Source organism: Streptomyces sp. NPDC005863 (genome assembly GCF_042871345.1).
GTDB lineage: Bacteria > Actinomycetota > Actinomycetes > Streptomycetales > Streptomycetaceae > Streptomyces.
Map to the genome: position 1 here is coordinate 161,615 of NZ_JBIAII010000001.1, position 228,098 is coordinate 389,712.

Annotated in this window: 198 protein-coding genes, 5 tRNA genes, 1 pseudogene and 1 riboswitch (2 of these 205 running past the window's edge); of the genes and pseudogenes, 73 read left to right on the top strand and 131 right to left on the bottom strand. The window is 71.7% G+C overall.

Annotation, left to right across the window (positions count from 1 at the left end; genetic code table 11):
* The 3 genes from smc to ACFYO9_RS00640 all read right to left on the bottom strand — a co-directional run.
* Positions 1–1,196: the 5' portion of a chromosome segregation protein SMC gene (gene smc, locus ACFYO9_RS00630; RefSeq protein ID WP_358773950.1), read on the bottom strand. The gene continues 2,365 nt to the left of window position 1, outside the view; 1,196 of the gene's 3,561 nt are visible here — the first part of the coding sequence; the start codon lies at positions 1,194–1,196; the stop codon falls past the left edge of the window.
* Between the two features lie 275 nt (positions 1,197–1,471).
* On the bottom strand, positions 1,472–1,675 hold the full coding sequence (locus tag ACFYO9_RS00635; RefSeq protein WP_098245029.1) for a hypothetical protein: 204 nt from the start codon (positions 1,673–1,675) through the stop codon (positions 1,472–1,474).
* Between the two features lie 402 nt (positions 1,676–2,077).
* On the bottom strand, positions 2,078–2,359 hold the full coding sequence (locus ACFYO9_RS00640) for an acylphosphatase (protein WP_355811685.1): 282 nt from the start codon (positions 2,357–2,359) through the stop codon (positions 2,078–2,080).
* A gap of 130 nt (positions 2,360–2,489) precedes the next feature.
* On the opposite strand from ACFYO9_RS00640, the gene ACFYO9_RS00645 reads away from it, so the two are divergent.
* On the top strand, positions 2,490–3,380 hold the full coding sequence (locus tag ACFYO9_RS00645; protein ID WP_358773952.1) for a CAP domain-containing protein: 891 nt from the start codon (positions 2,490–2,492) through the stop codon (positions 3,378–3,380).
* A 77-nt stretch (positions 3,381–3,457) separates the two neighbouring features.
* Positions 3,458–3,841: a helix-turn-helix domain-containing protein gene (locus tag ACFYO9_RS00650; protein WP_358773954.1), complete on the top strand. Its 384-nt coding sequence runs from the start codon at positions 3,458–3,460 to the stop codon at positions 3,839–3,841.
* On the opposite strand, the gene mutM is transcribed toward ACFYO9_RS00650, so the two are convergent.
* The 9 genes from mutM to ACFYO9_RS00695 form a co-directional block, all read right to left on the bottom strand.
* On the bottom strand, positions 3,814–4,674 hold the full coding sequence (gene mutM, locus ACFYO9_RS00655; protein ID WP_355811676.1) for a bifunctional DNA-formamidopyrimidine glycosylase/DNA-(apurinic or apyrimidinic site) lyase: 861 nt from the start codon (positions 4,672–4,674) through the stop codon (positions 3,814–3,816). The genes ACFYO9_RS00650 and mutM overlap by 28 nt on opposite strands.
* A gap of 118 nt (positions 4,675–4,792) precedes the next feature.
* Complete coding sequence (gene rnc, locus ACFYO9_RS00660; RefSeq protein ID WP_355811673.1) at positions 4,793–5,611, bottom strand: ribonuclease III; 819 nt, start codon at positions 5,609–5,611, stop codon at positions 4,793–4,795.
* 7 nt (positions 5,612–5,618) lie between these two features.
* The gene (gene rpmF / locus ACFYO9_RS00665) at positions 5,619–5,792 is read right to left on the bottom strand and encodes a 50S ribosomal protein L32 (RefSeq protein WP_026165248.1); all 174 of its coding nucleotides are present in this window, start codon (positions 5,790–5,792) and stop codon (positions 5,619–5,621) included.
* Positions 5,793–5,794: 2 nt separating this feature from the next.
* Positions 5,795–6,454: a YceD family protein gene (locus ACFYO9_RS00670; RefSeq protein WP_355812008.1), complete on the bottom strand. Its 660-nt coding sequence runs from the start codon at positions 6,452–6,454 to the stop codon at positions 5,795–5,797.
* A 172-nt stretch (positions 6,455–6,626) separates the two neighbouring features.
* Positions 6,627–7,706: a cell division initiation protein gene (locus tag ACFYO9_RS00675; protein ID WP_358773956.1), complete on the bottom strand. Its 1,080-nt coding sequence runs from the start codon at positions 7,704–7,706 to the stop codon at positions 6,627–6,629.
* Positions 7,707–7,817: 111 nt separating this feature from the next.
* Positions 7,818–8,297 carry a pantetheine-phosphate adenylyltransferase gene (gene coaD, locus ACFYO9_RS00680; RefSeq protein ID WP_355812005.1) on the bottom strand — a complete coding sequence of 160 codons (480 nt, stop codon included), beginning with the start codon at positions 8,295–8,297 and terminating at the stop codon, positions 7,818–7,820.
* A 26-nt stretch (positions 8,298–8,323) separates the two neighbouring features.
* The gene (gene rsmD, locus ACFYO9_RS00685) at positions 8,324–8,917 is read right to left on the bottom strand and encodes a 16S rRNA (guanine(966)-N(2))-methyltransferase RsmD (protein ID WP_355811667.1); all 594 of its coding nucleotides are present in this window, start codon (positions 8,915–8,917) and stop codon (positions 8,324–8,326) included.
* 53 nt (positions 8,918–8,970) lie between these two features.
* Positions 8,971–11,202, bottom strand: a complete 2,232-nt coding sequence (gene recG, locus ACFYO9_RS00690; RefSeq protein WP_358773958.1) for an ATP-dependent DNA helicase RecG — start codon at positions 11,200–11,202, stop codon at positions 8,971–8,973.
* Positions 11,203–11,264: 62 nt separating this feature from the next.
* Positions 11,265–12,968 (bottom strand): DAK2 domain-containing protein, encoded by a 1,704-nt coding sequence (locus ACFYO9_RS00695; RefSeq protein WP_358773960.1) that lies wholly within the window; start codon positions 12,966–12,968, stop codon positions 11,265–11,267.
* A gap of 239 nt (positions 12,969–13,207) precedes the next feature.
* Between ACFYO9_RS00695 and rpmB (ACFYO9_RS00700) the strand changes: the two genes are divergently transcribed.
* The 3 genes from rpmB (ACFYO9_RS00700) (at position 13,208) to ACFYO9_RS00710 (ending at position 17,914) form a co-directional block, all read left to right on the top strand.
* The gene (gene rpmB, locus ACFYO9_RS00700) at positions 13,208–13,393 is read left to right on the top strand and encodes a 50S ribosomal protein L28 (protein ID WP_016642993.1); all 186 of its coding nucleotides are present in this window, start codon (positions 13,208–13,210) and stop codon (positions 13,391–13,393) included.
* A 143-nt stretch (positions 13,394–13,536) separates the two neighbouring features.
* Positions 13,537–16,599, top strand: a complete 3,063-nt coding sequence (locus ACFYO9_RS00705; protein ID WP_358773962.1) for a BTAD domain-containing putative transcriptional regulator — start codon at positions 13,537–13,539, stop codon at positions 16,597–16,599.
* A gap of 34 nt (positions 16,600–16,633) precedes the next feature.
* The gene (locus ACFYO9_RS00710; protein WP_358773963.1) at positions 16,634–17,914 is read left to right on the top strand and encodes an FAD-dependent monooxygenase; all 1,281 of its coding nucleotides are present in this window, start codon (positions 16,634–16,636) and stop codon (positions 17,912–17,914) included.
* Here the strand turns inward: ACFYO9_RS00710 and thiD are convergent.
* Together thiD and ACFYO9_RS00720 are read right to left on the bottom strand one after the other, a co-directional pair.
* Positions 17,905–18,699: a bifunctional hydroxymethylpyrimidine kinase/phosphomethylpyrimidine kinase gene (gene thiD, locus ACFYO9_RS00715; protein WP_355811652.1), complete on the bottom strand. Its 795-nt coding sequence runs from the start codon at positions 18,697–18,699 to the stop codon at positions 17,905–17,907. The genes ACFYO9_RS00710 and thiD overlap by 10 nt on opposite strands.
* On the bottom strand, positions 18,696–19,664 hold the full coding sequence (locus tag ACFYO9_RS00720) for a thiamine-phosphate kinase (RefSeq protein ID WP_355811650.1): 969 nt from the start codon (positions 19,662–19,664) through the stop codon (positions 18,696–18,698). Before ACFYO9_RS00720 ends, thiD begins: the two co-directional genes overlap by 4 nt.
* A 210-nt stretch (positions 19,665–19,874) precedes the next feature.
* Here ACFYO9_RS00720 and ACFYO9_RS00725 point away from each other — a divergent pair, with 210 nt between their 5' ends.
* Positions 19,875–20,108 (top strand): Lrp/AsnC ligand binding domain-containing protein, encoded by a 234-nt coding sequence (locus ACFYO9_RS00725; RefSeq protein WP_355811647.1) that lies wholly within the window; start codon positions 19,875–19,877, stop codon positions 20,106–20,108.
* Between the two features lie 20 nt (positions 20,109–20,128).
* Positions 20,129–20,623, top strand: a complete 495-nt coding sequence (locus ACFYO9_RS00730; RefSeq protein WP_355811644.1) for a DUF3515 domain-containing protein — start codon at positions 20,129–20,131, stop codon at positions 20,621–20,623.
* Between the two features lie 15 nt (positions 20,624–20,638).
* Here ACFYO9_RS00730 and ACFYO9_RS00735 read toward each other — a convergent pair whose 3' ends face one another.
* The 3 genes from ACFYO9_RS00735 to ACFYO9_RS00745 all read right to left on the bottom strand — a co-directional run bounded on the left by ACFYO9_RS00735 (position 20,639) and on the right by ACFYO9_RS00745 (position 23,686).
* A complete protein-coding gene (locus ACFYO9_RS00735; protein ID WP_355811641.1) occupies positions 20,639–21,820 on the bottom strand; it encodes a D-alanine--D-alanine ligase family protein in 1,182 nt (393 codons plus the stop codon).
* A 46-nt stretch (positions 21,821–21,866) separates the two neighbouring features.
* Positions 21,867–22,817, bottom strand: coding sequence for an NAD(P)H-dependent glycerol-3-phosphate dehydrogenase (locus tag ACFYO9_RS00740; protein ID WP_388665979.1), 951 nt, complete (start codon positions 22,815–22,817; stop codon positions 21,867–21,869).
* 74 nt (positions 22,818–22,891) lie between these two features.
* Positions 22,892–23,686: a lysophospholipid acyltransferase family protein gene (locus ACFYO9_RS00745; RefSeq protein WP_358773966.1), complete on the bottom strand. Its 795-nt coding sequence runs from the start codon at positions 23,684–23,686 to the stop codon at positions 22,892–22,894.
* Between the two features lie 198 nt (positions 23,687–23,884).
* Here ACFYO9_RS00745 and cofC point away from each other — a divergent pair, with 198 nt between their 5' ends.
* Both cofC and ACFYO9_RS00755 read left to right on the top strand, forming a co-directional pair.
* Positions 23,885–24,520 carry a 2-phospho-L-lactate guanylyltransferase gene (gene cofC / locus ACFYO9_RS00750; protein WP_358773968.1) on the top strand — a complete coding sequence of 212 codons (636 nt, stop codon included), beginning with the start codon at positions 23,885–23,887 and terminating at the stop codon, positions 24,518–24,520.
* Between the two features lie 14 nt (positions 24,521–24,534).
* On the top strand, positions 24,535–24,738 hold the full coding sequence (locus ACFYO9_RS00755) for a hypothetical protein (protein ID WP_358709463.1): 204 nt from the start codon (positions 24,535–24,537) through the stop codon (positions 24,736–24,738).
* A gap of 94 nt (positions 24,739–24,832) precedes the next feature.
* On the opposite strand, the gene ACFYO9_RS00760 is transcribed toward ACFYO9_RS00755, so the two are convergent.
* The 4 genes from ACFYO9_RS00760 to leuC form a co-directional block, all read right to left on the bottom strand.
* Positions 24,833–25,531: an HU family DNA-binding protein gene (locus tag ACFYO9_RS00760; RefSeq protein WP_355811629.1), complete on the bottom strand. Its 699-nt coding sequence runs from the start codon at positions 25,529–25,531 to the stop codon at positions 24,833–24,835.
* A 161-nt stretch (positions 25,532–25,692) separates the two neighbouring features.
* The gene (locus ACFYO9_RS00765; protein ID WP_355811626.1) at positions 25,693–25,929 is read right to left on the bottom strand and encodes a hypothetical protein; all 237 of its coding nucleotides are present in this window, start codon (positions 25,927–25,929) and stop codon (positions 25,693–25,695) included.
* A gap of 248 nt (positions 25,930–26,177) precedes the next feature.
* Positions 26,178–26,771 (bottom strand): 3-isopropylmalate dehydratase small subunit, encoded by a 594-nt coding sequence (gene leuD, locus ACFYO9_RS00770; protein WP_358773969.1) that lies wholly within the window; start codon positions 26,769–26,771, stop codon positions 26,178–26,180.
* Between the two features lie 5 nt (positions 26,772–26,776).
* Entirely contained in the window at positions 26,777–28,201 is a 1,425-nt protein-coding gene (leuC, locus tag ACFYO9_RS00775) for a 3-isopropylmalate dehydratase large subunit (RefSeq protein ID WP_355811620.1), read from the bottom strand.
* Between the two features lie 180 nt (positions 28,202–28,381).
* On the opposite strand from leuC, the gene ndgR reads away from it, so the two are divergent.
* Positions 28,382–29,101 (top strand): IclR family transcriptional regulator NdgR, encoded by a 720-nt coding sequence (gene ndgR, locus ACFYO9_RS00780; protein WP_016642976.1) that lies wholly within the window; start codon positions 28,382–28,384, stop codon positions 29,099–29,101.
* Positions 29,102–29,229: 128 nt separating this feature from the next.
* Here ndgR and ACFYO9_RS00785 read toward each other — a convergent pair whose 3' ends face one another.
* Positions 29,230–29,715 (bottom strand): DUF4188 domain-containing protein, encoded by a 486-nt coding sequence (locus ACFYO9_RS00785; RefSeq protein WP_358773971.1) that lies wholly within the window; start codon positions 29,713–29,715, stop codon positions 29,230–29,232.
* A 106-nt stretch (positions 29,716–29,821) separates the two neighbouring features.
* Here ACFYO9_RS00785 and ACFYO9_RS00790 point away from each other — a divergent pair, with 106 nt between their 5' ends.
* On the top strand, positions 29,822–30,478 hold the full coding sequence (locus ACFYO9_RS00790; RefSeq protein WP_358773973.1) for a MerR family transcriptional regulator: 657 nt from the start codon (positions 29,822–29,824) through the stop codon (positions 30,476–30,478).
* Positions 30,479–30,520: 42 nt separating this feature from the next.
* Here ACFYO9_RS00790 and ACFYO9_RS00795 read toward each other — a convergent pair.
* The 9 genes from ACFYO9_RS00795 to ACFYO9_RS00835 form a co-directional block, all read right to left on the bottom strand.
* Positions 30,521–30,593, bottom strand: a tRNA-Glu gene (locus tag ACFYO9_RS00795).
* Between the two features lie 28 nt (positions 30,594–30,621).
* Positions 30,622–30,693 (bottom strand) — tRNA-Gln (locus ACFYO9_RS00800).
* 31 nt (positions 30,694–30,724) lie between these two features.
* Positions 30,725–30,797 (bottom strand) — tRNA-Glu (locus ACFYO9_RS00805).
* Positions 30,798–30,859: 62 nt separating this feature from the next.
* Positions 30,860–30,932 (bottom strand) — tRNA-Glu (locus ACFYO9_RS00810).
* 56 nt (positions 30,933–30,988) lie between these two features.
* A tRNA-Gln gene (locus tag ACFYO9_RS00815) sits at positions 30,989–31,060 on the bottom strand.
* 87 nt (positions 31,061–31,147) lie between these two features.
* Positions 31,148–31,876, bottom strand: a complete 729-nt coding sequence (locus tag ACFYO9_RS00820; protein WP_358773975.1) for an HAD family hydrolase — start codon at positions 31,874–31,876, stop codon at positions 31,148–31,150.
* A gap of 170 nt (positions 31,877–32,046) precedes the next feature.
* The gene (gltX, locus tag ACFYO9_RS00825) at positions 32,047–33,525 is read right to left on the bottom strand and encodes a glutamate--tRNA ligase (protein ID WP_358773977.1); all 1,479 of its coding nucleotides are present in this window, start codon (positions 33,523–33,525) and stop codon (positions 32,047–32,049) included.
* Positions 33,518–34,306, bottom strand: coding sequence for a fumarylacetoacetate hydrolase family protein (locus tag ACFYO9_RS00830; protein WP_358773979.1), 789 nt, complete (start codon positions 34,304–34,306; stop codon positions 33,518–33,520). Before ACFYO9_RS00830 ends, gltX begins: the two co-directional genes overlap by 8 nt.
* Before the next feature lie 216 nt (positions 34,307–34,522).
* Positions 34,523–34,723, bottom strand: a complete 201-nt coding sequence (locus tag ACFYO9_RS00835; protein WP_355811603.1) for a hypothetical protein — start codon at positions 34,721–34,723, stop codon at positions 34,523–34,525.
* A 573-nt stretch (positions 34,724–35,296) separates the two neighbouring features.
* Here ACFYO9_RS00835 and ACFYO9_RS00840 point away from each other — a divergent pair.
* The 8 genes from ACFYO9_RS00840 to ACFYO9_RS00875 all read left to right on the top strand — a co-directional run bounded on the left by ACFYO9_RS00840 (position 35,297) and on the right by ACFYO9_RS00875 (position 46,026).
* Positions 35,297–39,307, top strand: a complete 4,011-nt coding sequence (locus ACFYO9_RS00840; RefSeq protein WP_358773980.1) for a nitrate- and nitrite sensing domain-containing protein — start codon at positions 35,297–35,299, stop codon at positions 39,305–39,307.
* Between the two features lie 9 nt (positions 39,308–39,316).
* Entirely contained in the window at positions 39,317–39,730 is a 414-nt protein-coding gene (locus ACFYO9_RS00845) for a roadblock/LC7 domain-containing protein (protein ID WP_030787430.1), read from the top strand.
* Between the two features lie 141 nt (positions 39,731–39,871).
* On the top strand, positions 39,872–40,273 hold the full coding sequence (locus ACFYO9_RS00850; protein ID WP_055564453.1) for a DUF742 domain-containing protein: 402 nt from the start codon (positions 39,872–39,874) through the stop codon (positions 40,271–40,273).
* Entirely contained in the window at positions 40,254–40,844 is a 591-nt protein-coding gene (locus ACFYO9_RS00855) for an ATP/GTP-binding protein (RefSeq protein WP_355811597.1), read from the top strand. The genes ACFYO9_RS00850 and ACFYO9_RS00855 overlap by 20 nt, the downstream gene beginning before the upstream one ends.
* Before the next feature lie 339 nt (positions 40,845–41,183).
* Complete coding sequence (locus ACFYO9_RS00860) at positions 41,184–44,351, top strand: nitrate- and nitrite sensing domain-containing protein (RefSeq protein WP_358773982.1); 3,168 nt, start codon at positions 41,184–41,186, stop codon at positions 44,349–44,351.
* Between the two features lie 10 nt (positions 44,352–44,361).
* Positions 44,362–44,775, top strand: coding sequence for a roadblock/LC7 domain-containing protein (locus tag ACFYO9_RS00865; RefSeq protein ID WP_055564496.1), 414 nt, complete (start codon positions 44,362–44,364; stop codon positions 44,773–44,775).
* A 95-nt stretch (positions 44,776–44,870) separates the two neighbouring features.
* The gene (locus ACFYO9_RS00870) at positions 44,871–45,461 is read left to right on the top strand and encodes a DUF742 domain-containing protein (protein ID WP_358773983.1); all 591 of its coding nucleotides are present in this window, start codon (positions 44,871–44,873) and stop codon (positions 45,459–45,461) included.
* Positions 45,442–46,026: an ATP/GTP-binding protein gene (locus ACFYO9_RS00875; protein WP_030361923.1), complete on the top strand. Its 585-nt coding sequence runs from the start codon at positions 45,442–45,444 to the stop codon at positions 46,024–46,026. The genes ACFYO9_RS00870 and ACFYO9_RS00875 overlap by 20 nt, the downstream gene beginning before the upstream one ends.
* A gap of 63 nt (positions 46,027–46,089) precedes the next feature.
* Here the strand turns inward: ACFYO9_RS00875 and ACFYO9_RS00880 are convergent, their stop codons facing one another.
* Positions 46,090–46,479, bottom strand: coding sequence for a tautomerase family protein (locus ACFYO9_RS00880; protein ID WP_358773985.1), 390 nt, complete (start codon positions 46,477–46,479; stop codon positions 46,090–46,092).
* Positions 46,480–46,596: 117 nt separating this feature from the next.
* Between ACFYO9_RS00880 and ACFYO9_RS00885 the strand changes: the two genes are divergently transcribed.
* Complete coding sequence (locus ACFYO9_RS00885; protein ID WP_358773987.1) at positions 46,597–47,481, top strand: LysR family transcriptional regulator; 885 nt, start codon at positions 46,597–46,599, stop codon at positions 47,479–47,481.
* Between the two features lie 58 nt (positions 47,482–47,539).
* Here ACFYO9_RS00885 and ACFYO9_RS00890 read toward each other — a convergent pair whose 3' ends face one another.
* The 7 genes from ACFYO9_RS00890 to ACFYO9_RS00920 form a co-directional block, all read right to left on the bottom strand.
* Complete coding sequence (locus ACFYO9_RS00890) at positions 47,540–47,734, bottom strand: acyl-CoA carboxylase subunit epsilon (RefSeq protein WP_355811580.1); 195 nt, start codon at positions 47,732–47,734, stop codon at positions 47,540–47,542.
* Between the two features lie 62 nt (positions 47,735–47,796).
* Complete coding sequence (locus ACFYO9_RS00895) at positions 47,797–49,389, bottom strand: acyl-CoA carboxylase subunit beta (protein ID WP_355811577.1); 1,593 nt, start codon at positions 49,387–49,389, stop codon at positions 47,797–47,799.
* Between the two features lie 195 nt (positions 49,390–49,584).
* The gene (locus ACFYO9_RS00900; protein ID WP_358773988.1) at positions 49,585–51,963 is read right to left on the bottom strand and encodes a polysaccharide lyase 8 family protein; all 2,379 of its coding nucleotides are present in this window, start codon (positions 51,961–51,963) and stop codon (positions 49,585–49,587) included.
* Between the two features lie 163 nt (positions 51,964–52,126).
* The gene (locus tag ACFYO9_RS00905; protein ID WP_358773990.1) at positions 52,127–52,972 is read right to left on the bottom strand and encodes an ABC transporter permease; all 846 of its coding nucleotides are present in this window, start codon (positions 52,970–52,972) and stop codon (positions 52,127–52,129) included.
* Positions 52,973–53,033: 61 nt separating this feature from the next.
* On the bottom strand, positions 53,034–54,011 hold the full coding sequence (locus tag ACFYO9_RS00910; RefSeq protein ID WP_358774132.1) for an ATP-binding cassette domain-containing protein: 978 nt from the start codon (positions 54,009–54,011) through the stop codon (positions 53,034–53,036).
* 212 nt (positions 54,012–54,223) lie between these two features.
* Positions 54,224–55,072, bottom strand: coding sequence for a DUF4097 family beta strand repeat-containing protein (locus tag ACFYO9_RS00915; protein WP_358773992.1), 849 nt, complete (start codon positions 55,070–55,072; stop codon positions 54,224–54,226).
* Between the two features lie 161 nt (positions 55,073–55,233).
* Complete coding sequence (locus ACFYO9_RS00920) at positions 55,234–55,785, bottom strand: hypothetical protein (RefSeq protein ID WP_358773994.1); 552 nt, start codon at positions 55,783–55,785, stop codon at positions 55,234–55,236.
* 278 nt (positions 55,786–56,063) lie between these two features.
* Between ACFYO9_RS00920 and ACFYO9_RS00925 the strand changes: the two genes are divergently transcribed.
* Positions 56,064–56,693, top strand: coding sequence for a YceI family protein (locus ACFYO9_RS00925; protein WP_358774134.1), 630 nt, complete (start codon positions 56,064–56,066; stop codon positions 56,691–56,693).
* 27 nt (positions 56,694–56,720) lie between these two features.
* Positions 56,721–57,299, top strand: coding sequence for a hypothetical protein (locus ACFYO9_RS00930; protein ID WP_355811565.1), 579 nt, complete (start codon positions 56,721–56,723; stop codon positions 57,297–57,299).
* Positions 57,300–57,303: 4 nt separating this feature from the next.
* On the opposite strand, the gene ACFYO9_RS00935 is transcribed toward ACFYO9_RS00930, so the two are convergent.
* The 7 genes from ACFYO9_RS00935 to ureA all read right to left on the bottom strand — a co-directional run bounded on the left by ACFYO9_RS00935 (position 57,304) and on the right by ureA (position 65,800).
* A complete protein-coding gene (locus ACFYO9_RS00935) occupies positions 57,304–58,194 on the bottom strand; it encodes an alpha/beta hydrolase (RefSeq protein WP_358773996.1) in 891 nt (296 codons plus the stop codon).
* A 138-nt stretch (positions 58,195–58,332) separates the two neighbouring features.
* On the bottom strand, positions 58,333–59,718 hold the full coding sequence (locus ACFYO9_RS00940; protein ID WP_355811560.1) for a hypothetical protein: 1,386 nt from the start codon (positions 59,716–59,718) through the stop codon (positions 58,333–58,335).
* A gap of 48 nt (positions 59,719–59,766) precedes the next feature.
* Positions 59,767–61,371: a citramalate synthase gene (gene cimA, locus ACFYO9_RS00945; protein ID WP_355811557.1), complete on the bottom strand. Its 1,605-nt coding sequence runs from the start codon at positions 61,369–61,371 to the stop codon at positions 59,767–59,769.
* 321 nt (positions 61,372–61,692) lie between these two features.
* Positions 61,693–62,295 carry a TetR/AcrR family transcriptional regulator gene (locus ACFYO9_RS00950; RefSeq protein ID WP_355811554.1) on the bottom strand — a complete coding sequence of 201 codons (603 nt, stop codon included), beginning with the start codon at positions 62,293–62,295 and terminating at the stop codon, positions 61,693–61,695.
* 15 nt (positions 62,296–62,310) lie between these two features.
* Complete coding sequence (locus tag ACFYO9_RS00955) at positions 62,311–63,348, bottom strand: agmatine deiminase family protein (RefSeq protein WP_355811552.1); 1,038 nt, start codon at positions 63,346–63,348, stop codon at positions 62,311–62,313.
* Positions 63,349–63,359: 11 nt separating this feature from the next.
* Positions 63,360–65,081, bottom strand: coding sequence for an urease subunit alpha (locus ACFYO9_RS00960; RefSeq protein ID WP_355811549.1), 1,722 nt, complete (start codon positions 65,079–65,081; stop codon positions 63,360–63,362).
* Positions 65,078–65,800 carry an urease subunit gamma gene (gene ureA / locus ACFYO9_RS00965; protein WP_358773999.1) on the bottom strand — a complete coding sequence of 241 codons (723 nt, stop codon included), beginning with the start codon at positions 65,798–65,800 and terminating at the stop codon, positions 65,078–65,080. Before ureA ends, ACFYO9_RS00960 begins: the two co-directional genes overlap by 4 nt.
* A 170-nt stretch (positions 65,801–65,970) precedes the next feature.
* Here ureA and ACFYO9_RS00970 point away from each other — a divergent pair, with 170 nt between their 5' ends.
* Entirely contained in the window at positions 65,971–67,431 is a 1,461-nt protein-coding gene (locus ACFYO9_RS00970; protein ID WP_358774001.1) for a cytosine permease, read from the top strand.
* Positions 67,432–67,642: 211 nt separating this feature from the next.
* Here ACFYO9_RS00970 and ACFYO9_RS00975 read toward each other — a convergent pair whose 3' ends face one another.
* Positions 67,643–68,575 (bottom strand): zinc-binding dehydrogenase, encoded by a 933-nt coding sequence (locus ACFYO9_RS00975; protein WP_358774003.1) that lies wholly within the window; start codon positions 68,573–68,575, stop codon positions 67,643–67,645.
* Between the two features lie 130 nt (positions 68,576–68,705).
* On the opposite strand from ACFYO9_RS00975, the gene ACFYO9_RS00980 reads away from it, so the two are divergent.
* Positions 68,706–69,338, top strand: coding sequence for a TetR family transcriptional regulator (locus tag ACFYO9_RS00980; RefSeq protein WP_358774005.1), 633 nt, complete (start codon positions 68,706–68,708; stop codon positions 69,336–69,338).
* A gap of 127 nt (positions 69,339–69,465) precedes the next feature.
* On the opposite strand, the gene ACFYO9_RS00985 is transcribed toward ACFYO9_RS00980, so the two are convergent.
* Positions 69,466–70,557, bottom strand: coding sequence for a branched-chain amino acid aminotransferase (locus ACFYO9_RS00985; protein ID WP_358709440.1), 1,092 nt, complete (start codon positions 70,555–70,557; stop codon positions 69,466–69,468).
* Between the two features lie 245 nt (positions 70,558–70,802).
* Positions 70,803–71,849 carry a 3-isopropylmalate dehydrogenase gene (locus ACFYO9_RS00990; RefSeq protein ID WP_355811533.1) on the bottom strand — a complete coding sequence of 349 codons (1,047 nt, stop codon included), beginning with the start codon at positions 71,847–71,849 and terminating at the stop codon, positions 70,803–70,805.
* Positions 71,850–71,991: 142 nt separating this feature from the next.
* On the opposite strand from ACFYO9_RS00990, the gene ACFYO9_RS00995 reads away from it, so the two are divergent.
* Positions 71,992–73,584: a metallophosphoesterase family protein gene (locus tag ACFYO9_RS00995; protein WP_358774007.1), complete on the top strand. Its 1,593-nt coding sequence runs from the start codon at positions 71,992–71,994 to the stop codon at positions 73,582–73,584.
* Here ACFYO9_RS00995 and ACFYO9_RS01000 read toward each other — a convergent pair.
* Together ACFYO9_RS01000 and ACFYO9_RS01005 are read right to left on the bottom strand one after the other, a co-directional pair.
* On the bottom strand, positions 73,578–73,706 hold the full coding sequence (locus ACFYO9_RS01000) for a hypothetical protein (RefSeq protein ID WP_355811527.1): 129 nt from the start codon (positions 73,704–73,706) through the stop codon (positions 73,578–73,580). The genes ACFYO9_RS00995 and ACFYO9_RS01000 overlap by 7 nt on opposite strands.
* 265 nt (positions 73,707–73,971) lie before the next feature.
* Positions 73,972–74,520 carry a GNAT family N-acetyltransferase gene (locus ACFYO9_RS01005; protein WP_358774009.1) on the bottom strand — a complete coding sequence of 183 codons (549 nt, stop codon included), beginning with the start codon at positions 74,518–74,520 and terminating at the stop codon, positions 73,972–73,974.
* 76 nt (positions 74,521–74,596) lie between these two features.
* Here ACFYO9_RS01005 and ACFYO9_RS01010 point away from each other — a divergent pair, with 76 nt between their 5' ends.
* The 5 genes from ACFYO9_RS01010 (at position 74,597) to bla (ending at position 79,044) form a co-directional block, all read left to right on the top strand.
* Positions 74,597–75,211, top strand: coding sequence for a CDP-alcohol phosphatidyltransferase family protein (locus ACFYO9_RS01010; protein WP_358774011.1), 615 nt, complete (start codon positions 74,597–74,599; stop codon positions 75,209–75,211).
* On the top strand, positions 75,208–76,071 hold the full coding sequence (locus ACFYO9_RS01015; protein ID WP_358774013.1) for a phosphatidate cytidylyltransferase: 864 nt from the start codon (positions 75,208–75,210) through the stop codon (positions 76,069–76,071). Before ACFYO9_RS01010 ends, ACFYO9_RS01015 begins: the two co-directional genes overlap by 4 nt.
* On the top strand, positions 76,068–77,288 hold the full coding sequence (locus ACFYO9_RS01020) for a lysophospholipid acyltransferase family protein (RefSeq protein WP_358774014.1): 1,221 nt from the start codon (positions 76,068–76,070) through the stop codon (positions 77,286–77,288). Before ACFYO9_RS01015 ends, ACFYO9_RS01020 begins: the two co-directional genes overlap by 4 nt.
* An 80-nt stretch (positions 77,289–77,368) precedes the next feature.
* Positions 77,369–78,076, top strand: coding sequence for a nitroreductase family protein (locus ACFYO9_RS01025; RefSeq protein ID WP_358774016.1), 708 nt, complete (start codon positions 77,369–77,371; stop codon positions 78,074–78,076).
* Positions 78,077–78,129: 53 nt separating this feature from the next.
* Positions 78,130–79,044 carry a class A beta-lactamase gene (gene bla, locus ACFYO9_RS01030; protein ID WP_358774018.1) on the top strand — a complete coding sequence of 305 codons (915 nt, stop codon included), beginning with the start codon at positions 78,130–78,132 and terminating at the stop codon, positions 79,042–79,044.
* 100 nt (positions 79,045–79,144) lie between these two features.
* On the opposite strand, the gene pruA is transcribed toward bla, so the two are convergent.
* Complete coding sequence (gene pruA, locus ACFYO9_RS01035) at positions 79,145–80,776, bottom strand: L-glutamate gamma-semialdehyde dehydrogenase (RefSeq protein WP_358774020.1); 1,632 nt, start codon at positions 80,774–80,776, stop codon at positions 79,145–79,147.
* 40 nt (positions 80,777–80,816) lie between these two features.
* Positions 80,817–81,743, bottom strand: coding sequence for a proline dehydrogenase family protein (locus tag ACFYO9_RS01040; protein WP_358709432.1), 927 nt, complete (start codon positions 81,741–81,743; stop codon positions 80,817–80,819).
* Between the two features lie 163 nt (positions 81,744–81,906).
* Here ACFYO9_RS01040 and ACFYO9_RS01045 point away from each other — a divergent pair, with 163 nt between their 5' ends.
* From ACFYO9_RS01045 to ACFYO9_RS01065, 5 genes are all read left to right on the top strand, one after another.
* On the top strand, positions 81,907–83,112 hold the full coding sequence (locus ACFYO9_RS01045; protein ID WP_355811510.1) for a helix-turn-helix domain-containing protein: 1,206 nt from the start codon (positions 81,907–81,909) through the stop codon (positions 83,110–83,112).
* Between the two features lie 162 nt (positions 83,113–83,274).
* Positions 83,275–83,916 carry a TnsA-like heteromeric transposase endonuclease subunit gene (locus ACFYO9_RS01050; protein ID WP_358774022.1) on the top strand — a complete coding sequence of 214 codons (642 nt, stop codon included), beginning with the start codon at positions 83,275–83,277 and terminating at the stop codon, positions 83,914–83,916.
* A 328-nt stretch (positions 83,917–84,244) separates the two neighbouring features.
* A complete protein-coding gene (locus tag ACFYO9_RS01055; protein ID WP_358774024.1) occupies positions 84,245–84,517 on the top strand; it encodes a hypothetical protein in 273 nt (90 codons plus the stop codon).
* Between the two features lie 219 nt (positions 84,518–84,736).
* The gene (locus tag ACFYO9_RS01060) at positions 84,737–86,095 is read left to right on the top strand and encodes a hypothetical protein (protein ID WP_358774026.1); all 1,359 of its coding nucleotides are present in this window, start codon (positions 84,737–84,739) and stop codon (positions 86,093–86,095) included.
* Entirely contained in the window at positions 86,095–86,286 is a 192-nt protein-coding gene (locus ACFYO9_RS01065; protein ID WP_358774027.1) for a hypothetical protein, read from the top strand. The genes ACFYO9_RS01060 and ACFYO9_RS01065 overlap by 1 nt, the downstream gene beginning before the upstream one ends.
* Positions 86,287–86,642: 356 nt before the next feature.
* On the opposite strand, the gene ACFYO9_RS01070 is transcribed toward ACFYO9_RS01065, so the two are convergent.
* Complete coding sequence (locus ACFYO9_RS01070; protein ID WP_358774029.1) at positions 86,643–86,831, bottom strand: hypothetical protein; 189 nt, start codon at positions 86,829–86,831, stop codon at positions 86,643–86,645.
* A 156-nt stretch (positions 86,832–86,987) separates the two neighbouring features.
* On the opposite strand from ACFYO9_RS01070, the gene ACFYO9_RS01075 reads away from it, so the two are divergent.
* Entirely contained in the window at positions 86,988–87,389 is a 402-nt protein-coding gene (locus ACFYO9_RS01075; protein ID WP_358774031.1) for a hypothetical protein, read from the top strand.
* On the opposite strand, the gene ACFYO9_RS01080 is transcribed toward ACFYO9_RS01075, so the two are convergent.
* The 4 genes from ACFYO9_RS01080 to ACFYO9_RS01095 all read right to left on the bottom strand — a co-directional run bounded on the left by ACFYO9_RS01080 (position 87,353) and on the right by ACFYO9_RS01095 (position 91,474).
* Positions 87,353–88,411: a serine/threonine-protein kinase gene (locus ACFYO9_RS01080; protein WP_358774033.1), complete on the bottom strand. Its 1,059-nt coding sequence runs from the start codon at positions 88,409–88,411 to the stop codon at positions 87,353–87,355. The genes ACFYO9_RS01075 and ACFYO9_RS01080 overlap by 37 nt on opposite strands.
* Before the next feature lie 47 nt (positions 88,412–88,458).
* On the bottom strand, positions 88,459–88,932 hold the full coding sequence (locus ACFYO9_RS01085; protein ID WP_358774035.1) for a hypothetical protein: 474 nt from the start codon (positions 88,930–88,932) through the stop codon (positions 88,459–88,461).
* A gap of 214 nt (positions 88,933–89,146) precedes the next feature.
* On the bottom strand, positions 89,147–90,007 hold the full coding sequence (locus ACFYO9_RS01090; protein ID WP_358774037.1) for a DUF6551 family protein: 861 nt from the start codon (positions 90,005–90,007) through the stop codon (positions 89,147–89,149).
* An 873-nt stretch (positions 90,008–90,880) separates the two neighbouring features.
* Positions 90,881–91,474 carry a TetR/AcrR family transcriptional regulator gene (locus ACFYO9_RS01095; protein ID WP_358774038.1) on the bottom strand — a complete coding sequence of 198 codons (594 nt, stop codon included), beginning with the start codon at positions 91,472–91,474 and terminating at the stop codon, positions 90,881–90,883.
* Between the two features lie 127 nt (positions 91,475–91,601).
* Here ACFYO9_RS01095 and ACFYO9_RS01100 point away from each other — a divergent pair, with 127 nt between their 5' ends.
* Positions 91,602–92,549 carry an alpha/beta hydrolase gene (locus tag ACFYO9_RS01100; protein WP_358774040.1) on the top strand — a complete coding sequence of 316 codons (948 nt, stop codon included), beginning with the start codon at positions 91,602–91,604 and terminating at the stop codon, positions 92,547–92,549.
* A 120-nt stretch (positions 92,550–92,669) separates the two neighbouring features.
* Positions 92,670–93,023, top strand: coding sequence for a hypothetical protein (locus tag ACFYO9_RS01105; RefSeq protein ID WP_355811502.1), 354 nt, complete (start codon positions 92,670–92,672; stop codon positions 93,021–93,023).
* Between the two features lie 21 nt (positions 93,024–93,044).
* Here ACFYO9_RS01105 and ACFYO9_RS01110 read toward each other — a convergent pair whose 3' ends face one another.
* The gene (locus ACFYO9_RS01110) at positions 93,045–93,851 is read right to left on the bottom strand and encodes an SDR family oxidoreductase (RefSeq protein ID WP_355811499.1); all 807 of its coding nucleotides are present in this window, start codon (positions 93,849–93,851) and stop codon (positions 93,045–93,047) included.
* Positions 93,852–93,914: 63 nt separating this feature from the next.
* Between ACFYO9_RS01110 and ACFYO9_RS01115 the strand changes: the two genes are divergently transcribed.
* Positions 93,915–94,700, top strand: coding sequence for a helix-turn-helix transcriptional regulator (locus ACFYO9_RS01115; protein WP_355811496.1), 786 nt, complete (start codon positions 93,915–93,917; stop codon positions 94,698–94,700).
* 33 nt (positions 94,701–94,733) lie between these two features.
* Here ACFYO9_RS01115 and ACFYO9_RS01120 read toward each other — a convergent pair whose 3' ends face one another.
* On the bottom strand, positions 94,734–95,378 hold the full coding sequence (locus ACFYO9_RS01120) for a TetR/AcrR family transcriptional regulator (RefSeq protein WP_355811493.1): 645 nt from the start codon (positions 95,376–95,378) through the stop codon (positions 94,734–94,736).
* An 87-nt stretch (positions 95,379–95,465) separates the two neighbouring features.
* Here ACFYO9_RS01120 and ACFYO9_RS01125 point away from each other — a divergent pair, with 87 nt between their 5' ends.
* A complete protein-coding gene (locus tag ACFYO9_RS01125) occupies positions 95,466–97,019 on the top strand; it encodes an MFS transporter (RefSeq protein WP_355811490.1) in 1,554 nt (517 codons plus the stop codon).
* A gap of 306 nt (positions 97,020–97,325) precedes the next feature.
* Here the strand turns inward: ACFYO9_RS01125 and serA are convergent, their stop codons facing one another.
* The 6 genes from serA to ACFYO9_RS01155 all read right to left on the bottom strand — a co-directional run bounded on the left by serA (position 97,326) and on the right by ACFYO9_RS01155 (position 107,337).
* Positions 97,326–98,930, bottom strand: coding sequence for a phosphoglycerate dehydrogenase (serA, locus tag ACFYO9_RS01130; protein ID WP_355811488.1), 1,605 nt, complete (start codon positions 98,928–98,930; stop codon positions 97,326–97,328).
* A 315-nt stretch (positions 98,931–99,245) separates the two neighbouring features.
* Positions 99,246–100,244: a ketol-acid reductoisomerase gene (gene ilvC, locus ACFYO9_RS01135; protein WP_355811486.1), complete on the bottom strand. Its 999-nt coding sequence runs from the start codon at positions 100,242–100,244 to the stop codon at positions 99,246–99,248.
* A gap of 104 nt (positions 100,245–100,348) precedes the next feature.
* Positions 100,349–100,876, bottom strand: coding sequence for an acetolactate synthase small subunit (gene ilvN, locus ACFYO9_RS01140; protein WP_355811484.1), 528 nt, complete (start codon positions 100,874–100,876; stop codon positions 100,349–100,351).
* A gap of 29 nt (positions 100,877–100,905) precedes the next feature.
* Positions 100,906–102,753: an acetolactate synthase large subunit gene (locus ACFYO9_RS01145; protein WP_355811481.1), complete on the bottom strand. Its 1,848-nt coding sequence runs from the start codon at positions 102,751–102,753 to the stop codon at positions 100,906–100,908.
* A gap of 234 nt (positions 102,754–102,987) precedes the next feature.
* Positions 102,988–105,996: an EAL domain-containing protein gene (locus ACFYO9_RS01150; RefSeq protein WP_388665880.1), complete on the bottom strand. Its 3,009-nt coding sequence runs from the start codon at positions 105,994–105,996 to the stop codon at positions 102,988–102,990.
* Positions 105,997–106,383: 387 nt separating this feature from the next.
* Positions 106,384–107,337, bottom strand: a complete 954-nt coding sequence (locus tag ACFYO9_RS01155; RefSeq protein ID WP_355811479.1) for a 2-hydroxyacid dehydrogenase — start codon at positions 107,335–107,337, stop codon at positions 106,384–106,386.
* 117 nt (positions 107,338–107,454) lie between these two features.
* Here ACFYO9_RS01155 and ACFYO9_RS01160 point away from each other — a divergent pair, with 117 nt between their 5' ends.
* Positions 107,455–108,480 (top strand): aldo/keto reductase, encoded by a 1,026-nt coding sequence (locus tag ACFYO9_RS01160; RefSeq protein ID WP_358709422.1) that lies wholly within the window; start codon positions 107,455–107,457, stop codon positions 108,478–108,480.
* 88 nt (positions 108,481–108,568) lie between these two features.
* A complete protein-coding gene (locus ACFYO9_RS01165) occupies positions 108,569–109,726 on the top strand; it encodes a PQQ-dependent sugar dehydrogenase (protein ID WP_358774043.1) in 1,158 nt (385 codons plus the stop codon).
* Positions 109,727–109,730: 4 nt separating this feature from the next.
* Here the strand turns inward: ACFYO9_RS01165 and ACFYO9_RS01170 are convergent, their stop codons facing one another.
* From ACFYO9_RS01170 to ACFYO9_RS01245, 16 genes are all read right to left on the bottom strand, one after another.
* Positions 109,731–109,967, bottom strand: a complete 237-nt coding sequence (locus ACFYO9_RS01170; RefSeq protein WP_358774045.1) for a DUF6191 domain-containing protein — start codon at positions 109,965–109,967, stop codon at positions 109,731–109,733.
* A 99-nt stretch (positions 109,968–110,066) separates the two neighbouring features.
* A complete protein-coding gene (locus tag ACFYO9_RS01175) occupies positions 110,067–113,162 on the bottom strand; it encodes an AAA family ATPase (protein WP_355811469.1) in 3,096 nt (1,031 codons plus the stop codon).
* 70 nt (positions 113,163–113,232) lie between these two features.
* Complete coding sequence (locus ACFYO9_RS01180; RefSeq protein ID WP_355811466.1) at positions 113,233–113,418, bottom strand: hypothetical protein; 186 nt, start codon at positions 113,416–113,418, stop codon at positions 113,233–113,235.
* A gap of 195 nt (positions 113,419–113,613) precedes the next feature.
* Entirely contained in the window at positions 113,614–114,201 is a 588-nt protein-coding gene (locus ACFYO9_RS01185; RefSeq protein WP_358709419.1) for a hypothetical protein, read from the bottom strand.
* Positions 114,202–114,236: 35 nt separating this feature from the next.
* Positions 114,237–114,815 carry a GNAT family protein gene (locus ACFYO9_RS01190; protein ID WP_358774048.1) on the bottom strand — a complete coding sequence of 193 codons (579 nt, stop codon included), beginning with the start codon at positions 114,813–114,815 and terminating at the stop codon, positions 114,237–114,239.
* The gene (locus ACFYO9_RS01195) at positions 114,784–117,045 is read right to left on the bottom strand and encodes an MMPL family transporter (RefSeq protein ID WP_358774049.1); all 2,262 of its coding nucleotides are present in this window, start codon (positions 117,043–117,045) and stop codon (positions 114,784–114,786) included. Before ACFYO9_RS01195 ends, ACFYO9_RS01190 begins: the two co-directional genes overlap by 32 nt.
* 214 nt (positions 117,046–117,259) lie before the next feature.
* Positions 117,260–119,398 carry a phosphocholine-specific phospholipase C gene (locus ACFYO9_RS01200; protein ID WP_358774051.1) on the bottom strand — a complete coding sequence of 713 codons (2,139 nt, stop codon included), beginning with the start codon at positions 119,396–119,398 and terminating at the stop codon, positions 117,260–117,262.
* 221 nt (positions 119,399–119,619) lie between these two features.
* Positions 119,620–121,134 (bottom strand): Asp-tRNA(Asn)/Glu-tRNA(Gln) amidotransferase subunit GatB, encoded by a 1,515-nt coding sequence (gene gatB, locus ACFYO9_RS01205; RefSeq protein WP_355811456.1) that lies wholly within the window; start codon positions 121,132–121,134, stop codon positions 119,620–119,622.
* Positions 121,135–121,150: 16 nt separating this feature from the next.
* Positions 121,151–121,393: a hypothetical protein gene (locus ACFYO9_RS01210; protein ID WP_355811454.1), complete on the bottom strand. Its 243-nt coding sequence runs from the start codon at positions 121,391–121,393 to the stop codon at positions 121,151–121,153.
* On the bottom strand, positions 121,390–122,883 hold the full coding sequence (gene gatA, locus ACFYO9_RS01215; protein ID WP_355811451.1) for an Asp-tRNA(Asn)/Glu-tRNA(Gln) amidotransferase subunit GatA: 1,494 nt from the start codon (positions 122,881–122,883) through the stop codon (positions 121,390–121,392). Before gatA ends, ACFYO9_RS01210 begins: the two co-directional genes overlap by 4 nt.
* 4 nt (positions 122,884–122,887) lie before the next feature.
* Positions 122,888–123,184 (bottom strand): Asp-tRNA(Asn)/Glu-tRNA(Gln) amidotransferase subunit GatC, encoded by a 297-nt coding sequence (gene gatC, locus ACFYO9_RS01220; RefSeq protein ID WP_010984178.1) that lies wholly within the window; start codon positions 123,182–123,184, stop codon positions 122,888–122,890.
* A gap of 106 nt (positions 123,185–123,290) precedes the next feature.
* Positions 123,291–125,450, bottom strand: coding sequence for a putative bifunctional diguanylate cyclase/phosphodiesterase (locus tag ACFYO9_RS01225; RefSeq protein ID WP_388665982.1), 2,160 nt, complete (start codon positions 125,448–125,450; stop codon positions 123,291–123,293).
* Positions 125,451–125,948: 498 nt separating this feature from the next.
* Positions 125,949–128,132, bottom strand: coding sequence for an NAD-dependent DNA ligase LigA (gene ligA, locus ACFYO9_RS01230; RefSeq protein WP_358774053.1), 2,184 nt, complete (start codon positions 128,130–128,132; stop codon positions 125,949–125,951).
* A 30-nt stretch (positions 128,133–128,162) separates the two neighbouring features.
* Entirely contained in the window at positions 128,163–129,176 is a 1,014-nt protein-coding gene (locus tag ACFYO9_RS01235) for a methionine synthase (RefSeq protein WP_358709414.1), read from the bottom strand.
* Positions 129,173–129,871, bottom strand: a complete 699-nt coding sequence (locus ACFYO9_RS01240; protein WP_358774055.1) for an SDR family oxidoreductase — start codon at positions 129,869–129,871, stop codon at positions 129,173–129,175. The genes ACFYO9_RS01235 and ACFYO9_RS01240 overlap by 4 nt, the downstream gene beginning before the upstream one ends.
* A 7-nt stretch (positions 129,872–129,878) precedes the next feature.
* On the bottom strand, positions 129,879–130,424 hold the full coding sequence (locus ACFYO9_RS01245; RefSeq protein ID WP_358774057.1) for a TIGR00730 family Rossman fold protein: 546 nt from the start codon (positions 130,422–130,424) through the stop codon (positions 129,879–129,881).
* 62 nt (positions 130,425–130,486) lie between these two features.
* Between ACFYO9_RS01245 and ACFYO9_RS01250 the strand changes: the two genes are divergently transcribed.
* Positions 130,487–130,819 carry a DUF427 domain-containing protein gene (locus ACFYO9_RS01250; RefSeq protein ID WP_355811433.1) on the top strand — a complete coding sequence of 111 codons (333 nt, stop codon included), beginning with the start codon at positions 130,487–130,489 and terminating at the stop codon, positions 130,817–130,819.
* On the opposite strand, the gene ACFYO9_RS01255 is transcribed toward ACFYO9_RS01250, so the two are convergent.
* The gene (locus tag ACFYO9_RS01255; RefSeq protein ID WP_358774059.1) at positions 130,803–131,798 is read right to left on the bottom strand and encodes a helix-turn-helix domain-containing protein; all 996 of its coding nucleotides are present in this window, start codon (positions 131,796–131,798) and stop codon (positions 130,803–130,805) included. The two genes, ACFYO9_RS01250 and ACFYO9_RS01255, sit on opposite strands and share 17 nt — an antisense overlap.
* Positions 131,799–131,910: 112 nt before the next feature.
* Between ACFYO9_RS01255 and ACFYO9_RS01260 the strand changes: the two genes are divergently transcribed.
* Positions 131,911–132,852, top strand: a complete 942-nt coding sequence (locus tag ACFYO9_RS01260; protein WP_358774138.1) for an NADP-dependent oxidoreductase — start codon at positions 131,911–131,913, stop codon at positions 132,850–132,852.
* 63 nt (positions 132,853–132,915) lie between these two features.
* On the opposite strand, the gene mnmA is transcribed toward ACFYO9_RS01260, so the two are convergent.
* A complete protein-coding gene (mnmA, locus tag ACFYO9_RS01265) occupies positions 132,916–134,046 on the bottom strand; it encodes a tRNA 2-thiouridine(34) synthase MnmA (RefSeq protein WP_358709572.1) in 1,131 nt (376 codons plus the stop codon).
* A gap of 67 nt (positions 134,047–134,113) precedes the next feature.
* Here mnmA and ACFYO9_RS01270 point away from each other — a divergent pair, with 67 nt between their 5' ends.
* Entirely contained in the window at positions 134,114–134,875 is a 762-nt protein-coding gene (locus ACFYO9_RS01270) for an N-acetylmuramoyl-L-alanine amidase (protein ID WP_358774061.1), read from the top strand.
* Between the two features lie 18 nt (positions 134,876–134,893).
* On the opposite strand, the gene ACFYO9_RS01275 is transcribed toward ACFYO9_RS01270, so the two are convergent.
* From ACFYO9_RS01275 to ACFYO9_RS01285, 3 genes are all read right to left on the bottom strand, one after another.
* Positions 134,894–136,063 (bottom strand): cysteine desulfurase family protein, encoded by a 1,170-nt coding sequence (locus tag ACFYO9_RS01275; protein ID WP_358774063.1) that lies wholly within the window; start codon positions 136,061–136,063, stop codon positions 134,894–134,896.
* A gap of 65 nt (positions 136,064–136,128) precedes the next feature.
* The gene (locus tag ACFYO9_RS01280) at positions 136,129–136,455 is read right to left on the bottom strand and encodes a hypothetical protein (RefSeq protein ID WP_388665883.1); all 327 of its coding nucleotides are present in this window, start codon (positions 136,453–136,455) and stop codon (positions 136,129–136,131) included.
* Between the two features lie 59 nt (positions 136,456–136,514).
* Entirely contained in the window at positions 136,515–136,667 is a 153-nt protein-coding gene (locus ACFYO9_RS01285; RefSeq protein ID WP_355816389.1) for a hypothetical protein, read from the bottom strand.
* A 112-nt stretch (positions 136,668–136,779) separates the two neighbouring features.
* On the opposite strand from ACFYO9_RS01285, the gene ACFYO9_RS01290 reads away from it, so the two are divergent.
* Together ACFYO9_RS01290 and ACFYO9_RS01295 are read left to right on the top strand one after the other, a co-directional pair.
* Positions 136,780–137,412: a TetR family transcriptional regulator gene (locus ACFYO9_RS01290; protein ID WP_358774065.1), complete on the top strand. Its 633-nt coding sequence runs from the start codon at positions 136,780–136,782 to the stop codon at positions 137,410–137,412.
* 64 nt (positions 137,413–137,476) lie between these two features.
* Positions 137,477–138,319, top strand: coding sequence for an alpha/beta fold hydrolase (locus ACFYO9_RS01295; protein WP_358774067.1), 843 nt, complete (start codon positions 137,477–137,479; stop codon positions 138,317–138,319).
* 4 nt (positions 138,320–138,323) lie between these two features.
* On the opposite strand, the gene ACFYO9_RS01300 is transcribed toward ACFYO9_RS01295, so the two are convergent.
* Together ACFYO9_RS01300 and ACFYO9_RS01305 are read right to left on the bottom strand one after the other, a co-directional pair.
* Positions 138,324–139,211, bottom strand: a complete 888-nt coding sequence (locus tag ACFYO9_RS01300; RefSeq protein ID WP_358774069.1) for a thioesterase family protein — start codon at positions 139,209–139,211, stop codon at positions 138,324–138,326.
* A gap of 67 nt (positions 139,212–139,278) precedes the next feature.
* Positions 139,279–139,953 (bottom strand): trimeric intracellular cation channel family protein, encoded by a 675-nt coding sequence (locus ACFYO9_RS01305; protein WP_355816380.1) that lies wholly within the window; start codon positions 139,951–139,953, stop codon positions 139,279–139,281.
* Positions 139,954–140,137: 184 nt separating this feature from the next.
* Between ACFYO9_RS01305 and ACFYO9_RS01310 the strand changes: the two genes are divergently transcribed.
* On the top strand, positions 140,138–140,347 hold the full coding sequence (locus ACFYO9_RS01310) for a hypothetical protein (RefSeq protein ID WP_358709403.1): 210 nt from the start codon (positions 140,138–140,140) through the stop codon (positions 140,345–140,347).
* Here ACFYO9_RS01310 and ACFYO9_RS01315 read toward each other — a convergent pair.
* The 9 genes from ACFYO9_RS01315 to ACFYO9_RS01355 all read right to left on the bottom strand — a co-directional run bounded on the left by ACFYO9_RS01315 (position 140,313) and on the right by ACFYO9_RS01355 (position 151,031).
* Positions 140,313–141,710, bottom strand: coding sequence for a M1 family metallopeptidase (locus ACFYO9_RS01315; protein ID WP_358774071.1), 1,398 nt, complete (start codon positions 141,708–141,710; stop codon positions 140,313–140,315). The two genes, ACFYO9_RS01310 and ACFYO9_RS01315, sit on opposite strands and share 35 nt — an antisense overlap.
* A 125-nt stretch (positions 141,711–141,835) precedes the next feature.
* A complete protein-coding gene (locus ACFYO9_RS01320; protein ID WP_358774142.1) occupies positions 141,836–143,050 on the bottom strand; it encodes a dipeptide ABC transporter ATP-binding protein in 1,215 nt (404 codons plus the stop codon).
* Positions 143,051–143,073: 23 nt separating this feature from the next.
* Positions 143,074–144,171 carry an ABC transporter ATP-binding protein gene (locus ACFYO9_RS01325; protein WP_355816372.1) on the bottom strand — a complete coding sequence of 366 codons (1,098 nt, stop codon included), beginning with the start codon at positions 144,169–144,171 and terminating at the stop codon, positions 143,074–143,076.
* Positions 144,168–145,169: an ABC transporter permease gene (locus ACFYO9_RS01330; RefSeq protein ID WP_355816369.1), complete on the bottom strand. Its 1,002-nt coding sequence runs from the start codon at positions 145,167–145,169 to the stop codon at positions 144,168–144,170. The genes ACFYO9_RS01325 and ACFYO9_RS01330 overlap by 4 nt, the downstream gene beginning before the upstream one ends.
* A 146-nt stretch (positions 145,170–145,315) precedes the next feature.
* A complete protein-coding gene (locus ACFYO9_RS01335; RefSeq protein ID WP_355816366.1) occupies positions 145,316–147,070 on the bottom strand; it encodes an ABC transporter substrate-binding protein in 1,755 nt (584 codons plus the stop codon).
* 101 nt (positions 147,071–147,171) lie between these two features.
* Positions 147,172–148,176 carry an ABC transporter permease gene (locus ACFYO9_RS01340; RefSeq protein ID WP_355816363.1) on the bottom strand — a complete coding sequence of 335 codons (1,005 nt, stop codon included), beginning with the start codon at positions 148,174–148,176 and terminating at the stop codon, positions 147,172–147,174.
* Positions 148,177–148,483: 307 nt separating this feature from the next.
* Positions 148,484–149,296 carry an enhanced serine sensitivity protein SseB C-terminal domain-containing protein gene (locus tag ACFYO9_RS01345; protein WP_388665886.1) on the bottom strand — a complete coding sequence of 271 codons (813 nt, stop codon included), beginning with the start codon at positions 149,294–149,296 and terminating at the stop codon, positions 148,484–148,486.
* Between the two features lie 206 nt (positions 149,297–149,502).
* Complete coding sequence (locus tag ACFYO9_RS01350; RefSeq protein ID WP_358774074.1) at positions 149,503–150,282, bottom strand: enhanced serine sensitivity protein SseB; 780 nt, start codon at positions 150,280–150,282, stop codon at positions 149,503–149,505.
* 44 nt (positions 150,283–150,326) lie between these two features.
* The gene (locus tag ACFYO9_RS01355; RefSeq protein ID WP_358774146.1) at positions 150,327–151,031 is read right to left on the bottom strand and encodes an AAA family ATPase; all 705 of its coding nucleotides are present in this window, start codon (positions 151,029–151,031) and stop codon (positions 150,327–150,329) included.
* Positions 151,032–151,178: 147 nt separating this feature from the next.
* Positions 151,179–151,287: riboswitch (glycine riboswitch) on the top strand.
* A gap of 149 nt (positions 151,288–151,436) precedes the next feature.
* Here ACFYO9_RS01355 and gcvT point away from each other — a divergent pair.
* From gcvT to ACFYO9_RS01375, 4 genes are all read left to right on the top strand, one after another.
* The gene (gcvT, locus tag ACFYO9_RS01360) at positions 151,437–152,570 is read left to right on the top strand and encodes a glycine cleavage system aminomethyltransferase GcvT (protein ID WP_358774076.1); all 1,134 of its coding nucleotides are present in this window, start codon (positions 151,437–151,439) and stop codon (positions 152,568–152,570) included.
* A gap of 97 nt (positions 152,571–152,667) precedes the next feature.
* The gene (gene gcvH, locus ACFYO9_RS01365) at positions 152,668–153,045 is read left to right on the top strand and encodes a glycine cleavage system protein GcvH (RefSeq protein ID WP_355816355.1); all 378 of its coding nucleotides are present in this window, start codon (positions 152,668–152,670) and stop codon (positions 153,043–153,045) included.
* A gap of 23 nt (positions 153,046–153,068) precedes the next feature.
* A complete protein-coding gene (gene glyA, locus ACFYO9_RS01370; protein WP_358774078.1) occupies positions 153,069–154,331 on the top strand; it encodes a serine hydroxymethyltransferase in 1,263 nt (420 codons plus the stop codon).
* Positions 154,332–154,528: 197 nt separating this feature from the next.
* A complete protein-coding gene (locus ACFYO9_RS01375; protein WP_355816618.1) occupies positions 154,529–155,917 on the top strand; it encodes an L-serine ammonia-lyase in 1,389 nt (462 codons plus the stop codon).
* A gap of 29 nt (positions 155,918–155,946) precedes the next feature.
* Here ACFYO9_RS01375 and ACFYO9_RS01380 read toward each other — a convergent pair whose 3' ends face one another.
* Positions 155,947–157,647, bottom strand: coding sequence for an alpha/beta hydrolase (locus ACFYO9_RS01380; protein ID WP_358774079.1), 1,701 nt, complete (start codon positions 157,645–157,647; stop codon positions 155,947–155,949).
* Positions 157,648–157,756: 109 nt separating this feature from the next.
* Here ACFYO9_RS01380 and ACFYO9_RS01385 point away from each other — a divergent pair, with 109 nt between their 5' ends.
* Positions 157,757–157,969: an EF-hand domain-containing protein gene (locus tag ACFYO9_RS01385; RefSeq protein WP_358709394.1), complete on the top strand. Its 213-nt coding sequence runs from the start codon at positions 157,757–157,759 to the stop codon at positions 157,967–157,969.
* 77 nt (positions 157,970–158,046) lie between these two features.
* On the opposite strand, the gene ACFYO9_RS01390 is transcribed toward ACFYO9_RS01385, so the two are convergent.
* Positions 158,047–158,859 carry an ATP-binding cassette domain-containing protein gene (locus ACFYO9_RS01390; protein ID WP_358774081.1) on the bottom strand — a complete coding sequence of 271 codons (813 nt, stop codon included), beginning with the start codon at positions 158,857–158,859 and terminating at the stop codon, positions 158,047–158,049.
* The gene (gene leuA, locus ACFYO9_RS01395) at positions 158,856–160,652 is read right to left on the bottom strand and encodes a 2-isopropylmalate synthase (protein WP_388665890.1); all 1,797 of its coding nucleotides are present in this window, start codon (positions 160,650–160,652) and stop codon (positions 158,856–158,858) included. Before leuA ends, ACFYO9_RS01390 begins: the two co-directional genes overlap by 4 nt.
* Before the next feature lie 222 nt (positions 160,653–160,874).
* Here leuA and ACFYO9_RS01400 point away from each other — a divergent pair, with 222 nt between their 5' ends.
* Both ACFYO9_RS01400 and ACFYO9_RS01405 read left to right on the top strand, forming a co-directional pair.
* On the top strand, positions 160,875–161,567 hold the full coding sequence (locus ACFYO9_RS01400; RefSeq protein ID WP_358774082.1) for an FCD domain-containing protein: 693 nt from the start codon (positions 160,875–160,877) through the stop codon (positions 161,565–161,567).
* A gap of 54 nt (positions 161,568–161,621) precedes the next feature.
* Positions 161,622–161,834, top strand: a complete 213-nt coding sequence (locus ACFYO9_RS01405) for a hypothetical protein (protein WP_355816340.1) — start codon at positions 161,622–161,624, stop codon at positions 161,832–161,834.
* 87 nt (positions 161,835–161,921) lie between these two features.
* Here the strand turns inward: ACFYO9_RS01405 and ACFYO9_RS01410 are convergent, their stop codons facing one another.
* Positions 161,922–162,941: an AraC family transcriptional regulator gene (locus ACFYO9_RS01410; RefSeq protein ID WP_358774084.1), complete on the bottom strand. Its 1,020-nt coding sequence runs from the start codon at positions 162,939–162,941 to the stop codon at positions 161,922–161,924.
* 101 nt (positions 162,942–163,042) lie between these two features.
* Between ACFYO9_RS01410 and ACFYO9_RS01415 the strand changes: the two genes are divergently transcribed.
* Both ACFYO9_RS01415 and ACFYO9_RS01420 read left to right on the top strand, forming a co-directional pair.
* Entirely contained in the window at positions 163,043–164,044 is a 1,002-nt protein-coding gene (locus ACFYO9_RS01415; RefSeq protein ID WP_358774085.1) for a zinc-dependent alcohol dehydrogenase family protein, read from the top strand.
* Positions 164,045–164,136: 92 nt separating this feature from the next.
* Positions 164,137–164,796: an NAD(P)-binding domain-containing protein gene (locus ACFYO9_RS01420; protein ID WP_358774087.1), complete on the top strand. Its 660-nt coding sequence runs from the start codon at positions 164,137–164,139 to the stop codon at positions 164,794–164,796.
* Positions 164,797–164,815: 19 nt separating this feature from the next.
* On the opposite strand, the gene ACFYO9_RS01425 is transcribed toward ACFYO9_RS01420, so the two are convergent.
* From ACFYO9_RS01425 to ACFYO9_RS01455, 7 genes are all read right to left on the bottom strand, one after another.
* Positions 164,816–165,367 (bottom strand): glycoside hydrolase family 25 protein, encoded by a 552-nt coding sequence (locus ACFYO9_RS01425; protein WP_358774089.1) that lies wholly within the window; start codon positions 165,365–165,367, stop codon positions 164,816–164,818.
* A 111-nt stretch (positions 165,368–165,478) separates the two neighbouring features.
* Positions 165,479–166,663 (bottom strand): YncE family protein, encoded by a 1,185-nt coding sequence (locus ACFYO9_RS01430; RefSeq protein WP_358774091.1) that lies wholly within the window; start codon positions 166,661–166,663, stop codon positions 165,479–165,481.
* On the bottom strand, positions 166,663–167,457 hold the full coding sequence (locus ACFYO9_RS01435) for a polysaccharide deacetylase family protein (RefSeq protein ID WP_358774093.1): 795 nt from the start codon (positions 167,455–167,457) through the stop codon (positions 166,663–166,665). Before ACFYO9_RS01435 ends, ACFYO9_RS01430 begins: the two co-directional genes overlap by 1 nt.
* Positions 167,458–167,863: 406 nt before the next feature.
* Positions 167,864–168,523 (bottom strand): ATP-binding protein, encoded by a 660-nt coding sequence (locus tag ACFYO9_RS01440; RefSeq protein WP_358774095.1) that lies wholly within the window; start codon positions 168,521–168,523, stop codon positions 167,864–167,866.
* A gap of 139 nt (positions 168,524–168,662) precedes the next feature.
* A complete protein-coding gene (locus ACFYO9_RS01445) occupies positions 168,663–169,430 on the bottom strand; it encodes an enoyl-CoA hydratase-related protein (RefSeq protein WP_355816319.1) in 768 nt (255 codons plus the stop codon).
* Positions 169,431–169,514: 84 nt separating this feature from the next.
* Positions 169,515–170,756, bottom strand: coding sequence for an Ig-like domain-containing protein (locus ACFYO9_RS01450; RefSeq protein WP_358774097.1), 1,242 nt, complete (start codon positions 170,754–170,756; stop codon positions 169,515–169,517).
* 220 nt (positions 170,757–170,976) lie between these two features.
* A complete protein-coding gene (locus ACFYO9_RS01455) occupies positions 170,977–172,071 on the bottom strand; it encodes an Ig-like domain-containing protein (RefSeq protein ID WP_355816313.1) in 1,095 nt (364 codons plus the stop codon).
* Between the two features lie 271 nt (positions 172,072–172,342).
* Between ACFYO9_RS01455 and glgX the strand changes: the two genes are divergently transcribed.
* The 3 genes from glgX (at position 172,343) to ACFYO9_RS01470 (ending at position 177,241) form a co-directional block, all read left to right on the top strand.
* Positions 172,343–174,676, top strand: a complete 2,334-nt coding sequence (glgX, locus tag ACFYO9_RS01460) for a glycogen debranching protein GlgX (RefSeq protein WP_388665893.1) — start codon at positions 172,343–172,345, stop codon at positions 174,674–174,676.
* 102 nt (positions 174,677–174,778) lie between these two features.
* Positions 174,779–175,732, top strand: a complete 954-nt coding sequence (locus ACFYO9_RS01465; RefSeq protein WP_355816310.1) for a LysR family transcriptional regulator — start codon at positions 174,779–174,781, stop codon at positions 175,730–175,732.
* Between the two features lie 159 nt (positions 175,733–175,891).
* The gene (locus tag ACFYO9_RS01470) at positions 175,892–177,241 is read left to right on the top strand and encodes a carbohydrate-binding protein (RefSeq protein WP_358774099.1); all 1,350 of its coding nucleotides are present in this window, start codon (positions 175,892–175,894) and stop codon (positions 177,239–177,241) included.
* A 9-nt stretch (positions 177,242–177,250) separates the two neighbouring features.
* Here ACFYO9_RS01470 and ACFYO9_RS01475 read toward each other — a convergent pair whose 3' ends face one another.
* From ACFYO9_RS01475 to ACFYO9_RS01490, 4 genes are all read right to left on the bottom strand, one after another.
* Positions 177,251–177,883 (bottom strand): response regulator transcription factor, encoded by a 633-nt coding sequence (locus ACFYO9_RS01475; RefSeq protein WP_355816304.1) that lies wholly within the window; start codon positions 177,881–177,883, stop codon positions 177,251–177,253.
* The gene (locus ACFYO9_RS01480; RefSeq protein ID WP_355816609.1) at positions 177,873–179,126 is read right to left on the bottom strand and encodes a sensor histidine kinase; all 1,254 of its coding nucleotides are present in this window, start codon (positions 179,124–179,126) and stop codon (positions 177,873–177,875) included. The genes ACFYO9_RS01475 and ACFYO9_RS01480 overlap by 11 nt, the downstream gene beginning before the upstream one ends.
* Positions 179,127–179,227: 101 nt before the next feature.
* The gene (locus ACFYO9_RS01485; RefSeq protein ID WP_358709382.1) at positions 179,228–180,010 is read right to left on the bottom strand and encodes an ABC transporter permease; all 783 of its coding nucleotides are present in this window, start codon (positions 180,008–180,010) and stop codon (positions 179,228–179,230) included.
* Positions 180,007–180,909, bottom strand: a complete 903-nt coding sequence (locus tag ACFYO9_RS01490; RefSeq protein WP_358774101.1) for an ABC transporter ATP-binding protein — start codon at positions 180,907–180,909, stop codon at positions 180,007–180,009. The genes ACFYO9_RS01485 and ACFYO9_RS01490 overlap by 4 nt, the downstream gene beginning before the upstream one ends.
* A 197-nt stretch (positions 180,910–181,106) precedes the next feature.
* On the opposite strand from ACFYO9_RS01490, the gene ACFYO9_RS01495 reads away from it, so the two are divergent.
* The 3 genes from ACFYO9_RS01495 to ACFYO9_RS01505 all read left to right on the top strand — a co-directional run bounded on the left by ACFYO9_RS01495 (position 181,107) and on the right by ACFYO9_RS01505 (position 186,078).
* A complete protein-coding gene (locus ACFYO9_RS01495; protein WP_358774103.1) occupies positions 181,107–183,263 on the top strand; it encodes an ABC transporter ATP-binding protein in 2,157 nt (718 codons plus the stop codon).
* Positions 183,260–185,176 (top strand): ABC transporter ATP-binding protein, encoded by a 1,917-nt coding sequence (locus tag ACFYO9_RS01500; protein ID WP_358774107.1) that lies wholly within the window; start codon positions 183,260–183,262, stop codon positions 185,174–185,176. The genes ACFYO9_RS01495 and ACFYO9_RS01500 overlap by 4 nt, the downstream gene beginning before the upstream one ends.
* 110 nt (positions 185,177–185,286) lie before the next feature.
* The gene (locus ACFYO9_RS01505) at positions 185,287–186,078 is read left to right on the top strand and encodes a hypothetical protein (RefSeq protein ID WP_358774110.1); all 792 of its coding nucleotides are present in this window, start codon (positions 185,287–185,289) and stop codon (positions 186,076–186,078) included.
* Positions 186,079–186,106: 28 nt separating this feature from the next.
* Here the strand turns inward: ACFYO9_RS01505 and ACFYO9_RS01510 are convergent, their stop codons facing one another.
* The 4 genes from ACFYO9_RS01510 to ACFYO9_RS01525 all read right to left on the bottom strand — a co-directional run bounded on the left by ACFYO9_RS01510 (position 186,107) and on the right by ACFYO9_RS01525 (position 190,548).
* Positions 186,107–187,573, bottom strand: coding sequence for an MFS transporter (locus ACFYO9_RS01510; RefSeq protein ID WP_358709377.1), 1,467 nt, complete (start codon positions 187,571–187,573; stop codon positions 186,107–186,109).
* A 365-nt stretch (positions 187,574–187,938) separates the two neighbouring features.
* Entirely contained in the window at positions 187,939–188,163 is a 225-nt protein-coding gene (rpmB, locus tag ACFYO9_RS01515; RefSeq protein ID WP_355816286.1) for a 50S ribosomal protein L28, read from the bottom strand.
* Between the two features lie 245 nt (positions 188,164–188,408).
* Positions 188,409–189,014: a response regulator transcription factor gene (locus tag ACFYO9_RS01520; protein WP_355816283.1), complete on the bottom strand. Its 606-nt coding sequence runs from the start codon at positions 189,012–189,014 to the stop codon at positions 188,409–188,411.
* A gap of 79 nt (positions 189,015–189,093) precedes the next feature.
* Entirely contained in the window at positions 189,094–190,548 is a 1,455-nt protein-coding gene (locus ACFYO9_RS01525; RefSeq protein WP_358709375.1) for an MFS transporter, read from the bottom strand.
* 1,041 nt (positions 190,549–191,589) lie between these two features.
* On the opposite strand from ACFYO9_RS01525, the gene ACFYO9_RS01530 reads away from it, so the two are divergent.
* Positions 191,590–193,659 (top strand): M4 family metallopeptidase, encoded by a 2,070-nt coding sequence (locus ACFYO9_RS01530; RefSeq protein WP_388665896.1) that lies wholly within the window; start codon positions 191,590–191,592, stop codon positions 193,657–193,659.
* Between the two features lie 365 nt (positions 193,660–194,024).
* Entirely contained in the window at positions 194,025–195,647 is a 1,623-nt protein-coding gene (locus tag ACFYO9_RS01535) for a M4 family metallopeptidase (RefSeq protein WP_358774114.1), read from the top strand.
* 60 nt (positions 195,648–195,707) lie between these two features.
* Here the strand turns inward: ACFYO9_RS01535 and ACFYO9_RS01540 are convergent, their stop codons facing one another.
* The 5 genes from ACFYO9_RS01540 to ACFYO9_RS01560 form a co-directional block, all read right to left on the bottom strand.
* On the bottom strand, positions 195,708–196,262 hold the full coding sequence (locus ACFYO9_RS01540) for a hypothetical protein (protein ID WP_358774116.1): 555 nt from the start codon (positions 196,260–196,262) through the stop codon (positions 195,708–195,710).
* Between the two features lie 4 nt (positions 196,263–196,266).
* Positions 196,267–200,754: an RHS repeat-associated core domain-containing protein gene (locus ACFYO9_RS01545; protein WP_358774118.1), complete on the bottom strand. Its 4,488-nt coding sequence runs from the start codon at positions 200,752–200,754 to the stop codon at positions 196,267–196,269.
* A gap of 135 nt (positions 200,755–200,889) precedes the next feature.
* On the bottom strand, positions 200,890–203,520 hold the full coding sequence (gene glgP / locus ACFYO9_RS01550) for an alpha-glucan family phosphorylase (RefSeq protein ID WP_355816265.1): 2,631 nt from the start codon (positions 203,518–203,520) through the stop codon (positions 200,890–200,892).
* A gap of 142 nt (positions 203,521–203,662) precedes the next feature.
* A complete protein-coding gene (locus ACFYO9_RS01555; RefSeq protein ID WP_358774120.1) occupies positions 203,663–205,012 on the bottom strand; it encodes a carboxylesterase family protein in 1,350 nt (449 codons plus the stop codon).
* A gap of 118 nt (positions 205,013–205,130) precedes the next feature.
* Positions 205,131–205,532 carry a nuclear transport factor 2 family protein gene (locus tag ACFYO9_RS01560; RefSeq protein ID WP_358774152.1) on the bottom strand — a complete coding sequence of 134 codons (402 nt, stop codon included), beginning with the start codon at positions 205,530–205,532 and terminating at the stop codon, positions 205,131–205,133.
* Positions 205,533–206,139: 607 nt separating this feature from the next.
* Between ACFYO9_RS01560 and ACFYO9_RS01565 the strand changes: the two genes are divergently transcribed.
* The 4 genes from ACFYO9_RS01565 (at position 206,140) to glgB (ending at position 214,113) form a co-directional block, all read left to right on the top strand.
* A complete protein-coding gene (locus ACFYO9_RS01565) occupies positions 206,140–208,176 on the top strand; it encodes an alpha-1,4-glucan--maltose-1-phosphate maltosyltransferase (RefSeq protein ID WP_358774122.1) in 2,037 nt (678 codons plus the stop codon).
* Positions 208,173–209,873: a maltose alpha-D-glucosyltransferase gene (gene treS, locus ACFYO9_RS01570; RefSeq protein WP_388665899.1), complete on the top strand. Its 1,701-nt coding sequence runs from the start codon at positions 208,173–208,175 to the stop codon at positions 209,871–209,873. The genes ACFYO9_RS01565 and treS overlap by 4 nt, the downstream gene beginning before the upstream one ends.
* A 140-nt stretch (positions 209,874–210,013) precedes the next feature.
* Positions 210,014–211,474, top strand: a complete 1,461-nt coding sequence (locus ACFYO9_RS01575) for a maltokinase (RefSeq protein WP_355802630.1) — start codon at positions 210,014–210,016, stop codon at positions 211,472–211,474.
* Positions 211,475–211,500: 26 nt separating this feature from the next.
* Positions 211,501–214,113 (top strand): 1,4-alpha-glucan branching enzyme, encoded by a 2,613-nt coding sequence (glgB, locus tag ACFYO9_RS01580; RefSeq protein ID WP_358779278.1) that lies wholly within the window; start codon positions 211,501–211,503, stop codon positions 214,111–214,113.
* On the opposite strand, the gene ACFYO9_RS01585 is transcribed toward glgB, so the two are convergent.
* The 5 genes from ACFYO9_RS01585 to ACFYO9_RS01605 all read right to left on the bottom strand — a co-directional run bounded on the left by ACFYO9_RS01585 (position 214,088) and on the right by ACFYO9_RS01605 (position 218,963).
* Positions 214,088–216,334 (bottom strand): helicase, encoded by a 2,247-nt coding sequence (locus tag ACFYO9_RS01585; protein ID WP_358779277.1) that lies wholly within the window; start codon positions 216,332–216,334, stop codon positions 214,088–214,090. The genes glgB and ACFYO9_RS01585 overlap by 26 nt on opposite strands.
* A gap of 150 nt (positions 216,335–216,484) precedes the next feature.
* A complete protein-coding gene (gene trxA / locus ACFYO9_RS01590; RefSeq protein ID WP_355802636.1) occupies positions 216,485–216,817 on the bottom strand; it encodes a thioredoxin in 333 nt (110 codons plus the stop codon).
* A gap of 45 nt (positions 216,818–216,862) precedes the next feature.
* Complete coding sequence (locus ACFYO9_RS01595; protein ID WP_355802638.1) at positions 216,863–217,255, bottom strand: MerR family transcriptional regulator; 393 nt, start codon at positions 217,253–217,255, stop codon at positions 216,863–216,865.
* Between the two features lie 74 nt (positions 217,256–217,329).
* Positions 217,330–217,956 carry a DsbA family protein gene (locus tag ACFYO9_RS01600; protein ID WP_358779276.1) on the bottom strand — a complete coding sequence of 209 codons (627 nt, stop codon included), beginning with the start codon at positions 217,954–217,956 and terminating at the stop codon, positions 217,330–217,332.
* 92 nt (positions 217,957–218,048) lie between these two features.
* Complete coding sequence (locus ACFYO9_RS01605; RefSeq protein WP_358779281.1) at positions 218,049–218,963, bottom strand: MerR family transcriptional regulator; 915 nt, start codon at positions 218,961–218,963, stop codon at positions 218,049–218,051.
* Between the two features lie 201 nt (positions 218,964–219,164).
* On the opposite strand from ACFYO9_RS01605, the gene ACFYO9_RS01610 reads away from it, so the two are divergent.
* Positions 219,165–219,962 carry an alpha/beta fold hydrolase gene (locus ACFYO9_RS01610; RefSeq protein WP_358779275.1) on the top strand — a complete coding sequence of 266 codons (798 nt, stop codon included), beginning with the start codon at positions 219,165–219,167 and terminating at the stop codon, positions 219,960–219,962.
* On the opposite strand, the gene ACFYO9_RS01615 is transcribed toward ACFYO9_RS01610, so the two are convergent.
* Both ACFYO9_RS01615 and ACFYO9_RS01620 read right to left on the bottom strand, forming a co-directional pair.
* Positions 219,959–220,570 carry a dihydrofolate reductase family protein gene (locus tag ACFYO9_RS01615; RefSeq protein WP_358779274.1) on the bottom strand — a complete coding sequence of 204 codons (612 nt, stop codon included), beginning with the start codon at positions 220,568–220,570 and terminating at the stop codon, positions 219,959–219,961. The genes ACFYO9_RS01610 and ACFYO9_RS01615 overlap by 4 nt on opposite strands.
* Positions 220,571–220,795: 225 nt before the next feature.
* Positions 220,796–222,487 carry an MFS transporter gene (locus ACFYO9_RS01620; protein ID WP_388665985.1) on the bottom strand — a complete coding sequence of 564 codons (1,692 nt, stop codon included), beginning with the start codon at positions 222,485–222,487 and terminating at the stop codon, positions 220,796–220,798.
* Positions 222,488–222,694: 207 nt separating this feature from the next.
* Between ACFYO9_RS01620 and ACFYO9_RS01625 the strand changes: the two genes are divergently transcribed.
* Positions 222,695–223,285: a TetR/AcrR family transcriptional regulator gene (locus ACFYO9_RS01625; protein ID WP_358779272.1), complete on the top strand. Its 591-nt coding sequence runs from the start codon at positions 222,695–222,697 to the stop codon at positions 223,283–223,285.
* Here ACFYO9_RS01625 and ACFYO9_RS01630 read toward each other — a convergent pair.
* A complete protein-coding gene (locus ACFYO9_RS01630; protein ID WP_358779271.1) occupies positions 223,266–223,454 on the bottom strand; it encodes a hypothetical protein in 189 nt (62 codons plus the stop codon). The two genes, ACFYO9_RS01625 and ACFYO9_RS01630, sit on opposite strands and share 20 nt — an antisense overlap.
* Before the next feature lie 98 nt (positions 223,455–223,552).
* Positions 223,553–225,013, bottom strand: a complete 1,461-nt coding sequence (locus tag ACFYO9_RS01635) for a cation:dicarboxylate symporter family transporter (RefSeq protein WP_355802652.1) — start codon at positions 225,011–225,013, stop codon at positions 223,553–223,555.
* A 362-nt stretch (positions 225,014–225,375) separates the two neighbouring features.
* On the opposite strand from ACFYO9_RS01635, the pseudogene ACFYO9_RS01640 reads away from it, so the two are divergent.
* Together ACFYO9_RS01640 and ACFYO9_RS01645 are read left to right on the top strand one after the other, a co-directional pair.
* Positions 225,376–226,989, top strand: a pseudogene (locus ACFYO9_RS01640) (ATP-binding protein); the annotation flags it as partial.
* Positions 226,990–227,444: 455 nt separating this feature from the next.
* On the top strand, positions 227,445–228,098 hold the 5' portion of the coding sequence (locus tag ACFYO9_RS01645; RefSeq protein ID WP_358779270.1) for a response regulator. It continues 30 nt past the right edge of the window; the window shows 654 of its 684 coding nt (coding positions 1–654); the start codon lies at positions 227,445–227,447; its stop codon lies off the right edge, out of view.

Here is a 228,098-nt window from a genome sequence, read left to right on the forward strand (position 1 = left end):
GCGTTGACCTGTCCGTGCAGCCGGGCGAGCCCTTCCCGCCGGTCGGCGATGGCCCGCGCCACGTCCTTGAGCCTGCGCTCCTCGACGGCCAGCTGCCGTTCGAGTTCGGCGCGGTGGGTGACAGTGTCGTCCAGGGCGTGCTCGGCGGCCTCCAGGGCGGCTTCGAGCTCGGCCTCCTGCTCGCGGATGCGGGCGGCCTCGCGCTCCATGTCCTCGGGCTCGCGCCCGCGCCGCTCCTCGACGGGGGCGGCGGTGGCGCTCTTGACCCGGGCGTCGGCCAGCGAGACGGTGCCGCGCACCCGCTCGGCGAGCTGGGAGAGTTCGTACCAGGTCTGCTGGGCGCGCCCCAGCCGCGGGGTGAGCCGGCGCACCTCCTCCTCCAGCTGCGCCTCGCGCTGCAGGGCGGCCTTCAGCTCGGCCTCGGCGCTCTCCTTGCGCTGCTTGAGCGCGGCCTCGTCGGCGACCTCCGCGTTCAGCGCGTCGCGCAGTCGCACGAGGTCGTCGGCGAGCAGTCGCAGGCGGACGTCGCGCAGGTCGGCCTGGATGACGGCGGCCCTGCGGGCCACGGCGGCCTGTCTGCCCAGCGGCTTGAGCTGGCGGCGCAGCTCGTCGGTGAGGTCCTGCACGCGCGCGAGATTGGCCTGCATCGCGTCGAGCTTGCGGAGCGCCTTCTCCTTGCGCTTGCGGTGCTTGAGGACGCCCGCGGCCTCTTCGATGAACGCGCGCCGCCCCATCGGGTCGGCGTGCAGCACGCCGTCGAGCTGGCCCTGTCCGACGATGACGTGCATCTCGCGGCCGATGCCGGAGTCGGAGAGCAGTTCCTGGATGTCGAGGAGGCGGCAGGTGTCGCCGTTGATCTGGTACTCGCTGCCGCCGTTGCGGAACATGATCCGCGTGATGGTGACCTCGGCGTACTCGATGGGCAGGGCGCCGTCGGAGTTGTCGATGGTGAGGGACACCTCGGCGCGGCCGAGCGGGGGCCGCCCGGTGGTGCCGGCGAAGATGACGTCCTCCATCTTGCCGCCGCGCAGCGACTTGGCGCCCTGCTCGCCCATGACCCAGCTGAGCGCGTCCACGACGTTGGACTTGCCGGAACCGTTGGGGCCGACGACGCAGGTGATGCCCGGTTCGAACTTCAGCGTGGTGGCCGACGCGAAGGATTTGAAACCGCGCAGGGTCAGGGCCTTGAGGTGCACGCCGTCGGACTCTACCTTCCCACCCGCCTCCCACCGCCACCCTTCCAGCGAGGCGCTGCGCGCCGCATCTCCTTCTCGCCGTTTCACCGATGAAGGTGCAGGGCACATCAGACGGTAAAGGAAGCGGCGTGGCGTACGGGGGAGCAAAGAAAGAAGGGACGCCGTAGCGTCCCTTGCAGATCTTGGAACAAGCGGCTGACACGGACAGCCTGACCGGTTGCTTACCAGGGCCACATGAGCCTATGACCCTGTGATGCGTCGTGATCGATGGATGGTCAGGTGAGCGCAGGCTCCGCCTGGGGTACGTCGATGCTCTCCAGGAGCGATTCGTGAGAAGCGGCAGCCGCGAGAGCGTCGTTCTCCGCCTGGATCCGAACGAGCTCGGATTCCAGGTCCTGGACGCGCTGCTGGAGCCGTCGCATCTCGGCGAGGAGTCGCGGGTCGCTGCCGCCGACGTAACCGAGAAGCGCCTTTGCCATGATGGATGGTCCTCCACAATGAGTGACCGACCGAAGCGGTGGTGGGTCGTGAGGGAATCGCACCCGCGGTGCTTGGCACTCATTGTTCTGCTGGATCGTACTGGCCGTTCTCACATGCCAAACAGCTAAGGTGCGCGGGGCTTCCAGAGTCTCACCAAAAAGTTTGACGGTCAACACGATCACGCCCCGTATTGGCGGGCGACCCGGGGGCGCGCGGCCCTGGAACGGGCGGCGCTGCTTCTCCTGCGGGGCCCTGGGGGCGTGGAGATCATCCTTACCTGCGGAGCCTGCCACGACAACCGGTTCTTGGCAACCACCAGGCTTTTTCTGCCTCAGGCAGTTGCCCGCGACACCGTTCCCGCCCCGTGGCGGCTCCGCCCGCGCACGTCCGTCCGGGTCACCTCACCGGATGGCGAACGTCTCGTATATGCCACGTGGTGTGTCCCAGATCTCGGTGACTCCGTCGACCCGCCCGGGTGTGTCGCCCTCGCGGAGCCAGTCGAGCAGGTTCTGGCAGCCGGCCCGGGGGCCCTCGGCGACGACCTGGACGCGGCCGTCCTCCAGATTGAGAGCAAAACCACTCAGGCCGCCGATCTCCAGGGCCTTGGCCCGCGTGAACCAGCGGAATCCCACGGCCTGCACGCGTCCGCGCACCCAGGCGGTGAGTCGTACGTCTTCGTTCATGGCTGCACGCTAACCGGCCAATTGCACAGTGAGCACTTCGTCCCCATGCGCCATCGCGTACAGTCCCGACTCGATGAGCCTCACTCATATGGGTGAGTCACGTTGATCGTCGAGGACGAAAGGCCAGGAGATGGGTCGCCACCGACGCTCCGGCGCTGGGCAGGCCGCCGCCACCCCGGAGAACCACCCGGGGACGGTGTCGCACCGCCGCAGGGGCCGCGTCCTCACCCCGGTCCGCACGGGCCTGCTCGGGGTCTCCGCCGCCGTCGCGATGGGCGCCGTCGCGGTCGCCGCGGGCGTGCTCCCCGGCGGCGACACCTATCAGCTGGGCGGCGGTGGCGACTCCGGCAAGGTGCGCTCCGCGGCCGCGCCGACCGAGGTGGACGGCCAGGGCGGGCGCGGCGGTGACGCCGGGCGCGCCGAGCCCTCGCCGAGCCGGGGCACCGACCGCTCCCCCGCGCCGAAGCCGAAGCCGACGCCGTCCAAGGCCGACCCGAAGCCGTCGAGGACGCCGTCCGAGAAGCCGTCGTCCCGGGCCTCGCAGTCGAAGGCCCCCAGGAAGTCGACGCCGGCCCCCGCCCGTACGCCCGAGGAGAAGCCGAAGGCTCCCCCGGTGAGCGCGCACGCCTCCGCGGGCTCCGACGAGGCCAAGGCGGAGGCCGAGGTGATCACCCTGGTCAACCAGGAGCGGGCCACGGCGGGCTGCCGGCCGGTGCAGGCGGACGACCGGCTCGCGGAGCTGGCCGGGGCCTTCAGCGCGGACATGGCCGCGCGCGACTTCTTCGACCACACCGACCCGGACGGCGCGACGCCGTGGGACCGCGCCGAGAAGGCCGGCATCGACAACCTCGGCGGCGAGAACATCGCCCGCGGGCAGGCCGACGCGCGGGCCGTCATGGACTCCTGGATGAACAGCCCCGGCCACCGCGCCAACATCCTCAACTGCGACTACAAGACCCTCGGCGTCGGCGCGCACTTCGCGCCGGGCGGCCCGTGGTGGACGCAGGACTTCGGCTTCTGACCCGGTCCACGGCTCCCGTGTGCCGTCCGGGGCAGCGCTCACTATTCGAAAGCGCTGTGCGCCCGTAAGGTTGCGGTATGGCAGAACCCTCCGACCTGGCGTACGACGTCTTCTCCCGGCAGTGCCCCTCGCGCGGCACCCTGGAGCACGTCACCGGACGCTGGGGAGCACTCACTCTCGGCGCGCTGTACGACAGCACGTTCCGCTTCAACGAACTGCGCCGCCGCGTCGACGGCGTCAGCGAGAAGATGCTCTCCCAGACCCTGCAGGCGCTGGAGCGCGACGGCCTGGTGCACCGCGACGCGCGGCCGACCAACCCGCCGCACGTGGAGTACCGCCTCACCCCACTGGGCCGTGAGGTCGCCGAGCGCCTCCTGGCCCTGATCCACTTCGTGGAGGGCCGGCAGGACGAGGTGCTCGCGGCCCGGGAGCGTTACGACGCGGTGCGCGGCGGCCGCTGACAGCGGGGGCAGAAGTAGCTGGACCGGTTCATCCAGGGGCGGCGGCGCATCGCGGTGCCGCAGCGGCGGCACGGCTCGTCCTCGCGGCCGTAGGCGTCCAGCGACCGCTCGAAGTAGCCGGACTCGCCGTTCACATTGACGTAGAGACTGTCGAAGCTGGTGCCGCCGACGGCGAGCGCCGCGTTCATCACGTCCCGTACGTGGCCGAGGAGTTCGGCCGTGCGCGGGCGCGTGAAGGTGCCGGTGGGCCGCTCGTAGTGCAGCCGCGCCCGCCAAAGGGCCTCGTCCGCGTAGATGTTGCCGACGCCGCTGATCAACGACTGGTCGAGCAGGGCGCGTTTGATCGTCGTACGGCGGGCGCGCAGCGCGCGGTGGAAGGCGTCGTCGTCGAACGCGTCGTCCAGCGGATCGCGGGCGATGTGCGCGATGACGTCCGGGAGCCCGTCGGCGGTGTTGTCGTGCAGCGAGAGCCCGCCGAAGGTGCGCTGGTCGACGAAGCGGAGCTCGGTGCCCTGCTCGTCCGCGAAGCGCACCCGGATCCTCAAGTGCTTCTCGTCCGGGGCCTCTTGGGGCTGGACCAGGAGCTGGCCGCTCATGCCCAGATGGGCCAGGACGGACTGCGCGGAGTCGGCGAGCGGCAGCCACAGATACTTGCCGCGCCGCTGGGCGAGCCCCATCCGGTGGCCGGTCAGCCGGGCCGCGAAGTCCTCGCCGCCCGCCACGTGCCGCCGTACCGCACGGGGATGCAGCACCCGCACCTCGTCGATGAGCCGGCCGCTGACCCAGCGCTCCAGTCCGCGCCGGACGACTTCGACTTCGGGCAGCTCGGGCATGTCCGCTCCGGGAGACGCAGGGGAAGGGGAGGCCGGCCCCGGGGGCCGGGGAATCGGGAAAGCACAGTGCCGACCACCCTCGTGAAGAGGGCGGCCGGCACCGAAGGATGGGCGGCCGTCAGGCCGAGGGGGTGTCGGCGATCCCCTCGGACTGCGCGGCAGCGGCGGCCTCGGCCGCCTTGATCCGCTCGTCCGCGGCGGCACGAATGGCGCGCCATGCGGACTCGGCGGCCTGCTGCTCCGCTTCCTTCTTGCTGCGGCCGGTGCCGGTGCCGTACGAGACGCCTCCGACGCGGGCGGCAGCAGTAAAGGTCTTCTCGTGGTCGGGGCCGCTCTCCGTGACGAGGTACTCGGGCACGCCGAGGCCCTCCGTCGCGGTGAGCTCCTGCAGACTGGTCTTCCAGTCCAGGCCCGCGCCCAGGTTCGAGGACTTTTCGATCAGCGGGTCGAAGAGCCGGTGCACCAGCTCACCCGCCGCGTCCAGACCCTGGTCCAGATAGACCGCGCCGATCACCGCTTCAAGGGTGTCGGCGAGGATGGATGCCTTGTCCCGGCCACCCGTGCCCTCTTCGCCCCGGCCGAGCCGGATGAAGGAGCCGAGTTCGAGGCCGCGACTGACCTCCGCCAGCGCACGCGAATTGACCACCGCGGCCCGCAACTTGGCCAACTGGCCTTCGGGCAGGTCGGGGTGGGTGCGGTAGAGCGTGTCCGTGACGACGAGACCGAGCACCGAGTCCCCGAGGAACTCGAGCCGCTCATTCGTCGGCAGACCGCCGTTCTCGTACGCGTACGAACGGTGGGTCAGCGCGCGCACCAGAAGGGCGGACTCGAGCTTGTACCCGAGCCGCCCTTCCAGAAGCGTGTGGGACGAGGCCGTTGTCTCCGCCAGTTTCTTGGCGTCTTCCGCCTTCTTGGGGCTAGACACGGTGCCTCTCACCAGCCGCTCAGACCTCGAGGACCTGGCGCTTGTTGTAGGTGCCGCAGCTCGGGCACGCGATGTGCTGCTGCTTGGGCTCCTGGCACCGCTCACACGAAACCAGGGTGGGGACCGCAGCCTTCCACTGCGACCGGCGGTGGCGCGTGTTGCTGCGCGACATCTTCCGCTTCGGAACAGCCACGGCTACTTCTCCTGCTTCTCGTCGACGCCCGCTTGTGCTTCGGCGCCGCTCATCTCGTCCTTCTCGCCGTCCTGGATGGTGCCAGCGAGTCCCTGCAAAGCCGCCCAACGGATGTCGACGGCGTCATGGTGGTGGTCCGGGTCGTCCGCGAGCCGTACCCCGCACTGGGAGCACAGGCCCGGACAGTCGTCCTGGCACACCGGCTGCATCGGCAGTGCGAGCACCACCGCATCACGCAGCACAGGCTCGAGGTCGAACATGCCGTCCTCGAGGTAGAGCCTGTCCTCGTCCTCCGGGGATTCCCCGGCGTCGTCGGCCGGTACCGCGGTGCGGCCCCGGTCGTCGGCGTCAGGGTACGAGAACATCTCCTGGAAGTCCGCGTCGAGCTCCAGCTCGAGCGGCTCCAGACACCTTACGCACTCCCCCTCGGCCGATGCACGGGCGGTGCCTGTGACGAGCACCCCTTCCATGACCGACTCGAGGCGGACCTCCAGCTGGACCGGGGCGCCCTGCGGCACTCCGATGACCCCTTCGATGCCGAAGGCGCTCGGCGGGCCGGGCGCCTCGATCTCGCGGGTCACCCGCTGCATGGCACCAGGACGCCGCCCCAGCTCGTGTGTGTCGAACACGAGGGGGTTTCGGTGGTCGAGGCGCGTGCTCAGGGTTTTTCCTGCTTTCGAATCCTGGGAGTTCAAGGGGGGCCACCGCACTGATGCCGCAGAACTGAGGCTTGGGTGGGCAGCCTGAGCCGCGGACGTATGCGCGACCGAAGAGCCAGGATACTTGACCTTCCGCTCTCGGCCCAATCCGGTCCGATGCGCCCCGGGTCCCGCGCTAACGCCCCTGCTCGTACGCCCGCAGCTGTTCGGCGCTGATCATGGTCGTGTCGAAGAGGCTGGTCTCGTCGAGCACGGCCGGCTGCGGCTGCCCGTGGTGCTGCCCGCCCTGGTGCGGATCCTGGTGCGGGTCCTGGTGCTGGGCGTGCTGCGGCTGCTGGTCGTAGCCCTGCTGCGGATAGCCGTACTGGTCGTGCTGCTGCTGGTAGCCGTACGGATCCTGCTGGCCGTACTGCTGCTGGTACGCGTACTGGTCCTGGTACCCGTACGGGTCGGGCTGCTGCTGCGGGGGCGCGTAGGGCTGCTGGGCCGGGATCGGCGGGGCCTGCGCGGGCTGCTGCGGTACGGGCTGCGCGGCGGGCGCGGGTCCCGCGAGGTCCGCGAGGTACTCGGCGTCGGTGGTGTGGCCCTGGGTGGTGGCGGCCTCGCCCAGGGTGCCGAGCTCGTCGGCGGGGGCCCGGCCGTGCAGGCTCTGGCGGCCCCGGCCGACGGCCTCCAGCGTCTTGGCGAGGACCGCCTCGAAGGCGCCGAGCTTGGCGTCCACGTACGCGTCGGCGTCGCGGCGCAGCGTCTCGGGGTCGTGGCTGCGCTCGGGGGCGTCCTCGTCCTCGTAGCCGTGCTCGTCGAGGCCTGGGCCGGTGCCGAGCAGCTTCTCGCGGCCGCGGCCCACCGAGCCGAGGGTCTTGGTGAGGACGACCTCGAAGTTGGCGAGCTTGCTGTCCACGTACTCGTCGGCCTCGCCGCGGACCTCCTCGGCGGCCTGGCGGGCCTCGGCGAGGATGCGGTCGGCCTCGCCCCGGGAGTTGCGGGCGACCTCCGTGTCGGAGATCAGGGAGCCACGCTCGGCGTGCGCGCTCTCGATGATCCGCTCCGCCTCTTGGCGGGCCTGCTCGACGAGCTGCTCGCGGCCGCCGATGAGCTCCTGGGCCTGCGCCAGGGAGCCCGGCAGGGCCTGGCGCACCTCTTCGAGCATCGAGAGCAGATCGGCGCGGTTGACCACGCACGAGGCCGACATGGGCATGGACCGGGCGCTGCCGACCGCCCGTACGATCTCGTCGATCTTCTTCTGCACGTCCACCGTGTGCTCGCCACTCTCTACAGCTGGTTGGGAGACGGACGGGACGACTGTAAGGCCGACGGGTGCCCGCCCGACACCGGGTGACGGGTCGTCAGTGGATCGGTGTGCGCGTCACTTCTTGCCCAGGCGTTCGACCAGGGCCTCGTGCACGAGGGGCGGCAGCAGGTGGGCGACGTCGCCGCCCCATGCCGCGACCTCCTTGACCAGCGAGGAGGAGAGGAAGCTGTAGGTGGGGTTGGTCGGCACGAAGAGGGTCTCGACGCCCGAGAGGCCGTTGTTCATCTGGGCCATCTGGAGTTCGTAGTCGAAGTCGCTGACCGCGCGCAGGCCCTTGACGATGGCCGGGATGTCGCGCTGCTTGCAGAAGTCGACGAGGAGGCCGTGGAAGGCCTCCACCTCGACGTTGCCGAAGTCGGCGGTCACCGCGCGGATCAGCTCGATCCGCTCGTCGATCTCGAAGAGGCCCTTCTTCGACTGATTGATCATCACCGCGACGTGCACCACGTCGTACAGCTTGGAGGCGCGGGCGATGATGTCGAGGTGTCCATTGGTGATGGGGTCGAAAGACCCCGGACATACGGCGCGGCGCAACGTGAGTCCCTCGCTCTCCGGTCCGGTCATGGCGCGACGCTTGAGTCGTCGCACGTAGAGGCGGCGCGACCGTACCAAAACGTCCCCTCGCCGTAGCGACGGGACCTGAGGGCTTCAAAACCCTCCGGCCAGCCGAATTCTCCGCCTCTTGTACTGCGTTCAACGGTGACGAGCGCGTCGTCCGTGAGCCAGCCCTCCGAGCGGAGTGTGAGCAGGATCTCCCGAAGATCGTCATCCCCGACGGCGTACGGCGGATCGAGGAAGACCAGGTCGTACGGGGTGGTGGGGGCCCCGCCGTGGACGATCTGGGCGGCTTTGCCCGCCCGGACCTCGGCGCCGGGCAGACCGACCGCCTTCACGTTCTCCCTGATGGTGCGCGCCGCTCTGGCGTCCGCCTCGACGAGCAGGGTGTGCGCGGCGCCGCGGGAGAGCGCCTCCAGGCCGACGGCTCCGGAGCCCGCGTAGAGGTCCAGGACGCGGGTGCCGTCGAGCGTGCCCTGGAGGGCCTGCCAGGTGGAGAAGAGGCCCTCGCGCGCGCGGTCGGACGTGGGGCGGGTGCCGTTGCCCGGCGGGACGGTCAGGCGGCGTCCGCCGGCGGTGCCGGCGATCACGCGGGTCATCTGATTCCTTCTGGCTGGACAGTGGTCGTTCCACGATATGGCGTACGGCGGCGTCAGCCCTTGTCGAGGTACTGCTCGCGCTCCGCGTCGAGCAGCGCGTCCAGTGCGGTGCGCAGGGCCGGCAGGCGCTCCAGCTCGGGGTCGTCGGCGACCACGGCGACGGCTTCCTCGCGGGCGGCGGCGATGATCTCCTCGTCCTCGATGACGGCGAGCATGCGCAGGCTGGAGCGGACGCCGGACTGGGCCTGCCCGAGGACGTCGCCCTCGCGGCGCTGCTCCAGGTCGATGCGGGAGAGCTCGAAGCCGTCGAGCGTCGAGGCGACGGCGCCGAGCCGGGCGCGGGCGGGGCTCGCCTCGGGCATGTCGGTGACCAGGAGGCAGAGGCCGGGGGCCGAGCCTCGGCCGACGCGGCCGCGCAGCTGGTGCAGCTGGGAGACGCCGAAGCGGTCGGCGTCCATGATCACCATGGCGGTGGCGTTCGGCACGTTCACCCCGACCTCGATGACCGTCGTGGCGACCAGGACCTGGGTCTCGCCTGCGGCGAAGCGACGCATCACCGCGTCCTTGTCGTCGGGCTGCATGCGGCCGTGCAGGACTTCCACCTTCAGGCCCCGCAGGGGGCCGTGCGCGAGCTGTTCTGCGACGTCGAGCACGGCGAGCGGCGGCCGCTTCTCGGCGGTGGCCTCTTCCTCCGCCTTGTCCTCAGCCTTGTCTTCGGCCGACTTCTTCTTGCCGGACTTCTTGGGCTCGTCCTCCCCGTCGCCGATGCGCGGGCAGACCACGTACGCCTGGTGGCCCTTCTCCACCTCCTCGCGCACCCGCTCCCACGCGCGGGCGAGGAAGTGCGGCTTGTCCTGGGCGGGGACGACGTGGCTGGCGATGGGTGAGCGGCCCGCCGGGAGCTGGTCCAGGACCGAGGTCTCCAGGTCGCCGAAGACGGTCATCGCGACCGTGCGCGGGATGGGGGTGGCCGTCATGACCAGGAGGTGCGGCGGCTGTTTGCCCTTGCCGCGCAGGGCGTCGCGCTGCTCGACGCCGAAGCGGTGCTGTTCGTCGACGACGACCAGGCCGAGGTCGTGGAACTGCACCTTGTCCTCGATCAGGGCGTGCGTGCCGATGACGATGCCGGCCTCACCGGTGACGAGGTCGAGCAGGGCCTGCCGGCGGGCGGCGACGCCCATGGAGCCGGTGAGCAGCGTGACCTTGGTGGCCTGCTCGGCGCCGCCCAGCATGCCGCCCTGGGCGAGCTCGCCCATCATCTCCACGATGGAGCGGTGGTGCTGCTGGGCGAGGACTTCGGTGGGCGCGAGCATGGCGGCCTGCCCACCCGCGTCGACCACGGCGAGCATGGCGCGCAGGGCGACCAGCGTCTTTCCCGATCCGACCTCCCCCTGAAGGAGGCGGTGCATCGGGTGTTCCGTCGCCAGGTCGGCGAAGATCTCCTTGGAGACCTTTTCCTGGCCCTCGGTGAGGGTGAACGGGAGCTTGGCGTCGAAGGCCTTGAGGAGGCCGTCCGCCTTGGGTCTGCGGGCCACGGCGGGCAGTTGCGCGTCCGCGTACCGCCGCCGGGCGAGGGCGACCTGGAGGACGAAGGCCTCGTCCCACTTCAGGCGGTCGCGGGCGGCGGCGATGTCGGCCTTCGAGTGCGGCCGGTGGATCTTGAGCAGGGCCTCGGTGAGCGGGACGAGGGCGCGGCCGTCGCGCAGGGCGGGCGGCAGCGGGTCCTCGGCCTCCTGGGCGCTGGGCAGCACCATGTCGACCGACTTGGCGATCTTCCAGGACTCCAGCTTGGCGGTGGCCGGGTAGATCGGCAGCAGGGCGCCGGCCCAGGAGCCGACGGCCTCGCCGACCTCGTCGCCCTCGGCGCGCAGCAGCTCGTACGCCGGGTGGGCCAGCTGCATCTTGCGGTTGAAGACCGACACCTTGCCGGCGAACATCGCGCGGGTGCCGGGCAGCAGGTCCTTGTGCGGCTTGTGGATGCCGCGGCCGAAGAAGACGAGCTGGAGCTGGCCGCTGCCGTCGGTGATGCTGACTTCCAGGCGCTGGCCCCGGCCGCCGTTGAACTTCAGGATGCGTGCGCTCGCGACCTGGGCGACCACCGTGACGTGCTCGTCGAGCGGGAGGTCGGCGAGGCGGGTGAGCTCGCCGCGCTCCGCGTACCGCCGGGGGTAGTGGTGCAGGAGGTCGCCGACCGTGTGCAGGCCGAGGTGCTCGGCCATCACCTTCGCGGTGGCGGGGCCGACCACTTTCTTCAGGGGTTCTTCGAGCGCGGGCACGAGATCCATTGCACACCACGCCACTGACAATCCGTGTGACGTCCCCCGGATCCGGGGCGCTGCCGACTTCGCTACTCGACGCCGATCAGCATCAGCTGGGACTGGCGGCCGCCGCGGTAGACCACGGTGTCGACGGCCAGGTACGTCTCGCGCACGTGCTTCTCCAGGTGCTCCGCGACGGTGTCGGGCACACGATCGCCGAGGACCAGCGTGACCATCTCGCCGCCCGCGGACAGCATCCGGTCGAGGACGGAGGCCGCGGTGCGGGCCACCTCGGAGCCGATCACGGCGACGTCGCCGTCGATCAGGCCGAGCACGTCGCCGGCCTGGCAGATGCCCGCCATGGTCCAGGACTGCCGCTCGGCGACGGCCAGTTCGCCGTACCGGGTCGCGCCGGCCGCCGAGGTCATGGCGACGACGTCCTCGTCGAAGCGCCGGTCCGGTTCGTGCACGGCGAGCGCCGCGATGCCCTGGACCGCGGAGCGGGTGGGGATCAGCGCGACCCGTACGCCCTCCGTGCGGGCCTGTTCCGCGGCGGCGGCCGCGGTGTGGCGCAGTTCGGCGTCGTTCGGCAGCAGGACGACCTCGCGGGCGTGCGCACGCCGGATCGCGTCCACGAGCTCGCCGCTGGCGGGCGGCTCTCCCACGCGCGCGTGCACGGTGGTCGCCCCGGCCTCTCCGTAGAGCTCGACGAGGCCCTCTCCGGGTACGACGGCGACGATGCCCCGCTGCGTGCGTTCCCGGGGCGGCTGCGCGGTGGTGTGGGCGTCGCCCGCCCCGAAGTGGGTGATCCGGATGCGGTGCGGGCGGCCCGCCTCCACGCCCGCCTCGACGGCCGCTCCCGCGTCGTCGACATGGACGTGGACGTTCCAGAGGCCGTCGCCGCCGACCACGACGAGTGAGTCGCCGAGCCGGTCGAGGCGGGCCCGCAGCCGGGTCACGGCGGCGTCGTCGGCTTCCAGGAGGTAGATCACCTCGAAGGCGGGGCCACCGGTCTCACCGGCCGGCTCGTCACACTCGACGGCGTCCGCGCGCGGGTCCGCGCCTATCTCGAGGGGCGCCTCCGCGCGTACGTGCGTTTCGCTCCTGCGGGTCACCGTCTCCCCGGAAAGGGCGCCCACGAGCGCGCCGAGGACCGCCACGAGCCCCCGGCCGCCGGCGTCCACGACCCCGGCGCGGCCGAGCACCGCCAGCTGTCCGGGCGTCGCGTCCAGGGCCGCGCAGGCCCCCTCGTACGCCGCCCTGGCCACCGCCCCGCAGTCGTCGGTGCCCTCGGCGGCGGTGGTGGCCGCATCGGCCGCGGCGGTGGCCACCGTCAGGACCGTGCCCTCCACGGGGTGGGCGACCGCCTGGTACGCCGACTCGGCGGCCCGGCGCAGCGCCCGCTCCAGGACCCGGCCGTCGGCGTGATCTGCCTCACCATCGACCCGGGGCGGGCCGTCCGGATCGCCCTCGGCGCCGCCGATGACCTGGGCCATCCCGCGCAGCAGCTGCGACAGGATGGTGCCGGAGTTGCCCCGGGCCCCCAGCAGCGCTCCATGCGCCATCGCGCGCACCGTCTCGGCGAGTGAGGGAAGGGCGGGCTCGTGGCCCGTGAACGCCGCGTCGACCGCCTGTGCGGCGGACTCCACTGTCAGATAGAGGTTCGTCCCGGTGTCCCCGTCGGCGACCGGATAGACGTTGATGGCGTCGATCTCCTCGCGGGCCCTGCCGAGGGCGTCCAGAGCCAGTCGGGACCAGGCGCGCACCGCGACCGCGTCGAGGTTCTGCGGCACCTGTTCGCCTCCTTGACCATCCGGAATGGACGCAGCGTAGACCCCGGATGAACACGGGCTCCGGGGCGGGGGCCCGGCCGTCCGTGGTAGTTTCGTTCTATCGAAGCAGTCGTTGTATGCTGCTCCGGTTGCCCGATACACATCGGGCCATTCCTCCTGGCAACGCCACTCCGATCATTGCACTGATCCCGGCATGCCGGGATTAACCGTAAGTGCATCTGAAGTCTTTGGAGTGACCCGTGGCTGCCAACTGCGACGTCTGCGGCAAGGGGCCGGGCTTCGGCAACAACATCTCGCACTCGCACCGCCGTACGCCCCGTCGCTGGAACCCGAACATCCAGCGTGTGCGTGCCGTGGTGAGCGGGACGCCGAAGCGCCTCAACGCCTGCACCTCGTGCATCAAGGCCGGCAAGGTCTCGCGCTGACGTCAGCGCGGCCACCTAGCTGGTTGCTGAAAAAGCCGGTCCCCTTCGGGGGGCCGGCTTTTTCGTCTGCCCACGCGCGGGCCGGCTTTTCGTCCGCCCACGCGCGGGCCGTGCCCGGCCGCCGTGCTGCCAGAATCTGACGGATGCGCTTCGGCATCCTCGGCCCGCTCGACGTCCGCGCCCCGGACGGCACCCCGCTGGACCCCGGCGGGCCGCGCCCCCGCGCGCTCCTCACCCTGCTGCTCCTGGACGCGGGGAGCACCGTCTCCGTACGGCGGCTGACCGACGGGCTCTACGGCGACGAGCCGCCCGCCGGCGCCGCGAACGCGCTGCAGTCCCAGATCTCCCGGCTGCGGGGGCGGCTCGGGCTCGCCGTCGAGGCCGGGCCGGGCGGCTACCGTCTCGCCGTCTCCCCCGACGCCGTGGACCTGTACCGCTTCGAGCGCCTGGCCCGCGCGGGACGCGAGGCGCTCGCCGGCGGGGATCCCGCGCGGGCCGCCGGTCTGCTGCGGGAGGCGCTCGGGCTGTGGCGCGGGCCCGCCCTCGCCGATCTGCCGGACGCCGGGTCCCTCCTGGTCCGGCTGGACGAGCTGCGTCTCGCGGCCGTGCAGGACCGCGTCGAGGCGGAGCTGGCGCTGGGCGGCGGCGCCGAGCTCGTGCCCGAGCTGCGCGGGCTGCTCGCCGAGCATCCGATCAGTGAGCGGCTGCATGGGCAGCTGATGCGGGCGCTGGTGGCGGCCGGCCGGCCCGCGGAGGCGCTCACCGCGTACGAGGAGGCGCGGCACGCCCTCGCGGACGCGCTCGGCGCCGAGCCCTCTCCTGAGCTCTCCGCGCTCCACCTGGAGCTGCTGAGGGGCCGCGAACCGGCCCCGCAGCGGGGTGTGCCCGCGCAGCTGACGCGGTTCGTGGGGCGGGACGAGGAGCTCGCGCGGATCGGCGCGCTGCTGGCCGATGAGCGCCTGGTCACCCTCACGGGCCCCGGCGGCGCGGGTAAGACGCGGCTCGCGGTCGAGGCGGTCCGGCCGCTGCCCGACGTCTGCTTCGTGGAGCTGGCGCCGCTCGACGACGGCTCCCGGGCGGCGCACGCGGTCCTCGCCGCGCTGGGCGTGCGCGACGGCTTCCACCCGCAGGGCGTCGACACGACGGAACGGCTGCTGTCCGTGCTGCGCGACCGAGAGGTGCTGCTCGTCCTGGACAACTGCGAGCACCTCGTGGACGACGCGGCGCGCGTCACCGGGCTGCTGCTCGCGGCCTGCCCGGGGGTGCGGATCCTCGCCACCAGCCGAGAGGGGCTCGGGATCACCGGGGAGGTGCTGTGGCCGGTGCCGCCGCTGGGCGCCGGGCCCGCCGCCCGGCTCTTCGCGGACCGGGCGGCCGCCGTACGGCCCGACAGGGCGCTCCCGCAGGACGAGCACACCCGGCGGCTGACCGAGGAGATCTGCGCGGCGCTCGACGGGCTGCCGCTCGCCATCGAGCTGGCCGCCGCCCGGCTGCGCACCCTCACCCTGGACGAGCTCGCCGCCCGCCTCGGCGACCGTTTCCGGCTGCTCTCGCGCGGGGACCGCACCAAGGCGCCCCGGCACCGCACGCTGCACGCGGTCGTGGAGTGGAGCTGGGAGCTGCTCGACGACGCGGAGCGGGAGCTGGCCCGGCGGCTGACCGTGTTCTCCGGAGGGGCCACCTGCGACGCCGTGGAGGCGGTCTGCGGGGTGCCGCACCCGGAGGACCTGCTCGCCTCCCTCGTGGAGAAGTCGTTCCTCGACGTGGTCGAGGGGCGCTACGCCATGTTGCGGACGATCCGCGCGTACTGCGCCCGGCAGCTCGCCGAGGCGAGCGAGGCGGACCGGCTGCGGGACGCGCACGCCGCGTACTTCCTGCGCCTGGCCGAGCGGGCCGAGCCGCGGCTGCGCGGCGGCGCACAACTGCCCTGGCTGGCCCGGCTCGACGCCGAGCAGCCGAACCTGGACGCCGCGCTGCGCCGGCTGACCCGCGCGGCCCCGCACGACGGGCTGCGCCTGATGGCCGCGCTCTCCTGGTTCTGGCGGCTGCGCGGGCGGTACGGGGAGCGGACCGTGCTCGCCGTCGACCTGCTGGCGGCGGTGGGCCCGAAGCCGCCGGAGGGCCTCGTCGAGGAGTATCTGCTCTGCCTGATCAACACCGTCGCGGGGGACGGCGCCGACCCCGCCGAACCGGGCCGTGTCGCCCGCGCGGACGGCCTGTTCGACACGCTCGTACGGCCGTTGCGGCGGCCCGTCCTCGTGGTGCTGTGGTCGATCGCGGGCGGTCCCGCGCGGGCCATGCGGGACGAGGTGCGGGCCCAGGTCGACGCGGATCCCTGGGGGGTGGCCCTTCTCGACCTCGGGCTGGGGTTCCAGGAGCTGTTCGCCGGCCGCGCGGACGCGTCCGAGGCCGCCTTCGCGCGAGCGCTCGCGGCCTTCCGGGTGACGGGTGACCGCTGGGGCATGGCCAACTGCCTGGATCCGCTGGCCATGTTCGCCGACTGGCGGGGCGACCGGGTACGGGCCCTGGAACTGCTCGACGAAGGCCTGGTGCGCGTAGGGGAGTTGGCGGCGCCCGAGGAGACGGCGGACCTGTTGCACCGACGTGCCACTGTTCTGCTGCACGGGGGCGACCTGGCGGGGGCGGCGGCCCACTACACGCGCTCCGCCGCCCTCGCCCGTTCCGTCGGCATCCCCGACAAGGTGGCGACCGCGCGGCGCGGGCTCGGTGACGTGGCCCGGCTCTCCGGCGAGACGGCACGCGCGCGCGTGCACTACGACGCGGCTCTTGAGGCGTGCGCCGCCAACTGGTTCAGCCGCGCGGAGCGGGTGCGGATACTGATCGGCCTCGGCCGCGCCGCGCTCGCCGAGTCCCGCGTACGGGAGGCGGCCGACTGGTTCGAGCAGGCCCGCGGGTCGGCCTGCGGCACCGGCGTACGGGCATCGGGGGCCGGCGCCCGCGTCTCGGACAGCGGTGAACTGGCGGAGGTGGCCGAGGCGTTGGCGTCCCTTGCCGTGACCGTGGACCCGGAGGAGGCAGCGCGGCTCCTGGGGGCCGCCCACGGGTTGCGCGGCCTTCTGATCGACGGTGACCCCGATGTCGTACCCGTCGAGGAAGCGGCCCGCGCACGGCTCTCCGCGGCGGCCTACGAGCAGGCCTTCGAGCAGGGGCGGAGCCTGCGGGCGGCGGCGGTCAGCGAACGGTAGGCGGGCGGTAAGGGGCCGGCCCGAGGCTCCCGGCATGACACATCGACTGACGGACGGCACGGCACCTCACCCGGCACCCCGCACCACGAGGCCCGAACCCACCACCGCCCTCGCCCCCACCGACCGCCGCCTCGCCCACCTGACCGTCCTGATCTCCGGCGCCGGCGTCGCGGGCCCCGCGCTCGCCCTGTGGCTGGTCCGGTACGGAGCCCACGTCACCCTCGTCGAGAAGGCGCCCGCCCTGCGCGAGGGCGGCTTCGCCGTCGACTTCCGGGGCGCGACCCACCACACCGTGCTGCGCCGCACCGGCATCTGGGACGAGGTGCACCGGCGCCAGACGCACATGGGCCGCCAGACCGTGGTCGCGGCCGACGACCGGGAGCGGGTGGACCTGCCCGCGTTCTTCATGAGCGGCGACGTGGAGATCCTGCGCGGCGACCTCTCCCACATCCTGTACGAGCGCACCCGCGCGGACGTGGAGTACGTCTTCGGGGACTCCGTCGCCTCGCTGACCGAGGACTCCGAAGACGTCGACGTGACCTTCGAGCGCGGCGCGCCCCGCCGCTTCGACCTCGTCGTCGGCGCCGACGGGCTGCACTCCCGCACCCGCCGTCTGGTCTTCGGCGACGAGTCGCGGTACCTGCGCCACCTCGGCCACTACGTGGCGGGCTTCGGCGTGCCCAACCACCTCGGCCTCCACCGCACCGCCCGCATCTACACCGAGCCCGGCCGCACCATGATGATCAGCAACTACGGCGGCGACCCCACCAGGGCGGGCGTCGCCCTCGTCTTCAGCTCCGACCGCGCCGACCACCACCGGCACGGCACCGCACGCCAGAAGGAGATCCTCGCGGAGCGCTTCGCGGGCATGGCCTGGAAGCACGCCGCCACGGCCCTGGACGGCCTGCAGAGCGCCGAGGACCTGTACTTCGACGCCATCGCGCAGATCCACGTCGACCGGCTCTCACAGGGCCGTGTGGCGCTGCTCGGCGACGCCGGGTACGGCGCCACGATGGGCGGCATCGGCACCGGCACCGCCCTGGTGTCCGCGTACGTCCTGGCCGGCGAGCTCGCGGCCGCGGGCGGCGACCACCGGGCCGCGTTCGCCGCGTACGAGGCGGAGATCGGCGCCTACGCCAGGAACTGCCAGAAGTCCTCGGACCGCGTCGGGCCCTTCCTGGCCCCGCCGACCGAGCGGCGGATCCGCAGCCGTGACCGGGTGTACCGCGTGCTCGGCTCCCGCCCGCTGGCCTGCCTCTTCAAGAAGCTGACCGAACGGCCGGCGGGCGGCCTCACGCTCAAGAACTACGGCTGAGCGAACCGCCACCCGTGGTCCACGGGGCCGATCCCGGAGCCGAGTGCGAACCCGGCGGCGATCGCCCCGGTGACGTACTCCTTGGCGGCCGCCACGGCCTCCGGCACGTCCTGCCCCTTGGCCAGCTGCGCGGCGACGGCGCTGGCGAGGGTGCAGCCCGTGCCGTGCGTGTGGCGGTTGTCGTGGCGCGGCGCGCGCAGCACGTACTCCTCGGAGCCGTCGGTGAGCAGGTCCACGGCGTCGCCGCGGAGATGGCCGCCCTTGATGAGCACCCACCGCGGTCCGTACGCGAGGACGGCGTCCGCCGCGCGGCGCAGCCCGTCCTCCGACTCGACCTCGATGCCGGTGAGTTGGGCCACCTCGTCGAGGTTGGGCGTGGCGAGGGTGGCGACCGGCAGCAGCCGGGTGCGCAGGGAGTCGAGGGCGGAGGCCGCGAGCAGCGAGTCGCCGTGCTTGGAGACGCCGACGGGGTCGACGACCGTTGGGGCGTCCGTGCCCGCGAGCAAGTCGGCGACGGTCTCGACCAGTTCGGCCGAGGCGAGCATGCCGGTCTTCACGGCCTGGACGCCGATGTCGTCGACGACGCTGCGGTACTGCGCCCGCACCGCCTCCTCCGGCAGCGCCCAGAAGCCCTGGACGCCCCGGGAGTTCTGCGCGGTGACGGCGGTGACGACGCTCATGCCGTGCGTCCCGAGGGCGAGCATCGTCTTCAGGTCGGCCTGGATGCCGGCGCCGCCGCCGGAGTCGGACCCGGCGACGGTCAGGACCCGCGGCGGTGCGCTCACTCCGCGTCTCCGTTGTCCCCGAAGTGGTCCCAGCCCTTGCTGGTCCAGGGGGCGCCGTCCACGGTCACCTGGGGCAGCGCCGAGGGGTTGAGGACCTCGCCGATGACCTTCCAGCGGGCGGGCAGCTTCACGTCCGGCGGGAACGTCGCGACGATCGCGTGGTCCTCGCCGCCGTTGAGCACCCACTGCAGCGGGTCGACGCCGACGGCCTGCCCGATGTCGTTCATCTGCGAGGGCACGTCGACATCTCCCGAGCGGATGTCGATGCGCACCTTGCTGGACTCGGCGATGTGCCCGAGGTCGGCGATCAGGCCGTCGCTGACGTCCGTCATGGAGGTCGCGCCGAGGCCCGCTGCCGCGGGGCCCGCGTGGTACGGCGGCTCGGGCCTGCGGTGGGCCTCCACGAAGGCGCGCGGCGAGCGGAAGCCGCGGGAGAGCACCGCGTGCCCGGCGGCGGACCAGCCGAGCCAGCCGGTCACGGCGACGACGTCGCCGGGCTGGGCACCCGCGCGGGTGACCGGTTCGTGGTTGCGCAGGTCGCCGAGGGCGGTGATGGCGACGGTGATGGTGTCGCCCCGTACGACGTCACCGCCGACCACGGCGGCGCCCGCGACCTGGCACTCGTCCCTGAGGCCGTCCATCAGCTCGGTGGGCCAGCTCGCGGGGAGCTCGGCGGGGACGACCAGGCCGAGCAGCAGCGCGGTCGGCACGGCGCCCATGGCCGCGATGTCGGCGAGGTTCTGCGCGGCGGCCTTGCGGCCCACGTCGTACGCGGTGGACCAGTCGCGGCGGAAGTGCCGCCCCTCCAGGAGGATGTCGGTGCTCGCCACGACCCTGCGGTCCGGAGCGGACACGACCGCGGCGTCATCGCCCGGGCCGAGCCGAACGGCCGGAGTGGAGGTGAGCCGCGAGGTGAGCTCTCTGATGAGCCCGAACTCCCCCAACTCGCCCACGGATCCCTTCACCGAGTCTCACCATGCCCTTTCGCGCTGCGCGGCCCCCGGTCGCGAGCCGTGTCTGTCGTCGGTACGGTCGACGTGACCGTCCGTTTCTCTTCTTTCGTCCACCACGATGTGCGCGCCACAGGTCCCCCGGGTCTCCCCGCGGCGAGCGGCGACGCGGTACCGTGGCGTCCCTTCTCCCCACATGATCCTCGTGGCCGCCCTGGAGGTTCCGTGGTACAGGCGTACATCCTGATCCAAACAGAGGTCGGCAAGGCGTCGACCGTCGCCGAGCTGATCGGCGAGATCGCTGGAGTGATCCAGGCCGAGGACGTGACCGGACCCTACGATGTCATCGTGCGCGCCCAGGCGGACACGGTGGACGAACTCGGCCGCATGGTGGTCGCCAAGGTCCAGCAAGTGGACGGCATCACCCGAACCCTGACCTGCCCGGTCGTGCACTTGTAGCCCCCGTCTACCCTGGCCCGGTGAACATCCCCCGTCTCCGGCGCCGCCTCCTCATGGGAACGTCCGCTCTCGCGCTGTTGATCACGACAGCCTGCTCCTCTACGGACGACGGGGCGTCGGTGGCGGTTCCTTCCCCGGACGCGAAGGCGGCCGGACTCTGCCGGGACCTGCACGCACGGCTTCCGCGGGAAGTCGACGGCCTGGAGCGCACCGATCCGGCGCCGAAGTCGGACCTGACCGCCGGGTGGGGAGACCCGGCGATCATACTGCGCTGCGGTGTGCCGCGGCCCCCGGAGATGATCGACCCCGACTACGCCGCGAAGAACGGCGTGAAGGTGAACGGCGTCGCCTGGCTCCTGCAGAAGCGCGACGACGGCTCCTACACCTTCACCACCGGGGCGCGGCTCGCCTACGTGGAGGTGACGCTGCCCGAGGAGCGGGCCGGGGACGGCCTCGGCCCGCTCACGGACTTCGCCGCCCCCGTCAAGAAGACGATCCCCACCGGCATCGCCTGAGCCCGTCGGGCTGCGCTAGCGCAGCCCCGTGGAGCGGTTCAGGGCCGACTGGATGAGCCGGTCCACCAGCTCCGCGTAGCCGACGCCGCTCTTCTCCCACATCTGCGGGTACATCGAGATGGGCGTGAAGCCCGGCATGGTGTTGATCTCGTTGATCACGAACCGGCCGTCCTCGGTGAGGAAGAAGTCCGCGCGCACCAGGCCCTCGCAGGACGCCGCCTCGAACGCCTCGACCGCGAGCCGCTGGATCTCGGCGGTCTGCTCGGGCGTCAGCGGCGCCGGCACGATGCCGGGCGTCGAGTCGATGTACTTCGCCTCGAAGTCGTAGTAGTCGTGCGTCTGGACCGGCGGGATCTCGGCCGGGACGCTGGCCCGCGGGCCGTCCTCGAACTCCAGGACGCCGCACTCGATCTCGCGGCCGCGCAGCAGCGCCTCGATCAGGATCTTCGGGTCGTGGCGCTGGGCCTCGGCGATCGCCTCGTCGAGGCCGTCGAAGGACTCGACTTTGGTGATGCCGATCGAGGAGCCCGCGCGCGCGGGCTTGATGAACAGCGGCCAGCCGTGCTCACCGGCGAAGTCGGCGATGCGCTGCCGGGCGCCCGCCTCGTCCTGGCGCCACTCGCGGGGGCGGATCACCAGGTACGGGCCGACGTTCAGCCCGAAGGAGGCGAACACCCGCTTCATGTAGTCCTTGTCCTGGCCGACGGCCGAGGCGAGGACGCCGGAGCCCACATAGGGCACTCCGGAGAGTTCGAGCAGCCCCTGGAGGGTGCCGTCCTCTCCGTAGGGGCCGTGCAGCATCGGGAAGACGACGTCGACCTCGCCGAGCGCCTTGGGCACGGAGCCCGGCTCGCTGTAGACGACCTCGCGGTTGCCGGGGTCGACCGGCAGGACGACGCCGCCCTCCACGGAGTCGGCGAGTTCGGTGACGTTCGGCATCCTGCGGTCGGCGATGGCCATCCGCTCGGGCTCGTCGGCCGTCAGCGCCCAACGGCCGTCCGTGGTGATGCCGATCGGCAGGACGTCGTACTTGGTGCGGTCGATGGCGCCGAGGATGGCGCCGGCCGTGACGACGGAGATGCCGTGCTCCGAGCTGCGGCCGCCGAACACGACGGCCACGCGCGGTTTGCGGAGCGGCTGCCCAGCGCTCGGCTCGGGGCGCGGCTCAGGGCTCTGGGGGAGGTTCTCGCTGCTCATATCGCGTTGAGGGTACCCGCTGGCCCGTGCGGAGTCAGGCCTGCCGTCAGCGGCGTTCGGGCTTGGCACTGCGCGACATGAGGTCCTTGAGGGCGACCACGGGGGGCGTGCCCTCGTGCACGATGCCGACGACCGTCTCCGTGATCGGCATGTCGACGCCGTGCCTGCGGGCCAGATCCAGCACGGACTGGCAGGACTTGACGCCCTCGGCGGTCTGCTTGGTGACCGCGATGGTCTCCTGCAGGGTCATGCCCTTGCCGAGGTTGGTGCCGAAGGTGTGGTTGCGCGACAGCGGCGACGAACAGGTCGCCACCAGGTCGCCCAGGCCCGCGAGTCCGGCGAACGTCAGCGGGTCGGCGCCCATCGCGAGGCCGAGCCGGGTGGTCTCGGCGAGACCGCGCGTGATGAGCGAGCCCTTGGCGTTGTCGCCGAGGCCCATGCCGTCCGCGATGCCGACGGCGAGGCCGATGACGTTCTTGACCGCGCCGCCGAGCTCGCAGCCCACCACGTCGGTGTTGGTGTACGGGCGGAAGTACGGCGTGTGGCAGGCCGTCTGGAGGCGCCGGGCGATGGCCTCGTCCCGGCAGGCCACCACGGCGGCGGCGGGCTGCCGTGCGGCGATCTCGCGGGCGAGGTTGGGCCCGGTGACGACGGCGATCCGATCGGCGGCCACCTTGGTGACGTCCTCGACGACCTCGCTCATCCGCATCGCGGAGCCCAGTTCGACGCCCTTCATGAGGGAGACGAGCACGGTCCGCGGGGCCAGCAGCGGCGCCCACTCGGCGAGGTTGCCGCGCAGCGTCTGCGAGGGCACCGCGAGGACCGTGAAGTCGGCGTCCGCCGCGGCCTCGGCGGGGTCGGCGGTCGCCCGCAGGTTCTCCGGGAGCGCGACGCCGGGGAGGTAGTCCGGGTTGGTCCGCGTGGAGTTGACCGCGTCGACGAGTTCGGCGCGGCGGCCCCACAGGGTGACGTCGCAGCCCGCGTCGGCGAGCACCATGCCGAAGGCCGTACCCCAGGAGCCCGTTCCGAAGACGGCGGCCTTCACGCGGCCCGCCGAGTTCACGGGGTTCGTCACTTGCTGTCCTCCGGGGTGCTCTCTGTGCTGCCCTCTGGGGCGCTCTGCGCGGCGCTGCGGCCGGCTGCCTTGCGCCGTTGTTCCAGCCGGGCCCTGCGCGGGTCGTACGGCGTCTCGGGGGCCTTCTCGCCCCGGATCTCCTCCAGGAGTTCGGTGATCGCGGCCATGATGGCCTCGGTCACCTCGCGCAGCACCTCGTTCGTCGGCTCCTTGCCGTAGAAGCGCGACAGGTCGACGGGCGGCCCGGCCTTCACCTGAAGGGTCTTGCGCGGGAAGAAGGCGGGCTTCTTGCTGTACGGCGCGAGCGCGAGGTTGGCGCCCCACTGGGCGACGGGAATCACCGGGCACTGGGTCTTCAGGGCGACCCGCGCGGCCCCGGACTTGGCCGTCATCGGCCACAGGTCGGGGTCCCGGGTGAGGGTGCCCTCGGGGTAGAAGGCGACGCATTCGCCGTGCTCGATGGCGGCGACCGCGGCGCGGAAGGCGTCCAGCGCGTTCGTCGTCTCGCGGTAGACCGGGATCTGGCCCGTGCCCTTCATGACCTTGGCGACGAAACCGCCCTTGAAAAGGCCGTCCTTTGCCAGGAAACGCGGCACTCGTCCGGTGTTGTACTGGAAGTGCGCGTACGAGAACGGGTCGATATGGGAGTTGTGATTCACCGCGGTGATGAATCCGCCTTCGGCAGGAATGTGCTCCATTCCCCGCCAGTCCCGCTTGAACAGAACCACCAGCGGCGGTTTAGCAATCACCGCCGCAAGGCGGTACCAGAAGCCGATTCGGCGGCGGGACACGCGGACACCTTCTTCCATGAGCCTGTTCGGCCGCACAAGTGTCGCCCCAGGCTGCCGGTCTGTCGAGAACACCGTACGCCCACCCGACTTCCGGCACCGCTCCTGTGTGCGGGCCCCGTCCGCCACCCCCTCCCCGCTCCCCCGCGCCCCGGCCCCTCAGCAGGTCACAATGGGCGCGACGCGAAGGACGGAGCGCCCGTGCAGTGGACCCTGGTCATCCCCCTGAAACCGTTGGCGCGCGCCAAGAGCAGGCTCGCCGCCGCCTCCGGTGAGGGCCTGCGCCCCGGCCTGGCCCTGGCGTTCGCGCAGGACACCGTGGCCGCGGCGCTCGCGTGCCCGGCGGTACGGGATGTGGCGGTCGTCACGGACGACGCCCTCGCGCGCCGCGAGCTGGTGGCGTTGGGCGCCCGCGTCGTCCCCGACACCCCCGGAGGCGGCCTCAACGCCGCTCTGGCGCACGGGGCGGGCCTGGTGCGCGCCGAACGCCCCGAGGCGCCCGTCGCGGCCCTGAACGCCGATCTGCCCGCCCTGCGCGCGCCGGAATTGGCCCGCGCCCTCGACGAGGCCGCCGCATTTCCCCGCGCATTCATGCCGGATGCCGCGGGAATCGGCACGACGCTGCTGTGCGCGGGCGCGGGAACGCAATTGCGTCCCGCGTTCGGTACGGCCTCACGGGCCCGGCACGCGGCGTCCGGAGCGGTGGAACTCCCACTCGCCGGCGTCGATTCCGTGCGGCAGGACGTGGACACCGGCGACGATCTGCGGGCCGCCCTCGCGCTCGGCGTGGGTCCGCGCACCGCGGCGGCCGCGGCCCGGCTGCTCATCGCCGACTGAGTACGCTGCTCTCCATGCAGGCCACCGCGTACACATACGACTCCGAGACCCGCAGCGGCAGCGTGCTGCTCGACGACGGCACCCCCGTGCCCTTCGGGGCGCCCGCGTTCGACGCGGGCGGGCTGCGGCTGCTGCGTCCTGGCCAGCGCGTGCGCATCGAGGTCGACGGCGAGGGCGAGGCGCGCCGCATCACCCTGGTGACCCTGCAGACGTTCTAGGACCGGCGACACCGGCCCGGAGCGGCCCGGACACACGACGCGGGCCGGGCTCCCCCGTGGGAGTCCGGCCCGGCGCGTGAGTGCCCTCGTGCCCTTACTTCTTGCGGGCCGTGGCCTTCTTGGCGGTCGTCTTGCGCGCCGTCGACTTCTTGGCGGGCGCCTTCTTGGCGGTGGCCTTCTTCGCCGGCGCGGTCTTCTTGGCCGTGGCCTTCTTCGCCGTGGGCGTGGCCTTCTTGGCGGTGGTCTTCTTCGCCGTCGCCTTCGTCGCCGTCGCCGTGGTCTTCGCGGCCGACTTCTTGGCGGTGCTCTTCTTGGCGGCCGCCTTCTTCGCCGTGGGGGTGGCCTTCTTGGCGGTGGCCTTCTTCGCCGTCGCCTTCTTGGCCGTCGCCGTGGTCTTCGCGGCCGACTTCTTGGCGGTGGCCTTCTTGGCCGCGGCCTTCTTGACGGTCGCCGAAGCGCCGCCGGTCAGGCTGCCCTTGGGCGCCTTCTTGACCGCGACGTCGTTCTTCGGGAGCTTCTTCGAGCCGCTCACCAGGTCCTTGAAGCCCTGACCCGCGCGGAACCGCGGAACCGAGGTCTTCTTGACCCGCACGCGCTCCCCGGTCTGCGGGTTGCGGGCGTAACGGGCCGGGCGGTCGACCTTCTCGAACGAGCCGAAACCGGTGACCGAAACGCGGTCACCGCTGACGACGGCACGGACGACGGCGTCCAGGACCGCGTCCACGGCGTCGGCGGCCTGCTGACGGCCACCCACCTTGTCGGCAATCGCTTCTACGAGCTGCGCCTTGTTCACGTCTTCCCCTTCGGAGACATTGCCGGGAGCGAAATACTCCGGCTTTTTCGCACGTTAGGCAGATATATACCGCAAATCAAACACGAAACGGGCTAATCACCCTTGTGCCGCAACGAAGTGGGCCATCTCGGAGTTCCTCGAAGGCCCGTTGAGGCTGCGGATCAGGTGTCTTGAGGGAATCGGCCCTCGTCCGCTTCGTCGAGAGTCGCCATCAATCGCTCCAGACGCCTTGCCGCATCGGCGAGATCGTGTTTGGCCGCGGCCGTAATGACCAGCAGCTTCCGGGTCAGCGCCATCCGTACGCCCTCCGGGACTTGCAGTGCGCGCACTCTTGCGTGCGCTTCCTTCAGTTGGTCCGCGACGAGCCCGTAGAGCTCGAGTTGGCTGTCACGTCCCATGCACCGATTGTGCCATCTGGGGCGAGTTGTCGCCTCCGCAGGGGGTAACTGCCGCCGCCCGCAGCCGTTCCGAGGGTACCCCGTCTCGCCGAGTACAAGGGGATTTCCGGCCTCTTCTTCCGTGTCCGACAAGGGAGTTGAGACCACCCGTTCAGGTCAGCGGGGCCGCCCGGGGGCCACACACAGATGTACCCCCAACCGTCCACGATTGGGGGTACATCAGGGTGTTGCGGGGGTGTTCCGCGCTGTCAGACCTGCACGGTCCGCGGCTTGTACGCGGGGCGCCCGGTCTCGTACGCGGCGATGGCCGGCTCGTTCTGCAGGGTGATGCTGATGTCGTCCAGGCCGTTCAGGAGCCGCCAGCGGGCGTTCTCGTCGAGCTCGAAGTCGGCGGTGACGCCCTCCGCGCGGACTTGGCGATCCCGCAGGTCAACCGTGATCTCGGCCTGCGGATCGCGCTCCGTCAGCTCACACAGCGCGTCCACGACCGACTGGTCGAGCACCACGGTGAGCAGGCCGTTCTTCAGCGAGTTGCCGCGGAAGATGTCGGCGAAGCGGGAGGAGATGACCGCCTTGAAGCCGAAGTTCTGCAGCGCCCACACGGCGTGCTCGCGGGACGAGCCGGTGCCGAAGTCGGGGCCCGCGACCAGGACCGTGGAGCCCTGGCGCTCGGGACTGTTGAGGACGAACTCCGGGTCCTTGCGCCAGGCCTCGAAGAGCCCGTCCTCGAAGCCGTCCCTGGTGACCTTCTTCAGCCAGTGGGCGGGGATGATCTGGTCGGTGTCGACGTTGCTGCGGCGCAGCGGAACGGCCCGGCCGGTGTGCGTGGTGAAAGCTTCCATGGGTCTCAGACTCCGGCGGTGACGGGGGCGTCGGACAGGTCGGCGGGCGAGGACAGGTGGCCGGTGACCGCGGTGGCGGCGGCGACCTGCGGGGAGACCAGGTGGGTGCGCCCGCCCTTGCCCTGCCTGCCCTCGAAGTTGCGGTTCGACGTGGAGGCCGAGCGCTCGCCGGGCGCGAGTTGGTCGGGGTTCATGCCCAGACACATCGAGCAGCCGGCGTGCCGCCATTCGGCCCCCGCTGCGGTGAAGACCTTGTCCAGGCCCTCCTCCACGGCCTGCAGGGCGACCCGGACCGAGCCGGGGACGACCAGCATCCGTACGCCGTCGGCGACTTTGCGGCCCTCGACGATGGAGGCCGCGGCCCGCAGGTCCTCGATGCGGCCGTTGGTGCAGGAACCTACGAAGACGGTGTCGACCTTGATGTCCCGCAGCGGCTGCCCGGCGGTCAACCCCATGTATTCCAGGGCCTTTTCGGCGGCGAAGCGCTCCGAAGCGTCTTCGTACGAAGCCGGATCGGGGACGTTCGCCGAAAGCGGCGCTCCCTGGCCCGGGTTGGTGCCCCAGGTGACGAACGGGGCCAGCGAGGCGGCGTCGATGTAGACCTCGGCGTCGAAGACCGCGTCGTCATCGGTCTTCAGGGTCTCCCAGTACGCCACCGCGGCGTCCCAGTCCTCGCCCTGCGGGGCGTGGGCGCGGCCCTTGATGTAGTCGAAGGTGGTCGCGTCCGGGGCGATCATCCCGGCGCGGGCGCCCGCCTCGATGGACATGTTGCAGATGGTCATGCGGGCCTCCATCGAGAGCTTCTCGATGGCCGATCCGCGGTACTCCAGTACGTAACCCTGGCCGCCGCCGGTGCCGATCTGCGTGATGATCGCGAGGATCAGGTCCTTGGCCGTGACGTCGTCGGGCAGTTCACCGTCGACGGTGATGGCCATGGTCTTCGGCGGCGCCATCGGCAGCGTCTGGGTGGCGAGGACGTGCTCGACCTGGGAGGTGCCGATGCCGAACGCCAGCGCGCCGAAGGCGCCGTGGGTCGAGGTGTGCGAGTCGCCGCAGACCACCGTGGTGCCGGGCTGGGTCAGTCCCAGCTGCGGTCCCACCACGTGGACGACGCCCTGCTCGACGTCGCCCAGCGGGTGCAGGCGCACGCCGAACTCGGCGCAGTTCTTGCGCAGCGTCTCCAGCTGCACGCGCGAGACCGGGTCGGCGATGGGCTTGTCGATGTCGAGGGTCGGGGTGTTGTGATCCTCGGTCGCGATGGTGAGGTCGACCCGCCGCACCGGGCGGCCGGCCTGGCGGAGACCGTCGAAGGCCTGCGGGCTGGTCACCTCGTGCAGCAGGTGCAGATCGATGAAGAGGAGGTCGGGCTCGCCCTCGGCGCGCCGGACGACGTGGTCGTCCCAGACCTTCTCCGCCAGTGTCCTACCCATCGCTTTCCCTCCGACCGGCCGGTTCGCCGGCTCAACTAGAGAATGTGGTGGCCGACGCGCGTACCCCTCGTACCGCACGTGGACCGCCGATCCGTTGGTCCGCGGATCGCCCCTACAGAGTGGCGGGTATCGCAGAAATTTGAACTTGCGTTTCACAGAGTGAGACGCGAGTATCGACGCATGGACAACTCTAGCGGCGTCGGCGTCCTCGACAAGGCAGCCCTTGTCTTGGGCGCTCTGGAGTCCGGTCCGGCCACCCTCGCGGGCTTGGTCGCGGCCACCGGGCTCGCACGACCCACGGCACACCGACTGGCCGTGGCACTGGAACACCACCGGATGGTGGCGCGGGACATGCAGGGCCGTTTCATCCTCGGCCCGCGCCTCGCGGAGCTCGCCGCTGCGGCGGGCGAGGACCGCCTGCTGGCCACGGCGGGCCCCGTCCTCACGCATCTGCGCGACGTCACGGGCGAGAGCGCGCAGCTCTACCGCCGCCAGGGCGACATGCGCATCTGCGTGGCCGCGGCAGAGCGCCTCTCGGGCCTGAGGGACACCGTCCCGGTCGGCTCGACGCTCACCATGAAGGCGGGCTCGTCGGCGCAGATCCTGATGGCCTGGGAGGAGCCGGAGCGGCTGCACCGCGGCCTCCAGGGCGCCCGCTTCACCGCGACGGCGCTCTCGGGCGTACGGCGCCGGGGCTGGGCCCAGTCGATCGGCGAGCGCGAGCCGGGCGTCGCGTCCGTCTCCGCGCCCGTGCGGGGCCCCTCCAACCGCGTGGTCGCCGCCGTCTCGGTCTCCGGACCGATCGAGCGCCTGACCCGCCACCCCGGCCGCATGCACGCCCAGGCGGTCATCGACGCCGCCGGACGCCTCTCCGAAGCCCTGCGCCGCACCGGCGGCTGACCCCCGGCGCCCGGAGCGCCGGCCCGCAGACAGCACAGCGCCGGAAGGAACCGCCTCAACGCCGCGGCGGTCCCTTCCGGCGCTTTTCTCTTGCCTCAGGCTGCTTTGCGTCTCAGACCGCTTGCGTCTCAGGCCGCCTTCAGGCGGTCCGCCGCCCGGTCCCCGCGGCGCCCGACCGGTACGACGCCTGCGGCCTCGCCCAAGCCGAACCGCGGCATGTTCACGTACACCGCCTCATGGGCGCCGGCCGGCACGACGAACGTCTCGTGCCAGAAGCCGACCTTGCCCCGCCCTTCCCTCAGGCGGCGGTTGAAGGCCGCCCACGCGGGCCGGTGGGCCTTGTCCGGAGCCGTCGAGTAGGCCAGCAGCTTCTCCTGCGACTCCCAGTACTGGACCACGTACACCAGGCGCGCCCCGCCGAACAGCAGCCGGTAGCCCAGCATTCCGCTCTCCCGGTCCCGCGACAGCTCCTTGAGCATCCGGGGCATCGCGAGGAAGACGGGCCACCAGCTGCGGACGGCGCGGAAGGAGTTGATGCGCATCCCGATGTGGAAGACGACCACGCCGCCCTCCGCCGCGTCGGTCATGCGCCCTTCGATCGGCTTGCTGCTCATGGCGGTTCCCCCTTGATGGAGCCTTGGCCGAACATTGGATAGTTTCGCTATCCATGATTGGATAGTGCCACTCTCCAAAGAGGAGCGCAAGAGGAGGCACACACCGATGAGACTGGCGGAACTGAGCCGGCGCAGCGGGGTCCCCACGGCCACGATCAAGTACTACCTGCGCGAGGGCCTGGTCCCGCCGGGCCACCGCGTGACGGCGACGCAGGCCGAGTACGACGACACCCATCTGCGGCGGCTCCGGCTGGTACGGGCGCTGGTCCAGGTGGGCCGGGTGCCGATCGCATCGGCGCGCGAGGTGCTCACCGCACTGGAGGACGACTCGCTGGACCACAACTCCCGTCTGGGGACGGCGGTATGGGCCCTGCCGCACGGCCCGGAGGCCACCGGGCCCGATACGTCCGAGGAGGAGGCGCGCCGGACGGTGGACGCCCTGCTGGAGCGGCTCGACTGGCGCGGCGCACGGGAGTACGGGGCCGAATCACCGGCGTACCGGATGCTGGTGACCGCGGTGAGCACCCTGACGCGGCTCGGATACCCGTGTGGCGTGGCGGACTTGGCGCCGTACGCGCGGGCGGGCGCGCAACTGGCCGTCGCCGACCTGGACTTGATCGAGCGGTACGAGTCGCCGGACGAGCAGTTGGAGGCGGCGGTCGCGCTCACCGTGCTGTACGAGCCGGTCCTGCTGAGCCTGCGCCGGATGTCCCAGGCCGAGGAGTCCGGCCGGCGCTACGGGCAGCGGGCGCCCGGGGAATGACGAGAGGGCCCTCCCTGACGGGAAGGCCCTCTGCCGTATCTGTACCCCCGACCGGATTCGAACCGGCGCTACCGCCTTGAGAGGGCGGCGTGCTAGGCCGCTACACAACGGGGGCAAGGATCTTGCGTGTTCACTTGATCCAGCTGGGCTACCAGGACTCGAACCTAAACTAACGGAACCAGAAACCGTCGTGCTGCCAATTACACCATAGCCCAATGTGGTCTAGACCAGGTCCAGTACCAACCGTACCCCCGACCGGATTCGAACCGGCGCTACCGCCTTGAGAGGGCGGCGTGCTAGGCCGCTACACAACGGGGGCCCTAGCGATCCTGCATCAGGGACAGTGGGTGCGACCCGATCTGTCCCCGCGGGAAGGATCTGTACCCCCGACCGGATTCGAACCGGCGCTACCGCCTTGAGAGGGCGGCGTGCTAGGCCGCTACACAACGGGGGCATTGCGGATGCTGTGTCCTTGGACGAACACCCGCGAGTGCAGATGAGCTCTGCGAGCTGGCCTACCAGGACTCGAACCTAGACTAACGGAACCAGAAACCGTCGTGCTGCCAATTACACCATAGGCCATCAAAGCGCAACCCCCAGTGGGGGTTTTGTTTGACTTGCGCCTCCCGGCCGGACCTTTCGGCCCTCTCGGGCGGCGCAGGAAGAACATTACCCGAAGGTGGACGGCGCTCCAAAACGGGTATCCGCACGCAGCAGCGCGGGCAGCTCGGAGAGGCGCGTGATGCGGTGCACGCCCGACGGGCCGTGCCCTGCCGTGCCGTTGCGGTCGAGCCAGATTCCGACCAGGCCGGCGTCCCGGGCGCCCCGCGCGTCGATCTCCGGCTGGTCCCCGACGTAGGCGATCTCGGCGGGCTCCAGGCCCAGCGTCGTACAGACCGCGTGGAAGGCCTCCGCGGCGGGCTTGGAGAAGCCCAGGTCGGCGGCGCACAGCACCGCCTCGAAGTGGGCGCGGACGCCGAGGATCGTCAGCTTGCGGTCCTGGACGACCAGTGCGGAGTTGGAGAGCACCGCCTGGCGGTAGTCGCCGGCGAGCGCCTCCAGGGTCGCCACGGTGTCGGGGAAGAGCGACCAGGCCGCCTCGTAGTGCCCGACGTAGCGGGTGAACCAGGCGTCGGCGTCGGGGTCGGAGAGCGCCGGGGCGTCGAGGAAGTCCCGTACGCGGTCGCGGCGCTGCTGCTCGAAGGCGACCTCGCCCGCGCCGAAGCGGGCCCAGTGGCGCTCGGTGAGCCGCCGCCAGAGCTCCAGCGCGCGCTCCGCGGACTCGTACCGCTCCAGCAGCCCCTCGGCCGTGAGGTGCGCCCGCATGCCGGCGCTGTCGGCGCGCGCGTAGTCGAAGATCGTGTCATCTATGTCCCAGACCACGGCTTTGATCGGCATGTCTTCGACGGTAATCGCAGACGCGGCTCCCGGCTGGGGGTTCGGGGGTTATCCCCCGAAGAATGCAGTGTCTATGTCCCAGACCACGGCTTTGATCGGCATGCCTTCGACGGTATGCGAAAGGACCCGGAAGCCCCAGGGGGCCTCCGGGTCCTTCGTGGGCGCGGGGGCTAGGCGGTCAGCTTTGCCAGGGCCGCGTCGATGCGGGTCAGCGTATTCTCCTTGCCCAGGATCTCCAGGGACTCGAAGAGGGGCAGGCCGATCGTGCGGCCAGTGACGGCGACGCGGACCGGGGCCTGGGCCTTGCCGAGCTTCAGGCCGTGCTCCTCGCCGGCGGCCAGGACGGCCTCCTTGAGGGACTCCGGGGAGCTCCAGTCGGCCGCCTCCAGCTTGGCGCGGGCCGTGCGCAGGAGGGCGTCGGAGCCCTCCTTCATGGCCTTCGTCCAGGACGGCTCGTCGAAGACCGGCTCCGCGCGGAACAGGAAGTCCACGTTGTCCGTGATCTCGGAGAGGACCTTGAGGCGGGTCTGCGCGTGCGGCGCGATGGCCTGCCAGGCGGCCTCGTCGAAGTCCTCGGGCGCCCAGTTGGCGTGCGGGGCCCGCAGCCAGGGCTCGCAGGCCTCGGCGAACGCCTTCACGTCCAGCATGCGGATGTGGTCGGCGTTGATCGCCTCGGCCTTCTTCAGGTCGAAGCGGGCGGGGTTGGGGTTCACGTCCGCCACGTCGAACTTCGCCACCATGTCGGAGACGGAGAAGACGTCCTGGTCCGCGGAGAACGACCAGCCGAGCAGGGACAGGTAGTTCAGCAGGCCCTCGGGCAGGAAGCCGCGCTCGCGGTAGATGTTCAGGGACGCCTGCGGGTCGCGCTTGGAGAGCTTCTTGTTGCCCTCGCCCATCACGTACGGCAGGTGGCCGAACTCGGGGATGGTGGTCGCGATGCCCAGCTCGATCAGCGCCTTGTAGAGGGCGATCTGGCGGGGCGTGGAGGAGAGCAGGTCCTCCCCGCGCAGGACGTGGGTGATCTCCATCAGCGCGTCGTCGACCGGGTTGACCAGCGTGTACAGCGGGGCGCCGTTCGCGCGGACGATGCCGTAGTCCGTGACGTTCTCCGCCTGGACGGTGATCTCGCCGCGGACCAGGTCGGTGAAGGTGGTGGCCTCGTCGGGCATCCGGAAGCGGACGATGTGGCTGCGGCCCTCGGCCTCGTACGCCCGTACCTGCTCGTCGGTGAGGTCGCGGCAGTGGCCGTCGTAACCGGACGGCTTGCCGGCGGCGCGGGCGGCCTCGCGGCGGGCGTCCAGCTCCTCGGTCGTGCAGTAGCAGGGGTAGGCGTGGCCGGCGTCCAGGAGCTTGGCCGCGACGTCCTTGTAGGTCTCCATGCGCTGCGACTGGCGGTACGGCGCGTGCGGGCCGCCGACCTCGGGGCCCTCGTCCCAGTCGAAGCCCAGCCAGCGCATCGAGTCGAGCAGCTGCTGGTACGACTCCTCCGAGTCGCGGGCCGCGTCGGTGTCCTCGATGCGGAAGACCAGGGTGCCCTCGTTGTGCCGGGCGTAGGCCCAGTTGAAGAGGGCGGTGCGGACCAGGCCCACATGGGGGTTGCCGGTCGGCGAGGGACAGAACCGTACGCGTACGGGGGTCGCGTTAGCCACGCTTGATCACCTTGTTGGTGAGAGTGCCGATGCCTTCGATGGTGACGGCGACCTCGTCGCCGTCGTGCAGGGGCCCGACGCCGGCCGGGGTGCCCGTGAGGATGACGTCGCCGGGGAGCAGCGTCATGGCCTCGGAGATGTGCGCGATCAGGTCCTCGACGGAGCGGACCATCTCGGCCGTGCGGCCCAGCTGGCGCTGTTCGCCGTTGACCGTGCACTGGATGGTGACGTCGGAGGGGTCGAGCTCCGTCTCCACCCAGGGGCCGAGCGGGCAGGAGCTGTCGAAGCCCTTGGCCCTGGCCCACTGGTTCTCGCGCCGCTGGACGTCACGCGCGGTGACGTCGTTGGCGCAGGTGTAGCCGAGGATGACGTCGCGGGCGCGCTCGCGCGGGACGTCCCGGCACATCCGGCCGATGACCACGGCCAGCTCGGCCTCGTGGTGCAGCTCCTGCGAGAACGAGGGGTACGTGACGGTGTCGCCGGGGCCGATCACCGAGGTGGACGGCTTGAAGAAGGCGACCGGGATGTCGGGGACCTCGTTGCCGAGTTCCGCGGCGTGGTCCGCGTAGTTGCGGCCGATGCCCACGATCTTGTTCGGGAGCACCGGCGGCAGCAGGCGCACCTTGCTCAGCGGGACCTTGGTGCCGGACAGCGCGAAGTCGGCGTACGGGATGCCCTTGATGATGTCGAGGACGAGCTCGCCCTCTTTGCCGGGGGTGCTCTCCCCCTCGACTACGCCGTAGCCGACATTGCCGTCGATGGAGAACCTGGCGATGCGCACGCTCTAGCCTCTTGGGGTGGTTGCGGTATGACGCTCCAGGCTAACGCGGGGGCCTGCGGCCTGCTGACGACGTCGCTTCGGTGGCCCGCGTCTTCGCTGGTGGGCCCGCGCCTTCGGCTCGGCTCGTCGCCGCTTCGCGGCTCGTCCTCAAACGCCGGACGGGCTGAATGATTCGAACGCCGGACGGGCTGGGAGATCCCCTGGGCGGTCTTGTCGTCAGACCGCGGATGCGGTGGTCTCTTCCGGGGCCGTCATCAGGATCGTGCGCTTCGGGTTGGCCGTCTGGGTCGGGAGGTCGGTGGCGTGGTCCGGCTGGGCCGGGGCCGCCTGGAACTCGTCCGCTTCCGTGAGGTGCGCGAGGGTGGTGCGGCGCGGGTTGGCTATGTTGCGGAACATCGTGGACTTGACCGTCTTCATCTGCTGTTCGGACCTCGTCGGTTGGGGCGTCACATGGCGGACGCGATTGTCGGATGCACCATCCCTGTAAAGCGTCAGGCTAAACATCCAATTCCCGGCGAAAGTCCGGAAGACGCCATGATCTTCGTGTGAGTTTCCTCACGAGCGAGCCGACATATGGGTCAATTCCGGCCCAGGGCCAGCCAGTTGGAAACGGACATTGCGCCACTGAAGGCACCATTCCGCTCCTGATCATGAAGACTGGGACACCCCCCACCGGTAGCAGCTTTGTGGGTATCGGTCCGTTTTCTACTAGATCACTTTCTACGTCTCGTGACTCCGCACTCACAACCAGTCACATAGGTCGAGGCGCGACACACGGGCCTTGTTGGAGATCCGGCACTGTGCTGGAATTCCCGGGACCGCCGCGGGATCGAACCGGCGCGCAGGGGCGCAACGCAGCGCCGAGTGGCGGCGGGGAGGGGGAGCAGCGCCGGTCACTCACGACCACCCATGGGGCGCTCGCCGCCCCACGACGCCGACACCGTCCCGCCGTTCACCGGCAGGACGCCTGGTCCAGAGGTTGCGACGCTAGTGCAGGGACGTTTCAAGAGGGATGGCAAGGGGTCTCCCCAGGCCGACCACGGCCGAGGCAGTGCTCCGGCGGAGCCGGAGCGCGGCTCCGCGCCCCAGCACGCCCAGAGCCCCGCACCGGGTACGCCCGGCGACAGCGGTCCCGGCGCCACGCGCCCGGGCACCACGGGCGGCGCGGCGGCCGCCCCCGCCAAGGGCAAGAGCAAGGGCAAGGGTTCGGCAGGCGCCAAGACGCCCACCGGCCCCGGCTCGCGAATAGCCCTGCGCAACTGGCGCATCTCCACCCGCCTGGTGTCGCTGCTCGCGCTCCCCGTGATCACGGCGACCTCCCTCGGCGCGCTCCGCATCAACTCGTCCCTGGACGAGATCCAGCAGCTCGACAACATGAAGCTGCTGACCGAGATGACCAAGCAGGCCACCGAGCTGGCCGCGGCGCTCCAGGAGGAGCGCGACAAGTCGGCGGGCCCCCTCGCCCACGGCGCCGACGCCTCGGACTACACGGTCAAGGGCGCGCGCGAGAAGACCGACCGCGTCTACCGCAACTTCCTGCAGGGCACCCAGGACCTCAACGACACCGACGGCGAGAAGGGCCTCCTCGGCGTCCGGCACAGCGCGGTCCAGATCACCCAGCAGCTGCAGGGCATCAACGACGTCCGCAAGAAGGCCTTCGGCAAGGGCACCACCTCGCAGACCGTCGAGGCCTACAGCAAGCTCGTCGAGCAGCTCCTCGACCTGTCGCAGGACATGGCGCAGGCCACGAGCAACCCGGACATGATCCAGCGCACGCGTTCGCTGGCCGCCTTCTCCTCCGCCAAGGAGTACGCGTCCGTACAGCGCGCGATCATCGCCGCGGCGCTGCCGGCCAACGACAGCCAGTACGGCAAGATCTCCGAGACCGACCGCACCTTCGGCCTCAGCGCCAACGAGAGCGAGCGCTCGGAGCTGCAGACCTTCAGCAAGATCTACGCGGGCAACGCCGGTGAGCTGACCAAGCCCATCGACGGCGGCAACCCGGCGATCAAGGCCGCCAACGAGTACGCCAAGCGCGTCCTCGAGCAGGAGGGCGGCATCAAGCTCCAGGACAAGCGGTCCTACAAGGACTGGATCGACGCCGACACCACCAAGATCGACGCGATGTCCAAGATCGAGCTGACGCTGCTCGGCGAGATGGAGCAGAAGGCGCGCGAGCTGCGCAACGAGTCGGAGCAGTCGGCCATCCTCAACGGTGCGCTGATCCTGCTCGTGCTCGGCGTCTCCCTCGTCGGCGCCTTCGTCGTCGCCCGGTCCATGATCCGCTCGCTGCGCCGGCTGCAGGACACCGCGACCAAGGTCGCCCAGGACCGGCTGCCGGAGCTCGTCAAGCAGCTCTCGGAGTCGGACCCGCAGGACGTCGACACCTCCGTGGAGTCCGTCGGTGTGCACTCCCGGGACGAGATCGGCCAGGTGGCCGCGGCCTTCGACGACGTGCACCGCGAGGCCGTCCGCCTCGCCGCCGAGCAGGCCCTCCTGCGGGGCAACGTCAACGCGATGTTCACCAACCTCTCGCGCCGCTCGCAGGGCCTCATCCAGCGCCAGCTCTCGCTCATCTCCGAGCTGGAGTCGCGCGAGGCCGACCCGGACCAGCTGTCCTCGCTCTTCAAGCTCGACCACCTCGCGACCCGCATGCGCCGTAACGGCGAGAACCTCCTCGTCCTCGCCGGTGAGGAGCCGGGCCGCCGTTGGACCCGGCCCGTCCCGCTGGTCGACGTGTTGCGTGCCGCCGCGTCCGAGGTGGAGCAGTACGAGCGCATCGAGCTCTCCTCGGTCCCCGCGACCGAGGTCGCCGGACGCGTCGTCAACGACCTCGTGCACCTCCTCGCCGAGCTGCTCGAGAACGCGACGTCCTTCTCCTCGCCGCAGACCAAGGTCAAGGTCACCGGTCACGCGCTGCCCGACGGGCGCGTGCTCATCGAGATCCACGACACCGGCATCGGTCTGTCGCCCGAGGACCTCGCGGCGATCAACGAGCGGCTCGCCTCGCCGCCCACCGTGGACGTCTCCGTCTCCCGCCGCATGGGTCTGTTCGTGGTCGGCCGTCTCTCGCAGCGCCACGGCATCCGCATCCAGCTCCGCCCGTCCGACTCCGGCGGCACGACCGCGCTCGTCATGCTGCCCGTCGACGTCGCCCAGGGCGGCAAGAAGGTGCCGGGCAAGCCCGGTGCGCCCACCCCGACCGGTGGCCCCGCCGCGGCGCAGGCCGCCGCAGGTGCCGCCGCCGCGCGCCGCGGTGTCGGCGCGGGCAACGGCAACGGCAACGCCGGGCTGACCGGCGGTCCCGGCCGCGGGGGTCCCGCGCTCGGCGGCGGCTCCGGTGCCGGCTCCTCCGGTGGCCCGGGGCTGCTCGGTGCGGGTGCGCCCCGCCAGCAGGTCGCGGGCTCGGGGCCGCGGGCCGCGCTGCCCTCCCGGGACGCGGGTCAGGGTCAGGGCCAGGCGCAGGGTCCGGGCCGGTCGCAGGGCCCGGGTCAGGGTCCCGGCCAGGGCCAGGGCCCCGGTCAGGGTCAGCGTCCGCCGCTCGCCCCGCAGGGCGGTCAGCCGCAGGCGCCGCAGCGCGGCCGTGGCGGCAACGCGCCGCAGCCTCCGGTGCCCCAGCAGCGTACGAACGCGATGAACCCGCCCGGTGACTCCGGCGACCAGGGCCGCAGGCCCCAGCTGCCGCCCCGAATGGGGCCTCCCCCGCTCGAGCGGAGCCGAGAGCTCGGGGAAGGCCCGCGTGCCGAGCTGCCCGGCGGCAACCCGCAGCCGCGCGTGCCCAGCTGGAGCGACGAGAACGCGCAGCCGCAGGTCTCGCGCGAGCCCTTCGACACCCCGCGCGGGCACGAGGAGCCCGAGACCACCGGCCAGTACGAGCTGCCCACCGGCGACGACCGGCAGGGTCCCGGCTCCACCGCCGAGTTCCCGCGCCCGGACTTCGACGCGCCGCCGCCCGGCACGCAGACGCCCGGTACGCAGGTACCCGGCACGCAGGCACCCCAGGACAACGGCTCCACCGGCCAGTTCGTGCGCTCGGACGTCTTCGGCGGCCAGAGCGCCCCGGCCGGTCCGCACCAGGACCAGTCGCAGCACCGGCCCGGACCGAACAACCAGCAGGGCAGGCCGCAGAACCCGCAGCAGCACCAGGCCCAGCCGAACCAGGCGGGCGGCCCCGCGCCGCAGCACGGCAACCGGGAGATGCCCGACTACACCGTGCCGCGTCCGCCGGCCCCGCGCCGCGGTCAGGGCGACCCCCAGCAGGGCCTCCCCCAGCAGCCTCAGCGCGACCAGCAGCCGCAGCGCGACCAGCAGGCGCCGCAGCAGCCCGCGCAGCCGGTGCAGTCCTCGCAGCCCCTGCAGCCCGCCGAGCCCGAGCCGCTGCCCCCCGCGGGCCCCGGCGACGGCCGTACGCCGCTGTTCGACACGCTGGAGACCAACTGGTTCCAGCAGCAGCAGAACCAGCAGGCCGCCCCGCAGACCCCGCAGCACCAGGCCCCGCAGGCCCCGCAGCAGGAGCAGCAGAACCACCGCGCCGCTCCGCACGGGCAGCACGGCAGGCCGGCCCCCGAGGCCGCGCCGCGCCAGGCCCCCGAGCCGCCGCAGCGCCCGCTCCCCTCGCGCCCCCAGCGCCAGGACCAGGGCGGCGCCCCCGCGCCGGCCGGCGCCAACGGCGGCACCATCGGCGGCACCAACGGCGGTGGCGTGCCCGGCAACTGGCGCTCCTCCCCCAACGACGAGCTGGGCCGTCAGGCCGAGCGGGTCCGCCAGCCCTCCGCGGGCGGCGTCACCACATCCGGACTGCCGCGCCGCGTCCCGCGGGCCAACCTGGTCGCGGGCACGGCACAGCAGCAGCAGGACAGCACAGGTCCGCAGGTCTCGCGCGCCCCCGAAGAGGTGCGCGGCCGGCTGACGAATCTCCGTCGGGGCATCCAACAGGGGCGCCAGGCCGGCTCGGGCCAGACCGGCAGTTTCCCTCGCCCCACTCACCAGCAGGAGCGTTAGTTGAGTCCGATGAGCCAGGCGGCACAGAATCTGAACTGGTTGATCACCAACTTCGTGGACAACACCCCCGGGGTGTCCCACACGGTCGTGGTCTCCGCCGACGGCCTCCTTCTGGCCATGTCCGAGGGGTTCCCGCGCGACCGGGCCGACCAGCTCGCCGCGGTCGCCTCCGGGCTGACCTCGCTGACCGCGGGCGCCTCCCGGATCTTCGAGGGCGGCACCGTCACCCAGACCGTGGTGGAGATGGAGCGGGGGTTCCTCTTCATCATGTCCGTCTCCGACGGCTCGTCCCTCGCGGTGCTCGCGCACCCCGAGTGCGACATCGGCCTGGTCGGGTACGAGATGGCCCTCCTCGTCGACCGCGCGGGCGCCGTCCTCACCCCGGACCTCCGCGCCGAGCTGCAGGGCAGCCTGCTCCACTAGCCCCGAGCACGCTCCGAAGCCTTACCCCTTCGGCCGCCCCACCGACCGAACGTACTGACCAACCGTCCGGCCGCCACACTGCCCCCACCGGCTCTGTCAGACGGCACACGCAGATGACCTGCTGTCCCGCCCGGAGGATCCATGACCCCGCCCACCGCCTCTCACAACCCGTACGGCGACGCCTCGTACGGAATGGAGGGCGACCAGCCGCTGGTGCGTCCGTACGCGATGACCGGCGGCCGGACCCGGCCCCGCTACCAGCTCGCCATCGAGGCGCTGGTGAGCACCACGGCCGACCCGGCCCAGCTGATGGGGCTGCTCCCCGAGCACCAGCGGATCTGCCACCTGTGCCGTGAGGTCAAGTCGGTGGCCGAGGTCTCGGCGCTGCTGTCGATGCCGCTCGGGGTGGCCCGGATCCTGGTGGCGGACCTGGCCGAGGCCGGGCTCGTCGCCATCCACCAGCCCGGCGGCGACGAGAACGCCGGCGGCCAGCCTGACGTGACACTGCTCGAAAGGGTGCTCAGTGGACTTCGCAAGCTCTAGCGACACGAGCTCGGACGCCGTCCGTTCCACCACCTCCGCGAAGATCGTGGTGGCGGGTGGCTTCGGCGTGGGCAAGACCACGTTCGTCGGGGCGGTCTCCGAGATCAACCCGCTGCGCACCGAGGCCGTCATGACGTCCGCGTCCGCGGGCATCGACGACCTGACCCACACCGGGGACAAGACGACGACCACCGTCGCCATGGACTTCGGCCGCATCACCCTGGACCAGGACCTGATCCTGTACCTCTTCGGTACGCCGGGTCAGGACCGTTTCTGGTTCATGTGGGACGACCTCGTGCGCGGCGCGATCGGCGCGGTCGTGCTCGTGGACACCCGTCGTCTCGCCGACTGCTTCCCGGCCGTCGACTACTTCGAGAACTCCGGGCTGCCCTTCGTCATCGCCCTCAACGGCTTCGACGGCCACCAGCCGTACACGCCCGAAGAAGTGCGCGAGGCGCTGCAGATCGGGGACGGCACTCCGATCATCACGACCGACGCGCGACACCGTGCGGACGCAAAGAGTGGCCTGATCACTTTGGTGGAACACGCACTTATGGCACGCCTCAAGTAGGCAGGTCAGTACGGCAGTTGCCGTAGTCCGTACGGAGTGATCTGTGTCCTTTGACACGGCCGCGCGCCGTGTTCATAACGTTTCGACAGAGAATTGCCGGGTGACCGCCACGCGTCGCGGTCATCTGGTGTCGCTGTGCTCACAGGAGCCCCGCCTTTTGGCGGGGCTCGCTCTTTATGACCGATTTATCTGAGGCTTACACCACTCGGGACTTCCGCTTCCCAGTGTTTGGTGCAGCAGGCTCTGACGTGCTGGAATGCGCTGAACTGCCCAGTAGCACGGGCCTTGGAGACGACAGCGGCACGATGTGAGTGCCGCCGCCGAGAGGTTGTTGGTCGAGTGAGGCGAAGCAAGCCGAGCCCCGCGGCATCCCCCACGGGGGACACCCGGGGCAACTTCACCCCGCCGCCGCGCACAGCGGCGTCCCCCGCCGACATGGCCGCCGCGCCAGGAAACGAGCCCCCGGCCGCCTCCGGTGGACGGATGTCCCCCCGCAACTGGCGTGTGCCGACCCGGCTGAACGCGATCCTGCTCATACCCGTGCTCGTCGGCCTGGTCATGGGCGGCTTCCAGGTGAAGGGCTCCATCGACACCTGGAGCGAGGCCCAGGACGCCGAGAACACCGCCCGCCTGGTGCGGGCGTCGCTGAACTACGGCAACCGTCTCATCGAGGAGCGCGACCTCTCCGCCGCCCCGCTGTTGAGCGGCAAGCGGAACGACCCGACCGTCGTCAAGGCGCGCAAGGCCACCGACCGGGCCGCCGCCGAGTTCAAGTCCGCCGCCTCGAACATGCCCGACAAGGAAGGCCTCAACCGCCGCCTCGAGGGCTTCCGCAAGGTCGAGCCGAAGCTCGGCCCGCTGCGCCAGGCCGCGTACACCACCAAGCTTCCCGGCGTGCAGACCGAAGAGGGCTACGTCGCCATCCAGCACCCGCTGATGGAGTTCGCCAACGAACTCGGTCTGGGCACCGGAAACATCACCAGCTACGGCCGGACCGTCTACGCGATCTCGCTCTCCAAGGCCGCGCTCTCGCTGGAGCGGTCCATCGGCACCCATCTGCTGGTCAAGCCGGGTCCCGGCACCGGCTCGCTGACACTGCAGCGCACCTCGCTCTCCTCGTACGCCTACCTGGAGCGCATCGCCATCGAGGAGTACACCGGTGGCGGCACCCCCCAGGACGTCGCCAAGCTGGAGGCCGCCAAGAAGGAGCTGACGGCCGCCGGCGAGAAGCAGGCCAAGGAGGCCGCCGCCCAGGCCAAGGCGCAGGGCAAGACCTTCGTCCCGCCGCCCTCGCAGGAGAAGATGGTCGCGGCCCTCGCCACCCTGCAGAGCACCCAGCCGAGCGCCCGTGTGGTGCTCGCCGGCAAGGGCGTCACGCGGCAGGCCTGGTGGGCCACCACCTCCGCCAAGTTCGACGCGTACCGCACCATCGAGTCGGACCTCGCCGACAAGGCCGTGGACGAGGCGTCCGACATCGCCGCCAACGCGCAGCGCAACGCCTACATCACCGGCGCCATCGTGGTCCTCGCGCTGCTCGCCGCGTTCATCCTGGCCGGGCTCATGGCCCGCCAGATGTCCAAGGCGATGCGCCAGCTGCGCACGGCCGCGTTCGGCATCGCCGAGCAGCGCCTGCCGATGCTGGTCGACCAGCTGTCGCGGACCGACCCGGGCCGGGTCGACACCCGGGTGCAGCCCATCCCGATCAACACCACGGACGAGATCGGCGAGGTCGCCCGCGCCTTCGACCAGGTGCACCGCGAGGCCGTCCGGCTCGCCGCCGAACAGGCGCTGCTCCGGGGCAACATCAACGCGATCTTCACCAACCTCTCGCGCCGCAACCAGTCGCTGATCGAGGGCCAGCTGACCCTCATCACCGACCTGGAGAACAACGAGGCCGACCCGGACCAGCTGGAGAGCCTCTTCCGCCTGGACCACCTGGCGACCCGTATGCGCCGCAACGGCGAGAACCTCCTGGTCCTCTCCGGTGAGGAGCCGGGCCGCCGCTGGGACCAGCCGGTCCCGCTGGTCGACGTGTTGCGCGCCGCCTCCTCCGAGGTGGAGCAGTACGAGCGCATCGAGCTGTCCGGCGTCCCGGAGGCCGAGATCCACGGCCTGGCCGTGACCGACCTCGTGCACCTGCTCGCCGAGCTCCTGGAGAACGCCACCACGTTCTCCTCGCCGCAGACCAAGGTCCGCGTCACCGCGACCCGGCTTCCCGACGGCCGCGTCATGGTCGAGATCCACGACAAGGGCATCGGCCTCACCGCCGAGGACTTCGCGGACATCAACCACAAGCTGGCCAACCCGCCGACCGTGGACGCCGCGATCTCCCAGCGCATGGGCCTGTTCGTGGTCGGCCGGCTCTCCGACCGGCACGGCATCCGCGTCCAGCTGCGCCCCTCGGGCGAGCAGGCGGGCACGACCTCGCTGGTCATGCTGCCGGACGCGATCACCCACGGTGGCGGTGGCGACCACGCGCCGCACGACAACGAGTTCACCGTCTCCTCGATCATCCCGGAGCAGCAGGCCCTGGAGGCCGAGCCGCTGCGCACCGCCGCCGAGCTCGGCTTCGACGACAGCCGCTACCACGGTGACGGCTCCGAGGCGCAGGCGGAGCTCGACCCGGTCGGCCGCTCGCTGATGCGCGAGGAGCGCCGGGCGGCCCTGGAGGCGCAGGCCCAGCAGCCCGGCGGCCACCGCCCGCTCTTCCGCGACGAGGTGGAGCCACGGCAGGGCGGCTACGAGCAGCAGGCCCCCGCGTACGACGAACGGCAGCAGGCCGGCTACGGCCAGGGGCAGGGTTACGACGACCAGCAGTACGCCCCCGGCCAGTACGGCGACACCCAGTACACGGACCCGCAGTACGCCGAGCAGCAGTACGGCGACCAGCAGTACGCCGACAACGGTTACCGCGACGAGCAGTACCACCCGGCCCAGCCGTCCCGGGACGGCGGCTACCAGGACCCCCAGATCGCCTATCCGGAGCGGTCCCGCCAGGACGACTGGCCCAGCACCGACGGCTATCAGCCCGAGTACGGCCAGGAAGCGGAATCTGCTGCACCGGGCCACGCGGCCGACGCCGACCGCGTAGGCTTCGACCGGCCGGGACCGACTCCCTCCGTGGTCCACGAGACGACCGACGCGGGTCTTCCCCGCCGGGGCTCCGCCGCCGCGAACGGGAACGGAAGCTCCCCCGCCGCGGGCGAGGGCCCGGGCGACTGGCGCTCGTCCAACGACGAGCGCTGGCAGCGCGCCGAGCGCCTCAAGGAGCCGAAGGCGGGCGGGGTCACCTCGTCCGGGCTCCCGCGGCGGGTGCCCAAGGCCAACCTGGTCGAGGGCACCGCGGAACAGACCCCACAGGGCGGCCCCCAGGTCTCCCGCGACCCCGAGGACGTACGGGGCAGGCTGAGCAACCTGCGCCGCGGCGTCCAGCGGGGACGCACCGCAGGCAGTGACACGAATGGCCAGGGCTTCAGCCCTGATAGCACCTACAACCAGGAGCGTTAGTGTGAGCCCGATGAGCCAGGCGGCACAGAACCTGAACTGGTTGATCACCAACTTCGTGGACAACACCCCCGGGGTGTCCCACACAGTGGTGGTCTCCGCCGACGGACTCCTTCTGGCGATGTCCGAAGGCTTCCCGCGCGACCGCGCCGACCAGCTCGCGGCCGTCGCCTCGGGTCTGACCTCGCTGACCGCCGGGGCCTCCCGGATCTTCGAGGGCGGCTCCGTGACCCAGACCGTTGTGGAGATGGAGAGAGGATTTCTCTTCATCATGTCCATTTCCGACGGCTCCTCGCTCGCCGTTCTCGCCCACCCGGATGCGGACATCGGTCTCGTTGGGTACGAAATGGCACTTCTTGTCGATCGCGCGGGCACGGTGCTCACGCCGGACCTGCGCGCCGAGCTCCAGGGGAGCCTTCTCAACTAACAGACGGACGGTGCGTTTTCGCGTTCCGGCCCCGTAAGGTTTCGGGACGCGGCTCCACAGTGATGGTGCCCGGCACAGTTGGAGGAGGAAGCAACGTGGCAACACCCCCAGACGGTTCGTCATCGGCGAACTGGTCCCCTGGTCACGGCCAGGGCGGCCAGCACGGCGGCGGTCCGAACAGGTACAACTTCCCCTCCACGCCGAGCCACCGCCGCCAGCCGTACGCGCAGCCCCAGCAGCCCGGACCGCGCCCGTACGACCAGGGCACTCCGGCGCACGCGCCCCGCATCCAGCCCGTGCAACCCCAGCGACGCGCCCCCGAGCCGGCGCCCGCGGGGTCGGCGAACAACCCCCTGGTGCGCCCGTACGCCATGACGGGCGGCCGCACCAGGCCCCGCTACCAGCTCGCCATCGAGGCGCTGGTGCACACCACCGCACAACCGCACCAGTTGCAGGGCCAGTTGCCCGAGCATCAGCGCATCTGCAACCTGTGCCGCGAGATCAAGTCAGTCGCCGAGATCTCGGCGCTGCTCTCCATCCCCCTCGGCGTCGCCCGGATCCTCGTAGCCGACCTGGCGGAGGCCGGACTTGTCGCCATCCATCAGCCCGGCGGCGACGAGTCCGCCGGCGGCCAGCCAGACGTGACACTGCTCGAAAGGGTGCTCAGTGGACTTCGCAAGCTCTAGCGGCGGAGCAACAGCCCGCTCCACCACCAGCGCGAAAATCGTGGTGGCGGGCGGCTTCGGCGTGGGCAAGACCACGTTCGTCGGGGCGGTCTCTGAGATCAACCCGCTGCGCACCGAGGCCGTCATGACGTCCGCGTCCGCGGGCATCGACGACCTGACCCACACCGGGGACAAGACCACCACGACGGTGGCCATGGACTTCGGCCGCATCACCCTGGACCAGGACCTCATCCTGTACCTCTTCGGTACGCCGGGTCAGGACCGTTTCTGGTTCATGTGGGACGACTTGGTCCGTGGCGCGATCGGCGCGGTCGTCCTGGTCGACACGCGGCGGCTCGCCGACTGCTTCCCCGCCGTGGACTACTTCGAGAACTCCGGGCTGCCCTTCGTCATCGCCCTCAACGGCTTCGACGGCCACCAGCCGTACACGCCGGACGAGGTGCGCGAGGCGCTGCAGATCGGCCCGGACACCCCGATCATCACGACCGACGCCCGCCACCGCGCGGACGCGAAGAGCGCGCTGATCACGCTGGTCGAGCACGCGCTGATGGCGCGGCTGCGATAGCGCCCGCCCCTTTCTTGCCCGTACGCGGATGTGGGCCCGCACGCCGCGGCGTGCGGGCCCCTGTCATGTCGCGCGGTAGTGGTCGAACTGGGTGACGCCCTGGTAGCCGTAGCTCTCGGGGTGCAGTTCGTGCAGGGCGACGCCGCCCCGGGCGAGCGGGCCGATGAGCTCCGTCAGGAAGGCGGAGGCCCCGGCGATGAAGGCCGCCTTCTGGGCCGCGCTGTTCGTGCCGGCGGTGATGCTGACCTCCAGGTGCACATCGCGGACGCCGTCGGTGAGGGGTTTTCCGGCCACGTAATGGCGGTCGGCGGGGACGAGGTCGAGGTGGACGATGGTCCGCTCGGCCGACTTGCCGAGCGCGGTGACGGCCAGGCGGGTCAGCCCCTCGGCGAGGTCGCGCCGGACGTCGGCGGGCAGGTCGGGGTCGGTGACGGTGGCCCTGATGTGGGGCATGGCTTCTCCTTGCGGTGTCTTTCTCGGGCCGCCCGGTCCGGCGGCCCGGAGCAACTCTCGCCCCGCCGGGCACCCTTGATCCAACACACGTCCGTCATGGAGGGATGAGGCCGTCTCATGACCGTGAACTTCCCGCAGCTCAGAGCGTTTCTCGCGGTGGTCGACGCGGGTGGCTTCAGCGCGGCCGCCGCCGAACTGGGCGTGACGCAGTCGGCGGTGTCGCACGCCGTGGCCTCCCTCGAACGCGAGCTGGCGGGACCGCTCCTGGTCCGCTCCGCCCCGGTGCGGACCACGGCGCTCGGCGAGCGGATCCTGCCGCACGCGCGCGGCGCGCTGTCGGCGGTCCGCTCCGTCGAACGCGTCGCGGCGGACGCCGCCGCCACCCTGACCGGCACGGTGCGCCTTGCCGCCACCCCGACGGTCGGCCAGGGCCTGCTGCCCGCCCTGCTGCGGCACTGGCGGGAGAGCACGCCCCAGGTGACGGTGCGGGTCTTCGAGGGCGAGAGCGCCGAGATCGCCGCGTGGCTGGAGAACGGCACCGCCGACGCCGCCGTACTGGTCGACCCGGAGCCGGGCCCCGGCACCCTGCTCACGGCCGACGGCTACCGCGCCCTGCTCCGCCGGGACCATCCGCTGGCGGGCGAGCGGGCCGTCGACATCCGCGATCTGGAGGACGACGACTTCCTGATATCGCCGGGCGGCTGCGAGGAGCGGGTCCGCGCGCTCCACGACCGGGCGGGCCTGCCGTTCGTCCCGGCGCACCGGGTCCGCGATCTGGCGACCCTGATCAGCATGGTGCAGGCGGGCGTCGGGGTGACGGTCCTGTCGGAGGTGTCCCGGCCGCTGCTGCCGGTGGATCTGGTGCTGCTGCCGGTGACGCCGCGGGTCTCGCGCCGCCTGGTCCTGAGCGGGCCACGGGGGCGTCTCTGGCACCCGGCCGTCCGGTCGCTGGCGGAGGCGGCCGCCGGCCACCTGGCGGGGGACGCCCGTACGCCGGTGTGACACGACAAGGCCCCCGCCCTCCCGAGGGGGAGCGGGGGCCTTGTCGGAGCCGTGTGGGTCAGCCCTGCCAGCTGTGCGGGGCGCGGAAGCCGGGGCTGCGCTCCAGGCGGCGCCAGCCGGCCTTGTCGCGGCCGCGGCGAGCGGCGGGGGCGGCCGGCTGGGCGGCGGCGCGCGCCAGCAGGATCGCGGTGATGGCCGCGACCTCCTCGGGCTCGGCGTGGCCCTTCTCGACGCGGATGTCGGGGGTGGTCATCTGCAGCGTTCTCCTTGTGGGCAACTGCGTGGGTTACTGCGGTGGTGGTGACCGGCCCGCCGCTACTGCGGGGGGTTGCCGTGCTTGCGCGAGGGCAGGTCGGCGTGCTTGTTGCGGAGCATCGCGAGCGACCGCACGAGGACCTCGCGGGTCTCGGCCGGGTCGATGACGTCGTCGACCAGGCCGCGCTCGGCGGCGTAGTACGGGTGCATGAGCTCGGCCTTGTACTCCTTGACCATGCGGGCCCGCATCGCCTCGGGGTCCTCGGCGGCGGCGATCTGCCGGCGGAAGATCACGTTGGCGGCCCCCTCGGCACCCATGACCGCGATCTCGTTGGTCGGCCAGGCGAACGTGAGGTCGGCGCCGATGGACTGGCTGTCCATGACGATGTACGCGCCGCCGTAGGCCTTGCGCAGGATCAGCGAGATCCGCGGGACCGTGGCGTTGCAGTACGCGTAGAGCAGCTTCGCGCCGTGCCGGATGATGCCGCCGTGCTCCTGGTCGACACCGGGCAGGAAGCCCGGGACGTCGAGGAGCGTGACGATCGGGATATTGAAAGCATCGCACATCTGCACGAAACGGGCGGCCTTCTCGGAGGCCTCGATGTCGAGGACACCGGCCAGCGCCTGCGGCTGGTTGGCGACGATGCCGACGACCTTGCCGTCCAGGCGGGCCAGGGCGCAGATGATGTTGCGCGCCCAGCGCTCGTGGACCTCCAGGAAGTCGCCGTCGTCGACGAGCTCCTCGATGACCTTGGCCATGTCGTACGGCCGGTTGCCGTCCGCGGGGACCAGGTCGAGCAGGACGTCGGAGCGGCGCTCCACCGGGTCCTCCGACTCGTGCGCCGGCGGGTTCTCCCGGTTGTTGGAGGGGAGCATCGAGATCAGGTAGCGGACCTCGGCGAGGCAGGTCTCCTCGTCGTCGTACGCGAAGTGGCACACGCCGGAGGTCTCGGCGTGCACGTCGGCGCCGCCCAGGCCGTTCTGGGTGATCTCCTCGCCGGTCACCGCGCGGACCACGTCGGGTCCGGTGATGAACATCTGCGAGGTGTCGCGGACCATGAACACGAAGTCGGTCAGCGCCGGCGAGTACGCCGCGCCGCCCGCGCACGGGCCGAGCATGACCGAGATCTGCGGGATGACGCCCGAGGCCTTGGTGTTGCGCTGGAAGATGCCGCCGTAGCCGGCGAGTGCCGAGACGCCCTCCTGGATACGGGCGCCCGCGCCGTCGTTGAGCGAGACCAGCGGGGCACCGGCCGCGATGGCCATGTCCATGATCTTGTGGATCTTGGTGGCGTGCGCCTCGCCGAGGGCACCGCCGAAGATCCGGAAGTCGTGCGCGTAGACGAAGACCGTGCGGCCCTCCACCGTGCCCCAGCCGGTGATGACACCGTCGGTGTACGGCTTCTTGGCCTCCAGGCCGAAGCCGGTGGCCCGGTGCCTGCGCAACTGCTCGACCTCGTTGAACGAGTCCGGGTCGAGGAGCAGTTCGATCCGCTCGCGTGCGGTCAGCTTGCCCTTGGCGTGCTGCGCCTCGGTCGCCTTCTCGCTCGGCCCGCGCAGCGCCTCGGCACGGATCTCGTGCAGTTCGGCCACGCGGCCGCGCGAGTCGGTGGGCTCGCCCCCGGGCGAAGCGGTCTCGTCCAAAACGGTCATGTAGCGACCTTACGGAGCGCCCCCGGGGAAACGGACCGTCGACTCCTCACAGTCTCCGGGCCGTTTTCCTGGCACCCCCGGACAGAAGAGGGCCGTCGTACTGAAGAAGTGACGGCTCAGCCCCTCCCCCGCTGTAGGAATTCCACAAAAGAACCCCTGCGGACGCGGTCCCGCACCGGCCCGGCCGCCCGGGAGTCACCTGAGAGTCACCTCACATCGGTGGCTGACACACGCGGTTCCCGGGGTGACGCGCAGCCGCAGCGACCCGCCGGTGCCGAGGACCTCCACCCCGGGGTCCTTAGCAACGACCCGGGAGACGGGTCGGTTCCAGGTGAATTCGAGCGGTTCTCCGGTGCGCGGGGGCTCGCTCATCCACACCGTGGCCCGCCCGCCCCGCCGCCGGATCAGCATGCTCGCGGGGGCGGTGACGCGCAGCGGTCCCGCCGCACCGGCCCGCCAGAAGTTGGCCGCGGTCAGGCCGAGCGAGTCGACGGTGACGGCCTGCGCCTCGGCGGAATTGGCGAGGACCGACAACCAGCTGCGGTCGGCCGCCCGGCCCGCGAGGCCGCGGCGCGAGGCCCCGGGCATCAGGAGATAGGCGTACGTGGCGTCGGCGGGGTCGGTGCCGTGGTCGAGCCAGAGGGTCTGCCAGCGCCGGGTCCGCCGCTCGGTGGAGCTGGTGGTGTTGATGTCGGACCAGGCGCCGGTGCGGTCCTCGCGCAGGGTGTGCAGCCCCCTCGCGCCGCCGGGGAAGACCCAGCCGCCGTGGCCTTCGAGGTGGGCCCAGCGGGGGCGCGGGCCCTCGTCGAGGGTGAAGCGGGCGTCACCGGCCTCGCCGAGGTTGCGGTTGTCGACGACGGTCTCGACGACCGTCCCGTCGTCGGCGGTGATCCCGGCGCCGAGGCAGATCACGGCGTCGGCGGCGCAGAACCAGGACTTGCGGGCCGTCAGCGTGGAGCCGAGCCCCTTCACGTGCTGCCCGAGCGCGGCGAACTCGCCGTCGGTGGCCCCGCCCACCCAGGTCACGGCGGGCCGGGCGGCGCCCCACTCGCCGCCCGCCCTGTCCGGCAGCCGCTTGGTGGAGACGGTCGTGCCGGGCAGCCGGTAGGGGTCGACGGTCGGCCAGAACCAGTCGGTGTACTGGTCGCCGCTCTCCCCCGCGGCCCACCAGGAGAGCATGCCGGCCCCGGTGTGCCAGCCGCGCGGGTTCTCGCCGTTGCCGCACTCGTAGTACGCGATCCGCTCCGAGGCCATCGAGAGCTGCGCGGTGAAGCCGGGGCGCCGGTGCACGGCACGGTCCATGGCGGCGAACAGCCGGTGCTCCACCGGCTCCGGCGCCGCCCGCACACCGGAGTCCGCGACCGCGTGCAGCCGCGCCAGGTCGGCGACCCCGAACTGCCGCGCGGCGAGGATCGGGGTGACGGTGTCCCGCTCGATCCAGCCCTTGATGCGGCCGTGCCAGCGCTCCCGCTCGGCGGCGCTCGCCCCGCCCGCGAGCAGGGCGATGGCGGCGATCAGTCCCTGGCCGTGGAAGTGGTCGCTGCGCATGATCCCGCGGTCGTCGCTCTTGAGGTAACCGCGGCTGACGGCACGGCCGTTGACGCCGTCCATCACCAGTCCGTCGAGGATCAGCGGCGCGTACGCGCGTTCCACGCTGTCCAGGATGATCTGCTTCCCGGGGTCGGTGACGGCCCAGGTCGACCCGGCGAGCAGCGCGAAGAGCCGGCCGAGACCGTCGAGCATGACCTGCCCGTACGTTCCCGAGTACGCGATCCAGGTGTGCTGGACGAACGAGCCGTCCCGGTAGAGGCCGTCGCCCTTGGTGACGTAGGGGAAGACCGGCGAGAGCGCGTCCCGGGCGAGGGCGACCTTGGCCGGGGACCTGCCGAGGATGCCGCGCAGGACGACGGAGCGGCACAGGTCGACGCGGTTGGCGCCGGTCGACGTGCCGGTGTAGGCGCCGAGTTCGGAGTCGGGGATGAAGTGGTCGACGGCGGCGCAGGCCTTGGCCCTGCGTTCTGCGCCGAGCTCGTCGTGCAGCGCCGCCACGATGTCCATGAGCAGGCGCGGGGAGCCGATCTGCCACTCCCACCAGTTGCCGTAGCGGGTGGCGCCGGGGTGGTAGACGGTGGCCGCCAGGTGGTCGACGCCGCGCAGCACGTCGGCGAGGAGCCCGGCGTCGCCCGTCGATCCGGTGCCCTCGCAGACGTAGGCCTGGGCCATCGTCCACAGCCTGCTGTAGCTCAAGGTGATGCCGGCCGGCGGGTCGAACGGGGCGTCGGGCCACAGGGACGCGGCGGCCGGGGCCATCGCCGAGCGCGCGGCGCGGGCGAGGTCACCGGTCTCCTTCAGGCGGGTCGCGTACGGCTCGGTGGCGGGGTCGTAGCCGGTGCCGAGGGAGATCTCCAGCCAGCGCGCACGCAGGACGGTGAACTCGTCGTCCCCTTCGGCGGCGTGCCCTTCGGCGGCGTGCCCTTCGGCGGCGTGCGCGGGGGCCGGTAGGTGCAGCAAGGCCGCGGCTCCACTCGTACCGAAAGCGGTTGCGGCGAGAAAAGCGCGGCGGGTAGGCGTCATGCGACAGGGGTGTACCAGCGTTCAGAAAGCGCTGTCTATACCTTTGACAGCGCGTCCCTAAAGAAGACATGAACCGGACGCGGAGAACCGCGCGACCGGCCGAAGCCGTTCGCGCGGTTTCGGCCGGTCGCGGTGGAGCGCCCAGCGCCCTCCCCCCTGCGCCCTACCGCTTGGCGCCCCGCCGGAAGAGCGCACGCGACCACAGGAACCCGAGTACGGCGATCGCGACGCCCCAACCCACCGCCAGCGGGCCGAACTTGCCGATCTCGGAGCCGGTCAGCAGGCCGCGCAGGGTCTCCGTGAAGGCGGTGTACGGCTGCCACTCGGCGAAGTGGTGCAGCCAGCCCGGCATCGAGTCCAGCGGCACGAACACGCTGCTGAGGAAGGGCAGCAGGAAGGAGAAGGGCAGGGCGACGCTGCTGGCCGCTTCCGGTGCCTTCACCAGTTGGCCGAGCGCGACCGCGAGCCAGGTGAGGGCCAGCGACATGAGGCCCAGGAGCCCGAAGGCCGCGGCCCACTCGACGGGTCCTGCGCCGGAGCGGAAGCCCACGAGGAGGGCGACCCCGATGACCAGGACGACGCTGAGCAGGATCTGGATGACGGCGCCGACCGCGCGGCCGGTGAGGATCGACGAGCCGTTGATCGGCATCGTACGGAAGCGGGCCACGATGCCCTCGGTCATGTCGATGCTGACGCCGACCGTGGTGGGCAGCACACCGGCGCCGACGGCCATCAGCAGGATGCCGGGGACGAGGTAGGAGAGGTAGTCGCCGGACGACCCGGCGCCCATGCCGGCCGACATCGTGCCGCCGAAGACGTAGTTGAAGAGCAGCAGCATGACGATGGGCATGCTCACCAGGCTGATCGTCATGGCCGGGTAGCGGCGGGCGTGCATGAGGTTGCGCCGCAGCATGGTCCGGGAGTTGCGCAGCGCGGAGGTGGGCGCGGGGCCGGTGCCGTCGGGGTGCGGGAGGGCCGTGGCGGCCGGAGTGGTGGTCACGGTGCTCATCGGGTCGTCGCTTTCTCGTGGTCGGGGCGGCCGGTCGGGTGCGCGTGGTCGGGGCGGCGGGTCATGGGCGGGGCGCGTGGTCGGGGCGGCCGGTCACGGCGAAGAAGACGTCGTCCAGGTCCGGGGTGTCGACGCCGAGTCCCTCGACCTCGATCCCGGCGGCGTCGACCCGGTCGAGCACCGCCTTCACGGACTTGAGGCTGCCGTCACTGGGGACCTGCAGGGTCAGGGCGTCCTCGTCACCGGTCCCGGTGCCGAGCAGCCGCGCGGCCTTCTCCAGGGCGTCGGGGCCGGCGAAGCGCAACTGGACGTGGCCGCCGGGGACGAGGCGCTTGAGCTCCGCGGGGGCGCCCTGGGCGACCAGCCTGCCGCCGTTCAACACCGCGATGCGGTCGGCGAGTTGATCGGCCTCGTCCAGGTACTGCGTGGTGAGGAAGATGGTGACGCCGTCGGTGACGAGTCCGCGCACGATCTCCCACATGGTGTGCCGGCTGCGCGGGTCGAGGCCGACGGTCGGCTCGTCGAGGAAGATGATCCGCGGGCTGCCGACCAGGGTCATCGCGATGTCGAGCCGGCGCCGCATGCCGCCGGAGTACGTCGACGCGGGCCGCCGCGCCGCCTCGACGAGGTCGAACCGCTCCAGGAGGCCGGCGGCGAGCCGCCGCGCGGGGCGCCGGCCGAAGCCGTACAGGTCGGCGATGAGGAGCAGGTTCTCCTCGCCGGTCAGGAGGTTGTCGACCGCGGAGAACTGGCCGGTGACGCCGATCGCGGCGCGCACCTTCGCGGGCTCGCGGGCCAGGTCGTGCCCCGCGATCCTGACCTCTCCCGCGTCGGGGCGGATCAGGGTCGACAGGATCTGCACGGCGGTGGTCTTGCCGGCGCCGTTGGGGCCGAGCAGGGAGAAGACGGTTCCCCGGGGGATGTCGAGGTCGATGCCGTCGAGGACGGTCTTCTCGCCGAAGGACTTGCGCAGGCCGGTGGCGGTGATCGCGGCAGGGGACGGCTGCGGCCGGGACCGCGTCGGCGTCTGGCGGGGCATGTGGGGCGCATGGGGCATGTGGGGCGTGCTCATGTCCGTTCCTTTCGGGGCGGGAGCGGGCGGCGGGCGCGGGCGGGCGCGGCCGCCCGGTTCCGGGCAGCGCTGACATCGGACACCAGTTCGAAACGAAGTTCCGGGTCGGTGGCCGGCGCAGAGGAGGGAGGGAGGGAGAAGGGGTGGGAGTAAGGAGAGGCGAGGCTGGAGGCGTGCGGTCAGGCGCGGTGGACCGTGATGTCGCCGAAGCCCGAGCGGGCCCGCAGCTTGAGGGTGTCCGTGGCGTCGGCGGGCGCCTGCGACGTGCCCGCCTTCTCCAGCGACTGGCGGACGACGCCACCCCCGGTCCGTACGTCGAGCCAGGCGGCCGTGCCCTCGCGGATGCCGACGTCGATCTTGCCCGCGGCCGTCTCCAACTCGGTGCTGCCGCGCACCAGTTCGCCGACCTGGATGGAGCCGCACGCGGTCTTCACGGAGACGTCGGCGGCCGCGCGGTCGACGGTGACGGAACCGTTGGACGTCTTCACCGTGACGTCGCCCCCGATGTCGCCGAGGCCGACGGGACCGTTGGAGTTCTTGGCGACGGCCCCGCCCCGGATCTCGCCGAGCCGGATCTCGCCGGACCCGGTGGCGGCGTGGGCCGCCCCGCCCGCGTACCCGATCCGCACGTCACCGAAGCCGGTGGTGGCCCTGACCCCGGCGACCCGCTCGACCTGCACGTCACCGGCGGAGGTCTTGAACTCGCTCTCGCCGAGCGCGCCTTCGGCGGTGATGTGCCCCATGGTGGACGTGGCCCGCACCTCGGAGCCGGCCGGCAGCGCGATGTCCACGTCGACGGACGAGCCCTTGCCGAACAGGGAGCGTTCCTTGGGCCCCTTGACCAGCAGCTTGCCGTGGGAGTACTCGACGCGGGTGCGCTCGGCCGCCCTGACGTCCGCGTCGCGGGACGCGCTGCTGGGGCGTACGTCGACGACGGTGTCCGTGCGGTCCCCGGCCACGATCCGGAGGGTGCCGACCTCGATCGTGACGGTGGCGGAGATGGGCTTCGGAGTGTCGAAAGCAGGCATGACTGTCCCGTCCTGAGGGCTCGTCGAGCCCCGGAGGCTCGATGGATGGAGGTGGGGGCGGCGGTGCGGTGCGGTACGTACGGTGCCGTGCGGGGCGTGAGGGATGCGCGGGCCTGAGGGACGTGCGGGCCCGAGAGACGCGCGGGCCGGGTGGGCCCGCGTCAGCGCACCCAGCCGGTGAAGCGGTTGTCGGCGCTCCACGACCCGTGGTGGCCCGACTTCGCCTCCGCCGGCGCCTCGGGTCGATCCACCGCTCCGGAGACCGCGCGGACGAGCCAGGCGTTGACCGAGAGGCCGTCCCGGTTCGCGGCCTCCTCCACGCGGGACTTCACGTGCGCCGGCAACCGGAGGTTGATCCGGGCGGTGCCTCCGTCCTCCGCGGCGTCGGGCGCGGCGGGCGGCGGGGGCGGCACCTGCTGGGCCCGCATGAGGGCCGCGTACTCGGCCTGGGCGTCGAACGCCTCGGCCGCGGGCGGCGGTGTCACCACGAACTCGGGGTCGAGCCCGCGCAGCCGTACGTCGACCGAGCCGGGCGCGAGATCGACGGTGATCTCGTCCGCGGCGGCGGAGAGCGCGTTCAGCAGGGTGAGGCGGGCGGCCGACTCCAGCGGGGCGGTGAGGCGCTCGGCCAGCGCGCGGGCCTCGTCCCCGCCGGCTTCGGCGGCCACCGCGAGCTCGTGGCGGAGCTGGTCGACGTACTGCGTGAGGTTCATGACGCCATGGTGGCACCACTTTGGCGCCACGACAAGTGCCAATGCGCCCAGAAGTTGCCAGCGCCGCCCACCCCGGCGCCATCTCCGCAGGCCAGGCCGCATGGCACAGCGTTTGGCGCCACAATGGCACCACCCCGCAAAGGCGATGGCGTCACACACGGATCCCACGAAAGACACGCCACCTTAGAGGTTGAACATTGAACCGAATAGCGCTACATTCAATCTCGTTGAACTTTCAACAGCAGCTCCCCTCGGAGCTCGTCCCCAAGGAGCACGTCATGGGTCTCTTCGGCCGCAAGAACGACACCGACACCGTTACCGCCACCCCCACCACCTCCGCCGCCCCCGCCGCGGTCACCCCGGAGCTCGCCGCGCTGACCGGTGACTACACGATCGACCCCGCGCACTCGACGATCGGCTTCGTCGCGCGGCACGCCATGGTCACCAACGTGAAGGGCTCTTTCCTCGACTTCACCGGCGCCCTGCACCTGGACGGCACCGACCCGTCCCGTTCGACGGCGACCCTCGACGTGACGATGCAGAGCATCGACACGGGCAACGCGGACCGCGACGGGCACCTGAAGAGCGCGGACTTCTTCAAGACCGACGAGTTCCCGGAGATGACCTTCCGCTCCACCAAGACGGAGGCCCTGGGCGGCGACGACTACCGCGTCACCGGCGACCTGACGATCCTGGGCACCACGAAGCCGCTCTCCATCGACCTGGAGTTCAACGGCTCGGCCAAGGACCCGTTCGGCAACGAGCGCGTCGGCTTCGAGGGCAAGGCGGAGATCCTGCGCTCGGAGTGGGGCCTCACGTGGAACGCCGCGCTGGAGACCGGTGGCGTGCTCGTCTCCGACAAGATCAAGCTGAACTTCGACATCTCGGCGATCAAGGCCGGCGCCTGAGCCTCTGGTGCGCGCTACGGTTTCGCCGTGCCCGAGTTCATACAGCAACTGCCCGCTCTCCTGGGCGTGGTCATCGGTGCGGTCGGCTCCTACGTGGCGATCACGCGGGGCGACCGCATCCGGTTCCGCCGCGAGCAGGCGGCGCGCTGGGAGGAGCGGCGGCTCGCCGTCTACACCGAGTACGCCCGGGTCCTGAAGCAGACGGTCACCCTCACCTACCGCGTCGCCGCCCACCTCGGCAACGACCCGCACCCCCATCCCCTCACCCCCGAAGAGGCGGTGCCGCACTTCACTCAGGCCGCCGATGCGCGGGACCCCGCCGGGGAGGCGCTGCTGATGCTCGGCGCGCCGGACGTGGTCGACGAGGGGCGGGCGTGGGTCCTCACGGTGATCGCCATGGAGCGCTTCCTGCGCGAGGACACGCACGATCCCGAGGCCTGGACGGCCCTCCTCGAACGGCAGCGGACCGCGCGTGGGGCGTATTACGCGGCGGCCCGGCGGGACTTGGCGTTGCCGCCGGGGCACTCGGGACGGTGGCCGGTGACTCCCCCGCCCACGACGCCCCCGCCCGCCACGCAACCGTCCGCCCCCTCCCCGGGGCAGTGAACGCTCACCGCCCGTTCAGGGTGTGCCCCAGGATCGCCTCGGTCAGCGGCCCGTGCACCGACGGCGGCAGCGAGTGGCCCATGCCCGGGATCTCCACGAGCCGTGCGCCCGCGATGACTTGGGCGAGGTGCTGGGGGTGCGGGAGCGGGAAGACGGGCTCCGCGGTGGCGGAGACGACGAGCGTGGGGACCTGGGTGCGGGCGAGTTCCGCGGTGCGCAGCATCCCCGAGTCGTCGGCCCTGCCGTGCGCGGCGGAGTCCAGGTAGCTGCCCGCGTGCGCGATGATGCCGCGCTCCAGCTCCCTGAAGTACGCGGCGTCGAACGGGAGTTGGTCGCCGCTCAGCCGTCGCCAGTGCTCGACGCGGCGGTCCAGTTCGGCCTCGGGGCCGTGGTCCTCGACCGGCTGCGACCACATCTCCACGATCTCCGGCGCGATGCCGGGCAGCTCCGCGACGGGCACCGACGTGCCGTCCGGGCGTACGTACGGCGTCTCGCTCAGCGCGCACGTGCCCATCAGGGTCGCGCTCAGCACCCGCTCGGGCCGGTCCGCCAGCACCAGTTGGGTGAGCATGCCGCCCAGGGACAGGCCGACGAGGTGGGCGCGTTCGACCCCCAGGGCGTCCAGGACCGTCACCGCGTCGCGCGCCAGGTCGGTGACGGCGTAGGGGTGCTCGTCGAAGGACCGGGTCGAGCGGCCCGTGTCGCGGTGGTCGTAGCGGATGACGTGGTGGTGGGCGGCGAGCGCGTCCACCAGCGGTTCGGGCCAGCCGAGCCCGGAGGCCTGGGCCCCCATGACGAGCAGCAGGGCGGGGGCGTCGGGCGCTCCCCGGCGCTCGGTCCACAGCCGCACGCCCGGTGCGACCTCGACGTACTGCTCCTGAACCCGTTCCGGCATGGGACACCCCTCTCGTGAGCGCCGCGGCGACCCGACAGCGTGAGACGGTACGGCGGCCAACGGCGTGAGACGGTACGTATCGTCTCGCATCCTCGACGCCCGGTCAAGCGGTGTCGCGCGCCCGGAACCCGCCCCCGGCTAGAACCCTCCCCCGCCCCCGAAGTCGCCGCCCCCGCCGAAGTCCCCGCCACCCCCGAAGTCGCCCCCGCCACCGAAATCGCCGCCGCCGAAGTCGCCCGGGTCGAAGTCGGCGCCGGAGAAGTCACCGCCGTCGTAGCCGCCGCCGAAGTCGCCGTACCCGGAGCCGTAGTCCGCCGCGTAGGCCGGGGACGCCATCATGCCGCCGAGCATCGTGCCGACCAGCAGGCCCGGCAGCAGGCCGCCGCCGAAGTAGCCGCCCGCCCAGGGCCCGTAGGCCGGGCCCGCCTCCCAGTACGGCCGGCGCTCGCCGGAGTCCGTGACCACGTGCCGGGTCGCCGGGTCCTCGCCGTCCGCCAGGCGCGCCGCGTCCGCCGCGCACACCGGGACCGAGCGCTCGGGACCGCCCGGCGGCGCCCAGGCCACGTCCTCGACCGAGGGGCCGTGCCGCGGGTCGAAGAAGCAGGGGGCGCGCCGCTCCGGCAGCTCGCGGCCCTCGCGCCGGGCGGCGAGCAGGGCCAGCGAGAAGCGCCCGTCCTCCAGGGCCTGGGTGACGGCGCGGACGTCCTCGGGGCCGGTCGCCGCGGCCATGTACGACTTCGCCTTCTCGTACGCGTCGAGCGCGCGCTCGTAGTCCGCGCGCATCGCGTCGTCCGCGCCCGCCTCCGCGGGGTGGAAGTCCAGGCGGTCCAGCTCCTCGCCGAACGCGGTGATGTCCTCGTCGACGACGACGGACAGCTTCCGCAGCGCCTCGCGCCGGCTCTCCTCGTGCCGCCGCTTCTTGCGCCGGATGACCGCGTACGCGCCGCCGGCCCCGGCGACGACCACCACGCCGACGCCGATCAGGGCGCCCGCCGAGACCCCGTCGCCCGCGCCGCCGCCCCAGGAGCGCGGGGCCTTGCCGCCCGCCTGCGCCAGGGCCTGGCGGACGAAGTGGTCGAGCTGGGTGGGCGTGTCCTCGCCCTGGACGAGGGAGACGAGGTTGTTGACGGCGTTGCCGGACAGCACCGAACGGTCGGCCTTCGCGTCGAAGCCGCCGCCGAGCCGGACCGCGTACACCCCGGTCACGCCGGTCTCCGTGCGCAGCCGCCGGAAGATGTCCTGTTGCGGGAAGTCGTCCGGGAGCACCGCGACGAACACCGGCTTGTCCGCCTTCTTGATCCGCTCGGCGAGCGCGCCGGCCTGCGCCTCGGAGAGCTGGTCCGAGGCGGCGGGGTCCACGTACACCGGACTCTTCTCCCAGGCGTCGGCGACCACCGACGCACTGGAGGCGTCCGGCGCCGCGGTGACCGCCGGCGCCCCGGGCGCCGCCGTGAAGGACACGGCCCCCAGGGCGAGCAGCAGCCCCGAAAGTCCGACGGTGATCCGCTTCGCCCGATTCCTCATACTTCGAACGTAACCCAGCGGGGACGCGGACGGAGGTTCGAACCCGGGTTACTCGACGGGCTCGACGCCGGCCCGCAGCAGGCCGAAGGTGTACGCGTCCTCCAGGGCGCCCCACGAGGCGGCGATGACGTTCTCCGCGACACCGACGGTCGACCACTCGCCGACGCCGTCGGTCGTGGAGATCAGAACGCGCGTGGTGGAGGACGTGCCGTGCTTGCCCTCCAGGATGCGGACCTTGTAGTCGACGAGCTCCAACTTGGCGAGCTGCGGGTAGATCCGCTCCAGGCCGACCCGCAGCGCCCGGTCGAGGGCGTTGACCGGGCCGTTGCCCTCGGCGGTGGCGACGATGCGCTCGCCCTTGGCCCACAGCTTCACGGTGGCCTCGTTGGCGTGCGTGCCGTCGGGGCGGTCCTCGACGATGGCCCGCCAGGACTCCACGCGGAAGTAGCGCCGTGCGCGGCCCTCGGCCTCCTCGCGGAGCAGCAGTTCGAAGGAGGCGTCGGCGGCCTCGTACGTGTACCCCTGGAGCTCGCGCTCCTTGACCCGCTCCACGACCCGGCCGATCAGCGCGCGGTCGTTGCCGAGGTCGACGCCGAGTTCCTTGCCCTTGAGCTCGATGGAGGCGCGGCCCGCCATGTCGGAGACGAGCATCCGGATGCGGTTGCCGACGAGGTCGGGGTCGATGTGCTGGTACAGGTCCGGGTCGACCTTGATCGCGGAGGCGTGCAGACCGGCCTTGTGCGCGAAGGCGGAGACGCCGACGTAGGGCTGGTGGGTCGAGGGGGTCAGGTTCACGACCTCGGCGATGGCGTGCGAGACCCGGGTCATCTCGCGCAGCGAGCCCTCGGGCAGGACCTGCTTGCCGTACTTGAGCTCCAGGGCGGCGACGACGGGGAAGAGGTTGGCGTTGCCGACCCGCTCGCCGTAGCCGTTGGCGGTGCACTGCACGTGGGTGGCGCCCGCGTCGACGGCGGCGAGGGTGTTGGCGACGGCGCAGCCGGTGTCGTCCTGGGCGTGGATGCCGAGCCGGGCGCCGGTGTCGGCGGCCACGGTGGCCACGACGGCCTGGACCTGGGCGGGGAGCATGCCGCCGTTGGTGTCGCAGAGCACGACGACGTCGGCGCCCGCCTCGGCGGCGGCCCGTACGACGGCCTTCGCGTACTCGGGGTTGGCGCGGTAGCCGTCGAAGAAGTGCTCGCAGTCGACGAAGACGCGGCGGCCCTGGGCGACCAGGTGGGAGACGGTGTCGCGGACCATCGCGACGTTCTCGTCGAGGGTGGTGCGCAGGGCCAGTTCGACGTGCCGGTCGTGGGACTTGGCGACGAGGGTGATGACGGGGGCGCCGGACGCGAGGAGGGCGGCCACCTGCGGGTCGTCGGCCGCCTTGGCGCCTGCGCGGCGGGTGGCGCCGAAGGCGACGAGCTGGGCGTGCCGGAAGGTGATCTCCTGCTGGGCCCGCGCGAAGAACTCGGTGTCGCGCGGGTTGGCGCCGGGCCAGCCGCCCTCGATGAACCCCACGCCGAAGTCGTCCAGGTGCCGCGCGATGGTCAGCTTGTCCGCGACGGTGAGGTTGATGCCCTCGCGCTGCGCGCCGTCGCGCAGGGTGGTGTCGAAGACGTGGAAGGAATCGTCGGGTGCGCTGGTTTCCGTCATGCTGATCTGGCTCCTGTGTCGGATCTCGGTCTACCGGAATGACCGGCTCCACCACCCCCAATGATCCCTCGCGCTCCGTGCCCGGCTGCAGTTGGGCCGGGAAACGAGAAAACCCCTCGCGGGTGCGAGAGGTCTGCGCGCGGGTCGAGGCGACGGTGTCCGCCCGTACGTGATGGGTACGAGGCGGTCACTGCGGACCGGCGCGCCTGCTGCCAATAATCATGGCGAACGAGAGCACGGGGGCAGCTTGCCACGGTTTCGGCTCCGCGCGGGACGCCGTCTCACGATACGGGCGGCGCCGGACGGCGTGTCCGCCCGGCGTCAGGCCGCGAGCGCCCCGTCCAGGAATTCCCGTACGTGCGCGATGACGTGCTCGCGCCCCGTCCCCCGCAGCCCGATCGCCACGTGGATGGAGAACCCGTCGAGCAGCGCCCGGAGCCGGGAGGCGAAGCGGTCGGGGTCGACCGGCCCGAACTCGCCGCGCGAGACGCCCTCGGCGAGCAGCGCCACCAGGTCGCGGTGCCAGGCGCCCTCGATCGCCGCCTGGCGGTCGCGGCCGTCCTCGTCGGCGCCCAGGGAGCGGTTCCAGACCTCCAGCCAGAGCGTCCAGTGCGGGTCGCCCGCCGCGTCCGGGACGTACAGCTCGACGTAGGCGTCGAGGCGGGCGCGCGCCGTGCCGGGGCGGGCGAGGAGCCGGCCGCGTTCGGCGCCGAGCCGGCCCTCGCTCCACTCCAGGGTGCGAAGGAGCAGCTCGTCCTTGGTGCCGAAGTAGTAGAGGAGGTGCCCGGAGCTCATGCCGACCTCGCGGCCGAGCGCGGCCATGGTCAGCTTCTCCAGGCCGCGCTCGGCGATCATCTCCATCGCGACGGTCAGTACGTCCTCACGCGGTGGTGCGTTCTTCCGCGCGCGGACTTGACCGGCCATGTTCCCGCTCCTTGCTCACACCTTCGGCTGCTGCTGGGTGATGCAGTGAATGCCACCACCCCCGGCAAAGATCGTACGGGCGTCGACGAGCGTCACCGTACGGCCGGGGAAGAGACCGCGGAAGATGCCCGCCGCGATCTCGTCGTGGGGGTCGCCGAAGGCGCACAGGACGACGCCGCCGTTGCACAGGTAGTGGTTGATGTACGAGTAGTCGACCCAGCCCTCGTCGTCCTTGAGGACGGTCGGGGCAGGCACCTCGACGATCCGCAGGGTGCGGCCGCGCGCGTCCGTCTGCCCCTTCAGGGCCGCGATCACCTGCCGGCTGACCTCGAAGTCGGGGTGGGAGGGGTCGCGCTGGGAGTGCACGAGGACCACGCCGGGCGCGGCGAAGGCGGCGACGATGTCGACGTGGCCGAGGGTGCCGTAGCCGTGGCCGGGGTAGTCGGCGGTGAGGCCGCGCGGGAGCCAGATCGCCTTGGTGGTGCCGAGGTGGGCGTGGATCTCCGCCTCGACCTGCTCCCTGCTCCAGCCGGGGTTGCGCTCGGGGCCGAGCTGGACGGTGTCGGTGAGCAGGACGGTGCCCTCGCCGTCGACGTGGAGGCCGCCGCCCTCGTTCACCAGGCGCGACGCGTACGTGGCGGCTCCGGCGAGGTCGGCCACGTACGCGCCGATCTTGGAGTCGTGGTCCCAGCGCGCCCACTCCTGGGCGCCCCAGCCGTTGAACGTCCAGTCGACGGCGGCGAGCCCGCCCTTGCCGTCGGTGAGGAAGGTCGGCCCGATGTCCCGCATCCAGGCGTCGTCGAGCTCGCGCTCCACCACCTCGATGTCCGGGCCGAGGAGCTCGGTGGCGTACGCGGACTGGGCGGGGCCGCAGACCACCGTGACCGGCTCGAAGCGGCGGACGGCGCGGGCCACGTTGGCCCAGGCCAGGCGGGACTCGTCCAGGCCCGCGGGGTCGTCGAAGGTGGGGTTGGGGCACGGCCACGCCATCCAGGTGCGCTCGTGCGGGGCCCACTCGGCGGGCATGCGGAAGCCGTCGGCGGCTGCGGTCATGACGTACACCCTTAAAGGAAGTAGAGGCGGTTGAGGGAGACGGATTCGGCGGGCTCGGAGCGGAGCGGGTCGCCGTCGAGGGTGACGAGGCCGGTGCGCTGGTTCACGTCGACGGCCCCGGTACGGGCGTTCAGGCGCAGGTCGGCGGGGCCGATGCCGCGGGTGCCCCGGACGGCGACGCGGCGCCTGCGGGTGGGCATCGTGTCGTTGCCCTGGTCGAGGGCGGCCTGCGCGACGAACGCCACGGAGATGTCGGCGGGCACGGCGCCGTGGGCCCCGAACAGCGGGCCCAGGACGAGGGGTTCGCAGGTGTCGGTCGCGGCGTTCGGGTCGCCGGTGACCCCGTAGGCGGGAAAGCCCGACTTGAGGACCATCTGCGGCTTGGCGCCGAAGTACTGCGGGCGCCACAGCACGATGTCGGCGAGCTTGCCGACCTCCAGGGAGCCGACCTCGTGGGCGAGGCCGTGCGCGAGGGCGGGGTTGATGGTCAGCTTGGCCATGTAGCGCAGCACGCGCGCGTTGTCGTCGTGCTCGCCGTCGCCCTCCATCGGGCCGAGCTCGGCCTTCATCTTCCCGGCCATCGCGAAGGTGCGCCGGACGGTCTCGCCGGCCCGGCCCATGCCCTGCGCGTCGGACGAGGTGATGCCGATGGCGCCCAGGTCGTGCAGCACGTCCTCGGCGCCCATCGTCCCGGCGCGGATGCGGTCGCGGGCCATCGCGGCGTCGCCCGGCAGGTCGGTCTTCAGGTCGTGGACGGAGACGATCATGCCGTAGTGCTCGGCGACCGCGTCCCGGCCGAAGGGCAAGGTCGGGTTGGTGGAGGAGCCGATGACGTTCGGCACGCCCGCCATCTTCAGGACGTTCGGTACGTGACCGCCGCCGCAGCCCTCGATGTGGAAGGCGTGGATGGTGCGCCCGTCCAGAACCTTCAGGGTGTCCTCGACGGAGAGGCACTCGTTCAACCCGTCGCTGTGCAGGGCGACTTGGACGTCGTGCTCCTCGGCGACGCGCAGCGCGGTGTCCAGGGCGCGGGTGTGCGCGCCCATGTCCTCGTGCACCTTGAAGCCGGAGGCGCCGCCCTCGGCGAGCGCCTCGATCAGCGGCGCGTCGTGCGAGGACGAACCCCGGCCGAGGAAGCCGATGTTGACCGGCCAGGCGTCGAAGGCGTTGAAGGCGTGGCGCAGCGCCCAGGGCGAGTTGACGCCGACGCCCCAGACGGGCCCGAACTCCTGGCCGATGATGGTGGTCACGCCGGAGGCGAGGGAGGCCTCCATGATGCGCGGCGAGAGCAGGTGGACGTGGGTGTCCACGGAGCCCGCGGTGGCGATGAGCCCTTCGCCGGACACGATGGACGTGCCGGTGCCGACCACGACGTCGACGCCGTCGAGGGTGTCGGGGTTGCCCGCCCGCCCGATGGCGTGGATGCGGCCCTCGCGGATGCCGATGGACACCTTGCGGATGCCCTGCACGGCGTCGATGACGACGACGTTGCTGATGACGACGTCACAGGTGTCGCGGACGGCGGCGGCCTTCAGGTGCAGTCCGTCGCGGGCGGTCTTGCCGAAGCCGGCGAGGAACTCGTCGCCGTACTTCTGGGCGTCCGCCTCGACGCGGATGGTCAGGCCGGAGTCGCCGAGCCGGACGTGGTCGCCGGCGCGGGGGCCGTGCGTGGCGGCGTACTCGTACGGGGTGAGGCGGCGCGGTTCCGCGGCGTGGCCTCCGGGGCGGCTCATCGTTCGGCCTCCTGCTCGGTGGTGTCGGGTACGCCGAGGTAGCCGCAGGCGGCGGCGCGGCGCAGGGCTTCCTCGCGGGCGCCCGGCGCGTCCAGCGGGCCGTCGACCAGGCCGGCGAAGCCGATGGCGATCCGGGCGCCGCCGATCGGCACGAGACCGACCTCGCCGCTCTCGCCGGGACCGAAGCGGACGGAGGATCCGGCGGGGACGGCGAGGCGCAGCCCGTAGGCCGCCGCGCGGTCGAAGTCGAGCCGCGGGTTGGCCTCGAAGAAGTGGAAGTGCGAGGTCACCGAGACGGGCACGGTCGCGGTGTTGCGCACGGTCAGCGTCACGGAGGCCGCGGTGTCCTCGTGCTGCGGGCCGGGCAGCAGGGCGCCGGGCGCCTCGTCGCCGAGGCCGCCGCCTCCGTCGCCCGCGCCCCCGATCGGGTCGGACACCACCGCGAGGCGGGAGCCGTCGTCGAAGACCGCCTCCACGTGCACCTCGGTCACCACGTCCGCGACGCCGGGCAGCACGTCGTCGGGGCCGAGGACGGCGCGGGCCCGCTCGATGGCCTCGGCGAGCCGGACGCCGTCGCGGGCGGCCTCGCAGACGGTGTCGGCGATCAGCGCGGTCGTCTCGGGGACGTTCAGTCTGAGGCCGCGTGCCTTGCGCGACCTGGCGAGCTCGGCGGCCCCGAAGAGCAGCAGCCGGTCGCGTTCGGTGGGCGTGAGTCGCACGCGCCGTACCTCCCTGTTGCACGTTTAGAGCAACACTCTAACTACGAAATCCGCATGCGGGAACCATTGACGTGCAGGGGTTTTAGGCGTCACATTGAGCGCTGCTCTAACGTGCGACCTGCGACACGTGGAGCAACCGATCGGGACCAGCGAGCGTCAGGGGCACCCTCATGCCGATAGAACAACGCGGAGTCGACACCATCCCGGACGGGGAGCGCACCAGCGGTCCCCGCGATCTCGTGTCGATCCTCATCGGCTCCAACCTCTGCCTGGGGGTGATCATCTTCGGCTGGCTGCCGGTGTCGTTCGGCCTCGGCTGGTGGCAGTCGGTCGGCGCGGTGGTGGCCGGTACGGTGCTCGGCACGGCGCTCACCGCGCCGCTCGCGCTCGTCTCGCTGCGCACCGGGACGAACCTCTCGACCTCCTCCGGCGCCCAGTTCGGGGTGCGCGGCCGGCTGGTCGGCTCGGTCGTGGGGCTGTTGCTCTCGCTCGGCTACACCGCGCTGACCATCTGGATCGGCGGTGACGTGATGGTGGACACGCTGCACCGCCTGCTCGGCCTGCCGGCCGGCGGACTCACCTACTCCGTGATCTACGCGCTGCTCGCCGCGGCCACCGTCGCCGGCGCCGTCTACGGCTACCGGGTGCTGCTGCGGCTCTCCCGCATCCTCGCCGTCGGCATGACGGCCCTGCTGACCCTCGGCGTCATCGCCTACGCCCCCGACTTCACCACCTCTGCGCTGCCCGGCGCGGGCGGCTACGCGCTCGGCTCGTTCTGGCCCACGTGGCTGCTCGCCCTGGTCGCGGCGGGTCTCTCCGGGCCGATCGCCTTCATCACCCTGCTCGGCGACTACACCCGCTACGTCTCGCCGGCCCGGCACAGCTCCCGCAAGGTGCTCGGCGCGGCCTGGCTCGGACTGATCGCCGGGCTGCTGATCCCGCAGCTCTTCGGCACGTTCACGGCGTTCGCGGCCCGCGCCGCCCTGGAGTACGCGGGCGGGCTCGTCCACGCGTCACCCGGCTGGTACCTGGTGCCACTGCTGCTCGCCGCGTCCGCCGGATCGGTCGGCAACGCGGGTCTGATGCTCTACTCGATGGGGCTCGACCTCGACGCGATCCTGCCGCGTGCGTCCCGCGCCCGCGCCACGTACACCGTCGCCGGGGTCGCCACCGCGTGCGTCTTCGTCGGGCACTTCGCCTGGGAGGCGCAGGACGCGATGACGTCGTTCGTGCTGCTCCTGACCGCCATCGGCACGCCGTGGGCGGTCATCACCCTGATCGGCTTCGTGCGCTGTCGCGGGGAGTACGACGCGGAGGCCCTCCAGGTCTTCAACCGCCGCTCCCGGGGCGGCGTCTACTGGTACCGCGCCGGCTGGAACGTCCGCGCGACCGCGGCCTGGGCGCTGGGTGCGGCGGTCGGGCTGCTCGCGGTCTCCCTGCCGTCGTACGAGGGGCCGCTGCTCGGTGTGACGGGCGGGGTCGACTGCAGCTTCCTGTTGTCGGGGGTGGTGGGCGGGGTGGCCTACGCGGCGCTGACGGCGGGGGGCCGGGGGGCTGTGGGTGCGGGGGGCTCCGCCGTGGAGGGGGTGTCCGCGGCTTCGGTTGGGGCCTCGGTGGATCACCTGGCCTGAGTGGGGGCTTGCGTTCTGCGCCTTGGGTGCGTTTGTGGGTGCGGGGCCGCGGGGGTATGTGCGTACTCGCCATCACTATGCGCCACTGCCTCGCGAACAACATTGCTACAGCGCGCTCGGTGCTCCGTGCGCACATACCCCCACGTCCCCTCGCGTCTCGTACGCGGGTGCCGGGCTGTGGTCGCCTCTCGTCCCGGGTGCGGGCGTGGGGTCAGGGTGTGATGTCCAGGATTGCCTTGCCGTGCAGGCGGTGGGACAGCAGGGTTTCTGCTGCTTCTGGCGCTTTTTCCCATGTGCCGCGCCATGCCTCGCCGGGGGTGAGCGTTCCGTTGGCCACCTGGGAGGCCAGCCAGGTCAGGTCGGGGCCCAGGTCGGGGCAGTCCAGGAGGTAGAACGTGGCGATCGTGCGGTCGTGGCGGGCGCGGTCGCCGAAGAACGCGCCGAAGGGGAAGTGTTCCTCCTCGCCGTCCGTGTGGCCGACGGAGACCAGTGTGCCGCCGGGCGCCAACTGGGCGAAGGCGTCAACCAGTTGGCGGCCCCCTATCATGTCGACCACGCCGTCCACCGGCTTGCCCGCGGCCGTCGGTGAGGCGATCACCTCGTGCGCGCCGAGCCGCCGGAGTTCGGCGCCCCGAGTTGCCGGATCCCGTGTCACCGCGATGACCTCCGCGCCGCCGAGCCGTGCCAGCTGCACCGCGTAGCGGCCCACGCCGCCCGTGGCACCGGTGACCAGGATGCGCCGGCCGAGCAGCGGGCCGATCCGGTTGAGGGCCCGCAGTGCGCTCGCACCGGCGACCGGGACCGTGCTGATCGCGCCGGGGTCGGCGCCCTCGGGCACCGTACCGATGAAGTCGGTGTCCACGGCGCGGAGTTCCGCCCAGCCGCCGGCCTCCCCCAGGGTCACCACCGGGGTGCCGGCTGCGGGGCCCGAGCCGTCGGCGGCGGCCCGCTCGACCACGCCCGCCGCGTCCCAGCCGAGCACCGAACCCTCGGGGGAGCCCTCGATGCCCCACTTCACCTCGCCGTGGTTGAGGGAGGTCGCCGTCACCCGGACCAGGGCCTGGTGCGGACCCGGCTCGGGATCCGGTGCCGTACCGAGACGCAGTCCACCCGGGACGGAACGGTCGACCAGCAGAGCGCGCATGGCAGTTGAGCCTCTCGGAAGGGGGGAGTGACGGGTGCCGGAGCCCAGGGTGGGCGCCCGGCATCGGCAATAGCGCCACTGAGTGGCAGAAGCCATCAAGGGGCATTCGCCTCCGGGCTACACTTTCGCCATGCGTACCGACGCCGAACGGCTGCCCCTGCGCGAGCGCAAGAAGCTGCGGACGCGGCAGGCGCTCGTCGACACCGCCCTCGACCTGTTCACGGAGCACGGCTTCGACGGCGTCACGCTCGACGCGCTGTGCGAGGCGGTGGAGATCAGCAAGCGGACGTTCTTCCGCACCTTCACCAGCAAGGAAGACGTGGCGATGGCGCCCACCCAGGACCTGTGGGGGGCGTTCCTCGAAGAGCTCGGCACGGCCGAACCGGCCGCCGGTCAGCCGTTGTTCGACGTTCTGCGGGACGCCTTGCTCGCCGCGCTCGACCGCATGCCGGAGGAGGGCTGGACCGATCGCGTGCTGCTCAGCCGGCGCCTTGCCGCCCGCACCCCGTCCATGGACGCGCACGGGCTCGCCTTCTGCGACCGGACGAGCCGGGCGGCACACGATCTGGCGGCGCGCCGCTTCTCCCTGCCGGCCCCGCCCGACCTGCGCCCCAGGCTGGCCATCGACGTACTGGTGGCGGCGTTCCACCGAGCCCTGGAGACCTGGACGGATTCCCCGTCCCCCACCCGGAACGAGCTGACGGCAGCCCTACGAGCCGCCTGCCGAGCGGCCCCGCAAAGCCTCACCCTCCCCGCACAATGACGCCCCTCAGGGTCGCGGGGAACCGCGCGCCCAGCCACAGCGAACCCGCAGCCGCCGGGAGACGGAAAAGGCCCCGCACCTCCGGCAGAGCCGAAGACGCGGGGCCACCCTCAAAGGGGTCAAGCCCTCAGCCGAGATCGTGCATCCAGCCGTGCCGGTCCTCCGCCTTTCCGCGCTGGATGTCCAGCAGGGTCTCCCGCAGCTTCATCGTGACCTCGCCCGGCTCGCCGCCGCTCTGCTGCCACTCGCCGCCGTTGCACTTGACCGTGCCGACGGGCGTGATGACCGCGGCGGTGCCGCAGGCGAAGACCTCGGTGAGGGTGCCGTTCTCGGAGTCGGTCTTCCACTGCTCGATGGAGACGCGGCCCTCCTGCGACTCGTACCCGAGGTCACGGGCGACCGACAGGAGCGAGTCGCGGGTGACGCCCGCGAGCAGGGAGCCCGTCAGGGTGGGGGTGACGATCTTGTCGCCGTACACGAAGTACAGGTTCATGCCGCCCAGTTCCTCGACCCACTTGTGCTCGACGGCGTCGAGGTAGGCGACCTGGTCGCAGCCCTTCGTGGCGGCCTCGGCCTGCGCGAGCAGCGACGCGGCGTAGTTGCCGCCGGTCTTGGCGTCGCCCACACCGCCGGGGACGGCGCGCACGCGGTCCTCGGAGAGCCAGATGGAGACGGGCTTGACGCCCCCGGGGAAGTAGGCGCCCGCGGGCGAGGCGATGACGACGAAGAGGTACTCGTTGGCGGGCTTCACGCCCAGGCCGACCTCGGTGGCGATCATGAAGGGGCGCAGATAGAGGGAGTCCTCGCTGCCGTGCTCGGGGACCCACGCCTTGTCCTGGCCGACCAACAGGTCGCACGCCTCGATGAACGTCTCGACGGGCAGCTCCGGCATGGCGAGGCGGCGCGCGGAGGACTGGAAGCGGCGGGCGTTGGCGTCGGGGCGGAAGGTCGCCACCGTGCCGTCGGGCTGCCGGTAGGCCTTGAGGCCCTCGAAGATCTCCTGGGCGTAGTGCAGGACGTTCGTCGCCGGGTCGAGCGCCAGCGGGCCGTACGGCACCAGCTGGCCGTCGTGCCAGCCGCGGCCCTCCGTCCACTTGATCGTCACCATGTGATCGGTGAAGTGGCGGCCGAACCCGGGGTTCGCCAGGACCGCCTCGCGCTCGGCGGTGGCCAGCGGTGTCGAGGAGGGCTTCAGCTCGATGGTCGGCGTCGTCGTCATGAGTCCTACGTCCTTCACGTGTGATGGTGACGGACCGCGCTCCCGTCCGCACGCCCAGTACTAGGACGTCCGAGTTTCCCCGCTGCTGTCACGGCCCTCGTTCGATTATCGCCCGGAGGGTCCCGCAGGAGAAACGGCGTGGGTGCGGCCCGAGGGTCGATAGTGACACCTGGGAGCGGATACGAGAAGCCGCCGGGCGTCTTGCGCGGACCCGGCGGCTTCTGTCTGACGTTCGAACTGCCGGGTCAGCCCGCCACGCGTACGGCGAGCGCGTCGCCGATCTGCTCGGTGCTGCGTACGGTGTCGCCGCGCTCGGCGAGGTCAGCGGCGACCGCGTCCTCGATGCGGACGGCCTCCGCCTCGTACCCGAGGTGGCGCAGCAGGAGGCCGACGGAGAGGACCGTCGCCGTGGGGTCGGCCTTGCCCTGGCCGGCGATGTCCGGCGCCGAGCCGTGCACCGGCTCGAACATGGACGGGAACTCGCGGCTCGGGTTGATGTTCCCGGAGGCCGCGACGCCGATGCCGCCGGAGACGGCCGCGGCGAGGTCGGTGACGATGTCGCCGAAGAGGTTGTCGGTGACGATCACGTCGAAGCGGGCCGGGTCGGTGACGAGGTAGATCGTCGCGGCGTCGACGTGGATGTAGTCGGTGGTGACCTCGGGGAACTCCTCGGCCACCTTGTTGAAGGTGTTCGTCCAGAGGTGTCCGGCGTAGGTCAGCACGTTGTTCTTGTGGACCAGCGTCAGCTTCTTGCGCGGGCGGGCCTGGGCGCGCGCGAAGGCGTCGCGGACCACGCGCTCCACACCGAAGGCGGTGTTGACCGAGACCTCGGTGGCGACCTCGTGCGGGGTGCCGGTGCGGATGGTGCCGCCGTTGCCCGTGTACGGGCCTTCGGTGCCCTCGCGCACCACGACGAAGTCGATCTCCGGCTGTCCCGCGAGGGGGGTCGCGACACCCGGGAGCAGCTTCGACGGCCGCAGGTTGACGTGGTGGTCGAAGAGGAAGCGGAGCTTCAGCAGGAAGCCGCGCTCCAGGACGCCGGACGGCACCGAGGGGTCGCCGATCGCGCCGAGGAGGATCGCGTCGTGCTGCTTGAGCGCGGCCGCGTCGGCGTCGGTGAGGGTCTCACCCGTGGCGTGGTACCGCTTGGCGCCGAAGTCGAATTCCTCCGTCTCCAGCTTCACGTCCTGCGGAAGGACGACGCTCAGGACCTTGAGCCCCTGGGCCACGACCTCTGGGCCGATGCCGTCTCCGGGGATGACTGCGAGATTGATGCTGCGACTGGCCGACATGCCGGCAGCCTACTCGCCGTCCCACGGGATGACACGCGCCGTCCGGCATGTGGACGCCGCTGTCGTACCCGCCATCGCCCCGACACCCCCTCTTCACCCGAGCGTAGGCGCGGAGTTGGGGTTCCCTGGGAACTTTCCCGGCATGGACACACCCGACGTCGGCATTCCGGAGCGGCTCGCGGCCCGCATGAGCATGCCCGAGCAGCACGCGTACCTGCGCGGGCGGCTCTCCCGCCGCAGGGTGCTCGCCGGTTCGTTCGCGGCGGCCGGAGCGGTGGGCGGCGCGGGGCTGCTCGCGGGCAGTTCGGGCACGGCGCGGGGCGCGGGCTCCTCCGCGGCGTCGTCGTCCACCGCGCCCCGCGCCGCGGTGCGCGTCGACGGCCGGCTGGTGGCCCCCTTCGGGCGGCATCTCGCCTTCGGCGCCGACCCGAGGACGCAGATGCGGATCTCCTGGCAGGCGCCGCTCGCGGTGCGCTCGCCGTACGTACGGGTGGGCACGCACCCCGGGGAGCTGGGCCACAAGATCGAGGCGGAGGTGCGCGACCTGCACACGCCGTCGCTGTCGAAGAAGCTGCCGGCGGTCGAGCAGTACTACCTGCACGCCGCGCTCGACGGCCTCACGCCCGGCACCACGTACTACTACGGCGTCGGCCACGACGGCTTCGACCCGGCGTCGCCCGCGCGGTCGGCCACGGTCGGCTCGTTCAGGACGGCGCCCGCGCGGCCGGAGAGCTTCGTCTTCACCGCCTTCGGCGACCAGGGCGTCGGCGCGCACGCCCTCGCCAACGACCAGTTGATCCTGGGCCAGAACCCGTCCTTCCATCTGCACGCGGGCGACCTCTGCTACGCGGACACCACCGGGCACGGCAAGGAGAGCGACACCTACGACGCGCGGGTGTGGGACACCTTCCTCGCGCAGACCGAGTCGGTGGCGCGGCAGGTGCCGTGGATGGTGACCACCGGCAACCACGACATGGAGGCGTGGTACTCGCCGAACGGGTACGGCGGGCAGTACGCCCGCTGGTCGCTGCCCGACAACGGCTTCGACCCGCGGCTCGCGCCGGGCGTCTACTCCTTCAGGTACGGGAACGTCGGTGTCGTCGCGCTCGACGCCAACGACGTCTCGTACGAGATACCCGCCAACCGCGGCTACACCGACGGACGGCAGACGGCCTGGCTCGGCCGGCGGCTGCGCGAGCTGCGCGCGGACCCGGCCGTCGACTTCGTGGTGGTCTTCTTCCACCACTGCGCGTACTCGACGTCGACGCACGCCTCCGACGGCGGGGTGCGCGACGCGTGGCTGGAGCTGTTCACGCGCTACCAGGTGGACCTGGTCGTGAACGGCCACAACCACGTCTACGAACGCACCGACGCCATCAGGGACGGCGAGGTCGGCAGGCCCGTGCCGGTCGGCGCGTCGACCGATCCGACGCGCGACGGCATCGTGTACGTCACCGCGGGCGGCGCGGGCAAGGACCTGTACGGCTTCGGCCCCGGGGTGAAGGACAGCTACGAGGGCCACGTCCACGATCGCGACCATGTCGCGACCTTCCGCTGGACGAGGTCCCGGCGGCCCGACCCGGAGACCGTGGAGTGGTCACGGGTGCGCTACACCGGCTACTCGTTCCTCGCGGTGGAGGTGACGGCCGGGGCGCACCCGAAACTCTCGGTCTCCGCGCTCGCCGAGAACGGCGAGCGCATCGACCACTTCGAGGTCGTACGCGCGGATCAGTGACCCGTCTCGCCGCCGTTGTCACGGCGGTCGAGGGCGCGCTGGAGGGCGGCGGCGGCGTTCTTGCGCTCGGAATCGGTGGTACGGGAGACGTGACGGACTCGGCGGGCGGTCGTCTCGGCCATGGGAAGTCCACTCCTTGAGGGAAGGGTGCTTTTCGAGACTCCCCCACCCACTGCGTGCGGCGTGGGGGCACCCCCAACGAGGCGGGGAGCAACGGAGCGGCAGGGTTCGCCTGCGTGAGGCTCCGGCTCACGACCGCCATTCGCTTGATCGAGCGAGACGTTCGGCTCTACCAAGCTAAGGGAGGACGGAGCGTCTGTCTCCACGATTACTCGGACTTCCTACTATCTGAGACGGAGACCACCCGGGGCAGGGGGGACGGGCGTCTCAGTAGACGTCCCCGTCCCGCCAGTCGATGAGGAACGCGTGCGCCGGGTCGAGGTCCGCGCCCCACAGGAACGGCGGCTCCTCGTCCGGCATGTGGACGACACCGGAGGGGCCGAGCGCGCCGACCGCGCCCTCCCACTGCCGCCAGCCGCGCCCGAGGTAGAGCCGCACCCCCGCGTCGGACGCGGAGAGCGCGCCCAGCTCGTACGCCCCGTCGATGACGCGCTCCAGGGCGTCCATCACCTGCCCGCCGAGCCCCTGCCGCTGCCGGTCGGGGCGGACGGCGACCGCTTCGACGTACCCGATGCGCCGGGAACGGCCGGCGTGCAGGACCCGGCGCTGGACCACCGAGCCATGTGCGAGGAGGGTGCCGGTCCCGTCGTGGATCAGGGCGTGCATGCCGCCCAGGCCGTGCTCCCAGTCGTGGTCGTCGAAGTCCCCGTCGAAGGCCTCGTCCATCAGGGCGCGCGCGGCGCGCAGTTCGGCCGGCGACAGCTCGCTGGTGTGGGCGGTGCGCAGGGGATTCACGGTGGTGTACGAGGAGTTCACGTCCTCACCGTACTCAGCCCGCATCTGAGTACGCACCCCGATTTGCCCGGGCCCGGACAGCGGCAGAGTCGGTGCCATGAACGGCCTCTACGCTCTCAAGCCCTGGTACGCCGAGAAGTTGTCCGGCGTGCGGGCCGCGCTCGTCCGGCGCGAGGTGTCACCGGACGCCCTCACGCTGGCGGGCGTGGTCTGCGCGGCGGGCGCCGCCGCCGCGCTGGCCCTGCTGCCCTTCGGCTGGTCGGCGCCGCCGGTCGCCGTGTTGCTCGCCGCCCGCCTCGCCTTCGCCAACCTCGACGGTGCGCTGGCCCGGGACACGGGCCGCACGACCCGCAGGGGCGCGCTGCTCAACGAACTGGGCGACCGGGCGGCCGACTTGGTGGTCCTCGCGGGCTTCCTGCCCCTGGCCCCGCTGTGGCTGGTGGCGACGGCGGGCCTGGCGGCGACGCTGCCGTCCTGGGTCTCCCTCGCGGGCGCGGCGGCGGGCGCGGGGCGCCTGAACGGCGGGCCGGTCGGCAAGACGGAGCGCTGCGCGCTGGTCGTGCTCGCGGCCGCGTCGGGCTGGTGCACACCGGTCCTCGTCACGGTCGCGGCGGGCTCCGCGCTGACGGCGTGCCTGCGACTGGCGCGGCTGTGGCGGGAGTTGGGCGCGGGCCCGACCGCCGATGCTGCGGCGCCGGGCGGTGCGCGATGAGCGCCGCGGTCCTCGCGGGGGAAGCGGCGGGGCGGGCCCTGCCCGTGGTGGCCGGCGTGCTGGGCGCGGGCGGGGTCGCCGTCGCCGCGCTGCCCTCCCGGGTACGGATGCGGGGCGAGCTGCGCAAGCGGTGGCGGACCTGGGCCGTGGCCGCGCCGCTCTTCCTCGGGGCGTTCCTCCTGGGGCGGGCCGGGGCGTTCGCGCTGGCGGCCGGGCTCGGGGTGGTCGCGGCCGGCGAGTACGCCCGCATGGCCGGGCTGCCCCGGGGCGAACGCGCGGTGCTCGGGGCGGCGGCCGTGGCGGTGCCCGGTGTCGCCTGGGCCGCGCCCGGCGCGCTCGGGCTTCGGGCGGCCTGCCTGCTCCTGGTCGCCGCCGCCGCGGTCGCGCTCCTCTCCGGTGACACGGAGACCGGCTTCACGCGCGCGTGCCGCACGCTCTTCGGGCTCCTGTGGATCCCGGTGCCGCTGAGCGGCCTCGTCCTGCTCGGTGACACGGCCGTGGCGGTGGGCGTCGCGGTGGCGTTCGGCGACGTGGGCGCGTGGTGCGGCGGCACGGCGCTCGGCCGCCGGGGCCCGTTGTCCCGCGCGCTGTCGCCCCTGTCGCCCCGCAAGACCTGGGCCGGGGTCGTCGGGGCCGCCGTCGCGACGGGCGCCGCGCTGGTCGCCGTCGGCGCGTTCTCCCCCGCCCTGTGGGCGACGGTCCTCGTCGGCGGCGTCCTCGGCGACCTCCTGGAGTCGATGGTCAAGCGGGAGGCGGGCGTGAAGGACGCGGGCAGCTGGCTGCCGGGTTTCGGCGGGCTCCTCGACCGGATCGACTCGCTGCTGGTGGCGCTGTTGCTGACCATGGTGGTGACGCTGTGAGAACGAAAACGTCAAGTCCCGTCCCGCCGGGCTCTGTTGCGGCCGTCTCCGCACCCCGGCGCTCCCTCGCCGCCGCACTCCGCCGCGCCCTGTGGTGGACCCTGCTCACCCTCACCGGCGGCGTGGAGCGGCGCGGCGGGCTTCCGCGCGGCGGGTGCGTGGTCGTCGCCAACCACTCCTCCCACGCCGACACCGCGGCGCTGCTCGCCGCGCTGGACGCCCGCCACTCCCCCGCGATCGGCGCCGCCGCCGACTACTGGTTCGCCTCGCCGTGGCGACGGCGGATCTGCAGCCGGCTTGCCGCGGGATTCCCGGTGCGGCGCACCGGTGGCGGCCTGGACGACCTGCTGTCCCGCGCCGCCGACCTGCGGGCGGGCCGGGCCGTGGTCCTCTTCCCGGAAGGCACCCGCGCGCGGGACGGCGAACTGGGCTCCTTCCACCGCGGCGCCCTCGTCCTCGCGGAGCACGCGCGCGTGCCGGTCGTCCCGGTGGCCATCGCGGGCACGGACCGGCTGCTGCCCAAGCACGGCAGGCTCCGCCCCGCCCTGGTGCGGGTCGCCGTCGGCGCCCCGCTGCCCGCGTCGGCCACCCCCGAGGAGGCCCGCGACGCGGTGGCGGCGCTGCGTCGCCGTACGGCCGGCGAACCCCTCGCCGACTCCCGCGCGCGCAAGCGGGTCGCCGCGGTCGCCGGGTCCCGCGCGGGCCTCGTGCTCGGTTTCGCGTGGGCCTGCGCGGAGGCGCTCAGCTGGCCGCTGATGCCGGAGCTGTTCCTCGCCGTGACGTGTGCGGCGGTCCCGCGCCGCGCCCTGAAGCTGTCGCTCGCGGCGCTCGCGGGCAGCCTCGCCGGCGGTCTCCTCGCCGTCCAACTGGCAGCCTGCGGCGTGCAGTTGCCGCAGCCGCTCACCACGGACCGGATGCGTTCGGAGGTGCGGCACGAGCTCTCCGTCGAGTCGGCGGCCGCCGTCCGCCACCAGCCGTGGAACGGCATCCCCTTCAAGGTGTACGCACGCGAGGCCGGCCGCGCCGATGTCGCGCCGTCCGCCTGGCTGGCCCGCTCGGCGCTCTCCCGGGGCTCCCGCACCCTCACCGTGGGGCTCGCGTTCGGGGCGTTCGGGTTCCTCGCGCACCGGCTGCGGCGCCGCTACGGGCTGTATCTGACGCTCCTCGCGGGCGGCTTCGCCGCCGGACTCTCGCTCGTCGTGACGGGCTGGAGCTGACCGGGCCGTTCCGGCCGACGCGGGGCCGGAATTGGTCTGCACCATGGCGCTCGGGCCGCCTCCCGGCGCAGAATCCGACCATGTCTGAGACCGCGCAGCAACGACCGTGGACCCCCATCCACGGCGAGCCCTACCGCTCCGTCCCGTACCGGCCCGCACGCATGCCGGAGACCCGATCCCTCGCGCAGGCAGCCGAGTTGCGGGAGCGGATGGACGAACGGCGGACCGTGCGCCAGTTCGCCCCGGACCCCGTGCCCACCCAGGTGGTCCGCGACGCCATCGCCTGTGCCGCGACGGCTCCGTCCGGCGCGCACCAGCAACCCTGGACGTTCGTCCTCGTCCAGGACCCGGAGATACGCCGCCGCATCCGGGAGGCCGCCGAGCACGAGGAGCAGATCTCCTACGACGGCCGGCTCGGCGAGGAGTGGCTCGCGGCCCTGCGCCCCCTCGGCACGGACGAGGTGAAGCCGCACCTCACCGACGCGCCCGCGCTGATCGTCGTCTTCCAGCAGCGCTACTGGCTGGGCGAGGACGGCACCAAGCACAAGCACTACTACGTCGACGAGTCGGTCGGCATCGCGGTGGGCATGCTGCTCTCCGCGCTGCACCTGTCCGGCCTGGCCGCGCTGATCCACACGCCGAGCCCGATGCGGTTCCTGCGGGAGGTGCTCGGCCGCCCGGAGAACGAGAAGGCGTTCGCGGTGATCCCGGTGGGCTACCCGGCGCCGGACTGCCAAGTCCCCGACCTCGTACGCAAGTCCCTCGACCAGGTGCTCGTGGAGGTCTGAGCGCAGCCCCCGAACAGGCCACGCCCGGCGGCGCCCCCGGTACGGTCGGGATCATGACCTCGACCCCCTCCCGCAGAACGCTCCTGGGCGCCGCCGCCGCGGCCCCCGCCCTCCTCTCCGTGGCCGGCGCCGCACACGCGGCGGGCGCACCGGCCCCCGGCGCGGACGCCACCCCGCGCGACGTGCACAGGCGCCTGCGCGACCTGGAGAAGAGCTATCCGGGCCGCATCGGCGTGCACGCCCTCGACACCGGCACCGGCGCCACCGTCGGCTACCGCGCCCACGAACTCTTCGCGCTCGCCTCGACGTTCAAGGTGCTGGCCGGCGCGGCCGCCCTGCGCAGGGCGCGCGAGCAGGAGCCGGGCCTGCTCGACGTCCTGGTCCGGTACGGACGCGACGACCTCGTCGACTACTCGCCGCGCACCGAGCTGCACCTCGCGACCGGCATGACCGTACGGGAGTTGTGCGACGCGGCCATCACGTACAGCGACAACAGCGCCGCCAACCTGGTGATGCGGCGGATCGGCGGCCCGTCCGGCATCACGGACTTCGCGCGCTCGCTCGGCGATGCCCGCACCCGCCTCGACCGGTGGGAGACCGACCTCAACAGCAACATCCCCGGCGACCGCCGCGACACGACCACGCCCGCCGCGATGACGGCGAACCTGCGCAAGCTCGTCGTCGGCGACGCCCTCCACCCGCTCGACCGCGGCCAGTTGACCCGCTGGCTGGTGGAGAACACCACCGGCGACAAGCGGATCCGCGCCGGGCTCCCGAAGGGCTGGCGGGTCGGCGACAAGACCGGCTCGCCCGCGTACGGCGGCGTCAACGACGTCGCGGTGGCCTGGCCGCCCAAGGGTGCACCGCTGGTGATCTCCGTCTACACGACCCGCCTCGACCCGGACACCCCCGGCGAGGACCGGATCGCCGAGGACATGACCCGGATCGTCGTGGACGCGCTGACCTGACCCCGAAGACGGACCCCGGAGACGACACCGCCTCCGACCGGGGTGGGGCCCAGGTCGGAGGCGGGGTTCAGGGGCGGGCCGCAGGGGCCCGGGGCGGGCGTCAGCCCATGTGCGGGTAGCCGTACTCGGTCGGCGGGACCAGCGTCTCCTTGATGGCGCGGGTCAGCGTCCAGCGCTGCAGGTTCTGCGGGGCGCCGGCCTTGTCGTTGGTGCCGGAGCCGCGGCCGCCGCCGAAGGGCTGCTGGCCGACGACGGCGCCGGTCGACTTGTCGTTGATGTAGAAGTTGCCCGCGGCGTAGCGGAGCTTCTCCATCGTGTACGCGGCGGCGGCGCGGTCGTTCGCGATGACCGAGCCGGTGAGCGCGTAGTCGGAGGCCGACTCCATCTGGGCCAGCATCTCGTCGTACTTCTCGTCGTCGTAGACGTGGACCGCCAGGAACGGGCCGAAGTACTCGGTGGTGAAGACCTCGTTGGCCGGGTCGGTGCACTCGACGACGGTCGGGCGCACGAAGTAGCCGACGGAGTCGTCATACGTGCCGCCGGCGACGATCGTGCAGGTGTCGTCGGACTTGGCGCGGTCGATGGCCGCCTTGTTCTTGGCGAACGCGCGCTCGTCGATGACGGCGCCGATGAAGTTCGACAGGTCGGTGACGTCACCCATCTTGATGCCGTCGACCTCGGCCGCGAACTCCTCCTTGAACCCGTCGTTCCAGATGGACGCCGGGACGTAGGCGCGCGAGCTGGCGGAGCACTTCTGGCCCTGGAACTCGAAGGAGCCGCGGGTCAGCGCGGTCTTCAGGATCGCGCGGTCGGCGCTCGGGTGCGCGACGACGAAGTCCTTGCCGCCCGTCTCGCCGACGAGGCGGGGGTAGGTGCGGTACTTCTTGATGTTCTCGCCGACCGTCTTCCACAGGTGCTGGAAGGTCGGGGTGGAGCCGGTGAAGTGGATGCCGGCCAGGTCGCGGTGGGTCAGGGCGACCTCGGAGACGGCGATGCCGTCACCCGTGACGAGGTTGATGACACCCTTGGGCAGACCGGCCTCCTCCAGGAGCTGCATGAGCAGCACGGCGGCGTGGGTCTGCGTCGGGGACGGCTTCCACACGACCACGTTGCCCATCAGGGCGGGGGCGGTGGGGAGGTTGCCCGCGATGGCGGTGAAGTTGAACGGCGTGATCGCGTAGACGAAGCCCTCGAGCGGGCGGTGGTCCAGGCGGTTCCAGACGCCGGTGGCGTTGGCCGGGGGCTGCTCGGCGAGCAGGTCACGGGCGTACTTGACGTTGAAGCGCCAGAAGTCGACGAGCTCGCACGGGGTGTCGATCTCGGCCTGCTGGACGGTCTTGGACTGGCCGAGCATCGTGGAGGCGGCCAGGGTCTCGCGCCACGTGGTGGAGAGCAGCTCGGCGGCGCGCAGGATGATCGCCGCGCGGTCGTCGAACGACATGGCGCGCCACGCGGGGGCGGCGGCCAGGGCGGCGTCGATCGCGTCCTGGGCGTCCTGCCGGGTGGCGCCGCGGCCGGTGCCGATGACGGACTTGTGGTTGTGCGGCTGCACGACCTGGAAGGGCTCGCCGCCCCCGAGGCGCTTGACGCCGCCGATGGTCATCGGCAGCTCGATCGGGTTCTCGGCCAGCTCCTTGAGCTTGGTCTCGAGGCGGGCGCGCTCCGGGGAGCCGGGCGCGTAGCCGTGCACCGGCTCGTTGACCGGCGCGGGGACCTGGGTCACAGCGTCCATGAGTTCCGTATCTCCTTAAGGGGGGTCGGGGGAAGGGAGCTCAGCCCTTGGTGAGGATGGAGCGGCCGAAGAAGAGGAGGTTCGCCGGCTTCTCCGCGAGACGGCGCATGAAGTAGCCGTACCAGTCGGTGCCGTAGGCGGTGTACACGCGCATCCGGTGGCCTTCGGCGGCGAGCCGCAGGTGCTCGTCGCTGCGGATGCCGTACAGCATCTGGAATTCGTACTCGTCCAGTTTGCGCCCGGCGCGGCGGGCGAGCTCCTGGGCGATGGCGATGAGGCGCGGGTCGTGGGACCCGATCATCGGGTAGCCCTCGCCCTCCATGAGGATGCGCAGGATACGGACGTACGCCTTGTCGATCTCGGCCTTGTCCTGGTACGCGACCTCGGCGGGCTCCTTGTAGGCCCCCTTCACGATACGCACGCGACTGCCGTTCTCGGCAAGGCGGCGGGCGTCGGCCTCGGTGCGGAAGAGGTAGGCCTGGATGACGCAGCCGGTCTGCGGGAAGTCCTTCCGCAGCTCGTCGTGGATGGCGAACATCGAGTCGAGGGTGGTGTGGTCCTCGGCGTCCAGGGTGACCGTGGTGCCGATGGCGGCGGCGGCCTCGACGACGGGGCGCACATTGGCGAGCGCCAGCTCGTGGCCGTTCTCCAGCGCTTGGCCGAACATGGACAACTTCACCGACATCTCGGCCCTGGTGCCGAGGCCGAGGTCCTTCAGGCGGTCGATGAGCGCCAGGTAGGCGTCGCGGGCGTCGTGCGACTGCTCGACGGTGGTGATGTCCTCACCCACGACGTCGAGGGTGACCTCCAGGCCCTTGTCGGCGGCGTCGGCGATGATCGGGACGACCTGGTCGACGCTCTCACCGGCGATGAACCGGGCCACGACCTGCTTGGTGCCGGGAGCCGCCGAGACGAAACGGCGCATCTTGTCGCTGCGTGACGCGGCGAGAATCACGGGACCCAGCACGGGGCACCTCCACGGGTGTACGAAAACGGGTGCCTTACCGGCATAGCCCCTCTCGGGGGGAAATGCGGCGGTACGGCACGGAGAACCACCGTGAAATCTAGGGATCACGCCCGTCGCGAGCCATCGACACCTGTCACGCATCCGTGCCCTGGATCTCAGACAGATGTCTGAAGGAAGCCGTGGGCTGCGGGAGAATGGGGTGGTGAAGGGTGACTACCAAGAACTGGTCGACGAGATCTCGGCGCTCCTCGGCGCCCCGGCGACCCTGGAGAACCGCGATTTCGAGCTGATCGCGTTCGGCGCGCACGACGGCGGCGGCGACGGGGACAGCGGCTTCGACGCGACCGCCCTGGACCCGGTCAGGACCCGTTCGATCCTGACCCGCCGGTCCACGGCCGAGGTCCGCTCCTGGTTCGAGAGCTTCGGCATCACCCGTGCGACGACGCCCGTCCGCATCCCGCCCACCCCGGAGGCGGGCGTCTACCGGGGGCGCGTCTGTCTGCCCGTACGCCATCGGGGGTTCGCCCTCGGATACGTGTGGCTGCTCGACGACGATCCCGGCCCGAGCGAGCAGCAGCTGACCGCCGCCATGGAGGTGGCCACCCGGATCGGCGCGCTGCTGGCCGACGAGGCGCAGGCGGGCGCCGATCTGACCCGGGAGTTCCGGGCGGTCCTGACGGCCGAGCGGGGCTGGCAGCGGGACATGGCGGTGGCCGCCCTGCGCACGGCGCTCGGCGCGCGCGGCGACGGCCTGCACGCGGTGGTGTGCGTGGCGCCGTGGCGCTCGGCGGACCCGGACGACGCCCCCGCCGCCCGTACGGTGCCGGGCGCGGCGGCGGTGTGCACGGTGCCCTGGGGCACGACCGCGCAGTCGCTCGCGGCCCTGGTCCGGCTGCGCTCGGCCGACGCGCTCTCCCCCGCGCACACGGCGGCGTCCCGCCTCCTCGACGCGGCGCCGGGCGCCGCGGCGGGCATCGCGGGGGCCCGGCACGGCCTGGAGGAGCTGGGGGCGGCGTGGTGGGAGGCGTCGGGGGCGGCGCGCGCGGCGCTGGCGGAGCGGCGGTTCGCGCCGGTGGCGCAGTGGTCGGACGTGGGGCCCTACCGCCTGCTGACCGCGCTGCCCCCGGAGGCGGCGCACGACCCGGTGGCCCGGCAGCTCCTGGGCCCCTCCCACCGTGAACTGGCGCGCACCGCCGAGGTGTTCCTCGATTGCGCGGGCCAGGCGGGCCGCGCGGCGGCGGAGCTGGGCATCCACCGCCAGACCCTCTACTACCGCCTCTCACGCGTGGAGCAGCTCACCGGCCTGGACCTGGACGACGGCGAGGACCGGCTGCTCCTGCACATGGTGCTGAAGTCGTCGCGGCTGTAAGGCGGTTGCATGATCCGCGACTTCGTTAGCAGCGAAGGCAGCTCGTTAGCAGTGGATTAGCAAATCCAGGATCACGTTGACAACGACTACGTTCAGTCGGTCCTTGTCCGGGTTCTTCTGATCTTCTCCGAGTGCGTCGGCCAACCTCCGTAGCGTCCCAGCATGGCATTACGGAGCGCGGGCGGCGCCCAACGTATCCGCAAGGTACCCATGGCGTCGATCCGGTACGAGGACGTTTCGGTGCGTGAAGTGCCGGTGCGGCAGCTGCGGTTGGCGGACTTCTCGGAGTCGAAGCCGTGGCGGGATGTCCGGTCGGTACGAGGGATGGCCCACTACTCGGGGAAGTATGCGTCCACGACGGCAGGCGGGCACGTGGTCTATGAGAGCCGTATGGAGCTGGCCCGACTGCTGCTGGCGGACTTTGATCCTGAGGTACGGGGAATCTTCGCTCAGCCGTGCCGGTTGGCGGCTCGGGTCGGTGACCGAGTGCAGCACCATGTGCCGGACTTTCTGCTGGTCATGCGTTCAGGGACGGCGCGGGTGGTCAACGTCAAACCGGCGGACCGTCTGTTGAATGCGAAGATCGCGGAAGCTCTGGAGTGGCCGGGTGAGCTGTTTCGGCAGCACGGTTGGGGCTACGAAGTCTGGTCCGGAGCCGATCGTGTGCTGCTGGAGAACATTCGGTTCCTGGCCGGCTACCGGCGCCCCGGCGTGGTGCCCAAGGACGCGGTGGAGCGGGCGTGGCAGCAGGTCCTGGACGGCGAGGAACTAGCCCTGGCAGAACGCCGAGTGGCCGAGGAATGACCTGCTGAACAGGCAAGACCGGCGCTGACGGCGCTGTTGTGGTCTGGGCGGCTGGCGACGGAACTGTCCCGGCCGTTGTCCGGTGAGTCGGTGTCGCCGCACACACCCTCCCTACCCTGACATCACCCGCGACTGACTGCACAACGAGTACATCGTCAACCGCAACAACCTCACCGCACTGGCCCGCCAGCGCGGCATCACCCTCGACCACATCATCTTCCTCGCGCGGAGCTGGGACATCCCGATCCGCCCCGGCGGCTCCCACCACAACGACATCACCGACCTCGACCTCCCCCATCACCCATCACCCATCATGCAGGTAGTCACCATGAGCCGATATGCCCTCGACCGGCTGCGGTTCGTCATGAGCATCCCCGGCCAGACGAGCTTCGCCGCAGCAGCCCGCACCTTCTACGACTTCTACGACGGACGCAGCAGCGCCCTCAGGCAACGCCTCAACAAGGTTGAAAACGCCGTCGGATTCCTCATCATCGACCGTTCCGCCAAGCCGCGCGCACCCACGGAACAAGGCCGCGAGTTTCTTAGCGAAGCCGCCGAGATCCTCCGCATCGCAGACGCAGCCCCGGTTGGCCAAGACTGACCAGCCGCAGCGGTTCGACCTCCGGTGCACGCTCATCGGGATCTGCGGGCACCACCACTGTCAGGGACCACCATTACCCTGGAGACGGGAACGCCGAGATCCGCAGGATGAGCAGCATGGCAGTGATGCAGATCACACTAGGGCGATGAAGATTTTTTTGCCGTAACGGCCTGCTCCCGCCACCAGGAAGTAGAAGCACTTCCGATCCAAGGAGGCCAAGTGGCCACGCTGTTCCCCCTCCTAAAGGCCGTTCCTACCTCCCCCAGCCTGGGAAAGGTGCTGGCTGACATGTCACCGGCGCTCAAGTTCGCCGCTGCGGGATCTGCACTCGCGTCCATGGGCACCGCAAAGCCCGTCAGCGGTCAGCTCGCTGAGACGGTCGGTAAGCAACTGGCTTTCCGCCCACCAACGGTCAGCATCGCCTCCGCCGCGCTGGAAAAGCTGTCCGTCATCGACACGCCCACCACCCGGCTGGCCAAGACCGGCGCGATGGGCAACGGCCTCGTCTCGCTCGGTCTGAAGCTGCCCGAGTACAACCCGTTCGGCGACGCGATCGCCTCGGCCGGGTTCGCGAAGCTGGCCGGCAGTCACCTCGTCGACTTCTCACCGGTGTTCGGTATCTCCTCCAGGTTGAAAGAGCTGTCCGTGTTCGACACCGGCATCGCCCGGCTGAGCACGCAGTTCACGGCCCTGGACACCTTCGCCGAGGCCATGAGCAGCTTCGCCCGCCGGTCCCCGGCGTCGATCCTCGGTTCCTCCGCGCTCGAGAAGCTGTCGCTGTTCGGCACGACCGCCGCCCGGCTGGCCTCGACTGGAGTCCTGGACAGCGGCCTGGCATCCCTCCGCCAGAGGAGGCCCGAGTTCAACCCACTCGGCGACGCGATGGCTTCAGCCTGGAACCGTGTCTTTGACATGCCTGGCTTCACCGGCCTCATGCGGGGGCTCCCGGACGGATTGCTGGAGCCGCTGCGATCCATCACCCGGCTGATCGAGCGTCTTGGGGCACCGATCGTCTGGCTGGCAAGGGCTGCTCTGGATGCCTACCTGCACGGCGACCACGAACCGATGCGCGCGTTCCTCTACACCCACCTTCGTCTCCGACCTCCCACGGAGGACCATGCCCAAGCCCTGGCCATGGCGCTGTTCCTCCGGGAGTGGGAGGAACAGGTCGACCTCCAGGACGCCGATGCGGTGCGCGCCGTTCTGCGGAAGTGTGCTCGGGAGGGCAACGATCTGGACGGCGATCACCAGGTCATGGGTTACAAGATCGGCCACATGGAGGAGGGCATCGACCTGCTCTCCCCCGCCCCGGGGCCGGAGGCCCTGGCCATCGCCACAGTGGTGCCCTGGGCCGAGCGCTTCGACAACCGTCACGTCCGCCATGTGACTGGGCGGCTGGAGGATCCCGAGCAGAGAGTGGCGCGCGTCTGGGCCGAGAACGCCCCGATCAACTGGCGCCAGGCACCCCACATGGTCGGCCAGGACGTCGCCATGGGCGAGCGAGTGCGGCGCAAGCTCCTGCGGCTGGGCGACGACATCGTCGCCCGGGCCAAGGCCCAGATCCCGGGGGCAAACTGATGGCGAGGAACAGGTCCCAAGAACCGCTGCTGAGCCTCCGCTCCGCAGTGGTGTTCCTGATCAGCCTGCAGGCCGCCGCGGCGGCGGGGTACCTCACCAACGCCGCCGGCAGTCCGGTGGCCACCTCCGCGCTCGCCGGCGGAGCCGCCTTCGGCGCCACGGTCGCCTTCGCACGTTCGGCGATCGGCTGACCTGTCCGAGGGTAGGCAGAACCTCGGGGCAGGCCAAGCCACGCGAAACGGGCCCCGAGGCGCCCTCCCTGGGGGCGCCTCGGGGCCCGGCCCGAGCGACCTACGCACACCTGTTGTGGAACGCTAGTTGGCCACTGCTCATCTCAGTTAGCCACTCTGGTGCTCAGCTCGTTGTTCCGCGTCTCGTGTCACAGTCGCTCAGTGTTGAGGTGTTCGGTATGTGTCGCTTCAGGGATCTTCAATGGTCTTTCGTTGATCCTCGGGGTGCCGATCCCCACGCTCTACTCGGGGCCGTTTCAGGGTTCCCGAGAGGCGAACTCACGTGCATGCGACGGGCTTTGGTAACTGGCGAAGACTCAGAGCGCATCCTCAACAACCGGTATCGGCTTCTCCAGGAGCTCGGGAGCAGCGGCTTCGGACGAGCGTGGCTGGCTCACGACGACGTCCTGGATGTGGACGTGGCGGTCAAGAAGGTAAGGCTGCCGCAGCTGGGATCCGATCAGGAACATCCCAAGCGCGTGATCCGGGCCCAGCAACGCCGCCAAGCTCCGGCACAGTCCCTACATCGTTGCTATCCACGACGTGGTAGTTCGCGGATCCGACCCGGCGCCCAGGATACGCGCGCCCTTGCACGGCACCTCGTGGTCAGGCACGCTGGCGGCATAGTGAGCTGTGAGCGAGTGCCTGATCCGGGAGGTGGCATGGAGGCGATGAGTCCGCAGGGCGCATTGTTGACTCTGTGCATCGCCCGCCTGCCTGAACGTTCGCTTCCGCGGCACGCTTGGGCTGCGGAGGTACTGGTTGAGCAGCTTTGGGCCTGCTCCGTCGGAACCGGTCGCGAAGAGTGGCGGCAACTTCTGGCACCGATGATCGCCGAGCAAGGCATCGACGCCCGCCGTGTCCGAGGCGAGGTCTGGCAACTCGCACGCGGCGGCGCTCTCGAACCGGCAGGTATCGGCCACCTAGCGCGGTTCACTGTGACTCCGGAAGCTGTCGAGGAGTCTAAGTCTGTGGCACCGATTAAATGCTCGGCCGAGGCCGATGAAGTACTGACGCAGGCAGTCGATCAGCTCACGGCTCGCCTATTGGCTTCCTCGAAATAGGCCAGCGCCTTTCCGTCCTGCAGCGTGCTGGCTACCTGCGACGTACCTACACGCCGCCACGAGGCTTGCTTGCGCCGCAGGAGGGTTAGCTCGATCCCTCCGTCGGCGGAAGCCGCGTTGACCCTCCAGCTCTCGTCCTTCCACAAATGGGGGGTCTGCCAAGTGCCGGGCTCGGTTTGCTGCCAATCAGCGATCTTGACTGCGGCCAGGGCCATGCTCATCTCGCGAGCGGTCGTGAAGCGCCGGGCCGGGTCGGGGTGTGTGACCTTGGCTACCAGCTGACGAAGGCGTCGGCAGACCCAAGCCGGCAGTTTGCGGTCCTCGGTACGCAGTGGCGGAAGGCCCTGCTGGAGCGCGTCGACGATGTCGGTGCGGCTGTAGGACGCGTAGTCGAACTTCCCTGCCAGCAGTTCCACAAGGACCACGCCAAGGGAGTAGAGGTCTGACGCTGCGGTGACGCGCGGTCCAATCATGATCTCTGGGGGTGAGTAGAGGTGCGCCACTTGAATGGCCGGCGTGGATCCAGAAGCATCCATCCGGCCAGCCACGCCCAGGTCGCCGATCTTGACGAGGTCGGCATCATCGGTGAGGAACAGGTTGGGGCTCTTGATGTCACGGTGCAGGATTCCGTGGTGCTCGTGCATCTCCCGCAGTCCCTGAAGCGCCGACTGGATGATTTGGAGGGACCTCGTTGGCGTGAATGTCCGGCCATCCTCGAGGGCGTCGGTGATGCTTCCCGCCTCGTAGTACGGCATGAGGATCTCGATCACGCGCATCGGCTGCGGATAGCCGGGAACCCTGGCCACGGCCCGTACAGGGACGATATTGCGATGCTTGATCCTCTCCATGAGCTGAGGCTCGATCAGATCCGCGTCGTCGTGGAACTCGGCAAGATCGACGCACTTGCCGACAAGCCAGTTCCCCAGGTGAGGGTCCCACCAAACGTGCACCTCGTGGACGCCCAGCGGCATGCTGTGCAAGGACTCGTAGTCCAGGATCAGGCGTCGCTTCTGCTCGGTCACCGCTCCACTCTCCGTTGATCGGGGTGACGCCGGGGCTACCGGTCGGCCTACGCGTTTGACTCGTTCAGCCCGGCGAGGGCCGCCGCAAAGGCATCACCGCGGCCGGCCCAATACCTGGGGCGGGCTGAGAGACCCAGATGCGCCAGGTCGACGCTGTCGATCGCGGTGGCCGGCACGCCGATGATTTTGCCGATCCTCTCGGTCTTCCACTCCTCACAGCGGATGCCTTCCTCGTGACAGGCAAGCTGGACTAGTGCTTCCAGGGACGCGCGGTCGGCGGCCTGCCGGTAGGTCCACTGCGCGTTCTTGCGGGTGGCCACAACGATCACGAGGTCGGGCGACAAGCCATGGATGTCCTGCTTGATGCGACTGTAGGTGTCCGCGATGAGATCAGTCCCCGTCAGCCCGTCCGCTTTGCCCAGACGCTCAGGGGCGCCAGAGATGGGGGATATGGCGGGATCGGAGCGGAGGGCGCCGTACTGGAGGGCGCCGGCGGCAATAGCGATGCCAAGGACTTTCACGTATCTATTGCTTTCAGACTGGACAGGGGAGTCGCGGGCAAATGCGTCGTGCGGCAGAGCTAGTGATTCAGCCGCGGACCAGGCGGAGACTGAGCCTGGATGGCGGAGGTCTGGCCTCCACCACCGAAGTTTGAGTGGCGTGGATCACCGAAGACCGCGCTGGTCACATCGGCTGCAATTTGCCGCGTCGGCATGGGCCCGCTGGAGAACCGCGCTACGCCGCGACCGCGGCGGCCTTCACCTTCCGTCGCTTCGGCGGACCGTAGGCCGGCCCGTGCCGCTCGCCGAACGCGACTGTGTATTCGTACGCGATGTTGTTCGCGAGCGGAATCGAACGGGACTGCGAGCCGCCACCGCTGACCGTGTCACGAATTGCCGTGTCCTTCCACCGGCCGACCGGCTCCTGCTTGAGGGTCAGCGACAGGGAGTCCAGGTCGATCGTCTCCCAGTTCCGGTGGATCACGATGGCGACCGCGCGAAGCATCATGCCGTCCCAGCTGGTCGGGTCCGAGCCCCAGGCGTTGAGGACCGTCTTCAGCGTCCTGCGCAGGAGGCCGTCCTGGGGAGTACGCATCCGGTGCACCACCTTGAGCGCCTGGATCGCCGAGATGCCGTTCTTCGATGTACCGGTCGACACGTACAGACCGCAGCTCTTCACGTCCTCATCGATCGTGACCGCCTCAGCCTCCTTGGCGGTCACCGCCACCGTGAAGTTCTCATACGGCTTCACCGCGCGGCGGTCGCGGTTCGCTGCCAGGAACAGCTTCGCCTCCTGTTGCTTGGTGAGTCCCTCATAGACCATGCAATCCCGCAGGAAGTCAGGCCCCTCAATGTCCAGAGCGACCTTGGTGGAGTGCTGGCCGTCAAGGAGGTAGTCCCCGTCCGGCCGACGGGACACGATGGCGGGCATCAGGACCTCGGGATCCCAGATCTTCGCCAGCTGGACGGCCCACTTGGACTGGAACATCCGCTGAGCGTCGTACGCCCGGTCGACCCGCAACCGCGAGACCGGAATCGCCTCGTAGTACTTCTTCACGCCAGGCATGGACCGGACGGTCTTACGCGCGTTGGACATGCGACCCTCCCTCGGTGTCACGGTGGTCAGACACCGAATACGTTACGCGGAAAAATCTCCGCGTGTCAGGAATTTACGCGGATCGCAGACTTACGCGTGCACCGAATCCTCGCATGCACCTCGTCCGGTGCATGGCCAAAACCACATGCTCCGAATGGCCGAGTAGCGCGCTCAATCACAACTGTCCGGGCGCACGGGGAGCCTCTAGCCCCGAGCCGCCGGGCGGGCGCGACTGACCTCCTCCTGGGTGCGGTCGCGCAACCACGACGGCATGTCCACAGGAACCCCCTCAGCGTCAGCAAGATAGATACAGAATGGCCGCGCAACTCGTCCTAGCACGGAAGACCGAAAGCTTCGACGCGCAGGCGACCCACCTCATTGACATCTAGTTGCGGAGCATCCACGTCCGACTGGTCATGGAACATGCGCAGGCCGGGAACGCCGGGCAGGGATCGAGTCACCTTCGGCCCGGCGTCCCCGACGATCCGGCCCTCGGCGTCCTAGTAGCGAATGAAGCCCGGGTTATATGTGCTAACGACGGCCACCATCGCCAGGCGCTCATGACCAGACTCCCATCTGACAAGGGAGTTGGGAGTGTAGTGGCCGCGCCGATCGGCCGAGTCGAGAGCGACGTGGACACGAGCGTCAGAGCCGATCCGGGTTAGAGAATCTGGTGCTCACTGCAGCCATTGGCACCTCACTCACTGTTACCTATCCGAGCAAGGAGAACCATCGATTGCTCCCTCTCCACCGGCAGCGCCACTGTTCGCAACACGCGGATTTCGATGTCCCTGGAGGAGCCAGTGCTCACGAAATTGCGCTTCCTACAGCGGTTCAGGACTCTCCGGGAGTGGAAGCGGGTCGACGGCGGCGCTACCCGGGCGCGACCGTTGATACCCGTGCCAGCGCGTCGACGGTCACGCCCACGACGGCCCGGAGCTGTGCCGGGCTCGCGCCGGCTCTGCTCATGACGGCGAGGGACTGGTTCACGGCGGCCACGTGCTCGGCGAAGGCGTCGGCGTCGCGGTCGGCCAGCCGGCCCGCCCTCAGTGCGGCGCGCAGCCGGGCGCGCTGGAAGCCCAGTGCCTCCTTGGCGCGGGCCGCGACGGGCTCGCTCAGCACCGGGACGGCCATGGCCGACTGGGCGATCAGGCATCCGTCCGGCAGGGCGGGATCGGCGATGCGGGCGAGGGTGACGTCGAGGAAGGCGCGGACGGCCGCCGAGGGGTCCGAGGCCGCGTCCGACAGGGCGGCGTCGTACTTCTCGCCGTAGCGCGCGGCGTAGCGGTCCAGGCAGCGCAGGAAGAGGGTGTCCTTGCCGCCGAGCGAGGAGTAGATGGAGCTGCGGTTCAGGCCGGTCGCCCGGCACAGGTCGTCCAGCGAGGTGTCGGCGTAACCCGCCCGCCAGAACTGGATCATCGCGGCGTCCAGCGCGGTGTCCATGTCGAACTGCTTCTTGCCTGCCACGTGGGACTTCCTTGCCGATGTGTCGGTGTCCTTGTCGCGTCGTGCCCCGCCATCCTATCTTGAACCAACCAGTTCAAGATGTGTTAGCGTCCGAGCCTCCGAGCCCCCACCACCGACGGAGGTCCTCGTGACCAACCCTGTCCCCGATCTGCCCCTGCACCACCTGGCGGGGTTCACGCACCGCTGGGTCGACGCCGACGGCGTCCGCCTCCACGCCGTCGAAGGCGGCCGCCCGGGCGGCCCGGCCGTCGTCCTGCTCGCCGGATTCCCGCAGACCTGGTGGGCCTGGCGCAAGGTCATGCCCGCCCTCGCCGACCGGTACCACGTCATCGCGGTCGACCTGCCGGGCCAGGGCAACTCCGAGCGGCCGGAGCGCGGTTACGACACGCACACGGTCGCCGCGCAGGTCCACGCCGCCGTCCGGGCCCTGGGGGTGTCGGCCTACTGGCTGGCCGCCCACGACGTCGGCGCCTGGGTGGCGTTCTCGCTCGCCCTCACACACGAGGACGGGCCGCGCGAGGACGGGCGGCACAAGGACGGACCGCGCGAAGACGGACCGCGCGGGGTCGCCCTGCTTGACGCCGGAATCCCTGGCATCACCCTCCCCGAGGCGATCCCCACCGACCCGGACCGCGCGTGGAAGACCTGGCACTTCGCCTTCCACTTGGTGCCCGACCTGCCCGAGGCGCTGCTCGCCGGCCGCGAACGGGAGTACGTGGCCTGGTTCCTGCGGATGAAGTCCCTCTCCCCCGACACCTTCGACGACGCCGAGATCGACCACTACGCGGCGGCCCTCGCGGCCGAGGGAGGCCTGTCCGCCTCCCTCGCCTACTACCGGGAGGCCGCCGAGTCGGCCCGCAGGAACCACGAGGTCCTGCGGCGGCGGCATCTGACCGTGCCCGTCCTCGGCATCTCCGGCAGCCACGGCTCCATCCCGGACATGGCGGCCTCCCTCGGCCCCTGGGCCGCCCGCACCACGGGAGTCGTCGTGCCCGACGCCGGCCACTTCCTCCCCGACGAACAGCCCGAGGCGGTCGCCGCGGCCCTGGCCGACTTCGTCCACGACGGCGCCTGACGTCGCGAACACCCGCCCAGTCGGTCACACCTGCGTAACCGCGGCCGCCCCCATGATCACCGGCGGGTACCGTCTCCCCGTCCGAACATTCACCCCGCCACACGGGAGAACGAACACCCCATGAAACTCAGGATGTTGGCCCCCGCCATCGCCGTCTCCGCCGTCACCCTCGTCGGCTCCACGCTCACCTTCGGCGGCACCGCCGTCGCCGCGACGAAGCCGGACTGCAGCCGGGGCATGTCCAACGTCGTCGCCAAGGAAGCGGTGAAGCTGCGCACCAGCCCGAAGACGAACGCCACCGCGGTCGGCCAGTGGAACAAGGGCAAGAAGGGCTTCCTCTGCCACGACGGCTACATGTTCAAGGGCCAGACGTACAAGAAGTGCGGCAAGACGAGCAACAAGTGGGTGTACGCGATGCCGTACGGCACCCACAAGAAGGGTTACGTCCCCGTCACCTGCACCAACTGGTCGTAACCGCCCCAAGTCCCGTTACGGTCACGCCCGGGACGCGAGGTGCCGCCAGTCGTTCCAGGTGTCGAGCCGCTTCTGATAGGCCGCCTCGACCACCGGATAGGGGTACGTGCCGAGGAAGAGCCGCAGGGGCGGCTCGTCGGTGTCGACGAGTTCCAGGAGGACCGGGGCGGTGGCTCGCGCGTCCTGCGGCGTGCGGGCGGACGCCCCGGCCCGGCGCGCGGCGCGGACGGGCTCGTAGGCGGGGAGCGGCTCGGTGTGCACCGCGGAGGAGCCCGACCAGTCGGTGCCGTACGGGCCGGGTTCGACCAGGGTGACGTTGATCCCGAACGGGGCGACCTCCTGGGCCAGGGCCTCGCTCATCCCCTCCAGGGCCCACTTGGAGGCGTTGTACAGCCCGAGCGTGGGGAAGCCGGCGAGGCCACCGAGGCTGGAGATCTGCAGGAGGTGACCGCTGCCCTGGGCCCGCAGGTACGGCAGGGCCGCCTGCGTCACCCACAGCGGGCCGAACAGGTTGGTGTCGAGCTGGGCGCGAGCCTGTTCCTCGGTGGCCTCTTCGACCATGCCGAAGAGGCCGTGACCCGCGTTGTTGACGACCACGTCGAGACGGCCGAAGACCTCGGCGGCCCGCCGCACCGCGGAGGTCACGGCGGTGCGGTCGGTCACGTCGAGACCGAGCGGGAGGACGTCGTCCCCGTAGGCCTCCACAAGAGGCCGCAGGGTCTTCGGGTCGCGGGCGGTGGCGACGACACGGTCGCCACGGTCGAGAGCGGCTTCGGCCCAGACACGGCCGAAGCCGCGGGACGCGCCGGTGATGAACCAGATCTTCATGTCATCGAGCCTGCGCCGTACGCGCACCGGCAGCCAGCACCCCCGCGGGGTTACCCTCGCACCATGGCGGCCGACAACCTGCTGGGAGAGTTCCTCAAGGCCCGGCGCGGACGGGTCGCTCCGGGAGACGCGGCGCTGCCCGCCGGCGGACGACGCCGGGTCGCGGGGCTGCGCCGGGAGGAGTTGGCCCGGCTCGCCGGAATCAGCGAGCCGTACCTGGTCCGGCTCGAACAGGGCGTCGACCGGCACCCCTCCCCCCAGGTGCTCCGCTCCCTCGCGCGGGCGCTGGAGCTGGACGCCGACGCCTCGGCACACCTGCTCGCCCTGGCCGGCCCCGCCGCCGTACCGCCGTCGCGGACCGACGTCTCCCCGGACGTACAGCGGCTGCTCGACGCATGGGCGGACCGCCCCGCGTACGTGCGCGACCGGCGCTTCGACGTGCTGGCGGCGAACAAGCGGGCCCGCGCGCTCGCCCCCATGTACGAGCCCGGACGCAACCTGGCCGAGGCGGTCTTCCTCGACCCCGCGTCCCGCCGGCTCTTCCCCGACTGGGCGGAGGTCGCGGCGCAGACCGCGGCGGCCCTGCGCGCCGAGGCCGACCTGACGGACCCAAGGACCGCCCGCCTGGTCGCCGGGCTCGAAGCGGACGAGGAGTTCCGCCGGCTGTGGGCCAGACACGAGACGCGGCCCGCCCGCGACGAACTCAAGCGCTTCGCACACCCGGTGGTCGGCCAACTCGCCCTGCGCAGGCAGGCGTTGACCGTCGGCGGCGCCGAGGACCAGGTGATCATCGTCTATCAGGCGAAGGACGGGAGCCCGTCGGAGGCGGCCCTGACGCGTCTTCTGTGAGCCGCACCCGCCGCATGTGCCGAAGACGGCCTCCTACCGCCCGTCGGCCTCGGGACGGGACCCGCCCCGCTCACCCCGCTCCATCACCCGCCGCAGGCCCTCGGTCAACTGATCCGCCGTCGTCGCCGAGTCCGGGTCGAAGAGCCACTGGACCATCAGGCCATTGAGGAGCGTCGTGTAAAGGCGACCCTCCGTGTCCACCATGTCCGCGGGGAGCTTGCTCTCCTCGATGCCGGTGAACATGGCCGTGAGCCCGCTCCGGCCCTCCTTCTGCGCCTCGATCAGCAACTTGCGGATGCCCGCCAGGCGTTCGCCCTGGGTGACGACCTCCAGCGTCATCATCCAGATGGGGCGGGACTCGGGGACCGAGCGGATGATGTCGGCCCAGACATCCCGGAACCGCTCCAGGCCGCCCGCCTCCTCGGCGCCGGCCGCCACACCCGCGTCCGCCCCCGCCGCCTCCCGCGCGGCCCGCGTCTTCTCGTAGTCGTCGCCCATCGGCTCGACCAGCGCGATGAACGCCTGCGCGAGCAGCGCGTCCTTCGACCCGTAGTGGTACCCGATGGAGCCGAGGTTCGTCCCGGACTCCTTCACGATGTCGCGGGCCGTGGTGCGCACGAACCCCTTCTCCAGCAGGCAGCGCTTCGCGCCCTCGAGCAGATCTTCGCGGTGTCCCATGCCGCCCACCCTAGTACCGACGTCTTACACGACTGATTTATACGCTCGTACTAGACAACCGTTTAAGACGTCCGTACAGTCCCTGTCATGCAGACGAACCCGCGCGCCACCCGCAAGGAATGGACCGCCCTCGCCGTCCTGATGCTTCCGCTGCTCCTGGTCTCGATGGACGTGTCCGTCCTCTACTTCGCCGTCCCGGAGATCAATGCCGACCTGCGGCCCAGCGGCACCCAACAGCTGTGGATCTTCGACATCTACGCCTTCGTGCTCGCCGGACTGCTGATGACGATGGGCTCGCTCGGCGACCGCATCGGCCGCCGCAAGCTCCTCATGTTCGGCGCCGCGGCCTTCGGGACCGCCTCACTCGTGGCCGCCTACGCCGACAGCGCCGAGACCCTGATCGCCGCCCGCGCGGTCCTCGGCATCGGCGGCGCGACCCTGATGCCGTCCACGCTGGCCCTGGTGCGTACCCTCTTCCGCGACCCCGCGCAGCGCGCCAAGGCGATCGGCATGTGGCAGGGCGTGATGGTCGCCGGCATCGCGCTCGGCTCGGTGCTGTGCGGCGTGCTCGTCGCCCACTTCTGGTGGGGCTCGGTCTTCCTGGTCAACCTGCCCGCGATGGTCCTGCTCCTGGTCCTCGCGCCCGTCCTCATCCCGGAGTCCAAGGATCCGAAGCCCGGCCGGTTCGACCTGCTGAGCGTGCCGCTCTCGATGGCCGCCGTGCTGCCGGTGGTCTGGGGGCTCAAGGAGATGCCGGTCGAGGGCGTCGAGATCTCGTACGTCGCGTCCGTCGCCGTCGGACTCGTCTTCGCCGCCCTCTTCGTGCACCGCCAGCGCACCGCACGCTCGCCGATGATCTCGCCGGACCTCTTCCGCGGCCACGGCCGCACCTTCGGCTCCGCCGTCTCCCTGAACCTCATCTCCTCGCTGGCGATGATGGGTTCGGCCTACTTCACCACCCAGTACCTGCAGTCGGTGCTCGGCAACAGCGCGATGGAGGCCGCGCTGTGGGCGCTGCTCCCCTCGGTCCTCATCGGTGCGGCCGCGCCGGTCGCCACGGCGCTCGTTCAGCGCGGCATGAACCGTGCCCACGTCGTCGCCACCGGCTTCGTCCTCTCCGCCGCCGGTTTCGGCCTGCTCGCCCTCACCGGAACCGACTCGCTGTGGCTGGTGCTGGCCGGCGCGGGCGTCCTCGCCTGCGGTGCGGTGATCATCGGCTCCCAGCTGACCGACCTGGCGCTCGGCGCGGCCCCCGCGGAGAAGGCGGGCACGGCGTCCTCACTCCTGGAGACCGGCCAGGAGTTCGGCGGGGCGATGGGCATGGCGCTGCTCGGCTCCATCGGCAACGCGGTGTACCAGAGCCGCATCCCCGACGCGGCTCCCGCCGAGGCCCACGAGACGCTGGGCGGCGCGGTGGCGGTCGCCCAGCAGCTGCCGGCCCACGCGGCGGACGCCCTGCTGACCGCGTCCCGCACCGCCTTCACCGACGGCATGCACGTCGCGGCACTGACGGGCATGGTGGTCCTGCTCGCGGCGGCGGCCCTGGCGTCGGCGACGCTGCGGAGGGTGCGGGTCCGGGAGGAGAGCCCCGAGGCGGCGGAGGCGCCCGAAACGCCCGATGCCGAGCGCGCCCTGGCGTAAGGGACCCGCACACGCGAGCGCCGGACGGACTGGATACCCAGCCCGCCCGGCGCTCGCGTGTTCAGCCCGCTCGGCGTGTACGTCTTCAAGCCCGCCCGGCGTGTACGTAATGAAGCCCGTCCGGCGTGTACGTAATGAAGCCCGCCCGACGTGTACGTAATGAAGCCCGCCCGGCGTGTACGTCTTCAAGCCCGCCCGGCGTGTACGTAATGAAGCCCGTCCGGCGTGTACGTAATGAAGCCCGTCCGGCGTTTGAGGACGAACTCGGCGAAGCCGGTGACCTACCCCGCCCAAGGCTCCGGAGCCCTAGTCCGTGAGGTTCACCGCGCGAGCGGACTCCGCGCCGATCTCCTCGGCCAGCTCGTTCAGGACCGGCTGCGGCACCGTGTCGTCGACGGTCAGGACGGCCAGCGCCTCGCCGCCCACGTCGGCGCGGGCGACCTGCATGCCGGCGATGTTGATGCCCGCCTCGCCGAGGACGCGGCCGACGGTGCCGACGACGCCCGGACGGTCGGCGTACCGCAGGACGACCATGTGGTCGGCGAGCGCCAGGTCCACGTCGTACTCACCGATGGAGACGATCTTCTGGAGGTGCTTGGGCCCGGCCAGCGTGCCGGAGACCGCGATCTCCTCGCCGTCGGCGAGCGTGCCGCGCACGGTGACCACGTTGCGGTGGTCCGGCGACTCGGAGCTGGTGGTGAGGCGGACCTCGACGCCGCGCTCCTGCGCGAACAGCGGCGCGTTCACATAGCTCACGGTCTCGTCGACGACGTCCTCGAACACGCCCTTCAGCGCGGAGAGTTCGAGCACCTTCACGTCGTGCTGGGTGATCTCGCCGTACACCTCGACGTCGAGGCGGGCCGCGACCTCGCCCGCGAGGGCGGTGAAGATGCGGCCGAGCTTCTCGGCGAGCGGCAGACCGGGACGGACGTCCTCGGCGATGACGCCGCCCTGGACGTTGACCGCGTCCGGCACGAGCTCACCGGCGAGGGCGAGGCGCACCGACTTGGCGACGGCGATGCCCGCCTTCTCCTGCGCCTCGTCGGTGGAGGCGCCGAGGTGCGGGGTGCAGACGACCTGGTCGAACTGGAAGAGCGGGGAGTCCGTGCAGGGCTCCTTCGCGTACACGTCGAGGCCCGCGCCGGCGACGCGGCCCTCCTTGAGGGCGGAGTGCAGCGCCTCCTCGTCGACGATGCCGCCGCGCGCGGCGTTCACGATGCGGACGGTCGGCTTGACCTTGTGCAGCGCGTCGTCGCCGATGAGACCGAGGGTCTCGGGGGTCTTGGGCAGGTGGACCGTGATGAAGTCCGCGACCTCGAGCAGCTCGTCGAGGGAGAGGACCTTCACGCCCATCTGGGCGGCGCGGGCGGGCTGCACGTACGGGTCGTAGGCCACGACCTTCATGCCGAAGGCGCTCATGCGCTGGGCGACGAGGGCGCCGATGCGGCCGAGGCCGACGACGCCGAGGGTCTTCTCGGCGAGCTCGACACCGGTGTACTTGGAGCGCTTCCACTCGCCGTTCTTCAGGGCGGTGTTGGCCTGCGGGATGTTGCGCGCGGTGGCCAGGAGCAGGCCGCAGGCCAGCTCGGCGGCGGTGACGATGTTCGACGTCGGGGCGTTGACGACCATCACGCCGGCCTTGGTGGCGGCGGACACGTCGACGTTGTCCAGGCCCACGCCCGCGCGGGCGACGACCTTCAGCTTCTTGGCGGCGGCGATGGCCTCGGCGTCGACCTTGGTCGCGGAGCGGACCAGGATCGCGTCGACGTCGGCGATCGCGGGCAGCAGCGCGGCGCGGTCCGCGCCGTTGCACTGGCGGATCTCGAAGTCCGGGCCCAGGGCGTCGACGGTCGCGGGCGACAGCTCTTCAGCGATGAGTACGACGGGTTTGCCGGTGGCAGCAGTGCTCACGTGAGTCCTCACAAGTCCATTGCGGACGGCCGTCCCGACGGCCGCAGGCGGAGTCGCTTAGCCGCGTGGAAGACGCACGACGCTGTGGGCCCGACGCGAATGTTGAACAGAAGTGTAGTGGCGGGAAGCAGATCTTCTTACGCCTCCGCGGAAGGATCACCCGTCCGTGGATGGACGCGGTGGACAACGCGGAGGGGCACAGGATTCAGCTCCGCCGGCTGCGCACCGGCGGGGAATCCGAAACAGCCCCTCCGGCGTCCGAGGAGCGGGGTCCGGGGCGGAGCCCCGAGGCATCAGCCCCGGACCCGGGCACCCCTACTCCTCGTCGTTGACCCAAGACATGAGCTTGCGCAGCTCCTTGCCCGTGGTCTCCAGGAGGTGGTTCTCGTCCTGGGTCTTGTACTCGTTGTACTTCTTCAGACCGCCGTGGTACTCGTCCATCCACTGCTTGGCGAACGTGCCGTCCTGGATCTCCGCCAGGACCTTCTTCATCTCGGCCTTGGTGGCGTCCGTGATGATCCGCGGGCCGGTGATGTAGTCGCCCCACTCCGCGGTCTCGGAGACGGACCAGCGCATCTTCTCCAGGCCGCCCTCGTACATGAGGTCCACGATCAGCTTCAGCTCGTGGAGGCACTCGAAGTACGCGATCTCCGGCTGGTAGCCCGCCTCGGTCAGCGTCTCGAAGCCCGCCTTGACCAGCGCGGCGGTGCCGCCGCAGAGCACGGCCTGCTCGCCGAACAGGTCGGTCTCGGTCTCCTCGGTGAAGGTCGTCTTGATGACGCCCGCACGCGTGCCGCCGATGCCCTTGGCGTACGAGAGCGCCAGCGGGAAGCCGTTGCCGGTGGCGTCCTGCTCGACGGCCGCGATACACGGGACGCCGCGGCCCTCCTCGTACTGGCGGCGGACCAGGTGGCCCGGGCCCTTCGGGGCGACCATGCAGACGTCGACGCCCTCGGGGGCCTTGATGAAGCCGAAGCGGACGTTCAGGCCGTGGCCGAAGAACAGCGCGTCGCCGTCCTTGAGGTTGTCCTTGATGGACTCCTCGTAGACCTGGGCCTGGATCGGGTCCGGGACCAGGATCATGATGACGTCGGCCTCGGCCGCCGCCTCCGAGGGGGTGACGACGCGCAGGCCCTGCTCCTCGGCCTTGGCCTTGGACTTGGAGCCCTCGTGCAGACCGACGCGGACGTCGACACCCGAGTCACGGAGCGACAGCGCGTGGGCGTGGCCCTGGCTGCCGTAACCGATGACCGCGACCTTGCGGCCCTGGATGATGGACAGGTCGGCGTCGTCGTCGTAGAACAGCTCGGCCACTGGGAATCTCCTATGTGTGCTGGTGTTGCGTCCCACCGTACGGCGGGTTCAGGAAGGGAAGGTCTCGGGTCTCGGTATCCGAGAGGGGTGCCGGCGGGTGCCGGTCAGGCGCTGCGGTCGAGCGCCCGCAGGCTGCGGTCCGTGATGGAGCGGGAGCCGCGGCCGATCGCGATGGTGCCGGACTGGACGAGCTCCTTGATGCCGAAGGGCTCCAGCATCTTGAGCATGGCCTCCAGCTTGTCGCTGCTGCCGGTCGCCTCGATGGTGACGGCCTCCGGGGAGACGTCCACGGTCTTGGCGCGGAACAGCTGGACGATCTCGACGATCTGGGAGCGCGTCTCGTTGTCGGCGCGGACCTTCACGAGGACGAGCTCGCGGGCGACGGCCGCGCCCGGCTCCAGTTCGACGATCTTCAGGACGTTGACCAACTTGTTGAGCTGCTTCGTGACCTGTTCGAGCGGCAGGTCCTCGACGTTCACCACGATGGTGATGCGGGAGATGTCGGGGTGCTCGGTGACGCCCACGGCGAGGGAGTCGATGTTGAAGCCGCGGCGCGAGAACAGGGCGGCGATCCGGGCGAGGATGCCGGGGGTGTTCTCGACCAGGACGGAGAGCGTGTGCTTGGTGGACATGACTCGTGGTCTCTCTTTCGCTCTCGGTCTCAGTCGTCTTCGTTGTCGCCGAAGTCGGGGCGGACGCCCCGGGCGGCCATGACCTCGTCGTTCGAGGTGCCGGCCGCGACCATCGGCCACACCTGGGCGTCCTCGTGGACGATGAAGTCGACCACGACGGGCCGGTCGTTGATGGCGTTGGCCTCGGCGATGACCTTGTCGAGGTCCTCGGGGCGCTCACAGCGCAGCGCCACACACCCCATGGCCTCGGACAGCTTCACGAAGTCCGGGACGCGGGTGCCCTTGTTGGGGCCGATGTCCTCGGGACCGCTGTGCAGGACGGTGTTGGAGTAGCGCTGGTTGTAGAAGAGCGTCTGCCACTGGCGGACCATCCCGAGGGCGCCGTTGTTGATGATGGCGACCTTGATCGGGATGTTGTTCAGGGCGCAGGTGGTGAGTTCCTGGTTGGTCATCTGGAAGCAGCCGTCGCCGTCGACCGCCCAGACCGCGCGGTCGGGCATGCCGGCCTTGGCGCCCATCGCGGCGGGGACCGCGTACCCCATCGTCCCGGCGCCGCCGGAGTTGAGCCAGGTGGCGGGCTTCTCGTACTGGATGAAGTGCGCGGCCCACATCTGGTGCTGGCCGACGCCCGCCGCGAAGATCGTGCCCTCGGGGGCGAGTTCGCCGATGCGCTCGATGACGTGCTGCGGGGAGAGCGAGCCGTCCTCGGGCTGCGTGTAGCCCAGCGGGTAGGTCTCGCGCCAGCGGTTGAGGTCGGTCCACCAGGCGGTGTAGTCGCCGGTGTGGCCCTCGGTGTGCTCGGCCTGGACGGCCTGCACCAGGTCGGCGATGACCTCGCGGGCGTCACCGACGATCGGCACGTCGGCGGCCCGGTTCTTGCCGATCTCGGCCGGGTCGATGTCGGCGTGGACGATCTTCGCGTACGGGGCGAAGCTGTCCAGCTTGCCGGTGACGCGGTCGTCGAAGCGGGCTCCGAGGGCGACGATCAGGTCGGCCTTCTGCAGCGCGGTGACGGCGGTGACCGCACCGTGCATGCCCGGCATTCCCACGTGCAGCGGGTGGCTGTCGGGGAATGCGCCGAGCGCCATCAGGGTGGTGGTGACGGGCGCTCCGGTGAGCTCTGCCAGGACCTTCAGCTCGGCGGTGGCCTGCGCCTTGAGGACGCCGCCTCCGACGTACAGGACCGGGCGCCTGGCCGCCGTGATGAGTTTGGCGGCCTCGCGGATCTGCTTGGCGTGCGGCTTGGTCACCGGGCGGTAGCCGGGCAGGTCCTGCTGCGGCGGCCAGGAGAAGGTCGTCCGCGCCTGCAGCGCGTCCTTCGCGATGTCCACGAGGACCGGGCCCGGGCGTCCCGTCGAGGCGATGTGGAAGGCCTCGGCGATGGTGCGCGGGATGTCCTCGGCCTTGGTGACCAGGAAGTTGTGCTTGGTGATCGGCATCGTGATGCCGACGATGTCCGCCTCCTGGAAGGCGTCCGTGCCGATGGCCTTGGAGGCCACCTGGCCGGTGATCGCGACCATCGGGACGGAGTCCATGTGGGCGTCGGCGATCGGCGTGACCAGGTTGGTGGCGCCGGGGCCGCTCGTCGCCATGCAGACGCCGACCTTGCCGGTGGCCTGCGCGTACCCGGTGGCCGCGTGCCCCGCACCCTGCTCGTGGCGGACCAGGACGTGGCGCACCCGGGTGGAGTCCATCATCGGGTCGTAGGCCGGGAGGATGGCTCCGCCGGGAATGCCGAACACCGTGTCGGCCCCGACTTCCTCGAGAGAACGAATGAGGGACTGCGCACCCGTGACGTGCTCGACGGGGGCGGGCTGCTGTCCTGAGGTTCGGGGCCGCGGCTGCGGATGGTGGGCCCCGGTGGCCTGCTCGGTCATCGGCATTCTCTTCTCGAAGCTGAGGGTTTTTGCGGGGGTTTTGCGGGGATTTGGCGGGTGCCAGTGCAACAAAAAACCCCTCGTGCCGTGAGGCAAGCGAGGGGAGCGCGCCGGGTGCGGTCGCGGGGACTCCGGTGTTCGGACCGGTCAGTCCCAGCTTCAGCCGACGCGCTTTCCAAGTACGAGAATTCGGGTGCGCATGGCATTGACCCTCCCCCCGGCACACAGTGCCTGTCAAGTAGGTGGGACGGGGGTCTCATCATGTGAACGGGCGTAGGCCGTGGGGCCGCCCGTGTACACCGCCTGCGGCACGCCGTACGTCCCCGTGGGGGCGCCCGGGTACCCGGCGGAGGCGCTGCCCGCGTACGGCCCCGTGGGCCCGCCCGCGAGGACCGGCTCGGCGGGACCGAGCGGCACCGGATACTCCCCGAGGGAGAGCGCGCGGCGCAGCCGGTACTCGTCGAGCGGGCCCGCGAACGCCGCCCCTTGGCCGTGTGTGCACCCCATCGCGCGGAGCGCGGCCACCTGTTCCGGTTCGTCGACGCCGTCGGCCACGGAGATCAGCCCGAGGTCGCCCGCGATGCGCAGCAGTCCGGAGGTGATCTTGTGCAGCCGCGCGGACTCGACGACGCCCTCGACCAGACCGCGGTCCAGCTTCAGGATGTCGACGGGGAGCCTGCGCAGCGCGGTGATCGCCGCGTAACCGCTGCCGAAGCCGTCGAGCGCGATGCGCACACCGAGCCTGCGCAGGGCCGCGAGGCGCCGCTCCAGCTCGTCCAGGGAGACCCGGGGGTCGCTGCCGGTGAGCTCGATGATGAGCGCGCCGGAGGGCAGGCCGTGCCGGGTCAGGAGCGCCTCGATGGAGCCCATCGGCAGCGAGCGGTCGACGAGCCTGCGGGCGCTCATCCGAACGGCGACGGGCACCGCGTGGCCGGCCCTGCCGCGCTCGGCGGCCTGCTCGACGGCCTCCTCGAACATCCAGCGCCCGAGCTCGGCCGCGCGGGCCGCGCTCTCCTTGCCCTCCCTGCCGTCCCGGGTCTCCGAGACCCTGAGGAACTCGGCGGGCGTGAAGAGGATGCCCTGCGCCGAGCGCCAGCGGGCCTGCGCCGCGACCGCCGTGATCCGGCCGTCGTCGAGGCGGACCACGGGCTGGTGGAGCAGCGCGAACTCGCCGTCGTGCAGCGCCGCGCGCAGCCGGGTGGCGAGCTCCGCCTTGCGCACGACGTCGGCCTGCATCTGTGGTGCGTACAGCTCGACGCGGCCCTTGCCCGCGGCCTTCGCGCGGTACATCGCCAGGTCGGCGTTGCGCAGCAACTCCCCCGCACCGATGCCCGGTTCGGCGAACGCGACGCCGATGGAGGCCGCCACGCGCACGTCGTTGCCGTCGATGGCGTAGGGCTGGGAGAGGGTGATTCTCAGCCGGTCGGCCAGCTCGTAGATGTGCCGTTCCCTGGCGGCCTGGTCCCTGGTCCCGTCGCCGACGATGAGAGCCGCGAACTCATCGCCGCCGAGCCGGGAGGCGGTGTCGCCCGAACGCACCGCCTCCTGGAGTCTGCGCGCCGCCTGGATCAGGAGCTCGTCACCGGCCTGGTGCCCGATGGTGTCGTTGACGGCCTTGAAGCCGTCGAGGTCGATGAAGAGCACGGCCGTGCCGCGGTCAGTCACTCTGCGGCCGGCCAGTGCCTGGCCGACGCGCCGGGTGAACAGGGCGCGGTTGGGCAGGTCGGTGAGCGGGTCGTGCTCGGCGTTGTGCTGCAACTGCGCCTGGAGTCTGACCCGTTCGGTGACGTCCCTGCTGTTGAAGATGAGGCCGCCGTGGTGGCGGTTGACGGTGGACTCCACGTTCAGCCAGGCGCCGTCACCGGACTTGAAGCGGCACTCGATGCGGGTGGTGGACTCCTCCGCGGGGTCGGCGGCGAGGAACCTGCGGATCTCGTGGACGACGCGGCCGAGGTCCTCCGGGTGCATGAGGGTGGCCAGTTCGGAGCCGACGAGGTCGTCCGCCTCGCGGCCGTAGACCCCGGCGGCGGCCGGGCTCACGTACCGCAGGATGCCGTTCGGCGCGGCGATCATGATGACGTCGCTGGAGCCCTGGACCAGGGACCTGAAGTGGTTCTCCTTCTGGGCCAGTTCCTGGGTGAGCGTGATGTTGTCCATGAGCATGATGCCCTGGCGCACGACGAGGGCGAGCACCACGGCGCCGCCGGTGAAGAGCACCACGCGGTCGACGCTCTGGCCGCTGAGCGCGTTGTAGAGGATCCCCAACGTGCAGACGGCGGCGGCCAGATACGGGGTGAGGGCGGCGAGGGAGCCGGCGATCGGGCGGGGCGCCGCGGGGCGCGGCTCCTGCGGTTCGCTGTCGTACGGCACGTGCGCGGAGTCCGTGCCGTGCGCCCCGCGCGCGTGCCAGGGGGCGGCCCATGGGGCGTACGCGAGGAGCAGCGAGCCCGCGAACCAGCCGGCGTCCAGGATCCGGCCCGACTGGTAGGTGTCCTTCAGGAGCGGGGTGCTGAAGAGCGCGTCGCACATCACCGTCAGGGCGAGCGCGCCGATCGCGGTGTTCACCGGGGCGCGCTGGGCGGCCGAGCGCCTGAAGTGCAGCGCGAGCACCACGCTGACCAGGGCGATGTCGAGGAGGGGGTACGCGAGGGCGAGCGCGCCCTGCAGCACGCCCTGGCCCTCGAACCTCGCGGCGCGGGCGAGGGCGAGGCTCCAGGAGAGGGTGAGGAGCGAGCCCCCGATGAGCCAGGCGTCGAGGCCGAGGCAGATCCAACCCGCCCTGGTCACCGGGCGCTTGGCGAGCACGAGCAGGCCGATGATGGCGGGCGGGGCGAAGCAGACGAAGAACACGTCGGCGAGGCTGAGCGCCGGCACCTCCGCGTCGAGCACGACCTCGTACCACCCCCAGACCGCGTTGCCGCACGCCGCCATCGCGGAGGAGAGCGCGAACAGCAGCCATGCGGGTCGAAAGCGGCTGTGCCGGGTGCGGGCGTACCGGAAGCAGGAGATCGCGGCGGCTCCGGCGGCTACACTCAGGCCGAAGTCGCCCATGAACCGGGCCAGTTGGGGCGAGCCCCAGCCGAGCGCGGATCCCGTGGCGTAAGCCCCGCAGATCAGCAGGAGCGCCACCTGGGAGGCCGGACCGCGGCCGCCGTGCAGCGGACGCCGGACCGACGGCGCCCGCCGCGACAGGGTCGCCACGCCGGCGTCGAGGACGGCGGTGGAGGCCACCCGGCCGCTCACCGGGCCGCCTTGGTCCGTGCCGCTCCCGTGTCCGTCCGACCCGTGCGCCGGCCGGGCCGGCACGGGCGCTGGTGGGTGCGGCGTCGGCCGCTCGCGCGGCTCCCGACTCGCCTGCGTCGGCGGGCAGGTGCACGCCAGAGGCGTCGGCTGCGCTCCCGCCGCGTCGGATTTTTCGCCCATAGGCCGTGCATCGCCCGTCGCCCCCCTCGCAGTTCTCAACATCTCGTCCCCGCGCCGAACGGTTCACGGCGCATCCCCAATCGGGACGATACACCAGACTCGTCACTCAGGGACATAGCTCCTCTACGCTCCGTGACGGCAGGCGGAGAAGCGAACACGAGGCGCACGCAGGCGGACGCGGAGCGTGCGCAAATCGCTCCCGGGTGATCAACTGCCCGTGGTGAGCACGATGTTGTCGAGAGGCTTCCCGGCCGCGTACGAACTCAGCTGCGCGGCCAGCAGACGCTTGGCGCGCGGCTCGAAGGCGGAGGTGGAGCCTCCGACGTGCGGGCTGATGAGCACTCCCGGAGCGTGCCACAAGGGGTGGCCGGCGGGCAGCGGTTCCGGGTCGGTCACGTCGAGGGCGGCGGTGATCCGTCCCGACTCCAGTTCGGTCATGAGCGCTTTGGTGTCGACCACGGGTCCGCGGGCGACGTTCACGAGCAGCGCGCCGTCCTTCATGCGGGCCAGGAAGTCGGCTCCCACCAGCCCGCGGGTGGCATCGGTGAGCGGGGTCGAGAGGATGACGACGTCCGCTTCGGGCAGCAGCGACGGCAGTTCGGTGAGCGGGTGCACGGGGCCGCGCTCCGTGGTGCGTGCGGAGCGCGCGACGCGCGCCACCCGCGCGCACTCGAAGGGGGCGAGCCGGTCCTCGATGGCGGCGCCGATCGACCCGTACCCGACGATGAGCACCGACCTGTCGGCGAGCGCCGGATAGAACCCGGACCGCCACTCCTCCCGCCGCTGCCCCTCGACGAAGCGCGGAATGCCCCGCAGGGAGGCGAGGATCAAGGTGAGGGCGAGCTCGGCGGTGCTCGCCTCGTGCACCCCGCGGGCGTTGCACAAGCGCACACCGGGCGCGAGGAGCGGGATCCCGGGCTGCACGTGGTCGATGCCCGCGGTCAGGGTCTGTACGACGCGTAGCGACGTCATCGCGGACAGCGGGCGTACGGCGATCTCCGAGGTCTTCATATAGGGCACCACGTAGAAGGCGCAGTCGGCCGGGTCCGCGGGGAACTCCGGGCCGCCCGCCCAGAATCGGTAGGTGAATCCGGCTCCGGAGGCCTCGGGCAGCCCCGGGATCTCGTGCGCCGCGTACGGAAGCCATACGTCTGTCGTCATGGCTGGAGGCTAATGCGCGCCGCTCACGCACCGCCCGCGGGGAGGCAGCGCCCGGAGCTGTCGCGGCAGCGGTTAGTTTTGATGATCTCCGGACGAGGAGTGGGAGGGTACGGCCAGGTGGAGCGCAGGACGATCGGCGCGGGGGCGCTCGAAGTGGGCGCCGTCGGACTCGGCTGCATGCCGATGAGCTGGGCGTACACCGGCTCGCGGCAGCGCGGCGACGCGTCGCTGCGCACGGTGCACGCGGCTCTCGACGCGGCGGCCGCGGCGGGGCGCGGGGTGACGCTGCTCGACACCGCGGACATGTACGGGCCCTTCACCAACGAGCTGCTGATCGGCCGGGTGCTCAAGGAGCGGCGGGCGGAGGCGTTCGTGTCGACGAAGTGCGGGCTGCTCGTCGGCGATCAGCACATCGTCGCCAACGGCCGCCCCGGCTATGTGAAGCGGGCCTGCGACGCGTCGCTGCGGCGGCTGCAGACCGACACCATCGACCTGTACCAGCTGCACCGCCCCGACCCCGAGGTGCCGATAGAGGAGACCTGGGGCGCGATGGCCGAACTCGTCGCGGCCGGGAAGGTGCGGGCGCTCGGCCTGTGCGCGATGGGGGCGCGTTCGCACCGGCGTGCGGCGCCGGGCCGGCCGGGCCCTGGCCTGTACGACGGAACGGTCCGGCAGTTGGAGCGGATCCAGCAGGTCTTCCCGGTCACCGCGGTGGAGGCCGAGCTGTCGGTGTGGTCGCCGGAGGCGCTGGACACGCTGCTGCCGTGGTGCGCGGCGCGCGGGGTCGGGGTGCTCGCGGCGATGCCGCTGGGGAACGGTTTCCTCACCGGGACGCTGACGCCGGGCCAGGGGTTCGAGCCGGACGACCTGCGGGCCCGCCACCCCCGCTTCACCGCCGAGATGATGGCGGCCAACCAGTCGCTGGTGGTGGGGCTGCGCCGGGTCGCGGAGCGGCACGGGGCGACGCCGGCGCAGGCCGCGCTGGCCTGGGTCCTCGCGCAGGGCCCGCACGTGGTGCCGATACCCGGGGCCAAGCGGGAGCGCTGGGCGGTGGAGAACGCGGCCGCGGCGGCGGTGCGGCTGACGGAGGCGGACCTGGCGGAGATCGCCGCGCTGCCTGCGGCGCTGGGTTCATGGGACTGAGTCCCGATGTCGTGGCGGGGGAACGGGACCCCTCGGGGCGCGAGCGGTGTATGAACAGGAGAAGCGCCGCGTCGAAGGGATCCTGATCGTGCAACGACCTGCTGTCACAGCCGTGCTGGCCGCCGCCGCCCTCGTGTTCGCGGCCGGGTGCTCCTCCGGCGACGACGAGCCGTCCCACCGCGAGAGCCCGCCCGGGCGGGAGGGGACCGGTCCGCCCTCCACCGGCAAGGCGGGCGCCGATGCCCCGCCGGAGAAGGGTTCCGCGAAGGTCACCCGCACCCTCACCACGGACCTCAAGTCCCCCTGGGGCCTCGCGCCGCTGCCCGGCGGCGACCTGCTGGTGTCCTCGCGGGACGAGGGGACGATCACCCGGGTCGACGGGAAGACGGGCGAGAAGAAGAAGGTCGGCTCGGTGCCCGGCGTCTCCCCCGGCGGCGAGGGCGGCCTGCTGGGCCTCGCGCTCTCCCCGGCGTACGCATCGGACCACCTGGTGTACGCGTACTTCACGACGGAGTCCGACAACCGCGTCGCCCGCATGCTGTACGACGAGAAGAAACCCTCCGGCCAGCAGCTCGGCGCGCCCGACACCGTCTTCAAGGGCATCCCCAAGGGCATGATCCACAACGGTGGCCGGATCGCGTTCGGCCCGGACAAGATGTTGTACGCGGGCGCCGGTGAGACCGGCGAGACCGGCCTCGCGCAGGACAAGAAGTCGCTCGGCGGCAAGATCCTCCGCCTCACCCCGGACGGCGACCCGGCACCCGGCAATCCCTTCGGCGACTCCCCCGTCTATTCGTACGGACACCGCAATGTGCAGGGCCTGGCCTGGGACGAGCAGAAGCGGCTGTGGGCCTCGGAGTTCGGCCAGGACACCTGGGACGAGCTGAACGAGATCAAGGCGGGCGGCAACTACGGCTGGCCCGAGGCCGAGGGCAAGGCGGGCGAGAAGGGCTTCCGCGATCCGGTGGCCCAGTGGAAGACCTCACAGGCCTCACCGAGCGGCGTCGCCTATGCCGAGGGTTCCGTCTGGCTGGCGGGCCTGCGCGGCGAACGGCTGTGGCGCGTCCCGGTGCGGGGCGTGAAGGGCGAGCCGGAGCCGCAGGACTTCCTGAAGGGTGCGTACGGCAGGCTGCGCACGGTGGTGGCCGCGGGCGGCGACAAGCTGTGGGTGGTCACCAGCGAGACCGATACGCGCGGGACGCCCGAGAAGGGGGACGACAAGATCCTTGAGGTCCAGGTGACGTAGTCGGTCAGCTGTCGGAGTCGTCGGCCCGTTCGGTGGCCGAGGGGTCGTCGGTGGCCGAGGGGTCGTCGGGACGCGGGGACGGGACCGGTGGGCGAACGACCACCTTGCCCGAGGTCAGATCTATCGGCCCGCGCCCCGGATCGCCGTCGGCGAGGTCGACGCGGGTCAGCTCAAGGCGCTTCTGCTCGTCGTCCGTGTGCTTGCGCCCCGGCGCGAACAGGGCCTCGATCGCATTGAACACTGCGCCTCCCAGGAGCCGGGTCTCTGCCGTCAAGCGTAAGCGAGCCGGCCCGGAACCGGCCGGGACCCGGAAGGCGCAGGTCAGCGGTAGGGGTGTGCGTCAGTGTGGGGCGGGCTCGCCGGCCGTCGGGAAGAGGCGGAGCCGGTGGGCGAGCGCGGCGGCCTCGCCGCGGCCGGTGACGGACAGCTTGGCCAGGATGTTGGAGACGTGGACGCTCGCCGTCTTCGGGGAGATGAAGAGCTCCTCGGCGATCTGGCGGTTGCTGCGGCCCACCGCCACCAGGCGCAGCACGTCCCGCTCCCGGCTGGTCAGGCCGAGCGCCTCGGCCGGGTCGGCGGGGGCGGCGGGCGCGCGCGTGGCCTCCGCGGGGTTCAGGGTGAGGCGAGCGCGCTGGGCGAGGCCGGTGACGGAGTCCGACAGGGGCCGGGCGCCGAGCCGGTCGGCCACCTCTTTGGCCAGGCGGAGCAGGTGGGCGGCCCGGTCGCGGTCGGTGGTGTCCGGTGCGAGGAGGGCTTCGGCCAGGCGCAGGCGGGCGAGGGCGAGGTCGTGGGGGCGGTCGAGAGGGGTGAGGGCGGCGACCACGGCGCACCAGTCGTCCGGACCGTCGCGGCCTTCGGCGCGGAGCAGTTCGGCGCGGGTCCACTCGTCGTAGACCCGCCAGAGCGGGATGGGGGTGGCGAGGGTCTTGGCGGCGGCGCGGATGCGGCTCACGGCGGCGGGTCGGCCCGCCTCGGCGGCGGGCAGGCCGCGGGTGTCGGCCTCCATGGCGGCGGCGGCCAGGAGCAGGGGCCAGCCGTACCGCTGGGTGCCCACGGGGAAGCCGGTGGCCAGCGCGCGCTCGACCTCGGCGCGGCCGTCCAGGATGCGGCCCTCGCCGGCCGCGATGCCGACGGCGATGCGGATGAGCGGCAGGGTGTACTGGGGCTGCGGGTCGTGGCTGCCGTAGTGGTGGTGGGCCGACTGGATGTGGCGGGTGGCGGCGGCGTAGTCGCCGCGGAAGAGCGCCAGGCGGGCGGAGCACATCTCGGCGGTGCCGCGGGGCTTGGCGCTCTGCGCGCGGCGCTGGGTCCGGGCGGCGGCCTCGGCGCCCTCGTCCCAGCGGCCGACGGAGAGCAGCGACTCGGCGGCATTGGCCCAGACCCAGCCCTCGGTGTCGACCAGGCCGTACTTCCGGCAGAACTCGATGCCCTCCATGGCGACGCGTACGGCCTCGGCGGAGCGGCCGACGCCCTCCAGGGCCGAGGGGAGGTTGATGTGCGCCCGGCTCAGGTCGGTGACCAGGGCCTCGGCGATGACGCGCTCTCTGACCTCGTACATCTCGGCGAGGCCTGCCTCGGGGTCGCCGGCCTCGATGAGGAGGTTGCCGCGGGTGAGGCGGGCGTTGAGCTCGATGGAGTCGGCCTTGACCATGCGGGCGTACTCGACGGCGCGTTCGGCGGCGGCCATGGTCTCGGGGCCCGGGTCGTGGAGCATGCCCCAGGAGGCGCGGTGGACGAGCACGTCCGCGTGCACCTCGGAGGGCGGCAGGCCGCGCATCAGCTCCTGCGCCTTGGCGATCTCCGTCCAGCCGTCGCCGCGGCCGAGGGTGGAGACGAGGCGGGAGCGGGACACCCAGAACCAGGCGGAGCGCAACGGGTCCTTCTCCTCCGCCAGGAGGCGCAGGGCGCGCTTGGTGATCTTCAGGGCGCGCTCGCGTTCGCCGCACAGGCGTCCGGCGACGGTGGCCTCGGCCATCAGGTCCAGGTACTGCAGCGGGGTGGCCGGGTCGCAGCCGCAGGACGGGTAGCCCTCGACGAAGTCGGCGGGGCGCAGGGCGTCGCGGACGGCCTCGGGGGCGTCGTCCCACAGCTCCATCGCCCGTTCGAGCAGGCCCAGTTGTTCGGCGTAGGCGTGCCGGTGGCGGGCCTCGACGGAGGCGGCGAGCACGGCGGGCAGCGCCTTGGCGGCGTCGTGTGCGTGGTACCAGTAGGCGGCGAGGCGGGCGGCGCGCTGGTCGGCGGAGACCAGGGCGGGCTCGGCCTCCAGGGCCTCGGCGAAGCGGCGGTTGATACGGGAGCGTTCGCCGGGCAGCAGGTCGTCGCTGACGGCCTCGCGGACCAGGGAGTGCCGGAAGCGGTAGCCGTCGCCGTCCGGCGAGGCGTGCAGGATGTTGGCGCCGACGGCGGCCCGCAGCGCCTCGATGAGGTCGTCCTCGCCGAGCCCGGCGACCTCGGCGAGCAGGGCGTACTCGACGGTGGAGCCGCCCTCGGCGACGATCCGCGCCACCCGCTGGGTGTCCTCGGGCAGTTCCTCGACGCGGACCAGGAGGAGGTCGCGCAGGGAGTCGGACAGGCTCGCGCAGCTGCCGCCGTGCGAGGCGACGGCGAGCTCCTCGACGAAGAAGGCGTTGCCGTCGGAGCGGTCGAATATGTCGTCGACCAGGCCGGGTTCGGGTTCGGCCTCCAGTATCCCGGCCATCTGGCGGGCGACCTCGTCCCTGCTGAAGCGGCCCAGTTCGACGCGGCGCACGGTGCGCAGCCGGTCGAGTTCGGCGAGCAGGGGGCGCAGCGGGTGGCGGCGGTGGATGTCGTCGGCGCGGTAGGTGGCGAGCAGGACCAGGCGGCCGCCGCGCAGGGTGCGGAAGAGGTAGGCGAGGAGGTGGCGGGTGGAGGCGTCGGCCCAGTGCAGGTCCTCCAGGACGACGACCAGGGTGCGGCCTTGGGAGAGGCGTTCCAGGAGGCGGGCGGTGAGTTCGAAGAGCCGGGCCATGCCCTGTTCGTCGGAGCGGCCGCCGGAGGCGTGGCCCTGGATGTGCGGGGCGGGCGCGGCCAGTTCGGGCAGCAGCCTGGCGAGCTCTTCCTGCTGGCCCTCGGCCGCGGCGGCCAGTTCGTCGGGGAGCCGGCGGCGCAGCGCGCGCAGGGCGGTGGCGAAGGGCGCGAAGGGCAGGCCGTCGGCGCCGATCTCGACGCAGCCGCCGAGCGCGACGACGGCGCCCTGCCGCTCGGCGGCCGCGGTGAACTCCTCCACCAGGCGGGTCTTGCCGACGCCCGCCTCCCCGCCGAGCAGCAACGCCTGCGGCTCGCCCGGGCCGGGGCCCCCGGCGCTCTCGCGCGGGGTGCCCGTGGCGCGGGCGAGCGCTTCGTTCAGTACGCCCAGTTCAGCGGCGCGGCCGACGAACACGGGGCTGACAGACCTGGTCTCCACAGCGGCGAGCATCGCACAGCGTGCCGACCGCGCGGCACCCGATATCCGAGGGGCGGACACCGGGTTGACCGGCCCTTTCACGTCAGGCGGTCCGCGTGAAGCGGATCGTGCGCAGCCGGAGCGTCGCGCTCACCCGCCCCTCTCCTTCGTGGCGGGCCGACCGGCGGGCGGCGGCGCGGACCTTGCGGGCCTCGGTGACCCGGCGCTGCCGGTCGGCCACCCGGGCCAGCTCGGCGGCGCGCATCTGGTGCATCTCGTACTCGAACATCTCGTACCCCTCGGGTCGTGGTCGGTATCGCCGGTGTCGTTCTCTGCGATGTCTCCACTGTCGTTTCCCAGGGGGGTCCCCCACATCGGGCGGCTGCCGCATCTCCGGAGCGCCGGGGGCCTTAGACGCGACGAGGGGCGGGGCGGGGGCCTTAGCCCCTGCCCCGCCCCTGCCTTATGCGCGGGCGCGGACGGCTCAGGAAGGTGCGGAGGGCAGTCCGAGCAGCAGGTCGCTGTACTTGGCGACGGCGAGGATCAGCCCGATCACGCCGAGCGCGACACCCGCCCACGCCACGGACTTGATCCACGGCGCCTGCTCCTTGCCGGGGGCGCCGAAGGCGGGCCTGACCAGGACCACGAAGCCGACGATCAGCGCGGAGACCGCGAAGATGCCGGCGATCAGCGCGGTGGCCTGCCAGGAGTCGCCGTACATGGCCTGGAGCTGGTCGGAGACGCTGGCGGACTGCTTGGTCTCCAGCTGGCCCATGATGTTCGAGCGGGCCCCGGCGATGGTGCCGAGCCAGCCGCCGGAGAGGCCGATCACGCCGAGCGCGGCGGAGACGACGGCCGCGGCGCCCTGGCCGACGCCGGCGGACCGGACGGCCGGGCCCGTCGTGTCGTACGCGTCGTCGGCCTCGACCGCGTCCTCGTCCACCTCGGCATCGGCTCCGGCCTCGGTCTTCGCTTCCGACGTGTCGGAACCGGTCACTTCCTCGGTCTGGTCGGCGTCCTTGGCTCCGGTGGCGGCCTTGGTCACGGTCGCGTCGTCTGTCTTGGTACCCATGCTGCGCACCGTACGGACGGAGTCTGAGAGCTCTCTTAACGAGCGTCGGCCCCGGGCCCCGAGCCGTCCCGCGCCGCCCGCCACTGAGGGGCCAGGACGGACCAGACCTCCATGTCGTGCCGTATCCCCTGCCAGGGGAAGCTCTCGCGCAGCACGCCGTCCAAAGTGAGGCCGAGGCGTGCGGCGGCGGCCTTGCTGCGCTCGTTGCGCGAGGAGACCAGCCACTCCACGCGGTGCATGCCGCGCTCGTCCACGGCCCAGTCGATGAGGATCTTCGAGGCCCTGTTGACCAGGCCGCGGCCCGCTGCCGACGGCTCCAGCCAGACGCCGACCTCGCAGCCGTCCACGCTCGTGTCGAAGATCCGGAAGAAGACCCCGCCGACGAGCGTGCCGTTCAGCCAGATGCCGTGGAAGCGGCCGGTGTCGGCGGCCTGCCGGTCGGCGCGCGACTGCAGGAAGGTCCGCGCCGATTCGAGGTCGCGCACGGTGGTGGTGAAGGGCACCCACGGCCCCGCGTACTCCCGCGCCCGCTCGACGTGTTCGAGGAACTCCTGCGCCTGCCAGGGCTCGATCGGCCGCAGCTCAGCGCCCTCGCCCAGCGATATCGCGAACATCGTGCTCCCTCTCCCCGTGCGCGTCGTCGGCCACGTCACGCTGTCCGGGGATCCTCGCACGGGCGTCGCGCGGGTTCGAACGACATTCGGGCGGCTCGATGCTGATGCGCGGCAGGAGGCGGTCCAGGCGGCGCGGCAGCCACCAGTTGGCGCCGCCGAGCAGATGCATCAGGGCGGGTACGAGCAGGGTGCGCAGGACGAAGGCGTCAAGCGCGACGGCCGCGGCGAGCGCGATGCCGAACATCGCGATGACCCGGTCGCCGCTGAGCACGAAGGCGAGGAAGACCGAAATCATGATCACGGCGGCGGAGTTGATGACCCGGCCGGTCTCGGCGAGCCCCACGCGGACGGCACGCCGGTTGTCGCCGGTCTCCAGCCACTCCTCGTACATCCGGCCGACCAGGAAGACCTGGTAGTCCATGGAGAGTCCGAAGAGGACCGACACCATGATCACCGGGAGGAAGGGCTCGATCGGCCCCGCCCTGCCGAGGCCGAGCAGCTCGCTCCCCCAGCCCCACTGGAAGATCGCGACGACGACGCCGAACGCGGAGGCGACCGCGGCGACGTTCATCACGGCGGCCTTGAGCGGGATGCCGAGGGAGCGGAAGGCGAGCAGGAGCAGCACGCAGCCGAGCCCGATGACCACGCCCACGAAGAGCGGCAGCTTGCCGACGATGATCTCCGCGAAGTCGTCGTAGCTCGCGGTGACCCCGCCGACGTGCAGGTCGAGGGAGCTGCCCGCCTCGGCCCGGGGCAGCACGTCGTCGCGCAGCCGGTCGACGAGTTCGCTGGTCGCCTCGGACTGCGGGGCGGAGTCGGGGACCACGGTGAGCTGGGCCGTGCGGCCGCCGTCGTCGTACGTCACCGGGCCGACGGAGGCGACGCCGGGCGTCGACCTCAGCGTCGTGACGAGGTCGTCGACGGCGACCCGGTCGCCGGCTCCGTAGACCTCGCCGACCAGGGTCAAAGGCCCGTTCACGCCGGGCCCGAAGCCGTCGGCCAGCAGGTCGTACGCCTGCCGGGTGGTGGCCTTCGCCGGGTTGTTGCCCTGGTCGGAGGTGCCCAGGTGGAGGGCGAAGGCGGGCAGCGCGAGCACGGCCATGACGAGGACGGCGAGGCCGCCGAGCAGGCGGGGCCGACGCTCCACGAAGGCGGCCCAGCGGGCGGCGAACCCGGCCGGCAGCTCCGGTTCGGGCCCGTGCTCGGCGAGTCTGCGGCGCTCGCGGCGGCTGAGGGCGCGCGGTCCGATCCAGGCGAGGAGCGCGGGCAGCAGGGTCACGGAGGCGGCGACGGTGAGGACGACGGTCAGCGAGGCGGCGATGGCGACGCCGTTCAGGAAGCCGAGCCGCAGGACAAGCATGCCGAGCAGGGCGATGCAGACGGTGGCGCCCGCGAAGACGACCGCGCGTCCGGTGGTGGCGACGGCGCGCTCGGCGGCGACCGCCACGGGCAGGCCGCGTTTGAGGCCCTTGCGGTGCCGGGTCACGATGAACAGGGCGTAGTCGATGCCGACGCCGAGCCCGATCAGGGTGCCGAGCATCGGGGCGAAGTCCGCGACGGTCATCAGATGGCCGAGCAGCACGATGCCCGCGTACGCGGTGCCGACGGAGACCAGCGCGGTGGCGATGGGCAGGACGGACGCGGCGAGCGAGCCGAACGCGAGGAAGAGGACGACGGCGGCGACGGCCACCCCGACGACCTCCGCGAGCTGGGCGCTCTTGGTCTCGGTGAGCCCGACGGCGGTGCCGCCGACGTCGACCCGCAGATGGTCCGAGGCGGCTGCCTTGGCGGTGTCCACGACGGCCCGGGCGTCCGCCACGGAGATGTCGTCGGCCTGCTCGCGGAAGGTGACGGTGGCGTAGGCGGTGCGGCCGTCCGCGCTGATCCGCCCGGCGCCCCCGCCCTCGTACGGGCCGCTCACGTTGGCCACGGCGGGCAGTCCGGAGATCTCCCGCAGCGTGTCCGTCATCGTCTGTTCGACGTCGGCGGCGCGGACGGAGGTGCCGGGTCCGGTGTGCCAGACGACGGTGTCGCTGTCGCCGCCGAGGCCGTGGAAGTTGTCGTCCAGGAGCTGGGCGGCGCGGCCCGACTCGGTGCCCGGCACCTCGTAGTCGTTGGAGTACGCGGACCCGGCGACCGCGGCGGCCGATGCGGTGGCGCCCAGGGCGAGGAGCCACAGCAGGACGACGACGAGGCGGCGCCTGACGCACCACCGGGCGAGTGCGGCCACGGGCGGACTCCCTGGGTCACGTGTGGATCTTCACCGGGAGCAGTCCACGAACTGGGGCCCGCAAAGAACGCATGAGTGGCGACATCGACGCCGAGGTCACTTTGACAGCATTAAGAGATCCTTTGTCGCTTTCGTGTCCATCCTCACAAGGACACAAGACGTACGGGGCCACTCCGCGGCCCCGTACGTCTCACCCGCCCGTGCCCCGCGGGGCTCAGCCCGAGACGCTCGCGCGTCCGTTCTCGATGTGGCCCATGAGGCGCCGCCGGAACGCCGGGTCGCCGTCCGCGGTCACCTCGACGTCGTACCAGCCGTGCTCGTCGGCGGTGTGCCAGGCCACGGTGCGGCTGCTGCCCGCCCGGACGCGCACGGTCCGCGTCCGCGACCGGACGTCCGCCTCGTCCACGTAGCCGAGCGGCGCGACCGTGAAGACGAGGGTGCGCCGGCCGCGGTTGGCGAGGATCAGGTGGATCTCGCGGTGCGTGATCGCGGAACTGAGCCGCGCTCCCCCGCCGCCGGCCCCGCCCGTGCCACTCTTGCCGCCCGCGGCACCCTTGGCGCCCGCGAACTCGCGCCGGAAGCCGTTCGGTCCGGTGATGGTGAAGGCGTACGTGTCGCCGGGCACCGGCACGGTCCAGGAGCCCTTGCGCACCACGTCCTGGTGCTGCGGCAGGGCGAACTCACCCGCGTACGGGTAGAGCGCGAAGTGGGCGCTGGAACTGCCGCCGTTGCGCAGCCGCACGGTGAGCGCGCCGTCCTCGCCGGGCCATGCGTCCGCGTCGGGCCGGTAGGGCAGCGGGCGGGCGCGGCGGGTGCCGGGCTCCTGGACCGGCATGGACTGCTTCAGCGGCGGCTGCGGGGCCCAGCGGCCGCTGAACGCCGGTATGGCGCCCGGCTGTTCGAGGTCGGGGCGGCGGTGAGCGCGCCGGAAGTCGAAGGCGCCGGTGAGGTCACCGGTGACCTTGCGGCGCCAGGCGCTGATGTTGGGCTCGCGCACGCCCGTCCACTGCTCCAGGAAGCGCACCACGGAGGTGTGGTCGAAGACCTCGGAGCAGACGTAGCCGCCGACGGTCCACGGCGAGACGACGAGCATCGGCACCCGCACGCCGAGCCCGGTCGGCCTGCCCTCCCAGCGCTCCTCCCGCTCCTCGGCGCTGTCGCCGCCGGGCACGGGCGGCGGGACGTGGTCGAAGAAGCCGTCGTTCTCGTCGTAGTTGATGAAGACGGCGGTGCGGCGCCAGACCTCCGGGTGGGAGGCGAGGGCGTCGAGCACCTTGTAGACGATGGTCGCGCTGTGGATGGGCGAGGAGACGCTCGGGTGCTCGGAGTCCTGTGCGGAGGGCACCAGATAGGTGACCTTGGCGAGTTTGCCGCCGGCCACGTCCGCGGCGAACTTCTCGGCGAGTTCGCCGGTGGGCACGCGCCGCAGCCCGCGTTCGAAGAGCGAGCGCTCGCGCTTGTCGAGCGTGGCGACGCCCTCCTCCAGGGTGGCGAGCAGCGCGGCGCGCTCGGTCTCGTTCGCGGCGGCGCGCACCTTGGCGTAGAAGGCCTCCATGAAGGTGAGGCCGGTCCCGGCCAGGACCTTGCGCGCGATGGCCTTGAAGGTGGTGAAGAACTCGATCTGGTTGTCGGTGAAGTTCTCCCACTCGGTGTACGTGCGCCAGCTCACGCCCGCCTTCTCCAGGCGCTCGGCGTACGTGCCCCAGCCGTAACCGGGGTGGGTGCCCTCGTCGTACGCGTCGTTGCCGACGGCCCGTCTGCCGTTCGCCTCGTACCCCGTCTTCCCGCTCCACAGGTGGTTGCGGTTGGGGCTGGTGGAGCTGTGGATGGAGGAGTGGTAGGCGTCGCAGACGGTGAAGGTGTCGGCGAGTTCGTAGTGCAGCGGGATGTCCTCGCGCGTGTAGTACGCCATGGTGGCCGCCGTCTTGGCGGTGATCCAGCCGTCCATCCAGCCGTCGTGCCAGGCCTTGGCACCGCCGCCCCAGGAGTGGTCGAGCGCGCCGATGTACTGGAGGTCCCTCTTCTGGGTCTCGGCGGCCTGCCGGACCGGGAAGGGCAGGATGGTGCGCAAGGTGCCGGGCTGCTCGAACACCGGCTTGCCGCCCGGGAGTTGGACGGCGTTGCGGTCGCCGAAGCCGCGTACGCCGCGCAGGGAGCCGAAGTAGTGGTCGAAGGACCGGTTCTCCTGCATGAGGATCACCACGTGCTCGATCTTGTCGAGGCCGCCCTCGCGCGGCGGCTCGTGCGCGAGCGCCTCCTGCAGCGACGGCGGCAGGAAGGAGCCGACGGCGGCGACGCCGAGCGCGCCGCCCCCGATCGCCATCAGGCGTCTGCGCGAAATCTCGGGCGTCACGTGGGCCTCCCAGTGGTCCTGGCCGACATCCAATGGTTCTCTGCTGATCCATTGGCCTGTACGACGGGGACGCTAGTGACGCCCGGTTTCGATGGGAAGGCTGCGGGTCGAAGTCGGGGTGAACGTCCAAAAGGTCTCGGCCCGGGGGGCGTTGGGGGTACGCGGAAGGGGGCGGCGCACCCGTCGGATGCGCCGCCCCCTTCGTGCCGGGGAAGAGACCGTCAGCCCTCGCCGACGCCCAGCTTCGCCAGGATCAGTTCCTTCACGCGGGCCGCGTCGGCCTGGCCGCGGGTGGCCTTCATGACCGCGCCGACCAGGGCGCCGGCGGCCGCGACCTTGCCGCCGCGGATCTTGTCCGCGACGCCGGGGTTGCCGGCGATGGCCTCGTCGACGGCGGCCGTCAGCGCGCCCTCGTCCGAGACGACCTTGAGGCCGCGCTTCTCGACGACCTCGTCCGGCGTGCCCTCGCCCTTCAGGACGCCCTCGATGACCTGGCGGGCCAGCTTGTCGTTGAGGTCGCCCGAGGAGACGAGCTCGGTCACCCGGGCGACGTGCGCCGGGGTGATGGCGAGCTCTTCGAGGGCGGCGCCCGACTCGTTGGCGTGGCGGGACAGTTCGCCCATCCACCACTTGCGGGCCGACGCCGCGTCGGCGCCCGCCTCGATGGTGGCGACGATCGGCTCGACCGCGCCCGCGTTGAGGATCGACTGCATGTCGTGCTCGCTGATCCCCCACTCCTCGCGGAGCCGGTTGCGGCGCACGCGCGGCATCTCGGGCAGGCCGGCCCGCAGCTGCTCGACCCACGCGCGGGCCGGGGCGACGGGGACCAGGTCGGGCTCCGGGAAGTACCGGTAGTCCTCGGCGTTGTCCTTGATGCGGCCGGAGGTGGTGGAGCCGTCCTCCTCGTGGAAGTGCCGGGTCTCCTGCACGATGGTGCCGCCGGAGCCGAGCACCGCCGCGTGGCGCTGGATCTCGAAGCGCGCCGCGCGCTCCACGGAACGCAGCGAGTTGACGTTCTTCGTCTCGCTGCGGGTGCCGAACTCCTCGCGCCCGTGCGGACGCAGGGAGAGGTTCACGTCGCAGCGCATCTGGCCCTTGTCCATCCGGGCCTCGGAGACGCCGAGCGCCTTGATGAGCTCGCGCAGCTCGGCGACGTACGCCTTGGCGACCTCGGGGGCCCGCTCGCCGGCGCCCTCGATCGGCTTGGTGACGATCTCGATGAGCGGGATGCCGGCGCGGTTGTAGTCGAGCAGGGAGTGCGAGGCGCCGTGGATGCGGCCCGTCGCGCCACCGACGTGCGTCGACTTGCCGGTGTCCTCCTCCATGTGGGCGCGCTCGATCTGCACGCGGAAGATCTCGCCGTCCTCCAGCTGGACGTCCAGATAGCCGTTGAAGGCGATCGGCTCGTCGTACTGCGAGGTCTGGAAGTTCTTCGGCATGTCCGGATAGAAGTAGTTCTTCCGGGCGAACCGGCACCACTCGGCGATCTCGCAGTTCAGCGCGAGGCCGATCTTGATCGCGGACTCGACGCCGATCTCGTTGACGACCGGCAGCGCGCCGGGCAGGCCGAGACAGGTCGGGCAGGTCTGGCTGTTCGCGTCCTGCTTGAGCGTGGTCGAGCAGCCGCAGAACATCTTGGTCTTGGTGCCGAGCTCGACATGGACCTCCAGGCCCATGACGGGGTCGTACGTCGCGAGGGCATCCTCGTACGACACCAGGTCAGAAGTGACAGTCACGGTGAAACTTTCCCTCTCAGCCCAGCAGGACGTCGTCGTCGCCCAGCTTCTTCAGCTCGCGGTAGAGCAGAGCGAGGCCGGTGACGATGGCGGCGGCGGAGACAGCGGCGTCGATGAGTCGGAGCGTGTCGTGTTCCTTGCGGGCCATACGGGCCTGCTTGACCACGGAGATCGCGCCGAAGGCGGTGGTGCCCATCGACAGGTACGCGCCGGGCTTCGACTTCTTGAAACCCTTGGCCTTGGCAGTCATGGGGCTCATAGTGACGGTGCCTCCTCAAGCAGCGGGTGACCCCACCTTTCCACGAAGGCGGCCTCGACGGCAGCACCGACCTTGTACAGCCGGTCGTCCTTCATGGCGGGGGCGATGATCTGCAGTCCGACGGGCAGGCCGTCCTCCGGCGCGAGGCCGCAGGGCAGCGACATGGCGGCGTTGCCCGCCAGGTTGGTCGGGATGGTGCACAGGTCCGCGAGGTACATCGCCATCGGGTCGTCGGCGCGCTCGCCGATCGGGAAGGCGGTGGTCGGCGTCGTCGGCGAGACGATCACGTCGACCTGCTCGAAGGCGGCCTCGAACTCGCGGGTGATGAGGGTGCGGACCTTCTGGGCGCTTCCGTAGTACGCGTCGTAGTAGCCGGAGCTGAGCGCGTACGTACCCAGGATGACGCGGCGCTTGACCTCGTCGCCGAAGCCGGCCTCACGGGTCAGCGCGGTGACGTCCTCGGCCGAACGGGTGCCGTCGTCGCCGACGCGCAGGCCGTAGCGCATGGCGTCGAAGCGGGCCAGGTTCGAGGAGCACTCCGACGGCGCGATCAGGTAGTACGCGGAGAGCGCCAGGTCGAACGTCGGGCAGTCCAGCTCGACGATCTCGGCGCCGAGCTCCTTGAGCAGCTCGACCGACTCGTCGAACCGCTGGACGACGCCGGCCTGGTAGCCCTCGCCGCGGAACTGCTTGACGACGCCGACGCGCATGCCCTGTACGGAGCCGTTGCGCGCGGCCTCGACGACCGGCGGGACCGGGGCGTCGATGGACGTCGAGTCGAGCTCGTCGTGGCCCGCGATGGCCTCGTGCAGCAGCGCGGCGTCCAGGACCGTACGGGCGCAGGGGCCGCCCTGGTCGAGGCTGGAGCTGAACGCCACCATGCCGTAGCGGGAGACGCCGCCGTAGGTCGGCTTGACGCCGACCGTGCCGGTGACGGCCGCGGGCTGGCGGATGGAGCCACCGGTGTCGGTGCCCATGGCGAGCGGGCTCTCGTACGCCGCGAGGGCCGCGGAGGAGCCGCCGCCGGAGCCGCCCGGGATGCGGGTGAGGTCCCAGGGGTTGCCGGTGGGGCCGTACGCACTGTTCTCGGTGGAGGACCCCATGGCGAACTCGTCCATGTTGGTCTTGCCGAGGATGACGACGTCGGCGGCCTTCAGGCGCTTGGTGACCGTCGCGTCGTACGGCGGGATCCAGCCCTCGAGGATCTTCGAGCCGACGGTGGTCGGCACGCCCTCGGTGGTGAAGATGTCCTTGAGCGCGATCGGGACGCCGGCCAGCGGGCCGAGCTGCTCGCCCCTGGCGCGCTTCTCGTCGACGGCGCGGGCCTGCGCGAGGGCGCCCTCGCGGTCGACGTGCAGGAAGGCGTGCACCTTCTCGTCGACGGCCTCGATGCGGGCCAGGTGGGCCTCGGTGACCTCGACGGCGGTGAGCTCGCCGGAAGCGATCCTCGACGCGATGTCGGCGGCGGTGAGCTTGATGATGTCCGTCATGTTCTTAGTCCTCCCCCAGGATCTGCGGCACCTTGAAACGCTGCTGCTCCTGGGCCGGGGCGCCCGAGAGCGCCTGCTCGGGGGTGAGCGACGGACGGACCTCGTCCGCGCGCATGACGTTCGTCAGCGGCAGCGGGTGCGAGGTCGGCGGTACGTCTTGGTCGGCGACCTCCGAGACGCGGGCGACCGCGCCGATGATGTCGTCGAGCTGTCCGGCGAAGTGGTCGAGCTCCTCGGCCTTCAGCTCCAGACGTGCAAGGCGGGCGAGGTGGGCGACCTCCTCGCGCGTGATGCCAGGCATGCGGCGATCCTCAGGGGTGGTGAGTGTGTGGGTTGTGGGCCCAATCCTATGGGTCGGCGCGGGGTGCCCGTGAAACGGTTTCCCCGCCGCCGCCCCGAGGCCGCGCCTACTGCACCACGTGGCCCGAGGACTGGCCCATGTCGGAGCCCTCCGCGGAGGCCGCCGCGGCCTCCGCCGCGACGTCGGCCGGGCGGCGCCAGCCGCGCGAACCGCGCGCCCGCAGCCACGCCGTCGCCTCGTCCGCGGGCATCGCCGCGGCGACCAGCCAGCCCTGCACCGCGTCACAGCCGAGGTCCCGGAGACGCTCCCACGTCTCGTCGTCCTCGACGCCCTCCGCGACGACGAGCAGTCCGAGCGAGTGGGCGAGGTCCACGGTGCAGCGGACGATCTCGGCGTCCTCGTTGTCGACGGCGAGGCGGGCCACGAAGGAGCGGTCGATCTTCAGCTCGCTGACCGGGAGCCGGCGCAGATGGACCAGGGAGGAGTAGCCCGTGCCGAAGTCGTCGAGGGACATCTTGACCCCGTGCCCGGTGAGCCCGGCCAGCGTGTCCGCGGCCCGCTGCGGGTCCTCCAGGAGCACGTGTTCCGTTATCTCCAGCTGCAGCGCGCCCGCGGGGACCCCGTGCCGGGCCAGCCGGGCGGCGACCGCTCCCGCGAAGCCGGGGGTGTGCACGTCGCGCGGCGAGACGTTGACGGCGACGGGCACCTTCAGCCCCTGGGCCTGCCACTTGGCGACCTGGCCGAGCGCGGTCTCCAGGACGTACTCCGTCAGGTGCGGCATGAGGCCGGAGGACTCGGCGATGGCGATGAACTCGTCGGGCGGCACCTTGCCGCGCTCGGGGTGCACCCAGCGCACCAGCGCCTCCAGGCCCGCCACCTTGCCGTCGAAGCGGACCTTGGGCTGGTAGTGCAGCTCGACGTCGCCGGCGTCCAGGGCGCGGCGCAGGTCGCCCAGGAGGCCGAGCCGGTCGGGGGTGTTGGAGTCCCGCTTGGACTCGTACACCTCGACGCCGGTGCGGTCCCGCTTCGCCTGGTACATCGCGACGTCCGCCCGCCGGAGGAGCCCCTCCGCGTCGAGCGCGTGGTCGGGGAAGACGGCGAGGCCCGCGCTGGCCTCCAGGACGAGGGTCAGGCCGTCCAGGTCGAGCGGGGAGCCGAGCGCGGCGACCAGCTGGCGCGCCGCGCGGGTGGCCGACGTGGTGGAGTCGGCGACCGGCAGCAGCACGGCGAACTCGTCGCCGCCGAGGCGGGCGGCCTCCGCGCCGCGCGGCAGCGCGACCCGCAGCCGGTCCGCGATCTGCAGCAGCAGCCGGTCGCCCGCGAGGTGGCCGAGGGTGTCGTTCACCGACCGGAAGCGGTCCATGTCGATCAGCAGCAGGGCGGCCCGCGCCCCGATCCGCTCGGCGTCGTCGAGGGCCGTCCAGGTGCGCTCCAGGAGCCACTGGCGGTTGGGCAGGCCGGTGAGCGGGTCGCGCAGCTGCTCCTCGGCCCGCGCGCGGGCGATCCAGAGGGTGGAGTCGAGGGCGACCAGCGGGATGGCGAAGAGGGGCAGCAGGATCGGCAGGGAGATCGCCACGACGCAGATCAGCGGGGCGATGCCGAGCAGCGCGATGCCGAGGAGCCCCTGGCGGACCAGGGCGGTGCGGGTGACGGTCGGCAGGGCGCCGGTGCGGGGCGCGTGCACGTACCAGAGCAGGACGCGGGTGACGGCGAGGTAGGCGACGGCGACCAGGGCCACTTGGGGGGCGGTGTAGAGGTCCCAGGTGTCGGGCAGCCAGGGGGACTCGGCGCTCGGCGACGTGCCGAACGCGGCCAGGGCCAGCGCGCCCGCGCCGATGCCGAGGATGTCGACCGCGCCGTGCAGCACGCCCTGGCGCCTGCGGTGCCTGCGGGCGACGCCGACCAGGACGACGACGGTGAGGCTGACCATGCCGGCGGGCACCCAGCCGTAGAGCAGCAGGACGGCGACGGTGAGCGCGCCGCCGGAGCCGGTGCCGCCCCACCAGCGGTCGCGGCCGAGGGCGACCAGGTGGCCGACGATGAAGCCGGTGAGGATGGCCAGGGACCAGCCCGCGGAGCCGGTCGGGAACAGCGCGTGCCGGCCCGTGAAGGCCTGGAAGAAGCCGGTGCCGAGCAGCACCGCGGCGGCCGTGACGATCGCGACGGGCAGCAGCGGCCAGGCGTCGCGGGCGTCCTGGGCGGTGGGTCCGAGGGCGCCCGAGGTGGCCGCCGCCGGGCTCTCCGCGGGGCTGCGCGCGCCGGAGATCCAGGCCCGCTCCCGGGGTTCGACCGCGGTGCTCAGCGTGCCGGATCCACAGCCGCCGACGGCGGTCGACGCGGGGTGCGGTCCGGTGGCCGGTGCTGTCCTGCGGCCGCGCAGCCAGACGCTCGGCGCGCGCCACAGGCGCGCGCGCAGCCGTGAGTCCGGGGCGGCGCTCTCGGTCGGTTCCATTCCCGTCCCTCTCACAGCCGGCGGTGCCCACGCCACGCGGACTCGGCCCTGAGTCGGCCGCGTCCCCTCGTACTTCCCCGGTTCCTCGCGAGCAAGGAGACGCGCTGCTCCCGGACTCGCGCCGAGCGGGGATGCCCCTTTCCTCGCTCTTGATGAGCAGGAGATACCCCGTTCGCAGCGGGGCACGGCAGGCGCACACCTCAACAGTAGGCCGCAGAAGGCTTCCACGGGCAGCGGTCGACTACGGTTGCCCGAATGCGACCCGGCCACCCGTATGCATCTGATATGCGCTGAACGGGTGGCCTTCAACCGCTACTCCTCGGTCGGAAGCGCGACTTCCGTTGCCGCGTCCGGTCCTTGTTCGAGCAGGACGACGAAACCGTCCTCGTCGAGAACCGGAACCTTCACCTGCATGGCCTTGTCGTATTTGGATCCGGGGTTGTCACCGACGACCACGAACGACGTCTTCTTGGAAACGGAACCTGTCACCTTCGCGCCACGGGACTGCAGCGCCTCTTTCGCGCCATCCCGTGTGTAGTGCTCGAGGGTTCCGGTGACGACCACCGTGAGGCCTTCGAGCGGACGCGGACCCTCGTCCTCGCCGCTCGACTCCTCCTCCGTGCGCACCCCGGCAGCCCGCCACTTGCGCAGGATCTCCCGGTGCCACTCCTCGGCGAACCACTGTTTGAGTGAGGCCGCGATGATCGGGCCGACGCCCTCCACCGCGGCCAGCTCCTCCTCGGTGGCCTGTTCGATGCGGTCGATGGAACGGAACTCACGGGCCAGCGCCTCGGCGGCCACCGGGCCGACGTGCCGGATCGAGAGGCCCGTGAGGACCCGGGCGAGCGGCCGGTCCTTGGCCGCCGCGATGTTCTCCAGCATGGCGAGGGTGTTCTTCTTCGCCTCGCCCTTCTGGTTGGCGAAGAAGGTGACGACCTTCTCCTCGCCGGTCTTGGGGTCGCGCTTGGGCAGCCCGGAGTCCTGGTCGAGGACGTACGACTTGATGGGCAGGAGCTCCTCGACCTTGAGGTCGAAGATGTCGCCCTCGTCGCGGATCGGCGGCTCGGCGGGCTCCAGGGGCTGGGTGAGGGCGGCCGCCGCGACGTATCCGAAGTTCTCGATGTCCAGGGACTTGCGGCCCGCGAGGTAGAAGAGACGCTCGCGCAACTGGGCGGGGCACGATTGGGCGTTGGGGCAGCGGAGGTCGATGTCGGCCTCCTTCATGGGCCGCAGCGCCGTGCCGCACTCGGGGCACTCGGCGGGCATCACGAACTCGTGCTCGCTGCCGTCCCGCAGGTCCACGACGGGGCCGAGGATCTCCGGGATGACGTCACCGGCCTTGCGCAGCACGACCGTGTCGCCGATGAAGACGCCCTTCTTCTTCACCACGTCCTGGTTGTGCAGGGTCGCGAACTCGACCTCGGAGCCGGCCACGGTGACGGGCTCCACCTGCGCGTACGGCGTGACGCGGCCGGTGCGGCCGACGCCGACGCGGATGTTGATGAGCTTGGTGTTGACCTCCTCCGGCGCGTACTTCCAGGCGATGGCCCAGCGCGGGGCGCGCGAGGTGGAGCCGAGGCGGCCCTGGAGCGGGATCTCGTCGAGCTTGACGACGACGCCGTCGATCTCGTGCTCCACGGAGTGGCGGTTCTCGCCGAAGTACGCGATGAAGTCGCGCACGCCGTCGAGGCCGTCGACCACCTTGTTGTGCTTGGCGGTGGGCAGGCCCCACTCGTGCAACAACTCGTAGGCATGGCTGAGGCAGTCGATGTCGAAGCCCTCGCGGGCGCCGATGCCGTGCACCACCATGTGGAGCGGGCGGGTCGCGGTGACGCGCGGGTCCTTCTGGCGCAGCGAACCGGCCGCCGCGTTGCGCGGGTTGGCGAAGGGCTTGTCGCCCGCCTCGACCAGGCGGGCGTTGAGCTCCTCGAACTTCTCCATGGGGAAGAAGACCTCGCCGCGGACCTCGACGAGGGCCGGCACGCGGTCGCCCTTGAGGCGCTGGGGGATGTCGGCGATGGTGCGGACGTTCGGCGTGATGTCCTCGCCGGTGCGGCCGTCGCCGCGGGTGGCGGCGCGGGTCAGCTTGCCGTACTCGTAGGTGAGGTTGACCGCGAGGCCGTCGACCTTCAGCTCGCACAGCAGGTGGAAGTCGGGCGAGCCGACCTCCTTGGCGACGCGGTCGGCCCAGGCGGCCAGCTCCGCGTCGTCGAAGGCGTTGTCCAGGGAGAGCATGCGCTCCCGGTGCTCGACGGCGGTGAACTCCGTCTCGTACGCCCCCGAGACCTTCTGGGTGGGCGAGTCCGGGGTGCGCAGCTCCGGGTGCTTGTCCTCCAGGGCTTCGAGAGAACGCAGGATTTTGTCGAACTCGGCATCGCTGACGACCGGTTGGTCCTTCACGTAGTACCGGAAGCGGTGCTCCTCGATCTGTTCGGCCAGCTGGGCATGCTGGTCCCGTGCCTCGGCGGGCACAGATCCTTGCTGTTCGACAGCCACCGTTTCGTCCTCCCGTTACGTCATACCCAATTACTCAGGGTTGTCTGCAAGCGATCTCGCCGCCTTGACGCAGTGGGCGAGCGCCGCACGTGCGTACGCGGGAGACGCGCCCGCGAGACCGCACGACGGAGTGAGCGTGACCGACTCCGCGAGTGATCCCGGATTCAGCCCCAGCCTGCGCCACAACGTCCTGACACCCATGACGCTACCGGCAGGGTCTGACAATCCGCCGTCCACGCCCGGCACGACACCGGCGAAGAGCCGCGTGCCCCCTTCGACCGCCTCGCCGATCACCTCGTCGTCACGCTCGGTGAGGAGCGCGAAGTCGAACGAGATCGCGTCGGCGCCGGCCCGGCGCAGCAGCGCGAACGGCACGTCCGGCGCGCAGGAGTGGACGACCGCGGCCCCCTCGCCGCGCACGTCCAGGACGTCGCGCAGGGTGCTCTCGACGAGCTGGCGGTCCACGGCGCGGTGCGTGCGGTACGTGCTGGCGGTCTTGACCTGTCCGCGCAGTACGGCGACGAGCGAGGGCTCGTCGAGCTGGAGCACCACCTGGGCGCCGGGCACCCTGCGGCGCACGTCCGCGAGGTGGGCGCGCAGCCCTTCGGCGAGGGATCCGGCCAGGTCGCGGCAGGCGCCGGGGTCGGAGAGCGCGGCCTCGCCGTTCCTGAGCTCCAGGGCGGCGGCGAGCGTCCACGGGCCGACGGCCTGCACCTTCAGCGGCCCCTGATACCCCTGGGTGAACTCCTCCAGGGCGTCGAGGTCTTCGCCGAGCCAGGCCCTGGCCCGCCGGGTGTCGCGCCCCGGACGGTCGCCGATCCGCCAGCCGCTGGGCTCCACGCGCGCGTACAGGTCGACGAGCAGGCCCGCCGTGCGGCCGATCATGTCGGCGCCGGGCCCGCGCGCGGGCAGCTCCGGGAGGTACGGCATGCCCTGTTCGGGCCCCTCGAAGGTGCCGGTCACGGTCTTCGCGGCCTCGCGGGCGTCGCCGCCGGGCATCGACCCGATCCCGGTGGCCGGGACCGGGGTGAAGGCGTCGCTCATCGTCCCGGCCGCACCGTCAGGTCGTTGACCTCCGCGTCGCGCGGCAGGTCCAGGGCCATGACGATCGTCGTGGCGACCGACTCGGGGTCGATCCAGCGGGTCGCGTCGTACTCCTTGCCCTCCTGCTGGTGGACCTTGACCTGCATGGCGCTCGCCGTGCGGCCCGGGTAGACGGAGGTGACCCGGACGCCGTTGCCGTGCTCCTCGTGGCGCAGCGAGTCGGCGAGGGCCTTCAGGCCGTGCTTGGAGGCGGCGTACGCGGACCACTCGGGTCCTGCGCTGAGGCCCGCGCCGGAGTTGACGAAGACCACGTGGCCCTGGGCGAGCCGGAGTTGGGGCAGGAAGTGGCGGGTGAGTTCGGCGGGGGCGATGAGGTTGACGTTGAGCTGGTGGCGCCAGGTCTTGGGGGTGAGCTCGCCGACCGGGCCGAGGTCGACGACGCCCGCGATGTGGAGCAGGGAGTCCACGCGCTCGGGCAGCGACTGGTGCCCGAAGGCCCAGGACAGCTTGTCGGGGTCGGAGAGGTCGCCGACGAGGGTGCCGGCGCCGGGGAACTCGGCGGCGAGCTCCTTGGCGCGGCCCGCGTCCCGCGCGTGCAGTACGAGGGCGTCGCCGCGTGCGTGGAGGCGGCGGGCGACGGCCGCGCCGATGCCGGAGCCCGCCCCGGTGATCACATGTGTTGCCATACCGGCCATGCTCGCATCACTGGGTGCCCGCGTATTCCTCCAGGTAGGCCAGCGCGCCGACGGGCTCCTCGGCGAAGAAGACCAGGTCGGTGAGTGGCACGGGCAGGAAACCCTCGTCCTCCATGCGGCGGAACTGCTCCTTGAGGCCGTCGTAGAAGCCCTCGGAGTTCAGCAGGACCACCGGCTTGGTGTGCTTGCCGTGCTTCTTCAGCTCCAGGATCTCGGTGGCCTCGTCGAGCGTGCCGGTGCCGCCCACCATGATCACTATGGCGTCGGCCTTCGCCAGGAGCAGCGCCTTGCGCTCGGCGAGGTCGCGCGCGATCACCATCTCGTGCGGCTCGACGACCTGCCGGGCCTTGGCGGCCAGGAAGTCCACGGAGACGCCCACGAGCCGCCCTCCCGCCTGGTGCACGCCGTCCGCGACGACCTTCATCAGACCGCTCTCGGAGCCGCCCCACACCAGGGTGTGGCCGCCCTTGCCGAGCAGTTCGGCGAATTCGCGGGCCGGGCGGGTGTAGCGGTCGTCGAGGTCGGCGGCGGAGAGGAAGACGCAGATGTTCATGCGGCCACGGTACGTTCCGGTGCTGAGACCACTCGCAGAGCACTCATCGAGGAGGGCACCTCATGGCCGCCGGACACCGGATCACCGTCGAGCAGGGCACGGACCACGTGCGCGTGGAACACGACGGGCAGGTCGTCGCCGAGAGCCGTCGTCCGCTGCTGCTGAGCGAGACGGGCTACCCGGTGCGCCACTACCTCCCGCCGGAGGACGTGCGCACGGACCTGCTGACCGCGTCGGACACCACGACGTACTGCCCGTTCAAGGGAACGGCCTCCTACTGGTCGCTGCCGGGCTCTCCCGACTCCGTGTGGGGGTACCCGGACCCGAAGTCGGCCGTGGCCGAGATCAAGGACCACTTCTGCTTCTACGAGGCGGAGGTCACGAAGCAGCCGTGAAGGTCCGTCGGTAGGCGGCCGGCGAGACGCCGAGCACGGCGCGCATGTGCTGGCGCAGGGAGTTGCCGGTGCCGAATCCCGCCCGGTGGGCGACGACGTCCACGGGCAGGTCGCTGGACTCCAGGAGCTGGCGGGCCAGCTCGATCCGCTGGGCGGCGAGCCACCGCCCCGGCGACATGCCGACCTCCTCCTGGAAGCGCCGCGTGAAGGTCCGCAGGCTCATCCGCGCGTGGGCGGCCAGTTCGCCCAGGGACAGCGGCTCCTGGAGCCTCTCCAGGGCCCACGCGCGCGTGGCGGCCGTCGTGGCGAGCGTCGGCTCGGGGACGGGCCGCTCGATGTACTGCGCCTGGCCGCCGTCGCGCCAGGGCGGTACGACGCAGACGCGCGCCACGTGGTTGGCGACGGCGGCGCCGTGGTCGCGCCGCACGAGGTGCAGGCAGAGGTCGATGCCGGCCGCGACGCCCGCCGCGGTCAGCACGTCGCCGTCGTCCACGAAGAGCACGTCCGCGTCGACCTTGATCCTGGGGAAGGAGCGCTGGAAGTCCTCGGCGACGTGCCAGTGGGTCGTCGCGGGGCGGCCGTCCAGGGCGCCGGTGGCGGCCAGCACGTACGAGGCGTTGCAGAAGGACACGATCCGGGTGCCGGGCCTGATCCTGCGCAGGGCCGCGGTCACCGCGTCCGGCAATTCCCCGCCCGCCATCCCCCGGTCGAAGGTGCGGGTGGGCGTGATCACCACGGTGTCCGCCGTCTCCAGGGCCTCGGGCCCGTGCTCGGCCGCCACCGTGAACCCGGAGTCGGTGCGCACCGGGCGCCCGTCCACGGTGCAGACGACGACGTCGTAGAGCGGCTCCGCGCGATCGTTCAGGGCGTTGCCGAAGACGCGGGAGGGGATGCCCAGCTCGAAGGCGTACGCGCCGTCCAGGGCGATGACGGCCACCCGGTGCGCGCCGCTGCGGTCGCCGAGCCCATTGAGGTTCATGGCCGAATCCTGTCACATGATGGCCAAACTGCCAGCACCGCACGGGCCCGGACCGCCGCACTCTTGGTCCCACCAGCCCGTTTGTCACCAGAGAAAGTTCAAGGCCATGAAGATGCGTGCCGTCAGCCCCCGCGCCTGGGGCGCCCCCGAGAACCTCGTCCCCGTGGAGGTGGACCGCCCCGAGCCCGGCCTCACCGAGATCCTGGTCCGGGTGCACGCGGCGGGCGTCAATCCCGTCGACTGGAAGACCCGCGCGGAGGGCACCTTCGGCACCTGGGGGGACACCCCGATCCTCGGCTACGACGTCTCGGGCGTCGTCGAGGAGGTCGGCCCCGGCGTGACCCTGTACCAGCCCGGCGACGCGGTGTTCGGCATGCCCCGCTTCCCCGAACAGACGGGCGGATACGCGGAGTTCGTGGCGGCTCCGGCCCGCCGCTTCGCGCCGAAGCCCGCGGGCCTCTCCCACGTCGAGGCCGCCGCGCTCCCCCTCGCCGCGCTCACCGCCTGGCAGGGCCTGGTCGAGACGGCCGGGCTCCGGGCCGGGCAGCGGGTGCTGATCCACGCGGCCGCCGGCGGCGTGGGCCACCTCGCCGTGCAGATCGCCAAGGCGCACGGCGCGTACGTGATCGGCACCGCGCGCGAGGAGAAGCACGCCTTCCTGCGGGGCCTCGGCGCGGACGAGGTCATCGACTACACGCGCGTGGACTTCACCGAGGCGGTACGCGACGTCGACATCGTCCTGGACGGCGTGGGCGGCGCGTACGGCGCCCGGTCCCTGGAGGTCATCCGGCCGGGCGGCCACCTGGTGACCCTGCCCGACCCCGGCGGTCTGCCGGACCAGGACCGCGCGCGTGAGCTCGGCGTGCACACGGGCTGGACCATCGTCGAGCCGGACCGCGCGGGTCTCCTGGAGATCGCCCGCCTGGTGGACGAGGGGAAGCTGCGCGTCGAGATCGACACGGTGCTCCCCCTGGAGGAGGCGGCCAAGGCCCACGCGCGGGGCGAACAGGGCCGCACCCAGGGCAAGATCGTGCTCCAGGTCGCGGACCGCTGAGGGAGGCGCGAGCCCGGCCTGATCCCGAAGGAAAGGCCTTGGGGCCGGTCCGGCGGACAGGCCCTAGACGCCCGCCGTCGCCCGCTCCGTCGTCGCGATCGTCGCCGAGCCCACCACGCGCGTGCCGTCGTACAGCACGATCGCCTGGCCGGGGGCGACGCCGCGCACGGGCTCGTCGAAGGAGACCCGCAGCTCTCCTTCGACGAGCTCGGCGGTCACCTCCGTCTCGCCGCCGTGCGCCCGCAGCTGCGCCGTGTAGGTGCCGGGCCCGGTGGGGGCGAGGCCGCACCAGCGGGGCTTGATCGCGGTCAGTCCGGTCACGTCGAGGGCGGCGGCCGGGCCGACCGTCACGGTGTTGTTCACCGGGGAGATGTCCAGGACGTAGCGCGGCTTGCCGTCCGGGGCGGGGGTGCCGATGCGCAGGCCCTTGCGCTGGCCGATGGTGTAGCCGTACGCCCCCTCGTGGGTGCCGAGGACCTCCCCGGACTCGTCCACGATGTCGCCCTCGGCCTTGCCGAGGCGGGAGGCGAGGAAGCCCTGGGTGTCGCCGTCGGCGATGAAGCAGATGTCGTGGCTGTCGGGCTTCTTGGCCACGGCGAGCCCGCGGCGCTCGGCCTCCGCGCGGATCTCCTCCTTGGTGGTGACCGTGTCGCCCAGGGGGAACATCGCGTGGGCGAGCTGGCGGTCGTCCAGGACGCCGAGGACGTAGCTCTGGTCCTTGGCCATGTCGGAGGCGCGGTGCAGCTCGCGCGAGCCGTCCTCGTGGACGATCACCTTGGCGTAGTGGCCGGTGACGACCGCGTCGAAGCCGAGGGCGAGGGCCTTGTCGAGCAGCGCGGCGAACTTGATCTTCTCGTTGCAGCGCAGGCACGGATTGGGCGTGCGGCCCGCCTCGTACTCGGCGACGAAGTCCTCCACCACGTCCTCGCGGAACCGCTCGGCGAGGTCCCACACGTAGAACGGGATGCCGATGACGTCCGCGGCGCGGCGAGCGTCGCGCGAGTCCTCGATGGTGCAGCAGCCCCGCGCGCCGGTGCGGAACGACTGCGGATTCGCCGAGAGCGCGAGGTGCACTCCCGTCACGTCGTGCCCGGCCTCGGCGGCACGGGCGGCGGCGACGGCGGAGTCGACGCCGCCGGACATGGCGGCGAGGACACGGAGGGGGCGCTGGGCACGCTGCGGGGTCTCGGTCAAAGTCATAGCCCATACAGGGTACGGGGCGACGGGAACCGGACGCCCCCGAGTAAGCGTTGACGATCACATGGGGGAAGAAACCGAGGGTGCGGGCAAGGGGCCGGGGCGGCGCGGCATCGACCGGCGCACCCTGCTCATCGGCGGCGCGGCGGCTGCGGCCGGCTCGGCGCTCCTGGCCAGGGACGAGCTGGGGCGGCTGTGGTGGCGGCTGCCCGGCGTGGTCAAGCGGCGCGCGGAGGGCGAGGTGGACGCCCCCGGCGTGCAGTGGGTCGCGGCGTCGGACTACAACTGGCGGCGCGCGGACCGCCCCGACGACTACACGATCGACCGGGTCGTCATCCACGTCGTCCAGGGCGGGTACGACACGGCGCTGCGCGTCTTCAAGGACCCGTCGCACGGCGCCGCCGCGCACTACGTGGTGCGCAAGGACGGCCACATAGCGCAGATGATCCGCGAGCTGGACGTGGCGTTCCACGCGGGCAACAAGAGCTGGAACGAACGCAGCATCGGCATCGAGCACGAGGGCTTCGTCGACAAGAAGTCCTCGTTCACCGATGCGATGTACGCGGCGTCGGCGCGGCTCACCGCCGGGATATGCAGGCGGTACGACTTCCCCGTGGACCGCAAGCACATCGTCGGCCATGTGGAGGTGCCGGGCACGGACCACACCGATCCGGGGCCGCACTGGGACTGGGACCGGTACATACGGCTGGTGCGGGAGGCGCGGGAGCGCCCGGAGCGGCCCACGAAGAGGCCGGTGCCCGGCAAGTCCCAGCTCAGCCGGCCCCGGCAAGCCCTAGCTCAGCCGGTCCCGGCAAGTCCCAGCTGAGCCGACGCCCGGCGAGGCCTAGCTCAGCCCCGCCGACCGCGCCCGCTCCACCGCAGGGCCGATCGCCGCCGCCACCGCGTCGACGTCCCGTTTGGTCGAGGTGTGGCCGAGCGAGAAGCGCAGGGTGCCGCGGGCCAGGTCGGGGTCGGTGCCGGTGGCGAGCAGGACGTGGCTGGACTGGGCGATGCCCGCCGTGCACGCGGACCCGGTGGAGCACTCGATGCCCTGCGCGTCCAGGAGCAGCAGGAGCGAGTCGCCCTCGCAGCCGGGGAAGGTGAAGTGCGCGTTGGCGGGGAGCCGGCCGCCGGGCTCCGGGTCGCCGCCGAGGATCGCCTCGGGGACCGCCGAGCGGACCGCGGCCACCAGGTCGTCGCGGAGCGCGCCGACCTCGGCGGCGAACCGCTCGCGGTGGGCCGCGGCGTGCTCGCCCGCGACGGCGAACGCGGCGATGGCGGGCACGTCCAGCGTCCCGGAGCGCACATGCCGCTCCTGGCCGCCGCCGTGCAGCACCGGTACGGGGCTGTACTCGCGGCCGAGCAGCAGTGCGCCGATGCCGTACGGCCCGCCGATCTTGTGGCCGGAAACGGTCATCGCGGCGAGCCCGGAGGCGCCGAAGTCGACGGGGATCTGGCCGTAGGCCTGCACGGCGTCGGCGTGCAGCGGGACGCCGAACTCCTGGGCGACGTCGGCGAGTTCGCGGATCGGCATGATGGTGCCGATCTCGTTGTTGGCCCACATGACGGTGGCCAGGGCGACGTCGTCGGGGTCGCGCTCGATGGCCTCGCGCAGCGCGTCGGGGTGGACGCGGCCGTGCCGGTCGACCGGCAGGTATTCGACGGTGGCGCCCTCGTGTTCGCCGAGCCAGTGCACGGCGTCGAGGACGGCGTGGTGTTCGACGGGGCTGGCGAGCACCCGGGTGCGGGCGGGGTCGGCGTCGCGCCGGGCCCAGTACAGGCCCTTCACGGCGAGGTTGTCCGCCTCGGTGCCCCCCGAGGTGAAGACGGTCTCGCTGGGGCGTGCGCCGAGCGACTCGGCGAGCGACTCGCGGGCCTCCTCGACGGTGCGTCGCGCCCGCCGCCCCGCCGCGTGCAGCGAGGAGGCGTTGCCGGTGACGGCGATCTGGGCGGTCAGCGCCGCGATCGCCTCCGGGAGCATCGGAGTGGTCGCTGCGTGGTCGAGGTAGGCCATGGTGCGCACGATTCTACGAGCCGTGCGGTGCGCCGCGCCCCGGCGGTATCAGCCCGCGACCGGTATCAGCCCGCGAGACCCCAGGACACGGTGTTGTCCATCGAGACGAGGACGGCGAGCACGACGAGGTCGGCGACGCCGAGCCCGAGTCCGAGCAGCGCGCGGCCCCGGCGGGCGGTGCCGCGCCACAGCGCGATGCTCGCGAGAACGATCGCGACGGGCCCGAGAAAGACGTTGAGGACCAGCAGCCCGAGCAGGCCGAGGACGAAGGAGGCGACGGCCATGCCGTTGGTGTCCCGGCGGCCGGTGGGGCGCTCGGGAGCGCTTTGGGTGGCGCCGCCGGCGGTGCGCTCAGCGGTGCGCTCGGTGGGGCGTTCTGCGGTGAGTTCCATGGTGCGACTCCTGACAGGTGGAGGTGTCGTACGGAGCGGATCAGCGGCGTCCGGCGGTGTCAGCGGTGCCGCGCGTGACGCTCGCGGAGGGCGAAGACCAGGAGCCACACACCGATGACGACGGCGGCGATCAGGCTGACCGGAAGCGGGGCGTGGGCCACGGAACCCATGGCGACACCCAGCAGCAGAAGGGCGGCGACAAGGAAAAGCATGGAGATCCCTCTCTCGGTTCGGTGAACGATTGTGGTTACAGTTGTTCACTGACTTAGAGAGTACTCCCTCTCCGGCTTTCAAAACTCGGAGAACAGTTGTTAACTGCATGGCATGAGTCACACTCTCGGCACCCGGCAGGCCCAGAAGCAGAAGACCCGGCAGGCCTTCCTCGAAGCGGCGCTCCGGCTGCTCGAGGAGCAGAGCCTCAGCAGCCTGGGCCTGCGCGAGGTCACCCGTGCCGTGGGCGTCGCCCCCACCGCCTTCTACCGGCACTTCCGCGACACCGCCGACCTGGGCGTGGCCCTGGTCGAGGACACCCTCGGCAGCCTGCACACCACGCTGACCGCGATGCTGGCGGCGGAGACCGGTGACAGCGAGCAACGCATCGCGGGCACAGTCGAGTTGATAGCCGGATACGTCCACGCGCACCCCGCCCACGTCCGCTTCATCGCCCGCGAACGGCACGGCGGCGTCCGGGCGGTACGGGACGCGATCGGCGCCCAACTCGCCCTGTTCGCACGGGAGGTGGCCGACCAGTTCGCGGCCGAGTCGCCCACGTCGGAGTGGACCGAGGACGACCTGCTGATGCTGGCCGGAATGTACGTCGACCACATGGTGATGACCGCGTCGGCGTTCCTGGACGCGGGCCCCGGGACGGCGGAGGAGGCACGGGTGGCCGACGTGGCCCGCAGACAGCTGCGCCTGGTGGGCCTCGGCCGCCTGCACTGGCACGACGAGGCCTGACACCGCTCCCCCGCGGGGCCGGAACCCTCGACGCCAGCCGTAAGGAGCCACTAGCCTTACGGTCATGACAACCGCCGCCCGAGAGCCCTGGAACCTCGACCGGACGTTCGCCGGCCCCACCGGCACCGTCCGCTGGGCCGCCCTCGGCCCCGCCGACGCCCCGCCGGTCGTCCTCGTCCACGGCACGCCGTTCTCGTCGTACGTGTGGCGTGCGACGGCCCGCGCACTCTCCCGCGACCACCGCGTGTACGTATGGGACCTGCCGGGATACGGCGCATCGGAAATGCGGACCGGCCAGGACGTGACGCTCGCCGCACACGCACGCGTACTCACCGAACTCCTCGCCCACTGGGGCCTGGAGCGGCCCGCCGTCGTCGCTCACGACTTCGGCGGCTGCGTCGCGCTGCGGGCACATCTGTTGCACGACGCCGCCTACGAACGCCTCGCGCTCGTCGACCCGGTGGCGCTCGCCCCCTGGGGCTCCCCCACGTACCGGCTGCTCGGCGCGCACGCCGGGGTCTTCGGGCAGCTGCCGCCGCCGCTGCACCGGGCGCTGGTGCGCGAATACGTGTCCTCGGCGAGCCACCGCGGGCTCGCCCCCGCGGTGCTCGACCGGCTGGTGGCGCCCTGGTGCACCGAGGAGGGCAGGCCCGCCTTCTACCGGCAGATCGAGCAGAACGACCAGCGGTACACCGACGAGATCCAGGGCCGGTACGGGGAGTTGAAGCTGCCGGTGCTGATCTGCTGGGGCGCCGAGGACACCTGGATCCCGGTGGCGCGCGGCCACGAGCTGGCCGCGGCGATCCCCGGCGCCGAGCTGCGTCTGATCGAGGGCGCGGGCCACCTCGTACAGGAGGACGCGCCCGCCGAGCTCGCGGGCGAACTCATCCGCTTCCTGACGAGTTGACCGGTCAGCCCAGCCGCACCCGCGCCAGCTGCCGCGACTGGGCCACCAGGTGGTCCTCGGTGTCCCAGACCTCCGCGTCCTCCTCCAGGAAGCCGCCGGCGAGGTTGCGGGTGGTGATGGCGACGCGCAGCGGGCCCGGGGCCGGGCGGCGGCGGACGTGGACCGTCAGCTCCACGGTCGGCACCCAGCCGGTGAGACCCATCTCGAAGGCGGTCGGCGGCAGCGCGTCGACGGTGAGCAGGAGCGACAGCGGGTCCGCGGGGCGGCCGTCCGCGAGGCCGAACCAGCCCCGCATCTCGCCCTTGCCGGACGGCTGTCCGAGCGCCCAGCCGAGCGTGGCCGGGTCGAGCTTGAGGAAGAGACGGTCGGCGATGGCCGAACTGCCGGGCACCGGGCGATGGTCCGGAGCGTCCTGCGCGCCGAAGCACTGGTCGAGCGGCGGGAGGGCGGGCGGCTCCGCGGTGGTGCGGACGTCGTCGGGCAGCGCGTCGAGGTCGCCGTACGAGGCGAGGACGCGGATCCGCTCCACCTCGCGGCCCTCCTCGTCGTACTGGAACAGCGAGGCCTGGCCGGTGGAGAGAGAACGGCCCGCGCGCACCACCTCGGTGCGGACCACGGCGGGGCCGGGGTGCGACGCCGTGAGGTAGTGCGCGGAGACGGTGAAGGGGTCGGCGTGCGGCAGGGCGTCCGCGAGCGCGCGGCCGAGCACGGCGAGGAGGTAGCCGCCGTTGACGGCGTTGATGATGGTCCAGCCCGCGGAGAGCTCGGTGTCGTAGACCCCCGGCTCCCGGCGGGTGAGCGCGGTGTCGCGGTCGAACTCGCTGTCGCCGATGGTCGCGTGCGCCGTTCCCGGGATGGAGGACACCGCCGCCTCCGATGCTGCCGTTGCCATGCCAGCAACGTACAACAGGAAACTACTGAGCGGTAGCTTTTTCTGCCAGCCCGCCCTTCGGCCACCGCTACGGCGTCTCCTTCGCCTCCGCCTCCACCGCCGTGGACCGGCGGTTCCAGGCGCGCGGGGCCCGCCAGTGGTAGTGCAGCGCGAGCAGCCGCAGGACGAACGCGGTCACGGCGGCGAAGCCGCTGGTGAAGGCCGTGAGGACGTCGAACTCGATGCACAGGGCGACCATCGTGGCGCCCACGATGGCGGGCACGGCGTACAGGTCCCGGTCCCAGCGGACCAGCGAGGGCACCTCGTTGGCGACGATGTCGCGCAGCACGCCGCCACCCACCGCGGTCATCAGGCCGAGGGCGGCCGACGCGGTGAGGCCGAGGCCGTAGTCGTACGCCTTGGTCGTGCCCGAGACGCAGAACAGGCCGAGCCCGGCCGCGTCGAAGACGTTCACGGCGAGCTGGGTGCGCTCCACCTCCGGGTGCAGGAAGAAGACCAGCGCGGCCGCGAACAGCGGGGTGATGAAGTAGCCGAGGTCGGTGAAGGCGGCCGGCGGCACCGCCCCGATGACCAGGTCGCGGAAGAGTCCCCCGCCCAGCGCGGTGACCTCGGCGAGCACGGCGATGCCGAAGACGTCGAAGTTCTTGCGCACGGCGAGCAGCGCGCCGGAGATCGCGAAGACGAAGATCCCCACGATGTCGAGCGAGTGCTGGACGGAGGGGGTGAACAGATCCTGGAGCACGCGCCATTCTTACCCGCGCACGGCGCGGCACCGCCGCCGCCGTCACCCGGAGTTGGGGCTTTTCGGCCCCAGTGGCCCGTATGCCGAGGGCTTGGGACGGAAAAGTCCCAACAAGGACTTCAATGAGAAAGTTGAAGGAGGTGGTTCCGGAGCGGCCGGGCCGTCGGCGGAGGGAGTGCGGGAGATGAAGTTCGTGCTGGAGGTCGACCTGGGTGAGGCGGCCTTCGAGGGGAAGGCCGCCGACGAGCTGGGGCGGATCCTGCGGTACTGGGGCGGCAACCTGAAGCACTACGCGCTGGAGCCCGGCGCCGGTGAGGCCGTGTACGACTCCGGGTACCGCGAGGTCGGCGGCTGGCGGGTCACCGCGCGGGAAGCGCCGGCTTCCCCTTCGTGAACAGCCAGGTGCGGAAGAGCCCGTCGAGCTGTTCGCCGGAGATCTTCTCGGCGAGGCGGACGAAGTCGGCGGTGCTCGCGTCGCCGTACCGGTGCTCCTTCACCCAGGCGCGCAGGAGCCTGAAGAAGTCCTTGTCGCCGATGCGCTCCCTGAGGACCTGCAGGGTCATCGCGCCGCGTTGGTAGACGGCCGAGGCGAACATCGTGTCGCGCTGCGGGTCGCCGACGACGGTCTGCCAGAACGCGGAGTCGGCGAGGCGGGAGTCGTAGGCGGCCCGGAAGGCGTCGTGCGCCGAGCCGCGCCCCTTGTGCTCGCCCCACAGCCAGGGCCCGTACGTCGCGAAGCCCTCGTTGAGCCAGATGTCCTTCCACTGGTGGGGCGAGACGGCGTCGCCGAACCACTGGTGGGTCAGCTCGTGCACGATCGTGCCCTCCGAGCGCACCGCCGAGTAGATCGGCTTGGTCTGGGTCTCCAGGGAGAAGCCGGCCTGCGGCATGTCGTCGACGATCGCGCCGGTCTCCTCGAAGGGGTACGGGCCGAACACCTCGGACCAGTGGTCGGTGACCTCGGCCGTGATGCCGTACACGTCGACGTCGCCGGCGGGCAGCGTCGGGTCGACGGCCACGTAGATCGGCGTGCCGGCCGGGGTCTTCCCGGTGCGCACGTCGAACTTCCCGATGGTGGCGGTCGCGAGATAGGTCGCCATCGGCTTGGTCGAGCGCCAGTGTGCGACGCGCTGCCCGCCCTTGCCGTACGTGCCCACCAGGCGGCCGTTGGAGACCGAGGTGAGGCCCTTGGGCGCCGTGATGCGGATGTCGAAGGCGGCCTTGTCGGAGGGGTGGTCGCTGGACGGGAACCAGGTGGACGCGGCGTTGGGCTCGCAGGCGACGAAGACGCCGTCGGCCGTCTTCATCCAGCCGTAGTCGGAGCCGAAGACTATGGGGCCGGTGAGCGGTTCGGGCACGCCGCCGTAGGTGACCGTCACCGTGAAGGTCCTGTTCTTGCGCAGGGCCTCGCGCGGCGTGATGCGGATCTCGTCGTCGGCGCGGGTGAACTGCGCGCGTCTGCCGTTCACTTCGATCCGGGTGACCGTCAGCTTCTGCAGGTCCAGGTCGAAGGAGGACAGGTTCCGGGTGGCGCGCGCGGTGATCGTGGTGCGGCCGTCGAGGCGGTCGGTGCCGGGGTCGTACGCGACGTCGAGACCGTAATGGCGTACGTCGAAGCCGCCGTTGCCGAGCTGCGGGAAGTACGGGTCGCCGATGCCGTCGGCGCCGGGGTGGGGCGCGGGGGCGGCGGCGATCAGACAGAACGAGAGCGCCGCGGTGGCGAGCGCGCCCAGACGTGCCGAACGGGAGAGTGCCATGAGTCTTCCCTTCGAACGCGTTCCGATGGGGTCCGTGTCCGTGGCGACGGACACGCAGACTCTGCACTCTCCCGCTGGGGCATGTACATGACCTGGGGCGCGTACTTCGCCCGGGTCAACTTGCCTTACGACTCAGTCGACTTCTGGCCCTCGTCCTTCGCGGGCTCGGCCTTCTTTACGGGCTCCGCCTTCTTGACGGGCTCCGCCTTCTTGACGGGCTCCGCCTTCGCGGGCTCCGGCTTCGCCTCCGTCGCCTTCGGGGCCACCGTCACCACGTCGATCGCCTCCTTGGCCACCGAGAGCAGCTCGGTGTCCTCGGGCGCCTGGTCCGCGGCGTTCTCCGGGTGGTGGCAGGCCACCTGGTGCCCGCCGGCGAGCGCGACCAGCGGCGGCTCCTTGGTCTTGCAGATCTGCGTCGCCTTCCAGCACCGCGTGTGGAAGCGGCAACCGGTGGGCGGGTCGATCGGCGAGGGGACGTCGCCGCGGAGCAGGATGCGCTCGCTCTTGACGCCGCGCCGCCTGGGATCCGGCACCGGCACCGCGGAGAGCAGTGCCTTGGTGTACGGGTGCATCGGCGTGGAGTAGAGGTCCTTGCGGTCCGCCAGCTCCACGATCTTGCCCAGGTACATCACCGCGATGCGGTCCGAGACGTGCCGGATGACCGACAGGTCGTGCGCGATGATCACGTACGTGAGGCCGAGCTCGTCCTGCAGGTCGTCCAGGAGGTTGACCACCTGGGCCTGGATGGACACGTCGAGCGCGGAGACCGGCTCGTCCGCCACGACCAGCTTGGGCCGCAGGGCGAGCGCCCGCGCGATGCCGATGCGCTGGCGCTGGCCGCCGGAGAACTCGTGCGGATAGCGGTTGTAGTGCTCGGGGTTGAGCCCGACGCGCTCCAGCATCTCCTGCACGGTCTTCTTCACGCCGCCCTCGGGCTTGACGCCCTGGAGCTGGAAGGGCGCGCCGACGATGGTGCCGATGGTGTGCCGGGGATTCAGCGACGAGTACGGGTCCTGGAAGATCATCTGCACGTCGCGGCGCAGCGGACGCATCCGCCCCGTGTTCAGGTGCGTGATGTCCGTGCCCTCGAACTCGACGCGCCCGCCGGTCGGTTCGAGCAGCCGGGTGATCAGCCGGCCCATCGTCGACTTGCCGCAGCCGGACTCGCCGACCACGCCGAGCGTCTCACCGGGGCGTACGTCGAAGGAGAGCCCGTCGACCGCCTGCACGGCCGCCACCTGGCGCTGGAGCAGCCCCTTCTTGATGGGGAAGTGCTTCACCAGGCCGTCGACCTTGAGCAGCGGCTCGGGCGAGCTCTTCGTCTGCGCCGGGATCGTCATCTCCTGGCCCTTCACGTCATCGTTCACAGCTTCGGCGCAATCTCTTCGGTCCAGATCCGGGTGCGCTCGTCCTGCGACATGTGGCAGGCCGAGTAGTGCCCCTCGGCCACGAGCCGCAGCTCCGGACGCTCGCTCCGGGTGATCTGGTCCTTGGGGATGTCCGCGTAGGGGCAGCGCGGGTTGAAGGCGCAGCCGCTCGGCAGGTTGATCAGGCTGGGCGGGGAGCCCTTGACCGGGATGAGCCGCTCGGTCTCCTCGCGGTCGATGCGCGGCATCGAGCCCAACAGGCCCCAGGTGTAGGGGTGCTGGGGCTCGTAGAAGACCCGCTCTGCGCTGCCGCGCTCGACGCACCGGCCGCCGTACATGACCAGGAGCTCGTCGGCCATCTCGGCGACGACGCCCAGGTCGTGCGTGATCATGATGACGGCGGAGCCGAACTCCTTCTGCAGATCCCGGATGAGGTCGAGGATCTGCGCCTGGACGGTCACGTCAAGGGCGGTGGTCGGCTCGTCCGCGATGAGCAGTTCGGGGTTGTTCACGAGCGCCATGGCGATCATCGCGCGCTGGCGCATGCCGCCGGAGAACTCGTGCGGGTAGGAGTCCACCCGCTTGTCCGGCTGCGGGATGCCCACGCGGTCGAGCATCTCGATGGCGCGCCTGCGGGCGGTCTTCTTGTCGACGTCGTTGTGGACCCGGTACGCCTCGGTGATCTGCTTGCCGATGGAGTAGTACGGGTGCAGCGCGGAGAGCGGATCCTGGAAGATCATCGCCATCTCGCGGCCGCGCAGCCTGCGCACCTCGTCCGCCGGGGCGCCGAGCAGCTCCTTGCCGTCCAGCCAGATCTCGCCGGAGATCCGCGCCTTGCGGGCGCCGTACTGCCCGGCGGTGTGCAGCCCGAGGATGCCCAGCGAGGTCACCGACTTGCCGGAGCCGGACTCGCCCACGATGCCGAGGGTCTTGCCCTTCTCCAGCTGGAAGCTGAGCCCGTCGACGGACTTGACCACGCCGTCGTCGGTCGGGAAGTGCACCTTGAGGTCGCGCACCTCGAGGAAGGCGGAGGGAGCGGCCGCGGCGGCGACGGGCTCGCCCACCGCGGCTCCGCTCTTGGACAGTTCGGTCATCCCAGCCTCACTCGCGGGTCGATGACGGCGTACATAAGGTCGACGACGAGGTTGGCCACGGCGATCGCGAGCGCCGCGCACAGGGTCACGCCGAGAATCACGGGCAGGTCCTTGCTGCTGATGGCCCTGACCGCTTCGAGGCCGAGCCCCGGCAGGTTGAACGTGGACTCGGTGAGCACGGCGCCGCCCATCAGGACGCCGAGGTCGAGTCCGAAGACGGTGAGGATCGGCGTCATCGCGGAGCGCAGCGCGTGTCTGCGGATGACGGTGGCCTCACCGAGCCCCTTGGCGCGCGCGGTGCGGATGTAGTCCTCGCCGAGCACTTCGAGCATGGTGGCGCGGGTGAGGCGGGCGTACATCGCGGCGTTGAGGAAGGCGAGCACGATCCACGGCAGGATCAGTGTCTGGAGCCAGACCCCTGCCGAGTCCTCGGTACTGAGGCTGTCCGCGATCTTCACCCAGCCGAGGTTGTGGACGAAGATGCCCATCGCGATCATGCCGGTGAAGAAGACAGGGAGCGAGACGCCGCCGAGGGCGACGGTCATCGCGGAGCGGTCCCAGATGGAACCCCGCTTGAGGGCGGAGACCACACCGGTGGCGACACCCGCGGCGAGCCACAGGACGCAGGCGCCCGCGGCGAGCGCACCGGTGACGGGCAGCGCGTCCTTGAGGGTCTCCCAGACGGGCGCCTCGGTGCGGAAGGAGTAGCCGAAGCAGGGCGCCGGGCAGTGCGTGACGTCACTGCCGTTGACGTAGTCGCGGCCCATCGGGATGCCCTTGATGAACTCCCAGAACTGGACGAGCAGCGGGTCGTCGAGTCCCAGTTTGGTCCGGATGCCTTCGATCTGCTCGGCTCCGGTGGCCTTGCCGGCGAAGAGGACGGCGATGTCCTGTCCCGCCCACTTGGGCAGCATGAAGAAGACGGTGAAGGTCGCGAGCAGTACGACCAGCACCATGATGATTACGGCGATCAGGCGCCGGATGAGATAAGCAAGCACTGTGCGCGGCCCGGCGGTGGCCGAAGCCCCCTTGTGAGGAGCTCCGGCCACCGCCCGGGGCCATCACCTGCCCTTCGGACTGGCGGGATTCGGCGGCGGTAGGACGATCAACTGCGGTTGCCCGGACGGGTGTTGCTCGACGGGTGTTACTTCTTGACGCCGAGCGAGGCGTAGTCGTAACGGCCGTTGTAGCCGTCGGACATGTAGGCGTTGGTCAGCCGCGACCCGCGCCAGGTGATGTTCTTCTCGTAGAGGAAGGGCATCCAGTCGGCCTGGTCGAGGATCTTCTTGTCGAGCTTCTTGTAGACCTCGCCGGCCTCGGCCGGGTCGGTCTTCGAGATGGCCTCGTCGAAGAGGGCGTCGACCTTCTTGTCCTTGATCTGCGACTCGTTGTAGTTGCCGGTCGGGTTCAGGAAGCGGCTGTCGAACAGCGGCTGCGCGTAGCCCTGGCCGGACGGGAAGTCCGGGCCCCAGCCGCTCATCGTCATGCCGTAGCCGCGCTTCTTCACGACGGACGGCGAGCCGGTGATGCTGGAGGTGTCGGCGCCGTCGAGGGAGTCGACCTGGACGTTGATGCCGACCTTCTTCAGGGACTCCTGAAGCGCCTCGGCCGCGTCGACCTCACCCGGGTTGTTGCTGCGGGCGGTGAGCTTGGTGGTGAAGCCGCCGGGCTTGTCGCACTGCTTCAGCTCGTCCTTGGCCTTGGCGACGTCCGGCTTGCCCTTGCGCGCGAGGACGCCGTACGGGTCGTACTTGCTGTAGCCCGGGATCGCCACGGGGAAGGTGCTGTTGGCGATGTCGCCGGCCGCGACCTTGCCGCCGCGGGTCTGCTGCAGGCTCGCGAAGTCGGTCGCGTAGAACACGGCCTTGCGGCAGTGCACGTTGTCGAACGGCTTGGCGTTGTGGATCAGAGCGACGTAGCGCACGAAGGACGTGTGCATGTTGTCGACGTTGCCGCGGTGGTCGGTGACGGCGCTGACGCGGCCGGACTGAGTCATGCCCGTGCCGTTGAGGTCGACGTCGAAGTCACCCTCCATCAGCTTCTTGTCGTTCTCCTCCTGGTTGGCGGAGATCGTCACGTCGATGACGTCGGGCAGGGCCGCGCGGATCGGGTCCGAGGACTTCTTCCACTTGTCGTTGCGGACCAGCACGATCTTCTTGTTGGACTTGTACTCCTTGAACTTGTACGGGCCCGCGGAGAACGGTCGCTGGGTGTACTTGGCCTTGGTGTCCTTGGCCTCCTTCACCGGCGAGCCGGTGGGCATGGCCAGGAACTGCTCGAAGTCGCCGTTGCGCTTGGGCAGCTTGAAGATGATCGTCTGGTCGTCGGGGGTCTCGATCGCGTCGAGGCCGCCCTTGTCCTTGTAGGGGCCCTTGTACTTGCCCTTGGGGTCGAGCGTCTGGCGGATGTAGCCCGGACCACCGGTGATGGTGTCCGTCGCCCAGGTGCGCTCGATGCCGTACTTGATGTCCTTGGAGGTCAGCTTGGAGCCGTCCTCCCACGTCAGGCCGTCACGCAGCTTGTACGTGTAGGTCTTGCCGTCGTCGGAGATCTTCGCGGTGGAGGTGGCGAGGTCCGGGACCAGCTTCGTGCCCGCCTTGCCCGGCTTGGTGTCGTAGGTCACCAGCTGCCGGGTGTAGAAGCGCATGAAGTCCCACGTCATGCCGTAGTAGGCACGCTGGGGGTCGGCGGAGTCGAGGTCCTGCTTGCCGACCATCTTCAGCGTGCCCCCCTTCTTCTTGGAAGGGTTGGCGATCTTGTTCAGCGCCGCGTTGTAGCCGGCACCCTTCGAGTCGCTGTCGCCACCGTCACCGCCGCCGCACGCCGTGGTGGTCACCAGCGCCGCGACGACGAGGGCCGCACCGCTGGTGAGCCGTCGTTTCGTGGAACCTGTGGGCATTTTCTCGTAACCTCCGAGATCGCGGTCCCTGGCCTAGTGCTGCCGGAGAACCATGGTTAAAGCCACCTGACATGCGGCAGGGGCAAGCCAATTGGGACCTTCTAGCGCGTCCCCTTCGGGTCGAGCGCGTCGCGCAGCCCGTCGCCGAAGAGGTTGAAGGCCAGCACGGTGATGAAGATCGTGACGCCCGGGAAGACCATGAACATCGGGTCGTGCTCGTACGTCTTGAGCGCGTCGCGCAGCATGCCGCCCCAGGAGGCCGTCGGCGGCTTGACGCCGGCGCCGAGGAAGCTGAGGGCCGCCTCCGTGAGGATGTTGGTCGGGATCATCAGCGTCGCGTAGACGGTGATGGGCGCGACCAGGTTGGGCAGCAGTTCGCGGAAGAGGATGTGGCGCTTGCCGCCGCCGAGGCTGCGGGCCGCCTCCACGTACTCGCGCTCACGGAGCGAGAGCGTCTGGCCGCGGACGATGCGGCCGACGTACGGCCAGCCGAAGAAGCCGATGACCATGACGAGGATCGCGACGCGCACGCTGGTGCCCTCCAGGCCCAGCAGGTCGTCGGGGAGCACGGAGACCAGCGAGATGATGAAGAGCAGCTGCGGGAACGAGAGCAGGACGTCCATCACACGGCTGATCAGCGCGTCGACCCAGCCGCCGAAGTAACCGGCGATGATCCCGAAGAGGGTGCCGAGGGCCACCGCGACGATGGCCGCGAGGAACGCCACCAGGAGCGAGATCCGCGCTCCGAAGACGATGCGGCTGAAGACGTCGCGGCCCTTGTTGGGCTCGACGCCGAAGAGGAAGTCGCCGCTCACCCCGCCGAGCGAGCCGGTGGGCAGACCGGTCAGCTCGTCCAGCTTGTCCTGGTGGAAGTCGTTGGGCGGGTGGCCGAGCAGGCTCACGATCAGAGGCGCGAAGACGGCGACGAGCACCAGGACCAGCACCGTGATGCCGCCGGCCAGGGCGACCTTGTCCCGCTTCAGGCGGTTCCAGGCGATCTGCTTGAGGGACCGCCCCTCGACCTTCTTCACCCCTGCATCAACTGCGGGGGCGACGTCCTCGGTCGGATCCGCGTCCGCAGGTGTGTCATGCAATGGTGCCGTCATCGTGGCAGGGACCCCTCTCAACCGGTGGTGACCGGCCCGCACTTGCCGCTGTAGCGACGTGATCAGTCGTCGTACACATGGGGCGAAGGCCCCTTGGAGCGGGAGTCTTCATCCACGTCGCGATCTGTTACCAGACTTGACGGGGAAAGGATGCGCAAACGTGATGCTGATCGAGGTGTTCCGTTATCCGGACGTCAGTGAACGAGGGGCGAACACGGGGCAGTTGGGGCGCAAGCCGTCACTCCTGCCCATACGGCCTCACCAGCACCACAACGGACATCGCGGCGGTCGGCGCTGCTCAGCGGCGCTAGTACTGCGCCGGGTAGCCGTAACCGCCGGCCGGCGCCGGGGCGGGCTGTGCCTCGCGGTCGTAGAAGGGGCGGGCGTTGGCGCGGAGCCACATCGTGACCGGGTCGTCCTCGTCGGACATCGCGACCGTCGAGACCGGCAGGCCCTCGGGGACGGCGGGAATGGACTGCTGCATCATCGTCCGCACGGCGTCCACCGACGGCGGCGAGGTGTCGTACACGTCGAGGCCGATGGCCAGATACGGCGCCCCGAGCGCGGGCTGCACCCAGGCGCGGCGCAGCGAGCGGACCACCGGGGTGCGGTGCGCGTTCTGCGTCAGGAGCGCGTAGAACTGCGGGATCTGGATGCTCGGTTCGGTCAGCCGGAGGGGCCCCGCGGGCAGCAGGTCGAGGCCGGTGGCGATACGGCGCAGATCCAGCCACGGGATGCCGACGCCGCCGCCCGGCGCGTGCGGATTGAGCCAGAGGCCGTAGTGGTCGGGGTAGAGGGTGCGGGCGACGTCGGTGCCGCGCACCACCTCGTAACTGCGGTTCCAGCCACTGGCGGAGAGCTCCTGGGCGGAGGTCACACAGGGGGCGTAGCCGAGGCCTTCGACCTCCATGTTGCCGTACTGGGCGTCGGGGGAGCCGGCCTGGCCGTGCCAGAGCAGCATCCACACCTGGTCGGCGGCGAGGGCGCGAAGGAGCGCCTCGTAGGCGTCGTAGCGCCCCGGGGTCACCTGGCGCAGCAGCTGCTCGACCTTCCCCGGAGCCCGCGACTCCGCTCGAGCAGGGGAGGCCCCATCGTCCGCGGCCGTGCCCGACGCACTCACCCGTAACCGCCCCTTCGCTTCGCACCCGACTGCCCGACAACCGAACCGTGCACCCCGCCGTCCGGGCACGGAGGTGCCCCGACCGGGTCATGGAACCAGCTTAAGCGGCGATCCCGGCGCGGACTTGACGTACGACACCTCGGGTCCCTTCGTACGGCGCCCGTGGCCCCGGCCCGCGGCTTTCGGCCCCGGCGCGCCGCCCGGCCTCAGCCGACGCGCTGATAGAAGGGCCGCACCCGGGCCCGCAGCCAGTCCCCCACCGGGTCCTGCGCCACGTCGAGCAGCACGAGGTTCACCGCCCACGGGAGCGGGGCCTGCCCGAGGGCGCGGCCGAGCGCCTCCATGGGCAGGTCGCGTGCGGTGCCCTCCCAGGTGGCGAGTTCGACGCCGACGAAGAGCGTCGGGTCGTCGGTCTCGACGTTCGCCAGGCAGCGGCGGGCGGTGAGCACGACGCCGCTGGCCTCGAACTCGCGGCCGGCGGCGGCCAGGAAGTCCACCGGCTCCTCCTGCCAGTCCGGTTCGTAGAGCCGCACGCGGCCGCCGGTGGAGGGGCCGTCCAGTGCGGAGCGGCCGGCCCTGCAGAGCTCGGCGACGGCGGCGGGCGGCAGCGGGGCGCCGACGGTGCCGTCCGGGTTCAGCGCGATGCCCAGCTGCGGGGGCAGGCCGCGGGCGAACTCCACGGCGGCCGCCACCGTGCACCCCATGCGGTCGGCGGCGGCGCCGAGCGCCTGGCGGAACTGCTGCTCGGAGGTGAAGACGGGGACGTACGCCTGGCCCCCGATCTCCAGCGTCGGCAGGTCGAGGGTGCCGCTTTCGGGACCGCCGCCGTTCGGCAGCGGGATCCATATCTGGCTGCGGCCGAGGACCTCCACGATCCGGCCGCCCGCCGATTCGGCGGCGCCGAGGGAGGCCGCGAGGACCTCCTCCAGCTCGTTGCCCGGCCATCCCGCGTACGGATGGGCGTGTGCCTGCGCCGGAAAGTCCATCTGTCCAACCCCTGCTCGCGACCGCTCTGCCTGCGGCTCGAACCCTAACGCCGGGCGGTTCGGCCGTCGAAGGCGATCCCCCGCAGGACCTGCGCCGCCGCCCGGTCCAGGAGCACCGCGGAGCCGCAGCCGCGCGGCAGGTCGCCGCGCTCGGCGGCGTCGACGAGCCGGCCGACGGTCCTGCGGTGGCGCGCGAAGGCGTACCGGGAGACGCCGCGGCCGCGCTCGCGCTGGCCCGCGAGCGCGGTGTCCACCGGCACGTCGAGCAGCAGCAGGTGCAGGGCCGCGCCGCGCCGGCCCGCCTCGCGGGCGAGCCAGCGGCGCACCCAGGGCTGGGTGCCGCAGTCGTGCACCACGACGCCCGCCCCGGAGCGCAGGGTGCGGCGCAGTCCCGCGTAGTGCGCGAGGCGGACCAGGGGGCGGTAGACCACGTACGGGAGGAGGCGGGGCATCCGGCCGGCCCAGCGGTCGCGGGTGTCCTGGGAGTCGATGCGCGGGCCGGAGACGGCCTGCCGCATGAGCGTCGACTTCCCGCCACCGGGCAGCCCGGAGACGACGACCAGGTCGCCCGCGCCGAAGGTGAGGCGGTGCGGGCTGTGGCCGGAGCGCCGGCGCAGGTCGCGGACGACGGCCACGGGGAGCGGGCCGCAGCTCTCCCGGGCCGGGGCGGCGACCTGCTTGGGCAGCGCCACCCCCGTGGTTGAGGCGAAGACGCCTGTCCTGCTGCGCACCGTGATCGGCCTCCCCATAGCGGTCACGTACTGCTTCCCCGTCAAGTGTAAAGAGAAGGTAATGCGGCACAACCGTGCGCGGGCCGCGCGATCCGCGCACGGTCACGGGTCCCCCTGGACAGGGTCGCGTGCAATGATGAGCCCGCCAACTCCATACCGGCCGTTTGAATCCGCGCGGGAGAGTCTCCGGGACCAGCAGGTGCTGTGTCGTCCGGGGCGCCGAAGGAGCAAGTCCCTCCCTTGAATCTCTCAGGCCCCGTACCGCGCGGGCGAGGCACATCTGAAAAGCGGGCCGCCCCGGCGGTCCCACCCAAGGTGCAAGCCGTACGTCTCGGATACCGGGACGCTTGCGGCGAACCTCTCAGGTTCCGATGACAGATGGGGAGGATCGACCTCGCCCGTCATGCCCTGGGAGTTCCCTTCATGAGCACTGCCCCCCGTCTGACCGCCCTCGACGCCGTGCACAGGTCGCTCGGCGCGACCATGACCGATTTCGCGGGCTGGGACATGCCGCTGCGGTACGCCAGCGAGCGTGACGAGCACAACGCCGTGCGCACCAAGGCCGGCCTCTTCGACCTCTCCCACATGGGCGAGATCACCGTCACCGGCGCCGAGGCCGCCGACTTCCTGAACTTCGCGCTGGTCGGCAACATCGGCTCCGTCGGCGTCGGCCGCGCCCGCTACACCATGATCGTCGCCGAGGACGGCGGGATCCTGGACGACCTGATCGTCTACCGCCTGGGCGAGACCGAGTACATGGTCGTCGCCAACGCCTCCAACGCGCAGGTCGTGCTCGACGCGCTGACCGCCCGCGCCGACGGCTTCGACGCCGAGGTCCGCGACGACCGGGACGCGTACGCGCTGCTCGCCGTCCAGGGCCCGGAGTCCTCCGCAATCCTCAAGCAGCTCACCGACGCCGACCTGGACGGCCTGAAGTACTACGCGGGCCTGCCGGGCACCGTCGCGGGCGTCCCCGCCCTCATCGCCCGCACCGGCTACACCGGCGAGGACGGCTTCGAGCTCTTCGTCGCCCCCGGCGACGCGGAGCAGCTGTGGGGCGCGCTCCTCAAGGCGGGCACCCCCGTCGGTCTGGTCCCGGCCGGCCTCTCCTGCCGCGACACGCTGCGCCTGGAGGCGGGCATGCCGCTGTACGGGCACGAGCTGACCGCCGGCCTGACACCGTTCGACGCGGGCCTCGGCCGGGTCGTGAAGTTCGAGAAGACCTGGCAGACCGAGAACGCCCGGGACTTCGTGGGCCGCGCCGCCCTCGCGGCCGCCGCCGAGCGCGCCGAGACCGCACCCCCGCGCAAGCTCGTCGGCCTGGTCGCCGAGGGCCGCCGGGTGCCGCGCGCCGGTTTCCCGGTGGTCGCCGACGGCAAGGTGATCGGCGAGGTCACCTCGGGCGCCCCGTCCCCGACGCTGGGCAAGCCGATCGCCATGGCGTACGTCGACGCCGAGCACGCCGCCCCGGGCACCCGGGGCGTCGGCGTGGACATCCGCGGCACCCACGAGCCGTACGAGGTCGTGGCCCTGCCGTTCTACAAGCGCCAGAAGTGACGCCCGGCGTGCGGCACGGCGCCCCGGCGCCGGACGTGACCCCCCGCACACCGTCCCCGTTCCGCAGCACCCACCCGCGTACAGGAGAATTCAGGTCATGAGCAACCCCCAGCAGCTGCGTTACAGCAAGGAGCACGAGTGGCTGTCGGCCGCCGAGGAGGGCGTGTCGACGATCGGCATCACGGAGCACGCCGCGAACGCGCTCGGTGACGTCGTCTTCGTGCAGCTTCCGGAGGTCGGCTCCACGGTGACCGCGGGCGAGACCTGTGGCGAGCTGGAGTCGACCAAGTCGGTCAGCGACCTCTACTCCCCGGTGAACGGCGAGGTCACCGAGGCCAACCAGGACGTCGTGGACGACCCCTCGCTGGTCAACTCCGCCCCGTTCGAGGGCGGTTGGCTGTTCAAGGTGCGCATCACGGACGAGCCGGGCGACCTGCTCTCCGCCGATGAGTACACCGCCTTCGCCGCCGGCTGACCCATACCGTTAGGGATCGCGTGATGTCGCTTCTCAACACCCCTCTCCACGAGCTGGACCCGGACGTCGCCGCCGCCGTCGACGCCGAGCTCCACCGCCAGCAGTCCACCCTGGAAATGATCGCCTCGGAGAACTTCGCTCCGGTCGCCGTCATGGAGGCCCAGGGCACCGTCCTCACCAACAAGTACGCCGAGGGCTACCCCGGCCGCCGCTACTACGGCGGCTGTGAGCACGTGGACGTGACCGAGCAGATCGCGATCGACCGGGTCAAGGACCTGTTCGGCGCCGAGTACGCCAACGTCCAGCCGCACTCCGGCGCCTCCGCCAACCAGGCCGCCCTGTTCGCCATCGCCAAGCCCGGCGACACGATCCTCGGCCTCGACCTCGCGCACGGCGGGCACCTCACCCACGGCATGCGCCTGAACTTCTCCGGCAAGCAGTTCAACGTGGTCGCCTACCACGTGGACGAGGCCGGCCTGGTCGACATGGCCGAGGTCGAGCGCCTCGCCAAGGAGAACAGCCCGAAGGTGATCATCGCGGGCTGGTCCGCCTACCCGCGTCAGCTGGACTTCGCCGAGTTCCGCCGCATCGCCGACGAGGTCGGCGCCAAGCTGTGGGTCGACATGGCGCACTTCGCCGGGCTCGTCGCCGCCGGACTGCACCCCAACCCGGTGCCGTACGCGGACGTGGTCACCTCCACCACGCACAAGACGCTCGGCGGCCCGCGCGGCGGCATCATCCTGGCCCGCGACAAGGAGTTCGCGAAGAAGCTGAACTCCGCGGTCTTCCCCGGCTTCCAGGGCGGCCCGCTGGAGCACGTGATCGCCGCCAAGGCCGTCTCCTTCAAGGTCGCCGCATCCGACGACTTCAAGGAGCGCCAGCAGCGCACCCTGGACGGCGCCCGCATCCTGGCCGAGCGCCTGGTGCAGGACGACGCCAAGGCGGCCGGCGTCGGTGTGGCCTCCGGCGGCACGGACGTGCACCTGGTCCTGGTCGACCTGCGCGACTCCGAGCTCGACGGGCAGCAGGCCGAGGACCGCCTCCACGAGGTCGGCATCACGGTCAACCGCAACGCCGTCCCGAACGACCCGCGCCCCCCGATGGTCACCTCGGGCCTGCGGATCGGCACGCCGGCGCTCGCCACCCGCGGCTTCCAGGAGGACGACTTCCGCGAGGTCGCCGACATCATCGCCGAGGCCCTCAAGCCGGGCTTCGACGCGGACGCCCTGAAGGCCCGTGTCACCGCACTGGCCGACAAGCACCCGCTGTACCCCGGCCTGGGCTGAGTTTCGTACCCTTTTGTTCGTACGCTTTTGTTCGTACGTACGAAACGTCGGGGCACCCCGCACACTGGACAGTGAGCGGGGTGCCCCGCACCACGTGACCCGCCCGCAGTCCCGCAGTTCCGTGTTTCTGCACCGCCTTGTACTTCTGCTCCACCCCGGCAGACAACGGCGTCTACCAACCACCCTTGGAGTATCCCGTGGCCATCTCGGTCTTCGACCTGTTCTCGATCGGCATCGGCCCGTCCAGCTCCCACACGGTCGGTCCGATGCGTGCCGCCCGCATGTTCGCCGGACGCCTCAAGAACGAGGGCCTCATGGCCCACACCGCCGCGATACGGGCGGAGCTGTACGGCTCGCTCGGCGCGACCGGCCACGGCCACGGCACCCCCAAGGCCGTCCTGCTGGGCCTTGAGGGCGAGTCGCCGCGCACGGTGAACGTGGAGGGCGCCGACGACCGCGTGGACGAGATCAAGAGCAGCGGCCGCATCAACCTGCTCGGCGTGCACGAGATCGACTTCGACTTCGACGAGGACCTGGTCCTGCACCGCCGCAAGGCCCTGCCCTACCACGCCAACGGCATGACGATCTTCGCGTACGACCGTGAGGGCGCCCTCGTCCTGGAGAAGACGTACTACTCCGTGGGCGGCGGCTTCGTGGTCGACGAGACCGTGCTCGATCAGGAGGGGGGCGCCGAGGGCGCCAACCCGATCGTGCCGGACGACACCGTCCTCAAGCACCCCTTCCGCACCGGCGACGAGCTCCTGCGCCGCGCCGAGGAGACCGGCCTGTCGATCTCCGCGCTGATGCTGGAGAACGAGAAGGCCTGGCGCACGGAGGAGGAGATCCGCGAGGGTCTCCTGGACATCTGGCGCGTGATGCAGGCGTGCGTGTCCCGCGGCATGTCCCGCGAGGGCATCCTGCCCGGCGGCCTGAAGGTCCGCCGCCGCGCCGCCAACTCCGCACGCCAGCTGCGCGCCGAGGGCGACCCGCAGGCCCGCGCGATGGAGTGGATCACCCTCTACGCGATGGCCGTGAACGAGGAGAACGCCGCGGGCGGCCGCGTCGTGACCGCCCCGACGAACGGCGCCGCGGGCATCATCCCCGCGGTTCTGCACTACTACATGAACTTCGTGCCGGGGGCCGATGAGGACGGCGTGGTCCGCTTCCTGCTCGCGGCCGGCGCTATCGGCATGCTCTTCAAGGAGAACGCCTCGATCTCCGGCGCCGAGGTCGGCTGCCAGGGCGAGGTCGGCTCCGCCTGCTCGATGGCGGCGGGCGCCCTCGCCGAGGTCATGGGCGGCTCCCCCTCCAAGGTGGAGAACGCCGCCGAGATCGGCATGGAGCACAACCTCGGCCTGACCTGCGACCCGGTCGGCGGCCTCGTGCAGATCCCGTGCATCGAGCGCAACGGCATGGCGGCCGTGAAGGCCGTGACCGCCGCGAAGATGGCGATGCGCGGCGACGGCTCGCACAAGGTCTCCCTCGACAAGGTCATCAAGACCATGAAGGACACCGGCGCGGACATGTCCGTCAAGTACAAGGAGACGGCGCGGGGCGGGCTCGCGGTCAACATCATCGAGTGCTGACCCCGGTGCGGGTCCGCCCCCGGCCCGCGTCAGCAGGTCGCGCCGGGGCGGACCCGTTTGCCGTCGATGAGGTAGGCGTCGACGGCGTCCGCTACGCAGGCGCCGCCGCGGCCGTAGGCGGTGTGGCCGACGTCCTCGTACGTCAGGAGCATGCCGCCGGGGAACTGCCCGGCCAGGCTCTCGGCCTCCTCGTACGGGGTGGCCGGGTCGCCCGTGGTGCCGACGACCAGGACCGGGGGAACCCCGTCGGCCCGGACCCGGTGCGGGCGGCCCGCGCCGGGCCCCGTGGGCCAGTCCTTGCAGGTCAGCTCGTCGAGGACGCTCGTCGTCCCGTAATTTCCCGCCGCCTTCTCGGCGGCGCCGAGGGCCTTCCAGTACGGGGCCGCCGTGTGCGGGTGGGGCACGTCGAGGCAGCTGACGGCGACGATGGCCTCGTCGTCGTTCTCGGCGGTGGCCCGGGGGCGGGGGCGGGGGCGGTGCCCGCGGCGGGACTCCGTGGCCGGGGAGTCCGACTCGGCCAGGCGGGCGAGCCGCGTCCCGTCGCCGTCGTCCGCCGCCTCCAGCGCCCGCGACAGCTCCTCCCAGTCGTCCTCCGGGCTGTACATCGCGGCCGTGACCACGTCGAGCACCGTCCGGGCGTCGACCTCGTACAGCTCCTCGTCGGTGACCGGCAGCGGCGCGCGGGCCGCCCGCGCGTACACCCCGTCGAGCAGCGCCGCTATCTCCGCCGGGGTCGAGCCGGGGCAGCTGTCGCCCGCGATGTCGGCGCAGTACTCGGCGTAGTCGTCGACCGCCCTGCTGAAGCCCACGCCCTGGCTCAGCGCGCGCTGCCGCCAGTCCAGGGCGGGGTCCATGGCGCCGTCCAGGGCCAGGGCGCGGACCCGGCGCGGGAACTGCTCGGCGTACGACGTGCCGAGGCTCGTGCCGTAGGACCAGCCGAGGTAGGTGAGCCTGCGGTCGCCGAGCGCGGCCCGCAGGACGTCCAGGTCACGGGCCGCGTCCACGGTGCCGACGTGCGGCAGGACGGCGCGGCTGCCCCGCACGCACGCGGCGGCCTCCCCGTCGGCCTCGGCCACCGCGCGGGCGCGGTCGGCCGGGGTGCGGGGGGTGAGGGGCTCGGGGGCGGCCTCCTCGTCCTCGTCCGTCTCCGCGTCGTCCTCGTCCGTCTCCGCGTCGTCCTCGTCCGTCTCCGCGTCGTCCTCGTCCGTCTCCGCGCACGAGACCGCGGGGACGCTGCCGCCGACGCCGCGCGGGTCGAAGGAGACGATGTCGAAGCGGGCGCGGAGCCGCGCGGTGAAGGCCTCGCCGCCGTCCGCCTCGAGGTCGCTCACGCCGGAGGCGCCCGGACCGCCGGGGTTGTAGACGAGCGAGCCGATGCGCCGGTCCGGGTCGGCCGTCTGCGCCTGCACCACCGGCAGGACGAACGTCTTGCCGTCGTCGGGGTGGGCGTAGTCCCGCGGGACGGTGAGGCGCGCGCAGCGCAGGTCGCCGCAGCTCTTCCAGGCCAGCCGCTGCCCGTAGAACCGCTGGAGCTCGGGGCGCGGGGCCGCCTTGCCGTCGTCCGGGGCGGCCTCACCCGGCGCGGTGCAGCCGGCGAGCGCGGCGGCGGTGAGGGCGGACAGGGCGAGGGCGAGCGGGCGGCCGGCGCCCCGCCGGGACCGGCGGCGGTGGTGGACGGGGTTCAACGGGTCGCTCCCAGGTTCGATGTGCTCACCCTGGGAGACGGGCACGGCCGCCGCCCCGCTCCGTCGTCCGGCGACCAATCCCCGCGAGGGGCACGCGCCGGGGCTCCCGCTACCCTGACCCCCGTCAGTAGTGCACGAAGAAGGGGTGGATCCGGTGGCGGACATCGAGGAAGCGCGCAAGACGTTCGAGCAGTTCGACGCGGACGGCGACGGCTTCATCACGGCAGCCGAGTGGAAGAGCGCCATGGCCAGGATGGGCGACTTCTACCAGACCGAGGCGGTGGCCGAAGCCGTGATCGGCTCGAAGGACACCAACGCGGACAAGCGCCTCTCCTTCGACGAGTTCTGGGCGAGCCTGAACAAGTAGGCGGGCGGACGACGAGGGCCCGGCGCACGATGGCGCGCGGGCCCTTCGCCGTATCCGCTCGCTCCCCCGCCCGCGCGTCAGCGGCTGGTGCGCACGCTCCACCGTCCGTCCCTGCGCTCCAGGCGCACGGGGTGGTCGAAGCACTTGCCGACCTGGTCGCTCGTCAGGACCTCCGCCACCCGCCCGGAGGCGAGGGCGCGCCCGTCGCGCAGCAGCAGCGCGTGGGTGGTGCCGGCGGGCAGCTCCTCCAGGTGGTGTGTGACCAGGACGGTGGCGAGCTCCGGGTGGGCCTCGCGCAGGGTGTCGAGGCTGTCGAGGAGGCGTTCGCGCCCGGCGAGGTCGAGGCCGGTGGCCGGCTCGTCGAGCAGGACCAGGCGGGGGCTCGGCATCAGCGAGCGTGCGATGAGCGTGCGGCCCCGCTCACCCTGGGACAGCGTGGGCCAGCGCGCGTCCGCCCGGTGGGCGAGGCCGAGCAGGTCGATCAGCCGGTCGGCCCGCGCCTCCTGCCCGGGGGTGGGGCGCCACCGCGGGACCGGCTCGACGCTGTTGGTGAGGCCGGTGAGGACGACCTCGCGGACCGGCAGCGGCGAGCGCAGCGGATGGCGCGGGTTCACATGGCCGACGTAGGCCCGCAGCTCACGCAGGTCGACGGTGCCGAGGCGGCGGCCGAGCACCTCGACCGTGCCGTGCGTGGGGTGGGTGACGGCGCCGCAGAGGCCGAGCAGGGTCGACTTGCCCGCGCCGTTCGCGCCGAGCAGCGCCCAGTGCTCGCCGGGGCGGACGGTGAAGGTGACGTCCTCCAGGATGGGCCGCCCGTCGCGGACGACGGTGACGCGGTCGGCGCGCAGGACGGGGGCGGCCGGGTCGCCCCCGGGCGGGGCGGCGGTCATCGCCTCGCACCCGCCCGGTTCACGGCGGCGAGGACGGCCTGCACGGAGGCGGTCAGGACCGAGGTGTCCAGGCCCGCGCCCCAGCACTCGACGTCGCCGACCCGGCACCGCACGTACGCGACGGCCTCGCTGCCGCCGCCCTCGCCCACGGCGTGCTCGGCGTAGTCCAGGATGCCGACGGTGATCCCGGCGGCGGCCAGGGCGTCGACGAAGGCGGACAGCGGGCCGTTGCCCACGCCCTCGTAGTCCCCGGCCCGCTCCCCCACCCGCAGGGTGCAGACGAAGCGGTGCGCGCCGTCCGGGGCCCGGTCGGTGGTCCAGGAGCTCAGGCCCACCTCGCCGTCCCGGCCCGGCACCACGTACGTCGCCCGGAACAGCTCGTACAGCTCCTTCGCGGTCGCCTCCCGGCCGCTGTCGTCGGTGGCCTCCTGCACCACGCGCGAGAAGTCGGGGCGCAGCGACGACGGCAGGTCGAGGCCGTGCCGGGTCTGCAGCAGATACGCCATGCCGCCCTTGCCCGACTGGGAGTTGACGCGGATGACGGCCTCATAGCTGCGGCCGATGTCCGCCGGGTCGATCGGCAGATACGGCACCTCCCACGGCGCCTCACGCTCCGGGACGCCCAACTCGGCTGCCCGCCTGGCGTGTTCGGCGAAACCCTTGCTGATGGCGTCCTGGTGGGTGCCGGAGAACGCGGTGTGCACGAGGTCGCCGGCGTAGGGGTGCCGGGGGTGCACGGGCAGCCGGTTGCAGTGCTCGACGACCTCGCGTACGGCGTCGATGTCGGAGAAGTCGACCATGGGGTCGACGCCTTGGGCGTACAGGTTCAGGGCGAGCGTCACCAGGTCGACGTTGCCCGTCCGCTCCCCGTTGCCGAACAGGCAGCCCTCGACGCGCTGGGCGCCCGCCAGGACGGCGAGTTCGGCGCAGGCGACACCGGTGCCGCGGTCGTTGTGCGGGTGCACGGAGAGGATGACGGAGTCCCGGCGGGCGAGGTGGCGGTGCATGTACTCGATCTGGTCGGCGTACACGTTCGGGCTGGCGATCTCGACGGTGGCCGGCAGGTTGTGCGTGACGGGCCGGTCGGGGCTCGCGTCCCACAGCTCGGTCAGCCCGTCGCAGACCTCCAGGACGTAGTCGGGCTCGGTGAGGTTGAACGTCTCCGGCGCGAACTGGAACCGGATGTCGGCGTGCGGCCGCTTGTCGGCGAGCCGCGCCATGTGCGCCGCGGCCTCCCGGGCCACGGAGTGCACCTCGGACCTCGACCGGCCGAGCACGGTGTCGCGCCAGAGCGGCGAGGTGGGGATGTACAGGTGCACGACGGCGCGCGGCAGCCCGTCGATCGACGCGAAGGTGCGGTCGATCAGTTCGGGCTTGGCGGGGGTGAAGACGACGACGGTCACGTCATCGGGCAGCTCGCCGCGCGCGGCCCGCCCTGCCAGGTCCCGCACGAAGTCGAAGTCGGTCCTGCTGGCCGAGGGGTAGCCGACCTCGATCTCCTTGAACCCCATGGAGACCAGCAGGTCGAAGAAGCGGCGCTTGCGCCCGGTGTCCATCGGCTCGGCCAGCGCCTGATTGCCGTCGCGCAGGTCGACGGGCACCCACAGGGGAGCGCGCTCGAACCGGGCGTCCGGCCAACTCCTGCGCGCCACAGGCACGTTGACCCGCTCCTGGTAGGGACGGTAGCGGTGGTGCGGCATGGGGCCGGGGCGCTGCGGATTCCAGTCGTACGTGGGGCCGGGGGCGTCGGCGACGGGGGTGCCGGGGGCGGTGACGGGCGTGCCGGGGTTCATGCGGGGTTCTCCTGCTCCTGAGCTCGGTCGGCGGACCGGCAGCACGGCACCCCGCGGCGGGGTGCCGGTCGCGTCAGGCCCCGCCGCGGCAACCGAGAAGGAGGAGACCGCGGAAGATCATGGGGCTACACTAGCCACACGTCAGCTCCTCAGACAAGTACTCCTCAGACAAGTTCCCGCCCGTATCCCGGCGCCCCGCCCGAAAGGCCACAGGCCCACCCCATGCCGCTCGGCTCCGTACGCCCCAGCCCCCTCGTCGAACAGGCCGCCGCCCGGCTCCGCGCGCAGATCACCGACGGCACCTGGCCCGTCGGCACCCGGCTGCCCGGCGAGACGACCCTCGCCCAGGAGCTGGGCGTGGGCCGCTCCACCCTCCGCGAGGCCCTGCGCGCGCTCGCCGGCGCGGGCCTCGTACGGTCCCGGCAGGGCGCCGGGGTCTTCGTGATCGCGACGGAGCCGGTCGCGGACTGGCCGGCCCGGCTGCGGCGCGCGGCGGTCACCGACGTGTACGAGGTGCGGATGCTGGTGGAGGCCCAGGCGGCGCGGCTCGCCGCGCTGCGCCGCACCGACGAGGACCTCGCGGCGATGCGGGCCGCGCTCGACGGTCGCAGGGCGGCTGCCGCCGGGGCCGACGCGGAGTTCGTGGACGCCGACATCGCCCTGCACGCGGCGGTCGTGGCGGCGGCGCACAACCCCGTACTCACCGATCTGTTCGCGCAGTTCACGCCCGCGCTGCGCACGGGCCTGGTCGACCTGCTCGAACTCACCGACGTACGGGCCGCGGAGGCGAACCACGGCGACGCCGCGCACGCGGCGCTGGTGGACGCGGTCGAGACGAGGGACGCGGAACGGGCCGCCCGGGTGGCCCAGGAGGAGCTGGAGGCCACACTCGCCGTGCTGCGCGCACAGGGCTAGGGCCTGTCCGCAGGGCCACCCGTGACCCGTGCCCGGGGTGATCGTTGGCAGGTCATGACCAACAACACCAAGCGTGCCCTGGCCGCCGTCGCCCTCGCGGGTGCCGCTCTGTCCTTCTCCGGTGCGGCCCAGGCGCAGGACAGTCCGCAGAACGCCCCCGTGCCGGTGGGCGACGTGGCCAACGACGGCGTCGACGTCGTCGCCGGCCTCGTCCCCGTCGTCGAGAAGCAGACGAAGGACCTGATGGCCAGCGTCAACAAGAAGTAGGCAGGGCGCCACGGGGCGCCGGCGACACCGAAGGGTCAGCCCCGGTCGCCGGCGCCTCTCTCGCTTCAAGGGCCCCCGCCCCGGCCCTCACCCGGCGGCACGCAGCGTGCGGTACTGCCCCGGCGCCATTCCGAACTCTCGCTTGAACGCTTTGGCGAAGGCGAACTCCGAGGCGTAGCCCGCCCGTTCGGCCACCGCGCGCAACGGCACGCCGTCCGGCGCGCGCAGCTCGCCCGCCGCCGTGGTCATCCGCCACCACGTGAGATACGCGAGCGGCGGCGTCCCCACCGAAGCGGTGAACCGGCGCGCGAACGGCGCCCGCGACAACTGGCTGAGCGCGCTCAGTTCCCCCACCGTCCAGGGGTGCACGGGGTCGCTGTGCATGGCGCGCAGCGCCGCGGCCACCGCCGGGTCGGCGAGCGCCGCCGCCCACCCCGAGTGATCCCCGGCGCGGCCGCGCACTCGCAGCCACCAGGTGCGCAGCAGCAGCAACAGCAACGTGTCGAGCAGCGAGGCGACGATGGAGTCCGAGCCGGGCTGCGGCTCCTCCAACTCGGCGCCGAGCAGCCCGAGCACCGCACGCAGCGGCTCGCCCGCCGCGTCGTCGGCGGCGAGGTGGACCACGGGCGGCAGCTCGGCGAGGAGCGGGTGCGGCCGACTCTCGTCGAGGAGGTAAGCGCCGCAGACCAGCACGGCGGACGGCACTCCGGCGTCCACCGGGTGCGCGGGTGCGGGCGGTTCGGGCGGTTCGGGCGCGGGTGCGGGCGGTGCGGGCAGTGCGGGCGCGGGTGCGGGCGGTGCGGGTGATGCGGGCGCGGGCCGGCCGCCGTCGGACGGGTACCGGCAGGTGGCCGCGCGGGCGCCCGGCTCACTCACGAGCTCGTACCCACCCCGGTGCGTGACGAAGGCGATGTCCCCCGGACCGAGCCGGACCGGCTCCACGGTGCCGCCCGCCACGACCAGCCATGCCTCCCCCTTCAGGAGGGCATGGAATCCGGTGCCGCCCGCCCCGTTGAACCCCACGCCCCACGGCGCGTGTTTCCACGTCATCGAGGAGTGCGGCCGCCCGACCCGCATGGCCGCGACGGCGTCACTGAGTACGTCCATGGAGGCACCGTACCCGCGGGCCGGGACCGCGAGACGAACGGACATCGACGCGGGAGCGCCGAGCATGGTCCGCCCCCGAACGCCCGCCTAGCGTCTTGCACATGACGACGAACACCGCACGCACCGTACTCTTCGACCGGACCGGCGGACCCGAGGTCCTGCGCGTCGAGACCCTCCCGCTGCCCGCCCCCGGGCCGGGCGAAGTCCTCGTCCGCGTCGAGGCGTTGGGTCTCAACCGGGCCGAAGCCCTCTTCCGGGCGGGAACCTACTACTACCAGCCGACCCTGCCCGCCTCCCGGCTCGGCTACGAGGCGTCCGGCACCGTCGAGGCGGTCGGCCCCGGCGTGCGCACCCACTCCCCCGGCGACGCGGTCCTGACCGGACCCGGCATCGAGATGAGCGCCCAGGGCGTCTACGCCGACCGCGTGGTGCTGCCCGCCGCGTCCGTCGTGGCCCGCCCCGCCGGGCTCGACGCAGTCACGGCGGCGGCGACCTGGCTGACGTACTCCACGGCGTACGGCGGGATGCTGGAGACCGGCGGCCTGCGGCCCGGCGACCATGTGGTGGTCACGGCGGCGTCCAGCGGGGTCGGCACCGCCGCGTTGCAGACCGCCGCGCGGATCGGCGCCGTCCCGATCGCGGTGACCCGCACCGGCGAGAAGCGGCAGCAGCTCCTCGACAACGGCGCGGCCCTGGTCATCGCCTCGGACACGGAGGACGTCGTGAAGGAGGTACGGCGCTTCACCGACGACCGGGGAGCCGAGCTGATCTTTGACGCGGTGGGCGGGCCCGGCCTCGCGGAGCTCGCCGGGGCGGCGACGGAGGCGGGCACGGTGGTCGTCTACGGCTTCCTGGACCCGCGGCCGATGGCGATGCCGCTCAACTGGCCGCTGAGCGTGCACGGTTACGCCAACTCGCGGCTCACCGCAACACCGGACGGCCTGCGCCGCGTCAACGCGTTCATCGCCTCGGGAGTGCGGGACGGCACGCTGCGGCCGGTGGTCGGCGAGGTCCTCGACGGCCTGGACCGCATCCGGGACGCGCACCGCCTGATGGAGTCCAACGACCACGTGGGGAAGATCGTGGTGCGGCTCGACGCGTGACGCCGAAGTTCCCCGCCGGCCCCGGAATACCCCGGCCATTCCGGAGGTTGCCTCCGTTACGACAGCGGAACAACCGGAAGGTCAGGCCAGTCATGAAGATCGGCATCATCGGCGCGGGCAACATCGGCGGCAACCTCACCCGTCGCCTCACGGCCCTCGGCCACGACGTCTCCGTCGCCAACTCGCGCGGCCCGCACACCCTCACCGCCCTCGCCGACGAGACCGGCGCGAAGCCCGTCACCGCGGCGGAGGCGGCGAACGGCGCGCAGGTCGTCGTCGTGACGGTCCCGCTCAAGGCCGTGCCCGACCTGCCCGCGGGCTTCCTCGACGGCGCGGCGGACGGCGTCGCCGTCATCGACACCGGCAACTACTACCCGCAGCAGCGCGACGGGCGGATCGCCGAGATCGAGGAGGGGCTGACCGAGAGCCGCTGGACCGAGCGCCAGATCGGCCACCCGGTGATCAAGGCGTTCAACGGCACCTACGCCCAGGACATCCTCGACAAGCCGCTCCCCCAGGGCGCCCCCGGCCGTGTCGCCCTGCCCGTCTCCGGTGACGACGAGGCCGCGAAGAAGGTCGTGCGTGACCTCATCGACGAGCTCGGCTTCGACACCGTGGACAACGGCGGCCAGGACGACTCCTGGCGCCAGCAGCCCGGCACCCCCGTGTACGGCCACACCGGTGGCGTGGACGAGATCCGCGCGGCGCTGGACGCCGCGTCGCCGGAGCGCACCCCGGAGTGGCGCGCCTGAGCCGCCCGGCCGGGGAGGGTCAGGGCGTGGCCCAGTCCCGCATCGCGGCCCCGCTCGCGAACGCGGCCACGTTCTTGTCCAGCGGCGTCGACGTGTACTGATGGATCGTCCACTTCGCCTGAATGCGCGGCTTGCCCGACGTCACGTAGTCGGCGATCCACAGTCCGTCGCCCGCGTAGGACGTGGTGTCCCGGTTCAACCAGAAATCGCGGTTCGCGTACAAGAGGACGCGGTGTGAGGGCCGCAGCCGTTTCACCTCGCGGATGAAGCGGTCCTTCTCCGCGTTGCTGGCGCGCGTGCCGTCTCCCGTCGTCTCCCAGTCCACCGCCAGCAGATCCCCCGCCTTCTCCGGGGCGTGGTTCACGAAGTACTCCGCCTGGGCGGTGATGTTCCCCGGCCACAGGAAGTGGTAGAAGCCGACCACGCATCCGCCGTCGCGGGCGAGTTTCGTCTGGGCGGACAGTTTCGGATTGATGTACGAACGGCCCTCCGTCGCCTTGATGAAGACGAAGGAGAGGCCGTCCGTGTCGAAGGTCGACTGGTGCGAGCTCACGTCGATGCCACGGATCACGGGCGCCTCCAGGGGGTGGGGGGAAGGCAGGAGGCCTGAACTTCCTGGACTTCCTGAACTGCCCGTCTGGTGCCCGTTGTCAGCCACGGCGAACCGTCAACCATCAATCGTTCAACGGAAGATCCCGGTGTGCCCGAGCGAGTAGCGGCCCGGCTGGGGGTAGACCGCGAGGCCGTGCGGGCCGTCGCCGACCGGGATGCGGGCGAGCTGGACGCCGGTGCGGGTGTCGATGGCGTACACCTCGGAGTCGTAGCGCCCGGACAGCCAGAGCGTGTTGCCGTCCGCCGAGACGCCGCCCATGTCGGGGCTGCCGCCCTGCGGGAGCTTCCACTTCTTGGTGAGCTTGTTCTTGGTGAAGTCGAAGACGGAGATGGTGCCCTCACCGCGGTTGGAGATGTACATCTCCTTGGAGTCGCGGCTCACGTACAGGCCGTGGCAGCCCTTTCCGGTGGGCAGCAGCTTCGGTTTCGTGAACTTCTTGCCGTCCAGGACCCACATGCCGTGCGCCATCATGTCGGCGACGTAGAAGGTCTTGCCGTCCGGCGACAGCTTCACGTCCTGCGGCATGGCGCCCTTGAACGGGATCTTCTGCTGGCCGACGACCTCCATCTTCTCGGTGTCGACCTTCAGCAGTTCGCCGGAGAACTCGCAGGAGACGATGAAGTAACGGCCGTCCATGGAGAAGTCGGCGTGGTTGACGCCCGCACAGGTCACCGGCAGGGTCTTCACCCGGTTCATGGTCTTGGGATCGCGGAAGACGAGCTCGCGGTCCATGGACGCCATCACGATGGCGTGCTTGCCGTTCGGCGTGAAGTAGAGGTTGTACGGGTCGGAGACCTCGACCGTGCGGCCCTCCTTGCCGGTGACGGGGTTGATCGCGGTGAGGCTGTCGCCGAGGTCGTTGTTGACCCAGAGCGTCTTCATGTCCCAGGAGGGGACGACGTGCTGGGGCTGGTTGCCGACCTTGATGGTCTTGACGACCTTGTACTTCTCGGGGTCGATGACCGAGACCGTGTTGGAGTTGGTGTTGGGCACGTAGATCCGGTTCAGGAACTTCCTCGTCACGGGCTGCAGGGCGTTCGGCCGGTCGGCGGCGTAGACGTCCTTCGGGTCGAGGACGGGCGGCATGCCGGGCAGCCCGTGGGCGATCTTCGGCTTGTGGGGCTCGCGCACGCCCTCGGTGCCGAGGGCCTCGTCGGCGTGCTGGTCGCCGCCGCAGCCGGCGAGGACGGCGAGCGCGGCGCCGGCGGCGAGCACGGCCGCGGTGCGCCGGGTGAGGTTGGGTTTCCGGGTCATCAGGTCAGCAGCTCCGTGGTCGTGACCGCGCGCAGGCCGCGGCGTTCCAGTTCTTCCAGGACGGCGGGGAGCGCGGCGACCGTGTCCGCGTACCCGAAGTGCAGGCTGACGACGGACCCCTCGCGGATGCCGCCCGCGATCGTGCGGGTGACCGCCGGGGCGCCCGGCGAGGTGAAGTCGAGGGAGTCGACGTCGTAACCGAGGACGTGCGGGTAGCCCGCGCGGTGGGCGAGCCGTACGACGAGGGGGGTCGCCGTCGGGGTGCGTGAGGGGCGGAACCAGGTGCCGATGGAGCCGGTGAGGCGGCGCAGCCGGTCCGCGCAGCCGGCGATCTCGGCGTAGGCCTCGGCCTCCGGCATGTCGTTGATGCCGAGGTGGTGGAGGGTGTGGTTGCCCAGGTCGTGGCCGCCGTCGAGGATGCGCCGCGCCATGTCCGGGTGGTCGTCGAGCCAGCTGCCGACGGCGAGCACGGTGACTTTGGCGCCCGCCTTCTCCGCCTCGGTGAGCAGCGCCTTGGCGATGGCCGGGTCGCCCTGGCCGTGGAAGGTGAGCGCGACCTGGGGGCGGGTGCGGGGGCCGTGGGTGATCTGGGCGGGCCGGCCGGGGATGCGGCGTGGCGCGGGGGCCGCGGGGGCGGGGCGGTGGGCTGTGCCCGGTGGGCCGGGCGACTCGGGTGCGGGCGGTCGGTCGGGGGCGGGGGCGGGGCCGGTCGCGGCGCACCCGGTGGTGAGCGCGCCCGCGGCGAGTAGGCCGGCGCCCGCGCACAGGGCTCTGCGGCGGTCGGTCTCGATCACCCGCCCATTTAATGCGAAAAACAGGCGAAAGATGCTGATTGCCCGCTTCGGGATGGTTACGGGTCGACACCCGGGGATCGCCTCCGGTCACCCGGCCCTTGCGTATCGCCTGTCACAGCCGCCGCTTAACCAGCGTTTACCAGGCAGGTGTCCCATCTCACCAAGGATTCACCTCTAAACTGACGCTGTTCGCCCGATTATGTACGGTTATGCCGCTTTGGATCGTCGAACGCCCGTCTGCCATAGTCGGGGACACGACCCCCATTGACCCGGGCTCAGGTCGTTCCGGCGGCCGTGGATCACACCCCGATCTCCACGCCGCTTCACGAAGGCCCCCTCGCGCCGACCACGGCCGCCGGGGGCTTTCGCGTGTCCGCACCGCTTTCGCGTATCCGGACCGCGTCCGTCAGCGGTCGGCGACCCGCACCTCGAACCAGGTCGTCTTGCCGCGCGGCAGCAGGTCCACGCCCCACCGGTCGGACAGCTTGTCGACGAGGAACAGGCCTCGGCCGCTCAGGTCCATCTCGTGGACCGGCATCAGGCACGGCAGCCCGCGCGAGGGGTCGCGGACCTCCACGCGGACCCAGCCGCGCCGCCGCTGCATGTGCAGGCCGAAGACCCGGGCGCCGGTGTGCCGCACGGCGTTCCCGACGAGTTCGGAGACGAGGAGGACGACGTCCTCGGTGAGCTTCGGGGAGAGGCCCCAGTGGCGCAGGACGACGACTTGGGCGAGGCGGCGCGCGATGGCCGCGGACTCCGGGCGCGAGGGCAGCGGCACCTCCGCGTCCGTGGGGTTGCCGAACAACTCGAGTGCCTTGAGCGCGTGTTCGTCCTCCACCGCCGGCGACCACCGGGCCACGGTCCCACCGCCCTGCCGCCGCGGCCGTTCATAACCCTCCAGCCCCGCCATGCCCCCATCATGGCCGCCCGAGGCGCCGCGCGGGGCCGTTCCGGCGGAATAAGCCCCCCGGAACCAACCATTCCGGAAGGCCGTGTTGACATATGCCACTGGCAGTGAAGCGCCGCGGAATCGACGCTGACCTGCGCTGACGGCCCGCTTACGCATGATCACACAGCGCACGGCGGCGCGCAGGCTTAAGGCTGCGTTAAGCCGCTCATAATCCGCCCCTTCGAGGGACGTGCCGACCTGCCCGCCGTCCGCGTGGCGTCAACCGAGCATCAACTGGGCGCCGAACAAGGTCAGTTCAGATGAATTTCGCCTTGCCCGGGCCCTCCTCGACGAAGCTGCGCATGCCCCGCTCGCGGTCCTCGGTCGCGAACAGGCCCGCGAACCACGTGCGTTCGATGGTCAGTCCGGTGTCGATGTCGGTCTCCAGGCCGGCGTCGACGGCCTCCTTGGCGGCGCGCAGCGCGGTGGCCGGGCCCCGTGCGAGCCGCGCGGCCCAGGCGTGCGCCTGCTCGTACACCTCGGCGGCGGGTACGACACGGTCGACGAGGCCCATGGTGAGCGCCTCGTCGGCCTTCACGTGGCGGCCGGTGAAGATGAGGTCCTTGGCCTTGGACGGGCCGACGAGACGGGCCAGGCGCTGGGTGCCGCCCGCGCCGGGGATGAGGCCGAGCAGGATCTCCGGCTGGCCGAGCTTGGCGTTGTCCGCGGCGATCCGGAAGTCGGCGCAGAGCGCCAGCTCGCAACCGCCGCCGAGCGCATAGCCGTTGACGGCGGCGACGACGGGCTTGGGGATGCGGGCCACGGCGGTGAAGGACTCCTGCAGGGCCCCGGAGCGCACGACCATCGCCGCGTGGTCCATGGCCTGCATCTCCTTGATGTCCGCGCCGGCCGCGAACACCTTCTCGCCGCCGTGGATGACCACCGCGCGGACGTCGTCGCGGCGGGTCGCCTCTTCGGCGAGCTCCTTGAGGCGGTCCTGGGTGGCGACGTCCAGGGCGTTCATCGGGGGGCGGTCGAGTCGGATCGTGCCGACGCCTTCGGCGACTTCGAGGTGTGCAGTCATGACAGGCACGTTAGCGGGGGTTAACGCGAAGGGCCCGGTGCACTTGGTCACAGTGCACCGGGCCTCGCGTGGAGCGGTGGCGGATCAGGCCTTCCACTTCTCCCAGGACATGTTCCAGCCGTTCAGGCCGTTGTCGGGCTGGATCTTCTTGTCCGCCGAGTTCTTCACGACGACCACGTCGCCGATCATCGACCGCTCGAAGAACCAGCCGGCGGGCGTCTTCTTGCTGTAGCCGCCGCGCACGTCGCTCAGGCCGATGCAGCCGTGGCTGGCGTTGGTGTTGCCGAAGGCGCCGCCCGACCAGTAGTTGCCGTGCAGGAACGTGCCGGAGGTGGACAGCCGCATGGCGTGCGGGACGTCCTTGATGTCGTACTCGCCGCCGAAGCCGACGGTCTCGCCGTTCATCCGGGTCACCTGCAGCTTCTCGCTGATGACCATCTCGCCGTTGTACGTGGTGGTGCCGGGGGCGCCCGCGGTGATCGGGATCTTCTTGATCTGCTTGCCGTCGCGGACGACCTTCATCTGGTGCGTCTTGGCGTCGACGGTGGAGACCTGGCTGCGGCCGATCGTGAAGTTCAGGGTCTTGGCCTGCTTGCCGTAGACGCCGGGGCGGCCCTCGACGCCGTCGAGGTTGAGCTTGACGGTGACCTTGGTGCCGGCCTTCCAGTACTTCTCCGGGCGGAAGTCCAGGCGGTCGTTGCCGAACCAGTGGCCCTCGACCGGCACCGAAGGCTCGGTCTTGATCTCGATGGCCTTCTCGACGGCCTCCGGGTCGGTGATGCCCCGGGTGAAGTTGACCGAGAACGGCATGCCCACGCCGACCGTGGAGCCGTCCTCCGGGTTGAACTGGCCGACGAAGGTGTTCTTCGGGGTCAGCGTCGTGAAGGCGGTGTCCTTGGCGGAGGCGCGGCCGTCGGAGTCCTTGGCGACCGCGTGGACCTTGTACTTCGTGGCGGCGGCGAGGTGGTGCGCGGGCTTCCACGCGGTGCCGCCGGCGGTGATCCTGCCGGGGACCGGGTTGCCCTTGCTGTCCTTGACCTCGACCTCGGAGAGCTTGCCCTTCTCGGCGCCTATCTTCAGGGCGCCACTGGTGGCCACGGAGTCCGCGCCGTCCTTGGGGGCTATCGTCACGACGGCCGCGGAGGGGGCGTTCTTGCCCGCCTCGTCCTTGCCCCCGCCGTCGCCGCCCGAGTCCGAGCCGCCCCCGCATGCCGCGACGAACAGCAGCGTCGCCCCCGATGCCACCGCCGTCAGTCCCCTGGCGCCCCGTCGCCGCGCGCGCACCCGCGCACCCACCGACGCCCCCGATATCGGTCGCCCGTTCACGATTGTCGTCTCCCCTCGCCGGGCCCGATCCGGGCCCGCACCCCAATGCACCTGCGCGTTTCGGACACGCGCAAGCGCTAGATAATCACACGGTTCCCGGCGCTGACGTCCCGCCAATGTCACCGTTGCGTTCCAACTGCCCGGGGGGTGCGGGCGGACCATGATCACTCGGTGTCGGCCGGCCGGTCACCCGGACAACACCGCGTGGTCACCCGGGAGATCAGCTGTTCTTCACCCAGTCCTTCCACTCCATGTTCCAGCCGCCGAGGCCGTTGTCAGGAGCGACTTTCTTGTCATTGCTCTTGATCACCTCGACGACGTCACCGATCAGGCTCCGGTCGAAGAACCAGCCCGCCGGCGTCTTGGAGCTGCCGCCCTTCACGTCGCGCAGGCCCACGCAGCCGTGGCTGACATTGGTGGTGCCGGGGGCGTCCGGCGACCAGTAGTTGCCGTGCAGGAAGGTGCCGGAGGTCGTCAGGCGCATCGCGTGCGGGACGTCGGGGATGTCGTACTCGCCGCCGAAGCCGACGGTACGGCTGTTCATCCGGGTCACCTCCAGCATCTCCGTGACGACCATCTTTCCGTTGTACGTGGTGGTCTTGGGGGCGCCCGCGGTGATCGGCACGGTGGAGACCAGCTCGCCGTCCCTGCGTACCTCCATGGTGTGCTCGGCGGCGTCCACCAGGGACACCTGGCTGCGGCCGACGGTGAACGAGAAGCTCTTGTCCTGCAGGCCGTAGACCCCGGGGGCGGCCTCGACGTCGCGCAGCTTGAGGCCGACGGTGACCTTGGTGCCGGGCTTCCAGTACTTCTCCGGGCGGAAGTCGACACGGCTCTTGCCGAACCAGTGCGGGCGGATCTCGACGTCCGGGTGCGCGGTGACGCGGATGGCGCGCTGGACGGCGTCGCGGTTCTCGATCTCCCGGTTGAACTCCAGGGAGACGATCATGCCGGTGCCGACCGTCGCCCGGTTCTCCGGCGCGACGTACCCGATGAAGCGCTCGTCGGGGACGAGCGTGCGGAAGGTGGTGTGCCGGGCCGAGCGGCGGCCGTGACCGTCCAGGGCGACGGCGTCGACCTTGTACGTGGAGGCGAGGGCGAGCGGTCCCTCGTCGACGGGGCGCCAGGTCAGGCCGTCCTCGTCGATGCGGCCCGGCACGTCGAACTCCTGCGCGTCCTGCGTCCGGACGACCTTCACCGACTCCAGGCGGCCGCCCGGGACCGTGACCTCGATGCGTTCCTGCGGCTTGATCCCCTTGCTGTCGTCACCGGGCGACACCCGGATCGCGTCCGCGGGCGAGCGCGGCTTCCCCATGAATCCGTCGGGCCTGTCGGCGGAGCAGCCGGACGCCCCGGCCAGCAGGCCCGCCCATGTCACCGCCGCGGCCAGCGCGGCCCCTGCGCGCCGTGCGCGCCTCGCAACCTGTCTCACGTGGGTCCCAACGACCGTCCCCCTGCCGGGGAAACGTGAGTGCGACGCGCGGGGTGGGCAGAACAGTGGTGAGGACGACGTAGGGGGGAGCCGCGGCCGGGACGCCGCACGCCCTTCTTCGCGCGTCGGCCACGGAGCCGCGGGAGGCGAGCAGGTGTCGAGCGCACCCGAGCAAGAGGCAGTGCAGCCCGAGCACGAGGCAGTGCAGAGGGCACGGACGGCGGGGCGCGGCACGACCGGGCGGCCCGCCCCGACGGTGAACGGCAGGGGCCGGGCCGCGTCCCGTGCCGCGCCGGGCCGCCCGGTGTGGCCGGGCGCGCCGACTCCGCTGGGTGCCCGCTTCCGGGTCGGGCCCGACGGCGTCGCGGGCACCAACTTCGCGCTGTGGGCGGGGGGCGCGGAGGCGGTCGAGCTGTGCCTGTTCGACACGGAGGGGTCCCGGGTCGTCGAGACGCGCTGTCCGCTCACCGAGCTGACGCACGAGATCTGGCACGGCTTCGTGCCGGGCGTGCGGCCGGGGCAGCGGTACGGCTACCGGGTGCACGGCCGCTGGGACCCCTGGACGGGCGCCCGCTGGAACCCCGCGAAGCTGCTCCTCGATCCGTACGCCCGCGCGGTGGACGGCGGTCCGGGCAACGACTACGGCCGGCTGCCCGCCGAGGTGTACGGGCACGTGCGGGACTGGCCCCAGCAGCATGTGGCGGACACCGTGCGCGACGAGCGGGACTCGGCGCCGTACGTGCCCAAGGGCGTGGTCGTGCACGACGACGCGCCGGACGACGAGTGGACGGACGACCGGCGGCCCAAGACGCCGTGGGCGGACTCGGTCATCTACGAGCTGCACGTGCGCGGCTTCACCAAGCTGCATCCGGGCGTTCCCGAGCAACTGCGCGGTACGTACGCGGGGCTGGCGCATCCGGCGGCGCTTGAGCACCTCGTACGGCTCGGCGTGACGGCGGTGGAGCTGCTTCCGGTGCACCAGTTCGCGCACGAGGACCATCTGCTGCGCCGGGGCCTGCGCAACTACTGGGGCTACAACTCGATCGGCTACTTCGCCCCGCACGCGGCGTACGCGGCGTCGGGGACCAGGGGCGAGCAGGTCGGCGAGTTCAAGCGGATGGTGCGGGCGCTGCACGAGGCGGGCATCGAGGTCATCCTCGACGTCGTCTACAACCACACGGCGGAGGCCGGTGAGCTCGGTCCGATGCTTTCCCTGAAGGGCATCGACAACCGCGGCTACTACCGCCTTCAGCCGGGTGACGCGCGGCGGTACGCGGACTACACGGGGTGCGGCAACACCTTGCAGGTCGTCCAGCCGCACGTGCTGCGCCTCATCACGGACTCGCTGCGGTACTGGGTCTCGGGGATGGGCGTGGACGGCTTCCGCTTCGACCTTGCGGCGGCGCTCGCGCGCTCCTTCCACGACGTCGACATGCTCTCGCCGTTCCTCGCGGTGATCGCGCAGGATCCGGTGCTGCGGCGCGTGAAGCTGATCGCGGAGCCGTGGGACGTGGGCTCGGGCGGCTATCAGGTGGGGGCGTTCCCGCCGCTGTGGACGGAGTGGAACGACCGCTACCGGGGTGCGGTGCGGGACTTCTGGCGGGGCGCGCTGCCGGACGTACGGGATCTGGGGTACCGGCTCTCGGGGTCGAGCGACCTGTACGCGTGGGGCGGGCGCAGGCCGTACGCGTCGGTGAACTTCGTGACGGCGCACGACGGGTTCACCCTGCGGGACCTGGTCAGTTACGAGCGCAAGCACAACGAGGCCAACGGCGAGGGCAACCGGGACGGCTCCGACGACAACCGGGCCTGGAACTGCGGGGCCGAGGGCGAGACCGACGACGAGGACGTCGCCGCGCTGCGCCGCCGGCAGCTGCGCAATCTGATGACGACGCTGCTGCTCTCCACCGGGGTGCCGATGCTGGTCGCGGGCGACGAGATGGGGCGCACGCAGCGGGGCTCCAACAACGCGTACTGCCAGGACAACGAGATCAGCTGGGTCGACTGGGGGCTCCGGGAGGAGCCGGGGTGGCGGGAGCTCTTTGCGCTGACGGCTCGGCTCATCGAGCTGAGGCACCGTCATCCGGTGCTGCGCAGGCGGGCGTTCTTCTCCGGGCGGGCCCACTCCGCGGACGGGCTGCGCGATCTGGCGTGGTTCACGGCGGGCGGTACGGAGATGACGGAGGACGACTGGTACGCACCCACGGCGACGCTTGGCATGTATCTGTCGGGCCGGGACATACCCGGCCGGGACGCGCGGGGCGCGCCGGTCGTCGACGACAGCTTCCTCGCGGTGCTGCACGCCGCGGAGCGCCCTTCGGCGTTCGTGCTGCCGGGGCCGCCGTGGGCCGACGCCTACGAGGTCGTCGTGGACACCTCGGCGGAGGAGCAGGCGGTGGCGCCGGGGGCGGTGCACCGGGCGGGCGAGGTGCTGGCGGTGGCGGGGAGGTCGGTGGTGCTGCTGCGGGTCCTTGACGGGTGGGGGTGATCTCTGTCCGCGCCCGCCGCCCGTACCGGCGGCCCGGCGGTGATCACTTCTGGTCCGGACCAGAGTCTTGCCCCGGCCCGGGGGTGGCTCCAAGCTCACGTCATGGACCTGGAGTTGCGGCACCTGAGGACGATCCGGGCGATCGCCGACGCGGGCAGCCTGACGAAGGCGGCCACCGCGCTCGGGCTCGCCCAGCCCGCGCTGAGCACGCAGTTGAAGCGGATCGAGCGCGCGCTCGGCGGTGAGCTCTTCGAGCGCGGTCGGCACGGGGTACGGGCCACCGCGCTCGGTGAGTTCGTGCTGGCGCGGGCCAGGGTCGTGCTGCCCGCGGTGAGCGATCTGCGCGAGGAGGCGCAGCGGTTCGCCCAGGCCTGGCAGGTGGGTGCCGGGTTCCGGCTCGGCGGCATCCACGGGCCGCTGCTGGGCGCGCTGGTGGACCGGCTCGCCGCCGCGTATCCGGGCGCGTCGGTGACGACGCACACCTCCTGGTCGGAGCGGGAGATCGCGGCCCGTACGGCGGCGGGGCGGCTCGACTTCGCGCTGGTCGGCACGTGCGGGCCGAGCGCGCCGCCGGAGAGCGAGCTCCTGGTGTGGCGGGAGGTGGCCCGCGATCCGGTCTTCGTGATGCTGCCCACCGGGCATCCGCTGGCACGGTGCCCGGAGATCGACCTCGCGCTGCTCGCGGACGAGGCGTGGACGGACGTGCCGGGCGACGGCTGCTTCGCGGACTGCTTCTCCGCGGCGTGCGCGCGGGCGGGGTTCACACCGGCGCGCGTGTACGAGACGGATGTCGCCTCGTGCGTGCATCTGGTGCAGGTGGGGCGGGCGGTGGGACTGTGCCGGGCGACGTTCCCGCCGACGCCGGGCCTGGTGACCAGACCCCTGACGGGGACCCCGCTGTACTGGCGCCACCTCCTGGGCTGGCACCCGGCGGCACCGGCCCACGACACGGCGGCGGCGGTCTTCACCCAGACCCGGTCCGCCCACGCGGACGTGGCATCCCGCAGCGAGAGCTACACGGCATGGCTCACCACACCGCCGGCTCCGCCGGGGTGAGCAGGCTTCGGCTCGGCCGGGTGAGTCGGTCGGGCCGGCCCCCCGGAGTGGCTTCCATAACGTCGGTGCCAGGGGTCAATCGGCAGGTGATGAGGGGGAGTTGGGGGTTCTACCGTGTGGGGGGATCCCGCTCGTCCCCGGTTCTTGAGGAGACCTCGTATGCTCCCCATCCATCACCGACGCGTCGCCGCCGCGTGTGCCGCGGTGGTTGCCGCCGGTGCGCTCGTCCTCGCCGGGCTTCCCGGGGCCGCGTCCGCCTCCGGGCAGAACGTCGCCGAGTCCCCCTCCCCCGCCGCCGTCGGTTCGACCTCTCCCCAGGTTCTGCCGGCCATGCGGCGCGATCTCGGGCTCACGGCGGCGCAGGCCGAGGTGCGGCTCGGCAACGAGGCCGAGGCCGGGGCCGTCGCGGGTGCCCTGCACAACGCGCTCGGCCGTGACTTCGCGGGCGCCTGGGTGCACGGCGCGACCTCCGCGCGGCTCACCGTGGCCACCACCGACGCCTCCGACGTCCCCGCGATCGAGGCGCGGGGCGCCGAGGCGAAGGTCGTCGAGCACTCGGTGGCACAACTGACAGCGGCGCAGGGAAAGTTGGACCGGGCGGCGTCGTACGACGTGCCCGTCCGGTACGTCGACGTGCGCGCCAACGCCGTCGTGGTGCGGGCCGTGCGCGCCTCCGCCGCGGACTCCCTCGTCGCCGCGGCGGGCGTGGACCCCTCCCTCGTACGCGTCGAACGGACCAAGGAACGGCCGCGGCCGCTGTACGACCTGGTGGGCGGCGAGGCGTACTACATGGGCGGGGGCCGGTGCTCCATCGGCTTCCCCGTCACCAAGGGCGCCCAGCAGGGCTTCGCCACGGCGGGCCACTGCGGGCGTGCCGGCACCGCGACCAGCGGCTACAACCAGGTGGCCCAGGGCACGTTCCAGGCATCCGTCTTCCCCGGGATGGACATGGCCTGGGTCGCCACCAACTCCCAGTGGACGGCCACCCCGTACGTGAAGGGCCAGGGCGGCCAGCGGGTCGGCGTCGGGGGCTCCACGCAGTCCCCGGTGGGTGCGTCGGTCTGCCGGTCCGGCTCCACGACGGGGTGGCACTGCGGCACGATCCAGCAGCACAACACCAGCGTCACCTACCCCGAGGGCACCATCAGCGGTGTCACCAGGACCTCGGTCTGCGCGGAGCCCGGCGACTCGGGCGGCTCCTTCATCTCCGGGAGCCAGGCGCAGGGCGTCACCTCGGGCGGCTCGGGCAACTGCTCCAGCGGCGGCACGACGTTCTACCAGCCGATCAATCCGCTGCTCCAGCAGTTCGGCCTGACGCTGAAGACCACGGGCGGCGGGGACCCCGGCCCCGGCGACCCCGACCCGGGCGGCACCTGGGCGGCCGGCAAGGTCTACGCCCCGGGCGACACGGTGACCTATGGCGGGTCCACGTACCGCTGCCTCCAGGGGCACCAGGCGCAGCCCGGGTGGGAGCCGCCCAACACGCCGGCCCTCTGGCAACAGGCGTAGCACTCCGGGTCAGCCCAGGATTCCCCTGCTGTACGCCGTGGCCACCGCCGCCGCACGGTCCTTCACGCCCAACTTCCCGTAGATATGGGTGAGATGCGTCTTGACCGTCGCCTCACTGATGAAGAGCTCCGCCGCGATCGCACGGTTCGACGTGCCCTTGGCGACGAGCGCGAGCACCTCCCTCTCGCGGGTGCTCAGCGGCTCGTTGCCGGGGGCGCGCACGCGGGAGACGAGCCGGGAGGCGACGGCGGGCGAGAGGACCGTGCGGCCCTCGGCGGCGGCGCGGACCGCGGTGAACAGCTCCTCGCGCGGGGCGTCCTTGAGCAGATATCCCGTCGCGCCCGCCTCGATCGCGGGGAGCGTGTCGGAGTCCGTGTCGTACGTGGTGAGGACCAGGACGCGGGACCGGGCGCCGCGCCGGGTGAGCTCGGTGATCGCGTCGACGCCGTTGCCGCCGGGCATGCGCAGGTCCATCAGGACGACGTCCGGGTCGAGTTCGGCGGTCAGGGCCACCGCCTCCACGCCGTTCGACGCCTCGCCGAGTACCTCGAAGCCGGGAGCGGAGAGGAACATGCCGCGCAGGCCGTCGCGGACGACGGGGTGGTCGTCGACGAGGAGGAGAGTGATCACGTCAGTGCTCATGGCGCACCAACGGTACGCGAGCGGAGACCGCCGTACCGCCGCCCGGCTCCGACTCCACGGTGAGCGACCCGGCGACGCGTTCGGCGCGGGCCCGCATCCCGTCGAGGCCGAAACCGCCCGTGCCGGTGCGCACCGCCGTGGCCAGCGGGTCGAAGCCGCGGCCGTCGTCGCGGACGTCCAGGCTGACCTCGTCGCCCATGAAGGACAGGGTCACGCCGAGGCGGCTCGCCCCGGCGTGCCGGGCGGCGTTGGACAGGGCCTCCTGGACGATGCGCAGGAGGGTCGCCTCGATCTCGTCGTGCAGGTCCTCGGCGGTGCCGGTGACGGTGAACTCGGCGCGGACGCCGGTGCGGTCCGCCCACTCGGCGACGGTCTTCTTCAGCGCCTCGGGGAGCCGGTCGTCGGCGAGCGGCGCCGGCGAGAGGTTGTGCACGGAACGGCGGGCCTCGCCCAGGCTGTGCCGGGCGAGGTCGGCGGCCCGGCCGAGGTGCTCGCGGGCCAGCGCCTCGCGCCCGGTGTCCTGGGCGCCCGCCACGACCTGGAGCTGGGCGATGATGCCGGTCAGGCCCTGCGCGATGGTGTCGTGGATCTCGGCGGCGAGCCTGCGCCGCTCGTCGGCGACGCCCGCCTCGCGGGCCTGCACGAGGAGCTGGGCGTGCAGGGCGGCGTTCTCGTCCATCGCCTGCTGCAGCGCGGTGTTGGTGCGCTCCAGTTCGGTGATGGTGACGGCCTGGACGCGGGCCCGCTCGTCCTCCTGGGCGGCGAGGTGGGCGAAGACGGAGAGCAGCGCGACGTTCACGGCGAGCAGTCCGCCGAAGACGCCCCAGCCGAGGCCGTTGCCCGGCGGAAGACCGCCGGACTGGGAGCCCGCCATGGTGACGGCGGTGGCGAAGAGGCCGGGCTTGACCAGACGCGGCGGCAGCAGCCGTTCGGCGCCGAAGTAGCCGGCCACGGCGTAGAACGCGAAGAACGGGTTGAGCCAGGTCAGCACGAAGGCGATGGCCCAGCGCAGCGCGTAGTAGAGGGTGCCCGCGGTCGAGGGGCCCGGCCGGGAGGGGCTCAGGACGCCCCATCCCGCCTGGAGCGCGGCACCGGCGCCGACCAGGGCTCCCGCCACGTACCACTCGGTGCGGCCCATGCCGACGACACCGCTGGTGGCGACCGACATGAGGACGCCGAAGCCCAGCAGGACGTAGGGGCCCCACCGGTGGAAGGTGCCCCAGCGCTGTTCGACGGTGATCATGGCGGCCGTCGTGTTCGTGCTCACCGGTCCAGTGTCGTCCACCCCGGCCGCCTCGGTGCCCCTGGCGGCCTCGGTGCCCCCGGCGGACCACACCGGAAGGCTCACTCCCACCGGAACCAGCGGGCGGCCCCGGCCGACAGGGCCACGGTCCACAGCGCGAGGACGCCGAGGTGGATCCAGCCGGGCCAGTCGCCGGCCGCGGCCTCGTTGAGGGCCTGGGACGCGGCGCCGAGCGGGGTGACCTCCACGATGTGGCGCAGTAGGCCGGGCATCGCCTGGACCGGCAGCCACACGCCGGCGCTGAACATCATCGGGAAGAAGACGGCGGAGCCGATGGCGGTCGCGGCCTTCGTGGTGCGGGCCAGCGCGGAGACCAGGGCGCCCAGGGCGAGCCCGCACGCGATGGCGAGGAGCAGCGCGACGGCGTAGCCGAAGGCCTGGCGCGGCAGGGCCACGTCGAAGGCGAGCCGGCCCACGGTCAGGGAGAGCAGCGCCGAGACGAGGGCGGCCGTGCCGTAGAGGCCCATCTGGGTGCCGAGCACGGCGGCGGGGCGCACCGGCGTGGCGGACATCCGGCGCAGGATGCCGCGCTCGCGGTAGCCGGTGACGAGCGGCGGCATGGCCTGCAGCCCCGCCATGATCAGCGGGAGGATCACCGTCACCGGCACGTACGCGTCGATCGTCCTGAGGCCGCCCAGCGAGTCGCTGGCCTCGCGGAAGGACGGGATGGAGCCGAGGACCACCAGGAGCACGGTGGGGAACGCCATGATCCAGAAGATGGCGGCCGGTTCGCGGCGGAAGAGGCGCAGCTCGGCCTTGAGGACGGCGCGCGAGGCCCGTCGGCTGTCGCTCCGGTGCGTGGGCAGGACTGCGGCGGCGCTCATGCCGTTGCTCCCGTCAGGTCGAGGAAGGCGTCGTCCAACGTGGCGTCGGCGACCCGGAGTTGGTGGGCGGTGATGTGGTGCCGGGCGAGCAGCGTGATGGCGGCGTCGACGGTCTCGTCGGTGCCGTTCAGGGTGTAGCGGCCCTCGCGGTGCTCCACGGAGGTGACCGCGGGCAGCGCCGCGAGCACGCTTTCGCCAAGCGGCGCGGACGGGGTGAACGACATGACCGTGGAGCTCGCGGACCGGCTGATCAGGCCCGCCGGGGTGTCGAGGGCGGCGACCCGGCCCTTGTCGATGACGGCGACGCGGTCGCAGAGGCGCTGGGCCTCCTCCATGAAGTGGGTGACGAGCAGGACGGTCACGCCGCCGGCGCGGACGTCCTCGATGAGCTCCCAGGTGTCGCGGCGGGCGCGCGGGTCGAGGCCGGTGGTCAGCTCGTCGAGGACGACGACCTTCGGATTGCCGATCAGCGCGAGCGCGATGAACAGGCGCTGCTTCTGGCCGCCGGAGAGCTTGCCGAAGCGGCTGTCCAGCTTGTCGGTCAGCCGCAGCCGCTCGGCCAGCGGCCCCCAGTCGGCGGGGTTCGGGTAGAACGCGGAGTACAGCTCCAGGGCCTCGCGCACGGTGAGCTTCGGCTGCAGCTCGCTCTCCTGGAGCTGCGCGCCGAGGATGCGGGTGAGCCGCTCGTGGTCGGCGACCGGGTCGAGCCCGGCGACGCGGACGGATCCGGCGTCGGGGACGCGCAGGCCCTCGACGCACTCGACGGTGGTGGTCTTGCCTGCGCCGTTGGGGCCGAGGATGCCGAAGATCTCGCCTTCCTCGACGGCGAAGGAGACGCCGTCGACGACGGGCCGGCCACCGTAGGCCTTCTGGAGTCCGTGCACTTCGATGAGGGGCATGGGTCGAGAATCGCCGGTGGACGGGGGCGCGCACATCGCCCGACCCGCTCGAAGGCGCATCAGCCGATCGGTTGATGGCGGGGTACGACCACGGGGCGTGGGCCGGTGCGGGGCCTCGGTCCTAGGACCAGCGCAGTACCGCGTGCGGTCCAAAACTCGGTGGGTTCTGTCAGTGGCGATCCGTAGGCTCGCTCCTGATGCCGAACTCAGCTGCCACCACCAGGGAACGCTCGACCGTACGGACACTGCTGCGGCTCTGGCCGTACGTCCGGCCGGTCCGAACACGCCTGATCACAGCGGCGGTTGTCGCGATCATCGCCTCCTGCACGGGGCTCGTCTTCCCCCTCGTCCTCAAGTGGATGGTGGACGGCCCGGTGGCGGACCGGGACGCGGGCGGGGTGTGGCTGGGCGCCCTCCTGCTGCTCCTGCTCGGCGTCGCGGAGGCGCTGCTCTTCGGGCTGCGGCGGTGGCTGATCGCCCGGCCCCTCGCGGGCGTCGAGGCCGCGATGCGGGCGGACCTCTACCGCCATCTGCAGCGGCTCCCGGTGGCCTTCCACGACCGCTGGGCGTCGGGGCAGTTGCTCTCGCGCGGCACGACGGATCTGATGCTGCTGCGGATGTTCCTCGCCTTCCCGCTGACGTTCCTGCTGGTCAACGGCGCGACCATCCTGGTCGGTGTGGTCATCCTGCTCGGGCAGGACTTCACGCTCGGCCTGGTGCTGCTCACGCCCGTGGTGCCGATGGTGATCGCGCTCGCGTACTACGAGGGGCGGTACACCGCGGCGGCGCGGCGCGCGCAGGACCAGGTCGGCGATCTGACGACGGTCGTCGAGGAGAGCGTGCTCGGCGTCCGCATCATCAAGGGCTTCGGCCGCCACCGCAGCCAGGCGCGGGCCTTCCGCGAGCTGTCGCACACGCTGCGCGGCACCGAGCTGGTCAAGGCCCGGATCCTCGCCGCGATCTACGCCGTGATCATGGCGTTGCCGGAGGCGGCGATCGGGGCGGCGCTGGTGCTCGGCACGGTGCGGGTCGCGGACGGCGGCCTGTCGGCGGGCACGCTGGTCGCCTTCCTGTCGACGGCGCTCGCACTGCGCTGGCCGGTGGAGTCGATCGGCTTCCTGCTCGCGATGAGCCAGGAGTCGGCGACGGCCACGGAACGGTACTTCGAGGTGATGGACGCGGAGCCGGAGGGTGTGGGGGGTGCGGGGCCCGCGGGGGGCGCGGCGCTTCTCGGGGGTGCTTCGGCGGGCGACGAGGTGAGTGCGGGGGGCGTGGCCGGTACGGGTGGCGTGGCGGGCTCTGGCGGTGCGGGCGGCGGAGGCGGCGTGGCCGGCACGGGCGGCGGAGGCGGCGGAGGCGGTACGGGTGGCGGAGGCGGCGAGGACGGTACGGGGGGCGGTGGGCTGCGGTTCGACGGTGTGGAGTTCCGGTACCCCGACGCCGACCCGGACTCCCCCGCCGTCCTCTCCCGCATCGACCTGCACGTGCGCCACGGCGAGACCATGGCGCTGGTCGGCGCGACCGGCAGCGGCAAGACGACGCTCACCGCGCTGGTACCGCGGCTGCACGAGACGACCGGCGGCCGCATCACGCTCGACGGCGAGGACATCACGGCGATGGACCGCGAACGGCTGCGCTCGCTCGTCGCCGTCGCCTTCGAGGAGCCGACCCTCTTCTCGGCGACGGTCGGCGAGAACGTCCTCATGGGCGCGGACGAGCACGCGGGCGACGCGGAGTTGCGGCGCGCCCTCGACGTGGCGCAGGCCGACTTCGCGTACGCGCTCCCGCAGGGCACCGGCACCCAGGTCGGCGAGCAGGGCCTGAGCCTCTCCGGTGGCCAGCGCCAACGGCTCGCGCTGGCCCGCGCGGTGGTGGGCCGCCCCCGCTTCCTCGTCCTGGACGACCCGCTGTCCGCGCTCGACGTGCACACCGAGGCGCTGGTGGAGGCGGCGCTGCGGCGGGTCCTCGCGGACACGACCGCGCTGGTCGTCGCCCACCGCCCCTCCACGGTGCTGCTCGCCGACCGGGTCGCGCTGCTGTCCGGCGGGCGCGTCGCCGCCGTCGGCACGCATCAGCAACTGCTGCGGGAGAACGCGGAGTACGCGTGGCTGATGTCGGGGGCGGACACCGAAGCGGATGCCCGCGCCGACTCCGACGCGGACTCCCCGGCTCGTACGGGAACCGGCTCCCCCTCCCGTACCGACGCCGACTCCCCTGCTCGTACGGGAACCGGCTCCCCCTCCCGTACTGGCGCCGGCAAGACCACACGCACCGCCGCCACCGGCAGCCCGGGCAACCCCGACGGCCCCGACGCCCCAGCCGCCCACCGCCCCGCCGAGGAGGCTGCCCGATGACCTCGTCGACATCCGTACGGGAGAAGCCGTTCGACCCGGAGGAACCCGGGAGTTCCGGGCCGCCCACCGGGCCCGCACAGGCAGCGGGCCAAGCCGCCACGGCCCCCGCCCCCGGCGACCCCTTCGACCGGGACGAACTGCCCGCGCCCCCCGGCGCCACCCGCGCCCTCCTGCGCTCGCTGCTCTCGCCGCTGCGCGGCCGCGTCACGCTCGCCGCCGTGCTGCTCCTCCTGCAGCAGGCCGTGGTGCAGGCGGGCCCGCTGCTCGTCGCGTACGCCATCGACCGCGGCGTGCCCGCCGTGCGCGCCGACGACTACGGCCCGCTGATCGCCGTCGGCACCGGCTACCTGTGCTGCGCGGCGGCCTCCGGCGCGCTCCAGTACGGGTTCATCGTCGCCTCCGCGCGCGTCAACCAGGACGTACTGCTCGACCTGCGCGGCCGCATCTTCCGGCACGCGCAGGCGCTCAGCGTCGACTTCCACGAGCGGTACACCTCGGGGCGGCTCATCTCCCGCTCCACCACGGACGTGGAGTCGCTGCGCGAGTTGCTCAGCGAGGGGCTGCAGGAGCTCGTCACGGTCCTGCTCTCCTTCGTCTACATCTCGGCGATGCTGCTCTGGCTCGACCTGGGTCTCGGCGCGGTGGCGGTCGCTTCCTTCGTGCCGCTCTACCTCCTCGTACGCCTCTACCAGCGGCGCGCGGGCGCGATGTTCCGCAACCGCTCGACCGCCATCGCCGCCGTCATCGTGAAGTTCGCGGAGACGATGAACGGCATCCGGCCGGTCCGGGCGTTCCGCAGGGAGCGGGCCAACGACGCCGAGTTCGGCGCGCTCAACCGCCGGCACGAGCGGACCAACGGCGACGCCATGCTGGAGATGGCCCGCTATGTGGTCGGCTCGCGGCTCGTCGCCAACATCGCCGTCGCCGCGATCGTGCTGTGGGGCGCCCAGCGGGTGGCGGACGGCGGGCTCGCGCTCGGTGTCCTCGCAGCCGCGGTGCTCTACCTGCGGCGTCTGTACGACCCGATCGACCGGCTCGGCATGTTCCTCAACTCCTATCAGTCGGCGGCCGCTTCGCTGGAGAAGATCGCGGGGCTGCTCGCCCAGACGCCGACCGTGCCCGAGCCGCCGGCCTCCCGCGCGCGTCCGCTGCCCGTCCTGGAGTCCGGACATCCGGGCCGCGAGGTCCGGTTCGACGGGGTGCGGTTCGCGTACCGCACGGGCGGCGAGGTGCTGCCGCGCTTCGATCTGACGCTGCCCGCCGGGCAGACCGTGGCCGTGGTCGGCTCCACCGGCGCCGGCAAGTCCACGCTGGCCAAGCTGCTCGCCCGCTTCTACGACCCGACCGAGGGCCGGGTCCTCCTCGACGGCGTCGACCTGCGCGAGCTCGCGGGCACGGAGTTGCGGCGCGGGGTCGTGATGGTGACCCAGGAGGCGTTCCTGTTCTCCGGGACGGTCGCGGAGAACATCACGATCGGCCGCCCGGACGCCACCCGCGAGGAGGTCGAGCGCGCGGCCAAGGCCATCGGCGCCCACGACTTCATCGCGTCGCTCCCCGACGGGTACGACACCGACGTGCGCAAGCGGGGCGGCCGGATCTCGGCGGGCCAGCGGCAGTTGGTGGCCTTCGCGCGGGCGCTGCTCGCCGACCCGGCGGTGCTGATCCTCGACGAGGCGACCAGCTCCCTCGACATCCCGGGCGAGCGGGCGGTGCAGCGCGCGATGCACACGGTGCTGCGCGGCCGGACGGCCGTGGTGATCGCCCACCGGCTCTCCACGGTGGAGATCGCCGACCGCGTCCTCGTCATGGAACACGGCCGCGTCGTGGAGGACGGCACCCCGGCCGAACTCATCGCGGGCACGGGGGCCTTCGCCGACCTGCACCGGGCGTGGCGGGACAGCGTGGTGGGGTGAGGGTGGGGTGCCCCCGAAGGCGTACCCGGAAAACGGATGCCGTCAGCGGAGGCCCCGCAGAAGTGAATGCGTCCAAGGACCGCACGAACAACGGGAGTTGAGCTGACGGCATGACGGAGACGACGAACACGGGGACCCACACCGGCGCGGGCGCCGAGGTACGGGACCTCCTCACGATCCCCGCGCTCTACCAGGGCTACCCGGGCGTCGCCTACGGCGGCTACGTCGCCGGGCTGCTCGCCGACCGCGCGGCGGCCGGTACCGTACGGGTCGACTTCCGCGCGGCGACGCCGGTCGACGCGCCGCTCCACCTGGGCGAACTCGACGGCGGCGGGGCCCGGTTGACGGACGCGTCCGGCACCGTACTGGCGACCGCGACCCCCGCGCCCGCGCTCTCCGCGACCGCCGTACCGCCCGCGCCGACCCTGGCGGAGGCGAGGGCGGCCTCCGAGGCGTTCCGCGAGGCCCGGGTCTCGGGCCGCGCCGAGGACGGCACGCCGCTGGACTGCTTCGGCTGCGGCCACCGGACGCCGGACCGCGGCCTGCGCCAGCACTGCATGCGGCTGCCGGGCCGGGACGTCGTCGCGGCGGCCTGGACGCCGCACCCCGCGTTCTCGGGCGAGGGCGGGGCGCTGCGCGACGAGATGCTCTGGGCGACCCTCGACTGCGCGACGGCCTGGGCCGGGACCCACCTCGACAACCTGCGCGTCGGCGCGGTCACGGCCTCCCTCACGGCGACGCTGCTGCGCCCGGCGACGACGGGCGAGGACCACATCACCTACGCCTGGCCGACCACCGGATCGGGCCGCAAACACACGATGGCCGTGGCGGTGACCACGGCGACCGGTGAACTGTGCGCGCTGGGCGAGGCGTTGTGGATCGACCCGCGCCCACGGGCGTGACGCCCACGCCCAACGCCCCACGTGGTTCCTATGCCGCGGAGCCGGGCCCAGCGGGGGCCTTGACCGGCCCGGGAAGCCGGAACATCAGCGCCCACATCACGGCGAGGGCGGCGATGACGTACCAGACGCTGTCCGCGAAGGCGTGGGTCACGGTGGTGCCGTGGCTGCCTGCGGGGGCTTGGTCGAAGAAGACCACGGAGGCCGTCGCGATACCGAGTGCGGTACCGAGCTGCATGGCGGTGTTGAACAGTCCCGCCGCGGATCCGGCGTCCTCGTGGCCGACCTGGCTGAGGGTGAGACCGGCGAGACCCGCACCGACCATGCCGAAGCCGGCCCCGACGAGGATCATCGGAGCGACGGCGGCCACGAACGGCGTCCCGGTCTGCTGAGCGGAGACCAGCATCTGGTAGCCCCCGAGCGTGAGAGCGATCAGCACGGCTCCGGCCTGCGGCACGCGCCGCATCTGGGCGCCCGCCCACTTGGAGGCCAGCATGGCGCCGGCCATACCTCCGAGGGAGATGGCGACCGATGCCGGGGCGAACTGCCCGGGCGTGAGGCCGAGGCCGGACTGCATGAACAGCACCCACGTCAGCAGGAAGACACCGGAGACCAGGCCGAAGACCAGTTGTGCGGCGAGCCCACCGGCGAACGCCTTGCTCTTGAAGAGAGCCAGCGCCACCAGCGCGGACCCATCCTTGGCCGTCTTGGCACGCTGCTGGGCCACGAACACGGACAGCACGGCCACGCCTGCGGCGATCATGAGGAAGCTCCAGTCGGGCCAGTGCTTCTCGCCGCTCACGGTGAGCGGGTAGGCAATCAGCAGGAGGCCCGCGGCGGAGAGCAGCATGCCGAGCGGGTCCGGGCGCCGAGCCTGCTCGTCGCGGGAGTCGGGGACGCACTTCAGGGCGAAGAGAACGGTGGCCACGCCGATGGGCAGATTGATCAGGAAGATCGTCCGCCAGCCGAGGCCGGCGATGTCGGCGGCGGTCAGGACGGCGCCCAGGACGGGGCCGAGGACGCCGCCGAGCGACATGATCATGCCGTACATGCCGAACGCCTTGGCCTGCGACTCGCCCTGGAAGGTGACCGCGATGGTGGCCATGACCTGCGGCACCATCACCGCCGCTCCGGCGCCCTGCAGAGCACGGGCGGTGACCAGGAACTCCGGGCCGGTCGCGAGTCCGCACAGCAGCGAGGCCAGCGTGAACAGAGCGGTGCCGACGATGAAGACACGCTTGCGCCCGAAGAGGTCACCCAAGCGCCCGCCGGTGATCAGGGCGAGGGCGAAGGTGAGGGTGTAGGCAGCGGGGATCCACTGCACGGCGGCGCTGGAGGCACCGGTGTCCGCCTGGATGGACGGCAGTGCGGTGTGGACGATGGAACCGTCGAGCGCGTTCATCAGCTCGGCGATCAGGATCACGACGAGCGTGACCGTGGCAGCGCGAGCGGCCCCGGTGGGGCGCGGGCGGCCGGTGGTAGGGGTGTCGGTGGACACGGTGAAGATTCCTGTTCGCGTACGGAAGGGAAATGGGAGCGGGGGCGGCCTGGGCGCGCCCCCGCACGCCGTTCAGCGCGGCAGGGGGGAAGCAGAGGGCGACGAACCCAGGCCGGCAATGAGTACCGCGGTCGAGGCATGCGTCAGCGGTCCGCCATGGCGGACAACCGGAAAGAGCGCCTCGAAGACGAGCGGCTACTTACTTGGCCTGGGGGATATGTCATCACCTCGGAATACGGCGTCGGTCCCCAGAACGGGCACCGACGGAAATGCAATGGAACCGCACCAGGCTAAGACGGCATCGAGCCTCCATGCAACGGAATAAATTCCGCTCCGCACCACCTCGGCGCAGGGCGCACGCATGTTTATGGCAAGACGCGGCGGTTCACCTTGCCCGCCTTGATACAGGAGGTGCATACATTCATGCGCAAGGGCGTTCCCTCCTTGACGGCCCGGACGGACTGGATGTTCGGGTTGAAACGGCGGCTCGACCGCCCCCGGACGTGTCGGCTCTGGGCGCGGGACCCAGAACGGGCCACGCGCTTGCCGTAGCTGGGCTGTTTGCCGCACACATCACACCAGCTGGACACGATGTCTCCTTCTCGTTCACATCAAAGACGGCAACGGCCCATTCGATGGCCGGGCCGCGTTCGTATTCTTCCAAGGCCACGACAGCCACCGAATCCGTTCTGGACCCGACCTCCTCTGCCGCCGCTGCGCTGACCAGCGGATGTGAAGGATTTCGGGGATGCCGTGCGGAATGCCACGAAGGTGAAACGCATGTGTCTTCGTGCGGATTGCACGCGGGAGACGCCGGGGGCGAGGGTGGGCACGGTCAGATCCAGCCGCGGGCGGAGGCGGTGCGTATAGCCTCGATGCGGTTGCGTGCCCCGACCTTGCGGTTGATGGCGGCCAGGTTGTTACGGACCGTGCCGGGTGAGAGATGCAGGATCGCGGCGATCTCCGGGGGCGTGTGGCCGTGCGCGGCCAACCGCAACAGGTCGGTGTCGCGTTCGCTGAGCGGTTTGTCGGGGGTGTGCAGAGCGTCGGTGACCAGTCGTGGGTCCAGAACACGGTCACCGCGGGCGATCCTGCGGACGGAGTCGGACAGTTCGCTGACCGATGCGCCTTTGCTCATGACCCCTTCGACCCCCACCTCCAGGGCAGTTCGCAGGGCGCCGGCGCGTTCGAGGGTGGTCAGGATGACGATGCGGCAGGCAGGCAGGACGGCTTTGAGCTGTGCCGCCGCCGGGATTCCGGCCACGCCGGGGAGGTGCGCGTCGAGCAGCGCCACCGTCGGGCAGGTGCGCAGGGCGTTCGGCACGATCTCGTCACCTCGGGGCACCTGGGCGACCACCTGCATGCCGGGTTCGGACGCGAGGACGACAGCCAGTGCCTCCCGCGTCAGTCGCAGGCCATCGGCGATCAGCAGTCGGATCATGACAGACGGTTGTTCCTCATTGGTGGACTCATCGACGGGGGTGAGCAACGGTGCTGCGGATCCCCCCTGAGGGCGGGTTCTACTGCGCGGCGAGGCGTTTGGGCAGCCGGAGCATGAGGGCCCACATCGCCAGCAAGGCAGCGATGACGTACCCGAGGGTTCCGGCGAACGCGGCGGTGACGGTGGTGCCGTGACTGCCGACCGGGGAGTGGGCGAAGAACACCACCGCGGTCGACGCCGTGCCCAGCGCTATGCCGAGTTGGGTCGAGGTGTTGAAGAGCCCGGACGCGGATCCTGCGTGGTCGTGGTCGACCTGACGCAGCGTCAAATCGGCCAAGACCGCTCCGATCATGCCGAGGCCGAGGCCGACCGCCAGCATGGGCACAACCGTCAATACCAGGGAGAGACCGGTGTTCTGGTCTGTGATCAACCACGCGTATCCGCCCAGGGTGGCCGCGGCCAGCAGGGCGCCTGCTTGGGGGGCGCGCCTGCCGTGCCGGGCGGCGAGGCTCATCGCCAGCCAGGCGCCGGCCATCTCACCCACCGAGGCCACCACGAAGCCCGTCGCCGCCTGCCGGGGGGAGAGCCCCAGTCCGTCCTGCATGAACAGGGTCCAGGCCAGGAAGAACGCACCGGACAGCAGCCCGAAGACGAGCTGCGCGGCCACACCCGCGGTGAACGCCCGGCTCCTGAACAACGCCAGAACGACAAGCGGGTCGCGGCCTCGTGCGGTCCTGGCCCGCTGCTGGACCACGAAGGCCGTCAGGGTCAGCAACCCCCCGGCCATCATGAAAAGGTTCCAGGCGTGCCAGTGGCGTGCGCTGCCCACGCTGAGCGGGTAGGCGATCGACAGCAGGCCCAGGCCGGCCAGGGTCATGCCCGTAAAGTCCAGGCGCCGGGCGGCGGCGTCACGGGATTCGGGCAGGCACCGCAGGCCCAGGAGTACGGTCGCCACTCCGATGGGCACATTGATCAGGAAGATCGGGCGCCATCCGAGGCCGAAGATGTCGGCGCTGGTGAGCACCCCGCCCAGTACCGGTCCCGCGACGCTGCCCAGCGACATGATGGTGCCGTAGAGGCTGAACGCCCTGGCCCGGGAGCCTTCGTCGAAGCTGACGTGCAAGGTGGCCAGGACCTGAGGAACCATGACCGCCGCGGCGGCGCCCTGGACGACGCGGGCAGCGATCAGCGGGGCGGCGGTGCCGGCCAGACCGCAGAGCAGGGACGCCGCGGTGAATACGCCGGTCCCCAGGAGGAACAGCCGCTTGCGGCCGTAGAGGTCGCCGAGCCGGCCGCCGGTGATCAGCCCGAGGGCGAAGGTCAGCGCGTAGGCGGCGTGGATCCACTGCACCGCGGCGCCTGAGGCGTCGGTGTCGTGCTGGATGGAGGGCAGAGCCGTATAGACGACGGAGCCGTCAAGAGCGTTCATCAGCTCCGCGACCAGGACGACGACCAGCATGAGGGTGCAGCCACTGCCGGGGCGGCCGCCATTGGGGACGGAGGGTTGGAGAAGGACTCTGGTGTCAGCGGACACGACGCAGTTCCTGTTCTGGTGGACAGAAAGCGGAAGAGGGGCAGGCCAGGCATGCCCGTCCCGCTCACTGCGCGACAGGAGGATTCGGGTGCGGAAACGCCCAGGCCGAAGGGCAGACCGCTGCTGAGAGGCGACCGCTCGCTGCTGCACAGAACAGGGGGGTCAAGCCTCGGGGCAAGCGGTTCTCAGGCCTGGGAGATAGGTCATCACCTCGTGACATATGCGAACGGAGCGGACAGCTCCACGACCGGCCCAGACTACGTCCCCAATCACACGGCCATCAATCGAATTCCTCTCCCCCAGGCTCCTGCGCCGGGCTGCATCCGAGACCTCTGCCGCGCGGAAGAGGCCCGCCTCAGGGGCGTCCTACCAGGGAATTCGCCGTCTGTGGGACGAACCACCCGTGCCATGCACAGCCCCGTAGCGCGCTGCGGACACGAAGCGCCGCCTGGGTACAGTCGTGCTGACGGCACGGGTACGTCGTGCAATCGGCACCGGCAGGGTGAACCTGGCGATGCGCTGGGCGGGTCCGATGCCGCGCCCCCGCCCGCACGGACGTGATCTCGCCAGCGTCGGTGTTCTTCTCGGCGCTGTCGTGAACCGGAGGTTCACGGTCCAGCGGGGTCCCGCGGCCCCGCGGTCGGCGGTGTCTTTCGGGTGGGCGCGCGCCCGCAGCGGGGTGGTCGGCTCAAGATCCGGGGGGAAAAGCCTGGTCCAGGGGGTGTGACCGGCCGTGGCGGTCCGTGGGGTGGGGGCGCGGCGCGGGCGCCGTGTCGTCCGGACGCCGATTACCGAACCCGCCCCACCGGCCAACGGACTAAATCCGGCCAACTCTTGATGCGCTCCTGACAGACGCACGGCTCTGGTGCCACTCTTCCCCTCGACCGCCGCACGGCTTTCAACAAGGCGACGGTTTCTCTTCACGCAATACCCGTTGTGCACCGCCCAGTTCTGCGTTCCGCCTTGCTCTGCCCGGACGGCGACCCAGCCGTCCGGTAGTTCTGGCCGCGCATCCCCGCGGCCGCGCAGAAGGAGTCCGTGTTGAGAAACACCTCCCACAGACCCACCTCCCACAGCCGTTCGGTCCGCACCCGTGCGACCGCCGTCGGCGCCCTCTCCGCAGTCGCCGCTCTGCTCGCGGTGGCCGTCCAGGCGGGTCCCGCCTCGGCCGACGGACCGAAGGCGGACGCCCCCAAGGCCGCCGCCCAGAAGCTCGGCAAGGTCGACCCCGGCGCGCTGGCCGCCAAGCTCACCCCCGCCCAGCGCGCGGAGCTCCTCCGCGACGCCAACGCCACCAAGGCGGACACCGCCGCGGGCCTCGGCCTCGGCGCCAAGGAGAAGCTCGTCGTCCGCGACGTCACCAAGGACCGCGACGGCACCGTCCACACCCGCTACGAGCGGACCTACGACGGCCTGCCCGTCCTCGGCGGCGACCTGGTCGTCGACACCGCGAAGTCGGGGAAGACCGAGGGCGTCGTCAAGGCCGCGAAGGCGCAGCTCAAGGGCGTCGACATGAGCGCCGACGTGAAGGCGTCGGCCGCCGAGAAGCAGGCGCTCGGCGCCGCGAAGGAGGCGGGCTCGAAGAAGGCCGACGCGGACCGGGCGCCCCGCAAGGTCGTCTGGATGGCCAGTGGCAAGCCGGTCCTCGCGTACGAGACGACCGTCGGCGGCCTGCAGCACGACGGCACGCCGAACCAGCTGCACGTCATCACGGACGCCGCCACCGGCAAGAAGCTCTTCCAGTGGCAGGGCATCGAGAACGGCACGGGCAACACGCAGTACAGCGGTCAGGTCACCGTGGGCAGCGCCCAGTCGGGGTCGAACTACACCCTCACCGACAACGGGCGCGGCGGCCACAAGACGTACAACCTGAACCACGGCACCTCCGGCACCGGCACCCTCTTCACGGGCCCGGACGACATCTGGGGCAACGGCAACCCCTCGAACGTCGAGACCGCCGGCGCCGACGCCGCCTACGGGGCCCAGCTCACCTGGGACTACTACAAGAACGTGCACGGCCGCACCGGCATCCGCGGTGACGGCGTCGGCGCGTACTCCCGGGTGCACTACGGCAACAACTACGTCAACGCGTTCTGGGACGACAGCTGCTTCTGCATGACGTACGGCGACGGCTCGGGCAACGCGGCGCCGCTGACGTCCATCGACGTGGCGGCCCACGAGATGACGCACGGCGTGACGTCGGCGACCGGCAACATGACCTACAGCGGCGAGTCCGGCGGCCTGAACGAGGGCACCTCGGACATCTTCGCGGCGGCCGTGGAGTTCAACGCCAACAACCCGCAGGACGTGGGTGACTACCTCGTCGGCGAGAAGATCGACATCAACGGCGACGGCACCCCGCTGCGCTACATGGACAAGCCGAGCAAGGACGGCGCGTCCAAGGACTCGTGGTACTCCGGCATCGGCAACGTCGACGTGCACTACTCGTCGGGTGTCGCCAACCACTTCTACTACCTGCTGAGCGAGGGCAGCGGCGCCAAGGTCATCAACGGCGTCTCCTACAACTCGCCCACCTCGGACGGTCTGCCGGTGACCGGCATCGGCCGGGACAAGGCCTCGCTGATCTGGTTCAAGGCCCTCACCACGAAGTTCACCTCCACGACCAACTACGCCGCCGCGCGCACCGGTACGCTCGCGGCCGCCGGTGAGCTGTACGGCACCACCAGCGCCGAGTACACCGCCGTGGCGAACGCCTGGGCCGGTGTGAACGTCGGCAGCCGTCCCGGCGACCCGGGCGGCGGCACGTCGTTCGAGAACACCACGGACGTCAGCATTCCGGACAACGGCCCCGCGGTCACCTCGACGGTCAACGTCACCGGCCGCACCGGCAACGCGCCGAGCAACCTGAAGGTCGGCGTGGACATCGTGCACACCTGGCGCGGTGACCTGAAGGTCGACCTGCTGGCCCCCGACGGGACGGTCTACCCGCTGAAGGGCACCAGCGCCTCGGACTCCGCGGACAACGTGAACACGACCTACACGGTCAACGCCTCGTCCGAGGCTGCCAACGGCGCCTGGAAGCTGCGGGTCCAGGACAAGGCCGCGCAGGACACCGGTTACATCAACAGCTGGAAGGTCACCTTCCCGTAAACCGGCCGGAAGGCGCCGCAAGGTTCCCTTCGCAAACGGCCCGGAGGGGTGCCCCACCCGTGCACAGCGGGCGGGGCGCCCCTCCCGCGCACCGCTGAGCACAACGAACGCCGCCGCCCCGGGTTGATCAACTCCCCGGGGCGGCGCGCTCGTTCACGCCCTTTCCCGTTCAGACCCTGTTCGCATTCCGTATGTTGACCATCGCTCAACGGACGATTTCCGGCCAACATCAGCTCAGGGGCTGACATGTACCTGGCTCGAATGACACTCTTCCCTCGCACCACACAAGAACCACACCCGCACCGCATCTTTCATGCCCGGGTAGTTCCCCAACACCACCCGGGCCCCCCACAGAAGGAGCCTGCGTGACCCCCCACATATCCCGTAAGCGTTCGACCCTGGCCATCGCGACCGCGGTCGCGGCCGGAGCGTTGCTCACCGCAGGACTCACCACCGGCGCCTCCGCCCAGCCGGCCGCGCCGTCCGGCGCGCCCGCCGCCCTCTCCACCTCGGCCAAGGCGGGCCTGCTCAAGGACGCGAACGCCGACAAGGCCGCCACCGCCGAGAAGATCGGCCTGGGCGCCAAGGAGAAGCTCGTCGTCCGCGACGTCGTCAAGGACCGCGACGGCACCGTCCACACCCGCTACGAGCGCACCTACGACGGCCTGCCCGTCCTCGGCGGCGACCTCGTCGTGCACACCGCCAAGAGCGGCAAGGTCAAGAGCGTCACCAAGGCCACCAAGGCCACCGTGAAGGTCGCCTCCACCGACGCCAAGGTCGCCAAGGGCACCGCGGCCAAGTCCGCCGAGTCCACAGCCGCCAAGGCGAAGACCGCCAAGGCCGACGCGCAGTCGCCGCGCAAGGTGATCTGGGCCGCCACCGGCAAGCCCGTCCTCGCGTACGAGACCGTCGTGACCGGGGTGCAGAAGGACGGCACGCCCAGCAGACTGCACGTCATCACCGACGCCGCGACCGGCAAGAAGCTGTTCCAGCACCAGGCCATCGAGAACGGCACGGGCAACAGCCAGTACAGCGGCAAGGTCGAGATCGGCTCCAAGAAGGGCGGCAGCGGCTTCGAGCTGACCGACGACAGCCGCGGCGGCCACTCCACGTTCAACCTGGAGAACAGCGAGAGCGGCGAGGGCAAGCTCTTCACCGACGACGACGACACGTGGGGCACCGGCAAGCCGGACGACCCGCAGACCGCCGCCGTCGACGCCGCCTACGGCGCCCAGGTCACCTGGGACTACTACAAGAACGTGCACGGCCGCGAGGGCATCAAGGGCGACGGCAAGGGTGCCACCTCGCGCGTCCACTACGGCGACAGCTACGTCAACGCCTTCTGGGACGACAGCTGCTTCTGCATGACGTACGGCGACGGCGAGGGCAACAAGGCGCCCCTCACCTCGATCGACGTCGCGGCCCACGAGATGTCGCACGGCGTCACCTCGGCCACCGGCAACATGGAGTACTCCGGCGAGTCCGGCGGCCTGAACGAGGCCACCTCGGACATCTTCGGCACCTCCGTCGAGTTCAACGCCAAGAGCCCCGAGGACGTCGGCGACTACCTCATCGGCGAAGAGATCGACATCAACGGCGACGGCTCCCCGCTGCGCTACATGGACAAGCCCTCCAAGGACGGCCAGTCCCTGGACAGCTGGAGCGCGGACGCGGGCAACGTCGACGTCCACTACTCCTCGGGCATCGCCAACCACTTCTTCTACCTGCTGTCCGAGGGCAGCGGCGCGAAGGAGATCAACGGCGTCAAGTACGACTCCCCGACCGCCGACGGCTCCAAGGTCGAGGGCATCGGCCGCGACAAGGCCGAGAAGATCTGGTTCAAGGCCCTGACGACGTACTTCACGTCGACGACCGACTACAAGGCGGCCCGTGAGGGCACGCTGAAGGCGGCGACGGACCTTTACGGGGCGGACTCGGCCGAGGCCAAGGCCGTGGGCGCGGCCTGGACGGGCGTCGCGGTCAAGTAACGACGCGCGCGACCGGCGGCACCCGGGGGGTCCTTCCTCCCCCGGGTGCCGCCTTTGCGTTCACTCCGCCCTGAGCTCGCGGCTGTTGGCCCGGTTCTTCGCGATGTTCCGCGTCTTCTTGGTACGGGCCGACTCGGCGACCGCGGCGAGCACCTCCGGTGACCTCGAAGACTCGGCGAGATGGCGCTGCATCCAGTCGGTGACCTCGGCGAGCTCGTCCGCGGTCGGCACGTGGCCGTCCTCGACGGTCAGGTAGAGGAGCCAGTCCTGGATGCGCCGGCGGATGAACTCGCGGTGCGACTCCTGCGTGAACCGGTCGATCTCCGGCAGCAGTCCGCCGGACCACAGCCGGAACTCGTCAGGTCCGCCCGCCTTCTGCGCCACCTTGTCCACGAGGGCCACCACCGCCGTCTTGGACCCCATTTCGTCGGGGTCCCGCAGGATCGTGGCCACGATCACGCGGTCCCGGTCGCGGTTCTGCGAGGCGGCGATCACCGAGACCACGCGGAGGTACGCGGACGTCCGGGCGTGGTCGTCCGCGACGATGCCGTCGACGTCCACGTCGACGATGCCGGCCTCCGCCAGCAGCTCGGCCAGATCGGAACGCAATGTCATCGCTTCATCCCTTGCAAGGTTTCCTGGCGCTCTCGCGCTGCTCCCGTTCGGCCCGCTCCTCCGCCTGGTTTCGCCGGCCGAGCTTCCTGACGGCCTTCCGGATCTCCGGCTTGTAATGCTCCACCGCCTGCTGCTGCTTGCGCGACAGCTCCGGCTGCCCGTCGATGGGTTTGCCGTTCGGACCGATCCTGACCTCGCGCCCGCCGCCACCGGTGACGTGCCCGTGCGCCGGCTTGTCGACGTCGTACTCGTGCACCACGATGTGCACGCCGTTCTTGCTGACGTCGAGGAGGGACAGACCGAGGGGGTCGGCCCACATGAACGGGTTGGGGACGTAACTGTGCGGCGCGAAGCCGCCGTTGAGGCCGATCGGGTCCGAGGTGAGGTAGCGGGCGGTCTCCGGGTCGTAGTGCCGGAAGTGGTTGTAGTGCAGCCCCGTCTCGGGGTCGTGGTACTGGCCGGGGAAGCGCAGCGGAGTGTAGGCGGTGGCGCTCCGGTTCCAGACCGTGGTGCCCCAGAGGGTGGTCCTGGTGCGCCAGGCGATGTCGCCGTGTTCGTCGAGGAGTTCGGTCGGGGTGCCGACGAGGTCGGTGACGACGGCGTAGAAGCGGGCGTCCACCTCCTCGTCGGTGAGGTGCTTGCGCTCCGTCTGGGCCAAGGGGCGCAGACCGTCGTGGTCCCAGGTGAGGGTCGTCGATTCCGGGGCGCCGGGGGTGTGGCTCGTCTGTTCGCAGAGCGTCGTGCCGTCCCAGGTGAAGTCGACCTGCTCCGCCACCCCCGCCTCCGTCACGCGCTGCTTGGACGTCCGGCGGCCCAGGGGGTCGTACAGGTAGCGCCACCGGGTGCCGTCGGGGGTCACCACGGACGTGAGGCGGTCCTCCGCGTCCCAGGCGTAGTGCCAGGTGTCGGGTCCGCGGGACAGGCGGGTCTTGCAGCGCAGGGTGACGCGGCCCGACGTGTCGTGTTCGTAGCGGACGCCGCCGGCCGCGGTGATGCGGGTGCCTGTGTACGCGCGGGCGCCCGTCGCCTCGTGGCCCGGCATGGAGGCCGGCCAGGAGGCGTGGGTCTGGTTGCCGGCCTCGTCGTAGGCGTAGGTCTCCGTCCAGCCCGCCGCGTGGACGGCCGTGACGCGGCCCGCCGCGTCCAGGTCGAAGCGCCTCGCGCCGCCGAGCCGGTCCTCCATGCCGGTCAGATGGTTGTCCGCGCGGTAGGTGTACGCACGGTGCTGCACGTGCGTGCCGTCCCGGCCCCTCAGGTCCTGTCGCGCCAGGCGGCCCACGGTGTCGTACACGTTCGAAAGCCGCAGGGCCGCGCCGACCGTGCGGGTGAGCTCCCGGCCCGCTCCGTCGTACGTGAACGCCATCCGCACCCCGGACGTGGTCAGCCCGGTGCGGTTGCCCGCCGCGTCGTACGTCCCGGTGCTCGTCGCGCCGGACGGTGTGGTGCGGCCGGTGCGCCGGCCCAGGGCGTCGTAGGTGTAGCTCAGCGTGCGGCCGTCGACCGTCTCGGAGAGGAGCCGGCCCGACGCGTCCCGCTCCAGGGTCAGCGTGACGTCCGGGCCCACCGCGCGGACGAGGCGGCCCGTCGCGTCGTAGGCGAAGTGCGTGGTCGCGGCGCCCGCCACGTTCTTCGTGACGGTCCGGCCCAGCGCGTCCCGCTCGAAGGTGATCTCGTCCCCCGCGGGCGTCGTCCGGCTCACCAACCGGCCCGCCGCGTCCAGGGTGTACGTGAGCGCGCGGCCGTCGAAGTCCGTCTCCGCCACCATCCGGCCCGCCAGGTCGTACTCGTAACTCCAGGTCAGACCCTGCGGGTTGGTGACCTTGCGGAGCTGGAACTGGGTGTCGTGGTCGAACTCGTGGCGGACGCCGTCGGGGTCCGTGCGGGCCGCGATCAGGCCGAAGTGCGTGTACTCGTACGTCGAGGTGGCGCCGGTGGCGTCCGTGTGCGAGACGCAGTTGCCCTCGCCGTCGTACGTCCAGGACTGCGACGAGCCGTCCGCCTCGGTGCGCCGCGACGGGTTGCCCTCCACCGTCCACTCCAGGCGTGTGATCGCGCCCGTCGGGTCGGTGACCGTGACCACGCGACCGAAGGCGTCGCGGTCGTAGCGGGTCACCGCGCCCGTCGGGTCGGTGACGCGCACCGGCAGGCCCGCCGCGTCGCAGCGCTGTTCGGTGGTGTGGCCGAGCGGGTCCGTGACGGTGGAGACGGCTCCGGTGGTGTGGTGGGTGAAGCGGTGCGTCATGCCGTCGGGGTCGGTCGTGCCGGTGCAGTTGCCGCGCTCGTCCCAGGTCTGGCGCAGCACGGCGCCGTCCGCTCCGACGATCTCGACGGGCAGGTGGAGGTCGTTGTACACGGCGCTGGTGCGGGTGCCGTCCGGGAGGCGTATCGCCGTCAGGTCGCCCCGCTCGTCCCAGGTGTTCTCGGTGCGGTGCCCCAGCTCGTCGGTGCGGGCCAGCAGGTTGTTCCAGTCGTCCCACTCGGAGTGGACGGTGCCGCCCAGCGGGTCCGTCTCGGAGGTGAGCTGGCTGAGGTCGTTGTAGCGGTAGACGGTGGTCCGGCCGAGGGCGTCGGTGTAGCGGGTCTCCCGCTCACCGGGGCGGTAGTCGATGGTGCAGGCCAGGTGGCCCCCGGTGCTCTCGCCGCGGACGCAGCGGTCCTCGTCGTCGTACGTGAAGCGGTACCAGGTGTGGTTGCTGTCGGTCCAGGACGTGATGCGGGCGTCGTCGTCGTACTCCAGGCGCAGCCGCGGCCCTGCCGAGTCGTGGATCTCGGCCAGATTGCCGACCTCGTCGTAGCCGTACGCGGCGACCGGCGTGCCGACGGAGGTGTCCCCCGTACCGGTGGTACTCGTGCCGGCGGTGAGCAGACGCAGCGCGATGACGCGGTGATCGTCGGTGTCGACCTTCAGGTGGTAGCCGCCGGTGTGGCGTATCGCCGTGGGCGCGCCGGTGGCGTCGTGGTCGATGTCGACGCGGTTGCCGTTGCGGTCGGTGATGGCCCGCAGCGGCAGGTGCCGTTCGGCGCCCCGTTCCGTGCCCCGTTCCGTGTCACCCGTCTCCACCGCGTCGGGCGGGATGGGCGGGAAGTGGCGGACGTACCCCGTGTGCGGGTCGCTGACCGTGACCGTGCCCGCGGCGTCGACGTGCAGCGGCCAGCGGGGGCCGTGCGCGGGCAGCACCGGGTCACCGCCGGGCTCGGGATGGGGGTAGGACAGCAGCTGGCCGTCCTCGGTGAGGTAGACCAGCCCCTTGTCGTCGATCTCGATCCGCTCGTCGAGCGTCGAGGCCCATGAGTGGCCGTACCAGTGGCCCCAGCGGTACGTGGACAGGTGCGTGCGCCGCAGGGCGAGCGGGAGCAGGCCCGGCAGTTCGACGTCGGTCCGCTCCATGAGCATCTCGCCGGAGACCATGTCGATGGGGTCGCCGTTCTTGCAGCGGCCCTTGCTCGACTTCGCCTTGCTCGCCAGCTTCTTCATGCCGCCCGCGAGTGCCTTGCGGACGCCCCCGGAGCGCATCCCGCGGGCGGCGGCCTTCAGGCCCTTGGCCGCCTTGGCGACGGTGGTGAACCCCTTGCCGCCGGGGATGCAGTCCATGGCCGCGAACGCCACGTCCATCAACGTGGCCTGGCCTTTCGCGTATTTGCTCAAGGTGTCGGCCAGGACGATCGCGCCCGCGACGATGACGATGGCCGCCAGGATCGGCCCGCCCACGATCATCGCGATGACGCCCACGACCGCGACGACGACCTTGCAGACGGCGACGATGGTGTCCCAGTTGTCGGTGACCCAGTCGCCGACCTCCTCCCACCAGTGCCGGTTCCGGATGCCCGCGTCGGAGGCCTCGCCGATCTTCTTCTTCGCGGTCCCTGCCGCCTCCTCACGCATCTTGCGCGCGTCCTCGGCCATCTTCTTCGCCGCGTCCAGCGCGCTCTTGGCGGAGTCCACATCACCCTGGGCGGACTTCTGCGCCTTCTCCGCGGAGTTGGCGTTGCGGGTGGCGGCCTTGACCTTGTCCGGGTCGGGCTTGGGCACGTCCTTGCCGCCGCCGGAACCCTTGTCGTCCTTGTACTTGTCGGCTTCCTTGCCGGCCCGCTCCATCCACGAATCGGCCGACGAGAGGCGGGACTTGGCGGACGACAGGTCAGCTTGCGCCTCGCGGCCCTTGGCCAGCGCCTTGTCCGCGAGGGACTGGGCGCGCTCCAGCTCCGGCCAGTACGCGGCCAGCGCGTCGCCCGCCATCTCGTAGCTCTTCTTGAGCTTCTTCAGCTTGTCCGGTGCGTCCTCGAACTTCTCCGTGAACGCGTCCGCCGTCTTGCCCGCCCACTTGAGGATCGCGTCCTCGCCCGCCATCCCCTTGATGTCACGGAGTACCCGGCCGACATCCTCGGAGAAGTCATGGAGATTTTTGGCCAACGACCGCACCCGGTGCGGATCCCCCGGCGTCGGATCCTTCTCCAGGTCAAGGACATGCCAATCGGCAGGGCGGTACGACACTGCTCATTCCCCCGTAAAAGTCGCGCACCCCGGCCTTCCCCACCCCTGGTGGGGTGAGGGGCTCGTAGGGCGATACGACGATACCCAGCCACCCCGCAAAGCTGAAGCTCGTTCCCCTGCCCGGGCCGGGCCCCCTCACCGCATCAGGACCCCCGCCTCCTCCCCCGTCGCCTCGGACGGCAGGGCCACGAGACCCAGCTCCGCGGCCCCGCCGCCCAGCAGCCGGTGGGCCGGCAGGATCCGGACCGTGTAGCCGAAGGGCCCCGTACGGTCCAGGGCCAGCGGCCCCTCGTACACCCGCCGCCCCTCCCCGTCGGGCCCGCTCACCGGCTTCAGCGGCACCGGCGAGGCGTCGGCGAGGTGGTCGTCCGGGTCGACGCGGCCCGCGACGACCTGCACCTCCACGTCGTCCGGGGTCAGCTCGCCCAGGTGCACCCGCACCCGCAGGGAGAGCGTGGCGCCCAGTTCGGCCGTCGCGCCGCTCGCCGACGCCTCGACGTGGTCCACGGCGACCCGCGGCCAGGCCGCCCGGACCCGGGCCTTCCAGCCGGCCAGTTCGCCGGCGGCCGGGGCGTCCAGGGCGCGCTGCGCCCGCGCCGCGGGAACGTACAGCTTCTCCACGTACTCGCGCACCATGCGCCCCGCGAGCACCTTCGGGCCGAGCCGCGTCAGGGTCCTGCGGACCATCTCGATCCAGCGGTCGGGCAGGCCGCCGGGGCCCTGCTCGTAGAAGCGGGGCGCGATGCGCTGCTCCAGGAGGTCGTAGAGCGCGGCGGCCTCCAGGTCGTCGCGGCGGTCCTCGTCGATGGCCGCGCCGTCCGCCGTCGGGATGGCCCAGCCGAAGTCCGGCTCGAACCACTCGTCCCACCAGCCGTCGAGGACCGACAGGTTGAGGCAGCCGTTCAGGGCGGCCTTCATCCCGCTCGTGCCGCACGCCTCCAGAGGCCGGAGGGGGTTGTTCAGCCACACGTCGCAGCCCGGGTAGAGCTTCTGCGCCATCGCCATGCCGTAGTCCGGCAGGAACACGATGTGCCGCCGCACCCGCGGGTCGTCGGTGAACCGGACCAGCTCCTGGATGAGCCGTTTGCCGCCGTCGTCCGCCGGGTGCGCCTTGCCCGCGACGACGATCTGCACCGGCCGCTCGGGATGGCGGAGCAGCTCCATCAGCCGGTCCCGGTCGCGCAGCATCAGCGTGAGCCGCTTGTACGAGGGGACGCGGCGTGCGAAGCCGATGGTGAGGACGTCCGGGTCGAGGACGCCGTCGATCCAGCCGAGCTCGGCGGTGGCCGCGCCGCGCTGCCGCCAGGAGTCGTGAAGGCGCCGCCTGACCTCGTGGACCAGCTGCTCGCGCAGGGTGCGGCGCAGCTCCCAGATGTCGGCGTCCCGGATGTCGGCGACCGCGTCCCAGCGGTCGGAGCCGCCGACGGACAGCGCGTCCTCGGTGCGCCGCTCGCCGATCTGGCGGGCGCCGAGCCGGAAGACCTCGGGGGCCACCCAGGTGGGGGCGTGCACGCCGTTGGTGACGGAGTCGATCGGCACCTCGTCGGCGTCGAAGCCGGGCCACAGGCCCGCGAACATCTCCCGGCTGACCGCGCCGTGCAGGGTGCTCACGCCGTTGGCGCGGCTGCCGAGGCGCAGCCCCATCACGGCCATGTTGAAGAGGTTGGGCTCGCCGCCCGGGTAGGTCTCCATGCCGAGCCGCAGGACGTCCGCCGCGTCGACGCGGGGCAGCTCGGCGGCGGGGCCGAAGTGGCGCGCGACCAGTTCGCGGTCGAAGCGGTCGATGCCGGCGGGGACCGGGGTGTGGGTGGTGAAGACGGTCCCGGCGCGCACGGATTCGAGGGCCGCGTCGAACTCGACGTCGCGCAGGGCCAGTTCGTGGATGCGCTCCAGGCCGAGGAAGCCGGCGTGGCCCTCGTTGGTGTGGAAGACCTCGGGGTCCGGGTGGCCGGTCAGGCGGCAGTACGCGCGGACGGCGCGCACGCCGCCGATGCCGAGGAGCATCTCCTGGAGCAGCCGGTGCTCGCTGCCGCCGCCGTAGAGCCGGTCGGTCACGTCGCGCTCGCCGGGGTCGTTCTCCTCCACGTCGGAGTCGAGCAGGAGCAGCGGTACGCGCCCGACCTGCGCCTGCCACACGTGGGCGCGCAGCGAGCGGCCGCTGGGCAGCGCGAGCGCCACGGTCGCGGGGGTCCCGTCGACCTCGCGGAGCAGGGCGAGGGGGAGCTCGTTCGGGTCGAGGACGGGGTAGTGCTCCTGCTGCCAGGCGTCGCGGGAGAGCGACTGGCGGAAGTAGCCGTGCCGGTAGAGCAGTCCGACGCCGATGAGGGGGGCGCCGAGGTCGCTCGCCGCCTTCAGGTGGTCGCCGGCGAGGATGCCGAGGCCGCCGGAGTACTGCGGCAGGGCGGCGGTGATGCCGAACTCGGGCGAGAAGTAGGCGACGGCCCGCGGCAGGCCGCCGTCGCCCCGGGCCTGCTCCTGGTACCAGCGGTCCCCGGTGACGTATTCGCGCAGGTCGTCGGCGGCCTCCCCGAGCCGTCGCAGGAACTCGGCGTCCCCGGCGAGCTCGGCGAGCCGCGCGGCCGGCACACCGCCGAGCAGGCGCACGGGGTCGCAGCCGGACGCCTCCCACAGCCGTGGGTCGACGGCGCGGAAGAGGTCACGGGTGCGCGGGTGCCAGGACCAGCGCAGGTTGCGGGCCAGCTCGGCCAGCGGGGCGAGAGGCTCGGGCAGGACGGGTCGTACGGTGAATCGACGGATTGCCTTCACGGTCTCCACCTTCGTACGGCGTGTACGTGCGCGTGAGCGTGGTGTGCGTGCGCGTGAGCGTGTCGACGGCTCGCAGTGCCGACGGCTCGCAACGACGGTAGCCGTGGGGCGCCCTCCGTCACCACGGCGCACGGGGAGCACATCAGTCGGAGAGGTCCGCCCGCAGCTCCCGCAACGGGTCGTCGGCCACCACCGGTTCGGCGTCCCAGATCCGCACCGCGCGCCGCTTTGGCGTGTAGCGCGGCCAGTCCTCGCCGGGGTCGAGGTCGCGTACGAAGGCCGTGTACGCCCCGTGCATCGCGTCGGCCAGCGCCTGCGGCGGTGCGTGGCCTGCGGCGGCGGTGACGCCGTCGGCGTCGAGCAGGTCGAAGGCGAACGGCAGATCGAGGCAGTGGAAGGCGAGGCCCTCGGTGTCGCCGGGGACCGGTGAGGGCCAGCGGAACTCGTACAGCCAAACGGGGCAATCGCGGGCGGCTAGCGCCTCGGCGAGCGCGAGGTTCGGGCGGCGGAAGACGCGGTCGGTCAGCTCGGGGCCGCCGGCCGGGTGGAACTCGTGCCGGGTGAAGCCGAGGAGCAGCGGCACGTCGTCGGCGGTCCCGCCCAGGGTGAGCTCGGTGAAGGCCGGGCGCGGGAGCAGGTCGCCGTCGGCGAAGGGGGCCAGGAGCAGGCCCGGCAGGTCGGCGCGGTCGGGTCCCGGTGCGGTGACCGCGTCCTGGAGGGCGAGCAGCTCCTGGTCCGGCCGGTCGCGCAGGGCCGCCGCGGTGGCGGGCACACCGGTGCGGCGGGTGAAGAGCTCGGCCACGGCGTGCCCGGCCCGCCGGTCCTGCGGTTCCATCATCGCGCCGGACAGCGCGAGCGCGCCGCGGAACAGGCCGCGGGCGGCGGGCACGGCGAGCAGGGTCTGGACGGCGCCGCCGCCCGCCGACTGCCCGGCGACGGTCACCTTGGCGGGGTCGCCGCCGAAGGCCGCGATGTTGTCCCGCACCCATTCCAGGGCGGCGATCCAGTCGCGCACGCCCCGGTTGTCGGGGGCGTCGGCCAGGTGCAGGAACCCCTCGATGCCGAGGCGGTAGCCGATCGAGACGAGGACGACCCCGTCGCGGCAGAAGGCTGCCCCGTCGTACCAGGGGCTGGCCGCGGACCCGGCGACGTACCCGCCGCCGTGGATCCAGACGAGCACGGGGAGCGCGGCCGAGGCGTCCGCGGCGGGGGTGAAGACGTTGAGGTTGAGGGTGCCGTCGCCGGGGATCGAGGGCTCCGGGATGGTGGCGTCCTCGCCGAAGCCCTGACGCTGGGCGGTCGGGCCGTACGCGGTGGCGTCCAGCGGCTCGGCCCAGGGCGTGGGCGGCCGTGGCTCCGCGAAACGGAGGGCGCCGACGGGCGGGGCGGCGTACGGGATGCCGAGGAAGCGCGTCCCGTAGGGCTGGTGCTCCCCGCGCACGGGCCCGTGGGTGGTGGCGACGACGGCGGCCGGATGCGGACGGTGTGTCATGGGATCACCCGACACCACATTCGGTTCCGTCCGCAACAAGAGATCACCGGCAGAGCGCCGGAACTCCCTTACGGCAGCGATCCGTTCACCGGCTCCCACCCCTGCGCGACGCCCCGGCTCACCGGCCCCGCCCCGCTCCGCAGGCCGCCGCGATCGCTGCCGTGTCCCAGTAGAAGGGCCGGACCTCGGCGATGCGGCCGCCTCGGACGGTGAGCGTCTGGAGGATCGGGAAGTCGAGCGTGCGGCCGGTCGCGCGGGCACGGGCCCGGATGTCGCTGTGCACCACCGCGGTCTCCCCCGTGGCGAGGAACTCCTGCCGGGTGATGTCGAAGACCTCCCACGCCTCGCTCATCGCGAGGAAGAACCGCGCCATGCCGTCGTGGCCGCGCCAGGTGCCGCCGTACGGCAGGGCGGCGGCCTGGTGGAGGACGACCTGGGGCGAGAAGTAGGGCGCGAGCAGGGCGAACGAGGCACGGCCGGGGCCGCCCGCCGCCAGGTACTCCGCCTCGGCCGCGTACATGCCGGTCAGCACCCGAAGGCTCTCGCTCGGGGGCGCGGCGTCCGTCTGGGGCGTCGCGCCCTCGTCCTGTGGCCTCATGCCCTCGTCCCGTGGCGTCATGCCGGCAACGTGTGGCGTCATGCCCTCATCCGACCGCGGCGGGTGGCCCGGCACCGGCGGGTATCGGACCTCGATGTCGGCCGTGGTGCGGGCCGCCCGGCGACGGGGGCTTTTTCACGCCCCGGTGACCCGGGACTTCCGGCCAGTCTTTTCGCGTACCAATCGCCGTCCCGCGGCCGGGACGAGACTTCTTCCGGGCTCCTTCCGGGCTCCTTCCGGGCTTCTTCCCGGCTTCATCCGGCGCCCGTTCACCCGCCTTTCACCCCCGAGGCATATGCGGACAGGTCAACACGGCTTACGGCATATGCGAATTGGGCCGGTCGCGCCATTCATGACGGGGCCGGTCTTGCATGGGTCCTTACGCACTAGTAGTTAACAAAGCGCCGGATTGCGCACCCGAAGGGAGTGGGAAGGCTCCTGCGGTACACCCGTCGGCGCACCGGCCGGCACGCACCGCGGAACCCCTCCCCACCCACGTATCCGTGCACGCGGACAGGAGCGGTCAGACATGCCTCTTGGCTCAACCCCGCCAGGCTCACCCGCACAGCCCACCATCCCCGTCCTGGATGTCGGCCCGGCCGTCCACGGCGGACGAAAACCGGCGAAGGCGGTGCCGGGAGAGACCTTTCAGGTCACCGCCACCGTCTTCCGCGAGGGGCACGAGGCGGTCGCCGCCAACGTCGTGCTGCGCGACCCCGAGGGCAGGCCGGGCCCCTGGACCCCGATGCGGGAGCTCGCGCCCGGCACCGACCGGTGGGGCGCCGAGGTCACCCCGGACGCGGAGGGCCGCTGGACGTACGCCGTGGAGGCGTGGGGCGATCCGCTCACCACCTGGCGCCACCACGCGCGGATCAAGATACCCGCGGGCCTCGACACCGACCTGGTCCTGGAGGAGGGCGCCCGCCTGCACGAACGCGCCGCCGCGGGCGTCCCCCGCACCGAACGGGCCGTGGTCGCCGGCGCCGCCCGCGCCCTGCGCGACACCGGCCGCTCCCCCGCGGCCCGGCTCGCCGCCGCCCTCACCCCCGAGGTGGCGGAGGTCCTCGACCGGCACCCGCTGCGTGAACTGGTCACCGCCGGCGAGGAGTTGCCGCTGATCGTGGAGCGGCGCAGGGCGCTGTACGGATCGTGGTACGAGTTCTTCCCGCGCTCCGAGGGCGCCGTCGTCCGGCCCGGCGCCCCGCCCGTCTCCGGCACCTTCCGCACCGCCGCCGCCCGGCTGCCCGCCATCGCGGCCATGGGCTTCGACGTGGTGTACCTGCCGCCGATCCACCCCATCGGCACCACCTTCCGCAAGGGCCCCGACAACTCCCTGTCCGTGGGGCGGCACGACGTCGGTGTGCCGTGGGCGATCGGTTCGCCGGAAGGCGGTCATGACGCGGTCCACCCGGACCTGGGGACGCTGGAGGACTTCGACGCGTTCGTGCGCGAGGCCGGGCGGCTCGGGCTCGAAGTGGCCCTGGACTTCGCGCTGCAGTGCTCGCCGGACCACCCCTGGGTGGAGAAGCACCCCGAGTGGTTCCGGCGCCGCGCGGACGGCTCCATCGCGTACGCGGAGAATCCGCCGAAGAAGTACCAGGACATCTACCCGATCGCCTTCGACCAGGACATGCCGGGACTCGTCGCGGAGACCGTGCGGCTGCTGCGCTTCTGGATGGGCCACGGCGTACGGATCTTCCGCGTCGACAACCCGCACACCAAGCCGGTCGTCTTCTGGGAGCAGGTCCTGGCCGACGTCAACGCCACCGACCCCGACGTCGTCTTCCTCGCCGAGGCGTTCACCCGCCCCGCGATGATGCGCACCCTCGCCGCCGTCGGCTTCCAGCAGTCGTACACGTACTTCACCTGGCGCAACAGCAAGGACGAACTCACCGACTACCTCACCGAGTTGTCGCGCGAGACCGCCCACGTCCTGCGCCCCAACTTCTTCGTGAACACCCCCGACATCCTGCACGCCTACCTCCAGGAAGGCGGCAGGCCCGCCTTCGAGGTACGCGCCGTGCTCGCCGCCACTCTCTCGCCCGCCTGGGGCGTCTACAGCGGATACGAGCTGTGCGAGAACGCCCCCGCGCGGCCCGGGAGCGAGGAGTACCTGCACTCCGAGAAGTACGAACTGCGCCCGCGCGACTGGGAGTCCGCCGCCCGGACCGGCACCACCATCGCCCCGCTCATCACCGCGCTCAACGCGGTACGGCGCGCCAACCCCGCCCTGCAACAACTGCGCGACCTGCACTTCCATCAGGCCGACAACGACGCGGTGATCGCCTACTCCAAGTCGGCGGCCACGGCGCAGGGTTCGAACACGGTTCTGGTGGTCGCCAACCTCGACCCGCACCACACCCAGGAGGCCACGGTCTCGTTGAACATGCCACAACTCGGCCTCGACTGGGACGAGACCGTGCCGGTGCGCGACGAGCTCACCGGCGACACCTACCACTGGGGCAGGACCAACTACGTGCGCCTCGAACCGGGCCAGGCCCCCGCGCACGTCTTCACGGTCCTGCGAGCGTCCTCACCGTCGATCGGAGGGTCACCCACACCATGATCTTCAATGAGCCCGTCCAGGACACGTTCGAGGACACGCCCACCAAGGACCGCGACCCCGACTGGTTCAAGCGTGCCGTCTTCTACGAGGTGCTGGTCCGTTCCTTCCAGGACAGCAACGGTGACGGCATCGGCGACCTGAAGGGCATCACCGCCAAGCTGGACTATCTGCAGTGGCTGGGGGTGGACTGCCTGTGGCTGCCCCCCTTCTTCAAGTCACCCCTGCGCGACGGCGGTTACGACGTCTCCGACTACACCGCCGTCCTGCCCGAGTTCGGCGATCTCGCCGACTTCGTGGAGTTCGTCGACTCCGCCCACCAGCGCGGCATGCGCGTCATCATCGACTTCGTCATGAACCACACCAGCGACCAGCACCCGTGGTTCCAGGCCTCCCGCGCCGACCCCACCGGCCCCTACGGCGACTACTACGTGTGGGCGGACGACGACAAGGCCTACCAGGACGCCCGCATCATCTTCGTCGACACCGAAGCCTCCAACTGGACCTTCGACCCGGTACGCAAGCAGTACTACTGGCACCGCTTCTTCTCCCACCAGCCCGACCTCAACTTCGAGAACCCCGCCGTCCAGGAAGAGATCATCTCCGCCCTGCGCTTCTGGCTCGACCTGGGCATCGACGGCTTCCGCCTGGACGCGGTCCCCTACCTCTACGCCGAGGAGGGCACCAACTGCGAAAACCTCCCGCGCACCCACCACCTCCTCAAACGCGTCCGCGCCGAGATCGACGCCCACTACCCCGACACCGTCCTGCTCGCCGAGGCCAACCAATGGCCCGAAGACGTCGTGGACTACTTCGGCGACTTCCAGGGCGGCGGCGACGAATGCCACATGGCCTTCCACTTCCCCGTCATGCCCCGCATCTTCATGGCCGTACGCCGCGAATCGCGCTACCCCGTCTCCGAGATCCTCGCCAAGACCCCCGCCATCCCCTCCGGCTGCCAATGGGGCATCTTCCTGCGCAACCACGACGAGCTCACCCTCGAAATGGTCACCGACGAAGAACGCGACTACATGTACGCGGAATACGCCAAAGACCCCCGCATGCGCGCCAACATCGGCATCCGCCGCCGCCTGGCCCCCCTCCTGGACAACGACCGCAACCAGATCGAACTCTTCACCGCCCTGCTCCTGTCCCTGCCCGGATCCCCGATCCTCTACTACGGCGACGAGATCGGCATGGGCGACAACATCTGGCTCGGCGACCGCGACGCGGTGCGCACCCCCATGCAGTGGACCCCCGACCGCAACGCCGGCTTCTCCTCCTGCGACCCCGGCCGCCTCTCCCTGCCCGCCATCATGGACCCCGTCTACGGCTACCAGGTCACCAACGTCGAAGCCGCCATGAGCAGCCCCTCCAGCCTGCTCCACTGGACCCGGCGCATGATCGAGATCCGCAAACAGAACCCCGCCTTCGGCCTCGGCTCCTACACCGAACTCCCCTCCACCAACCCCGCCGTCATCGCCTTCCTGCGCGAATACAAAGACGACCTCGTCCTGTGCGTCCACAACTTCTCCCGCTTCGCCCAACCCACCGAACTCGACCTCCAGACCTTCGAGGGACGCCACCCCGTGGAGCTGATCGGCGGGGTGCGCTTTCCGGCCATCGGTGAGCTGCCGTACCTCCTGACGCTGGCGGGACACGGGTTCTACTGGTTCCGGCTGCGCAAGGAACCGGCGTAGGCTCCGGCAGCGCGACCCCCGCGGGGCGGTTTCCACCCGCCCCGCCCTGGGCACTCCTACGCACCACCGGCACACCCCTCCACGCACCACGGCACTCCCGCACTCCTGCCTTGTCCGCGACGCGGAAAGGACGCGACGCCATGTCGGAAGCCGCCCTTCGCCCCAATGCGCACGCCACGGCGCTGCTCGCCTCGCTCGACCCGCTGCTGCGCGAGTGGCTGCCCCGGCAGCGGTGGTTCGCCGGAAAGGGCCGTCCCATCAGCGGCCTGGAAGCGGTGACGGCCACCGAACTCCTGCCGCGCAGCTCACCGGCGGGCCTGCTCCACCTGCTCCTGCGGGTCCGTCAGCCGGCCGTCCCCGGCCAGGGCCCGGCCCCCGACGGCGCGCTGCCCGAACGGCCCGCCGACTGCTACCAGTTGCTGCTCGGCGTGCGCCGCTCGCTGCCGCCACACCTGGCCTCCGCGCTGATCGGCCACGTCACCGAGGGTCCGCTCGCCGGCCACACCGTGTACGAGGGCCTGCACGACCCGCACCTGGCCGAACTGCTCCTCGAACGGCTGCGGATACCCGGCCGGCACGGCGTGCTCCGCTTCGAGCGCGACATGGCCGTCGAGATCCCCTCCGGTCTCGCCCCGCGGCTGCTCGGCACCGAGCAGTCCAACACGTCGCTCGTCTATGGAGATACGTTCATCCTCAAGCTGTTCCGCCGCGTCGTGCCCGGCGTCAACCCCGACATAGAGCTGCCGTTGCAGCTCGCCCGCGAGAGCTGCGCCCGGGTGCCCGCGCCCGCCGCCTGGTTCCTCGCGGACCTCGCGCACGGGACGGGCCCTGCGGGCGGCGCGGGCGCGGCGGACGACGACGCCTGCGGCCTCGGGGTGCTCCAGCCGTTCCTGGCCGGGTCCGAGGACGGCTGGGAGCTCGCCCTGCGGATGCGCGCCAAGGGCGAGTCCTTCACCGGCGAGGCGCGGGCGCTCGGCCGCGCCACCGCCGAGGTGCACGCGTCCCTCGCGGCCGCCCTGCCGACCGTCACGCTCGGCCGGGCCCAGGTCGAGCGGACCGCCGACGCCATGGCGGAGCGCCTCACCGCCGCGGCCCAAGCGGTGCCCGCCCTGCGGCCCTACGCGCCGGGGCTGCTCACCGCCTTCGAGGCGCTTGCGGACCTCGGCGGCGAGGGCCAGTCGTGGACGGCCCAGCGCGTCCACGGAGACCTGCACCTGGGGCAGTGCCTGCGCTCGCCGGACGGCGCGTGGTCGCTCATCGACTTCGAGGGCGAGCCGGCCAGACCGCTCGCCGAGCGGCGGCTGCCGCAGCCGCCGGTCCGCGACGTCGCGGGCATGCTGCGCTCCTTCGACTACGCGGCCTCGCACGGCACGTGGGAGCCCGAGTGGGCCGACGCCTGCCGGGCCGCGTACTGCGCCGGGTATGCGGAGGTCGCCGGCCGCGACCCGCGCACGGACCCCGTACTGCTGCGCGCCCACGAGACCGACAAGGCGGTCTACGAAGTCCTCTACGAGGCCCGGCACCGCCCCGACTGGCTGCCGGTCCCCCTGGCCGCGGTCCGCCGCCTCGCCCAGGACGGCTCCGCCGAAGAAGCCCGCTGACCATCCCTCTGGAGGAGGCCTCCCCCGTGACCCCGCGCCCCCGCAAACCGACCGACGAACCCGCCGTCGAGAAGACCGAGCAGGCCGAGAAGACCCCGAAGCCCCGCCGGAGCGCGAAGACGGCGAAGGCCACCACGAGCACGGCGAAGAAGGCGAAGACCGCCCAGACGGCGCAAACGGCCAAGACGGCCAAGACTGCTAAGACGGCCAAGTCGGCCAAGACGGCGAAGACTTCGGCGGGTGTGCAGGGCGCGCAGGGCACGAAGAGCGCCGCCAAGCGTGCCGGGACCGGCAAGAAGGCGGCAGCGAAGGTGCCGGGCGGGCGCGGCGGGGCGGTGGTCGGACCACAGGCCGGACCCTCACACGCCGGACCCCCGCCGTCCTCGGGCGCCGTCCCCGCGACCAGGGCCCCCTCCCGACCCGTCACCGAGTCCCCCGTACCCGAGGAGGACCGGGCCCGGCTCCTGAGCGGCACCCACCACGACCCGCACGGCGTCCTCGGCGCCCACGCCGTTCCGGGCGGCACGGCCTTCCGGGCGCTGCGCCCGTACGCCAGGGCCGTCACCGTGGTCGCCGACGACCTGCGCGTCGAACTGCGCGACGACGGCGACGGCTTCTTCTCCGCCGTCGTGCCGCTGCGGTCGGTGCCCGAGGACTACCGGCTCCGCATCACGTACGAGGAGACGGAGCTGGAGATCCAGGACACGTACTCCTTCCTGCCCTCGCTCGGCGAGTTGGACCTGCACCTGATCGGTGAGGGGCGGCACGAGCAGTTGTGGGACGCGCTCGGGGCCCGGCCGATGATCCACCAGGGCGCCACCGGCACCCGGTTCACGGTGTGGGCGCCCAACGCCCGGGGCGTGCGGGTCGTCGGCGGCTTCAACTACTGGGACGGCACCGGCTTCCCGATGCGCTCGCTCGGCGGCAGCGGCGTCTGGGAGCTGTTCGTGCCGTCCGTCGGCGAGGGCGAACTCTACAAGTTCGCGATCACCCGGCCCGACGGCTCGACGACGCTGCGCGCCGACCCGCTCGCGCGCCGCACCGAGACCCCGCCCGCCAACTCCTCGATCGTGCACGAGTCGCACCACGAGTGGCACGACGAGGAGTGGCTCGCGCACCGCGCGGACCGGCCGGTCCATGAGGCGCCGTTCTCGGTGTACGAGGTCCATCTGGGCTCCTGGCGACCGGGCTTGACCTACCGTCAGCTGGCGGAGCAGCTTCCCGCGTACGTGTCGGAGCTCGGCTTCACCCACGTCGAGCTGATGCCCGTCGCCGAGCATCCCTTCGGCGGCTCCTGGGGCTACCAGGTCACCGGCTTCTACGCGCCGACCGCGCGCCTCGGCACCCCCGACGACTTCAAGTTCCTCGTCGACGCGCTGCACCGGGCCGGGATCGGGGTCCTGATGGACTGGGTGCCCGCGCACTTCCCGCGCGACGACTGGGCGCTCGCCGAGTTCGACGGCCGTCCCCTGTACGAGCACGAGGACCCGGCCCGCTCCGCGCACCCCGACTGGGGCACCCTCGAATTCGACTACGGCCGCAAGGAGGTCCGCAACTTCCTGGTCGCCAACGCCACGTACTGGTGCGAGGAGTTCCACATCGACGGCCTGCGCGTCGACGCGGTGGCCTCGATGCTCTACCTCGACTACTCCCGTGAACACGGCGAGTGGACGCCGAACGCGCACGGCGGCCGCGAGAACCTCGACGCCGTCGCCTTCCTCCAGGAGATGAACGCCACCGTCTACCGCCGCTGCCCCGGCGTCGTCACCATCGCCGAGGAGTCCACGGCCTGGGACGGCGTGACCCGGGCCACCCACCACGAGGGCCCCGGCACCCCCGAGAGCCCGGCACGCGGCGGCCTCGGCTTCGGCCTGAAGTGGAACATGGGCTGGATGCACGACTCGCTCGGCTACGCCGCCAAGGAGCCGGTGCACCGCAAGCACCACCACAACGAGATGACGTTCTCGATGGTGTACGCCTACAGCGAGAACTACGTCCTGCCCATCTCGCACGACGAAGTGGTGCACGGCAAGCGGTCGTTGGTCTCCAAGATGCCCGGCGACTGGTGGCAGCAGCGGGCCACTCAGCGCGCCTACCTCGGCTTCATGTGGGCCCACCCCGGCAAGCAACTCCTCTTCATGGGGCAGGAGTTCGCCCAGGGCGCCGAGTGGTCGGAGAGCCACGGCCCTGACTGGTGGCTGCTCGACCCGGCGTACGGCGCGGAGGCCGACCACCGGGGCGTGCGCGACCTCGTACGTGAACTCAACACCGTCTACCGGCGCGAGGGCGCCCTGTGGCAGCGCGACACCGACCCCGGCGGCTTCGCCTGGGTCGAGGGCGACGCCGCCGAGGACAACGTCTTCGCCTTCCTGCGCTTCCCCGCGGAGGGCGGCGACGGGACCCCGCTGCTCACCGTCTCGCACTTCTCCCCGGTCGTCCGGCACGGCTACCGGCTCGGCGTACCGGACGAGTTCGGCGCCTGGCAGGAGGTGTTGAACACCGACGAGGCCCGCTTCGGCGGCGGTGACGTCACCAACCCCGACCCGGTCAAACCGGAGCCGGTGGCGTCCCACGGCCGTCCCGCGTCGCTGCGCCTGACCCTGCCCCCGCTGGCTACGGTGTGGCTTCGGCCTGCTTGAGCGCGACGGGCAGCTCCTCCGCGTACAGGATGCCGAGGCGCTGGGTGGCGCGGGTGAGCGCCACGTACAGGTCGCTCGTGCCGTACCGGGCGGGCTCGACGACCAGGACCGTGTCGAACTCCAGGCCCTTGGCCTGACGCGGGTCGATCAGGACGACCGGCCGCGTCAGGTCCGGGGCCTGCCCGGCGCTCACTCCGGGCAGCCGTGCGGCGAGCTCCGCGTGGAGCTCGCGCGGCGCGATCACGGCGAGGCGGCCCTCGTCGGGCGCCTCGTCGGCCACCGCGGCGGCGACGGCCCCGGCGAGGTCGTCGGCCCGGCGCGCCCAGGGCCGCACTCCGGTGGACCGCACCGAGCTCGGCGGCCGGAAGCCGGGGTGCTCGCGGCGCGGCACCTCGGCGGCGACGTCCATGATCTCCACGGGTGTGCGGTAGTTGACGCCGAGCCGGGTGTACTCCCAGCGGTCCTCGACGTACGGCGCGAGGATGCTCTCCCACGAGCCGCAGCCGCCCGCCTCCGCGGTCTGCGCCGGGTCGCCGACGAGCGTCATGGAGCGGGTCGGGCAGCGCCGCATCAGCAGCCGCCACGCCATCGCGGAGAGCTCCTGCGCCTCGTCGACGATGATGTGGCCGAACGCCCAGGTGCGGTCGGCGGCGGCGCGCTCGGCGGCGCTGCGGTGGTCGGCCTCCTCCTGGCGCTCGGCCATCCGCTCCGCGTCGATGATGTTGTGCGCGAGCAGCACCTCGGCGTCGTCCTCGTCCTTGTCCTCGAACTCGTACGTGCGGGAGGCCCGCGAGACGTCGAGCACGCCCTGCGCGTACGCGATCTGCCGGGCCCGGTCCGCCTCCGCGGCGGCCCGCTCCGCGCTGTCGTCGTGGCCGAGCAGCTCGGCGGCCTCGTCGAGCAGCGGCACGTCGGCGGCGGTCCAGGGCGCGTCGTACGGCCTGCGGACGGCCGCCGCGTCCGGCTCGGCCAGACCGGTCGGCTCCTCCAGGTACTCGGCGAGGAAGCGCTGCGGGGTCAGCACCGGCCACAGCTCGTCGATGGCGGCGTGCACCTCGGTGCTGGCCGCGATGGCCTTGCCGAGCTGGGCGATGTCGTCGGGGCCCAGGAAGTTCGGGCCGCCGTACGGGTCGTGGCCGATGCGCTCGGCGAGCTGCTCGGTCAGCGCGTCGATGATCCGGAACGCGAAGTGCGGGCGGCCGAGGTTGTGCGGCACGTCGACGGCGCGGGCGGCCTCGCGCGCCTGGTCGGCGACGGTCCAGTCGAGGATCAGGTCGCCGTCGTCGTGCGCGATGACGACGGGCTCGCCCGGCTCGGGGGTCCGCTGCCGGTCGCGCACGGCGGCGGCGAGGACGTCGGCCATCTCCGCGCGGCCCTTCACCTCGGCGGCCTCCGGGGTGTCGGTGCCGGTCGCGGTCACACCGGGGAACAGCTCGCCGACGGTGGAGAGCAGCACGCCGGTCTCGCCGAGCGCGGGCAGCACCTCGCCGATGTAGCCGAGGAAGGCCGGGTTCGGGCCGACGACCAGGACCGCGCGCTTGGCGAGCAGCTCGCGGTGGGCGTAGAGCAGGAACGCGGCGCGGTGCAGCGCGACGACGGTCTTGCCGGTGCCGGGGCCGCCCTCGACGACGAGGACGCCGCGGTGCGGGGCGCGGATGATGCGGTCCTGCTCGGCCTGGATGGTCTGCACGATGTCGTGCATGCGGCCGGTGCGGGCAGAGTCGAGCGCGGCGAGCAGCACCTCGTCGGCGTCGGCGCCCTCGTGGCCCGTACGGGTGGTGTCGCTCAGGTCGAGGATCTCGTCGTGCAGGTCCGTGACCTCGCGGCCCCTGGTGGTGATGTGCCGGCGCCTGCGCAGGCCCATCGGGGTGTGGCCCGTCGCGAGATAGAAGGGGCGCGCCACGTCGGCCCGCCAATCGATCACGAGCGGGGTGCGTTCGGTGTCGGACGCGCGGATACCGACGCGTCCGATGTGGTGGTCGCGGCCGTCCCGGAATTCGAGTCTGCCGAAGCAGAGCCCGTTCTCCCCCGCGTCGAAGGCGGCGAGAAGCCCGGACTGCTCCGCCACCAGCACATCCCGCTCAAGGCGCGCCTGAAGACCGGTGCCCACCTGCGACAACGACGTCCGCACGGCGGCCTCGGCCTCCTCGCGCAGCGCGTCCAGGCGTGCGTACAGCCCGGAGACGAATTGCTGCTCTTCCCGCAATTCCTCGGTTGACAATTCAGCCCCTCGACAGTTACAGTGCTCTTATTGAAACTTTCCGTGAAGGCGTCGTGCTGAATAAGCGCAGCTTCGCGAAAGAATCCAATATACGCAGAGAAATGCCCCGGACGTCAATTCGTCCGGGGCATTTCTCCGTTCGGAGTCCGTTCAGAGCACGTCGGCCAGCTCGGCGAGCAGCTTCCGCTTGGCCCGCGCGCCAACCATCTGCTTCACCGGCTCCCCGTCCCGGAACACGATCATCGTCGGCGCCGAGAGCACCTGATAGGCGATGGCGGTCGCCGGACTGCGGTCCACGTCCAGCTGCACGATCTTCAGGCGCTCCGCCTCCTCGCGCGCCAGCTCGCTGAGCACCGGCGCCAGCTGCCGGCACGGCCCGCACCAGTCCGCCGTGAACTCCACCAGGACCGGCCTGCCGGCCTCGCCAAGGACCTCCCCCGCGAAGTCCGCGTCCGTCACTTCGGCCACTCCGGCTGCCTTCATGTGCCCACTCTCCTCATGCCGTGGTTCCGTCATCCCGTGGTTCCGTCATCCCGTGAGTTCGCACCGCGGCTCGGGGCCGCTCACGAACGCCTCCTCGGCGCGCGCGAGCTGCGCGCCGACCTGCTCGCGCACGGCGCTCAACTCGCCGATCAGCGCGTCGAGTTCGCCGAGCTTGCGGCGGTACACGGCGAGCGACGCGGGGCAGGAGTCGCCCTCCGGATGACCGGAGCGCAGACACTCCACGAAGGGCCTGGTCTCCTCCAGGTCGAACCCGAAGTCCTGGAGGGTCCTGATCTGCTCCAGGAGCCGCACGTCGTCCTCGTCGTACGTGCGGTAGCCGTTGCCGGTGCGCCGTGCGGGCAGCAGCCCGCGGGACTCGTAGTAGCGCAGCGTCCGCGTGGTCGTCCCCGCGCGCGCCGCGAGCTCGCCGATTCGCATGCCCCGACGGTAATCCTTGACGTGGGCGTCAAGGCCAGGGGTTTTCGGGGACGGCCGCCGGGCGGGCGCGCGCCTCAGCGGAAGTCGGGTGCGGCGGGCCCCCGCTTGAACTCGTGGAAGCTCTCCACCCCGGCCATCAGGACCACCCCGTCCCACAGCCGCCCCGCCGCCTCGCCCCGCGGCGCCGGGGAGACGACGGGCCCGAAGAGCGCGCCCACCCCGTCCACGGCGAGCACCGGGGTGCCGACGTCGTCGCCGACGAGCGCGACGCCCGCCTCGTGCGAGGCCCGTACCGCGTCGTCGTACTCGGTCGTCATCGCCACCGCTTCGAGCTCCGCGGGCAGCCCGGCGTCGGCGAGGGCCGCCCCCGTGCCCGCCCAGTCCTGCCGGCCGTGGATCCGCTCGCCGAGCGCGTCGAAGTACCGGCCGAGCGCCGCGTTCCCGTACCGCGCGCGGACGGCCGCGCAGATGCGTCCCGGCGCCTTCATGTACTCCCCGTACAGCCCCTCGGGGTCCTCCGGATCGACGGCACGGTCCTCGTCGAGGGCGGCGAGGCTCATCACCCGCCATCGCACGTCGACGTCCCGCACCCGCTCCACCTCGCGCAGCCACCGCGAGGTGATCCACGTGTACGGACACACGGGGTCGAACCAGAAGTCGACGCCCACGCGCTGCGGTTCCGGTCGGGCGTGGTCGCTCACGCAACCACCGTACGCTCCAGAGGAGTTGCGGCACCACGGTCGCCGTCGGCGCGGCGGCATGCGGTGGCGTGGCATCAGGCGGTGGCGTGGCGTTACGCGGTGGCGCCGAGGGCCGCCCTGAGCCAGTTGTCCGCGGCTCCGGGGGTCGGTTCCGGTGGGCCCGGGGGCTGGGTCTCGATCTCCGCGGTGAGCTGCCAGTAGCGGTCGACGCGGGTCTCCGCGGCGAGCATGGGGTGCAGGCCGCGGCGGAAGTCCGCGGTGTCGCGGCGGCCCAGGGCGGCGGCGTGGACGGCCGCGAAGCAGTCGAGGGCCTCGCCCGCGTGCGGGGCGCGTCCCGCGCGCAGCTCCGCCGCCGCCAGTTCGAAGGCCTCGGGCAGGCCCTCGTAGAGGACGGCGGGACGGTAGCCCTTGCCGGGCGCGTGGACTTCGGGCACGCCGAATCCGGCGCCCGCGCGCGGCCCGGAGACGGCGCAGGGGCCGGCCACGAACTCCTGCAGCCGGGCGAAGGCGAGCACCTGGGCCGGGGTGGGGGCGTCGGGCAGGGCCGGCACCGCCCGGTCGACGACCGCGGCGGCCACGCGGGCGGGGAGCCGCGCGGGCAGCCAGCACCGCCAGAATCGGGCGATCGCGGCCGTGCCGGGAGGGAAGGACACCGTCCCGATCAGGCGCAGCCGCTCGGCCCGCTCCCGCACGGTGCAGTCGGATTCGGCCAGGAGCCGCAGGGCCGCCTCCCGCCAGCGCAGCGCCGCGAGACGCGAGGTGACCTCGCGCAGTTGCCGCGCGACCAGGTCTTCCAGGTCGTCGTCCTGGTCGAGGACCCGGCGCACGTCGGGGACCGGCAGGTCGAGGGTGCGCAGGGAGCGGATGAGGCGGAGCCGGTCGAGCGCGTCGGGGCCGTAGCGGCGGTGGCCGCCACCGCTGCGGGCGGCTTCGGGCAGCAGGCCTCGGTCGGAGTAGAAGCGCACGGTCTTGACGGTGACGCCGGCGCGTTCGGCGAGCTGTCCGATGCTCCAGAGGTCGTCGGGCGTGCTGCACGGGTCGTCGGGCGTGCTGCACGGGTCCTCGGGCGTGCTCCAGAGGCCGTCGGGCGTGCTCCACGGATCGTCGGGCGACACGGACTTGAACCTCCCTCAGGGGGAGTTCCTACCGTACCGGCGGGCGCGCGGCACACGAGGGCCGCGGGGGCGCCGCTGAGTGGAGGAGGACGCATGACGACGACGTTCGTGCTGGTGTCGGGCGGGTACACCGGGGGCTGGCTCTGGCGGGACGTGGCCGCCGGGCTGCGGGCGGCCGGGGCCGAGGTGCACGCGGCGACGCTCACCGGGCTCGGCGACCGCCGTCACCTGGCGGGGCCCGAGGTCGACCTGGAGACGCACATCGAGGACGTCGTCCAGCTGATCGACCACATCGACGCGCCCGAGGTGGTGCTCGTCGGCTACTGCTACGGCATCTACCCGTCCGCGGGCGCCGCCGACCGGCGCGCGGACCGGGTCGGCCGGCTCGTACACCTGGACTCGCCCCTGCCGCAGGACGGCCTCTCCATGATCGACCAGGTGCGCAAGCAGATGCCCGAGGGGCCGGCCCGCGACCGGACGCTGCGCCAGCAGGAGCAGGCCGAGGACGGCTGGCGCATCCCGGCGCCCACCCGGGCCGAGTTGCAGGCCTACGGGAACCTCGCGGGCGTCCCCGACGAGGCGCTCGACCGGCTCGCGCGCCTCGTCTCGCCCGCACCGGCCGGCCCGTACGCGCAGCGGCTCCGCATCTCCGGCGCGGTCGCCGAGCTTGCGACGACGGGGATCTTCTGCACCACCGGCGGGACGACGGACATCGCCGCGCTGGAAGCGCTGGTGGCGTCGGGCCTGCCGCTCGTCCAGCACCTGGCCGGCCCGCGCGCCACCTTCTTCGAACTGGCCACGGGACACTGGCCGATGCTCTCCACCCCCGGCGAACTGACGGACGTACTGCTGCGGGCGGCGGCCGGCGAGGGCCAACGGCTCACGGTCTAGGACCCGTTCACGTCCCCCGCGGCCCTGTCGTACGTGAGGAACACCGTGCCGCTGTCGAGGAGGACGGCGTCCGTCCGCTGGTAGAGGACCGGGTCGAAGGCGGTCTTGTGCGCGAAGAGCGGGGTGCCCGAACCGAGCGACAGGGGGCCCAACTTGACGACGAGCCGGTCGATCTCGCCGCGCAGCACACCGGCGAGCTCGCCGCCGCCGCACAGCCAGATGTCCTTGCCCTCCTCGCGCTTCAGCTCCCGCACCCGCTCGACCGGGTCGGTGGCGACCAGTTCGACGCCGGGGTCGGGGCTCTCGGTGAGGGTGCGGCTGAAGACGAGGTGGCGCAGGTGCGGGTAGCAGTTCGCGAAGCCCGCGGCCAGGCCGATCTCGTACGTCCTGCGCCCTTCGAGGACCGTGTCGAAGTGGACCCCGTCGGCGGTGATTCCGAGCGCCTCCCTGGCCGGGGCGGGCAGGGTCTCGGGGTACGTCTCGGTGAGGTGCCGCACGTAGTCCTGCGCGACCGGCCAGAACCCGTCGGGGCCCGTGGGGTCGGCGCCGTCGGGTCCGGCGATGAACCCGTCGAGGCTGACGGCGATGAAGTAGACGAGCTTTCGCATGCGGCTCCTTGGGGCGGTGGTGAGGCTATGGTGGCGACTGCGCCTGTTGTACTCCGTTTGAAGTGGTCTGAACGTAGTACTTCACCTGGAGTGGTGTCAACACTTTTCGGGAACCTCGCTCTCGCCGGGACAGACGGACGCCCCGAGGCTCCCCGGGACGGGACGACGAAGCCGGGCCGCCCCGATAGGGACGGCCCGGCCGATCGTGAGGGTGAGCGCGGCGGCTCAGTCCTGCAGCTGCGGCTCCCGGTCCGGGGAGCGGTCGTCCGACGGGCCCGCGTCACCATCGGCCGACGCCGCCTCGTCCCGGCCCTTGCGCGGCAGCAGCACCGCCACAAGGACCGTGCCGACGCCGAGGATCACCGCGCCGATGAGGCTCGTGTGCGCCACCGCGTCCGAGAACGCGGAGCCGACCGCGTCCGCCATCTTGCCCGCGCCCTGCGCGAGTTGGTCGGCCTGCCCCTTGAGCTGGGCCGCCTGCTGCTGCGAGCTCGCGTGGGCCGCCTTCTCGGCCGCCGCCTGCGCCTTCTCGCCGATGCCCTGCGCCACCGCGTACCCCGCGCCGACCGAGTCCTGCGCGGTGTCGAGCGTGCCGGCCGGCAGCTTCGTGCCGGAGGCCTCCGCCGCGTCCGCGAGCTTCGAGGAGTACGAACTGGCAAGCACCGAGCCGAGGATGGCGATGCCGAGCGAGCCGCCGAGTTCGAGGGAGGTGTCGTTGACCGCGCCGCCGACGCCCAGCTCGGACTCCGGGAACGCGCCCATGATGGCGTCCGTGCAGGGCGACAGGGCGAGGCCGATGGCCAGGCCCAGGATGATCAGCGGGGCGACGAAGTCCCCGTACGAGGAACCGGAGTCCACCCGCGTCAGGAGCGCCAGCGCCACCGTGCCCGCGACCATGCCTGCCGAGACCGTGATCTTCATGCCGATGCGCGGGGTCAGATATCCCGTCAGCGCCGAGCCGACGAAGACCGCGCCCGCGAGCGGCAGCATGCGCACGCCCGTCTCCAGCGGGTTGTAGCCGAGGACGAACTGCAGGTGCTGCGTCAGGTAGTAGAACGCGCCGAAGACCGCGAGGAAGAAGAGCGCCACCGCGAGGTTCGAGCCGGCGAAGCGGCGGTCGAGGAAGCGGCGGACGTTCAGGATCGGGTGCGGGTGGCGCAGCTCCCAGGCCACGAAGGCGAGCAGGCCGAGGCCCGCGACGACCGCCGCCGAGATCGCCTTGGCGTCCCAGCCGAAGTGCGGACCCTGGATGATCATGTAGACGAGCGCGCCGGTCCAGATCACGGACAGCAGGCCGCCGACGTAGTCGATCCGGTTGTGGTGCCCGGCCTTGGACGGCGGGATCAGCACGAAGGCACCGACGATCGCGAGAGCGGCGACCGGCACGTTGATCAGGAAGGTCGAGGCCCAGCCGTGGTCCTCCAGGAGCGCGCCCGCGACCAGCGGGCCCGCCGCGATGGCGAGGCCGGCGGTGGCGGTCCACAGCACGATGGCCTTGGCCCGCTCCGCGCGCGGGAAGGTAGCCGCGAGCAGCGAGAGCGTCGCCGGCATGATCATCGCCGCGCCGAAGCCCATCACCGCGCGGGCCGTGATGACCCCGCCCGAGCTGTCCACCAGCGAGCCCGCGACCGATCCCGCGCCGAACACGACGAGTCCGAGCACCAGCGCGCCGCGCCGGCTGTACTTGTCGCCGATCGCGCCGAGCAGCAGCATCAGCGCGGCGTACGGGACGGTGTAGCCGTCGATGACCCACTGCAGGTCGGAGCTGGAGAGCCCGAGGTCCTTGGTCATGTCGGGGGCTGCGACGGTCAGCGCCGTGTTCGCCATGACGATGATCAGCAGACTCAGACACAGCACGCCCAGCGCCCACCAGCGGCGCGCGTACGGCTGCTTCATCTCCTCGACCGGTTGCTTCATCAGCAGAGCCACCGAAGCCTCACCCTTCCCTGCTCCCCGTTTACTTCCTGTCTGTCCGGTGACCTTGCACAGCACTGTGCAATTACACACGACTGTGCAACTTACGCCATTGCACAGTCACGTGCAAAACGGGTGGAGAGCGCCCCAAAGGAACCCCGCGGGCAAGCGCCGGGAACCCCTCCCCGGGCCGCGTGCACAATGGAGCGCATGAGCCGAGCCGACGCCAACCGCCGCCGCATCCTGGAGGTGGCCCTCGCCGAGCTGCTGCGCGATCCGGACGCGTCCATGGACCAGATCGCGCGCACCGCGGGCGTCGTGCGCCGGACGGTGTACGGCCACTTCCCCAGCCGTGAGGCGCTGATCGGCGCGCTCATCGACGGCGCCGTCGAGGCGGTCGCCGCGGCCCACGCCTCGGGGCGGGCACGGTCGGACGACCCCGCCGAATCGCTCGCCCACTCGATGGTCGCCGTCTGGGAGATCGCCGACGGCTACCGCCTGCTCGTCGCCCTGGCGCAGCGCAGCGTCACGATGGAGGGCATCCGGCAGCGCCTCGCCCCGGTCCGCGCGGAGTGCGTGAACCTGCTGCGCGTCGGCCACGAGGACGGCTCGTTCGCCTCCCCGCTGCCGCCCGCCGCCCTCTCGTACGTCCACGAGCAGCAGCTCTTCGGCCTGATGGAGGCCGTCAACGACGGCCTGCTCGACCCGAAGGACGCGGGCCTGGCCGCCGCGTCGACGGCGCTCCTGTCGGCGGGGGTGCCGGTGGAGCGGGCGCGGGGGATCATCGCGGCGCTGGCGTGAGCCGACGACGTCCCGGCCGCGACTTCCCGAACGTGACCTCCGCCAACTGCGGCAGCTCGGCGAGAGCGGCAATGCCGCCGACCTCGGGGACCTTGGAGACGTACACCTTGGTGAGCGCCGTCAGAACCGTCGACGCCAGCCGCACCAGCACCATTTCGAGCCCCTGCATCGCCGCCCCGCCTCCGCTCCCGCGCGGGGACGACGCACGCCCCCGCGACGGTGCCCGCGGGGGCGTGGGCGGGAGAGAGGGAAGAAAGGGGGCGAGGGTCAGACCTTTGCCGGCTCCTTGCCGTCGTCACGCTGCTCCGGCACGGCGTCCCCGTCCGTGCCTGCGTCCACGCCCGCGTCCGTACCCCTGGCCTCGCCTCGCACGCCGTCCCGGTCGTCCTCCGCGCCCACCGGATCCCCGTGCCCGTCGTCCACCAACGTTCGCTCGTCGAACGGGAGGTGGCCGGCGAGTACCGCCGTCACCCGTTCCTTGTCGACCTCCTTGGTCCACGTGCCGATCAGCAGCGTGGCCACGGCGTTGCCCGCGAAGTTGGTGAGGGCGCGGGCCTCGCTCATGAAGCGGTCGACGCCGATGATCAGGCCGACCCCGTCGACCAGCGCGGGCTTGTGCGACTGGAGGCCGCTCGCGAGGACCGCGATGCCCGAGCCGGAGACGCCCGCCGCTCCCTTCGACGCGATCATCATGAAGAGCAGCAGCGAGATCTGCTCGCCGATGCCGAGCGGCTGGTCCATCGCGTCGGCGATGAACAGGGACGCCATGGTCAGGTAGATCATGGTGCCGTCGAGGTTGAAGGAGTAGCCCGTCGGCACGGTGATGCCGACGACCGGACGGCTGACCCCCAGGTGCTCCATCTTCGCGATCAGCCGCGGCAGCGCGGACTCCGAGGACGAGGTGGAGAGGATGAGCAGGAACTCCCGGCCCAGGTACTTGAGCAGCTTGAAGAGGTTGACCCCGGTCACCAGGCGCACCAGCGTGCCGAGCACGACCACGACGAACAGCACACAGGTGACGTAGAAGCCGATCATGATCGTGGCGAGCGCCTTGAGCGCGTCCACGCCGGTCTCGCCGATGACGGCCGCCATCGCGCCGAACGCGCCGATCGGGGCGGCCCACATGATCATGCCGAGTACGCGGAAGACGAGCTTCTGGATGTGTCCGATGCCGCGCAGCACGGGTTCGCCGGAGCGTCCCATGGCCTGCAGCGCGAAGCCCACGAGCAGCGCGACGAGCAGCGTCTGGAGGACCTCGCCCGTGGTGAAGGCGGAGACGACGGTCTTGGGGATGATGCCGAGCGCGAAGTCGACGAGGCCCTTGTCCGCCTCCTCGGCCGCGTCGTGGCCCGCGCCCTTCTCGGACTCGGTGAGGTCCATGCCCGAACCGGGGTGCAGGATGTTGCCGACCACCAGGCCGATGGCGAGTGCGACGACCGACATCGCCATGAAGTAGCCGAGCGCGAGCCCGCCCACCTTGCCGACCTTGGCGGCCTTGCGCACCGAACCGACGCCGAGCACGATCGTGCAGAAGATGATCGGCGAGATCATCATCTTGATCAGGTTCACGAAGCCGGAGCCGACGGGCTTGAGCTCCTTGGCGAAGTCCGGCCAGATGAAGCCGACGGCGATGCCGAGCAGGACGGCGCCGATGACGGCGATGTAGAGGTAATGCGTGCGGTCCCGCCGGGCGGCGGGTGCCTTGTGCGGGTCAGCCGTGCTGGTCACGGGGCCCTCCTTGAACGACGACGTCGGCGTTGCGGTGCCTGCAGTGCGTGCGGCTCACGTCCTGGGCGGTCCGGGCGATCCCGGCGACTATCTCCTGCCCTGTGAGGGCGGTCACCCTTACGTTCATTTAGTTCGCGCTTGTACGAGCGCCGGGGCGCTTCCTGCGGCGGCAGGCACTCGTACGGGTCGCCGGTGGGGCGGCGTTGGTGGGACGGGGCGGCCGGTGCGGCGGCGCTCGTGGGACGGGGCGGCCGGTGCGGCGGCGCTCGTGGGACGGGGTGGCCGGTGCGGCGGCGCTCGTGGGACGGGGCGCGGCAGGTGCAGCCGCTCGTACGCGAAGGGTGACGAGGCAGACTGGCAGCATGTCCCGCATCCCTCCCGCCCGGCCGCGCCGGCTGCCCCGCAGTCTGGCGGGCCAGCTCTTCGCGATGCAGATCGTGCTGGTCGCGGTGGTGGTCGCCGGGTGCGCGCTCTTCACGTACCTCAGCGACAAGCACCAGGCCGAGACGAGCGCGCGCCGCCAGGCGACCGCGGCGGCGCGGGCGGTCGCGGACTCCCCGTCGGTACGGGAGGCCGTACGCGGCAGCGACCCCTCCGAGACGCTCCAGCCGTACGCGGCGCAGGTGCAGCGGGACACCGGCGTCGACTTCGTCACGATCATGGACAGGAACGGCATCCGCTGGACGCATCCGGACGAGCGGCGCATCGGCGAGCGCTTCCTCGGCCACCGGGCGGCCGCGCTGCGCGGCGAGACCTTCACGGAGACGTACACGGGGACGCTCGGCCCGTCGGTACGGGTGGTCACGCCGATCTGGGACCGCCCCGCCGAACGGGACGGCCGGGTCGTCGGCCTGGTCAGCGCCGGCATCACCATCGAGGAGATCACCGCGAACGCCCGCGGCCAGCTCCTCGCGCTGCTCGGCGTCGCGGCGGCGGCGCTCGTGCTCGGCGGCATCGGTACGTACGTGATCAACGCGCGCCTGCGCCGCAGCACGCACGGCATGAACGCCGCCGAACTGAGCCGCATGCACGACTACCACGAGGCGGCGCTGCACGCCGTGCGCGAGGGCCTGCTCATGCTGGACGGACAACGACGGGTGGCGCTCATCAACGACGGCGGCCGCGAGCTGCTCGGGGTGGCCGGCGAGCCGGTGATCGGCCGCAACGTCGCCGAACTCGGGCTCCCCGCACCGCTGACCGGCGCGCTGCTCGCCGCGGAGCCGCGGGTCGACGAACTGCATCTGACCGCCGACCGCGTGGTGGTCGTCAACACCTCCCCGGTGACGGGCGGCGAGCGGCGCGGCACGGTGGTGACGTTGCGCGATCACACCGAACTCCAGGCGCTGGCCGGTGAGTTGGACTCCGAGCGCGGCTTCACGCGGGCGCTGCGGTCGCAGGCCCACGAGGCGGCGAACCGGCTCCACACGGTGGTGTCCCTCATCGAACTCGGCCGCGCGGACGAGGCGGTCGACTTCGCCACGGCCGAGCTTGAGCTGGCGCAGGCGCTGACCGACCAAGTGGTGGCCGCGGTGAGTGAGCCCGTCCTCGCCGCGCTGCTGCTCGGCAAGGCGGCGCAGGCCAACGAGCACGGCGTGGAACTGGTCGTCTCGGACGACAGCAGCATCGACGACGGCGTGCTCCCGGAGGCGCTCTCCGCGCGGGACCTGGTGACGGTGCTCGGCAACCTCATCGACAACGCGGTCGACGCGGCGCAGGGCTCCCCGGCGGCGCGGGTCACGGTGACGGCACGGGCGGACGAGGCGGGCCTGCGTCTGCGCGTCGCGGACACGGGTCCCGGGGTCGACCCCGCGCAACGCCGGGCGGTCTTCGAACGCGGCTGGTCCACGAAGGCGCCGACGGGCCGCGGCCTGGGCCTGGCCCTGGTCCACCAGACGGTAACCCGCAACGGCGGCACGCTGACGGTACGGGAGGCACGGGAGGGCGGAGCGCAATTCGAAGTAACGATCACCCCGACGCCGACGGCTACCCCGCCACGGGTCATGGGTACGGGGGCCACCCCGACGCAGAGCACCGCCACCGGGGCCGCCCCTGCCCCAGCACAGAGCACCGCCACCGAGACCGCTCCCGCCCCGGCACAGAGCACCGCCACCGAGACCGAGGTCGCTCCCGCTGTGGGCAAACGTTCCGCATGGCGGAACGGGTGGGCACAGCCCCCGGTGCCGGGCACGGACAACGGTGGCACCGACCGAAGGACGACGCAGGGCCCAGCCCTGGCGCCGCGCCCAGACAACCGTGGCACCGACCGAAGCACGACACAGGCCCCACCCCCGGCGCCGCGCCCAGACAACCGTGGCACCGACCGAAGCACCACGCAGGGCGCAACCCCGTTGCCACGCAAGGAAAACGACGACGCCCCCGAGCCCGCAATGGGCTCGCCCCGGGATGACAGAAGCGATCACGGAGGCGCCCAGTGATCCGCGTACTCGTAGTCGAAGACGACCCCGTCGCGGCCGACGCCCACGCCCTCTACGTCAACAGAGTCCCCGGCTTCGAGGCCACCCCCCGCCCCGCCCACTCCGCCGCCGAGGCCCGCCGCGTCCTCGACCGCACCCCGGTCGACCTGATCCTCCTCGACCTGCACCTGCCCGACGGCCACGGCCTCCAGCTGGCCCGCTCCCTGCGCGCCGCCGGCCACCCCGCGGACGTGATCGCGGTGACGTCCGCCCGCGACCTGGCCGTCGTCCGCGAGGGCGTCTCCCTCGGCGTCGTCCAGTACGTCCTGAAGCCCTTCACCTTCGCCACCCTCCGCGACCGCCTCACCCGCTACGCGGAGTACCGCTCGGCCGCGGCGGAGGGCGAGGCCACCGGCCAGGACGAGGTGGACCGCGCGCTCGCCACCCTGCGCGCACCGGGCCCCGCCGCCCTGCCGAAGGGACTCAGCGGCCCCACCCTCGAACGCGTCATCCGCACCCTGCGCGCCGCCCCCGACGGCCTGACCGCCACCGCGGCCGCCCAGTCGGCCGGCCTGTCCCGCATCACCGCGCGCCGCTACCTGGAACACCTGGTCGACACCGCCCGCGCGGCCCGCAGCCCCCAGTACGGCCACGTCGGCCGCCCCGAACTC

What these genes read in the sequence shown, in the direction of transcription:
- ACFYO9_RS01210 (WP_355811454.1), bottom strand. Translation starts at nt 121,393, where the DNA reads ATGAGCCCCATGACTGCCAAGGCCAAGGGTTTCAAGAAGTCGAAGCCC.
- trxA (WP_355802636.1), bottom strand. Translation starts at nt 216,817, where the DNA reads ATGAAGGCAGCCGGAGTGGCCGAAGTGACGGACGCGGACTTCGCGGGG.
- leuA (WP_388665890.1), bottom strand. Translation starts at nt 160,652, where the DNA reads ATGAACCCCGGCACGCCCGTCACCGCCCCCGGCACCCCCGTCGCCGAC.
- ACFYO9_RS00790 (WP_358773973.1), top strand. Translation starts at nt 29,822, where the DNA reads ATGAGACTGGCGGAACTGAGCCGGCGCAGCGGGGTCCCCACGGCCACG.
- ACFYO9_RS01155 (WP_355811479.1), bottom strand. Translation starts at nt 107,337, where the DNA reads ATGACGACAGACGTATGGCTTCCGTACGCGGCGCACGAGATCCCGGGG.
- ACFYO9_RS01400 (WP_358774082.1), top strand. Translation starts at nt 160,875, where the DNA reads ATGCCGCTCGGCTCCGTACGCCCCAGCCCCCTCGTCGAACAGGCCGCC.
- ACFYO9_RS01495 (WP_358774103.1), top strand. Translation starts at nt 181,107, where the DNA reads ATGCCGAACTCAGCTGCCACCACCAGGGAACGCTCGACCGTACGGACA.
- ACFYO9_RS01455 (WP_355816313.1), bottom strand. Translation starts at nt 172,071, where the DNA reads ATGGGGAAGCCGCGCTCGCCCGCGGACGCGATCCGGGTGTCGCCCGGT.
- ACFYO9_RS01295 (WP_358774067.1), top strand. Translation starts at nt 137,477, where the DNA reads ATGACAACCGCCGCCCGAGAGCCCTGGAACCTCGACCGGACGTTCGCC.
- ACFYO9_RS01260 (WP_358774138.1), top strand. Translation starts at nt 131,911, where the DNA reads ATGCGTGCCGTCAGCCCCCGCGCCTGGGGCGCCCCCGAGAACCTCGTC.
- ACFYO9_RS00885 (WP_358773987.1), top strand. Translation starts at nt 46,597, where the DNA reads ATGACCGTGAACTTCCCGCAGCTCAGAGCGTTTCTCGCGGTGGTCGAC.
- ACFYO9_RS00645 (WP_358773952.1), top strand. Translation starts at nt 2,490, where the DNA reads ATGGGTCGCCACCGACGCTCCGGCGCTGGGCAGGCCGCCGCCACCCCG.
- ACFYO9_RS01270 (WP_358774061.1), top strand. Translation starts at nt 134,114, where the DNA reads ATGGGGGAAGAAACCGAGGGTGCGGGCAAGGGGCCGGGGCGGCGCGGC.
- ACFYO9_RS01055 (WP_358774024.1), top strand. Translation starts at nt 84,245, where the DNA reads ATGAGCCGATATGCCCTCGACCGGCTGCGGTTCGTCATGAGCATCCCC.
- ilvN (WP_355811484.1), bottom strand. Translation starts at nt 100,876, where the DNA reads ATGTCCACCAAGCACACGCTCTCCGTCCTGGTCGAGAACACCCCCGGC.
- ACFYO9_RS01615 (WP_358779274.1), bottom strand. Translation starts at nt 220,570, where the DNA reads ATGCGAAAGCTCGTCTACTTCATCGCCGTCAGCCTCGACGGGTTCATC.
- ACFYO9_RS01275 (WP_358774063.1), bottom strand. Translation starts at nt 136,063, where the DNA reads ATGGCCTACCTCGACCACGCAGCGACCACTCCGATGCTCCCGGAGGCG.
- ACFYO9_RS00920 (WP_358773994.1), bottom strand. Translation starts at nt 55,785, where the DNA reads ATGAACCTCACGCAGTACGTCGACCAGCTCCGCCACGAGCTCGCGGTG.
- ACFYO9_RS01440 (WP_358774095.1), bottom strand. Translation starts at nt 168,523, where the DNA reads ATGCGTAAGCGGGCCGTCAGCGCAGGTCAGCGTCGATTCCGCGGCGCT.
- ACFYO9_RS01110 (WP_355811499.1), bottom strand. Translation starts at nt 93,851, where the DNA reads ATGAAGATCTGGTTCATCACCGGCGCGTCCCGCGGCTTCGGCCGTGTC.
- ACFYO9_RS00865 (WP_055564496.1), top strand. Translation starts at nt 44,362, where the DNA reads ATGAGCCAGGCGGCACAGAACCTGAACTGGTTGATCACCAACTTCGTG.
- ACFYO9_RS00820 (WP_358773975.1), bottom strand. Translation starts at nt 31,876, where the DNA reads ATGCCGATCAAAGCCGTGGTCTGGGACATAGATGACACGATCTTCGAC.
- ACFYO9_RS00905 (WP_358773990.1), bottom strand. Translation starts at nt 52,972, where the DNA reads ATGAGCACCGTGACCACCACTCCGGCCGCCACGGCCCTCCCGCACCCC.
- gatC (WP_010984178.1), bottom strand. Translation starts at nt 123,184, where the DNA reads ATGCCTGGCATCACGCGCGAGGAGGTCGCCCACCTCGCCCGCCTTGCA.
- ACFYO9_RS01145 (WP_355811481.1), bottom strand. Translation starts at nt 102,753, where the DNA reads ATGACCGAGCAGGCCACCGGGGCCCACCATCCGCAGCCGCGGCCCCGA.
- ACFYO9_RS00640 (WP_355811685.1), bottom strand. Translation starts at nt 2,359, where the DNA reads ATGAACGAAGACGTACGACTCACCGCCTGGGTGCGCGGACGCGTGCAG.
- ACFYO9_RS00900 (WP_358773988.1), bottom strand. Translation starts at nt 51,963, where the DNA reads ATGACGCCTACCCGCCGCGCTTTTCTCGCCGCAACCGCTTTCGGTACG.
- ACFYO9_RS01625 (WP_358779272.1), top strand. Translation starts at nt 222,695, where the DNA reads ATGAGCCGAGCCGACGCCAACCGCCGCCGCATCCTGGAGGTGGCCCTC.
- ACFYO9_RS00850 (WP_055564453.1), top strand. Translation starts at nt 39,872, where the DNA reads ATGACCCCGCCCACCGCCTCTCACAACCCGTACGGCGACGCCTCGTAC.
- ACFYO9_RS01285 (WP_355816389.1), bottom strand. Translation starts at nt 136,667, where the DNA reads ATGCTTTTCCTTGTCGCCGCCCTTCTGCTGCTGGGTGTCGCCATGGGT.
- recG (WP_358773958.1), bottom strand. Translation starts at nt 11,202, where the DNA reads ATGGATCTCGTGCCCGCGCTCGAAGAACCCCTGAAGAAAGTGGTCGGC.
- ACFYO9_RS01610 (WP_358779275.1), top strand. Translation starts at nt 219,165, where the DNA reads ATGACGACGACGTTCGTGCTGGTGTCGGGCGGGTACACCGGGGGCTGG.
- ACFYO9_RS01115 (WP_355811496.1), top strand. Translation starts at nt 93,915, where the DNA reads ATGGCGGCCGACAACCTGCTGGGAGAGTTCCTCAAGGCCCGGCGCGGA.
- ACFYO9_RS00925 (WP_358774134.1), top strand. Translation starts at nt 56,064, where the DNA reads ATGGGTCTCTTCGGCCGCAAGAACGACACCGACACCGTTACCGCCACC.
- ACFYO9_RS01415 (WP_358774085.1), top strand. Translation starts at nt 163,043, where the DNA reads ATGACGACGAACACCGCACGCACCGTACTCTTCGACCGGACCGGCGGA.
- ACFYO9_RS00740 (WP_388665979.1), bottom strand. Translation starts at nt 22,817, where the DNA reads ATGGTGCTCGCCGACGCGGGCTGCGACGTCACCCTGTGGGGCCGCCGC.
- ACFYO9_RS00895 (WP_355811577.1), bottom strand. Translation starts at nt 49,389, where the DNA reads ATGACCGTTTTGGACGAGACCGCTTCGCCCGGGGGCGAGCCCACCGAC.
- ACFYO9_RS00710 (WP_358773963.1), top strand. Translation starts at nt 16,634, where the DNA reads ATGACACATCGACTGACGGACGGCACGGCACCTCACCCGGCACCCCGC.
- ACFYO9_RS00845 (WP_030787430.1), top strand. Translation starts at nt 39,317, where the DNA reads ATGAGCCAGGCGGCACAGAATCTGAACTGGTTGATCACCAACTTCGTG.
- ACFYO9_RS01420 (WP_358774087.1), top strand. Translation starts at nt 164,137, where the DNA reads ATGAAGATCGGCATCATCGGCGCGGGCAACATCGGCGGCAACCTCACC.
- ACFYO9_RS00635 (WP_098245029.1), bottom strand. Translation starts at nt 1,675, where the DNA reads ATGGCAAAGGCGCTTCTCGGTTACGTCGGCGGCAGCGACCCGCGACTC.
- ACFYO9_RS01000 (WP_355811527.1), bottom strand. Translation starts at nt 73,706, where the DNA reads ATGGCCGAGACGACCGCCCGCCGAGTCCGTCACGTCTCCCGTACCACC.
- ACFYO9_RS01630 (WP_358779271.1), bottom strand. Translation starts at nt 223,454, where the DNA reads ATGCAGGGGCTCGAAATGGTGCTGGTGCGGCTGGCGTCGACGGTTCTG.
- ACFYO9_RS01315 (WP_358774071.1), bottom strand. Translation starts at nt 141,710, where the DNA reads ATGGCACTCTCCCGTTCGGCACGTCTGGGCGCGCTCGCCACCGCGGCG.
- ACFYO9_RS00880 (WP_358773985.1), bottom strand. Translation starts at nt 46,479, where the DNA reads ATGCCCCACATCAGGGCCACCGTCACCGACCCCGACCTGCCCGCCGAC.
- mutM (WP_355811676.1), bottom strand. Translation starts at nt 4,674, where the DNA reads ATGCCCGAGCTGCCCGAAGTCGAAGTCGTCCGGCGCGGACTGGAGCGC.
- ACFYO9_RS01620 (WP_388665985.1), bottom strand. Translation starts at nt 222,487, where the DNA reads ATGAAGCAACCGGTCGAGGAGATGAAGCAGCCGTACGCGCGCCGCTGG.
- ACFYO9_RS01390 (WP_358774081.1), bottom strand. Translation starts at nt 158,859, where the DNA reads ATGACCGCCGCCCCGCCCGGGGGCGACCCGGCCGCCCCCGTCCTGCGC.
- ACFYO9_RS00755 (WP_358709463.1), top strand. Translation starts at nt 24,535, where the DNA reads ATGCAGGCCACCGCGTACACATACGACTCCGAGACCCGCAGCGGCAGC.
- ACFYO9_RS01250 (WP_355811433.1), top strand. Translation starts at nt 130,487, where the DNA reads ATGGCCGCCGGACACCGGATCACCGTCGAGCAGGGCACGGACCACGTG.
- ACFYO9_RS01125 (WP_355811490.1), top strand. Translation starts at nt 95,466, where the DNA reads ATGCAGACGAACCCGCGCGCCACCCGCAAGGAATGGACCGCCCTCGCC.
- ACFYO9_RS01340 (WP_355816363.1), bottom strand. Translation starts at nt 148,176, where the DNA reads ATGACGGCACCATTGCATGACACACCTGCGGACGCGGATCCGACCGAG.
- ACFYO9_RS01245 (WP_358774057.1), bottom strand. Translation starts at nt 130,424, where the DNA reads ATGAACATCTGCGTCTTCCTCTCCGCCGCCGACCTCGACGACCGCTAC.
- leuC (WP_355811620.1), bottom strand. Translation starts at nt 28,201, where the DNA reads ATGGGTAGGACACTGGCGGAGAAGGTCTGGGACGACCACGTCGTCCGG.
- ACFYO9_RS01240 (WP_358774055.1), bottom strand. Translation starts at nt 129,871, where the DNA reads ATGGCCGGTATGGCAACACATGTGATCACCGGGGCGGGCTCCGGCATC.
- ACFYO9_RS00915 (WP_358773992.1), bottom strand. Translation starts at nt 55,072, where the DNA reads ATGCCTGCTTTCGACACTCCGAAGCCCATCTCCGCCACCGTCACGATC.
- ACFYO9_RS01025 (WP_358774016.1), top strand. Translation starts at nt 77,369, where the DNA reads ATGTCTGAGACCGCGCAGCAACGACCGTGGACCCCCATCCACGGCGAG.
- ACFYO9_RS01335 (WP_355816366.1), bottom strand. Translation starts at nt 147,070, where the DNA reads ATGCCCACAGGTTCCACGAAACGACGGCTCACCAGCGGTGCGGCCCTC.
- ACFYO9_RS00985 (WP_358709440.1), bottom strand. Translation starts at nt 70,557, where the DNA reads ATGACGACGACGCCGACCATCGAGCTGAAGCCCTCCTCGACACCGCTG.
- ACFYO9_RS00765 (WP_355811626.1), bottom strand. Translation starts at nt 25,929, where the DNA reads ATGGGACGTGACAGCCAACTCGAGCTCTACGGGCTCGTCGCGGACCAA.
- ACFYO9_RS01310 (WP_358709403.1), top strand. Translation starts at nt 140,138, where the DNA reads ATGAAGTTCGTGCTGGAGGTCGACCTGGGTGAGGCGGCCTTCGAGGGG.
- ACFYO9_RS00735 (WP_355811641.1), bottom strand. Translation starts at nt 21,820, where the DNA reads ATGAGCAGCGAGAACCTCCCCCAGAGCCCTGAGCCGCGCCCCGAGCCG.
- ACFYO9_RS01480 (WP_355816609.1), bottom strand. Translation starts at nt 179,126, where the DNA reads ATGATCACCGTCGAACAGCGCTGGGGCACCTTCCACCGGTGGGGCCCC.
- ACFYO9_RS01075 (WP_358774031.1), top strand. Translation starts at nt 86,988, where the DNA reads ATGGAGGCGATGAGTCCGCAGGGCGCATTGTTGACTCTGTGCATCGCC.
- ACFYO9_RS00940 (WP_355811560.1), bottom strand. Translation starts at nt 59,718, where the DNA reads ATGAGGAATCGGGCGAAGCGGATCACCGTCGGACTTTCGGGGCTGCTG.
- ACFYO9_RS01475 (WP_355816304.1), bottom strand. Translation starts at nt 177,883, where the DNA reads ATGAGCACTGACGTGATCACTCTCCTCCTCGTCGACGACCACCCCGTC.
- ACFYO9_RS00650 (WP_358773954.1), top strand. Translation starts at nt 3,458, where the DNA reads ATGGCAGAACCCTCCGACCTGGCGTACGACGTCTTCTCCCGGCAGTGC.
- gatA (WP_355811451.1), bottom strand. Translation starts at nt 122,883, where the DNA reads ATGACGGACATCATCAAGCTCACCGCCGCCGACATCGCGTCGAGGATC.
- ACFYO9_RS01405 (WP_355816340.1), top strand. Translation starts at nt 161,622, where the DNA reads ATGACCAACAACACCAAGCGTGCCCTGGCCGCCGTCGCCCTCGCGGGT.
- ACFYO9_RS01190 (WP_358774048.1), bottom strand. Translation starts at nt 114,815, where the DNA reads ATGTTCGCGATATCGCTGGGCGAGGGCGCTGAGCTGCGGCCGATCGAG.
- ACFYO9_RS00995 (WP_358774007.1), top strand. Translation starts at nt 71,992, where the DNA reads ATGGACACACCCGACGTCGGCATTCCGGAGCGGCTCGCGGCCCGCATG.
- glyA (WP_358774078.1), top strand. Translation starts at nt 153,069, where the DNA reads ATGTCGCTTCTCAACACCCCTCTCCACGAGCTGGACCCGGACGTCGCC.
- ACFYO9_RS01255 (WP_358774059.1), bottom strand. Translation starts at nt 131,798, where the DNA reads ATGAACCTCAATGGGCTCGGCGACCGCAGCGGCGCGCACCGGGTGGCC.
- ACFYO9_RS00935 (WP_358773996.1), bottom strand. Translation starts at nt 58,194, where the DNA reads ATGCCGGAACGGGTTCAGGAGCAGTACGTCGAGGTCGCACCGGGCGTG.
- leuD (WP_358773969.1), bottom strand. Translation starts at nt 26,771, where the DNA reads ATGGAAGCTTTCACCACGCACACCGGCCGGGCCGTTCCGCTGCGCCGC.
- ndgR (WP_016642976.1), top strand. Translation starts at nt 28,382, where the DNA reads ATGGACAACTCTAGCGGCGTCGGCGTCCTCGACAAGGCAGCCCTTGTC.
- ACFYO9_RS01555 (WP_358774120.1), bottom strand. Translation starts at nt 205,012, where the DNA reads ATGACACACCGTCCGCATCCGGCCGCCGTCGTCGCCACCACCCACGGG.
- pruA (WP_358774020.1), bottom strand. Translation starts at nt 80,776, where the DNA reads ATGGACGCTGTGACCCAGGTCCCCGCGCCGGTCAACGAGCCGGTGCAC.
- ACFYO9_RS01520 (WP_355816283.1), bottom strand. Translation starts at nt 189,014, where the DNA reads ATGATCCGACTGCTGATCGCCGATGGCCTGCGACTGACGCGGGAGGCA.
- ACFYO9_RS00975 (WP_358774003.1), bottom strand. Translation starts at nt 68,575, where the DNA reads ATGCGCGCTCTGCTGGTCGACCGTTCCGTCCCGGGTGGACTGCGTCTC.
- ACFYO9_RS01355 (WP_358774146.1), bottom strand. Translation starts at nt 151,031, where the DNA reads ATGGGGAGGCCGATCACGGTGCGCAGCAGGACAGGCGTCTTCGCCTCA.
- ACFYO9_RS01290 (WP_358774065.1), top strand. Translation starts at nt 136,780, where the DNA reads ATGAGTCACACTCTCGGCACCCGGCAGGCCCAGAAGCAGAAGACCCGG.
- treS (WP_388665899.1), top strand. Translation starts at nt 208,173, where the DNA reads ATGATCTTCAATGAGCCCGTCCAGGACACGTTCGAGGACACGCCCACC.
- ACFYO9_RS01320 (WP_358774142.1), bottom strand. Translation starts at nt 143,050, where the DNA reads ATGACGATCCCGGCGCAGACGAAGAGCTCGCCCGAGCCGCTGCTCAAG.
- rsmD (WP_355811667.1), bottom strand. Translation starts at nt 8,917, where the DNA reads ATGACCCGCGTGATCGCCGGCACCGCCGGCGGACGCCGCCTGACCGTC.
- ACFYO9_RS01505 (WP_358774110.1), top strand. Translation starts at nt 185,287, where the DNA reads ATGACGGAGACGACGAACACGGGGACCCACACCGGCGCGGGCGCCGAG.
- ACFYO9_RS01560 (WP_358774152.1), bottom strand. Translation starts at nt 205,532, where the DNA reads ATGTACGCGGCCGAGGCGGAGTACCTGGCGGCGGGCGGCCCCGGCCGT.
- ACFYO9_RS00705 (WP_358773962.1), top strand. Translation starts at nt 13,537, where the DNA reads ATGCGCTTCGGCATCCTCGGCCCGCTCGACGTCCGCGCCCCGGACGGC.
- cimA (WP_355811557.1), bottom strand. Translation starts at nt 61,371, where the DNA reads ATGACGGAAACCAGCGCACCCGACGATTCCTTCCACGTCTTCGACACC.
- ACFYO9_RS01045 (WP_355811510.1), top strand. Translation starts at nt 81,907, where the DNA reads ATGTCTGAAGGAAGCCGTGGGCTGCGGGAGAATGGGGTGGTGAAGGGT.
- ACFYO9_RS01050 (WP_358774022.1), top strand. Translation starts at nt 83,275, where the DNA reads ATGGCATTACGGAGCGCGGGCGGCGCCCAACGTATCCGCAAGGTACCC.
- ACFYO9_RS01430 (WP_358774091.1), bottom strand. Translation starts at nt 166,663, where the DNA reads ATGACCCGGAAACCCAACCTCACCCGGCGCACCGCGGCCGTGCTCGCC.
- ACFYO9_RS01180 (WP_355811466.1), bottom strand. Translation starts at nt 113,418, where the DNA reads ATGTTCGAGTACGAGATGCACCAGATGCGCGCCGCCGAGCTGGCCCGG.
- ACFYO9_RS01090 (WP_358774037.1), bottom strand. Translation starts at nt 90,007, where the DNA reads ATGTCCAACGCGCGTAAGACCGTCCGGTCCATGCCTGGCGTGAAGAAG.
- ACFYO9_RS01235 (WP_358709414.1), bottom strand. Translation starts at nt 129,176, where the DNA reads ATGAGCGACGCCTTCACCCCGGTCCCGGCCACCGGGATCGGGTCGATG.
- ACFYO9_RS01300 (WP_358774069.1), bottom strand. Translation starts at nt 139,211, where the DNA reads ATGGCAACGGCAGCATCGGAGGCGGCGGTGTCCTCCATCCCGGGAACG.
- ACFYO9_RS01175 (WP_355811469.1), bottom strand. Translation starts at nt 113,162, where the DNA reads ATGCTCGCCGCTGTGGAGACCAGGTCTGTCAGCCCCGTGTTCGTCGGC.
- gcvT (WP_358774076.1), top strand. Translation starts at nt 151,437, where the DNA reads ATGAGCACTGCCCCCCGTCTGACCGCCCTCGACGCCGTGCACAGGTCG.
- ACFYO9_RS01500 (WP_358774107.1), top strand. Translation starts at nt 183,260, where the DNA reads ATGACCTCGTCGACATCCGTACGGGAGAAGCCGTTCGACCCGGAGGAA.
- bla (WP_358774018.1), top strand. Translation starts at nt 78,130, where the DNA reads ATGACCTCGACCCCCTCCCGCAGAACGCTCCTGGGCGCCGCCGCCGCG.
- ACFYO9_RS01485 (WP_358709382.1), bottom strand. Translation starts at nt 180,010, where the DNA reads ATGAGCGCCGCCGCAGTCCTGCCCACGCACCGGAGCGACAGCCGACGG.
- ACFYO9_RS01565 (WP_358774122.1), top strand. Translation starts at nt 206,140, where the DNA reads ATGCCTCTTGGCTCAACCCCGCCAGGCTCACCCGCACAGCCCACCATC.
- ACFYO9_RS01575 (WP_355802630.1), top strand. Translation starts at nt 210,014, where the DNA reads ATGTCGGAAGCCGCCCTTCGCCCCAATGCGCACGCCACGGCGCTGCTC.
- gcvH (WP_355816355.1), top strand. Translation starts at nt 152,668, where the DNA reads ATGAGCAACCCCCAGCAGCTGCGTTACAGCAAGGAGCACGAGTGGCTG.
- ACFYO9_RS01465 (WP_355816310.1), top strand. Translation starts at nt 174,779, where the DNA reads ATGGACCTGGAGTTGCGGCACCTGAGGACGATCCGGGCGATCGCCGAC.
- ACFYO9_RS00990 (WP_355811533.1), bottom strand. Translation starts at nt 71,849, where the DNA reads ATGTCGGCCAGTCGCAGCATCAATCTCGCAGTCATCCCCGGAGACGGC.
- ACFYO9_RS01105 (WP_355811502.1), top strand. Translation starts at nt 92,670, where the DNA reads ATGAAACTCAGGATGTTGGCCCCCGCCATCGCCGTCTCCGCCGTCACC.
- ACFYO9_RS01280 (WP_388665883.1), bottom strand. Translation starts at nt 136,455, where the DNA reads ATGGAACTCACCGCAGAACGCCCCACCGAGCGCACCGCTGAGCGCACC.
- ACFYO9_RS01470 (WP_358774099.1), top strand. Translation starts at nt 175,892, where the DNA reads ATGCTCCCCATCCATCACCGACGCGTCGCCGCCGCGTGTGCCGCGGTG.
- ACFYO9_RS01540 (WP_358774116.1), bottom strand. Translation starts at nt 196,262, where the DNA reads ATGACATTGCGTTCCGATCTGGCCGAGCTGCTGGCGGAGGCCGGCATC.
- ACFYO9_RS01410 (WP_358774084.1), bottom strand. Translation starts at nt 162,941, where the DNA reads ATGGACGTACTCAGTGACGCCGTCGCGGCCATGCGGGTCGGGCGGCCG.
- ACFYO9_RS01325 (WP_355816372.1), bottom strand. Translation starts at nt 144,171, where the DNA reads ATGACCGAACTGTCCAAGAGCGGAGCCGCGGTGGGCGAGCCCGTCGCC.
- ACFYO9_RS00970 (WP_358774001.1), top strand. Translation starts at nt 65,971, where the DNA reads ATGCCGATAGAACAACGCGGAGTCGACACCATCCCGGACGGGGAGCGC.
- ACFYO9_RS01010 (WP_358774011.1), top strand. Translation starts at nt 74,597, where the DNA reads ATGAACGGCCTCTACGCTCTCAAGCCCTGGTACGCCGAGAAGTTGTCC.
- ACFYO9_RS00890 (WP_355811580.1), bottom strand. Translation starts at nt 47,734, where the DNA reads ATGACCACCCCCGACATCCGCGTCGAGAAGGGCCACGCCGAGCCCGAG.
- ACFYO9_RS01185 (WP_358709419.1), bottom strand. Translation starts at nt 114,201, where the DNA reads ATGGGTACCAAGACAGACGACGCGACCGTGACCAAGGCCGCCACCGGA.
- ACFYO9_RS01350 (WP_358774074.1), bottom strand. Translation starts at nt 150,282, where the DNA reads ATGGACTTTCCGGCGCAGGCACACGCCCATCCGTACGCGGGATGGCCG.
- ACFYO9_RS00950 (WP_355811554.1), bottom strand. Translation starts at nt 62,295, where the DNA reads ATGGCCGGTCAAGTCCGCGCGCGGAAGAACGCACCACCGCGTGAGGAC.
- ACFYO9_RS00955 (WP_355811552.1), bottom strand. Translation starts at nt 63,348, where the DNA reads ATGACCGCAGCCGCCGACGGCTTCCGCATGCCCGCCGAGTGGGCCCCG.
- ACFYO9_RS01120 (WP_355811493.1), bottom strand. Translation starts at nt 95,378, where the DNA reads ATGGGACACCGCGAAGATCTGCTCGAGGGCGCGAAGCGCTGCCTGCTG.
- ACFYO9_RS00785 (WP_358773971.1), bottom strand. Translation starts at nt 29,715, where the DNA reads ATGAGCAGCAAGCCGATCGAAGGGCGCATGACCGACGCGGCGGAGGGC.
- ACFYO9_RS00980 (WP_358774005.1), top strand. Translation starts at nt 68,706, where the DNA reads ATGCGTACCGACGCCGAACGGCTGCCCCTGCGCGAGCGCAAGAAGCTG.
- ACFYO9_RS01065 (WP_358774027.1), top strand. Translation starts at nt 86,095, where the DNA reads ATGGCGAGGAACAGGTCCCAAGAACCGCTGCTGAGCCTCCGCTCCGCA.
- ACFYO9_RS01445 (WP_355816319.1), bottom strand. Translation starts at nt 169,430, where the DNA reads ATGACTGCACACCTCGAAGTCGCCGAAGGCGTCGGCACGATCCGACTC.
- ACFYO9_RS00960 (WP_355811549.1), bottom strand. Translation starts at nt 65,081, where the DNA reads ATGAGCCGCCCCGGAGGCCACGCCGCGGAACCGCGCCGCCTCACCCCG.
- ACFYO9_RS01490 (WP_358774101.1), bottom strand. Translation starts at nt 180,909, where the DNA reads ATGCCCCTCATCGAAGTGCACGGACTCCAGAAGGCCTACGGTGGCCGG.
- ACFYO9_RS00835 (WP_355811603.1), bottom strand. Translation starts at nt 34,723, where the DNA reads ATGAAGACGGTCAAGTCCACGATGTTCCGCAACATAGCCAACCCGCGC.
- ACFYO9_RS01015 (WP_358774013.1), top strand. Translation starts at nt 75,208, where the DNA reads ATGAGCGCCGCGGTCCTCGCGGGGGAAGCGGCGGGGCGGGCCCTGCCC.
- ACFYO9_RS01595 (WP_355802638.1), bottom strand. Translation starts at nt 217,255, where the DNA reads ATGCGAATCGGCGAGCTCGCGGCGCGCGCGGGGACGACCACGCGGACG.
- ACFYO9_RS00910 (WP_358774132.1), bottom strand. Translation starts at nt 54,011, where the DNA reads ATGCCCCGCCAGACGCCGACGCGGTCCCGGCCGCAGCCGTCCCCTGCC.